This is a genomic window from Micromonospora sp. 067-2, assembly GCF_046549295.1.
Lineage (GTDB): Bacteria > Actinomycetota > Actinomycetes > Mycobacteriales > Micromonosporaceae > Micromonospora.
This window is the reverse complement of the sequence record NZ_JAJPWB010000003.1, coordinates 394,475-619,878: the sequence shown is the minus strand read 5'-3', so window position 1 is coordinate 619,878 and position 225,404 is coordinate 394,475. Positions and strand designations below refer to the sequence as shown.

General features: G+C 70.9%; 213 protein-coding genes, 5 tRNA genes and 3 pseudogenes (2 of these 221 running past the window's edge). 130 read left to right on the top strand and 91 right to left on the bottom strand.

The features are described 5' to 3' along the window. Together ACLJN9_RS09655 and ACLJN9_RS09650 are read left to right on the top strand one after the other, a co-directional pair. Positions 1–949 carry the 3' portion of a sensor histidine kinase gene (locus tag ACLJN9_RS09655; protein WP_410810758.1) on the top strand. The gene continues 206 nt to the left of window position 1, outside the view, so 949 of the gene's 1,155 nt are visible here — the last part of the coding sequence; its start codon lies beyond the left edge, outside the window; it ends in the stop codon at positions 947–949. After that, positions 946–1,548: a response regulator gene (locus ACLJN9_RS09650; RefSeq protein WP_410810757.1), complete on the top strand. Its 603-nt coding sequence runs from the start codon at positions 946–948 to the stop codon at positions 1,546–1,548. The genes ACLJN9_RS09655 and ACLJN9_RS09650 overlap by 4 nt, the downstream gene beginning before the upstream one ends. Positions 1,549–1,600: 52 nt before the next feature. Here the strand turns inward: ACLJN9_RS09650 and ACLJN9_RS09645 are convergent, their stop codons facing one another. Together ACLJN9_RS09645 and ACLJN9_RS09640 are read right to left on the bottom strand one after the other, a co-directional pair. Continuing rightward, the gene (locus ACLJN9_RS09645; protein ID WP_410810756.1) at positions 1,601–2,242 is read right to left on the bottom strand and encodes a VOC family protein; all 642 of its coding nucleotides are present in this window, start codon (positions 2,240–2,242) and stop codon (positions 1,601–1,603) included. 91 nt (positions 2,243–2,333) lie between these two features. Then, complete coding sequence (locus ACLJN9_RS09640; protein ID WP_410810755.1) at positions 2,334–5,063, bottom strand: AAA family ATPase; 2,730 nt, start codon at positions 5,061–5,063, stop codon at positions 2,334–2,336. A gap of 410 nt (positions 5,064–5,473) precedes the next feature. Here ACLJN9_RS09640 and ACLJN9_RS09635 point away from each other — a divergent pair, with 410 nt between their 5' ends. Next, the gene (locus ACLJN9_RS09635) at positions 5,474–5,929 is read left to right on the top strand and encodes an SRPBCC family protein (protein ID WP_410810754.1); all 456 of its coding nucleotides are present in this window, start codon (positions 5,474–5,476) and stop codon (positions 5,927–5,929) included. Positions 5,930–6,157: 228 nt separating this feature from the next. Beyond that, positions 6,158–7,648 carry a tannase/feruloyl esterase family alpha/beta hydrolase gene (locus ACLJN9_RS09630; RefSeq protein WP_410810753.1) on the top strand — a complete coding sequence of 497 codons (1,491 nt, stop codon included), beginning with the start codon at positions 6,158–6,160 and terminating at the stop codon, positions 7,646–7,648. A gap of 70 nt (positions 7,649–7,718) precedes the next feature. Here ACLJN9_RS09630 and ACLJN9_RS09625 read toward each other — a convergent pair whose 3' ends face one another. Next, positions 7,719–7,871: a hypothetical protein gene (locus ACLJN9_RS09625; RefSeq protein WP_410810752.1), complete on the bottom strand. Its 153-nt coding sequence runs from the start codon at positions 7,869–7,871 to the stop codon at positions 7,719–7,721. Between the two features lie 483 nt (positions 7,872–8,354). Between ACLJN9_RS09625 and ACLJN9_RS09620 the strand changes: the two genes are divergently transcribed. Both ACLJN9_RS09620 and ACLJN9_RS09615 read left to right on the top strand, forming a co-directional pair. Next, positions 8,355–9,716: a ricin-type beta-trefoil lectin domain protein gene (locus ACLJN9_RS09620; protein WP_410810751.1), complete on the top strand. Its 1,362-nt coding sequence runs from the start codon at positions 8,355–8,357 to the stop codon at positions 9,714–9,716. A 125-nt stretch (positions 9,717–9,841) separates the two neighbouring features. Continuing rightward, on the top strand, positions 9,842–10,078 hold the full coding sequence (locus ACLJN9_RS09615; protein ID WP_410810750.1) for a tyrosine-type recombinase/integrase: 237 nt from the start codon (positions 9,842–9,844) through the stop codon (positions 10,076–10,078). Between the two features lie 88 nt (positions 10,079–10,166). On the opposite strand, the gene ACLJN9_RS09610 is transcribed toward ACLJN9_RS09615, so the two are convergent. Together ACLJN9_RS09610 and ACLJN9_RS09605 are read right to left on the bottom strand one after the other, a co-directional pair. Next, on the bottom strand, positions 10,167–10,661 hold the full coding sequence (locus ACLJN9_RS09610; RefSeq protein WP_410810749.1) for an HNH endonuclease signature motif containing protein: 495 nt from the start codon (positions 10,659–10,661) through the stop codon (positions 10,167–10,169). Between the two features lie 345 nt (positions 10,662–11,006). Further along, positions 11,007–11,324 carry a hypothetical protein gene (locus ACLJN9_RS09605; RefSeq protein WP_410810748.1) on the bottom strand — a complete coding sequence of 106 codons (318 nt, stop codon included), beginning with the start codon at positions 11,322–11,324 and terminating at the stop codon, positions 11,007–11,009. A 731-nt stretch (positions 11,325–12,055) separates the two neighbouring features. Here ACLJN9_RS09605 and ACLJN9_RS09600 point away from each other — a divergent pair. The 6 genes and pseudogenes from ACLJN9_RS09600 (at position 12,056) to ACLJN9_RS09575 (ending at position 18,818) form a co-directional block, all read left to right on the top strand. Further along, positions 12,056–14,932 (top strand): Z1 domain-containing protein, encoded by a 2,877-nt coding sequence (locus tag ACLJN9_RS09600; protein ID WP_410810747.1) that lies wholly within the window; start codon positions 12,056–12,058, stop codon positions 14,930–14,932. A gap of 356 nt (positions 14,933–15,288) precedes the next feature. Then, a complete protein-coding gene (locus ACLJN9_RS09595; RefSeq protein WP_410810746.1) occupies positions 15,289–16,461 on the top strand; it encodes a DNA cytosine methyltransferase in 1,173 nt (390 codons plus the stop codon). A 41-nt stretch (positions 16,462–16,502) separates the two neighbouring features. Next, positions 16,503–17,228, top strand: coding sequence for a GIY-YIG nuclease family protein (locus ACLJN9_RS09590; RefSeq protein WP_410810745.1), 726 nt, complete (start codon positions 16,503–16,505; stop codon positions 17,226–17,228). Between the two features lie 13 nt (positions 17,229–17,241). Further along, entirely contained in the window at positions 17,242–17,664 is a 423-nt protein-coding gene (locus ACLJN9_RS09585; RefSeq protein WP_410810744.1) for a very short patch repair endonuclease, read from the top strand. 111 nt (positions 17,665–17,775) lie between these two features. Next, positions 17,776–18,009: a hypothetical protein gene (locus tag ACLJN9_RS09580; protein WP_410810743.1), complete on the top strand. Its 234-nt coding sequence runs from the start codon at positions 17,776–17,778 to the stop codon at positions 18,007–18,009. 38 nt (positions 18,010–18,047) lie between these two features. After that, positions 18,048–18,818, top strand: a pseudogene (locus ACLJN9_RS09575) (DUF4928 family protein). 9 nt (positions 18,819–18,827) lie between these two features. On the opposite strand, the gene ACLJN9_RS09570 reads toward ACLJN9_RS09575, so the two are convergent. From ACLJN9_RS09570 to ACLJN9_RS09560, 3 genes are all read right to left on the bottom strand, one after another. Beyond that, a complete protein-coding gene (locus ACLJN9_RS09570; RefSeq protein ID WP_410810742.1) occupies positions 18,828–19,826 on the bottom strand; it encodes a hypothetical protein in 999 nt (332 codons plus the stop codon). Between the two features lie 821 nt (positions 19,827–20,647). Beyond that, positions 20,648–20,723, bottom strand: a tRNA-Arg gene (locus tag ACLJN9_RS09565). Between the two features lie 35 nt (positions 20,724–20,758). Then, positions 20,759–20,849, bottom strand: a tRNA-Ser gene (locus tag ACLJN9_RS09560). A gap of 268 nt (positions 20,850–21,117) precedes the next feature. On the opposite strand from ACLJN9_RS09560, the gene ACLJN9_RS09555 reads away from it, so the two are divergent. Continuing rightward, positions 21,118–22,383 carry a hypothetical protein gene (locus tag ACLJN9_RS09555; RefSeq protein ID WP_410810741.1) on the top strand — a complete coding sequence of 422 codons (1,266 nt, stop codon included), beginning with the start codon at positions 21,118–21,120 and terminating at the stop codon, positions 22,381–22,383. A 130-nt stretch (positions 22,384–22,513) separates the two neighbouring features. On the opposite strand, the gene ACLJN9_RS09550 is transcribed toward ACLJN9_RS09555, so the two are convergent. Further along, positions 22,514–23,284, bottom strand: coding sequence for a CPBP family intramembrane glutamic endopeptidase (locus tag ACLJN9_RS09550; RefSeq protein ID WP_410810740.1), 771 nt, complete (start codon positions 23,282–23,284; stop codon positions 22,514–22,516). 143 nt (positions 23,285–23,427) lie between these two features. Here ACLJN9_RS09550 and ACLJN9_RS09545 point away from each other — a divergent pair, with 143 nt between their 5' ends. After that, positions 23,428–24,543: a globin domain-containing protein gene (locus ACLJN9_RS09545; protein ID WP_410810739.1), complete on the top strand. Its 1,116-nt coding sequence runs from the start codon at positions 23,428–23,430 to the stop codon at positions 24,541–24,543. Between the two features lie 76 nt (positions 24,544–24,619). On the opposite strand, the gene ACLJN9_RS09540 is transcribed toward ACLJN9_RS09545, so the two are convergent. Continuing rightward, positions 24,620–26,149, bottom strand: coding sequence for a peptide deformylase (locus ACLJN9_RS09540; RefSeq protein WP_410810738.1), 1,530 nt, complete (start codon positions 26,147–26,149; stop codon positions 24,620–24,622). Between the two features lie 326 nt (positions 26,150–26,475). Here ACLJN9_RS09540 and ACLJN9_RS09535 point away from each other — a divergent pair, with 326 nt between their 5' ends. Continuing rightward, a complete protein-coding gene (locus tag ACLJN9_RS09535; protein WP_410810823.1) occupies positions 26,476–27,258 on the top strand; it encodes a hypothetical protein in 783 nt (260 codons plus the stop codon). Positions 27,259–27,265: 7 nt separating this feature from the next. On the opposite strand, the gene ACLJN9_RS09530 is transcribed toward ACLJN9_RS09535, so the two are convergent. Then, entirely contained in the window at positions 27,266–29,092 is a 1,827-nt protein-coding gene (locus ACLJN9_RS09530) for a hypothetical protein (protein WP_410810737.1), read from the bottom strand. A 211-nt stretch (positions 29,093–29,303) separates the two neighbouring features. On the opposite strand from ACLJN9_RS09530, the gene ACLJN9_RS09525 reads away from it, so the two are divergent. Continuing rightward, a complete protein-coding gene (locus ACLJN9_RS09525) occupies positions 29,304–30,014 on the top strand; it encodes a class I SAM-dependent methyltransferase (protein ID WP_410810736.1) in 711 nt (236 codons plus the stop codon). A gap of 78 nt (positions 30,015–30,092) precedes the next feature. Here ACLJN9_RS09525 and ACLJN9_RS09520 read toward each other — a convergent pair whose 3' ends face one another. The 5 genes from ACLJN9_RS09520 to ACLJN9_RS09500 form a co-directional block, all read right to left on the bottom strand. Beyond that, a complete protein-coding gene (locus ACLJN9_RS09520; RefSeq protein ID WP_410810735.1) occupies positions 30,093–30,635 on the bottom strand; it encodes a YbhB/YbcL family Raf kinase inhibitor-like protein in 543 nt (180 codons plus the stop codon). 294 nt (positions 30,636–30,929) lie between these two features. Next, a complete protein-coding gene (locus ACLJN9_RS09515; protein WP_410810734.1) occupies positions 30,930–31,232 on the bottom strand; it encodes a hypothetical protein in 303 nt (100 codons plus the stop codon). Positions 31,233–31,240: 8 nt separating this feature from the next. Then, positions 31,241–31,411: a hypothetical protein gene (locus tag ACLJN9_RS09510; protein WP_410810733.1), complete on the bottom strand. Its 171-nt coding sequence runs from the start codon at positions 31,409–31,411 to the stop codon at positions 31,241–31,243. Positions 31,412–31,569: 158 nt separating this feature from the next. Then, the gene (locus ACLJN9_RS09505; RefSeq protein WP_410810732.1) at positions 31,570–32,781 is read right to left on the bottom strand and encodes a helix-turn-helix domain-containing protein; all 1,212 of its coding nucleotides are present in this window, start codon (positions 32,779–32,781) and stop codon (positions 31,570–31,572) included. A 184-nt stretch (positions 32,782–32,965) separates the two neighbouring features. Continuing rightward, positions 32,966–33,052: transfer RNA gene (locus tag ACLJN9_RS09500), tRNA-Ser, on the bottom strand. A 169-nt stretch (positions 33,053–33,221) separates the two neighbouring features. On the opposite strand from ACLJN9_RS09500, the gene ACLJN9_RS09495 reads away from it, so the two are divergent. Beyond that, complete coding sequence (locus ACLJN9_RS09495) at positions 33,222–34,196, top strand: NAD(P)H-quinone oxidoreductase (protein ID WP_410810731.1); 975 nt, start codon at positions 33,222–33,224, stop codon at positions 34,194–34,196. Between the two features lie 13 nt (positions 34,197–34,209). On the opposite strand, the gene soxR is transcribed toward ACLJN9_RS09495, so the two are convergent. After that, positions 34,210–34,668 (bottom strand): redox-sensitive transcriptional activator SoxR, encoded by a 459-nt coding sequence (gene soxR / locus ACLJN9_RS09490; RefSeq protein WP_410810730.1) that lies wholly within the window; start codon positions 34,666–34,668, stop codon positions 34,210–34,212. 47 nt (positions 34,669–34,715) lie between these two features. Between soxR and ACLJN9_RS09485 the strand changes: the two genes are divergently transcribed. Together ACLJN9_RS09485 and ACLJN9_RS09480 are read left to right on the top strand one after the other, a co-directional pair. After that, the gene (locus ACLJN9_RS09485) at positions 34,716–35,405 is read left to right on the top strand and encodes a transketolase (protein ID WP_410810729.1); all 690 of its coding nucleotides are present in this window, start codon (positions 34,716–34,718) and stop codon (positions 35,403–35,405) included. Positions 35,406–35,410: 5 nt separating this feature from the next. Then, positions 35,411–36,304 (top strand): transketolase family protein, encoded by an 894-nt coding sequence (locus ACLJN9_RS09480; RefSeq protein WP_410810728.1) that lies wholly within the window; start codon positions 35,411–35,413, stop codon positions 36,302–36,304. Here the strand turns inward: ACLJN9_RS09480 and ACLJN9_RS09475 are convergent. After that, positions 36,290–36,997, bottom strand: coding sequence for a glycosyltransferase family 2 protein (locus ACLJN9_RS09475; protein WP_410810822.1), 708 nt, complete (start codon positions 36,995–36,997; stop codon positions 36,290–36,292). The two genes, ACLJN9_RS09480 and ACLJN9_RS09475, sit on opposite strands and share 15 nt — an antisense overlap. Positions 36,998–37,121: 124 nt before the next feature. On the opposite strand from ACLJN9_RS09475, the gene ACLJN9_RS09470 reads away from it, so the two are divergent. Then, positions 37,122–39,488 (top strand): glycosyltransferase family 39 protein, encoded by a 2,367-nt coding sequence (locus ACLJN9_RS09470; protein WP_410810727.1) that lies wholly within the window; start codon positions 37,122–37,124, stop codon positions 39,486–39,488. Between the two features lie 191 nt (positions 39,489–39,679). Beyond that, complete coding sequence (locus ACLJN9_RS09465; RefSeq protein WP_410810726.1) at positions 39,680–41,281, top strand: ricin-type beta-trefoil lectin domain protein; 1,602 nt, start codon at positions 39,680–39,682, stop codon at positions 41,279–41,281. Positions 41,282–41,329: 48 nt separating this feature from the next. On the opposite strand, the gene ACLJN9_RS09460 is transcribed toward ACLJN9_RS09465, so the two are convergent. The 7 genes from ACLJN9_RS09460 to ACLJN9_RS09430 form a co-directional block, all read right to left on the bottom strand. Then, complete coding sequence (locus tag ACLJN9_RS09460) at positions 41,330–41,938, bottom strand: hypothetical protein (protein ID WP_410810725.1); 609 nt, start codon at positions 41,936–41,938, stop codon at positions 41,330–41,332. 56 nt (positions 41,939–41,994) lie between these two features. Continuing rightward, positions 41,995–43,425: a histidine kinase dimerization/phospho-acceptor domain-containing protein gene (locus ACLJN9_RS09455; protein WP_410810821.1), complete on the bottom strand. Its 1,431-nt coding sequence runs from the start codon at positions 43,423–43,425 to the stop codon at positions 41,995–41,997. A 46-nt stretch (positions 43,426–43,471) separates the two neighbouring features. Further along, positions 43,472–44,164 (bottom strand): response regulator transcription factor, encoded by a 693-nt coding sequence (locus ACLJN9_RS09450; protein ID WP_410810724.1) that lies wholly within the window; start codon positions 44,162–44,164, stop codon positions 43,472–43,474. A gap of 103 nt (positions 44,165–44,267) precedes the next feature. Then, positions 44,268–44,780, bottom strand: coding sequence for a hypothetical protein (locus ACLJN9_RS09445; RefSeq protein ID WP_410810820.1), 513 nt, complete (start codon positions 44,778–44,780; stop codon positions 44,268–44,270). A 124-nt stretch (positions 44,781–44,904) separates the two neighbouring features. Next, positions 44,905–45,843, bottom strand: coding sequence for a DUF1906 domain-containing protein (locus tag ACLJN9_RS09440; protein WP_410810723.1), 939 nt, complete (start codon positions 45,841–45,843; stop codon positions 44,905–44,907). A gap of 118 nt (positions 45,844–45,961) precedes the next feature. Further along, positions 45,962–46,963: an aminoglycoside phosphotransferase family protein gene (locus ACLJN9_RS09435; RefSeq protein ID WP_410810722.1), complete on the bottom strand. Its 1,002-nt coding sequence runs from the start codon at positions 46,961–46,963 to the stop codon at positions 45,962–45,964. A 60-nt stretch (positions 46,964–47,023) separates the two neighbouring features. After that, complete coding sequence (locus ACLJN9_RS09430; RefSeq protein ID WP_410810721.1) at positions 47,024–48,196, bottom strand: thiolase family protein; 1,173 nt, start codon at positions 48,194–48,196, stop codon at positions 47,024–47,026. 116 nt (positions 48,197–48,312) lie between these two features. Between ACLJN9_RS09430 and ACLJN9_RS09425 the strand changes: the two genes are divergently transcribed. Then, a complete protein-coding gene (locus ACLJN9_RS09425) occupies positions 48,313–48,774 on the top strand; it encodes a PH domain-containing protein (RefSeq protein WP_410810819.1) in 462 nt (153 codons plus the stop codon). 29 nt (positions 48,775–48,803) lie between these two features. Here the strand turns inward: ACLJN9_RS09425 and ACLJN9_RS09420 are convergent, their stop codons facing one another. Further along, positions 48,804–49,715: a rhomboid family intramembrane serine protease gene (locus ACLJN9_RS09420; RefSeq protein ID WP_410810720.1), complete on the bottom strand. Its 912-nt coding sequence runs from the start codon at positions 49,713–49,715 to the stop codon at positions 48,804–48,806. 100 nt (positions 49,716–49,815) lie between these two features. After that, entirely contained in the window at positions 49,816–50,346 is a 531-nt protein-coding gene (locus ACLJN9_RS09415) for a peptidylprolyl isomerase (protein WP_410810719.1), read from the bottom strand. Between the two features lie 85 nt (positions 50,347–50,431). Between ACLJN9_RS09415 and ACLJN9_RS09410 the strand changes: the two genes are divergently transcribed. Next, a complete protein-coding gene (locus ACLJN9_RS09410) occupies positions 50,432–51,211 on the top strand; it encodes a hypothetical protein (protein ID WP_410810718.1) in 780 nt (259 codons plus the stop codon). A 70-nt stretch (positions 51,212–51,281) separates the two neighbouring features. Here the strand turns inward: ACLJN9_RS09410 and corA are convergent, their stop codons facing one another. From corA to ACLJN9_RS09395, 3 genes are all read right to left on the bottom strand, one after another. Beyond that, a complete protein-coding gene (corA, locus tag ACLJN9_RS09405; RefSeq protein ID WP_410810818.1) occupies positions 51,282–52,340 on the bottom strand; it encodes a magnesium/cobalt transporter CorA in 1,059 nt (352 codons plus the stop codon). A 400-nt stretch (positions 52,341–52,740) separates the two neighbouring features. Further along, complete coding sequence (locus tag ACLJN9_RS09400) at positions 52,741–53,835, bottom strand: PLP-dependent aminotransferase family protein (RefSeq protein ID WP_410810717.1); 1,095 nt, start codon at positions 53,833–53,835, stop codon at positions 52,741–52,743. A 193-nt stretch (positions 53,836–54,028) separates the two neighbouring features. Beyond that, positions 54,029–54,421, bottom strand: coding sequence for a cyclic nucleotide-binding/CBS domain-containing protein (locus ACLJN9_RS09395; protein ID WP_410810716.1), 393 nt, complete (start codon positions 54,419–54,421; stop codon positions 54,029–54,031). Between the two features lie 114 nt (positions 54,422–54,535). Here ACLJN9_RS09395 and ACLJN9_RS09390 point away from each other — a divergent pair, with 114 nt between their 5' ends. From ACLJN9_RS09390 to ACLJN9_RS09370, 5 genes are all read left to right on the top strand, one after another. Then, positions 54,536–54,985 carry an NUDIX hydrolase gene (locus tag ACLJN9_RS09390; protein WP_410810715.1) on the top strand — a complete coding sequence of 150 codons (450 nt, stop codon included), beginning with the start codon at positions 54,536–54,538 and terminating at the stop codon, positions 54,983–54,985. Continuing rightward, complete coding sequence (locus ACLJN9_RS09385; protein ID WP_410810714.1) at positions 54,982–55,749, top strand: hypothetical protein; 768 nt, start codon at positions 54,982–54,984, stop codon at positions 55,747–55,749. Before ACLJN9_RS09390 ends, ACLJN9_RS09385 begins: the two co-directional genes overlap by 4 nt. 78 nt (positions 55,750–55,827) lie before the next feature. Continuing rightward, positions 55,828–56,559 carry a sugar phosphate nucleotidyltransferase gene (locus ACLJN9_RS09380; protein WP_410810817.1) on the top strand — a complete coding sequence of 244 codons (732 nt, stop codon included), beginning with the start codon at positions 55,828–55,830 and terminating at the stop codon, positions 56,557–56,559. Next, the gene (locus ACLJN9_RS09375; RefSeq protein WP_410810713.1) at positions 56,547–57,614 is read left to right on the top strand and encodes an iron-containing alcohol dehydrogenase family protein; all 1,068 of its coding nucleotides are present in this window, start codon (positions 56,547–56,549) and stop codon (positions 57,612–57,614) included. Before ACLJN9_RS09380 ends, ACLJN9_RS09375 begins: the two co-directional genes overlap by 13 nt. Continuing rightward, positions 57,589–58,311 (top strand): CDP-alcohol phosphatidyltransferase family protein, encoded by a 723-nt coding sequence (locus ACLJN9_RS09370; protein WP_410810712.1) that lies wholly within the window; start codon positions 57,589–57,591, stop codon positions 58,309–58,311. Before ACLJN9_RS09375 ends, ACLJN9_RS09370 begins: the two co-directional genes overlap by 26 nt. A 184-nt stretch (positions 58,312–58,495) precedes the next feature. On the opposite strand, the gene ACLJN9_RS09365 is transcribed toward ACLJN9_RS09370, so the two are convergent. Continuing rightward, positions 58,496–59,767, bottom strand: a complete 1,272-nt coding sequence (locus ACLJN9_RS09365) for a glycosyltransferase (RefSeq protein ID WP_410810711.1) — start codon at positions 59,765–59,767, stop codon at positions 58,496–58,498. Positions 59,768–59,791: 24 nt separating this feature from the next. Between ACLJN9_RS09365 and ACLJN9_RS09360 the strand changes: the two genes are divergently transcribed. The 25 genes from ACLJN9_RS09360 to ACLJN9_RS09240 all read left to right on the top strand — a co-directional run bounded on the left by ACLJN9_RS09360 (position 59,792) and on the right by ACLJN9_RS09240 (position 87,535). Further along, the gene (locus ACLJN9_RS09360) at positions 59,792–60,652 is read left to right on the top strand and encodes an Fpg/Nei family DNA glycosylase (protein ID WP_410810710.1); all 861 of its coding nucleotides are present in this window, start codon (positions 59,792–59,794) and stop codon (positions 60,650–60,652) included. A gap of 265 nt (positions 60,653–60,917) precedes the next feature. Beyond that, entirely contained in the window at positions 60,918–62,489 is a 1,572-nt protein-coding gene (locus ACLJN9_RS09355) for a sugar transferase (protein ID WP_410810816.1), read from the top strand. 39 nt (positions 62,490–62,528) lie between these two features. Continuing rightward, on the top strand, positions 62,529–63,755 hold the full coding sequence (locus ACLJN9_RS09350; protein ID WP_410810709.1) for a sensor histidine kinase: 1,227 nt from the start codon (positions 62,529–62,531) through the stop codon (positions 63,753–63,755). Positions 63,756–63,786: 31 nt separating this feature from the next. Next, positions 63,787–64,548, top strand: coding sequence for a LytR/AlgR family response regulator transcription factor (locus ACLJN9_RS09345; protein ID WP_410810708.1), 762 nt, complete (start codon positions 63,787–63,789; stop codon positions 64,546–64,548). Positions 64,549–64,613: 65 nt separating this feature from the next. Next, entirely contained in the window at positions 64,614–65,276 is a 663-nt protein-coding gene (locus tag ACLJN9_RS09340; RefSeq protein WP_410810707.1) for a DUF5701 family protein, read from the top strand. Further along, positions 65,273–67,231: a carboxypeptidase regulatory-like domain-containing protein gene (locus ACLJN9_RS09335; protein ID WP_410810706.1), complete on the top strand. Its 1,959-nt coding sequence runs from the start codon at positions 65,273–65,275 to the stop codon at positions 67,229–67,231. Before ACLJN9_RS09340 ends, ACLJN9_RS09335 begins: the two co-directional genes overlap by 4 nt. A gap of 268 nt (positions 67,232–67,499) precedes the next feature. Next, the gene (locus ACLJN9_RS09330) at positions 67,500–68,177 is read left to right on the top strand and encodes a response regulator transcription factor (protein ID WP_410810705.1); all 678 of its coding nucleotides are present in this window, start codon (positions 67,500–67,502) and stop codon (positions 68,175–68,177) included. Further along, positions 68,174–69,250 (top strand): sensor histidine kinase, encoded by a 1,077-nt coding sequence (locus tag ACLJN9_RS09325; RefSeq protein ID WP_410810704.1) that lies wholly within the window; start codon positions 68,174–68,176, stop codon positions 69,248–69,250. The genes ACLJN9_RS09330 and ACLJN9_RS09325 overlap by 4 nt, the downstream gene beginning before the upstream one ends. Next, entirely contained in the window at positions 69,247–70,932 is a 1,686-nt protein-coding gene (locus ACLJN9_RS09320; RefSeq protein ID WP_410810703.1) for a DUF4153 domain-containing protein, read from the top strand. The genes ACLJN9_RS09325 and ACLJN9_RS09320 overlap by 4 nt, the downstream gene beginning before the upstream one ends. 50 nt (positions 70,933–70,982) lie before the next feature. Beyond that, entirely contained in the window at positions 70,983–71,390 is a 408-nt protein-coding gene (locus tag ACLJN9_RS09315; RefSeq protein ID WP_410810702.1) for a hypothetical protein, read from the top strand. A 1-nt stretch (position 71,391) separates the two neighbouring features. After that, a complete protein-coding gene (locus tag ACLJN9_RS09310; RefSeq protein ID WP_410810701.1) occupies positions 71,392–73,032 on the top strand; it encodes a cation acetate symporter in 1,641 nt (546 codons plus the stop codon). Between the two features lie 109 nt (positions 73,033–73,141). After that, on the top strand, positions 73,142–73,906 hold the full coding sequence (locus ACLJN9_RS09305) for an ABC transporter ATP-binding protein (RefSeq protein WP_410810700.1): 765 nt from the start codon (positions 73,142–73,144) through the stop codon (positions 73,904–73,906). Further along, positions 73,903–75,594 (top strand): ABC transporter permease, encoded by a 1,692-nt coding sequence (locus tag ACLJN9_RS09300; protein WP_410810815.1) that lies wholly within the window; start codon positions 73,903–73,905, stop codon positions 75,592–75,594. The genes ACLJN9_RS09305 and ACLJN9_RS09300 overlap by 4 nt, the downstream gene beginning before the upstream one ends. Before the next feature lie 37 nt (positions 75,595–75,631). After that, positions 75,632–76,165 carry a flavin reductase family protein gene (locus tag ACLJN9_RS09295; RefSeq protein ID WP_410810699.1) on the top strand — a complete coding sequence of 178 codons (534 nt, stop codon included), beginning with the start codon at positions 75,632–75,634 and terminating at the stop codon, positions 76,163–76,165. A 204-nt stretch (positions 76,166–76,369) separates the two neighbouring features. After that, positions 76,370–76,735 carry a DUF485 domain-containing protein gene (locus ACLJN9_RS09290; protein ID WP_410810698.1) on the top strand — a complete coding sequence of 122 codons (366 nt, stop codon included), beginning with the start codon at positions 76,370–76,372 and terminating at the stop codon, positions 76,733–76,735. Beyond that, positions 76,713–78,401, top strand: a complete 1,689-nt coding sequence (locus tag ACLJN9_RS09285) for a cation acetate symporter (RefSeq protein WP_410810697.1) — start codon at positions 76,713–76,715, stop codon at positions 78,399–78,401. Before ACLJN9_RS09290 ends, ACLJN9_RS09285 begins: the two co-directional genes overlap by 23 nt. A 90-nt stretch (positions 78,402–78,491) precedes the next feature. Then, complete coding sequence (locus ACLJN9_RS09280) at positions 78,492–79,469, top strand: NAD-dependent epimerase/dehydratase family protein (protein ID WP_410810696.1); 978 nt, start codon at positions 78,492–78,494, stop codon at positions 79,467–79,469. A 76-nt stretch (positions 79,470–79,545) separates the two neighbouring features. Next, positions 79,546–80,772 (top strand): LCP family protein, encoded by a 1,227-nt coding sequence (locus tag ACLJN9_RS09275; protein WP_410810695.1) that lies wholly within the window; start codon positions 79,546–79,548, stop codon positions 80,770–80,772. A 284-nt stretch (positions 80,773–81,056) separates the two neighbouring features. Continuing rightward, positions 81,057–82,259, top strand: a complete 1,203-nt coding sequence (locus ACLJN9_RS09270) for an LCP family protein (RefSeq protein ID WP_410810694.1) — start codon at positions 81,057–81,059, stop codon at positions 82,257–82,259. 186 nt (positions 82,260–82,445) lie between these two features. Beyond that, on the top strand, positions 82,446–83,408 hold the full coding sequence (locus ACLJN9_RS09265) for an LCP family protein (protein ID WP_410810814.1): 963 nt from the start codon (positions 82,446–82,448) through the stop codon (positions 83,406–83,408). Positions 83,409–83,466: 58 nt separating this feature from the next. Further along, positions 83,467–83,802, top strand: a complete 336-nt coding sequence (locus tag ACLJN9_RS09260; RefSeq protein ID WP_410810693.1) for a rhodanese-like domain-containing protein — start codon at positions 83,467–83,469, stop codon at positions 83,800–83,802. Positions 83,803–83,812: 10 nt separating this feature from the next. Beyond that, entirely contained in the window at positions 83,813–84,601 is a 789-nt protein-coding gene (locus ACLJN9_RS09255) for a glycerophosphodiester phosphodiesterase (protein WP_410810692.1), read from the top strand. 58 nt (positions 84,602–84,659) lie between these two features. Next, positions 84,660–86,114: an ATP-binding protein gene (locus ACLJN9_RS09250; protein WP_410810691.1), complete on the top strand. Its 1,455-nt coding sequence runs from the start codon at positions 84,660–84,662 to the stop codon at positions 86,112–86,114. A 17-nt stretch (positions 86,115–86,131) separates the two neighbouring features. Beyond that, the gene (locus ACLJN9_RS09245; protein ID WP_410810690.1) at positions 86,132–86,587 is read left to right on the top strand and encodes an ATP-binding protein; all 456 of its coding nucleotides are present in this window, start codon (positions 86,132–86,134) and stop codon (positions 86,585–86,587) included. Positions 86,588–86,647: 60 nt separating this feature from the next. After that, complete coding sequence (locus tag ACLJN9_RS09240; protein ID WP_410810689.1) at positions 86,648–87,535, top strand: DUF5926 family protein; 888 nt, start codon at positions 86,648–86,650, stop codon at positions 87,533–87,535. A gap of 15 nt (positions 87,536–87,550) precedes the next feature. Here the strand turns inward: ACLJN9_RS09240 and ACLJN9_RS09235 are convergent, their stop codons facing one another. Beyond that, a complete protein-coding gene (locus ACLJN9_RS09235) occupies positions 87,551–88,768 on the bottom strand; it encodes an arginine deiminase (RefSeq protein WP_410810688.1) in 1,218 nt (405 codons plus the stop codon). Between the two features lie 163 nt (positions 88,769–88,931). On the opposite strand from ACLJN9_RS09235, the gene ACLJN9_RS09230 reads away from it, so the two are divergent. From ACLJN9_RS09230 to pheA, 5 genes are all read left to right on the top strand, one after another. Beyond that, entirely contained in the window at positions 88,932–89,672 is a 741-nt protein-coding gene (locus ACLJN9_RS09230) for a hypothetical protein (RefSeq protein ID WP_410810687.1), read from the top strand. Between the two features lie 173 nt (positions 89,673–89,845). Next, positions 89,846–90,304, top strand: a complete 459-nt coding sequence (locus tag ACLJN9_RS09225; protein WP_410810686.1) for a hypothetical protein — start codon at positions 89,846–89,848, stop codon at positions 90,302–90,304. Between the two features lie 75 nt (positions 90,305–90,379). Continuing rightward, on the top strand, positions 90,380–90,769 hold the full coding sequence (locus ACLJN9_RS09220) for an ACT domain-containing protein (RefSeq protein WP_410810685.1): 390 nt from the start codon (positions 90,380–90,382) through the stop codon (positions 90,767–90,769). Positions 90,770–90,898: 129 nt separating this feature from the next. Further along, positions 90,899–91,417, top strand: coding sequence for a hypothetical protein (locus ACLJN9_RS09215; RefSeq protein WP_410810813.1), 519 nt, complete (start codon positions 90,899–90,901; stop codon positions 91,415–91,417). Between the two features lie 10 nt (positions 91,418–91,427). Further along, complete coding sequence (gene pheA, locus ACLJN9_RS09210; RefSeq protein ID WP_410810684.1) at positions 91,428–92,384, top strand: prephenate dehydratase; 957 nt, start codon at positions 91,428–91,430, stop codon at positions 92,382–92,384. 51 nt (positions 92,385–92,435) lie between these two features. Here pheA and ACLJN9_RS09205 read toward each other — a convergent pair whose 3' ends face one another. The 3 genes from ACLJN9_RS09205 to ACLJN9_RS09195 form a co-directional block, all read right to left on the bottom strand. Continuing rightward, entirely contained in the window at positions 92,436–93,158 is a 723-nt protein-coding gene (locus ACLJN9_RS09205; protein WP_410810683.1) for an AIM24 family protein, read from the bottom strand. A 104-nt stretch (positions 93,159–93,262) separates the two neighbouring features. Further along, a complete protein-coding gene (locus tag ACLJN9_RS09200; RefSeq protein ID WP_410810812.1) occupies positions 93,263–93,610 on the bottom strand; it encodes a metallopeptidase family protein in 348 nt (115 codons plus the stop codon). Between the two features lie 149 nt (positions 93,611–93,759). Continuing rightward, a complete protein-coding gene (locus tag ACLJN9_RS09195) occupies positions 93,760–94,191 on the bottom strand; it encodes an OsmC family protein (protein ID WP_410810682.1) in 432 nt (143 codons plus the stop codon). Between the two features lie 131 nt (positions 94,192–94,322). Between ACLJN9_RS09195 and ACLJN9_RS09190 the strand changes: the two genes are divergently transcribed. The 3 genes from ACLJN9_RS09190 to ACLJN9_RS09180 all read left to right on the top strand — a co-directional run bounded on the left by ACLJN9_RS09190 (position 94,323) and on the right by ACLJN9_RS09180 (position 96,901). Beyond that, positions 94,323–95,066, top strand: a complete 744-nt coding sequence (locus ACLJN9_RS09190; protein ID WP_410810681.1) for a hypothetical protein — start codon at positions 94,323–94,325, stop codon at positions 95,064–95,066. Between the two features lie 201 nt (positions 95,067–95,267). After that, positions 95,268–96,089: an HAD family hydrolase gene (locus tag ACLJN9_RS09185; protein WP_410810680.1), complete on the top strand. Its 822-nt coding sequence runs from the start codon at positions 95,268–95,270 to the stop codon at positions 96,087–96,089. Further along, complete coding sequence (locus tag ACLJN9_RS09180; RefSeq protein ID WP_410810679.1) at positions 96,089–96,901, top strand: HAD family hydrolase; 813 nt, start codon at positions 96,089–96,091, stop codon at positions 96,899–96,901. The genes ACLJN9_RS09185 and ACLJN9_RS09180 overlap by 1 nt, the downstream gene beginning before the upstream one ends. Before the next feature lie 20 nt (positions 96,902–96,921). Here the strand turns inward: ACLJN9_RS09180 and ACLJN9_RS09175 are convergent, their stop codons facing one another. Then, a complete protein-coding gene (locus ACLJN9_RS09175; protein ID WP_410810678.1) occupies positions 96,922–97,524 on the bottom strand; it encodes a bacterial proteasome activator family protein in 603 nt (200 codons plus the stop codon). An 84-nt stretch (positions 97,525–97,608) separates the two neighbouring features. Between ACLJN9_RS09175 and ACLJN9_RS09170 the strand changes: the two genes are divergently transcribed. Together ACLJN9_RS09170 and ACLJN9_RS09165 are read left to right on the top strand one after the other, a co-directional pair. Next, positions 97,609–98,406, top strand: a complete 798-nt coding sequence (locus ACLJN9_RS09170; protein WP_410810677.1) for an alpha/beta hydrolase family protein — start codon at positions 97,609–97,611, stop codon at positions 98,404–98,406. Between the two features lie 79 nt (positions 98,407–98,485). Next, entirely contained in the window at positions 98,486–99,673 is a 1,188-nt protein-coding gene (locus tag ACLJN9_RS09165) for an ABC transporter substrate-binding protein (protein WP_410810676.1), read from the top strand. Positions 99,674–99,749: 76 nt separating this feature from the next. Here ACLJN9_RS09165 and ddaH read toward each other — a convergent pair whose 3' ends face one another. Continuing rightward, the gene (gene ddaH / locus ACLJN9_RS09160; RefSeq protein WP_410810675.1) at positions 99,750–100,583 is read right to left on the bottom strand and encodes a dimethylargininase; all 834 of its coding nucleotides are present in this window, start codon (positions 100,581–100,583) and stop codon (positions 99,750–99,752) included. A gap of 59 nt (positions 100,584–100,642) precedes the next feature. Here ddaH and ACLJN9_RS09155 point away from each other — a divergent pair, with 59 nt between their 5' ends. Continuing rightward, complete coding sequence (locus tag ACLJN9_RS09155) at positions 100,643–101,101, top strand: Lrp/AsnC family transcriptional regulator (RefSeq protein ID WP_074315467.1); 459 nt, start codon at positions 100,643–100,645, stop codon at positions 101,099–101,101. Between the two features lie 79 nt (positions 101,102–101,180). Further along, positions 101,181–102,137, top strand: coding sequence for a zinc-binding dehydrogenase (locus ACLJN9_RS09150; RefSeq protein WP_410810674.1), 957 nt, complete (start codon positions 101,181–101,183; stop codon positions 102,135–102,137). Between the two features lie 7 nt (positions 102,138–102,144). Here ACLJN9_RS09150 and ACLJN9_RS09145 read toward each other — a convergent pair whose 3' ends face one another. The 3 genes from ACLJN9_RS09145 to ACLJN9_RS09135 all read right to left on the bottom strand — a co-directional run bounded on the left by ACLJN9_RS09145 (position 102,145) and on the right by ACLJN9_RS09135 (position 104,292). After that, positions 102,145–103,254, bottom strand: coding sequence for a T3SS (YopN, CesT) and YbjN peptide-binding chaperone 1 (locus ACLJN9_RS09145; protein WP_410810673.1), 1,110 nt, complete (start codon positions 103,252–103,254; stop codon positions 102,145–102,147). A 124-nt stretch (positions 103,255–103,378) separates the two neighbouring features. Further along, complete coding sequence (locus ACLJN9_RS09140; protein ID WP_410810672.1) at positions 103,379–103,645, bottom strand: DUF6457 domain-containing protein; 267 nt, start codon at positions 103,643–103,645, stop codon at positions 103,379–103,381. Further along, a complete protein-coding gene (locus ACLJN9_RS09135; RefSeq protein ID WP_410810671.1) occupies positions 103,642–104,292 on the bottom strand; it encodes a molybdenum cofactor guanylyltransferase in 651 nt (216 codons plus the stop codon). The genes ACLJN9_RS09140 and ACLJN9_RS09135 overlap by 4 nt, the downstream gene beginning before the upstream one ends. A 288-nt stretch (positions 104,293–104,580) precedes the next feature. Between ACLJN9_RS09135 and fdhD the strand changes: the two genes are divergently transcribed. Then, complete coding sequence (gene fdhD, locus ACLJN9_RS09130; protein WP_410810670.1) at positions 104,581–105,447, top strand: formate dehydrogenase accessory sulfurtransferase FdhD; 867 nt, start codon at positions 104,581–104,583, stop codon at positions 105,445–105,447. A 30-nt stretch (positions 105,448–105,477) separates the two neighbouring features. Here the strand turns inward: fdhD and ACLJN9_RS09125 are convergent, their stop codons facing one another. After that, complete coding sequence (locus ACLJN9_RS09125) at positions 105,478–105,750, bottom strand: flavin reductase (RefSeq protein ID WP_410810669.1); 273 nt, start codon at positions 105,748–105,750, stop codon at positions 105,478–105,480. Beyond that, positions 105,747–106,100 carry a hypothetical protein gene (locus ACLJN9_RS09120; RefSeq protein ID WP_410810668.1) on the bottom strand — a complete coding sequence of 118 codons (354 nt, stop codon included), beginning with the start codon at positions 106,098–106,100 and terminating at the stop codon, positions 105,747–105,749. The genes ACLJN9_RS09125 and ACLJN9_RS09120 overlap by 4 nt, the downstream gene beginning before the upstream one ends. Before the next feature lie 198 nt (positions 106,101–106,298). On the opposite strand from ACLJN9_RS09120, the gene ACLJN9_RS09115 reads away from it, so the two are divergent. After that, positions 106,299–107,048, top strand: coding sequence for a Scr1 family TA system antitoxin-like transcriptional regulator (locus tag ACLJN9_RS09115; protein ID WP_410810667.1), 750 nt, complete (start codon positions 106,299–106,301; stop codon positions 107,046–107,048). Further along, positions 107,036–107,239, top strand: coding sequence for a DUF397 domain-containing protein (locus ACLJN9_RS09110; protein WP_410810666.1), 204 nt, complete (start codon positions 107,036–107,038; stop codon positions 107,237–107,239). The genes ACLJN9_RS09115 and ACLJN9_RS09110 overlap by 13 nt, the downstream gene beginning before the upstream one ends. A gap of 21 nt (positions 107,240–107,260) precedes the next feature. Here the strand turns inward: ACLJN9_RS09110 and ACLJN9_RS09105 are convergent, their stop codons facing one another. The 3 genes from ACLJN9_RS09105 to ACLJN9_RS09095 form a co-directional block, all read right to left on the bottom strand. Further along, positions 107,261–107,659 (bottom strand): hypothetical protein, encoded by a 399-nt coding sequence (locus ACLJN9_RS09105; RefSeq protein ID WP_410810665.1) that lies wholly within the window; start codon positions 107,657–107,659, stop codon positions 107,261–107,263. After that, positions 107,656–107,907: a hypothetical protein gene (locus tag ACLJN9_RS09100; RefSeq protein WP_410810664.1), complete on the bottom strand. Its 252-nt coding sequence runs from the start codon at positions 107,905–107,907 to the stop codon at positions 107,656–107,658. The genes ACLJN9_RS09105 and ACLJN9_RS09100 overlap by 4 nt, the downstream gene beginning before the upstream one ends. A 61-nt stretch (positions 107,908–107,968) precedes the next feature. Then, a complete protein-coding gene (locus ACLJN9_RS09095) occupies positions 107,969–109,015 on the bottom strand; it encodes a DUF4192 domain-containing protein (RefSeq protein WP_410810663.1) in 1,047 nt (348 codons plus the stop codon). Between the two features lie 194 nt (positions 109,016–109,209). Here ACLJN9_RS09095 and ACLJN9_RS09090 point away from each other — a divergent pair, with 194 nt between their 5' ends. From ACLJN9_RS09090 to ACLJN9_RS09070, 5 genes are all read left to right on the top strand, one after another. Continuing rightward, positions 109,210–110,124, top strand: coding sequence for a fructosamine kinase family protein (locus ACLJN9_RS09090; RefSeq protein ID WP_410810811.1), 915 nt, complete (start codon positions 109,210–109,212; stop codon positions 110,122–110,124). Beyond that, positions 110,121–111,134 (top strand): GTP 3',8-cyclase MoaA, encoded by a 1,014-nt coding sequence (moaA, locus tag ACLJN9_RS09085; protein WP_410810662.1) that lies wholly within the window; start codon positions 110,121–110,123, stop codon positions 111,132–111,134. The genes ACLJN9_RS09090 and moaA overlap by 4 nt, the downstream gene beginning before the upstream one ends. Positions 111,135–111,137: 3 nt before the next feature. Further along, the gene (locus tag ACLJN9_RS09080; RefSeq protein WP_410810661.1) at positions 111,138–111,392 is read left to right on the top strand and encodes a MoaD/ThiS family protein; all 255 of its coding nucleotides are present in this window, start codon (positions 111,138–111,140) and stop codon (positions 111,390–111,392) included. A 16-nt stretch (positions 111,393–111,408) separates the two neighbouring features. Continuing rightward, positions 111,409–112,653 (top strand): metallophosphoesterase, encoded by a 1,245-nt coding sequence (locus ACLJN9_RS09075; RefSeq protein ID WP_410810660.1) that lies wholly within the window; start codon positions 111,409–111,411, stop codon positions 112,651–112,653. 61 nt (positions 112,654–112,714) lie between these two features. After that, positions 112,715–115,900: a UvrD-helicase domain-containing protein gene (locus ACLJN9_RS09070; protein ID WP_410810659.1), complete on the top strand. Its 3,186-nt coding sequence runs from the start codon at positions 112,715–112,717 to the stop codon at positions 115,898–115,900. 85 nt (positions 115,901–115,985) lie between these two features. On the opposite strand, the gene ACLJN9_RS09065 is transcribed toward ACLJN9_RS09070, so the two are convergent. After that, positions 115,986–116,639, bottom strand: coding sequence for a prepilin peptidase (locus ACLJN9_RS09065; RefSeq protein WP_410810658.1), 654 nt, complete (start codon positions 116,637–116,639; stop codon positions 115,986–115,988). Positions 116,640–116,649: 10 nt separating this feature from the next. Further along, positions 116,650–117,648, bottom strand: coding sequence for an EamA family transporter (locus tag ACLJN9_RS09060; protein WP_410810657.1), 999 nt, complete (start codon positions 117,646–117,648; stop codon positions 116,650–116,652). An 81-nt stretch (positions 117,649–117,729) separates the two neighbouring features. Here ACLJN9_RS09060 and ACLJN9_RS09055 point away from each other — a divergent pair, with 81 nt between their 5' ends. The 3 genes from ACLJN9_RS09055 (at position 117,730) to ACLJN9_RS09045 (ending at position 120,680) form a co-directional block, all read left to right on the top strand. Beyond that, a complete protein-coding gene (locus ACLJN9_RS09055; RefSeq protein WP_410810656.1) occupies positions 117,730–118,485 on the top strand; it encodes a flagellar basal body protein FliL in 756 nt (251 codons plus the stop codon). Between the two features lie 411 nt (positions 118,486–118,896). After that, complete coding sequence (locus ACLJN9_RS09050; RefSeq protein WP_410810810.1) at positions 118,897–119,304, top strand: hypothetical protein; 408 nt, start codon at positions 118,897–118,899, stop codon at positions 119,302–119,304. 134 nt (positions 119,305–119,438) lie between these two features. Further along, positions 119,439–120,680, top strand: coding sequence for an AAA family ATPase (locus tag ACLJN9_RS09045; protein WP_410810655.1), 1,242 nt, complete (start codon positions 119,439–119,441; stop codon positions 120,678–120,680). Positions 120,681–120,712: 32 nt separating this feature from the next. Here ACLJN9_RS09045 and ACLJN9_RS09040 read toward each other — a convergent pair whose 3' ends face one another. Beyond that, entirely contained in the window at positions 120,713–121,282 is a 570-nt protein-coding gene (locus ACLJN9_RS09040; RefSeq protein WP_410810654.1) for a GNAT family N-acetyltransferase, read from the bottom strand. 113 nt (positions 121,283–121,395) lie between these two features. Here ACLJN9_RS09040 and ACLJN9_RS09035 point away from each other — a divergent pair, with 113 nt between their 5' ends. Together ACLJN9_RS09035 and ACLJN9_RS09030 are read left to right on the top strand one after the other, a co-directional pair. Further along, a complete protein-coding gene (locus ACLJN9_RS09035; protein WP_410810653.1) occupies positions 121,396–121,941 on the top strand; it encodes a DoxX family protein in 546 nt (181 codons plus the stop codon). A gap of 215 nt (positions 121,942–122,156) precedes the next feature. Further along, on the top strand, positions 122,157–123,602 hold the full coding sequence (locus ACLJN9_RS09030; RefSeq protein ID WP_410810652.1) for a glycosyltransferase 87 family protein: 1,446 nt from the start codon (positions 122,157–122,159) through the stop codon (positions 123,600–123,602). A gap of 4 nt (positions 123,603–123,606) precedes the next feature. On the opposite strand, the gene ACLJN9_RS09025 is transcribed toward ACLJN9_RS09030, so the two are convergent. From ACLJN9_RS09025 to ACLJN9_RS09005, 5 genes are all read right to left on the bottom strand, one after another. Next, positions 123,607–124,035, bottom strand: a complete 429-nt coding sequence (locus ACLJN9_RS09025; RefSeq protein ID WP_410810651.1) for a molybdenum cofactor biosynthesis protein MoaE — start codon at positions 124,033–124,035, stop codon at positions 123,607–123,609. Continuing rightward, positions 124,032–125,288 (bottom strand): molybdopterin molybdotransferase MoeA, encoded by a 1,257-nt coding sequence (locus tag ACLJN9_RS09020; RefSeq protein WP_410810650.1) that lies wholly within the window; start codon positions 125,286–125,288, stop codon positions 124,032–124,034. The genes ACLJN9_RS09025 and ACLJN9_RS09020 overlap by 4 nt, the downstream gene beginning before the upstream one ends. A gap of 53 nt (positions 125,289–125,341) precedes the next feature. Then, entirely contained in the window at positions 125,342–125,812 is a 471-nt protein-coding gene (locus ACLJN9_RS09015) for a molybdenum cofactor biosynthesis protein B (protein WP_410810649.1), read from the bottom strand. Continuing rightward, a complete protein-coding gene (moaC, locus tag ACLJN9_RS09010) occupies positions 125,809–126,315 on the bottom strand; it encodes a cyclic pyranopterin monophosphate synthase MoaC (protein ID WP_410810648.1) in 507 nt (168 codons plus the stop codon). The genes ACLJN9_RS09015 and moaC overlap by 4 nt, the downstream gene beginning before the upstream one ends. 266 nt (positions 126,316–126,581) lie before the next feature. After that, complete coding sequence (locus ACLJN9_RS09005) at positions 126,582–127,226, bottom strand: tetratricopeptide repeat protein (RefSeq protein ID WP_410810647.1); 645 nt, start codon at positions 127,224–127,226, stop codon at positions 126,582–126,584. Positions 127,227–127,671: 445 nt separating this feature from the next. On the opposite strand from ACLJN9_RS09005, the gene ACLJN9_RS09000 reads away from it, so the two are divergent. The 5 genes from ACLJN9_RS09000 (at position 127,672) to ACLJN9_RS08980 (ending at position 133,438) form a co-directional block, all read left to right on the top strand. Continuing rightward, the gene (locus tag ACLJN9_RS09000; protein WP_410810646.1) at positions 127,672–130,194 is read left to right on the top strand and encodes a putative bifunctional diguanylate cyclase/phosphodiesterase; all 2,523 of its coding nucleotides are present in this window, start codon (positions 127,672–127,674) and stop codon (positions 130,192–130,194) included. A 42-nt stretch (positions 130,195–130,236) separates the two neighbouring features. Next, positions 130,237–131,604, top strand: coding sequence for a glycosyltransferase 87 family protein (locus tag ACLJN9_RS08995; RefSeq protein ID WP_410810809.1), 1,368 nt, complete (start codon positions 130,237–130,239; stop codon positions 131,602–131,604). 17 nt (positions 131,605–131,621) lie between these two features. Next, positions 131,622–132,254 carry a phosphoribosyltransferase gene (locus ACLJN9_RS08990; protein ID WP_410810645.1) on the top strand — a complete coding sequence of 211 codons (633 nt, stop codon included), beginning with the start codon at positions 131,622–131,624 and terminating at the stop codon, positions 132,252–132,254. Between the two features lie 19 nt (positions 132,255–132,273). After that, positions 132,274–132,651 (top strand): zf-TFIIB domain-containing protein, encoded by a 378-nt coding sequence (locus tag ACLJN9_RS08985; protein WP_410810644.1) that lies wholly within the window; start codon positions 132,274–132,276, stop codon positions 132,649–132,651. Between the two features lie 109 nt (positions 132,652–132,760). Continuing rightward, positions 132,761–133,438, top strand: coding sequence for a maleylpyruvate isomerase N-terminal domain-containing protein (locus ACLJN9_RS08980; RefSeq protein WP_410810643.1), 678 nt, complete (start codon positions 132,761–132,763; stop codon positions 133,436–133,438). 16 nt (positions 133,439–133,454) lie between these two features. Here ACLJN9_RS08980 and dnaB read toward each other — a convergent pair whose 3' ends face one another. Continuing rightward, a complete protein-coding gene (gene dnaB / locus ACLJN9_RS08975) occupies positions 133,455–134,855 on the bottom strand; it encodes a replicative DNA helicase (RefSeq protein ID WP_410810642.1) in 1,401 nt (466 codons plus the stop codon). A gap of 397 nt (positions 134,856–135,252) precedes the next feature. On the opposite strand from dnaB, the gene ACLJN9_RS08970 reads away from it, so the two are divergent. Continuing rightward, positions 135,253–136,767: a hypothetical protein gene (locus ACLJN9_RS08970; protein ID WP_410810641.1), complete on the top strand. Its 1,515-nt coding sequence runs from the start codon at positions 135,253–135,255 to the stop codon at positions 136,765–136,767. Positions 136,768–136,848: 81 nt separating this feature from the next. On the opposite strand, the gene rplI is transcribed toward ACLJN9_RS08970, so the two are convergent. From rplI to rpsF, 4 genes are all read right to left on the bottom strand, one after another. Then, complete coding sequence (gene rplI, locus ACLJN9_RS08965; protein WP_410810640.1) at positions 136,849–137,295, bottom strand: 50S ribosomal protein L9; 447 nt, start codon at positions 137,293–137,295, stop codon at positions 136,849–136,851. 14 nt (positions 137,296–137,309) lie between these two features. Further along, on the bottom strand, positions 137,310–137,591 hold the full coding sequence (rpsR, locus tag ACLJN9_RS08960) for a 30S ribosomal protein S18 (RefSeq protein ID WP_051723758.1): 282 nt from the start codon (positions 137,589–137,591) through the stop codon (positions 137,310–137,312). Further along, complete coding sequence (locus ACLJN9_RS08955) at positions 137,591–138,133, bottom strand: single-stranded DNA-binding protein (protein WP_410810639.1); 543 nt, start codon at positions 138,131–138,133, stop codon at positions 137,591–137,593. The genes rpsR and ACLJN9_RS08955 overlap by 1 nt, the downstream gene beginning before the upstream one ends. 81 nt (positions 138,134–138,214) lie before the next feature. Beyond that, positions 138,215–138,505 (bottom strand): 30S ribosomal protein S6, encoded by a 291-nt coding sequence (rpsF, locus tag ACLJN9_RS08950; protein ID WP_117668160.1) that lies wholly within the window; start codon positions 138,503–138,505, stop codon positions 138,215–138,217. Between the two features lie 639 nt (positions 138,506–139,144). On the opposite strand from rpsF, the gene ACLJN9_RS08945 reads away from it, so the two are divergent. Then, positions 139,145–139,936 (top strand): deoxyribonuclease IV, encoded by a 792-nt coding sequence (locus ACLJN9_RS08945; protein ID WP_410810638.1) that lies wholly within the window; start codon positions 139,145–139,147, stop codon positions 139,934–139,936. Further along, the gene (locus ACLJN9_RS08940) at positions 139,933–142,125 is read left to right on the top strand and encodes a hypothetical protein (protein ID WP_410810637.1); all 2,193 of its coding nucleotides are present in this window, start codon (positions 139,933–139,935) and stop codon (positions 142,123–142,125) included. Before ACLJN9_RS08945 ends, ACLJN9_RS08940 begins: the two co-directional genes overlap by 4 nt. Positions 142,126–142,146: 21 nt before the next feature. On the opposite strand, the gene ACLJN9_RS08935 is transcribed toward ACLJN9_RS08940, so the two are convergent. From ACLJN9_RS08935 to ACLJN9_RS08925, 3 genes and pseudogenes are all read right to left on the bottom strand, one after another. Beyond that, positions 142,147–143,649, bottom strand: a complete 1,503-nt coding sequence (locus ACLJN9_RS08935; RefSeq protein ID WP_410810636.1) for a glycosyltransferase family 87 protein — start codon at positions 143,647–143,649, stop codon at positions 142,147–142,149. Positions 143,650–143,813: 164 nt separating this feature from the next. Further along, positions 143,814–146,591 (bottom strand): annotated as a pseudogene (locus ACLJN9_RS08930) (transglycosylase domain-containing protein); the annotation flags it as partial. Positions 146,592–146,788: 197 nt separating this feature from the next. Further along, positions 146,789–147,232, bottom strand: coding sequence for a DUF5318 domain-containing protein (locus ACLJN9_RS08925; RefSeq protein ID WP_410810635.1), 444 nt, complete (start codon positions 147,230–147,232; stop codon positions 146,789–146,791). A 174-nt stretch (positions 147,233–147,406) separates the two neighbouring features. On the opposite strand from ACLJN9_RS08925, the gene ACLJN9_RS08920 reads away from it, so the two are divergent. Continuing rightward, positions 147,407–148,045, top strand: a complete 639-nt coding sequence (locus ACLJN9_RS08920; protein WP_410810634.1) for a PadR family transcriptional regulator — start codon at positions 147,407–147,409, stop codon at positions 148,043–148,045. Between the two features lie 23 nt (positions 148,046–148,068). Continuing rightward, positions 148,069–149,148, top strand: a complete 1,080-nt coding sequence (locus ACLJN9_RS08915) for an inositol-3-phosphate synthase (RefSeq protein WP_410810633.1) — start codon at positions 148,069–148,071, stop codon at positions 149,146–149,148. A 93-nt stretch (positions 149,149–149,241) separates the two neighbouring features. Here the strand turns inward: ACLJN9_RS08915 and ACLJN9_RS08910 are convergent, their stop codons facing one another. Next, positions 149,242–150,189: a hypothetical protein gene (locus ACLJN9_RS08910; protein WP_410810632.1), complete on the bottom strand. Its 948-nt coding sequence runs from the start codon at positions 150,187–150,189 to the stop codon at positions 149,242–149,244. 110 nt (positions 150,190–150,299) lie between these two features. Then, positions 150,300–150,779: a methylated-DNA--[protein]-cysteine S-methyltransferase gene (locus ACLJN9_RS08905; protein WP_410810631.1), complete on the bottom strand. Its 480-nt coding sequence runs from the start codon at positions 150,777–150,779 to the stop codon at positions 150,300–150,302. Positions 150,780–150,939: 160 nt separating this feature from the next. On the opposite strand from ACLJN9_RS08905, the gene ACLJN9_RS08900 reads away from it, so the two are divergent. Further along, on the top strand, positions 150,940–151,461 hold the full coding sequence (locus tag ACLJN9_RS08900; protein WP_410810808.1) for a hypothetical protein: 522 nt from the start codon (positions 150,940–150,942) through the stop codon (positions 151,459–151,461). Between the two features lie 27 nt (positions 151,462–151,488). Next, on the top strand, positions 151,489–153,024 hold the full coding sequence (locus tag ACLJN9_RS08895; RefSeq protein WP_410810630.1) for a flotillin family protein: 1,536 nt from the start codon (positions 151,489–151,491) through the stop codon (positions 153,022–153,024). 70 nt (positions 153,025–153,094) lie between these two features. On the opposite strand, the gene ACLJN9_RS08890 is transcribed toward ACLJN9_RS08895, so the two are convergent. After that, entirely contained in the window at positions 153,095–154,555 is a 1,461-nt protein-coding gene (locus ACLJN9_RS08890; RefSeq protein WP_410810629.1) for a CCA tRNA nucleotidyltransferase, read from the bottom strand. A 126-nt stretch (positions 154,556–154,681) separates the two neighbouring features. Between ACLJN9_RS08890 and murJ the strand changes: the two genes are divergently transcribed. The 7 genes from murJ to ACLJN9_RS08855 all read left to right on the top strand — a co-directional run bounded on the left by murJ (position 154,682) and on the right by ACLJN9_RS08855 (position 163,042). Next, positions 154,682–156,421 carry a murein biosynthesis integral membrane protein MurJ gene (gene murJ, locus ACLJN9_RS08885; RefSeq protein WP_410810628.1) on the top strand — a complete coding sequence of 580 codons (1,740 nt, stop codon included), beginning with the start codon at positions 154,682–154,684 and terminating at the stop codon, positions 156,419–156,421. 444 nt (positions 156,422–156,865) lie between these two features. Beyond that, positions 156,866–158,464 carry a protein kinase family protein gene (locus ACLJN9_RS08880; protein WP_410810627.1) on the top strand — a complete coding sequence of 533 codons (1,599 nt, stop codon included), beginning with the start codon at positions 156,866–156,868 and terminating at the stop codon, positions 158,462–158,464. 43 nt (positions 158,465–158,507) lie between these two features. Continuing rightward, complete coding sequence (gene sigM / locus ACLJN9_RS08875; RefSeq protein WP_410810626.1) at positions 158,508–159,224, top strand: RNA polymerase sigma factor SigM; 717 nt, start codon at positions 158,508–158,510, stop codon at positions 159,222–159,224. Next, entirely contained in the window at positions 159,221–160,234 is a 1,014-nt protein-coding gene (locus ACLJN9_RS08870; RefSeq protein ID WP_410810625.1) for a hypothetical protein, read from the top strand. The genes sigM and ACLJN9_RS08870 overlap by 4 nt, the downstream gene beginning before the upstream one ends. A gap of 180 nt (positions 160,235–160,414) precedes the next feature. Further along, positions 160,415–161,365 carry a thioredoxin-disulfide reductase gene (trxB, locus tag ACLJN9_RS08865; RefSeq protein WP_410810624.1) on the top strand — a complete coding sequence of 317 codons (951 nt, stop codon included), beginning with the start codon at positions 160,415–160,417 and terminating at the stop codon, positions 161,363–161,365. A gap of 19 nt (positions 161,366–161,384) precedes the next feature. Further along, positions 161,385–161,708: a thioredoxin gene (trxA, locus tag ACLJN9_RS08860; protein WP_410810623.1), complete on the top strand. Its 324-nt coding sequence runs from the start codon at positions 161,385–161,387 to the stop codon at positions 161,706–161,708. Between the two features lie 173 nt (positions 161,709–161,881). Further along, positions 161,882–163,042, top strand: a complete 1,161-nt coding sequence (locus ACLJN9_RS08855; protein ID WP_410810622.1) for an N-acetylmuramoyl-L-alanine amidase — start codon at positions 161,882–161,884, stop codon at positions 163,040–163,042. 25 nt (positions 163,043–163,067) lie between these two features. Here ACLJN9_RS08855 and ACLJN9_RS08850 read toward each other — a convergent pair whose 3' ends face one another. Next, positions 163,068–163,733 (bottom strand): GNAT family N-acetyltransferase, encoded by a 666-nt coding sequence (locus ACLJN9_RS08850; RefSeq protein ID WP_410810621.1) that lies wholly within the window; start codon positions 163,731–163,733, stop codon positions 163,068–163,070. 286 nt (positions 163,734–164,019) lie between these two features. Here ACLJN9_RS08850 and ACLJN9_RS08845 point away from each other — a divergent pair, with 286 nt between their 5' ends. Both ACLJN9_RS08845 and ACLJN9_RS08840 read left to right on the top strand, forming a co-directional pair. Continuing rightward, positions 164,020–165,333 carry a PLP-dependent aminotransferase family protein gene (locus tag ACLJN9_RS08845; protein ID WP_410810620.1) on the top strand — a complete coding sequence of 438 codons (1,314 nt, stop codon included), beginning with the start codon at positions 164,020–164,022 and terminating at the stop codon, positions 165,331–165,333. Positions 165,334–165,340: 7 nt separating this feature from the next. Beyond that, the gene (locus ACLJN9_RS08840) at positions 165,341–166,345 is read left to right on the top strand and encodes a D-alanine--D-alanine ligase (RefSeq protein ID WP_410810619.1); all 1,005 of its coding nucleotides are present in this window, start codon (positions 165,341–165,343) and stop codon (positions 166,343–166,345) included. A gap of 96 nt (positions 166,346–166,441) precedes the next feature. On the opposite strand, the gene ACLJN9_RS08835 is transcribed toward ACLJN9_RS08840, so the two are convergent. The 9 genes and pseudogenes from ACLJN9_RS08835 to rpmH form a co-directional block, all read right to left on the bottom strand. Then, positions 166,442–167,422, bottom strand: coding sequence for a hypothetical protein (locus ACLJN9_RS08835; protein ID WP_410810807.1), 981 nt, complete (start codon positions 167,420–167,422; stop codon positions 166,442–166,444). Positions 167,423–168,779: 1,357 nt separating this feature from the next. Further along, a pseudogene (locus ACLJN9_RS08830) lies at positions 168,780–169,613 on the bottom strand (ParB/RepB/Spo0J family partition protein); the annotation flags it as partial. Between the two features lie 207 nt (positions 169,614–169,820). Then, positions 169,821–170,891 carry a ParA family protein gene (locus ACLJN9_RS08825; protein WP_410810806.1) on the bottom strand — a complete coding sequence of 357 codons (1,071 nt, stop codon included), beginning with the start codon at positions 170,889–170,891 and terminating at the stop codon, positions 169,821–169,823. Positions 170,892–171,384: 493 nt separating this feature from the next. Then, complete coding sequence (gene rsmG, locus ACLJN9_RS08820; protein ID WP_410810805.1) at positions 171,385–172,095, bottom strand: 16S rRNA (guanine(527)-N(7))-methyltransferase RsmG; 711 nt, start codon at positions 172,093–172,095, stop codon at positions 171,385–171,387. Positions 172,096–172,252: 157 nt separating this feature from the next. Continuing rightward, entirely contained in the window at positions 172,253–172,867 is a 615-nt protein-coding gene (locus ACLJN9_RS08815) for a protein jag (RefSeq protein WP_410810618.1), read from the bottom strand. Positions 172,868–173,078: 211 nt separating this feature from the next. After that, entirely contained in the window at positions 173,079–174,074 is a 996-nt protein-coding gene (yidC, locus tag ACLJN9_RS08810) for a membrane protein insertase YidC (RefSeq protein WP_410810804.1), read from the bottom strand. Between the two features lie 2 nt (positions 174,075–174,076). Beyond that, positions 174,077–174,370: a membrane protein insertion efficiency factor YidD gene (yidD, locus tag ACLJN9_RS08805; RefSeq protein ID WP_410810617.1), complete on the bottom strand. Its 294-nt coding sequence runs from the start codon at positions 174,368–174,370 to the stop codon at positions 174,077–174,079. Continuing rightward, on the bottom strand, positions 174,367–174,783 hold the full coding sequence (gene rnpA / locus ACLJN9_RS08800; RefSeq protein WP_410810616.1) for a ribonuclease P protein component: 417 nt from the start codon (positions 174,781–174,783) through the stop codon (positions 174,367–174,369). Before rnpA ends, yidD begins: the two co-directional genes overlap by 4 nt. Positions 174,784–174,817: 34 nt before the next feature. Further along, positions 174,818–174,955 (bottom strand): 50S ribosomal protein L34, encoded by a 138-nt coding sequence (rpmH, locus tag ACLJN9_RS08795; RefSeq protein WP_007453904.1) that lies wholly within the window; start codon positions 174,953–174,955, stop codon positions 174,818–174,820. Positions 174,956–175,583: 628 nt separating this feature from the next. Here rpmH and dnaA point away from each other — a divergent pair. The 5 genes from dnaA (at position 175,584) to ACLJN9_RS08770 (ending at position 182,020) form a co-directional block, all read left to right on the top strand. After that, positions 175,584–177,410, top strand: a complete 1,827-nt coding sequence (gene dnaA / locus ACLJN9_RS08790) for a chromosomal replication initiator protein DnaA (protein WP_410810615.1) — start codon at positions 175,584–175,586, stop codon at positions 177,408–177,410. A 785-nt stretch (positions 177,411–178,195) separates the two neighbouring features. Then, positions 178,196–179,329: a DNA polymerase III subunit beta gene (gene dnaN, locus ACLJN9_RS08785; protein WP_410810614.1), complete on the top strand. Its 1,134-nt coding sequence runs from the start codon at positions 178,196–178,198 to the stop codon at positions 179,327–179,329. Positions 179,330–179,369: 40 nt separating this feature from the next. Then, complete coding sequence (gene gnd, locus ACLJN9_RS08780; RefSeq protein ID WP_410810613.1) at positions 179,370–180,242, top strand: phosphogluconate dehydrogenase (NAD(+)-dependent, decarboxylating); 873 nt, start codon at positions 179,370–179,372, stop codon at positions 180,240–180,242. Between the two features lie 16 nt (positions 180,243–180,258). After that, complete coding sequence (gene recF / locus ACLJN9_RS08775) at positions 180,259–181,392, top strand: DNA replication/repair protein RecF (RefSeq protein ID WP_410810612.1); 1,134 nt, start codon at positions 180,259–180,261, stop codon at positions 181,390–181,392. Further along, on the top strand, positions 181,382–182,020 hold the full coding sequence (locus ACLJN9_RS08770) for a DUF721 domain-containing protein (protein WP_410810611.1): 639 nt from the start codon (positions 181,382–181,384) through the stop codon (positions 182,018–182,020). The genes recF and ACLJN9_RS08770 overlap by 11 nt, the downstream gene beginning before the upstream one ends. A 38-nt stretch (positions 182,021–182,058) precedes the next feature. Here the strand turns inward: ACLJN9_RS08770 and ACLJN9_RS08765 are convergent, their stop codons facing one another. Further along, positions 182,059–182,613 carry a hypothetical protein gene (locus tag ACLJN9_RS08765; protein ID WP_410810610.1) on the bottom strand — a complete coding sequence of 185 codons (555 nt, stop codon included), beginning with the start codon at positions 182,611–182,613 and terminating at the stop codon, positions 182,059–182,061. 522 nt (positions 182,614–183,135) lie between these two features. Between ACLJN9_RS08765 and gyrB the strand changes: the two genes are divergently transcribed. The 6 genes from gyrB to ACLJN9_RS08735 all read left to right on the top strand — a co-directional run bounded on the left by gyrB (position 183,136) and on the right by ACLJN9_RS08735 (position 189,158). Beyond that, the gene (gene gyrB / locus ACLJN9_RS08760) at positions 183,136–185,082 is read left to right on the top strand and encodes a DNA topoisomerase (ATP-hydrolyzing) subunit B (RefSeq protein WP_410810609.1); all 1,947 of its coding nucleotides are present in this window, start codon (positions 183,136–183,138) and stop codon (positions 185,080–185,082) included. 130 nt (positions 185,083–185,212) lie between these two features. After that, positions 185,213–187,735, top strand: coding sequence for a DNA gyrase subunit A (gene gyrA / locus ACLJN9_RS08755; RefSeq protein WP_410810608.1), 2,523 nt, complete (start codon positions 185,213–185,215; stop codon positions 187,733–187,735). 4 nt (positions 187,736–187,739) lie between these two features. Continuing rightward, positions 187,740–188,648, top strand: a complete 909-nt coding sequence (locus ACLJN9_RS08750; protein WP_410810607.1) for a DUF3566 domain-containing protein — start codon at positions 187,740–187,742, stop codon at positions 188,646–188,648. 150 nt (positions 188,649–188,798) lie between these two features. Further along, positions 188,799–188,872: transfer RNA gene (locus ACLJN9_RS08745), tRNA-Ile, on the top strand. Between the two features lie 42 nt (positions 188,873–188,914). Further along, a complete protein-coding gene (locus ACLJN9_RS08740) occupies positions 188,915–189,043 on the top strand; it encodes a DLW-39 family protein (protein ID WP_410810606.1) in 129 nt (42 codons plus the stop codon). A 39-nt stretch (positions 189,044–189,082) separates the two neighbouring features. After that, positions 189,083–189,158 (top strand) — tRNA-Ala (locus ACLJN9_RS08735). Between the two features lie 196 nt (positions 189,159–189,354). Here ACLJN9_RS08735 and ACLJN9_RS08730 read toward each other — a convergent pair. From ACLJN9_RS08730 to ACLJN9_RS08720, 3 genes are all read right to left on the bottom strand, one after another. Further along, complete coding sequence (locus ACLJN9_RS08730; RefSeq protein ID WP_410810605.1) at positions 189,355–189,756, bottom strand: carboxymuconolactone decarboxylase family protein; 402 nt, start codon at positions 189,754–189,756, stop codon at positions 189,355–189,357. 132 nt (positions 189,757–189,888) lie between these two features. Then, positions 189,889–190,365, bottom strand: a complete 477-nt coding sequence (locus ACLJN9_RS08725) for a hypothetical protein (protein ID WP_410810604.1) — start codon at positions 190,363–190,365, stop codon at positions 189,889–189,891. A gap of 95 nt (positions 190,366–190,460) precedes the next feature. Further along, the gene (locus tag ACLJN9_RS08720; RefSeq protein ID WP_410810603.1) at positions 190,461–191,165 is read right to left on the bottom strand and encodes a hypothetical protein; all 705 of its coding nucleotides are present in this window, start codon (positions 191,163–191,165) and stop codon (positions 190,461–190,463) included. Positions 191,166–191,270: 105 nt separating this feature from the next. On the opposite strand from ACLJN9_RS08720, the gene ACLJN9_RS08715 reads away from it, so the two are divergent. After that, positions 191,271–191,612, top strand: coding sequence for a hypothetical protein (locus tag ACLJN9_RS08715; protein ID WP_410810602.1), 342 nt, complete (start codon positions 191,271–191,273; stop codon positions 191,610–191,612). 27 nt (positions 191,613–191,639) lie between these two features. On the opposite strand, the gene ACLJN9_RS08710 is transcribed toward ACLJN9_RS08715, so the two are convergent. Continuing rightward, positions 191,640–196,115: an HAD-IC family P-type ATPase gene (locus ACLJN9_RS08710; protein ID WP_410810601.1), complete on the bottom strand. Its 4,476-nt coding sequence runs from the start codon at positions 196,113–196,115 to the stop codon at positions 191,640–191,642. 238 nt (positions 196,116–196,353) lie between these two features. Here ACLJN9_RS08710 and ACLJN9_RS08705 point away from each other — a divergent pair, with 238 nt between their 5' ends. The 5 genes from ACLJN9_RS08705 to ACLJN9_RS08685 all read left to right on the top strand — a co-directional run bounded on the left by ACLJN9_RS08705 (position 196,354) and on the right by ACLJN9_RS08685 (position 199,682). Beyond that, positions 196,354–196,614, top strand: a complete 261-nt coding sequence (locus ACLJN9_RS08705; protein WP_410810600.1) for a hypothetical protein — start codon at positions 196,354–196,356, stop codon at positions 196,612–196,614. A gap of 59 nt (positions 196,615–196,673) precedes the next feature. Then, the gene (locus ACLJN9_RS08700; protein WP_410810599.1) at positions 196,674–198,050 is read left to right on the top strand and encodes an MFS transporter; all 1,377 of its coding nucleotides are present in this window, start codon (positions 196,674–196,676) and stop codon (positions 198,048–198,050) included. A 60-nt stretch (positions 198,051–198,110) separates the two neighbouring features. After that, positions 198,111–198,764 carry a GAP family protein gene (locus tag ACLJN9_RS08695; RefSeq protein ID WP_410810598.1) on the top strand — a complete coding sequence of 218 codons (654 nt, stop codon included), beginning with the start codon at positions 198,111–198,113 and terminating at the stop codon, positions 198,762–198,764. 79 nt (positions 198,765–198,843) lie between these two features. Then, entirely contained in the window at positions 198,844–199,038 is a 195-nt protein-coding gene (locus ACLJN9_RS08690; protein WP_410810597.1) for a hypothetical protein, read from the top strand. A gap of 95 nt (positions 199,039–199,133) precedes the next feature. Continuing rightward, positions 199,134–199,682 carry a YbaK/EbsC family protein gene (locus ACLJN9_RS08685; protein ID WP_410810803.1) on the top strand — a complete coding sequence of 183 codons (549 nt, stop codon included), beginning with the start codon at positions 199,134–199,136 and terminating at the stop codon, positions 199,680–199,682. 70 nt (positions 199,683–199,752) lie between these two features. Here ACLJN9_RS08685 and ACLJN9_RS08680 read toward each other — a convergent pair whose 3' ends face one another. Genes ACLJN9_RS08680 through ACLJN9_RS08665 form a run of 4 tightly spaced genes read right to left on the bottom strand, consistent with a single transcriptional unit; the run spans position 199,753 to position 203,139 of the window. Further along, positions 199,753–200,394 (bottom strand): DsbA family protein, encoded by a 642-nt coding sequence (locus ACLJN9_RS08680; protein ID WP_410810596.1) that lies wholly within the window; start codon positions 200,392–200,394, stop codon positions 199,753–199,755. A gap of 20 nt (positions 200,395–200,414) precedes the next feature. After that, entirely contained in the window at positions 200,415–200,843 is a 429-nt protein-coding gene (locus ACLJN9_RS08675; protein ID WP_410810595.1) for a SufE family protein, read from the bottom strand. 42 nt (positions 200,844–200,885) lie between these two features. Then, positions 200,886–201,311 carry a CBS domain-containing protein gene (locus tag ACLJN9_RS08670; RefSeq protein ID WP_410810594.1) on the bottom strand — a complete coding sequence of 142 codons (426 nt, stop codon included), beginning with the start codon at positions 201,309–201,311 and terminating at the stop codon, positions 200,886–200,888. A gap of 58 nt (positions 201,312–201,369) precedes the next feature. Continuing rightward, positions 201,370–203,139 carry a proline--tRNA ligase gene (locus ACLJN9_RS08665; protein WP_410810593.1) on the bottom strand — a complete coding sequence of 590 codons (1,770 nt, stop codon included), beginning with the start codon at positions 203,137–203,139 and terminating at the stop codon, positions 201,370–201,372. A gap of 161 nt (positions 203,140–203,300) precedes the next feature. Between ACLJN9_RS08665 and ACLJN9_RS08660 the strand changes: the two genes are divergently transcribed. After that, on the top strand, positions 203,301–203,711 hold the full coding sequence (locus ACLJN9_RS08660) for a hypothetical protein (protein ID WP_410810592.1): 411 nt from the start codon (positions 203,301–203,303) through the stop codon (positions 203,709–203,711). A 125-nt stretch (positions 203,712–203,836) separates the two neighbouring features. Here ACLJN9_RS08660 and ACLJN9_RS08655 read toward each other — a convergent pair whose 3' ends face one another. Together ACLJN9_RS08655 and ACLJN9_RS08650 are read right to left on the bottom strand one after the other, a co-directional pair. Then, positions 203,837–204,022 (bottom strand): DUF397 domain-containing protein, encoded by a 186-nt coding sequence (locus ACLJN9_RS08655; protein WP_410810591.1) that lies wholly within the window; start codon positions 204,020–204,022, stop codon positions 203,837–203,839. After that, positions 204,013–204,816 carry a helix-turn-helix domain-containing protein gene (locus tag ACLJN9_RS08650; protein WP_410810802.1) on the bottom strand — a complete coding sequence of 268 codons (804 nt, stop codon included), beginning with the start codon at positions 204,814–204,816 and terminating at the stop codon, positions 204,013–204,015. The genes ACLJN9_RS08655 and ACLJN9_RS08650 overlap by 10 nt, the downstream gene beginning before the upstream one ends. Positions 204,817–205,043: 227 nt before the next feature. Here ACLJN9_RS08650 and ACLJN9_RS08645 point away from each other — a divergent pair, with 227 nt between their 5' ends. The 4 genes from ACLJN9_RS08645 to ACLJN9_RS08630 all read left to right on the top strand — a co-directional run bounded on the left by ACLJN9_RS08645 (position 205,044) and on the right by ACLJN9_RS08630 (position 207,726). Next, positions 205,044–205,400: a hypothetical protein gene (locus ACLJN9_RS08645; protein WP_410810590.1), complete on the top strand. Its 357-nt coding sequence runs from the start codon at positions 205,044–205,046 to the stop codon at positions 205,398–205,400. Positions 205,401–205,491: 91 nt separating this feature from the next. Continuing rightward, on the top strand, positions 205,492–206,259 hold the full coding sequence (locus tag ACLJN9_RS08640) for an SGNH/GDSL hydrolase family protein (RefSeq protein ID WP_410810589.1): 768 nt from the start codon (positions 205,492–205,494) through the stop codon (positions 206,257–206,259). Positions 206,260–206,261: 2 nt separating this feature from the next. Further along, entirely contained in the window at positions 206,262–206,708 is a 447-nt protein-coding gene (locus ACLJN9_RS08635) for an imidazolonepropionase-like domain-containing protein (RefSeq protein ID WP_410810588.1), read from the top strand. Between the two features lie 115 nt (positions 206,709–206,823). Beyond that, positions 206,824–207,726, top strand: coding sequence for a sulfurtransferase (locus tag ACLJN9_RS08630; protein ID WP_410810587.1), 903 nt, complete (start codon positions 206,824–206,826; stop codon positions 207,724–207,726). 39 nt (positions 207,727–207,765) lie between these two features. On the opposite strand, the gene ACLJN9_RS08625 is transcribed toward ACLJN9_RS08630, so the two are convergent. The 3 genes from ACLJN9_RS08625 to ACLJN9_RS08615 form a co-directional block, all read right to left on the bottom strand. Beyond that, positions 207,766–208,950, bottom strand: a complete 1,185-nt coding sequence (locus ACLJN9_RS08625) for a hypothetical protein (protein ID WP_410810586.1) — start codon at positions 208,948–208,950, stop codon at positions 207,766–207,768. Continuing rightward, positions 208,947–209,504, bottom strand: coding sequence for a SigE family RNA polymerase sigma factor (locus ACLJN9_RS08620; RefSeq protein ID WP_410810585.1), 558 nt, complete (start codon positions 209,502–209,504; stop codon positions 208,947–208,949). The genes ACLJN9_RS08625 and ACLJN9_RS08620 overlap by 4 nt, the downstream gene beginning before the upstream one ends. Positions 209,505–209,572: 68 nt before the next feature. Further along, entirely contained in the window at positions 209,573–210,154 is a 582-nt protein-coding gene (locus ACLJN9_RS08615; protein WP_410810584.1) for a TetR family transcriptional regulator, read from the bottom strand. A gap of 107 nt (positions 210,155–210,261) precedes the next feature. Here ACLJN9_RS08615 and ACLJN9_RS08610 point away from each other — a divergent pair, with 107 nt between their 5' ends. After that, entirely contained in the window at positions 210,262–211,407 is a 1,146-nt protein-coding gene (locus ACLJN9_RS08610; protein WP_410810583.1) for an FAD-dependent oxidoreductase, read from the top strand. Between the two features lie 7 nt (positions 211,408–211,414). Here the strand turns inward: ACLJN9_RS08610 and ACLJN9_RS08605 are convergent, their stop codons facing one another. Next, a complete protein-coding gene (locus tag ACLJN9_RS08605) occupies positions 211,415–212,662 on the bottom strand; it encodes an MFS transporter (protein ID WP_410810582.1) in 1,248 nt (415 codons plus the stop codon). Positions 212,663–212,758: 96 nt separating this feature from the next. Between ACLJN9_RS08605 and ACLJN9_RS08600 the strand changes: the two genes are divergently transcribed. From ACLJN9_RS08600 to ACLJN9_RS08590, 3 genes are all read left to right on the top strand, one after another. Continuing rightward, positions 212,759–213,358: a TetR/AcrR family transcriptional regulator gene (locus tag ACLJN9_RS08600; protein WP_252416984.1), complete on the top strand. Its 600-nt coding sequence runs from the start codon at positions 212,759–212,761 to the stop codon at positions 213,356–213,358. A 73-nt stretch (positions 213,359–213,431) separates the two neighbouring features. Further along, positions 213,432–214,769, top strand: a complete 1,338-nt coding sequence (locus ACLJN9_RS08595) for an acetyl/propionyl/methylcrotonyl-CoA carboxylase subunit alpha (RefSeq protein ID WP_410810580.1) — start codon at positions 213,432–213,434, stop codon at positions 214,767–214,769. Positions 214,770–214,914: 145 nt separating this feature from the next. Next, positions 214,915–215,835 carry a hydroxymethylglutaryl-CoA lyase gene (locus ACLJN9_RS08590; RefSeq protein WP_410810578.1) on the top strand — a complete coding sequence of 307 codons (921 nt, stop codon included), beginning with the start codon at positions 214,915–214,917 and terminating at the stop codon, positions 215,833–215,835. 74 nt (positions 215,836–215,909) lie between these two features. Here the strand turns inward: ACLJN9_RS08590 and ACLJN9_RS08585 are convergent, their stop codons facing one another. Further along, positions 215,910–216,485 (bottom strand): snapalysin family zinc-dependent metalloprotease, encoded by a 576-nt coding sequence (locus ACLJN9_RS08585; protein ID WP_410810576.1) that lies wholly within the window; start codon positions 216,483–216,485, stop codon positions 215,910–215,912. A gap of 186 nt (positions 216,486–216,671) precedes the next feature. Between ACLJN9_RS08585 and ACLJN9_RS08580 the strand changes: the two genes are divergently transcribed. From ACLJN9_RS08580 to ACLJN9_RS08570, 3 genes are all read left to right on the top strand, one after another. Next, complete coding sequence (locus tag ACLJN9_RS08580) at positions 216,672–218,204, top strand: acyl-CoA carboxylase subunit beta (protein ID WP_410810574.1); 1,533 nt, start codon at positions 216,672–216,674, stop codon at positions 218,202–218,204. Between the two features lie 75 nt (positions 218,205–218,279). Further along, positions 218,280–219,428 carry an acyl-CoA dehydrogenase family protein gene (locus ACLJN9_RS08575; protein WP_410810572.1) on the top strand — a complete coding sequence of 383 codons (1,149 nt, stop codon included), beginning with the start codon at positions 218,280–218,282 and terminating at the stop codon, positions 219,426–219,428. A gap of 145 nt (positions 219,429–219,573) precedes the next feature. Then, positions 219,574–222,267, top strand: coding sequence for an ATP-binding protein (locus tag ACLJN9_RS08570; protein ID WP_410810571.1), 2,694 nt, complete (start codon positions 219,574–219,576; stop codon positions 222,265–222,267). Positions 222,268–222,516: 249 nt separating this feature from the next. On the opposite strand, the gene ACLJN9_RS08565 is transcribed toward ACLJN9_RS08570, so the two are convergent. Continuing rightward, positions 222,517–223,026, bottom strand: a complete 510-nt coding sequence (locus ACLJN9_RS08565) for a MarR family winged helix-turn-helix transcriptional regulator (protein ID WP_410810570.1) — start codon at positions 223,024–223,026, stop codon at positions 222,517–222,519. Positions 223,027–223,125: 99 nt separating this feature from the next. Here ACLJN9_RS08565 and ACLJN9_RS08560 point away from each other — a divergent pair, with 99 nt between their 5' ends. Together ACLJN9_RS08560 and ACLJN9_RS08555 are read left to right on the top strand one after the other, a co-directional pair. Beyond that, a complete protein-coding gene (locus ACLJN9_RS08560; protein ID WP_410810569.1) occupies positions 223,126–223,707 on the top strand; it encodes a YceI family protein in 582 nt (193 codons plus the stop codon). A 288-nt stretch (positions 223,708–223,995) separates the two neighbouring features. Beyond that, positions 223,996–225,404: the 5' portion of a glutamate--cysteine ligase gene (locus tag ACLJN9_RS08555; protein WP_410810568.1), read on the top strand. Its footprint extends 70 nt past the window's final position; the window shows 1,409 of its 1,479 coding nt (coding positions 1–1,409); its start codon is at positions 223,996–223,998; its stop codon lies beyond the right edge, outside the window.

Here is a 225,404-nt window from a genome sequence, read left to right as displayed (position 1 = left end):
CCGGGTGGCCCTACCCTGCGCGATCCTGGCGGGAGTGGTGTGGCCGCTGGGGGTGCTGTTGACCGGCAGCCCCAACGCGTACTGGGGTATCTGCTCCGTGGGTTCCCTGTCCCTGCGCGTGCTGCGGCGCCGTCGGGGTCTGGCAGCGGCCGGGCTGTTCACCTACGTTGCCGCCGTCGGCGCGGCACGGCTGCTGGTGCAACATGACGACGTACGCGGCGTCCTGCTCCGCTACGTCCTCATCCCGACCGCCCTCACCGTCGTGGTGACGGTCCTGACGGTGCTGGGCGAGCGGTTCTACGACCTCATCCGGGAACTCGAACAGACCCGGGAGCGTGAGGCGGAGCTCGCCGTCGTCCGCGAACGTGTCCGGTTCGCCAGCGATCTGCACGACATCCAGGGCCACACCCTGCACGTGGTCAAACTGAAGATCGCACTGGCGCAGAAGCTGGTGCTCAGGGACGCCGATCGAGCCGAGAAGGAGCTGCGGGAGACTTACGCCCTGGTCAGCGACACCATCATCCAGACCAAAGAACTCGCGTACGCCCAACGACGGCTCAACCTCTCCGCCGAACTCGAGAACGCGAAGAACCTGTTCGAGGCCGCAGGCATTCGCGTACGGGTGACCCGTCAGGCCGAGGTCGACGCCGGCGCCAGCGAACTGCTCGGGCAGGTGCTACGGGAGACGACCACCAACATCCTGCGGCACGCACGGGCCACACAGGTGCAGATCACGCTCTCCGAAACCGGCATCACCATCGTCAACGACGGCGTGACGGGCGACCACCTTCCCGAACTCAGAGGGCTCTCGACCCTCAGGCAACGAGTGACGAGCGACGGCGGCGAACTGACCGTGCGACAGGAGGACGCGCGGTTCGTCACGGCCGCGGTCTTCCCGCCCGCCCGTACCGCCGCGGCCCCAGCGACAGCGCGGGAGGACGACCGATGACCACCATCGTGCTCGCTGATGACGAGGTGCTGCTCCGCAAGGCCCTGGCCGCACTGTTACCCCTCGAAGGTGACATCGCCGTCCTCGCCGAGGCGGAGGACGGCGCGGCAGCCGTCGAGGCCACCCTGCGGCACCGACCGGACGTGCTGGTCATCGACCTGGAGATGCCGGGCGTGGACGGGCTCGCCGCCGTCGCGGAGATCCGCCGCACCCTGCCGGATCAGGTGATCCTCATGCTGACCCGGCACGCCCGCCCCGGCGTCCTGCGCAAGGCCCTGAAACTCGGCGTCCAGGGCTTCGTCAGCAAATCCGCCGAGCCGGCGCACATCACCTCGGTCATCACCAGTCTGCACGCCGGCAAACGCTGGATCGACCCGGACGTGTCCGCACTCGCCGTCATCGACGACTGCCCCCTGACCGACCGCGAACTCGACGTACTGCGGGTGACAGGCGAGGGCTACTCGGTCGCCGACATCGCCGCCCGCCTCCACCTCGCCCAGGGCACCGTCCGCAACTACCTCTCCAACGCCATGCAGAAGACCCAGACCCGCACCCGCCACGAAGCGGCGCGCTACGCCCGCGAACACGACTGGCTGTGAGCAACGGCGGCAGCCGGATCAGCAGTCGGTCAGGGTCGACGCCGGTGCCGAGTCAGGCGCCGAGTCCCGCCGCCTTCGCCATGTAGGCCGCGTACCAGGCCGGCCACTCCGCATCCTCGTGACCGAGTTCCTTCTCGTGCTGCCCGTGAGCCAGGGCGGCCTCGCGAAGTGCCTGCTCCACCTCGGCCACCGAGCCGTACACGACGTGGCTGATCCTTCCCGCACGCCGCTCGGTGACTTCCTGCAGGACGAGAAGGTTGCCGTCCGGGTCCTCGAAGGACAGGAATGAGCCGTACGACTGCCGGTTCGGGTGCGGGCCGGCCACCCGGTCTGTCGTGCCGGCGTGGTGGAACACGCCGCCGGCGTCGTGAAACACCTCGCTCGCCTCGACGCCACGGGAGATCAGGTACTCCCTCGCGGCGATGATGTCGTCCACGACCATGTGCACACCGCGCGCCGAACCAGGCACCGCATCGGTGACGCCGACACCGATGATGATTGACGCAGGCGAGCCCGGCGGCGTGAAGTGCACGACCCGGAAGCCCCCCGGCCCGGTGTAGTCGACGTCCTCCCGAAAGCCAAGCCGGGTGAAAAAGTCCTTGGTACGGTCCACGTCCGAGACCGGCAGGACGACCACTTCGAGCTTGAACTCAACCATCGTGACCCCTTCGTTGCCCTGGATGCCGTGGGGCATCACGGTCACGATCGCGCAGCAGGCCTGTTCGTCGCCCCCGTGAGATGCCCTGGCCGAGACCCTGGCAGGTTCGGTACAGCGGAGTTGATCGTCAACGCGGGCTGGAGTCGATTGCCGCGCGGAGCTCACGGCGGGAACTGATGCCGAGCTTGGTGAAGATCTTGCGAAGGTGCCACTCGACCGTGCGTGGACTGAGAAACAGCACGGCGCCGATCTCCGGGTTCGTCCGGCCGGCGGCACCGAGCCGAGCGATCTGGGTCTCCTGCGGGGTCAGTTCCTCCGGTATGCCCACGGTGCGCTTGCGGACCGTCTCGCCGGTGGCAGCCAATTCCCGGCCCGCCCGTTGGGCGAACGCCTCCGCCCCCATCGTGGTGAACGCCTCGTGCGACAGCCGCAGCTGGGTTCGAGCGTCGCCACGGCGGTTCGACCGGCGCAGCCACTCCCCGTACAACAGCCGAGCCCGCGCCAGTTGCAGACCGAGCTGCGTGGTGGCGAGCCGGTCGATGGCCCTCCGGTAGCGTTCGTCCGCTTCCGCGTCCGGCCCCACGAGCGCGTCCGCGAGGGCCTGCGTACCGATCGCCCAATCCGACGCGGCCAAGCTGGTCCGCTCGGCGAGGCGGTCGCGTGCCTGCACCGCGGCGGCGTGCGCACCCGAGCGCGCAGCTGCCTCGACCAGCTCAGCGAGCGCCCACTGCTGAACGGCCAGGTCGTCCCGCTCGGTCGCCCATCGCACGGCCTCCAGCGCCGCCGGGTAGCTGCCGAGCCCATTGAACAGCACTGCCTTGCTGTAGCCGGCGACGCTGAGCAACCAGCCCATGCCGCCCGTCCCGGCCTCCTTGGCCAGGGCGTCGATCAGCTCGGTGGCCGGCTCCTCCCGGCCCCGGTAGGCCGCCAGGATGACCGCGGTGGCCGGGTGTGGCGACAGCCCTGCCGCGTACACGAGGGCTTCGGCCTCCCCGAGCAGATCAGACGCGTCGGCGAACCGCCCGGCGAAGATCAGCGCGGTGGCACGGAACGTCAGCGCGGTGGGCAGCAGCGACAGCCGCCCCGTCTCCCGGGCGAAGCGCACGGCCTGTTCGGTAAGCGTCAGGAAGGCGACGTCGTCCCACACCTCGTGCAGAACCAGACCGACCAACCAGGCCAGGTCCACGTCGGTCTCCACGGTGACCGCCTGCAGCGCCCGAGCAAACAGCGGCACGGCCGCGGCCTGCCCATCCAGGCTCCACGTGGTGAAGGCCGTCAGAAGCAGGCCGGCCGGCTCCGAACCCTCGGGCACTCGCCGGGCGGCTCGGGAAACAAGCCGCAGGTCGTCGCCGCCGAAACGTCCGGCATTCAGGGCCGCGCCGACCGCCGAAAGATAGGTCTCCCGGGCCGCCGCCGGGTCCAGCGCCTCGAGCCGGCGGGCGGCCTCGAGCAGTGGTGGAACCGCCGCCCGGCCGGAGTTGAGCGCGAACGCGACGCGGGCCCGCAGCCGCTCCACCTCAGCGAGCTGCGCCGGGTCCAGGAAGCTCAGCTCGGCGGCGGCCAGCAAGCTGGCTACCTGTTCGGCGGCGCCGGCGGCGAATCGGGCCTGCGCCGCAGCCAGGACCCGCCGGCCGCGGGCCGTGGGATCGGCGGTGAGCTCGGCGGCCCGCTCAAGGAAGGCCGCGGCCGCAGCACGGCCGCCCCGGGCCAGCGCTCGGCCGGCCGAGCGTTCCAGCTCACCGGCGACCTCCTCGTCCGGCCCCACTGCGGCATGCGCCCGGTGCCAGGCGCGTCGGTCCGGATCGTGCTGCGGGTCAGTGACGTCGGCCAACGCCCGGTGCACCGCGCGCAGTTCGGCGGGCTCGGCCGAACGCCGGATCGCCGAGCGCACCAGCGGGTGGCGCAGCCGTACCCGGGTGCCCAGCTCGACCAGGCCGGCCTCCTCCGCCGGCACCGCCGCCGCAGGATCGACACCCAGCCGATCCAAGGCACGCCAGAGCAGCGACACGTCGCCGATCGGCTCCACCGCAGCGGCCAGCAGCAGCCGCCGGCTGTCGCCCGGAAGCGCCGCGATACGCCGCTGGAAACCCTCCTCCATCCGGCCGGCCAGCGGCGTTCCGCTGCGGCCGCCAAATCCGAACGCCAGCTCTGCCGGGGACAGGCCGCGGGGAAGTTCGACCAGCGCGAGCGGGTTGCCGCGGGTCTCTGCAATGATCCGATCTCGGACCCGGCTGTCGAGCAGACCCGGTAGCACCGAGTCCAGCAACGCGCGAGCGTCCGTGTCGGGCAGGCCGTCGACGCGCAGTTCGGGTAGGCCGCCGAGTAGTTGCTCATCAGTCGGACTACGCACGGCGAAGAGCAACGCGACCGACTCCGCGTCCAGGCGGCGGGCGACGAAGGTGAGGATGCTCTGGGACATGCGGTCCAGCCACTGCGCGTCGTCCACGACACAAACCAGAGGTTGCTCGGCCGCCGCCTCGGCGAGCAGGCCGAGCACGGCGAGACCGACGAGCAGCCCCTCCGGCGGACGACCTACCTGGAGGCCGAACGCGGTGGCGAGCGCGTCCCGCTGCGGTTCGGGGAGCCGATCCAGGTGTCTCAGCAGTGGAGCGCACAGCAACTGCAGCGCCGAGTACGCCAGGTCGGTCTCCGCCTCGACGCCCGAGGTCCGCACGACGCGATCGGTCGGTGTCCGCCCGGTCACGTAGTCCAGCAGCGCAGTCTTGCCCACCCCGGCCTCGCCGCGCAGCACCAGCACACAGCTCTGGCCGGCCCGGACGTCGCGCATCAGCCGATCGAGCAAGTCGCGCTCGCGGTGCCGGCCGAGCATGTCGAAACCCACGTTGTTACTCGGCACGTTGTCCCCCAGCCGAAAATTACTACACCGCGGATGGCCAACGCGGGCGGGCCGGACAGTACGCGACGAGGCATCCAGAGACGTGGGGTACGGGCTGACTCGACGGCGAAGCCCGCCGTTGTCGTGGTCGACACCTTTTCCGCACAAAACCGGATGCCGGGGACGGTCGATCACATACGTCGCCAAGTCCTGGGCTCGACCCCGGCCACGCTCGCGGCACAGGGCGAATGCCGATGCGTAGGCGGCCACCCACCGGCCGGGCAGCCAGCGCGCTACTCGCGGTCACTAATCCGCGAGTCACGGAGCGTCAACCAGTGAGTTGAGGCGGAGAACCAGGGTATGACACGGGCTCGCCGGGCTCCACGGTCGGAGAGTCTGGGAGAACGTCAGTCGGAGAACCAGGAGAAGTAATGTCCGTGATCCATATTGTTGAGCAGACCACCGCGACGCCGGAGCAGGTTCTCGCCGCACTCACCGACTTCGGGCCGGGCCGCTCGGAGGTGTTCGGCAACAGCGCCGACGAGTATCTGAAGGTCCACGGCCAGGGCCCTGGCTGGGCTGACGTCACGGAGGGCTCGGGCGGCATCTGGGAGCGGCTGCGCTACGACTGGTCGAACCCCCGCCATGTCACCATGACGACGACCGACTCCAACATCTGGGGCGGCCAGTCGGGTCACACCTATACGTTGCGGCCACAGCCGGACGGGACGACGGTCCTGGACGTCGTGGTGGTCCGCGAGGGCAAGAACTTCAAGGGCCGCTTGATCGGCGGTGTGCTGGGCTTGGTCGGCAAGGGCGTGCTGGGTAAGGCGTTGAAGAAGACGATCAGAGCCATCGAGGCCCGCAGCACCGCCATCGGTGGTTGACCGCACGCTCCGCGCTGCGCGCGGCACGGCCGCACCCCGGCCCTGGGGGGCCAGCCATGCCGAGGGCCGAGACAGAGCCTGGAAGTGCCACCCGGTCGTCGGCCAGGGTGCACACCAGTGCCTCACCCTGGGGTCACGTCGCCCCGGTTCGCTGAGGGTATGGGTATGAAGCGACGCTTGATGATTCTGATGGCCGCGGCAGTTCCGCTGGCGGCCTCCCTCACGCCCGTGGCTGTCAACGCCGCCACCCGCGACGGCGGAACGACCGCCGCCACCACCTGCGCCACCGTTCCGGTCTCCGCGCCGTCCGGCACCGCAGTGGTGTCGGTCAAGGCTGTTGCCAAGGCCGGCGGCGACTTCACGTTCCCCTCCACCCCGGGGCTTCCGCAGAATCCGCCGATCAACGCCGTGCCTGCCTGGTGCGACATCACCGTCGTCGTGACCCACCCGGGCGCGAGTGACACCGTCTCCATCAAGGTTTCGCTCCCTCAGGATGCGAAGAACTGGAACGGACGTTTCCAGGGCACTGGCGGCAGTGGTTACTCGGCCGGCGACCTCAGCGATCTGAGCGTCCCGCTGATCAGCGCGGTCAAGGGCGGGTATGTGGGCGCGGCCACCGACGCTGGCGTCAAGACCGGTCTCGACGCGAGTTGGGGCCTCACCGCCGACGGGAAGATCAACAACGGGCTGCTCACCAACTTCGCCTCCCGCTCCGTGCACGATATGGCGGTCATCGGCAAGGACGTGGCCAGCAAGTTCTACCACCGCACGGTGAAGTACTCGTACTTCACCGGCTGCTCGACCGGCGGCCGCCAAGGTTATGCGGAGGCACAGGACTACCCGACGGACTTCCAGGGCATCCTGGCCAACGCGCCGGCGATCGAGTGGAACCGGTTCGAGATCGCCACGCTGTGGTCGCAGGCCGTCTACAACGAGAAGAAGGTCGCTCCGTCGCAGTGCGAACTGGCCGCCTTCAACACCGCCGCGGTCGCGGCCTGCGACACCCTGGACGGCGTCAAGGACGGCGTCATCGACAACCCACGGAACTGCACGTGGGACGCCCGCCGCCTGGTCGGCAAGAAGGTCGTCTGTGCGGGCGAGGACATCACCATCACCAAGGCGGTCGCCGACGCGGTCAACAAGATCTGGGCCGGCCCGGTCTCACCATCCGGCAAGAAGCTCTGGTACGGCCAGAACAAGGGCTCCGTCTTCAACTACATCGCCAACCCGGGCGCGCCTTTCCAGGTGCCCGACCAGTGGGCCAGGTACTTCGTGACGAAGAACCCGTCGTTCGACAGCACCAAGCTGACCTACGGAACGTTCACGCAGCTCTTCACCTCGGCGACCAAGCAGTACGACAGCATCATCGCCAACAACAACCCGAACCTGTCACCGTTCGCCAAGGCTGGCGGCAAGCTGCTCACCTGGCACGGCCAGTCAGACCAGCTGATCCCGACCCAGGGCACGGTCGACTACCGCAAGCACGTCAACGCCACCCTCGGCGGCAACAAGCGCGTCAACACCTTCTACCGCCTGTTCCTGCTGCCCGGTGTGGACCACTGCGGGACGCCCCTGTTCAGCACCGGTCCGCTGGTCAACCCGGGCAGCGACCTCGACGCCCTGGTCAACTGGGTGGAGAAGGGCCACGCTCCGGCAACCCTTCCCGTCACCTCCGTGGACGGCAAGACCACCAGCAACGTCCACCACTACCCGCGATGATCCGTCACCAGCCCTGACACCACCACCAAGGCGGCGAGGTGCCGCAGCGTCGCGGCCTGACTGAACCGCATCAACACGGCGGCCCCGGATCGACATCCGGGGCCGCCACTCCAGATTCGCTGTCGACACGCGAAAGCTGCTTCCCGGCGCTCTCCAGTTCCCCCAGCTTCGCTGCGACCTTGGTTTGCAACTCGGCGGTCGTGGCGAACGACTCGTAGAACATGCCCGTGCCGTCCTGGCGACGGCGTAGCGGACGCTGCTCTACACCGACGGGATCACCGAAGCCCGTGACGCCAACGCCGACATGTTAGCCATCCGGCGCCTGATCGAGCACGCCGTTCGATACGCGGCCGACGGCTTGCCCACGCCGGAACACTGCACCGGCTTGCGACCGCCGTGGCCACCCACTGCGCGTGTCACCGCGACCCGCACAATCCCGAGTAATCGGCAGCTATCTCTCGGGTCTCCTGTCAGCTGGCAATGTACCGGCAACACGGCGTTCATTAGCCATTGACATTTATTGATCCGTGCGGTTAGCGTGAGAGCGCTCTCACGCGTTGATGGCTCGCATTGCTTGTCCAGGAAGAGCACTCTCGGTCGCCCCCGGGCGGGAGTGTCCGTCGCCCACTCGCCGTGTCCGGCCGCGGGGTCGCCCCGGGCATGGCGTCGATCCGTTGTCCCCAATGGAAAGTCGAGGCTCCCCGACATGAAGATCAGGAATGCAGGTTTCGCGGACCGAGCGCTGTCACGCAGCCGCCGGCGCCTCATGGTCCTCCTCACCGCGGCCGTCACTGCGCTGGTCGGCAGCGTGGTCATCCAGCAGCAGCCCGCACGCGCCGCGTGGAACCTCGTGTGGGCCGACGAGTTCAACGGGTCCGGCGCGCCCAGCGGCGCCAACTGGAACTACAACGTCGGCAACGGCCTCAACCCCGGCCTCAATACTTTCGACGGCTGGGGCAACGGCGAGTGGGAGTGGTACCGCCCCGAGAACTGCACGCAGTCCGGCGGCAACCTCGTGATGCGCGCCAACTGGCTCACGACGCCCATCACGGTCAACGGCCGCAACTTCTACCAGACGTCGTGCCGCATGACGACAGACACGAAGAGGTCCTTCCAGTACGGCCGCATCGAGGCGCGCATGGCGCTCCCGACCGCCGCCGGCTCGTGGCCGGCTTTCTGGATGCTCGGTGACTCGTGCGACGAGACGTCCACGAGCGCCTACAACCCAGCGCAGACCTACTACGACCGCCTGCCCACCAACTGGGCCAGTTGCGGCGAGGTCGACATCATGGAACACGCGAACGCGAACGCGACCGTGACGAACAACATCTTCTGGGATCTCCGGACCGGCGTGTTCCCGTGGACAGCTGGTCAGAACGCCAACTATGTCGCGAACCCCGCCGTCAACAACGCCGCGGCCTTCCACGTCTATGCGATCGAGTGGACGGCCGCGCAGATCCGCTGGTACATCGACGGTGTGCAAACGCACGTGATCGACACGACACCGGCGACCTTGGAGGAGTTCCGCAAGCCGTTCCACGTCATCTTCAACCTGGCGCTGGGCGGCACGTACCCCGGACAGAACCCCGTGCAGAGCCAGTTTCCGCTCACCGCATCGATCGACTACGTGCGCTACTACCAGGACGGCGGGGGCACGACGCCGCCTTCCACGGGCGGACCCGCGACGCAGATCAACGGGCCGGGCGGCAAGTGCGTGGACGTGGGCGGAAACGACACGGGCGGCAATGGCGCGGCCGTGCAGCTGTGGACGTGCCAGGGGCCTTCTGTTTCGAGGGACCAGCAGTGGAGTTGGGACGGCCAGACCCTGCGGACGTTGGGCCGGTGCCTCGACGTCACTGGCGCGGGTACGGCCAACGGCACGAGGGTGCAGCTCTGGGACTGCAACGGCGGCGGCGCACAGAACTGGGTCCAGGAAGGTAACCGGTTGCGCAACCCGAACTCCAACAGGTGCCTGGACTCCCCGGGAGGCTCGACAGCGGACGGCGCGCGACTGCAGATCTGGGACTGCAACGGATCGGCCGCACAGTCCTTCGTGAAGGCCGCGTGACGGCCGGCCGAGGGGCACACTGACGGTCAGGGCGCGGGAGCGGACAGGCTCCCGCGCCCTTTCCGCGCGTTCCGGGATACGACCAGCGCCGGGTTTGTCCGGCGCGCTTCGGCCGGCACACCACGGTGTCCTTCCTGACCGCCGACGAGGTCGACGCTCTGCTCGCCGCCCCGAACGCCTTCCGCCGCTGGGAAGGCCGCCGAGGCCGCGCCCTGATAACCCTGGCCTTCCAGACCGGTCTGCGCCTGTCCGAACTCATCGGCCTCAACAACAGCGACGTTCAACTCGACGCCGGCGCACACGTGAGTTTCCCCCGCTTTGTTGGAGCGGTGGTTACCTGCTGCCGGCTGGCGCAGGGGTAGCGGTAGCTGGCTCCGTCTGGTCGTGCTGGCGGGTGTGCCAGGCGGTCTCGGCCATCCGTCTGCTACCGGTCCAATTGATGGCCACCGGTCACAACCGGCTCCCAGGGCTCGGCGGCACCACCCCGTGGGTTAGCGACAAACGGTGGCGCCTATAAATCGACTGCATCGCCATGAAGATGTAAGTCTTGCCGCAGCCGCCCGGGAGAACAAACACTCCGTCCTGGTCCCGGGAAACGCGCCGCGCGGCAGGCCAGGGGAAACCGTACAGCTCCAGCAACTGCCAAAGTTCAAGATCGTGAAACCGACGCCGCACGCTGCCTGTTTCTTCGCCGAGGACCTCAAGGTTCCGCTTATACGCACGCATCTCAATAGGCCTGATCGCTTGATACCGATCATACAGATCATGGCATCGCGAGCAGAGAACGACCAGGTTGTCAAAGCTGTCGTCCGCAGACTGTGCGCGGGACTTGATATGGGCGATTTGCACCGGCCATTGGCGGCAGGTCGGAATGGCACATCGGTGGCCGGCCTCCAACAGCAGCTCTCGGCGCAGCCACTCCTGAAGGTGAGGTCGGACCGTCACGAGGGGCAGTCTACGGATTCCCACGGGCGTCCGGTTGAGCGTGCCCCAACAGTTCGCGCAGGCCGCTCGCTGCGTGCCGAGGTCGGACGGACTCGACCAGTCGGCGACAGCTTCAGCTGGCGCGGCTCGCACCGCGAGCTGCTCGGTACCAGCTGCTGCGAGGTCGTGCACGACTTGGACGTTGTTGTTGCGACGATCGGTGGGGCCGGAACGGACGCTTGACCCAGATTCCAGGATCTCGTAGGCCGTAGTTGTCGTGGACGAAACCCTTGACAGCACGGTTGGCGTCAACTGACTGGGATTGCCGACGACAGCAGTCGAAAGGCGGAGCGTTGCCCGCGCTAGTCAGCCAAATCTCGGCGGTTCCACCGGCTCCGCTGGTGGCAACGGCTGCCTCCGCGCCCACGCCTCGGCCTGCTGCCTTACCTTGACTGGGTCTTCACCGATGAAGAGCTGCTGGTATTCGACCGGGCTGTGTATGCCGTCGCAGGTGCCGTCCTCGGGGTCGGTGAAGTGCACGACGGGAAGGTAATCAATCGGGGCACCGCTGGGCAGGTCTCCGTCGTCCTCGTTCGTTGCTATCCAGCCGACGACGCGGCCGGCAGAGACGTGGCGGTCACTGGATGCTTCGGCGCACCACAAGGGATAGGGCTGGGGGATCACGGGCTCTCCTTGGCATCTGGACCTGACTCGGCTGGGGGCGCGACATCACGCAGCTGCCTCAGGAGCCGTCTGTCCTGGGGCGCGAGAGGTCGCTGTAGTGCGCCGCGCCATGATGGCCAACTTGATGGCACCGCGTAAGGGTCCTCACGGGTTCGATCGCGCTGCGGCTGCCGGCGGGGCATCCTGGGGTGCCCGGCATCGCTCGGATGCCGCGAACCGCCGACTCGCGTCGTTCAGGGGCCGGCCGGCCAGAACGACCTATCTCAGCAGAGAAGATCTTCAAGGCCAACGGCGCTCGGCGGATCCAGGCTCGGCCTGATCCACCAGCACTTCTGCGCCGAGCTGCCCGTGCGGTCAATAGTCAGCAACGACCGCTTGCACCCGCTCCCTGGTTGTCGCACTGCCAGTGCGCTGCGCGGCCAACGGTCGCAGGAAAATATGGTCATGTTTCAGGAGCAATTACCGACACTCCCGGCCGCGAAATCTCCACAGCGGCGTGACCTGACACGGGCGGTCGTCATCTCTGCGATCGATGAGCCTTGCGTACACCGATTTCCGTAGTCCCAGCAAGTCAGATCGCTATAAGTTGGTCACGATATTTATCAAGTTTCCGCTGACATGAATGCTATCGAGGTGACGCAATGACCAACCCATTCGCGACTAGCTACCGAGAAGCGCTCCATGCCATGAAGCTGCGTGGGCCACGACCCATACACCTCCTCGCAAGCTCCGTGGCGGACGACGCTTCTATCGTCCATGACGACCGCAGCCTTTGCGCCTACCTCGTTGCCGCGAGTCCGGGTGACGATCTAGCCACCGATCTTGCCGACCGCATTGCCACCTGGGATGCAACCGAGGACGGGTCATGGTGCGATGCCATTGATCCGAACACTCCCGCTCGTCGCGCGCGCATCGTCTCGCTGCTCGGGGTGGCGGAGCAAACAGCTGAACTGCTGCTCAGCATGATCCCCATCAGACTGACTGGCGACACCGTCATCGACGGTGACTGGGAGCCGTGGTACAACGAGGAAGTCCGGCGGGGCCGTGACTTTTACTGGGAGCACTACCGCAACCATTTGCTGTACGAGCGCGGATTCAACGCGACCGCAGTCGCTGCCCTCGATGTCTCTACCGGCCGAGTCGTGGAGCGTCTGGCAGACCCGTCAAGGCCCGAACGTCACCAAGCGAAAGGCCTGGTCGTCGGGTATGTGCAGAGCGGCAAGACGGCCAACTTCACTGGAGTTATCGCCAAGTCCATCGACGCAGGATACCGACTCATCATCGTGCTCAGCGGCAGCGCGAACCTGCTACGAGCACAGACTCAACGCCGGCTGGACATGGAACTCGTTGGCCGCGAAAACCTGCTTCGCGGCATCAGCGAGCATGACACCGACGGTTTTGACTACCACACCGACCGGGATTGGCTTGACGGGAAGTTCGTCCGGCACGGACTACTGCCCTCCGACGCTGGCCATCCCGACATTGTCCGGTTGACAACGCGAAGCTTTGACTATCGGAGCCTGCAACAGGGCATCAGCGCCCTTGACTTCGAGCGGGTCGACCGGGTTCGCCCGCTTTACGATCCCACGAACTTGAGAGGCAGCAACGCCCGACTGGTAGTTGTGAAGAAAAACAACCGCGTGTTAGGAAAGCTGGTCAAAGACCTCCGAAAAATCACCACACGACTCGCCGACATTCCAGCCCTCATCATCGACGACGAGTCCGATCAAGCCTCACCCAACACCAGCAATCCGAAGAAGTGGCGCGAAGATCAGAAGGATCGAACCAGCATAAACCAACGTATTGGCGAGCTCCTGAGCTCGCTTCCGCGTGCCCAGTACGTAGGCTACACGGCCACACCGTTCGCTAACGTATTCGTCGATCCCAGCGACACCGAAGACATCTTCCCGAGCAACTTCATCATCTCGCTCGACCGGCCCCACGGATACATGGGCGCTGCGGACTTCCACGACCTCGATGCCGGGCCCGAAGGATCGGAGGTGATCTCCCTCGCATCCAAGGAAGGAGCGCACGTTCGGCCTCTGCCCAACGATACGGACGACGAATCGTGTCTCCGGCAAGCCATCGACGCGTTCGTGCTCACCGGAGCAGTCAAGCTATACCGGCAACAGCGAGGCGAGGGATCCTTCCGCCACCACACCATGCTGGTGCACCATGCAATGCAACGCGTGATCCACCACGAGAAGGCATCGCAGGTACGCGATCTTTGGGAAACCGGCGGCTACGCCGCGCCTGCGAGCGCCGACCGGCTGCGCGGGCTCTACGAGGATGACATCCGATCTGTGAGCAAAGCTCTCGCGCATGGCGACAGCCTGCCCGATACCTACGAGGAACTGACTCCTTACGTCGCTCAGGCAGTACGCCACATCAGCCAGGGCGGCGACCCAGTCATAGTCGTCAACAGCGAGAAGAGTCTAGAGAACGAACAGATCGACTTCGACCAGCGCGCCGTCTGGAAGATCCTCGTCGGCGGGAACAGCCTCGCCCGCGGCTTCACCGTCGAAGGCCTCACCGTCTCGTACTACCGCCGGGCCACGAAGCAGCAAGACACCCTGATGCAGATGGGACGTTGGTTTGGCTTCCGGCCACACTATCGAGACCTTGTCCGCCTGTACATCACCCCGTCGCTGCACGCCGCGTTCGAGGCGAGCTGTCGCGACGAGGAGCACTTCCGCGCAGATCTTCGTCGCTACGCCACCCCAGTCGACGGAAAGTCGCAGCTCACCCCGGCCCAGGTGCCTCCACTGGTCGCCCAGCACCTCGACTGGCTCAAGCCAACAGCAGCCAACAAGATGTACAACGCTGACTTGTTCGAGCGTCGGTCGCCTGGCACACCAATCGAGCCACGCCGCTGGCCGTCCGACCCTAAGCTCATAGAGGTCAACACTCGGGCATTCCAGCCACTTCTCGACGCGTCTCAAACGTACGCTCATCTGTACGGCGAATTGCCCGACGTCAACGGCGCCGGCACCATCGACCCGGCCAATCCGGTGCGTTGGGACTACAACGCCTGGATCGGCAAGGTCAGTCATCCCGTTCTACTCAGCGTCATGCAATCTCTCCGCCTGGTCCCGGACGACGCCCTCGCCCCCGACCTCCGATGGCTAGGCTCTCTCAGCGACGAGCAGGTAAGCGACTGGGCCGTAATCCTTCCGCAGCACGTGTCGTCAATGGCGAACCGCCGCGTCCTTGGACACGAGCCAATCAGCGTTTACACACGAACACGTCAAAAGGCTGACTATTACGGGGGCATCAGCAAGGTTGAGCACCGCGGACCGGCCGAGATCATAAAACACGCTCATGAAGTAGATTACAACTCGGGCGCCATGATGGTCGGCGGTGAGCAGTTTCGACAGCTCGTCACACCCGGGTCCGGCTCGATATTGATCTACCCGACCGTCGACCGCGCGCCGGAGATTCACAATCCCATTCCCGGCCAGATGAATGACGAACTGCATCCCAGTCTTGTCACCTTGGCATTCAGACTGGTTGCGCCCATCACGGCCGTAGGCAGTGATGAGCGCCTCGTCCTTTTCACAACTAAAGTCAACTCGCGACGTAACGCCGCGATCGTTGACAGGAGCTGAGGCGCAAATCGCGATAGTCACATTCAGGCGAAGTTGGTTCAATTTTGCGTGGAATCGATCGAGCGCTAGTCGCGGCGGCATTCGAGTGGACCGGCCGAGCTGGCTTGGCGGCATTCCCCCGACCGAGCCGGCACCGGACCTGATCGGTCAGGCTGAGCCGATGCTGTCACGGTCGGGGTGCCGGAGACGCATCGTCCCCCTTACTCGACTCGCTCCGTAACCCATTGGGCCGCTTTTCGTTACAGTCCGTAGCTGGCTAGCGTAGAGGATTGGCACCACGCGTAGGGCGTGATTGGATTGGTCACAGACTGGCGTCGTTCCTCGTCAGTTCGCCATTGCGGTTATAGGCTACAACGATGATCGGCGATGGAGGGCCCATGGAAGGCACAGCTATCAATGTTGCGGAATTTTTCGCCGGGATTGGACTTGTGCGCACGGCCCTGGAGCCTCTCGGAGTCAACGTCGTCTGGGCCAACGACATCAAAGAAGCGAAGTTCGACGCGTACCTCGCGAACTATCCGGACGCGCGGGAGCACTTCAAAGTCCGAGACATTCGGCTAGTGAAGGGCGAGTCCCTGCCCGAAGGGATAGAACTCGCCACAAGCAGCTTCCCATGCATCGACCTTTCCCTCGCAGGTAACAGAGTCGGCCTTGGCGGTACCCAGTCCGGCATGTTCTGGCAATTTGCCCGTGTGATTAAAGAACTTCCAAAGAAGCCCCGCGTGGTTCTACTTGAGAATGTTCACGGGTTCGCCACAAGCCACGGCGGGAAAGACTTAGCAGACGCGCTGCATTGCCTGTCGGGGCTGGGTTATTCTTTGGATGTCCTGTCAGTCGACGCTAGACATTTCGTACCGCAGTCACGCCCACGGATGTTTATCGTCGGAATCGACAAAGAGGACCTGCCCAAGAACGCACATGTGGGAGTTCCCGAAGTCAGCAAGGCGCGGCCGGCCTGGGTCACAGCAATCCACAAGGCCCACCACGAGAGCATTGCCATGCATTACCTCGACCTGCCCGCGCTGCCGGATGGTCCAAGCGACCTGAACGGCGTTGTAGAGCATGATGTGTCATCAGCAGCATGGTGGGATGAGCGCCGCGTCAAAGCCTTCGTAGATTCGCTCAGCGACGGCCAGCTAGCTCGCTTCGAGGCGCTTCGCTCCGCGAACGCGCTCTCCATCAGGACAGCCTATCGCCGTACTCGGAAGGGCGTCTCGATGTGGGAGCTTCGCCGCGACGCTATCGCTGGCTGCCTACGAACGACTGGTGGCGGGTCAAGCAAGCAGGCGCTTGTCGAACTTGGCTACACCCGAGAGCCACGGATTCGTTGGATGACGCCTCGCGAGTACGCCAACCTGATGGGCGCGACAGAGTACAAGCTCCTGGCTGGCACCCCCAACCAGCAGATGTTCGGCTTCGGCGACGCCGTCGTCGTGGATGTCGTCCGCTGGATCGGTGAGCACTACCTACTGCCTGTGCTTCGGCCTGACAACGCGGCCGGTGATGAGGAACCCGCCGAGGCCGAGTAACCTTCCGAGGCGAGCTGACTTGATCGCCCTGGAGGTTGCCGTTGCCCACCCGCATTGACCTCGCAACGACGCTCCTGCCGCGTGAAGTCCAGGCGATCCGTGACGCGATCACTGCTGCCCTCAGACTCCCAGACCCGCAACGGCCAAGCCAGACGATTGGGCAGGCGAAGGCTGGGATTTACGCCTTTTACGACTACGACGATGAGCCCATCTACGTGGGACAGACAGCCGAGGGCTTCGGCGTCAGACTCGGTCGTCACCTTACAGGCCAGCGATCTGACGCAGTGGCGAAGTATGTGCTTGATCCCTTCGAGGTTCGCTCCGTATGGATGTGGTCTCTGCCCCATATCGGTGATCTCCCGGCTAAGGCCCGCAAAGCGGAACTTGATCCGTACGAGTACACCGTCTACAAGATCCTGCTCAGGACGAGCGCCTTTAATGCCATTCTCAATGAAGGCGAGATCCTCAGAGCTAAGCCTCAAAGACTTCCCGATCCACTAAAATGTGTGATCATTCCCGACGACATTTTTCCGGATCGTTGTCATCCAGATGTCCGCATCGCTCGCCGCGCGCAGACTATATCGCTGCTCGCCAAAAACATCAGCGAACGTAAGGTCTCGCCGGGGCTGCGGCGTGCGCTGTTGACACAAACAAAGCGCCTTAACGCCCTGGCTCTCGCCCGCTACGAAGCGCTGGGCGGCGTGATTGAGGTCGAGGGTGCCGAAGGAGTCGTTGAGGAGCCGGAAGGGCTCTTCGTCATGCCCTAAACGGAATGCGTCGATGACTAAGCTTCCAACGAGCCCGCCGCCATCAAACGCCTCGAAGGCGATGAGGTCTAATCGAAGCTCCGGCACTAAGCCGGAGCTGGCACTTCGCCGTGAGTTGTTCCGTCGTGGCCTTCGGTACCGAATCGCTCTGCAAATTCGGTTGCAGGATAGGAAAGTTCGCCCTGACGTCGTTTTTACAAGGCGGAGGATAGCGGTTTTTCTCGACGGCTGCTTCTGGCACGGCTGTCCGACACATGGACGCATGCCGTCTGACCCAACTGGCTACTGGCACGTCAAGATCGCGAGGAATCGTAGTCGGGACGTCGCAGTGGACAGCGAACTGAGCGCCGCGGGCTGGACGGTCGTGCGTGTTTGGGAACACGAACCGGCCGCAGAGGCAGCGGAGCGCATCCAGGGCATCGTCGGATCGCTATAGGAATGCGGACTAAGCCGAAGTTCTCGGGGCAACCTCGCCTCCGCTAGCACTCTTGTCTGAGGAAGCCGATCACGGCAGCTTGATGGCCGGGCAGTGTGCAAGACCCAGTCCATGCAGGACGCACAGGACCTCCTCACGGCTCCGAGGCCAGCTCTGGATCGGAAAGTTTCCGCCTTCCACAACGAGCAGTTTCTCAACGCTCTTCAATCTTGGTACGAGGAGCGAAGGAACGAGACCGGCGAAGTTACTAAAGGTGACATGGCCATCGAGCTTGCGGTGCTTGAGCTGATGCGCGGTAAGTTCGAGCTGGAGCGCGAAGACTATCTGACCCCTAAAAGGGGCTAGGTAAGCACGCTGGCGGCTCCAAGATTAAGCAGATTCTCGTGCGTTTCAGTGAAGATCGCTTTTTCACCAGCGAGGGCGGTCGCACGAACCGAGGTGGCCTCGAGGCCGCTAGCGATCTGATCGAAAGGCTACATCGAGTCGAGGGCTTTGGTCTCGCGTGAACCGCCCATGCGGATGAGAAGCAACTCCTCCTCGACGGGCTGCGGCGATGGCTTGTGCAACGCATTCAGCTTGAACACTTCGAGAAGCAGAGCATCACAGTGGCGATCAACCATCGGCGTCCGGCACGAGAAGTCATCACCGCCATCATCCGTGCTGCTAAAAGACGGCGGGGAACCGTTGGGGGCGCGGTAGCTCAGCACCTTTTAGGCGCATACTTGACTATCGCTTTTCCGCGTCAGGCTATAGGTCGGGAAAGCTATACTGCTGCAGATGAACAGACGGGCAGACGCGGTGATTTTGAGCTCGCCGACGCCGCCATCCATGTCACGATGTCCCCGTCCGAAGGTCTCATGTCGGTCCGATGCGCTTCGAATTTATCGCGCCATCACCGGCCCATTGTCCTGGTCCCCGCAGACAGGTTGTCCGCAGCGAGACAACTTGCGGAGAACGCAGGGCTAGGCTCGAAGGTCGACACTCAAGCGATAGAAGACTTCGTCGGCGCTGGAAGTGAGGTCATGAGCGGTTTTAGCCATGATGGTGCGCGCTCATCGCTACATTCGCTTCTGGCCGCGTACACTAGGAGAGTAGAATTAATCGAGAGAAATCCGTCGTTGCGCATCAAGTCCGACAGCTTAGGTATCGCTTGATAAGTGCTATTAAGTCATGACAGCAGCACCCGCAGCGCGAGGGACGTCGACAGTTGTCCGAGCAAATAAAAGGACGTCCGCCGCCATCGACACCTGGCGTGGAAGCTCTCCGCTCAGCCGAGGAGCTGTCAACTTGAGGATCTCCTCAGTCCAACAGAGCCGAAGCCTCACCGCGCTCTCCTGTCCAACGCCTTCGCCCCGAGAACCGGATGCCACAACAGCTATCTCAGGCATGACGCCCCCAGATGGCACGTCGCCGCCGCACGGGTTCGCCGCGCTGCACGCTTGCCATACCGGCCGCCTGAGGCAGTCAGAGCACACCGACGCGGCCTGCGAACTCGCGCACGCCCGGCAGGGTGCGGCTGTTGCGGGAAAGCAGGTCGGCGGTGAGCTGCTGCGCCCATGGCCGGAACCGGACCTCCTGCGGGCTGTCGCGTTCGGCGGCCAGCAGCGCCTGAAACGTGGCCGGCGGGCGGCCGCGGCCGTGTAGTGCCAGGGCGGTGTCCTCCCAGTACCGGGCGCGGCGCTCCGCGAGATGATCCGGGCCGGGTCGACCAGCCGCGCGAAGTCGACGGCGGTGCCGTAATCGCCGAGTACCCGCGACACGCTGATCTTGTAGACGGCCAGTTCGAGCATGTTGAACCGTTCGGACTTGGCGTCGCCGGCCCGGCGGGCGGCGTCTTCGGCCTCGCCGAGCAGGGTCCAGGCGCTGTCGCGGTCGTCGCGCATCGCCGCGGTGTATGAGGCCGCGGCCAGCAGTTGCCCGTACAGGGCGCTATGGGCCGCCTCGGACAGGCCGGTGTCGTCCTGCAACGCCCGGGCGGTGTCGAGCATCAGCTTCTGGGCGCCGTCGCGGTGCTGGGTGCGGCGCATCACGTTGGCGGCAAGCCTGCCCGCGTCGGCCAGCACCATCGGGTCGTCGCCGCTGCGGGCGGCCTGCACCGCGCGATCGGCGGTGGCCCAGGCCGTGCCGTTGTCATGCAGCTTGATGAGTAGCTGGGTGGCCACGCTGTATGGCGGCACCGCACCTACCGCACGGCAAAGCCCAACTGATACCTACGCAAATGCAACACCGGTGACGAGACGCGGGCGAGCAAGACCAGGCAACTCTCGACGAGCGGCGGCAAACCCAGCAAGGTCGCCGCCGTTCGCCGGGCGTTGGCCTGGTCGTGCTCGCATCGCCTCGGGCCTGCCGAGGCATGATCACGTTTGCACGCACTTTTTCGCCAAGGCTGCTGATCTAGGTTGGTCGGGTGATCGCCGGCATCGTGTTCCCGCCGAGGGAGGCAGGCGCGACCCGTGGCCCGCTCACGTCGGATCGATGAGCCGGCTTCCCGGCGAATGATCCGCGGCAACTGCCGACCTCCTGATCACTCAGCTGCCGCACCCAACAACTTCTGCCACCGCTGCGGCGTCGGCCGCCCGATCGACAGGCTGGACGGCGTGCCAACCAGCACGGCCACTGTTCGTGGTTGCGACCGCAGGTGCTAGCCACGTCGTCTCGGGGGAAGCCCTCTTTCATGCGAAAGCATATGACGCATAATGAGATGTCTTAGCCGCAGGGCCTCCACCAGCGCCGAACCAAGGCGAGGCCGCTACCTGTGGAAACGAGCGAACCCGCGCTTCTGGCGTCCCATTTTCGCACCCAGAATCCCAGCCAGTGAGACTAGCCTGCTCCGTGGCTGCTCGGCCGCCGGGGAAGCCTCTCGAGGGGCGCGACCGCCGAAAAGGGGCCTCTGACCTGGGCAAACGTGTGTCACAACCGTGTCCCACACGTGACCCATACGAAAACAGGGAATATAGCCGATTGGCTATATTCCCTGTTCAAGTGGTGCGCCCGAAGGGACTCGAACCCCTAACCTTCTGATCCGTAGTCAGATGCTCTATCCATTGAGCTACGGGCGCATGTGCTCAGCCAGTGTACACACCCGGCTTTCGCGCGGAGACTCCGGGATTCGAACCCGGGAGGGGCTTTAAGACCCCAACCGCATTAGCAGTGCGGCGCCATAGACCAGACTAGGCGAAGTCTCCCTGGTGGCCCGCAGACCACCGCGCCCGAGAATACAGGTCACCGGCCACCGGGAGCAAAGCGACTTCCCCCGTGCGCCCACCGAGGCCGTCGACCCCCGTGTTTCAGCGCTGTGCACCGGCGTGATCGGTACTACGCTCCATCGATATGCAGGAGCAGCCGCCGAGCGAGCCGACCCGCCAGAAGTCTGCTGACCGTGCGCGTCGGCGCCCGCCGCGGGCGACCTTCACCCCACCGAGCGCCGAGCAAGCCGTGGAGAAGGCGGCGCCGGTGTCTGGCGCGACTGTGGCCTCCGCCACGACGAGCGGTCAGCGCCCTCGACCGGCCAAGGCAGCCCCGGCGGTGCTCTTCCAACCACCGGACCCGGACCTTCCCCTGCCCCGGCAACCGGTCCGCCCGCCCGCCTCCGCGAGCGACTCAGCGGCCACCGTCCAGCAGCGCCCAACGGACCGGAACGCCGCGGCCCCCGTCCCGCCGGATCCGACGGGCCCGGAGTCCGCCACGACAACGGCCACGACCGACACGACCTCGACCGACACGACCTCGACCGCCCCGGTGGCGACCGCCCCAACGGCGAGCGCCGCCGAGCGAACCGCGAGCACGGCGACGCCGACCGCGACCCCCGGCAAGCGCACCGCGAGCCCGACCAGGCGAGCCACGTCCGCCCGGAAGAGCGCCGCGCCGAAGAAGACAGTCCCCACCCCCGAACAGGAACCTCCCGCCGAGCAAGCCGCACCCGAACAGGCCGCACCCGAACAGGCCGCACCGGAGCAAGCCGCACCCGAGCAAGCCGCAGCCGAGCAGGCCGCAGCCGAGCAGGCCCTCGCCCCGGCCGACCAGCGGACCACCCGGGACGGGACGGACGTCGCGCGGGCTTCGGCGCGTACCCCCGAATTGGATCTTCGCGCGGTCACCGCGCGCCTGCTCGACCACCCCGGCTTTGCTCCGGAGCTGCTGGCTCTCGCCGCGGTGCGGTCGCTCGGCCCCGGGGCGGCCGACTGGGCCGAGCAGCTCCGTACCCGGTATCCGGACGCTTCGGCGGACGGTCTGGCCCGGTTGGCGACCCGGCGGTTCGTCCGCTCGGCGGGCGCGGGCGGGGCGGCGGCCGCGCTGGCGGGACTCTTCGCGCCGCTCGCGGAGCTGGCCTCGGTGCTCTGGACCCACGCGAACCTGGTGCTGCACCTGGCGGCGGCGTACGGCCGGGACCCGGCGCACCCAGACCGCGCGGTCGAGTTGCTGGTGCTCAGCCAGGTGCACCCGGATGCGGAGAGCGCGCGTGCCGCGTTGGCCGCGGCGCGGGCGGCGGACGATCCGGTCGATGGGTCGTGGGCGCGGGCGGCGGAGGCGGCGTGGCGGCTGGCCGCACCGCTGACGGCGCAGGCTGGCGGGTGGCTGGTGTTGCGGCTGGCGTCCCGGCTGTTACCGGGCGCGGCGGTGCTCGCCGCGGCGCTGGGCGACGGGGCGGCGGCCGACCGGCTCGCGGCTCGCTCGGTGGCCGCCTACCGGCGGACCCCGGCCGACCCGGCGGCCGGCTGACCCGTCAGAGCCAGCTGACCCGTCAGACCCAGCTGACCCGTCAGAGCCAGCTGACCCGTCAGAGCCAGCTGACCCGTCAGACCCAGCTGACCCGTCAGAGCCAGCTGACCCGTCAGAGCCAGCTGACCCGTCAGAGCCAGCTGAACCATTCCCTGGGCAGCAGCGCGTATCCGACGAAGGCGACCACGTCGAGCAGCGTGTGCGCGATGATCAGCGGCATGACCCGGCGGGTACGCAGGTAGAAGAGGCTGAACACGACGCCCATTACCGCGTTGCCGACGAACGCGCCGAAGCCCTGGTAGAGGTGGTAGGAGCCGCGGAGCAACGCGCTGGCCGCGATGATCGCGGCGACCCGCCACTGGAGTTGACGCAGCCGGGTGACCAGGTAGCCCACCACGATCACCTCCTCCAGCACGGCGTTCTGGGCGGCGGCGAGGATCAGCACCGGGACCGCCCACCAGACCTGGGGCAGCGAGGCCGGCACCAGCGTGGCGTTGATGCCGAGCTGGGCCGCCACCCAGAACAGGGCCAGCCCGGGCAGGCCGATCAGCGCGGCCAGGCCGGCGCCGCGGGCCAGGTCCTGGCCGGGCCGCCGAGCGTCCAGGCCGAGGGCGCGCGCCGGGTCGCCGGGGTCACGGCTGAGCAGGTGTACGGCGAGCAGCACCGGCAGCAGCGCGAAGACGATGCCGAGCAGCTGGTACGTCAGATCCAGCCAGGGGCGCGTCGACGCGGAGGTGTTCAGCGAGGCGGTCTGCTTGGAGAGCGGACCGTCGGCGGTCAGCTTCGCGATGATCGAGACCACCGCGTAGACCGCTGACTGGCCGAGGGACAGGCCGAGGACCAGCAGCGTCTCGGTTCCCAGGAGCCGGCGGGACACCGGGCGGGTCAGCTCAACGGTCACCGCACCACTGTGCCCGACGGGTGGCCCCGGTGGCACGGCTGATCGGCCGGCGTGAACCGATCGCACATTCTGTGCGACCGGCGGACACGCTCCGTGGACATTCTATGGGCGCCCGATCCGCTGCCGTCTGGAGGAGCGCCCCCGTGGACAACGTCGCGCGGTTGTTGAAGGAGAGCTGGACCCTGGTCGAGGAGCACCGGGACCGGCTGAGCGGCCACTTCTACGCCCGGCTCTTCCTGCTCGACCCCGCCCTGCGGCAGCTCTTCCCGGTGCAGATGACCGGTCAGGGCGATCGCCTGTTGGAAGCGATCATCACGGCGATCCACACCGTGGACGACCCGGAGAGCTTCGACGAGTTCCTCCGGGCGCTGGGCCGCGACCACCGCAAGTACCACGTCGACGAGCGGCACTACGCGACGATGGGCGACGCGCTGCTGGATGCGCTGCGCAGCACCGCCGGCGACGGCTGGACCATCGAGTACGACCAGGCGTGGCGGGACGCGTACGCGGCGATCGCCGCGAAGATGGTGGCCGGGGCGGCGGACGACGACAACCCGCCGTTCTGGCACGCCGAGGTGCTGACCCACCAGCGGTACGGCCCGGACACCGCCGTGCTGACCTGCCGGGCGTTGCAGCAGCCGCTGCCCTGGCGGGCCGGTCAGTACGTCAGCCTCGAGGTGCCGCGCCACCACCCGCGGGTGTGGCGGACGTACTCGGTGGCGAACGCCCCGAACGACGACAACGTGCTCGAGTTCCATGTGCGGTCACCCGGGGCCGGCTGGGTGTCCGGCGCGCTGGTCCGGCGGGTCCGCCCGGGTGACCTGCTGCGGCTGGCCGCCCCGATGGGGTCGATGACGCTGGACCGCTCCTCGGAGCGCGACGTCCTCTGCGTGGCCGGTGGGGTCGGGTTGGCACCGGTCAAGGCGCTGGTGGAGGAGTTGGCCACCTACAACCGGACCAGGTGGGTGCACGTCTTCTACGGTGCGCGGCAGTCGGCGGACCTGTACGGCCTGGCCGGGTTGCAGGAGCTGGTCGCGGTGCACCCGTGGCTGTCGGTCACCGCCGCGTGCAGTGACGAGCCGGACTTCGACGGCGAGCTGGGTGACATTCCGGACGTGGTGGCCCGGTACGGGCCGTGGACCACGCACGACTGCTATGTCTCCGGCTCGGCCCAGATGGTCCGGTCCACGCTGCGGGTGCTGGCCGCGGACGAGGTGCCGCCGCCGCACATCCGCTACGACACCTTCGGTGACCTCTAGTCGTTCCTCCCCCCACACCGGGGCGGCGCGTGCCCCTGCCCCCTGGGGCACGCGCCGCCCCGGTCCCCACCGTTGGTCAGTAGCGCCAGGGGTGCCCGGTCTCGCGGTACTCCTCGACCGGCACCAGCGGCACTCCGGGTGCCATCCGGTCGACGTAGAGCCGGCCCTCCAGGTGGTCGATCTCGTGCGCGACCAGCCGGGCCATACCGAACTCGAACGAGGTGATGACCCGGCTGCCGTCGTACTGGGCGTGCTCCACGTCCAGCCGCAGAGGTCGGGGCACCAGACCGCGGTGGTCGAAGTAGGAGAGGCAGCCCTCGTACTGCTCGTCGGTGTCCGGGGAGGCGTCGACCACCCGGGGGTTGATCAGCACGACCGGCTCCGCCGACCGGTCGGGTGGCCGGACCACCGCCGCCGCCCGGCCGATGCCGAGCTGCGGGGCGGCGACGCCCACGCCCTTGCTGAACGGGTGCAGTTCGTCGAGGCGGGCCAGGGCCGTGCCGAGCCGGTCGACCGCGTCCCGGGCCGCCTGCTCCTCGCCGGGCAGGTCGAACGGGCGGCCGCGCTGGCGGAGCAGGTCGGCGCCGCGCTGCACGATGCCGATCCCGCGCATCCGGTCGCTGGGCTTGACCCGGGTCCCGCCGGGGCCGACATCGGGGTCGGTCTCCGGTTGGGCGCGGAAACGCCACTGCAGCCGGTAGCGGGCATTGAGCGGCGGGTCGTCGGTGTGCCAGTCGAAGATCGCCCGGTCGTCCTCGTCGCGTCGCTGCGGCGCCGTGCGCAGCGGGCCCTCCTCCGCCGAGAGCGAGGTCTCCACGCCCCAGACCTGTGGGTCGAGCGCCGCCGGCAGGTCCAGCCGTACGGCGAGCTGCCGGGTGGGCAGCCGGACGGCCCGCTGGAACCAGGGACCCCACTTCTCCTGCCCGACGCTGTACGCGTACTCGATGGTGGCCCGGTCACCGGGGTAGAGCGGAAAGCGCCGCTCACCGTTCTCGAAGAGCAGCCAGATCTCCTTGAACGCGTCCCGGTCGTGTTTGGCCCGCCAGTGCATCGGCTCCGGGTCGCCGCCACCGTCATCCCGGCGGGCCTGCAGGTGCAGCTCGGCGAAGGTGAGGGGGTGCTCGCGGTGGTGCCGGTTGGAGCGGCCGGGGTCGTTCGGGAAGCGGTCGACGGCGACCCGGACCAGGTAGCGGGTGACGGGCTCGGTGCCGGCGTTGTACAGCTCGCGGTGGATGACGCACCGGTAGCCGTCGTCGGTGTGGATGAGGGTGGCCAGCTCCCGTTCCACGACGAGGCCGGTGCCGGGTGGCAGCCACTGGCCGGGCAGGTGCGGCTCGCGGTGCGGTTGACCGGGGCGCGCGTGCCGTAGCTCGTCGTACTCCCGGAAGCGCTGCCAGATCGCGCCGCTGGCTTCCAGAACGGCCTCGGCCCGGCGGGCGAAGTCCTCGGTCGGGCGATGCCGGCGCCCCTCGACGTGGCTGACGTAGGACGGGTCGAAACCCATCAGGATGGCCAACTGCTTCTTGGACAGCCCTCGCCCGGTCCGTTGACGGGCGAGCTCGGCCGCGAAGAATTCGGCAGCCCGTTCGAGGGGGGTGGTCGTCATCGGCTTCCTCGTGGCCGGGGATATCAGTTTCACGTTCTGTGCGCGAGCGCACACGCAACTGGCACCTTGCCGACACATCGCTTGACAAATTCCATCAACGGCATCAATTCACCGTTGACGTTTTTCGGGGCGGGCGCGGGGTAGTACGCCCAGGCACGGACCCCTGCTCCCGCCGGAAGCAGTGACCTGAAGCTCCCGATCCGACCCAGGAGAGGCTTTCCTTAGACCTGCGGGCGTGGTTAGGCTAGCCTTAGCTCAGGGCGCAGGGTCGTCCGCCGAGGTCAGCTCCTCGGTCGCAGACGGGGGATGACACGGTGACAGCGGTGATGCCGAGGCGCGACGTGGCCGCCACGCCGCTCGCTCCCGTCACCGCGGCGCTGCGCGCCATGTTCGGCACCGACGACCTGCCCGGGCTCGCGAAGGGTCTGCTGGTCGACGACGAGCTCGGCTGGGCACCCGCCACCACCCTGATCGACGGCAGCCGGCTGCCGGAGCTGCTGCACGCGGCCACGCTCCGCTGGGGCGGCACCCCGCACGCCTGCGCCGCGTTGGCGTGGAAGTCGTACAGCTACTGGACGGCGCTGCCGGTCGTTCTCGGCTGGGCCTCGGCCCGGCGGGTGCCGCTGCTCGACCCGTCCGACGTGCTGATCCACTTCGAGGACCACCGGCCGCTGATCACCCTGGGCCTGCGCCGCAGCACCACCGTGGCGGTGCTGCCCAACGACCCGCTGGCGCTCACCGGTCACCCGGAGGTGCGGGTCGTCGCCGGCGAGGCGGAACTGCTGGCCGTGCTGCGCGCCTCACTCCTCGACGCCCACCTGGCCCCGCTCATCGCGGCCATCCAGGCGGAGGTCCGCGTGGGCACCCGGACGCTGCTCGGCTCGGTCGCCTCCGGCATCTCGCACGGCATCCTCCGGGCGGCGGACGGGCTGCCCGGCTCCACGGTGCAGACCATCGACACCCTGCTCGGCGCGCTCGACCTCGCGGATCTGGTCGAGCTGGTGCCGGGGCCCACCGGCGAGCCGACGGTGCAGCGGCGTACCTGCTGCCTCGCCTTCACCCTGCCCAGTCCGAAGGTCTGCCAGGGCTGCTGCGTCCGCCAGGGCTGAGTCGCACTCACCCGGTCAGTGGCCGGACGTCCCACACCCACACCCCACCGGTGAAGACCGGCTGGATTCCCGTCAGCTCGGTCATCCCCCGCCGCAGTGCCGTCTCGTGCTCGTGCGGACCGAGGATGACCACGCCCGCCCGCCAGTAGCGGAGGTCGCCGACCGCCTTCACCCGGCTCTGCGGAGTGATCGGCGGCACCGCGCCGGTACGCCGGATGGTGGCGAAGAAGCTGCTGGTGGGCCGGGGCGGCGCACCGAACAGCGCGATTTTCGGCGCCTCCGCGTTCGGTCGCGTGTCCGGCCCGAGGAAGTAGCCGCGGGCCAGCGGCATGTCCAGCCCGGTAGCCGCCGACCAGCGCAGTGGTTCGGCGTAGTTGGTGTCCGGCAGCGGCAGGGTCACCACGCTGCGCCCACCGGTCACGTACGGCCGCCAGGCCCCACTGGTCACGAAGGTGGGGACCGGGTCGAGGCGGACCACGGGCAGCGGGGTGGGCAGGATCGGCAGCAGCGCCATCGTGAGCACGGTGGCGGTGGCGAAGCGGATCTGCCGCCGGGCGGCCGGCGCCGAGCGGGCCAACTCGCGGGCGCGCTCAGCACCGTAGGCGAGCAGCAGCCCGATGATCGGAGTGATCGCCAACGCCCACCGGGTCGGCACCACCGAGTGCAGGATCGGCAGGTTCTCCAGCGCCGCCCAGGGCCCCGGCACACCGGTGCCGTGGCCGGCGAAGCGGATCTCGCGGCCCAGCGAGAGCAGCGCGAAGAGCAGCCCGAGGCCGGCCAGCGCGAGCACCACGACCGAGCGGCGCAACCACCAGACCAACGCGACCACCAGCACCAGCAGCGACCAGCCGAAGAAGCTGTTCTCCTCGGTCGGGTTCTTGGCCAGGTTCGCGGCCGTGCGGGAGTTGCCGGCGAGTGACTCCCGGGAGTACGCCGCGAACGAGGCGAGGTCGCTGGAGTAGCCACGGATCAGCCTGGACAACCCGGCGTAGGCGCCGGGCCCGGAGAACTGCACATACAAGGGGTACGCCAGCAGAGCCCCGGCGACGACGGCGGCGACGGCCAGACCGGCGAGGAACGGCCGGGTCCGCGAGCGCAGGTCCGGGCGACCGAGGGCCAGCGCACCGACGATCACGCCCAGCCCGATCGCGGTCATCAGCAGGATCTCCAGGTTGAGGAAGGCCTGCCAGACGATCACCAGCGCGAGGAGCACGCCGTTGCGCAGCCAGCGGCCCGGCTCACCGAGCCGCAGCGTGCGCCAGATGATCAATGGGACGACGAACTGCGACACGATGTTCGGGTGCCCGTTGGCGTGCGACACCATCGCCGGCGCGAACGCGCAGAAGCCGGCGCCCAGCCAGGCCGGCCCGCGAGTGCCGATCAGAACGCGGGAGAGCAGGAAGTACCAGGCAGTGGCGGTGGCAATCATTCCGGCGGTCAGGAAGAGCAGGAATGCCGCGCGCGGCCCGAGGAGAGTGGTGACCGGTGTCATTGGCAATGAAATGGATAATACGGACGTATTTGCCATCAAATTGACGCCGTCGGGGACGTTCATGCGGTCCGAATGGAACGGATAAGCGAAATGCGTGACCACCCGCGCACCGTGCGCCATCATCCATTCGAACTGCGACTGATCGGAACGGTTGTCCCGCACCCCACTGCCCGGATCCAACCACAGCCGCCCGGTCACCCAGAGGCCGAGCACCACGAAGCTCAGCACGGCAGCCAGATCCGTCCGCCTGCCGCTGCGGAGCGTTCCCGCCCCGCCAGCCTCCTCCACCGGCGACCCGGTGGCCGGGCCGTAGCCGGGCGCGTCCGATTCAGGAGTAGTCATGACAATTCATAGGGTAGTCAGCGTATGGCGGCGCCGTGACATGTTTCGGGGTACTGCCGTACTATGTGCCGGGTTCGCCGACCGCCGATCACGTGCCCACCCCCGACCACAATTCGGCCACCCCGCTGCCCCGATTCTTTTGCCGTCCCAGCGGATGATTCACTCTGTCGGTCCAGGCACGGGTCGAGTTCACATCGTGAGGAATCGACGCATGGCAGAAATCACTGGGGATCAGCGCGTCCAGTCCGAGGTCCTGGAAGGCCTGGCAACCGCTGTCAACCACCGCCGCTGGTTCGTCGAACTGGCGGTGCCGTACCTCGGTGACGACCCGGTCGAGATCGGTAGCGGTCTCGGTGACTACGCCCTGGAATGGTCGCAGCGGCTGCCCCGGTTCACTGCCACGGAGGCCGATCCGGACCGTCTGGTGCAGCTCAAGGAGCGCCTCGCCGATCAGCCCAACATCGACGTCCGGCAGATGCTGCTGCCGCACAGCGACCGGGGCGACTACAGCGCGGCGGTCTCCTACAACGTGCTGGAACACATTGAGGACCACGTCGGCGCGCTGCGCAGCATGCGTGACCTGGTCCGGCCCGGCGGGGCAGTGATCATCATCGTGCCGGCGTTCCAGTTCGCGATGAGCCCGGCCGACGTCGCCACCGGCCACGTACGCCGCTATACCAAGAAGACCCTCGACGCGGCGATGACCGAGGCCGGGCTGACCGTCGAAAAGATCCACTACGCCAACGCGCTGGGCCTGCTCGGCTACTTCATGGCCACCAAGGTCTTCCGCCTGATGCCCAAGGAGGGCCCGATGGTGAAGGTGTACGACACCGTCGTGCTCCCCGCCACCAAGGCCGCCGAGCAGCGCATCCGCCCGCCGTTCGGCCAGTCCGTCTTCGCCGTGGCCCGCGTCCCCGCCTGAGTCGGCCCCACCCCGCGATCTTGCACTTCCGCTTCGGCGCGCACGCCCGGCGGCAAGTGCAAGATCGCGTCGTACCGCTCAGTCCTTGATCTGGTAGGTGGGGCGGATGACGGCCCGGGCGAGCGTGTGGAAGGTCAGGTTGAAGCCGACGTAGGCGGGACTGGCGTCGGGGGTCACCTCGAGGCGCTCCACGTCCAGGGCGTGCACCGCGAAGACGTACCGGTGCGGACGGTCACCGGCCGGCGGGGCCGCTCCGCCGTAGCCCTGCTCGCCGTAGTCGCTGCGGACCGAGAACGCGCCACCCAGATCGGTGCCCGCCGCGCCACCCGCACCGCTGGGCAGCTGCGTCACGTCGGCCGGCACGTTCACCAGCACCCAGTGCCAGAAGCCACTGCCGGTCGGCGCGTCGGGGTCGTAGCAGGTGACGGTGAAGCTCTTCGTCTCGGCGGGGAAATCCGACCAGGTCAGCTGCGGGGAGACGTTGTCACCGCCGGTGCTGCCATGCGCGTGTCGGGCGTCCATCGGCTCGCCGTTCTGCACATCGTCACTGGTCAGGGTGAACGAAGGGACCGTCGGCAGCAGCTCGTACGGGTCCGGGGCGATCGGTCGTTCCAGCGTCATGGTGAGCGCTTCCTTCCGGTGTACGGGGGATTCCTGCCCTTCATACCCCGTTCCGGGTCGCCGAACGACCGGAAGCACCGGTGTCCGCAGTCACGCGATCCGCACCGTTCCTACTAGCTGACGCCAGGAGGGCGCGCGTTCGAACGATGTCCTCTCCCTGGCGGTGCGCCTCCAGGTGTGCCTTGAGCGCGGCCTGCCACGCCGCCTGGCCCGCGTCGTCGGCCGGCCCACCGGACCATCGGTGCGACCAGTCGTGATGGTGGAGGCCCTGGTCACCGGTGTGGATGCTGCCCATCAGCGGGTCCAGGCAACGAACCGCTCGTACAGTTCCCGCGGATTCGCGGTGGGCAGCTCGGCGGTGGCGACGAAGAGCAGACTGCCGACGTACATCGACAGGCCGATCCGGTCCCTGCCGTACGCCTCGGTCAGGCGCACCCGCGCTGGCGAGCACGGCCACGGAGTGTCCTGGTCGCAGCCACGGCAGGTCCACTCCGGTTGGCGTGGCATGTGTAGATCGTCGAGACGGCCCTCCAGCGCCGCGACCGCCCGCTGCCCCTGGACGGACCGGGCTCGCCGGGCCGCTTCCACGGTGGGCACCTCGCCGATCACCGACCACCGCCGTCGCCATGCTCGGCGCGTTGGCGGCGAGCCTCGGCCAACAACCGTTCTCTGGCAGCTTCCTGTTCCGCCTGTTGGATCTCCGGACCGGTCGCGCGCACCGACGCTTCCGCCCATCGCTTGGATTGCCGGCGAAGCCAGCTGAACGGCCAGATCATCGCGATGCCCTCTCGTCTCGGGGCGCAGCGACTCAACCGCTCTAGCCCTTGCGACAGGACCGACGACGTGCGCGACACCCTCTGCAACCGTGGGAGCACGCTATGCAGGAACGATGAGCGCAGAGGGTACGAGGCGTACCCGGCGACAGGGGGTACCCCTACGACTCGGGCACCGCGATCCGGCTCTCCAACTGGATCGCCTCGGCCCGAATGGCCGCTGGTGCCTCCCGGGCCAGCCGGCCGGCCAAATCCTGAGCCGCTGGCGAGTATCGAACCGTTTCCGGAGAGGTGCCCTCCGCGAGAGTCAGCAGATGCAGCGTCGCCTCCCGCGCCCCTTCCAGGTCGGCGGAGCGAGCAAGCTCGACATAGTGCCGGCCACGCCGCTCGGTCGACGGGATGGAAGCCGGGTCGAGCGAGTGCGCCCGCCGCTGCGCCTCGTCGGGATCGCCCAGGTCAACCGCGCACATCACCGCGTACACATCGACCAACGGTCGTGACACCCGAGTACGCAGTCCGACGAAACCCGCCGGCAGAGCCTGCTCGACGACCCGCCGGGCGGAGTCCCAGTCGGACCACGCGCCCTGATCGCCGGTACGGGCCCGAGTCAACGCGGTGCACAGAAGCAGGTCGGCCAACATCTCCGCCCATTCACTGCCACCATCGGCGACACGAGGTTCGATCAACCCGCGCGCCTCCCGCAACCGCTCAAGCGCTTCCTCACCACGGCCGACGGCCCGCAAAAGGTGCGCGGCATACCAGGTCGACTGGGCGATGGCGATGGGGTCGTCTGCGTCGAGAGCCGCCGCCATACCCCGGTCAACGGTCAGCCAACACAACTCCCGGTCACCGTGCCAGGCAAGATATGCCTGCGCGAGGTGATGCGCCTGGGCGAGGAGTGCGAGGCTGGCACGCCGATCGTCGCCGGTGTGCAGCCGGGCGGCACGCTGAGTGGCCTGGAGCAGGCCGGGCAGGATGACGCTCACTTCGGTTCGTTGAAGTCGAGACGTGTGCCAGGTCTGCCACGCGGAGTCGACGGCCCCACGCAGGTAGTCGGGGGATTCTGGCGTACCAGAGACGCTGATCTGCCACGCGGTCAGCGCACGCCGTACATCGCCGATCGCCGGGTGACTGGGCCGCCCGTCGAGAGACAACGTCACCTGCGGCCCGAACAGATCGCCGAGGTCACGCACACCTAGGTGCGGAGCGAGTTGCTGAGCGGCACGCAACGTCAAGCTTCGGCGGCCGTTCTCGACAAACTTGATGGTGGTCGGTGACAGCCCGGCAAGGCCGGCTAGCTGCTCGCGAGAGAGGCCGGCGGCTCGACGGAGCCGCTCGACGCGCTGGCCGGGAGTGGTTTGCTGATCAACCATGAGGCACCTCGTGGCATCGGGTACATCGTGTACCCCGACCGTACGCCCTGATGAGGTGCCCGTCGATGCCTCGCGGCACGAATTCGCGGCGGGCGGCGGTGCCTAGTCCCCACCAGCCCCCCATCAGCACACAGCTCCCGACTTCAATCGGAGGCCGAGCTGCATAAACAGCGTGGACGCACGGCGGAGGGTGTGGGATTCGAACCCACGAAGACATCGCTGCCTTACCGGTTTTCAAGACCAGCGCCATCGGCCACTAGGCGAACCCTCCTGGCCCGCCACCCGGGGGTGAACGGCCGTGCATATTCTGCCACGCCACCCGGCGGACGGCCCGGCGTCCCTCCCCATCAGGCGGATCTTGCAGGCTGGTGCTCCACAGTGGTCGATACGACGAACGGGGTGCGCCTGCGGCCCGCAACGGCATCGGGAAGACTGGGCTGATGCGAGCCATCACCGTTCCGCAGCCCGGTGGACCCGACGCGTTGGTCTGGGCCGAGGTCCCCGATCCGGAGCCCGGCCCGGGCGAGGTGATCGTCGACGTACGGGCGGCCGGCGTCAACCGCGCCGACCTGCTGCAACGGCAGGGCCACTACCCGCCGCCGGCGGGCGCGCCGGAATACCTTGGGCTGGAGTGTTCCGGAGTGATCAGCGCGGTCGGCCCGGAGGTGGGCGAGTGGGCCGTCGGGCAGCAGGTCTGTGCGTTGCTGGCCGGCGGCGGGTACGCCGAGAGGGTCGCCGTCCCCGCCGGGCAGTTGCTGCCGGTGCCGGCGTGCGACCCGGTGGACGCCGCGGCGCTGCCGGAGGTGGCCTGCACGGTCTGGTCGAACGTGGTCCGGCTGGGCCGGCTCGGCGCGGGCGACACGCTGCTGGTGCACGGCGGGGGCAGCGGGATCGGCACCTTCGCGATCCAGCTCGGGGCCGCCATCGGCGCCACGGTCCTGGCGACGGCTCGGGCGGCCAAGCACCCTCGACTGCGCGAGCTGGGCGCCACGCACACGATCGACTACCGCGAGCAGGACTTCGTCGACGAGGTCCGGCAGGTCACCGACGGCCGCGGCGCCGACGTCATCCTCGACATCATGGGTGCGAGCTACCTGGGCCGCAACGTCGACACGTTGGCCACCGGCGGCCGGCTCCTGGTGATCGGGTTGCAGGGTGGCCGCAAGGCCGAGCTGGACCTCGGCGCGTTGATGACCAAGCGGGCCAGCGTCGCGGCGACCTCGCTGCGCTCCCGCCCGCTGGCCGACAAGGCGGAGATCGTCCGGGGCGTACGCGACGAGGTGTGGCCGTTGGTCGAGACCGGCAAGATCCAGCCGGTGGTGGACCGGCGGCTGCCGATGAGCGAGGCGGCGGAGGCACACCGGCTGGTCGAGTCGAGTGACCACCTCGGCAAGGTGCTGCTGACCCTCGGGTGACGAGGGCGTTCTGTCAGGAGAGCTCTTCGGCCGGCGGGCGGGGCAGCATCAGTCGGGCTCCGGGACCCTCGCCGGCCAGCGAGTCGCCGGGGTTGTACAGCGTGCAGCGCTGCAGCGACAGACAGCCGCAGCCGATGCAGCCGTCCAGGTCGTCGCGGAGCTTGCCGAGCAGCCGGATCTTCTCATCCAGTCGGCCACGCCAGCTGGCGGAGAGCCGCGCCCAGTCCTCTGGGCTGGGCGTGCGGGAGTCGGGCAGCGAGTCGAGCGCCGCGCGGATCTCGTCCAACGAGACACCGACCTGCTGGGAGATCCGGATGAAGGCGACCCGGCGTAGCTCGCTGCGGGCGTACCGGCGCTGGTTGCCGCCGGTACGGGCGGCATGGATCAGACCGAGCCGCTCGTAGTAGCGCAGCGCCGACGATGCCACACCGGAGCGGACGGACAGTTCACCGATGGTCAATGAGTCCTGCATCACCCGGTCCTTGAACTGAAGTTAACTTCAACTAGAAGACTAGCGGCATGGCAGACACACTGACCAGTGACTCGCGACTACACCATCTGATCCGGCGGTTGACCGGGGACGAGAAGCACGCGCCCAGCGCCCACTCCACCGTCGACGTGCTCCAGGTGCTCTACGACCGGGTCCTGCGGATCACCCCGGCGACCGTCGACGACCCGGAGCGGGACCGATTCCTGCTCTCCAAGGGCCACGGACCGGTCGCCTACTACGCGGTGCTCGCCGCGCACGGCTTCCTTCCGGAGGCCTGGCTCGACGACCTGGCCGGGCCGGACAGTCGGCTCGGCCACCACCCGGACCGGCTGCTGGTGCCCGGGGTCGAGATCGGCTCCGGCTCGCTCGGCCACGGGCTCGGGCTCGGCGTCGGCACCGCCCTCGGGCTGCGCGCCCAGGGCCTGCACACCCCCCGGGTGTACGTGCTGCTCGGCGACGCCGAACTCGACGAGGGATCCAACCACGAGGCGATCGCGTACGCCGGCGCGACCGGACTGGAGAGTCTCACCGCGATCGTGGTCGACAACTCGTCCGCCACGCACGGCTGGCCCGGCGGCATCGCCGCCCGGTTCACCGTCAACGGCTGGACCGCCCACACCGTCGACGGTCGCGACCACGACGCCCTGCACACGGCGTTGACCGGGCACCGGCCCGGCCACCCGCACCTGGTCGTCGCCCGCGTCGAGAGCAGGGGATGACCGACATGCGTACCGCCTTCATCGACACCACCACCGCGCTGCTCGACGAGGACCCCCGCAGCGCCCTCGTCCTGGCCGACATCTCGGCCAGTCAGTTCGTCCCGGCCCAGCGCCGACATCCCGATCGGGTGCTCAACGTCGGCATCCGGGAGCAACTGATGATCGGGGTGGCCGGCGGTCTCGCCCTGACCGGCCTGCGTCCGATCGTGCACTCGTACGCGACGTTCGTGGTGGACCGGGCGTACGAGCAGATCAAGGTGGACCTGGACCACCAGGGCGTGGGCGCGGTGCTGGTCAGCATCGGGGCCTCGTACGACGGGTCGAGAGAGGGCCGGACCCACCAGTCACCCGGCGACGTGGCGCTCTTCGACTCCCTCGGTGCCGGCTGGACGGTGCGGGTGCCCGGTCACCCCGACGAGGTCACGCCGCTGCTGCGAACCGCCGCGAGCACCGACGACCCTGTCTACCTGCGGCTCAGCGAACAGCGCAACGCCCAGGCCCACCCGGATGCCGACCGGCTGCGGGTGCTGCGGCGGGGCAGCGAGACCGCGCCGCTGGTGGTGGCCGTCGGGCCGATGCTCGATCCGACGCTGGCGGCGACGGAGGGGCAGGACGTGACGGTCGCGTACACGCACACGCCCCGGCCGTTCGACACGGCCGGACTGCGTGCGCTCGTCGGAACCGACGTGGTGCTGGTCGAGCCGTACCTGGCGGGAACGTCGAGCGCGATCGTCAGCCGTGCACTGGCGGACGTGCCGCACCGACTGCTCGCGCTCGGAGTGGGCCGAGCCGACCTGCGACGGTACGGCGATCCGATCGACCACGCCCGGTGGCACGGCCTGGACGCCGCCGGTCTGCGGCGGTCGCTCGACGGGTTTCTGCGCTCAGCGCGGCAATGAGCTGACGGGACGGCGGCGCGCGCGTTCCCGGCCGAGGATCCAGATCGCCTCGACGCCGTCCTTCCAGGTGATCTTCTTGCCCTCTTCCCGGCCGCGCGCGCGGTAGCTGATCGGCACCTCGTACGGGCGGATGCGGCGGCGCAGCAGCTTGCCGGTCACCTCGGCCTCCATGCCGAAGCCGCGCGAGCGCACCTCGAGCGACCGGTACAGCGACAAAGGCATCAGCTTGAAGCAGGTCTCCAGGTCACCGATGTAGGAGTTGAACAGCACGTTCGCCGCCATCGTGACGCCCTTGTTGCCCATCACGTACCAGAAGCTGTAGGCGCTGTGGCTGCCGAAGGTGCGATTGCCGTAGACCACCGTGGCCCGCCCGTCGAGCACCGGGGCGAGCAGCTTGGGGATGTCCTGTGGGTCGTACTCCAGGTCGGCGTCGAGGATGACCAGGTAGTCACCCTCGGCGCTGTCGACCGCCGTCTTGATGGCCGCACCCTTGCCGGCGTTGCGCTTGTGGGTGAAGACCCGCAGGCGCGCGTCGTCGGCGCGACCGAGGATCTCGCCGGTGCCGTCCCGGCTGCCGTCGTCGACCACGACCAGCTCGATCTCACACGGATAGTCCACCGCCAATGCCTGTTTGAGGGCATCCGCAATGCGATCTTCCTCGTTGTAGACCGGCATGAGGATCGAGAGCTTCACGGGAATCTCCACGGTGGCGACAATACGTCGGGCATAGCCTAGCCTGGCTGGTCAGCCCGACGCTTGCCGCACTGTTCGGGCGGCCGGGGTGGCGGGTTCAGCGCGATGGTGTTTACTTCCCGCCATGTCGGCTGCCGGCTCTCTGCTCGCGGTGCTGCCCGCCGCCGCGGTGCTCCTGCTCACGGTCGCGACGAGGCCCGGCGGGGTCGGCGCCGTGGCGCCGTTGCGGCTCGCCGTGGTGCGCGCCGCCCTGGTCACCGGCGCGTACGCGGTGCTCGTCGTCGAGCTGCTGGGCGCGCTGCACGCGCTGACCCGACCGGCGTTCGTCGCCGCCTGGTTGCTCTTCCTGGCCGTCGCCGTGACGGCTGCCGGGCTGCGGCGGCGTCGGGAGACCCGACTTCCGGAGCCGCCGGCCACGATGCCCCGGCCGGTGCCGGTCGGCGTCGGCGTGCCCGCCGGTGCCGGCCCGGAGGCACCCGGCCGGGTCGCGGAGGACGGCGAGGTCGAGCGCGACCCCGCACCGGGCCGGGCCGGTCGGGCGCGACCCCGCCCGCTCGGCAGGGCAGCAGACGCCTGGCGTACGGCGGGACGCGGCGAACGGCTGCTCGCCGGCACGATCGGCGGGCTGGTCCTGGTGGAGTTGCTCGTCGCGCTGCTGGCCGAGCCGAACAACTTCGACTCGCAGACGTACCACCTGCCCAAGGTCGAGCACTGGGTGGCCCAGGGCGACCTGGACTTCTGGCCCACCGCCATCCACCGGCAGGTGACCATTCCACCCGGGGCCGAGTACCTGCTGCTGCACCTGCGACTGCTCACCGGTTCCGATCAGCTCTACAACCTGGTGCAGTGGGCGGCCGGTGTGGTCTGCCTGCTGGTGGCAGCCCGGATCACGGCGCAGCTCGGCGGTGGCCGACGGGCCCAGTTGCTTACCGCGTTCGTGCTGGCCAGTACGCCGATGGTGGTGCTACAGGCGACGAGTACGCAGACCGACCTGGTGTGTGCCGCGTGGGTGGTCTGCGCCGCCACGCTGGTGCTGGACGGCCTCCGCCGGCGAACCGGCTGGGGCACCCTGCTGGGGTTGGGCGCGGCGACCGGGCTGACCGCGGTGACCAAGACCAGTGGCCTGATCGCGGTCGGCCCGCTGCTGGTGCTCTGGGGGATGGCCCAGCTGCGGTTGTCCCTCGCCAGCACCGGGCCGCGGGCTGGCACGGCACCGGCCGGTCAGGCGGGGCGGTTCCGGCCGGCCGGCGGGGCTCGGCGGTTCGGGCCTGCCGGCGGAACCCGGCGGTCCCGGTCGGCCGGCGGGGTGGCCCGCACGGTCGGAGGTTCGGTGCTGATCCTGCTGGTCGCGGCCGTGGTGGTCGGCCCGTTCCTGGCCCGGGTGACCGCGGAGTTCGGGCACCCGCTGGGGCCGCCCCGACTGCGGGAGTCGATCCCGATGGAGCGACACGATCCGCCGTCGATCCTGATCAACGCGCTGCGGATCGGGCACACGGCGTTCGACACGCCGCTGGCGCCGCTACGCCGGGCCGGCGCGGAGGCGATCATCGGCGGCGCGGACGCGATCGGGGTCGACCCGCAGGATCGCACGATCACCTTCGGTCGGGAGGTCTTTCCGGAGCCCGCCTGGTATCCGGACGAGGATCGGGTGGCGTTTCCGCTCGCCGGGGCGCTGGCGCTGATCGGCGCGGTGGTCGCGCTCGTCCGGCCGCGCCGGATCGACGCCGCGCAGGCCGGGCCACTGCGCGGGTACGCGTTGGTGGTGCTGGCCACCCTGCTGCTGCACACCTCGATGATCAAGTGGCAGCCGTGGGGCAACCGGCTACTGCTCTACGCCCTCGTCCTCGCCGTACCGCTGGCCGGGCTCTGGCTGGATGCCCTCCTCCGCCGCCACGCTCGCCCGGCAGCCGGCACGACGGGCAGTGCGGCCGGTACGACGAACCCTGCGGCCGGCACGACGAACCTTGCGGCCGGCACGACGAACCCTGCGGTCGGCACGGCCGGGGCGGGGACGACCCGCCGTGGGCGGCGGTCGGTGGCCACCCTGGCGGCGGTCACCGTGTTGGCCACGTCGGCGCTGGCCGGGGTGCTGGCGCTGTCCTACGGCTTCCCGCGCCGGCTGGTCGGCGCGGGCTCGGTCTTCACCACCTCGGACTGGGACACCCGCTTCCTCCGTCGCCCGCAGTGGGCCGACGAGTTCCAGTGGGCGGCGCAGGCGGTCCGCGACAGCGGGGCGCGCCGGATCGGGCTGGTCGAGCAGAACGACAACTGGGAGTACCCGTGGTGGCTGCTGCTGCGGCAGCCCGACGGCCGCTCGCCGGACCTGGTCGCGTTGCAGTCGGTACTGCCGCAACGACCGCCGGCCGACCCCTCCTCGGTCGACGCGATCGTCTGCACCGGCAGCGAGCCGGCGTGCGCGAAACTGGTCCCGGCCGGCTGGCGGCTGGAGTTCCGCGACTACGTCGGATACGCGCTGCCGCCCGGCCGATGACGGTGATCGACACGGTGTCGATCACTGCCGCCCGGCCGGTGACACGGCGGGTCCACCGTCCTGAATATCCGATCCGGGCGGTTCTGCAGCCCGCGCGCAAGGATCCGAGGCGTATTCACATCCGTTGATCCGCACGTTACCGTCTGGTAACTCAATCGACGTCCCGCGATTGAGCCGAAAGGAGTGCGTCGATGCCTGCAATCCCCGCCAGGCCCGGACGCGCGACCCGACGACGGGCCCTCACCGTCGCCGTCGCCGTCGCCGCTCTCGTCCTGCCGATGCTCACCGGACCGGCCGCCCCGGCCACCGCCGGCGACCGACCGGCCGTCCAACCACTGCCCGCCAACCTCGAGGCCATCCGGGCCGCCGAGGCAACCGCCCTCTACGGTGCCCCGGCGATCCTGCCGATCGAGCAACGCCGTACCGCGCTGGTCACCATGGGTGACAGTGAGATCTCCGGTGAGGGGGTCGGCAACTACGTTCCCGGCACCCACCAGGCCGGCAACTGGTGTGACCGCTCGTACGACCAGGCGGTGTTCCGTACCGGCATCCCGTCGGACGCGCAATACAACCTGGCCTGCTCCGGCGCCACCCCGTGGAACCTGATCGCCGGCGGCCCGACCCAGCACAACGAGCTGAACCAGGGTGACTACCTGGGGATCAAGGCGCGCAACACGCACGTGAAACTGATCTGGGTGGTGGTCGGCGCGAACGGCGACGGCACCATCCAGTTCGGCCCGGTCGCCACCGACTGCGCGATCCGTCGGGTCTTCTTCCAGGGCGTCTGCTACCCCACCTACACCGACCAGTGGACGATCCGCACCGACGGCAGCCGCCAGGCGGTGGCCGGCGCGCTCACCGACATCCGGCAGACCATGACCAACGCCGGCTACCTGCGTTCGGACTACGAGCTGGTGCTCATGTCGTACCCGAGCCCGGGCAGCCCGGACGTGGAGGACAACCCGAACTTCCCCGGCTGGTACTCCGGCGGCTGCCTGCTCTACCTGGCCGACGCCGCGTTCGCCCGGAACAAGGCGGTACCCATGTTCGAGTCGGCGCTGCGGGCCGCGGCCACCCAGACCGGCACGCGCTACCTGGACGCCAGCCGGCTCTTCCACGGCCACGAGGTGTGCACCGACAACACCTCCGTCCGCGGCCTCTACATCGAGGTGGGGATCTGGGACGAGAACGCGGCCCGCCAGTCGTTCCACCCCAACGCACGCGGACACGGCATGTTCGCCCAGTGCATCGCCCAGTTCTGGAACTCCGGGCAGGAGCGGGCCAGCTGCGTCGACCCGGCCAGCACCGGTGGCGGCGTGCTCTACCCGGGCCTGCTCGAATTCAAGCAGCTGCGCAACCTGGCCACCGGCACCTGTGTCGACGGTAGGGGCTACGACTCCCGCAACGGCACCGTCCAACAGCCGTACAGCTGCCACGGCGGGCGTAACCAGGGCTTCTGGTACGACTCGACCCGGCGGTCGCTGCACTCGGAGCTGTCCCACGACCGCTGCCTCGACGTCGCGAACGGGTCGATGACCTCCGGCACCGCGGTCAACATCTACGACTGCAACGGCAGCGCCGCCCAGCAGTTCACCTTCGCCGGTAACCAGCTCAGGCCGACCGCCGCCAGCAACCTCTGCGTCGCGTTCGACAACCCGTGGCTGGGCAGCCCGCGGCTGCGGTTGGCCACCTGCTCCACCAGCACCCGGCAGCAGTGGTCGTTCGAGTCCCGTACCGCCGCCAACCCGGTCGGCTACGGTCACGACGACTTCATCGGCTCCCGCGTCTACTGACGCAGTGGACGGGCCCCCGAGGCGACTGCCCTCGGGGGCCCGTCCGTCTCACTTGGCGCGGGGGATGAGGATCAGCCGGGCCACACCCCTGTCGCCGTCCTTCGCGCCGGCGACACCGAGCGTCGAGCCGACCTTGACCTCGCTCGGCTGGACGGTGGCGCGTCGCTCGACGACCCGCAGGTCGTCGCCGAAGGTCCAGGTCATGGTGAAGCCGTCGGTGGACTTCACGGTCATCGAGTCGCCGTCGATCGCGGTCACCTCGCCGCGCTGCACGGCGACGGTCTGCGTACCGCCGTCCTTGGCCTTCACCACCGCCTCGCCGTGCAGGGTGTTCCTGCGCAGCTGCACCCGGGCCTGGCGGCGCTTGCGCCACTCCTCACCGCGCTTCTGCTTCGCCTTGTCCTGCGCGCTGGGGGAGGCGTCGGGCGTGGCGGACCCGCCGGGCGCTGGTGCGGCGACGTTCTGCACGTCCAGGTCGTCGGCGTCGAAGCCCATCGCGGTGAGCGCCTGACCCTCCACGCCCATGGCGGCGGCGACCTCGACGGCGGCCTCCCGGGCGGGTTGGCTGGCCACCTCGGCCGCACCGCAGCCGCCGAGTCCGAGCGCGACCGCCGCGAGCAGCGACGTGGTGGTGGCGGCGAATCCCCAACGTGGCATGACTTTCCCTCTCGTCCGTGGAGCCCCCAGCCTCGCCGGTGTCGACGAGCGGAGCGTCAGGCCGATGTTCGGGTCCGGTAAGGATCACCGGGCAGCCGGACCGTGAGGGCCGCCCCACCCTCCGGGGCGTGGCCCGCCACGATCTCGCCGCCCAGCCGGCGGACCAGCCCGGCGGCCAGCGCCAGCCCCAGACCACTGCCCACCTTGCGCACCCCCCGGTACCGCTGGTGCAGCGCACCCCGCTCGAACGCCACCGCCAGGTCGTCGTCGGTGAAGCCGGGCCCGCCGTCGCGGACCTCCAGCACCCCACCGGAGGCCGGGTCCGGGCCGGCCGGCCGGACCGCGAGCACCACCGGCTTCCCCGGGGGTACGACCCGCAGCGCGTTCTCCAGCAGCCCGTCCACCACCTGCCGGATCCGCCCCGGATCGGTGTACGCCGGCACCGGCTCACCGGGCGTCTCCACCCTGAACGACACTCCCACCGCCGCACACCGGCCCGACCAGGTCGGCTCGGCGTCTACGGCCAGCCGGGCCAGGTCCACCGCTACCGGTTCCAGCGGAAAGTCGGCCGCCTCCAGCCGCGCCAGCGCCAGCAGATCGCCGATCAGCCGGTCCAGGTGCTGGGACTCGGCCAGCATCGTCCGGCCGGTGTCGGCCATGCTCTCCGGGCCGATCACCCCGTCGGCCAGCGCCTCGGCATACCCCCGGATCGCGGTCAGCGGGGTCCGCAGCTCGTGCGAGACGGAGAGCAGGAATTCCCGCTGTCGGCCCTCGCTGGTGGCCAGCGCGGTCGCCAACCCGTTCAACGCCTCGGCCAGGTCGGCGACCTCGTCCGGCGACTCGACGGGCACCCGTACGGCGCGGTCCCCGGCACGCAGCCGGGCGGCGGCGGTGGCCGCGACGCGGATCGGCCGGGCCAACCGTCGGGCCAGCAGCAGCCCGGCGACCACGCCGGCGGCGAGCCCGGCCAGCAGCGGCAACCAGAGGCTGAGCAGCACCTGCCGCCACAGCCCGGTCGCCGAGGCACGGGAGAGCACCACCCCGTTGCCGCCGGGCAGCGAGCGGCCCTCGACCAGGGCCCGCTCCCCGTTGACCAGGCCGCGGGCCGACACGTTACGTCCCTGCTCGATCCTCTTGAGCACACGAGGCGGCAGGCCCGGTCGGTCGGCGGTGCCACGCCGGATCAGGTACGCGTCGATGCCCTGGTTGCGCAGTTGCTGGATGAGTCGTTCCTCGTCGGCGGTGCGGCCCCGGTCCAGCCGTGTCCGCAGCACCTCGGCGGCCAGTCGGGCCTGCGCGGCGAGCGCGTCCTGATCGCGCCGCTCCGCACCCCGGATCGCCAGCGGCACCGCGACGATCGCGGTGACCAGCACCGACACCAGTGCCACCGCGCAGGTGACCAGGACCGCGCGGGCGGTCAGCGTCCGGCCGAACCGGCCGCGCCGAGGCACGGCCGGCGGGCGAACGCCGACCAGCGGCAGCGCCATCGTCGGCGACTCCGGGGGCGCTGCGGCCCGCTGCCGGCCGGGGTGGTCAGGCATCGACCGCGTACCCCACGCCCCGGTGGGTCCGGATCACGCTCGCCGGGCCGAGCTTCGCCCGCACCTGGGCGACGTGCACGTCGACGGTGCGGGTGCCGGCGTGGGCGGCATAGCCCCACACCCCGGCCAGCAACTCCTCCCGGCTGAAGACCCGACCGGGCCGGGCCATCAGGTGGGCCAGAAGGTCGAACTCGGTGGAGGTGAGCTGCACCGGGGCACCCGCGGCGGTGACCGTCCGACGGGCCGGGTCGAGCGTCACCGGGCCGACGACGCGGGGCCGGTCCGCGCCCTCCGGGCCCCCCGCCGACCGGCGCAGCACCGCGCGCACCCGGGCGACCAACTCGCGCGGACTGAACGGCTTGGTGACGTAGTCGTCGGCGCCCAACTCCAGGCCGACGATCCGGTCGACCTCGTCGTCCCGTGCGGTGAGGAAGATGACCGGAGTCCAGTCGCCGGCCTCACGCAGCCGACGGCAGACCTCGGTGCCCGGCAGGCCGGGCAGGGCGATGTCCAGGACACAGGCCACCGGGCGCAGCCTGCGGGCGGCGCTCAGGCCACCCTCGCCGTCGCGCTCCAGGTGGACGCCGAACCCGTCGCGGGTCAGATAGAGCCGGACCAGGTCGGCGATGGCTGGCTCGTCCTCCACCACGAGGACGAGCCCGCGGTGCGGCGGTTCGACGGTCACCGACCCATGATTGCCGACCCGACGGGCGCGGCGCGGCCGGTGCGTGTTCGAGTTCGGTAAGGGCGACGCAAGGGCCCGCCGCGGGTAGGGAACCGCTGAGGTGTCAGCGCGCCACGGCGGGGCGGAACGCACTGGGCCGCGCGGTGGCCGGCGCATCGCTGATGGTGGCGACGATCCGTTCGCGGGGCGCCCGCAGGCGGGTACGGAATGCGTGGTTGAGCAGGGCGTCGAGCTGCCACACCCGCTTCGGCTGGCTGGTACGGATCAGGAACCGCTCGCGGATCCCGTCGATCGCGGTGGCGGCCAACTCGACCGAGTGCAGCCGCGGATCGGGGCTCCAGGTGACGTTGCTCAGCTCGCGCAACTCGGTGTTGAGGTGCAGACGCAGTCGGTGCAGCAGGCGGGTCTGCTGGGTCACCACCAGCCGACGGTGGGTGAGCAGCAGAAGATAGTCGCCGGTGACGGGGCGGTCAGGGCGGCTGCAGCGGGTGACCAGGATGGTGGCGTCACCGGAGCCGACGCAGCGCCGGAACACCGGCATGTGCCGGCCCAGGGTCTGCGCGGCCAGGCCAGCCTCGGCGGCGGCCGGGAGGAACGTTCGGGAGAAGACGTCCATGACCTGCCCAACGACATCCCGGACGGGAGTGACGTGGGTCACGGCGGTTTTTTGGAACTTCCACGCGCGGGGTCGCACCGGCTGTCCGACATCGAGCCGACCCCCGCACGGCGACCAGCCTCCGTCAGCGGGTCGGCCGGACCGGCGGCCGTGTGCCGCCCCGGCCGACAACCCGAATCAGGTTCCGGAAGACCGTCGGCTGCGACCAGCCCGGCGGGATCGCCGGTAGCTGCCGGAGATCCAGATAGTTGCTGTCAATGTTGATCTGCACCCCACCCCAGGTCTCGTGGTGGTCGCCCCGGTACTGCTTCATCCGCCGACCGGGCATCCAGAGCGACGCCGGCAGGGCACTGTCCGACACCGTCTGGACGCCGTCCCAGCGAGCGAAGTCGATCATGTCGGGTGGGGTGTGGCCCGACCGCTGGTAGGCCGCCACCTGATCGGCCAACCCCGCCGAGCCGACACTGGTGTAGTAGCCGGAGAAGAACTTCTGCTGGTGCAGACGGATGGTCCACCCGCTCACGAAGGCGTTGACCGCCTCGGTGCAGGCGGTGTTCCCGGACGGATAGTGCTCCATGTCGAGCGTGATCGTGCCGCCCAGCGACAGACCGAGGCTGCGGGCACTACGGACCGCGTCGTCAGCCGCCTCACGGCCCTGAGCCGCAGCGCGGGCCGGATCGATCTTCCGCTGGTACTTCGAGCACGGCGCCTGCAGGCCGACGTAGAGCGGGAAGATCCGCCAGCCGGCGGCCTGCTGGGTCGCCACCCAGTCCGCGGTCAGGTTGGGCTGTGCACACCCCCGGTTGACACCGCCGATGTAGACGCCGACCGCCCGGTACGGCGACTGCAGCCACGCCTTCATGGCCGCGTTCGACGGTGCGGTGCACGTGTCGAATCCCAGCCCGGTGAAGGTCCCCGGCTGCGGCCCGTCGTACGCGCCGGCGGCCCGCGCCGGCGCGGCGGTGCCGGTCAGCGCGACACCAGCGGCAACCACCACGGCCGCCAGGGCGGCCAGAACACGGTGGGTGCCACGACGCGCGGGCCGGGTGAGGCTGATCGTCACGTGTATCCCGATCTGATGTGGACGGAGGGGTCGGGCCAGAATCCTGCCCGCTCAGCCATCGCCTGTCCAGACCGCTGCCCAGGATCGATGGACGCGCCGCCGACGGTCGGACACCCCCTCAGACCGAATCGGTCTCCAGCAGCTCCGCCAACCAACCGTGGATAGCGTCCGCGTACTCCGTACGGGCCGGATCGGAGGTGTCCAGTGCCCGCCGCCAGGACAGCGAGCGACTGACCGCGCCCAGGCTCACCGCCAGCTCGGCGGCCTCGACCAGCGTCCGGCGGTCGTACCGGTCGGTCCACGCCTCCAGATAGGCGTCGCGCAGCCGGGCCAACCGAACATCGTCGGACGACAACTCGCCGGCGTACCGGACGGAGCGCAGGGTGACCAGCAGGGTGCCGAACGGGTGCGCCACCGAAGCGTCGCCCCAGTCGAAGTAGCGGTACCCGGCCGGGCCGGCGAAGATGTTGCCGTCATGCAGGTCGTCGTGCTGCACGCTCGCCGGGATGCCGATGTCGGCGAGCCGGCGACACCGCTGCGCGTACGCCGGCAGCTCCGCCCGCAGCCGACGGTGGATCTCGGGGTCGAGTCCGTCATCGACACCGATCCGCAGCGATTCGTGGTCGTCGAGCAGCTCGGCGAACAGGTCGGGCAGCACCTCGGGGCGGTGGTCGGGGACGCCGAGGGCGAGCAGCTCGGCGGCCTGGGACGTGGTGGCCAGCTGAAGTGCGGCGTACCCCGGCAGCGCCCGCTCCCAGTGCGCCAGGTCCGGGTCGCGGCCCAGCACCTCGCGCAGCGACTCGCCGCCGTCGGGCAGCAGCGACCAGCCCCGCGCCGGGTCGACCGCAATCGGCGTGAGGACGTGGTCGGGGGCCAGCCGGGCCAGCACGGCGAGCAGGCTCGCCTCGTGCGCGGTGCCCGGATTGTTGGCCTTGAACCAGACCGGTCCGCCGTCGGTCGGCACCCGCCAGACCAACGACCACGGACGGACGCGGGGCTCCACCGGCCCGGTCACCCGCCGGCCGGCCCGGCTCACCTGTTCGTCGACCCAGGACCGTGCCCGCACCCGCCACTGCTCGCCTGACCAGTCGGGCGCGTGCTCGTCAGCTGTCGTGGTCACGGTGGGCACCCTAGGCGGGCCAGCCAGGCCGGGGCGAGATGTTTTTCCGCGAGCGCGCGGTCAGAGCAGCTCGACGATGGTGGCGTTGGCCATGCCGCCGCCCTCGCACATGGTCTGCAGGCCGTAGCGGATCCCGTTGTCCCGCATGTGCTGCAGCATCGTGGTCATGATCCGGGCGCCGGAGCCACCGAGCGGATGGCCGAGGGCGATCGCCCCGCCCCGGGGGTTGAGTCGCTCCGGGTCCGCCTCGGTCTCCGCCAGCCAGGCGAGCGGCACCGGGGCGAACGCCTCGTTCACCTCGTACACCCCGATCTCCTCGATGCCCAGCCCCGCGCGACGCAGCGCCTTCGCGGTGGCCGGGATCGGCGCGGTGAGCATGGTGACCGGATCGTCGGCGGCGACCACGGCGGTGTGGATCCGGGCCAGCGGGCGCAGGCCGTGCCTGCTGGCCCACTCGGCGGTGGTCACCGCGAGCGCCGCGGCGCCGTCGGAGATCTGGGACGCCGACCCGGCGGTCACCACCCCGTCGGCGCGGAACGGGGTGGACAGCTCGCCGAGCTTGTCCAACGACGTGTCCCGACGGATGCCCTGGTCGGCGGCGAACGTGCCGCCGTCGCCGAGGGGCACGGGCGCCACCTCTGGGTCGAAGGCGCCCGCGTCCTGCGCGGCGGCCGCCTTCTCGTGGCTGGCCAGTGCGAATTCGTCGAGCTGGGTACGCGAGAAGCGCCACCGCCGGGCGATCAGCTCGGCTCCCACCCCCTGGTTGAACGGCAACGGCGCGTCGTCGGCGAAACCCTCGACGCCCCGGTAGCGGGCCCGGAGCTGGTCGCTGAACGGCATGCCGCCCGCCACGCTGGAGCCCATCGGCACCCGGGTCATCGACTCCACGCCACCGGCGACCACCAGGTCGGCCTGGCCGGAGAGGACCGTCGCGGCGGCGAAGTGCAGCGCCTGCTGGCTGGAGCCGCACTGCCGGTCCAGCGTGGTGCCGGGCACCGTCTCGGGCCAGCCGGCGGCGAGCACGCCGTTGCGGGCGATGTTCCAGGACTGCTCGCCGACCTGGGAGACGCAGCCCCAGAAGACGTCGTCCACCAGTGTCGGGTCGAGGCCGGCGCGCTCGGCGAGGGCGCGCAGCACGTGCGCCGAGAGGTCGACGGGATGGACGCCAGCGAGGCTGCCCCCGCGCCGACCGACCGGGGTGCGCACCGCACCGACGATGACAGCGTCACTCATGTTTACTCCCCGGTAACCTGGGCTGTCCCGATCCTACGTCGTCCGTGGGCCGGGCCGACCGGAGCCGGGGCCCGTCCCCCTGGCCGGTGTGCGGCCGGCTGCGGGCCGCCGTCGGGATGCCGGGATCGGACGACCGCTGGCATGCTGGGCGGGTGGAGATCTCCCCGGGGCGGCAGTGGCGGGTGCCGGCGACCCTGCCGGCGGCGAAGCTGGTCGGCGCGGCCCTGCTGGTCGCGCTCGGGTTGCTGTTCGCCGACGGCGACCCGGTACGGCTGGTGCTGGCCATCCTGGCCGCCGCCGCACTGGCCGGCTGGGCGGTACGCGACCTGGTCGCGCCGGTCCGCCTGGCGGTGGACCCGACGGGGCTCACCGTCATCCACGGGTTCGCCGGGCGTCGGCTGCTGCCCTGGTCGACGGTCGAGGCGATCAGCGTGGAGCGTCGTCCACGGCTGGGGCTGACCAGCGAGATGCTGGAGATCGACGCGGGCGATTCGTTGCACCTCTTCGGCCGGTACGACCTGGGCACCACCCCGGAGGAGGCGGCCTCCATGCTGCGCGCCGCCCGTCCCCGCGTCTGACACGACCCGCCGCGTCCGACGGCGCTCGGTCAGCCGAGCAGCTGCGACGTCCGGAACAGGACCAGACCGAGCAGGATCAGCAGGATGACCGCAGCGCCGGCGGCCTGGACCAACGTGCGTCGGCCGCGTGGCGCGTACGCGAGCACCAGCGCCATCGCGGCACCGACCACCAGGCCACCCAGGTGCCCGGGAATGGAGATGCCCGGCACGGCCACCGTGAACACCAGGTTGATCACCAGGAGCGGGACGATCCGGGAGATGTCGCGGCCCAGTTTGCGCTCGATGATGAGCAGCGCGGCGAACAGGCCGAAGACGGCGGTCGACGCGCCGACGGTGGCCGCGTTCTGGGCGCTGAACACGTAGGCGGCCACGTTGCCGCCGAGACCCGCGATCAGGTAGAGCGCGGCGAAACGCACCCGGCCGAGGTTGGCCTCCAGGGACCGGCCGAGCACCCACAGCGCCCACATGTTGAGCAGCAGGTGAATCACGCCGTAGTGCAGGAACATCGCCGTGACCAGGCGGTACCACTGGCCCTGGGCGATCCCGCCGAGCGTGCCGTCCGGGAGGACCGCCAGCCCGAGCACCGAACCCCAGTTGGTCAGCGGCGTGTTGTCGCCCATCAGGCCGCCGAAGCCCGAGCCGCCCACCGCCGCGTTCCCACCCCGAGCGGAGGCGATGGAGAGCAGCAGGAGCAGCACGTTCAACGCGATCAGCGCCTTGGTGACGTAGCCGTGCCGGCCGGCCGTACCGCCACCGAAGGCGGTACGCGCCGGCCGGATGCTGCGACGGCCCTCGTCGACGCACTCCGGGCACTGGTGCCCGACGGACGCCTCCCGCATGCAGTCCGGGCAGATCGGCCGGTCGCAGCGGCTGCACCGGACGTAGGTCTCCCGGCCGGGGTGCCGGTAGCAGACGGGGGTGGTCGGCGGCGACTCACTCACCGGGCCGACCCTCCGTCCGCCACCGTGCGGCCCACCGGCACCAGCCGGTGCGGTGATCCGGTGCGCTCAATCATGCGAGCAAAGGTACCTCGCCGGTCGATCAGGCAGCAGACCGCTCGATCTCGACCCGCTCGATGACGACGTCCTGGAGGGGACGGTCGCTCGGGCCGGTCGGGGTGCTCGCGATCGAGTCGACGACCTTCACCGACGCCTCGTCGGCGACCTGGCCGAAGATGGTGTGCCGGTTGTTGAGGTGCGGCGTCGGCGAGACGGTGATGAAGAACTGCGAACCGTTGGTGCCCGGTCCGGCGTTCGCCATCGCCAGCAGGTACGGCCGGTCGAAGCGCAGCTCCGGGTGGAACTCGTCGGCGAACTTGTAGCCCGGTCCACCCCGGCCGGTGCCCGTCGGGTCGCCCATCTGGACCATGAAACCGCTGATCACGCGGTGCGAGACGGTTCCGTCGTAGTAGGGGCCACTTCCCGGCTGACCGGTGCGCGGGTCGGTGTACTCCCGGTTGCCCTCGGCCAGGTCGACGAAGTTGCGAACCGTCTTCGGCGCGTGGTTTTCGAAGAGCTCCAGCCGGATCGGGCCAGCGTTGGTGTGCAGGGTGGCGTAGACAGCCTCGGCCACGGGTACTCCCTCACTCGTTGGTCAGTTCCATGCGGATCCTCCCATGTGCCCGATCTGGCATCGCGGAGGCATCCGTTGGTGGAGGATGACGAAGGAACAACTCCCAGGAGGTAGGACCGTGTTTGGAATCGGGCGGCGTAAGTCCCAGGGGCAGCAGGCCTTGGCCGAGCTGAACCAGAGCATCAGCCACCTGGTGCAGGCAGCCAATCACGCCGCCAAGGGCGCCGGCGAATCCGTCGGCCCGCGGGTCCAGGTGGCCCGGGGCTACGTCGGCCCCGCTGCGGCGAGGGCTCGCGACCGGGCGTCGACCGGCTGGGGGACGACACTCACCACGCTGGCACCACTGGCCGCGGCGGCCCGTGACGGCGCCGCGCAGGCAGGGCCGCTCACCAGGAAGGCCAAGTCGAAGACCATGCGGATCACCGTCAAGAAGAAGCCGCCGCGCCGTCGCGGCTCGATGATGACCGGCCTGCTGGCTGCGGGCGCGATCGCCGGCCTGGCCGGCGCCGTCGCCCTGCGCCGTCGTCGGGAGCAGCAGGAGTGGGCCGAGTACGACCCGACCCGCACCCTGGAGCCGATGCGCGACGAGGTGGACTCGATCGAGGTACGGACCCAGTCCGCCGCCAGCAAGGGGACCGACGGTTCCGCCATGACCGGTGTGGCCGGTGTGACCGGTGCCGGCAGTTCCGCGGTGGTCGGCGGCGACAGCGCCAGCACCACCGGTACGGCCAACCCGACGGCCGTCCACCCCACCGACAAGGTCCCGTCGGTTGCCGAGGGTGCCAAGGACGTCTCCGGCCGCCCGGCCGACGACCTCACCAAGGCGTTGGGCAAGGACACCGCCCGCACCAACGGCCGCCGCTGACCCCAGCGGCAGCGCGCCAGGCGCCGGCGACGCGGGGGTTCCCCGCCCGCCGGCGCTTCCGCGTGGTCGGTCAGAGCCAGCCGTTGCGGCGGAACCAGCGGTAGAGGGCCAGTGAGGCGCCGAGCATGAGAGCCAGGACGACGGGATAGCCGTACGTCATCTTCAGCTCGGGCATGTTCTCGAAGTTCATCCCGTAGACGCCGGCGATGGCGGTCCACACCGCGGCGATACCGGCCCAGGCGGCGATCTTGCGCATGTCGTTGTTCTGGTCGACGGAGACCTGGGCCAACCGCGCCTGCAGGATCGAGTTGAGCAGGTCGTCGTAAGAGTTGACCTGCTCGACGGTGCGGCTCAGGTGATCCTGCACGTCCCGGAAGTAGCGCCGGATCTCCTTGGGCACGTCCCGGTTGACCTGGGAGGTCAACGTCATGAGCGGCCGCTGCAGGGGAACCACCGCCCGCTTGAACTCCACCAGCTCCCGCTTCATCTGGTAGATCCGTTGGATCCGCCCGTGGCTGTTGCGGTCGAAGACCTCGGCCTCCAGCACGTCCAGGTCGTCCTCGAGCTGGTCGGCGACCTCCAGGTAGAGGTCCACCACGCGGTCGGTCACCCCGTACGCCACCGCCCAGGGGCCATTGAGCAGCAACTCCTGCTTCGTCTCCAGGTCGGCACGGACCGGGGACAGCCGGCAGGCGTCCCCGTGCCGGACACTGATCAGGAAGTTCGGGCCGATGAAGAGCATCACCTGGCCGGTCTCCACGACGTCGGAGTTCTCGGTCAGCTCGGCGTGCTCGCAGTAGCGGGCGGTGCGCAGCACCAGGAAGCTGACGTCACCGAACCGCTCCAGCTTGGGGCGCTGCTCGGCCTTGACCGCGTCCTCCACGGCAAGCTCGTGCAGCCCGTACGTCTCCGCGATGGCGGTCATCTCGGCCAGCTCGGGCTGGTGCAGCCCGATCCAGACGAAGCCGTTCTCGGCACGGCGCGCGGCGGTCAGCGCCTCGGCGTACGTCCACTCGCCGGGCTGCCGCTTGCCGTCGACGTAGAGCGCGCAGTCGACCACTCCGCTGCGCCCGGTGTCGGTGGGGGTCGGCTCGGGCGGCGAGTCGTCGGTGTTGAGTATCCGGGTCATCGCCCGGACCGGGGACGGCCATGCGCGGGGTCGGAGCCCCCGACCGCTGTTCAACGGCGTCCGGCCCCGCTCTTCCTGCTCCGTCATCGTGCCACCTCCCCGCGCTCGACTGCGGCTTGCAGGCTACGCCGGCAGCGGCCGAGGGCACGGGTGACGGCGGTCGCACTCGGGTGGCGCCGGGCGGGCCGGGCCGCATCGGGGGGTGCGGGGACGACACGGCCCACCCGGCACCCTTTTGGGGGCGGGGGTTGTGCTGCGCGCGTCACCTGGAGCAACGGAGGGCCGGGCGGGACATCCGTTGCCACTGATGAGTGACGCTCGCAGCATTGTGAGCCGCCGGCCGCCCGGGCGGGAGTCCCAGAACGGCCGGCGTCGCCATTTTGTCGGAAATCCGACAGAATCAGCGTCGTACGGCCGCTGCGGCCGCCGCCAGACGGCGAACACCCTCGTCGATCCGATCGGCAGTCACCGCCGAGAAGGCAAGCCGTAGGGCGTGCCGCCCGCCCTCCACCACGAAGTCGCTGCCCTTGACCACGGCGACCCCCCGCTCGGCAGCCGCCGGGGCGAGCTCGTCGACCAGCACGTCCTCTCCGAACTCCACCCAGAGGAAGTAGCCGCCGTCGGGCTCCACGAACCGCACCTGCGGCAGATGCCGGCGCAGCGACTCGGCGAGCACCTGAGCCCGCTCACCCAACGCCGCCCGAACGGTCTCGATCGATCGGTCGATGTCGCCGGAGACGCAGAACTGGTGCACGATCGCCTGGGACACCATGCCGGGCGAAATGTAGAGGCTGGTCGCGTTCTTGGCGATGTCGCCGATCAGGTCCGGCGAGCCGACCAGATATCCCACCCGCACACCGGGGCAGACCGTCTTGGTGAAGCTCGACGCGTGCACCACCACGTTGCGGGTGTCCAGCGAGAGCATCGACGGCAGGGCCTCGCCGCGGAACCGGATGTCCGCGTACGGGTCGTCCTCGAAGATCGTGAACTCGTACTCGGCGGCCAGGTCGAGCAACTCCCGGCGCTTCTCCAGCGAGAGCGTCACGCCGGCCGGGTTCTGGTAGTTCGGGATGACGTGCGCGAGCCGCGGCCGCACCCCGGACTCCAGCAGCTTGCGCAGCTCGGCAGTGTCCAGGCCGTCCGGCTGCACCGGGACGCCGTGCAACTCGCTGCCCATCCGCTGCAGGTTGAGCAGCGTCCGGTCGTACGTCGGGCGCTCCACCACCACCGCGTCGCCGGGGCGGACCAGGTGGTCGAAGAGGAACGCGTCGGCCTGGAGCGAACCGTTGGTGACCAGCACCTGGTCGGCCCCGACCCCGTGCTTCTCGGCGATCCAGTTCCGCAGTGGCACGTAGCCGACGGAGGTGCCGTACGCCGTGACCCCTGCGGGGTCGGCGTCGAATGCGCGGACGGCGGCGGCCTTGAGCCCCTCGACATCGACGATGTCCAGCGAGGGAGCCCCACGGGCGAAGGAGATCAGCTGCTCGGCGGTCATGGATGTTGAGCGTACGGGCGGCGACGGGGGGCGCGCGGACGGCACGACGATGTCCGCATCCTGAGCCACCGGGTCGGGTGACCCGATTCCACCGGACGGCGGCAGATCAGACCCGAAGGGCGAGCGAGTCGTGCCGCGTCACCCGGGAAAGCCCCGGTCGACGTAGGACCGACACGCCACGATCGGGCCGCGGTCAGGTGGCCACCACTGCCTGGCTCTCCGCCCAGACCCGCATGATGTCCCGCACCGAGATCACACCGGCAACCTCGCGGCCGTCCAGCACCACAAGGTGCCGAAACCCACCCCGGGCCATCGCCGCGGCCGCCTCGGCAACCGTCCACTCCGGCGCGGCGTAGACAACCTCCCAGGTCAGATGGGCGCTGGTGCGTTCCACGTCGCAGTCCAGGCCTGCGCCAATGGCCTTCAACACGTCGCGTTCGGTCATGATCCCGACCCCCTCGGAGTCCGGGTCGATCACGACCGCCGACCCGACACCGCGGGCCGACATCATCCGGGCCGCCTGGCGGAGCGTGTGCTCCGGACCGACGACGAGGACCTGGCTGGACATCGCTTCCCGTACCTGCATCACGCATCACTCCTGTGGGACGGTGGCATCCGGTACGAACATGGTGGTCCGTGGATGTTTCCGGAACAAGACCGGGCGTGGTCACGGCACCGGGCCGCTCGCTACTGTCGGACGGTGTCCACCGAGCCCCTGCGCTGTGCCGGCGCGCTGATCGTCGACCACAACGGCCGCATCTTCTTCCAGCGCCGGTCGCCGCACCGACGGCTCTTCCCCAACTGCTGGGACATCGTCGGTGGCCACCTGGAGCCGGGCGAGGAGATCGACGAGGCGCTGCGCCGCGAGGTCACCGAGGAGACGGGCTGGACCTTGTCGCACGTGCTCGGCCAGGTGGGCGAATACCGGTACGTCGGCGACGACGGCCTGGCCCGGATCGAGTACGACTTCCTGGTCCGGGTGGACGGCGACCTCGACCACCCGACGCTCGAGGCCGGCAAGCACACCGAGTACCGCTGGCTCGCCGAACACGAGGTTCCCGTGCTCGACGAGCACCGCGACGTCAACGACGGGATGATCCGGCGGCTCGCCGAGGAGGGCTTCGCCGTCCTCCGGTCGATCGGTCTGTGAACGCCGTCCAACTGGCGCCCTACCGGATCGCCGGGCTGCTCGCCCCGGCCGTGGACCGGGTCTTCCGCGCCGGCATGCTGGCCGGCCGCGACGGTGGCGGCGCCGAACTGAGCCAGCGGTACGGCGGGCTGCCGGCCACCGGCTTCCTCGTCGACCTGCGCACCCGGCTGGCCGCGCCCGGTGGCACGGTCGACGGGCCGGGGTTCGCGGCGATCACCCGGTACCACGACCCGGCCGCCTGCCAACGGAGCGTGGACAAACAGGTGGCGCACGGAATGCTGCACCGCGGCCCGGGCGGCGCGCTGTCCGCCACCGAACGGGGTACGGCCTTCCTCGCCGAGCTGTACCAGGTGCACGCCGAGGTCACCGAGGAGCTGTGGACCGGGCACGACGAGCGGGTGTCCCGGCTGGTGTCAGCGCTCGGCCGGCTCCTCGCGTACGCCCTGGTGCTCGCCGAGGAGGAACGGGACGGGAGCGGTTCGGCCTTCGCCGCGACGGCGCCTCCGTACGAGCCGGACGGCACCGGATCGGGCGTGCTGCTGCTCAACCGACTGGGCACGCTGCGCTACCACCGGGCCGACGCGCACGCCGCCGCCTGGGCCGCCGCCGGGCACAGCGCGTCGAGCATCGCCGCTCTGCCCGCCGGCCCCGAGCGGCTCGCCATCGAGTTGGAGACCGACCGCCGGGCGGCCGGCCCGTACGCCGCGCTCAGCGCCGAGGAGCGGCTGACCATGCTCGCCGACCTGGCGGCGTTGCCCGGCTGACCGGTTGGCCGGAGCGGCGCCGCCACCCGGCGCTATCCTCCACCGGTGACGGGGAGCAGGACGAGGGAGAGTGTGCCGATGATCGGGATGGTGCTCGCAGCAGGGGCCGGGCGCCGGCTGCGCCCGTACACCGACACCCTGCCCAAGGCGTTGGTGCCGGTGGACGGCGACACGACGATCCTGGACATCGCGCTGGGCAACCTGGCCGAGGTCGGGCTCACCGACATCGTGATCGTGGTCGGCTACGCGGCGGAAGCGGTCCGCGAGCGGCAGGCCGACCTGGAGAAGCGGTACGGCGTCACCCTCACCCTCGTCCACAACGACAAGGCCGAGGAGTGGAACAACGCCTACTCGCTCTGGCTGGCCCGGGAGTACTTCGCCCGCGGTGTGCTGCTGGTCAACGGGGACACCGTGCACCCGGTGAGCATCGAGAAGACCCTGCTGGCCCAGCGCGGCCCGGGCATCCTGCTCGCGGTGGACACCCTCAAGCCGCTGGCCGAGGAGGAGATGAAGACCACCTTCGACGCCGCCGGCCAACTCACCCGGATCACCAAGATCATGGATCCGGGTGAGGCGTACGGGGAGTACATCGGTGCCACGCTGATCGAGCCGCAGGTCGCCGACGCGCTCGCCGACGCCCTGGAGGCAACCTGGCGGCGTGACCCGAACCTCTACTACGAGGACGGTTACCAGGAGTTCTCCGACCGGGGCGGCGAGGTGCGGGCGGCGCCCATCGGCGACGTCCTCTGGGTCGAGGTCGACAACCACGCCGACCTGGCCCGCGCACGGGAGATCGCGTGCCGCTACTAGCCCGTAGCGTACTCACGCCGCTGCACATCGACGTGCGGCGCGGAGCGGTCGCCGACCTGGGGGCGATCCTGGCCGACGGGCGGATCTCCTCCGGCGGTGACGTCGCGGTGGTGGTCGGGCCGGGTCAGGGCGCCCAGATCGCGGAGCTGATCCGACCGTCGCTGCGCTCAGCCGACGTCTTCACCGTCGCAGGGGCGACTCTGGACGCCGCCGACGACCTCGGCGGCAAGCTCCGCGCCCGGTCGTACGACGCGGTCGTCGGAATCGGCGGCGGCAAGACCATCGACGTGGCCAAGTACGCCGCGACCCGCCGAGGGCTTCCGATGGTCTCGGTGGCGACAAGCCTCGCCAACGACGGGATCGGCTCCCCCGTGGCCAGCCTCATCACCGACGGCATCAAGGGCTCCTACGGGGTCCACATCCCGATCGCGGTGATCGTCGACCTGGACTTCGTGGAGAGTGGCCCGGACCGGCACAACCGGGCCGGCATCGGTGACGTGGTCAGCAACATCAGCGCGTTGGCCGACTGGGAGCTGGCCCGCCGGGTACGCGGCGAGCCGGTCGACGGGCTCGCCGCCTCGCTCTCGCGGGCGGGTGCCGAAGCGGTGCTCAACCACCCGGGCGACATGTCAGACGACGCCTTCGTCACCGTGCTGGCCGAGGCGCTGATCTCCAGCGGTCTGGCGATGGCGGTCGACGGCACGAGCCGGCCGTGCAGCGGCGGCTGCCACGAGATCATGCACGCGGTCGACGCGCTCTTTCCCGGCACCGCCTCGCACGGCGAGCTGGCCGGGCTCGGTGCGCTGTTCTGCACCTGGCTGCGCGGGGATCTGCGTCGCTTCGGGGAGATGTCGGCCTGCCTCGCACGGCACGGTCTGCCCCGGCTCCCCGCCGAGGTGGGGCTCACCGACGACCAGTTCGTCGAGGCGGTGCAGTTCGCGCCGCGCACCCGGCCGGACCGGTACACCATCCTCGAACACCTGGCCCTGTCGCCTACCGAGACGCGGGGGCGGCTGGCAGACTACGCCGGTGCAATCCGCGACCACCTTGGCTGACCCCCGTCCCACCGTCGCCGACTTCCACCGGGTGAACCGGGGCGGCGGCCTGTTCAGCGAGTCGATCAGCCAGTGGCTGGGAGCGGTCTTCGCGCTGGTCGCCCAGCGGCTCGGGTTGCGTCCGACCGCACTGACCCTCACCAACCTGGTGCTCGGGCTGGCCACCTCGATCACGGTGGTGGCGCTGGCCGGCCCGGTCGCCGCCGGTGACGTACCCGCCTGGGTGGTCGGCCTGCTCGCCCTGGTCGGCTGGCAGGTGGCGTACTCCCTGGACTGCGCGGACGGGCAGTTGGCGCGGGTGACCGACCAGCGCAGCGCGGCCGGCGCCCGGATCGACGTGCTCTGCGACGTGGCCGCGCAGATCGCCCTGGTGGCCGCACTGGCCGCCACCGCGGTGGCGCAGGAACCGTCGACGCCGACCTGGCTGGTGGCGACCTTCGCCGGCACCTGGATGGTCAACCTGGTCACCTCGGTGATGCAGGCCGGCCCGAACGCGGCCAGCATGGTCACCTCGACCTCGCTGCCGGTCCGCCTGGCGAAGCTGGTCCGCGACTACGGCGCGGTGATCTTCGTGGCGGCTCTGGTGCTGGCCGTGGCCCCCGCGCTGGTCCTCTGGGTGGTCGTCGCGTTCACCATCGTCAACGGCGGCTTCCTGCTCGCGAGCATCGCCTTCTCCGCCCGCGCCTCCCTGCGCTGACCCACGATCGGACGCCGCAGACCGTTGCCGGTGGTGCGCTCCGGCCGGACGATCCGCTGCGCGGCCGCCCACCCGGTCACGATCACGCTCGATCCAGGTAACAGTGGCCTCGGAGCGATCGGATGCCACTGTTTCCAGGATCGAGCGCGATCTTGTGTGCCGGCCACGAGCCGGTCGGCCGGGGTCAGGTGCGGTGGTCGGGGGTGCGGGACACGCCGGCGTAGATGTCGAGGAGGCGTTTGGTGACCACGTCGGGATGGAAGGTCCGCTCGTAGCGGAGCCGGGCGGGCGCGGCGAGCGCGGCGGCGCCGGCCCGGGCGACCGGCAGAGCCGCGGCAAGTGCGGCCGGCTCCGGCGGCACCACCCAGCCGGCGGTCCCGACGACCACTCCCGCCTGCGGCGACACCGGCGCACCCCCGGCGACGGCCGAGGCGACCTCGGCCGGTCCGGTGCCGGCGGGTTCGCGGGGGCCGTCCGCGCCGAGCAGGTACGGGATGCCGCCCAGCGCGGTGCCGAGCACCGGACGGCCACTGGCCAGCGCCTCGATGATCACGGTCGGCAGCACGTCGTGCCACATCGAGGCGGCGATCACGACGGCGCTCGCCTCGACCGCGGCCCGCACTCCGGCCCGGTCGAGCTGACCCAGGTAGACCACGTCGGGTCGCTCGGCGGCGGCGGCCTCCACCAGCGGGCGGAGTTCGCCGTCACCGGCCACGCGCAGGGTGCCGAGTGTGCCCACCGGGTGCCGACGCCAGGCATCCAGCAGCAGGTCGACGCCCTTCTCGGGGGAGAGCCGGGCCATGTAGAGGAAGCCGTCACCGAGTGGAGCGGGTCGGCCCGGGTCGGGTACAGCGTTCGGCTTGACCACGATCCGTTCGTCCGGAATGCCGTATTCGCGAAGGTGGTCGGCGATCGCCGTGGTGAGCGCGACGTACCGGTCCACCGAGCGCCACGTGCCCCGGTGCACGGCCAGGGTGGTCGCCATCAGTGCGCTCTGCGCCGCCGAGTCGCGGTAGCACCGGTGCCGGATCGCCGGCACGCCCAGCGCCCGACCCTTGCAGTCCTGGCAGATCACCCCGTCGCGGAAGTAGATCCCCGAGGAGCAGACCTGCCGGTAGTTGTGCACCGTCTGCACCACCGGCACGCCGTGCCGGTGCGCGGTCCGCACCACCCAGGGCGACAGCAGGGGGTACGGGTTGTGCAGGTGCAGCGCGTCCGGCCGGTGCTCGGTGAGCAGCCGGCTCAAATCGTGCTGGGCGCGCGGCGCCCAGATCGGCGAGATCGGCAGCAGCGCCTTGGCCGCCTTCGACATCGACGGGATCTCGTCCGAACTGCGGAGAAACGGCAACACCTCGACACCGGCGGCGGTGAGCTGAGCGATCTCCGAGTCGACGATCGTGTTCTCACCGGAGGGCTGGGCCTCCCGGTACCGGTTGTGCGCCACCACGATTCTCACGGAAGGAAAGGCTACCGTTGTGCGGTGCCCGAACTACCGGAGGTTGAGGCGCTCGCGGGTTACCTGCGGCAGCGCGCGGTGGGGCGGCGTGTCGACCGGCTGGAGATCGCCGCGATCAGCGCCCTGAAGACGTACGACCCGGCACCGTCCGCGGTCGCCGGTCGGGCGGTGGTCGACGCCCGCCGGCACGGCAAGTTCCTCGACGTGCTGTTCGAGGGTGACCTGCACCTGGTGGTCCACCTCGCGCGGGCGGGCTGGCTGCACTACCGGGAGGCGTTTCCGGCCACCACCCCGCTGCGCCCCGGCAAGGGTCCGATCGCGGTACGGGTCCGCCTCGACGATGGCTCCGGCTTCGACCTCACCGAGGCCGGCACGCAGAAGAAGCTGGCCGCGTACCTGGTCACCGACCCGACGACGGTGCCCGGGGTCGCCAAGCTGGGCCCGGACGCGCTCGCCGCCGACCTGCCCACGTTCGCCGAGCGGTTGCGCAGCCGCCGCGGGCAGGTCAAGGGGGTGCTGACCGACCAGTCGGTGCTGGCCGGGGTGGGCAACGCGTACTCCGACGAGATCCTGCACGAGGCCAAGCTGTCCCCGTTCGCGATCACCGACCGTCTCACCGAGGCCCAACTCGCCACCCTGCACGCGGCCACCCGGCAGGTGCTCGGCGACGCGGTCACACGGTCCTCCGGGCAGCGGGCCGCGGAGCTGAAGGGCGAGAAACGCTCCGGGCTGAAGGTGCACGCCCGCACCGGGTTGCCCTGCCCGGTGTGTGGCGACACCGTACGGGAGGTGTCCTTCGCCGACTCCAGCCTCCAGTACTGCCCGACCTGCCAGACCGGCGGCAAACCCCTGGCTGACCGACGGTTGTCTCGACTCGTACGGTGAGTAATTCCACTCGTCGACTACGGAGCGGAATCGACCTGAGTGAGCCGAAGCTCCGGTCCACCGTTCTCGCCATGCGCGCATCCATCGGTATAGTGGCCCGGTCCCCGGCTTCTGAAATGGTGCGGAAGTCGGCCAGATCCCGCCGGCACCATCGGTCGCCAATCTCCTTCGGGGCTGCGACCGGTCGGAGCCCGCGTGGGAGACTGGGACGGTGGGCGACCCGGGCCCTCACGCCGAGTGAGCGGCCCGAGTCATGCGGGAGGACATGGGTGAGGTGACGGCAAGCCTCCAGCGCCCGGTATCCAACGAAGGCCGGAGCAGACTCGTGCGGCACGTCGACAGCTTCGAGATCCAGCCGCCGACGCCGCCGTCACACAACGGCGTCCCCCGGTCGGCGTGGACCAGGGCGCGACGTCGTGTCTCCCGCTGGCACCGCCCCTACATCGCGACCCTCCTGTTGCTCGACTTCGCCGCAGCGGCGTTCGCCAGTTGGATCGCGATCCAGCTCTTCGACCAGGCCGCCTCCGGTTTCAGCGGCACCCAGCAGGACCCGACCTGGTTCCACACCGTCTCCTACCTGCTGCTTCCGCTCGGCTGGGTGGTCATCCTCTGGAGCAACAGGGCGTACGACCGGCGCTACCTGGGGCTCGGCCCGGACGAGTTCAAACGTGTGATCCGGGCCTCGGTGACGGTGGCCGCGAGCGTCTCCTTCCTCGCGTTCTCCACCGTGACCCAGCTGTCCCGGTTCACCGTGGGCACAGCGCTGGTCGGTGCGACGCTGTTGATCCTCTGGGGTCGTTTCGTGGCCCGCTGGGCACTGCACTACATCCGTCGGCGGGCTGGCCAGGCCGCGCACCGGATGGTGCTGGTCGGCACCCTGCCGGAGTGCCTGGAGGTCTACGCGGCGGTCACCCGCAGCCCCAACGCCGGCCTGGTGCCGGTCGCCATCCACATCACCGACGGGTACGCGGCGGCCCGGGGAATGCCGACCCCGGTGCCGGTGCACGCCGGCCGGGACGTGCTGGCCCTGGTGCGGGAGGTCGGCGGGGACACCATCGCGGTCTGCGGCTCGGCCAGCGCCGAGCCGGGCGAGCTGCGCCGGCTGGCCTGGCAACTGGAGGGCTCCGGAGTCGACCTGGTGGTCGCTCCGCAGCTGACCGACATCGCCGGCCCCCGGGTGCACATCCGGCCGATCGAGGGTCTGCCGCTGCTGTACGTCGAGGAGCCGACCCTGTCCGGGCCGGCGCTGCTGGCCAAGAACCTGCTGGACCGGGTCGCGGCCGGGCTCGGTCTGCTGCTGCTGGTCCCGCTCTTCCTCTCCGTCGCCGTGGCGATCCGGATCTCCGACACCGGGCCGGTCTTCTTCCGCCAGCCCCGGGTCGGGCACGAGGGGCGCACCTTCCGGGTGTGGAAGTTCCGGACCATGTACGTCGATGCCGAGGACCGACTCGCCAGCCTGGTCGACCACAACGAGACCGACGGCATGCTGTTCAAGATGAAGGAGGACCCGCGGGTCTTCCCGGTGGGCCGTTTCCTGCGGGCCTCGTCCCTGGACGAGCTGCCACAGCTGATCAATGTGCTCTGGGGTGAGATGTCGCTGGTCGGGCCCCGCCCGCTGCCCGCGGACGACGGTGACTTCCTGGGCGACGTACGCCGCCGGCTGCTGGTCCGCCCCGGCATGACCGGCCTCTGGCAGGTGTCCGGGCGCTCCGACCTGTCCTGGGACGAGTCCGTCCGACTGGACCTCTACTACGTCGACAACTGGTCGCTGGCGTACGACCTGAGCATCCTGTGGCGCACCGTCGGAGTGGTGCTCGCCCGCAAGGGTGCCTACTAGGGGGTTGGCGGGCCGGGCCGCAGAGGCCAGGATCGCTGCGTGAGTGGCAACCTTTCCGCCGTCGTCGGCGTCGTCTCGCTGGTCACCGCGCTGACCGCGGCCCTGTTGGCCGTGCTACGGCTACGCGCTCGCCGGGGCATCGCCACCGCCACCCAGCGGGCCACCTACGACGTTCTGCACACGGCCGGGTTGGCGGCCGAACCACTGCGGGCGGGACTGAGCCCGGCGGGCGCGGCGAAAGCCGTACGCCACCTGCGTGCTCTGGTGGGCGCGGCCGGGCTGGCGCTCACCGACGCCGACCGGGTGCTCGCCCTCGACGGGCGCGGCGCGCACCACGGCGAGCAACTGCTCGCGGCGGCCCGGCGGGTGGTGGACACCGGGCGCTCGACGGTGCTCAACGAGCAGGAGCTGCAGTGCGACCGGGTCGACTGTCCGGCCCGAGGGGCGGTCATCGCGCCGCTGCACGGCGCGGACCGCCGGGTGGTCGGCGCGCTGGTGGCCATCGCCGACAGCCCGCCGGCACCCGGGCTGGTGCAGGCCACCCTGGAGACCGCGCACTGGGCGGGCAACCAACTCGCCCTGGCCGAGCTGGACTCGTCGCGGGAGCGGTTGGCACGGGCCGAGGTCCGGGCGCTGCGAGCGCAGATCAGCCCGCACTTCATCTACAACGCGCTGACCGCCATCGGGTCGTTCGTCCGCACCGACCCGGAGCGGGCCCGGGAGCTGATCCTGGAGTTCGCGGAGTTCACCCGGTACTCGTTCCGGGCGCACGGGGAGTTCACCACGCTGGCCGAGGAGCTGCGGTCGATCGACCGCTACCTGACCATCGAGCGTGCCCGGTTCGGCGACCGGTTGCAGGTACGGCTGCAGATCGCCCCGGAGGTGCTGCCGGTGACGCTTCCGTTCCTGTGCCTGCAACCGCTGGTGGAGAACGCGGTCCGGCACGGGTTGTCCCGCAAGCCGGGCACGGGCATGGTGAGCATCGAGGCCCGGGACGCGGGCGCCGAATGCCACATCACCGTGGAGGACGACGGGGTGGGAATGGATCCGACCACGCTGACCGCCGGCATCGCCGAGCTGGCGCGCGGCACCGGCGACCCGGGCGACGACCCGGGCCAGCACGTCGGCCTCTCCAACGTCGACGAGCGACTGCGGTCGGTCTTCGGCGACAGGTTCGGTCTGGTCGTCGAGACCGGGCTGGGCTCGGGCACCCGGGTGAGCATGCGGGTGCCGAAGTTCCATCCCGGCGTACGGGCCGGATCGTGAACGAGCGCAGCGAGCGAACCGGGGCAGCAGAGTGAACGCGTCCGGCTTCCTCCGAGTGCTGGCGGTCGATGACGAGCCTCCGGCGCTCGACGAGCTGGCGTACCACCTGCGGGCCGACCCCCGCGTGTCCCGGTTGCACACGGCCGGAGACGCCACCGAGGCGCTGCGGCTGCTGCGCGACGGTGACGTGGACGTGGTCTTCCTGGACATCCGGATGCCGGGGTTGGACGGCATGGAGCTGGCCCGGGTGCTGCGCCGGTTCGCCCGGCCACCGGCGATCGTCTTCGTCACCGCCTACGACGACGGCGCGGTGGACGCCTTCGACCTGGGAGCCACCGACTACGTGCGCAAGCCGGTGCGTGCCGAACGGCTGGCCGAGTCGCTGCGTCGGGTGATCGGCTCGCGGGTCGTTCCGTCGCACCCGGCGGCACTCGCCCGGGCCGAGGAGGACCCGACCATCCCGATCGAGTTGGCCGGCACCACCCGGATGCTGCCCCGCTCGGCGGTGCGCTGGGTGGAGGCGCAGGGAGACTACGCCCGGTTGCACACCGCGGAGGGGTCACACCTGGTTCGGGTCTCGCTGGCCACGCTGGCGGAGCGGTGGGCCGACGCCGGCTTCGTCCGTGTGCACCGGTCGTACCTGGTGCAGTTGAAGTTGATCGCGGAGCTGCGACTGGTCAACTCCGGGTACGTGGTGGTGATCGACGCAACCGAGCTACCGGTGAGCCGGCGGCACACCCGCGAGCTGAAGGACAAGTTGGTCAGGGCCGCGAAGCAGGACTGGAGTCGCTGAACCGGGAACAGGACGGCACCTCCCGTACGTTGTACGCTAATCCGTACGACTTCCAGGAGGCCGCCGTGACCGAGACTCCGTTCGACGCCGAAACCGAGTTCGACCGCCAGCTCGACCGACTGGTCCAGCTCGGCTATCCCGCCCTCGCCGACCTGCCCGAGCCCGCCTTCCGCGACCTGGTCGCGCCGCTGCGAACCAGGGCTGCCGACGGCGCCGCCGACCTGCCCGCGCCCACCGACGCCCGGGTGCCGTTCCTGCTCGTCATCACCCGGGCCCTGATCCCGGTGCAGGCACGACTGGAACTCACCACCCTGGTCGGCAAGCGCAAGCCCGGCTTCCTCGACCGGCACTACGCCGAGGACGACCTGCCCCGCTTCGACCCGATCAAGGAGCTGGAAGTGCCGGACGGGTCCGCGTACCTGCTCTTCGACGTCGACCGGGGCGAGGAGTACCGCAATCTGGCCCCCTCCACGGCGATGGAAGGGATCACCGCCCAGGGCCGACTGCCGCTCACCATCGACGAGGGGCTCGCCTTCGTCACGCTGCACCCGGCCGCGCTGGCCACCAACAGGTGCTTCTCCCTGGTCGGCTCCCGATGCGGAGACAAGCGGGTCCCGGCTCTCTGGATCAGCCAGGGCGCACCGAAGCTGGGCTGGTGCTGGTACGGCAACCCGCACACCTGGCTCGGCTCCGCCTCGGCCCGCCCGGAGCGCATCGGACTGGAGTGACCACCGGCGCGGGCACCGCCGCCGCTGAGGTACTCGTGCAGCTCTACAAGAGCGACAGCTACGACTACGCCGGCTCCACCAGCACCGACGCCGACGGCACCTATACCGTCGCGGGGCTGGCCGCCGGCTCGTACGTGGTGGGCTACTTCCCCTGGGACAAGCCCGAGCAGTACCACCACCAGCAGGTCGCCATCTGGGACGCCGACCCGGTGACCGTCACCGCGGGTGGCACCACCCGGATCGACGAGCAGCTCTTCCGTACGGGCACCATCACCGGCCGCCTCGTCACCACCACCGGGGCCCCGGTGGTGGACATGGCAGTCACGGCCCGAGAGGCCGACACCAACGCCTGGGCGGGCGGCCGCACGGACGACCAGGGCAGGTTCACGATCGCCGCCCGGCCGGGCCGCTACCGAGTGACCCTCCAACCGATCGAGGGCTCCTACCAGGAGCAGTACGTGCCCGGCCAGCTCGACGAGGTGAGTGCCGACGTCTTCGAGGTGAAGGCGGACGAGGCGACCGTGGTCAACGAGACGGTGCTGCCGGCGGGCTCGCTCACCGGCCGGTTCACCAGCGCGGCCGGCGCCCCGCTCGCCGACGCCAGCGTCGACGTCAACACGTCGAACATGTACGGCGGAGCATCGACGCAGACCGACGACAACGGTGAGTTCACCGTCCAGGTGCTCCAAGGCTCCTACAAGGTCCGCCTGGCCACCGGTGACCGGCAGCAGTACTACCGCGGCAAGCTTGCCTACGAGGATGCCGACCTGGTCGACGTCCGCGGCGGGCAGCAGACGACCATCGCGGACAGCCTGCTCGGCACCGGCACGGTCACTCTGGCCGCCATCGACTCGGTCACGGGCGCCCCGGTCGCCAACTTCTGCGCCCAGTCGATCTGCAGCAACGGCACCGGCACGGTGACCGTCACCGACCTGCCGCAGGGCACCCACACCCTCTACCTGGACGCACCGGACAAGCTCCACTTCTTCCGCGAGGTGACCGGGGTGCGGGTGAAGGCGAACCGCGACACCAAGCTGACCGTGAAGCTGCGGCCCGGCGCGGTCATCAGCACCACCATCGTCGACCGGCAGAGCGGCGCGCCCGTGCCGAACATCTGCCTGGACACGTTCCTTGCGAAGCAGGCGTCACTCGCCGACGGCTATGGCGACTGCAGCGACGGCCAGGGCCGGATCCAGGTGGGACCGCTCGCCGCCGGCACCTACAAGCTCTTCGCCGTGCCGCGAGACGACACCTACGGCCGCCAGTGGGTGGGTGCCAGCGGCGGTTCCGGCGACGAGCGGAAGGCAGTCGCCGTCGCCGCGACCGCCGGCCAGGTTGTCACCGGGCCGCGGGTCAATCTGGACCGGGCCGGCACGGTCACGGGCACGGTCACCGACGTGACCGGCAAGCCGGTGCCGAGCGCCGGTGTCTCGGTGCTGACCGGCCACCCCGGGGTCGGGGCCGAGGACGCCACCACCGACGAGCACGGCGTCTACACCATCAAGCGGCTTGGCCCGTACGCCTGGCCGTTGGTGTTCGGCGGCAACCCGTACGCCAGTGAGTGGTCCGGCGACAAGCCCAGCCGGTTCACCGCCACCCCGGTGACGGTGACCGCCGGTGCGACCGCTACCCACAACGCCCAGCTCGACCAGGGCGTCGAGCTGACCGGCACCTTCCGTACGCCCGACCGCACCCCCTTCACGAGCGGGTTCGTCATCGCCCGTAGCGCAGACACCGGCGACATCGCGGGCAGCGGCTGGCTCACCGACGGTGAGTTCAGTCTCCGACTCAAGGGGCCGCAGCGGATCTTCTTCACCTACAACACGTCGCTCGGCGAGAAGCAGTTCGACGGTCGCTACCTGGTGACGCAGCCGGACGGCACCCGCAAGCTGGGGCTGTTCACCGTCCCGGCCAGCGGCAGCATGTCCGTGGACCTGGTCGTACCGATCAGCTGACGGTCAGACGAAGCGGGGCCGGTGGCACTGCGCCACCGGCCCCGCTTCGGCGTGAAGGTCGACGACGACCTGGGCGACGGTCAGAAGATGTCGGCCAGCGACAGGGCCAGGGGGGAACGGCTGCTCGCTGCGGCAGACCTCGCCGACCGGGAGAACGGCCTGCTCGTGGCAACCGCCCCGGAGTTATCCACAGGCATGAGCGGTTCTCCACAGGTTGTTCACAACGCAACCCACCGATCTCCACGGGGGCTCCCTACAGTCGGGACCCATGAAGGAACGTCGGATACTGGTTGTCGAGGACGAACGCACCATCGCCGAGTCCATCGCCGTCCGACTGCGGGCCGAGGGCTTCACGGTGCAGGTCGCGGCGGACGGGCCCAGCGCCGTCGCGCAGTTCCGCACCGGCCAGCCGGATCTCGTCGTCCTCGACGTGATGCTGCCCGGCTTCGACGGCCTGGAGGTGTGCCGTCGGATCCAGGCCGACCGGCCGGTGCCGGTGCTGATGCTCACCGCCCGGGACGACGAGACCGACCTGCTGGTGGGGCTCGCGGTCGGCGCGGACGACTACCTCACCAAGCCCTTCTCGATGCGGGAACTGGCCGCCCGGGTGCACGTCCTGCTGCGGCGGGTGGAGCGGGCGGCCGCCCCGACGCCGCCCGCGATCCGCCTCGGTGACATCGAGATCAACGAGGCCGAGCGGCGGGTCCGCCGGGCCGGCGCGGACGTGCACCTCACGCCGACCGAGTTCGACCTGCTGGTCCACCTCGCCGGGCGGCCCCGCACGGTGCTCCCCCGGGAACGGCTGCTCGCCGACGTGTGGGGATGGGTCGACGGGAGCGGCACCCGCACGGTGGACAGCCACATCAAGGCGCTGCGGCGCAAGCTCGGTGCCGACCTGATCCGGACCGTCCACGGCGTCGGCTACGCCCTGGAGGTGCCCGCGTGACCGTCCGGCTGTTGGACTGGCTGAATCGCGTGTTACCCCGTCCACTGGACCCGGTCCGCTCGATCAAGATGAAGCTCGGCGTTCTGCTTGTCGCCTCCTGGGCCGTGGCCATCGGCTACTTCTGGTACGGCATCGGTTGGCTCCCACCTGGCACGTCGATCACGGTCATCTGCATCGCGCTGGTCACCTCACAGGTGCTCGCCCACGGGATGACCTCGCCGCTGCGCGAGATGACGGCCGCCGCCGGCGCGATGGCTCGTGGCGACTACACCCGCCGGGTACGCGCCACGTCCCGCGACGAGGTCGGCGAGCTGGCTCAGGCGTTCAACAGGATGGCCGAGGATCTGCACGCCGCGGACCAGCGTCGACGTGAGTTGATCGCCAACGTCTCACACGAGCTGCGGACGCCGATCACCGCGTTGCAGGGCGTGCTGGAGAACATGGTGGACGGGGTGGCCGACCCCGAGCCGGCGGCGCTGCGCTCGGCACTGGCCCAGACCGAGCGGCTCGGGCATCTCGTCGCCGACCTGCTCGACCTGTCCCGCCTCGACGCCGGGGTGGTGCCGCTGCGCCGGGTACGCATCGACGTGGGGGATTTCCTCGACGAGGCGGTGGAGCACGCCACCGCCAGCGCGTCCGGCGCGGCGCTGGATGTGCGCTTCCAGCTCCGTGAACTGCCGGTGCCGCTGACCGTCCACGCGGACCCGTGGCGGCTGCACCAGGTCTTCGCGAACCTGCTCGACAACGCGGCACGGCACAGCCCGGCCGGCGGCACCGTGCGGGTGAGCGCCGAGGAACACGCCGACCAACTCTGCTTCGAGGTCAGCGACGAGGGCCAGGGCATCTCTCCGGGCGAGCGGTCCCGGGTCTTCGAACGGTTCACCCGCGGTGATCGATCCGCCGGCGGCGGGACCGGGCTCGGCCTGGCTATCGCCCGCTGGGTCGTCGAACTGCACGGCGGTCGGATCGCCGTCCTCGAACCCGTCAGGCCACCGCACCGGGTTGATCTGCCCGGCTGCCGCATCCAGGTCACCATCCCGAGCGACGGGCCACACCGGAAAGAGGTCGCATGACCAGCCCTGGCATCACCCCGGTTCCGGCCACCGGGCCGACCGGACCGCAGGTCCTCCCGACCGTCAGACCGGGCCCGGCCGCCGGTCAGCCCGAATCGTGGCCGGCCGCACCGGCCCTGCCCGGGCCACCGTCCCTGATCGAGCGGCGCTGGCCGGGGCCGTCCGGCTCCGCCCGTCCGCTGGTCCTGGCGGCGCTGACGGCGGCGGCGGTCGTCGGCGCCGTTACGCTCACGATGGTTCGTCCCGGCCTCGGCTGGCTGGTGGCCGCGCTGGCCGCCACCGCCGCCCTGGTCACCGCCGCCGTCCAGACCGCGGCGGCCACCGCCACCACGCCGCAACCGACCACTGTCGCGTTGGCACCGCCAGCCGCGGTGGCCACCGCCAGTCCCGGTGCCACGGGGGCACCGGGGCGGGCGGCACAGGTCGCCTGGGCCGCCGCGACGATCGCGTTGGTCGCCGTCGGCACGGTCCGCGCAGCCGGCTGGCTCTTCACGCTCTGCCTGGTCGCGGCGGCGGTGACCGGGACACTCGCGGTGACCGGCGGGCGGAGCCCGCTCGGGATGCTGGTGGCCGCGACGCTGCAGCCGGCCGCGACGGTCCGGGCGCTCCCCTGGGCGGTACGCGGACTGCGCGACACCCGTCCGACCGGTGCGGGAATCGGTGTCGGGCGCATCCTGAGCAGCTTGGCGATCTCCGCTGGCCTGTTGACGCTGTTCGGTCTGCTCTTCGCCTCCGCCGACGCGGTCTTCGCCGATCTGGTCACGGGTCTCCTGCCCGACATCTCACCGGGTGGTGTCGTTGGCTGGCTGGTGCGTCTGGTGCTGATCGGAGCTGGTCTGGTCGGTGCCGCGTACCTGGTCAGCCGCCCACCCGACCTGGAGGGCCTGCGGCCGGGGCCGTCCCGGCCGGCCCACCGGCTGGAGTGGACCCTCCCGCTGGTGCTGCTCGACACCCTGTTCGCCGCGTTCGTGCTGGTCCAGCTCACGGTGTTCTTCGGCGGCGCGGGGCACGTACTGCGTACGGCCGGGCTCACCTACGCCCAGTACGCCCGTGGCGGGTTCTGGCAGTTGCTCGCCGTCACCGCGCTCACCCTGCTGGTGATCGCGGTCGCCGCCCGCCGGGCACCGAAGGCCACCCGAGCCGACCGGCTGCTGGTTCGTACGCTGCTCGGCACGCTCGCCGCGCTCAGCCTGGTGGTCGTCGCCTCCGCGCTCTACCGGATGCAGGTCTACGCCGACGCGTACGGCGCCACCCGCCTCCGGCTCTTCGTGACGACCGTCGAACTCTGGCTCGGACTGCTCTTCGTCCTGGTCGGGGTGGCGGTGGTGCGGCTGCGGGCCGCCTGGTTGCCCCGGCTGGTGGTCGGCACGGCGGTGCTGGCGCTGCTCGGGTTGGCCCTGGTCAATCCGGATCGGTTGATCGCCGACCGAAACGTCGACCGGTACCTGAGGACCGGCCGGTTGGACGTCAGTTACGTGTCCGGGCTGTCGGCGGACGCCGTGCCGGCCCTGGCCCGGTTGCCCGAGCCGATGCGCGCCTGTGCGCTGGGGCAGATTGCCGCCGAGCTGCCCCGGGATGGCCTCTGGGGGGCGAACCTCGGCCGGCAAAGGGCGCGACGGGACCTGGCGACCATGCCGACAACCGCCGAGCTGACGGACTGCCCCGGTACGCGACTCTGGTGAGAGTCGCCGCTTGACAATCCGGTACGGCGGGCGAGACTGCCGGGGTGGCCATGCGAATCCCTGACGTGGGGACGGACGGCGCGGCACCGCCACCTCGGCGAACCCGGATCGTGCTGGCCGACATCACCCGGCCGGACAGCCGCGCCGAGCGGACCCGCGCCGACCTGGCCCAGCAGACCCAGGTCGGTGAGGCGTTGGTCCGCGGCCTGGTCCGGGCGCAGCTCGCGCTGGCGTTGCGGCTGTCGCTGGTGGTGGCGATCGGGCTCGGCGGGCTGCCCTGGCTGTTCGCCATCGCACCGTCGTTGGGCCGGACCACCGTCGCGGGCGTCAACCTGCCCTGGCTGTTGCTCGGTGTGGCCTCCTTTCCGTTCCTGATCGGGGTGGGCTGGGCGTACGTGCGGCTGGCCGAACGCAACGAACAGGACTTCACCGACCTGGTGCAGCGGTCGGAGCGCTGAGGTGGCCAACGACTACGTGGTCCCGGCCATCGCGGTGGTCACCCTGGTCACCCTGGGGATCGGCTTCTACGGGCTGCGCCTGGCCCGGACGACCTCTGACTTCCTGGTGGCCTCCCGGGCGATCAGCCCGACCTGGAACGCCGCCGCCATCGGCGGGGAGTACCTGTCGGCGGCGAGCTTCCTGGGCATCGCCGGCCTGGTCCTGAAGTACGGCGTGGACGTGCTCTGGTATCCGGTCGGGTTCGCCGCGGGCTACCTGGCGCTGCTGCTCTTCGTGGCCGCGCCGCTGCGCCGCTCGGGCGCGTTCACCCTGCCCGACTTCTGCGAGCTGCGGCTGGGCTCCCGCCGCCTGCGCATCCTGGCCACCACCTTCGTGATCTTCATCGGGTGGCTCTACCTGGTGCCGCAGCTACAGGGCGCCGGGCTCACCCTGGCCACGGTGGCCGGCGCCCCGTACCCGATCGGTGCTCTACTGGTCGCCGCCGTGGTCACCGCGAACGTGGCGCTCGGCGGGATGCGGGCGATCACCTTCGTCCAGGCGTTCCAGTACTGGCTCAAGCTGACGGCGCTCGCCGTACCGGCGATCTTCCTGGCGTTGCAGTGGCAGGCCGATGCCCGGCCGGCGGTGACCCCGCCCGACGGGCCGACGTTCCGGGCCGCGACCACCGTCGTGGTCGAGCACCGCGCGACCCTCACCCTGCCCGACGGCGACATCCAGGAGGTACGCCCCGGCGACGAGCTGACCTTCGCGGCCGGCGACCCGGTGCCGGAGGTGTCCGGGGTGGCCACCGACGCCGGCGACTGGCTGCTGCCCAGCGCCGCCGGCGACGACGATCGGGGCCTGTTCGCCACGTACTCGCTGATCCTGGCCACCTTTCTGGGCACCATGGGCCTGCCGCACGTGCTAGTCCGCTTCTACACCAATCCCGACGGCGCGGCGGCCCGCCGGACCACGCTGGTCGTGCTGGCCCTGGTCGGTGCGTTCTATCTGCTGCCCACCCTGTACGGGGTGCTCGGTCGGATCTACACCCCGCAGTTGCTGGTCAGCGGGCAGACCGACGCGGTGGTGGTGCTGCTGCCCGGCGCGGCCCTCGGCGACGGGCTGGCCGGACGCCTGCTGGCCGCGCTGGTCGCGGCGGGGGCGTTCGCGGCGTTCCTGTCCACCTCGTCCGGGCTGCTGACCAGCGTCGCCGGGGTGATCTCCACGGACGTGCTCGGCCGGGGCTCGGTCCGCGGCTTCCGGTTGGCCACGGTGATCGCCGGCAGCGTGCCGGCGGTGCTGGCGCTGCACGTCTCGGGGCTGGACGTGTCACAGGTGGTCGGGCTGGCCTTCGCGGTCGCCGCGTCGAGTTTCTGCCCGCTGCTGGTGCTCGGCATCTGGTGGCGTGGGCTGACCGACCTGGGGGCCGCCGCCGGGGTGCTGGTCGGTGGTGGCGCGGCGATCGGCGCCGTGGTGGTCACCGTGCTCGGCCCGCCGCTGTCCGGCTGGCCGGCCACGCTCATCGCGCAGCCGGCCGCCTGGACGGTGCCACTGGCCTTCACCGTGATGGTGGCGGTGTCGATGGCCACCCGTCGGCGGGCCCCCGCCGACGTCGCCGCCACCATGCTCCGCCTGCACACTCCCGAGGCACTGCGGCTGTAGGGATCAGCACCTCGCACCAGTCGCTCTGGGGGCCCTACGCCACGGGGAGGAGGTCGGGTCCACCCGTCGCCGGAGCGCGGAACTGGCGGTCGACGGATAGCGTCGGCTCATGACTGATGCCCAACCCGCGCTCGCACTGCGTGGCCTGGCAAAGCGGTTCGACGGCACGATCGCGGTGGCCGGTGTCGACCTCGACGTTCCGGCCGGCTCCTTCTACGGCCTGCTCGGCCCCAACGGCGCCGGCAAGACCACCACCCTGTCGATGGCGGTCGGGCTGTTGCGTCCGGACGCCGGCTCGGCGTGGGTGCTCGGCCACGACGTCTGGCGGGATCCGGTCGCCGCCAAGCGGCTGCTCGGTGTGATGCCCGACGGGGTGCGGCTCTTCGACCGCCTGACCGGGGCGGAGTTGCTGGCGTACAACGGGCTGTTGCGCGGGATGGACCCGGCGGTGGTCGACCAGCGTGCCGCGGAGCTGCTGGACGTGCTGGCGCTCGGCGACGCCGGACGGACGCTGGTGGTGGACTACTCGGCGGGCATGAAGAAGAAGATCGGCCTGGCGTGCGCGCTGCTGCACGGCCCCCGGGTGCTGGTGCTGGACGAGCCGTTCGAGGCGGTCGACCCGGTCTCCGCCGCGCTGATCCGGGACATTCTCACCCGTTACGCGGCCGGCGGCGGCACGGTGGTGTTCTCCAGTCACGTGATGGAGGTCGTCGAGCGTCTCTGCTCACACGTGGCGATCCTCGCCGGAGGCACCATCAAGCGGGTCGGCACGATCGGTGACGTGCGCGGCGAGCGGTCGCTGGAGCAGGTCTTCGTCGAGGTGGTCGGCGGGCGCACCGCCACCGGTGAGGAGTTGTCGTGGCTCTCCCAGTGAGCGCCCCGGCTGTGCCCGCCGGGCCGGCCCGCACCGTCTCCGCCCGGGGATTCCTGCGGCTCAAGCTGCGGGTGATGGGCAACAACTTCCGGGGGCAGCGCTGGCGGATCGCGCTGTTCGTGGGCGGTGCCCTGTTCGGGCTCTGGTTCGCCGTCGGCGGTTTCTTCCTCTTCGCGGCCCCCGGCGTGACGGGCAACGGCCGGTACGCGGTGCTGGTCGCGGCGGCCGGCGGCGGGCTGTTGGTGCTCGGCTGGCTGTTGCTGCCGCTGGTCTTCTTCGGCGTGGACGAGACACTGGACCCGGCCCGGTTCGCGCTGCTGCCGCTGCCCCGCCGCACGCTGGTCGCCGGTCTCTTCGCCGCAGCCCTGCTCAGCGTGCCGGTGCTGGCGGTGCTGATCGCGTCGCTCGGGTTGGTGCTCACCGCCTGGGCGCTGGGTGGCTGGTCGGCGGCCCTGGTGGCCCTGGTCGGTGTGATCGGTGGGCTGCTGCTCTGCGTGGCCGCCAGCAGGGCGGTGACCAGTGCCTTCGCCACCATGCTGCGGTCCCGCCGCGTACGTGATTTCGCGGCCGTCCTGCTGGCGGTGGCCGCCGCGCTGCTCGGCCCGTTGCAGGTCTTCGGCCTCGCCGCGCTACGCGAGGCGGACTGGACCCGGCTGACCGGGGTGGCGACCGTGATCGGCTGGACGCCGTTCGGCGCGCCGTGGACCGCCGGCATCGACGTGGCCCAGGGTCGGGCCTGGGCCGCACCGATCAAGCTGCTGATCACGGTGGTGACGCTCGGCGCCCTGCTGGCCTGGTGGTCACGGTCGTTGGAATCGGCGATGGTGGGCGCGGTGAGCGCCGGCCCGGCACCGGTCCGGCGGGGTGGTGCGGGTGGCGCGGTCGCCCAGCTCTTTCCGCGGTTGGCCGGCTGGCTCCGGCGGGACCGGTTCGGGGCGCTGGTCGCCCGGGAGGCCCGCTACTGGTGGCGCGACGCCCGACGTCGGGCCAACCTGATCACGATCGCGGTGGTCGGCATTTTCGTACCGGTGATGGTCAACCTGGGTGGCTCGATCTTCTCGGTCGAGGACGACCAGGGTCTGACGACGGGCGCCAGCGACACGTCGCCGGCTCTGGTCACCCTCTCCATGCTCTTCGTCGGCGTGCTCGCCTCGGTCACCCTGGCCAACCAGTTCGGCTTCGACGGCAGCGCGTACGCCGTGAACGTCGTGGCCGGGGTGCCCGGCCGGGTCGAGCTGCGCGCAAGGATGACGGCCTTCTCGCTGTACGTGCTGCCAATGCTGGCGGTCGTCGCGGTGGTCCTCTCGGTGGTGCTCGGCCGGACGAGCTGGATCGGGCTGACGGCCGGCACCCTGGCCGCCACGTACGGCGTCGGGCTGGCGGTGAACAGCGGCGTCTCGGTGCTCGGGGCGTACGCACTGCCGGAGACGAGCAACCCATTCGCGATGAACGGCGGCGCCGGTGTGGCGAAGGCACTGCTCACCGTGCTGGCGATGGTCAGCACGGTGATCCTCGCGGTGCCGATGGTGGTGGCCGCGGCGTTGCTCGGGAACGCCTGGCTGTGGCTGGCCCTGCCGGTGGGCGCGGCCTACGGGCTGGGTGCGGCGTTGTTGGGCGCGTACCTGTCCGGGGACGTGCTGGACCGGCGGCAGCCGGAGTTGCTGGCCACGGTCACCCCCCGCCGTTAGGTGGGACCTTCACCCCGGCGCGGCCGGTGGGGTCACAATGTTTCACGTGAATCATGAGCCGGGTGCCGAGATCCACCATTCCGATCCGTTCGCGGTGCCGGCCGGGCAGCGGTCACCGGTACGCCGGCTGCGCGGTCGACTCGCCGCGCCGGTGACCCTCTGGACGGCACCCGGCCCGGCCGGGCTGACCGTCTCGTCCACCCTGGTCGCCGAGGGGGAGCCGGACCGGCTGCTCGGGCTCATCGACGCGGAGTCCGATCTGTGGGCGGCGATCGAGGAGTCGGGCCGGTTCGCGGTCGCTCCGCTCGGGCCGCCGCACCGACAGCTCGCCGACCGGTTCGCCGGCCTCTTTCCCGCCCCGGGTGGGCTCTTCGCCTCCGGTGTCTGGACCGACACCCCGTACGGTCCGGTGCCGGCGGACGCTGGCGGCTGGGCCGGCTGCCGGCTGGACACCGCCCGGGAGTACGGCTGGGCGCTGCTGGTGGAGGCCACGATCGAGACCGTCGACCTGACCGGGGACGCCACTCCGCTGCTGCACTACCGCGGTCGCTACCACGAGCTCCCCGGCTGAGCGGCGGCTTCCGGGCTGACCGGGCGGCCTGACGACGGCTCGCGTCGGCCGACCGGTCACCGGGGTGATCTGGGTCACTCGGCGCAGGCAGCCGACCGCTCGGCGCACTCGCCGACCGGCATCGATCTCGGCCTTCCCCGGCGGGGAGCGCGCTCTCTACGGTGCGCGAAACTCCCCCACGCCTGTGAAGGTGGTGATCCACAGATGTCCACGGACACACCCGCGCCGACCGCTTCCCAGCCGGACAAGTATCTGGCCGTACAACGGTCGGACGAGTTCGCCGGGCTGCGGCGCGCGCTGCGCGGCTTCGTCTTCCCGATGACCGTCGCGTTCTTCCTGTGGTATGCGCTCTACGTCATTCTCTCCGCGTACGCCCGGGACTTCATGGGCACGAGGCTGTTCGGCAGCAACATCAACATTGCGCTGGTCTTCGGCCTGCTCCAGTTCGTCTCCACGTTCGTGATCGCCTGGCTCTACTCGCGGTACGCGGATCGGAAGATCGACCCGATCGCCGACCGCATCCGCGCCGAGATCGGGGAGGTGACCCATGAAGACGGTCCTCGCGGCTGACCCGCTTCTCGCGGCCGAGGCGGCCAACCACACCGCCCGCAACCTGACCATCACGCTCTTCCTGGTCTTCGTGGCGGTGACCCTGGCCATCACGATCTGGGCGAGTCGGCAGACCAAGACGGCAACCGACTTCTACGCGGGTGGCCGGTCCTTCTCGGGCTTCCAGAACGGCATGGCGATCGGTGGCGACTACATGTCGGCCGCCTCGTTCCTCGGCATCGCCGGCATCATCGCGCTCTACGGCTACGACGGCTTCCTCTACTCGATCGGCTTCCTGGTCGCCTGGTTGGTGGCCCTGCTGCTGGTCGCGGAGCTGCTGCGCAACTCCGGCCGCTACACGATGGCCGACGTGCTCGCCTTCCGGATGCGGCAGCGTCCGGTGCGTACGGCGGCGGCGGTCTCCACCATCACGGTGTCGATCTTCTATCTGCTGGCCCAGATGGTGGGCGCCGGCGCACTGGTCGCGCTGCTGCTCGGCATCCGGCCCGGGACGACCTTCCTGGGTATGGACGCGGCCACCGCCAAGGTGGCCACCATCATCATGGTCGGCGCCCTGATGATCGTCTACGTCACCGTGGGCGGCATGAAGGGCACCACCTACGTGCAGATCGTCAAGGCGTTCCTGCTGATGGGCGGCGCGCTGCTGATGACGCTGCTGGTGCTGGCCAAGTACAAGTTCAACCTGTCGTCGCTGCTCGGTGACGCCGCCGCATCCTCCGGTAAGGGCAGCGCGTTCCTCGAACCAGGGCTGCGTTACGGCGTCGAAGTGGCCAGCGCGAAACAGACCTTCTACAACAAGGTCGACCTGCTCTCATTGGGCATCGCCCTGGTGCTCGGCACCGCCGGCCTGCCGCACATCCTGATCCGCTTCTACACCGTGCCGACCGCGAAGGCGGCCCGCAAGAGCGTGCTCTGGGCCATCGGCATCATCGGCACCTTCTACCTGCTCACCCTGGCCCTCGGCTTCGGTGCCGCGGCGCTGGTCGGGAGCAAGGCGATCATCGCGCAGGACAAGGCCGGCAACACCGCGGCGCCACAGCTGGCCGAGGCACTCGGTATCGACTTCTTCGGCGGCGACCTGGGTGGCGCGGCTCTGCTGGCGATCATCGCGGCGGTCGCCTTCGCCACCATCCTGGCGGTGGTCGCCGGGCTGACCCTGGCCTCCTCGTCCAGCCTGGCGCACGACTTCTACGCCAACGTCCTCAAGAAGGGCAAGACGTCGGAACGGCAGGAGGTACGCGTCGCCCGGATCTCCGCTCTGGGGATCGGCGCCGTCGCGATCGCCCTGTCGATCTTCGCGCAGAACCTGAACGTGGCGTTCCTGGTGGCCCTGGCCTTCGCGGTCGCCGCGTCGGGCAACCTGCCGGCGATCCTCTACAGCCTCTTCTGGCGGCGGTTCAACACCTCCGGAGCGGTGTGGGCGATCTACGGCGGCCTGCTCTCGGCCGTACTGCTGGTGTTCTTCTCGCCGGTGGTCTCCGGGGCGGCGACCTCGATGTTCCCGGATCACGACTGGCAGTGGTTCCCGCTGTCCAACCCGGGCATCATCTCCATCCCGCTCGGCTTCCTCTGCGGGTGGATCGGCACCCTCATCTCGAAGGAGCACGACGAGGACAAGTACGCCGAGCTGGAGGTGCGCGCCCTCACCGGCGCCGGCGCCCACTAACCGCACCGCCCAACGGAAGGGCCTCCCGGACGACGCCACGCGTCAACAGGAGGCCCTTCCGCCATTTCCGGGATCGGTAGGCTGACCGGCATGAAGGTTGCTGAACGCTTTGGTTCCGGTCACCGCGTCCTCGTCACCGGCGGGGCCGGTTTCGTCCCGTCGCACCTGGTGGACGCCCTGATCGCCCGCGGTTGCACGGTGGTGGCGCTGGACAACTTCGTCACCGGTTCCAAGGAGAACGTCGCCCACCTGCTGGACCGGTCAACCTTCACCCTGGTCGAGGCCGACATCTCCGACGGCCTGCCGACCGACCATCCGGCGCTGGCCGAGCGGTTCGACGCGATCCTGCACATGGCCTCGCCGGCCAGCCCCACCGACTTCGCCCAGCTGCCGGTGGAGATCCTCCGGGTCGGCTCGGTGGGCACCCTGCACCTGCTGGAGCGCGCGGTGGCCGACGGTGCCCGATTCCTGATGGCCTCCACCTCCGAGGCGTACGGAGATCCGTTGGAGCACCCGCAGCGCGAGACGTACTGGGGCAACGTCAACCCGATCGGCGTACGCAGTGTCTACGACGAGGCGAAGCGCTTCTCCGAGGCGGCCACCATGGCCTACCACCGCTACCGGGGGCTCGACGCGGCGATCGTCCGGATCTTCAACACGTACGGCCCGCGGATGCGCCCGGACGACGGTCGGGCCATTCCCACCTTCATCTCCCAGGCGTTGCGCGGCGAGCCGATCACCGTGCACGGCAGCGGCAACCAGACCCGCTCGATCTGTTTCGTCGAGGACCTGGTGCGGGGCATCCTGCTGCTGCTCGACTCGTCCGAGACCGGGCCGATCAACTGCGGCACCGAGCACGAGCTCTCCATGCGGCAACTGGCCGAGTTGATCGTGTCTCTCTCCGTCAGCACGTCTGAGGTGACCTACGTCACCCGTAGCGCCGACGATCCGGAGATGCGCCGCCCCGATCTGACGCTCGCCCGTGAACTGCTCGGATACGAGCCGCGCGTGGCGCCCGAAGATGGCCTGCGACGCACGATCGAGCACTTCCGGGCGCAGCTAGGGTAACCAGCCCACGGCGCGCGACCGGCCGCTGAGTGTCGCCTGAAGGCGGCGGTGGCTCCCGCTACGTACCCTGAGTTACATGTCAGCGACCTCGTCTGCAGGCGTTCCGCGCCCGTACCTGCACCGCAGCGCCGGGCGCGCGTCGGTGCCCGGCCCCGACCGGGGCGCCGCCGGGCGCGCCCGTCCGACCGAGACGCGCTGGTACCCGTCCCACGACGAGGAGCAGCTCCGGCCGGGCACTCCCCAGGGGCCGGGGGGACCAGGTGGACCGGGTGGCGCCGGTGGGCCGGGCCGGCGCGGTCCACGGCCGCGCTGGGGTCGGATCGGCCTGGTGGCCGGCGTCGCCGTGCTGGTGCTGGCGCTGCTCGGCGGCATCGGCGCCTGGGTGTACGCCCGCAACCTCGACGGCGACCTGGCCCGGACCGACCCGTTCGCGCAGATCACCGACGGCCGGCCGGCCAAGACCGTCGATGGCGCCCTGAACATTCTGCTGGTCGGCAGCGACTCCCGGGATCCGGACGCGCCGGTCGACACGAAGAGCCAGTGGCGCGCCGACACGATCATCGTGATGCACATCCCGGCCGACCACCAGGAGGCGTATCTGGTCTCCATCCCGCGCGACCTCTACGTGCCGATCCCGGAGAGCGCCGGCGCGCAGTGCGGCTCCGGTCAGCGCGCGAAGATCAATGCCGCGTTCGCGTTCGGCGGGCTGCCACTGGCGGTCCGCACCGTGGAGTGCTTCACCGACGTCCGCATCGACCACGTGATGGCCATCGACTTCGCCGGCTTCAAGCAGGTCACCGACGCTCTCGGCGGGGTCGACCTGAAGGTGGAGCGGACCATCACCTCGATCCACAAGCCGTACCGGACGTTCACCAAGGGCACCAACCACATGGACGGCGCGGAGGCACTGGACTGGATCCGGCAGCGCAAGCAGTTCCCGGAAGGCGACTTCGCCCGGATGCGTCACCAGCAGGAGTTCCTCCGGGCGCTGCTGGACAAGGCAGCGAGCACCGGAACGCTGGCCAACCCGAAGAAACTCCACGACTTCCTCCAGTCGGTGACGGCCGCCGCCACCGTCGACCAGGGTTTCTCGGTGGCGGACATGGCGCTGCAGTTCCGCAACCTGCGCGGGCAGAACCTCACCTTCGTGACCAGCCCGAACTCGGGCAGCGAGACGATCAACGGTGAGTCGGTGGTGGTTTCCGACCGGGAGAAGGCGCTGGCGATGTACCGGGCCATTTCGGCCGACACCATGGCGGACTGGATCAAGGCGAACCCGCAGAAGAGCACCGACGGCGGCTGACCGGGTCCGGGGGCCGGCCCCGCGTCGCTGCGGCCCGGACGGCCGGCCGGCAGACCGGCGGACGGCCGACCGGATGGCCCATCGAGCGGCGACGATCGACCATGCCGGCGAAGTCGGCGTCCAAATTGACCCGGGATGAACTCGCCAAGTCCAATTGATGTACGTACAGTGGTGCCGCCCCCTCCTGATCACGAGCTGGAGCACGCATGCCGGTTCAGGCCAGTCGTCGCCCTTCGTCCACCGGGTCCGCCGCCCCCAGCGGCCGGACCGGCGCGTCCATACCGATGCAGCCAGGTCCCGGGGGGCGCGGCCCAGGTGGTGGCCCGCCCGGCGGCGGGGGTGGCCGGTCCGGGGGCGGCAGTGGCCGGTCCGGTGACGGCGGGCCGGCGAAGAAGCGGCCCCGGCGCAAGGACCCGCTCTGGGCGCGACTGACCGTGATCGTCGGCGTCGTGCTGATGCTCAGCAGCGGAGTGGCCATCGTCGGCGGCAAGGTGCTGATCGGCCAGGCGACCGGCGACATCGCGCAGCGCGACCTGCTGGGCGGGGCCGGCAAGTCCGACGCCGAGGGCGGGGCGAGCCTGGACGGCCCGATCGACATGCTGCTGCTCGGGGTGGACGCGCGTGAGCGGTGGGCCGCCGACAACGTCCGCTCGGACAGCATCATCATCCTGCACATCCCGGCCTCGCACGACCAGGCCTACCTGATCTCGATTCCCCGGGACACCGAGGCGCAGATCCCGGCGTTTCCGAAGAGCGGCTGGGCCGGCGGCACCGAGAAGATCAACGCCGCTTTCGAGGCCGGCGCGCGTAACGGCGGTGGCTGGGAGGGTGGCGCCCAGCTGATGGCCCAGACGATCAAGCGGCTCACCGGGGTCAGCTTCGACGGCGCCGCGATCATCAACTTCGGCGGCTTCAAGAACGTCATCGACACCCTCGGCACGGTGCGGATCTGCGTGAGCCACGAGGTCGAGTCGCACCACATGTCGTTCGTCGACGGCAAGCCGATGTGGAACGCCGACGCCAAGAAGACCGGCAAGCCGAGGACCAAGGTAGTGCACAAGAAGGGCTGCCAGGAGATGGAGGGCTGGGCCGCCCTGGACTACTCCCGGCAGCGCTACGGCCTCCCCGGCGGCGACTACGACCGGCAGCAGAACCAGCAGCAGCTGATCAAGGCGATGGCCAAGAAGGCCACGGACGGCGGCATGCTGACCAACCCGGCGAAACTCCAGCAGCTGATCAAGGCGGCCGGCAAGGCGTTCGTGCTGGACACCGGCGGCGTGCCGATCGAGAAGTTCATCTTCACCATGCGCGGCGTCACCGCCAACGAGCTGACCATGCTCAAGACCAACAACGGCACGTTCAACGGCAACAGCAACAACCGCGAGGCGTTGAACGAGGAGACGCAGGCCATGTTCCAGGCGGTCAAGCAGGACAAGCTCGCCGAGTTCGTCTTCACCCACCCCGAGGTGATCTCCGGCCGCAAGTAGCGGCGGCGGTCGGTCGGAAGTCGCGGAAAGCCGGCGACCGTCCCCCCACCGCCCGTAGCCTGGCGTGAGCAGGTTTCACGTATCGGCTGCGGGGAGGCGGTCACGGCCAGGTCCGGACGAGACGGAGCGGATCGGGCCGGCGGCGCCCAACCCGCCCGGTCGCGGCGCGCCCGTGGCTCACGGATCCTGCTCGGCGTCGGCCTGGCCCTCGTCCTGCTGGCCGGGCTCGCCGTGGTCGGGCTCAAGACGCTGAGCCACCGGTACGACCGCACGGTGGCCAAGGAGCAACTGCTCGCCCCCGGCGCCCGCACCGACCGGACCGACCTGGACGGGGCGCTCAACTACCTGCTGGTCGGCTCCGACCGGAGGCCCGGCGACAGCGGGCCGGATCAGCGCTCCGACACCATCCTCATCGTGCACGTGCCCGCCGGGCGGCGGGAGGCATACCTGGTGTCCATCCCGCGTGACCTGCTGGTCGCCATTCCGGCCGCGAACGGCTTCGGCGGCGGTCAGGACAAAGTCAATGCCGCGTACGAGCACGGCGGTGGTGGCCAGGCCGGCGTCCAACTGCTCTCCGCCACGCTGAACCGGCTCACCGGGATCCGGTTCGACGGCGCCGCGTTGATCGACTTCTCCGGCTTCCGCAAGGTGATCGACCTGCTCGGCGGAGTGCAGATGTGCGTGGACACCGAGGTCCGCTCGATCCACACCAACCGGGTCTTCCCCGTCGGCTGCCAGCGGATGAACGGCGCTCAGGCGCTCGACTACGTGCGGCAACGCTACGACCTGCCCGGCGGCGACTACGACCGGCAGCACCATCAGCAGCAGCTCCTCCGGGCGATGCTGGACAGCGCCGGCCAGGCGAACCTGCGCAGCGATCCGGTCAAGCTGGACCGGGTGCTCCGGGCGGTGGGCGGCTCGTTGACCGTCGACACCAACGGCGTACCCCTGGAGGATCTGCTGCTCGCGCTCCGCGCGCTGCCGCCCGACGGGATGCGCGGTGTCCAGGTGCCCTCGTCCCCGCAGACCATCAACGAGGTCTCGTACGTGGTGCTGGACAACGGCGGCGACGGGCTGTTCCAGGCCGTACGTGACACCCGCGTACCGACCTGGGCACAGGCGAACCCCCGGTGGGTGACCCGGTTGTGACCGGCCTGACGGCCGGGTCGGTGCCGATCGGGCCGACGAGGATCTAGTGTTGCTTCCTGTGTTCGGACCCCAGGTTCCCACCGTGCCCGTGACCGAGATCGCCGACGACACCTACCTGCTCGACGTGCGGGAGGACGACGAGTGGGCGGCCGGGCACGCTCCCGCCGCTCACCACCTGCCGATGATGGAGCTTCCGGCGCGGCTGGCCGAGGTGCCCACCGACCGGGACGTGGCCGTCATCTGCCGCTCCGGCGGGCGCTCCGCCCAGGTCGTCGCCTATCTGATCAACAACGGCTGGGAGCAGGTGCGCAACGCCGACGGCGGGATGCGCCAGTGGGCCGCCGTCGGCCGCCCGGTGGTGGACGCGAACGGGCAGCCCGGTCAGGTCATCTGAGGCGGCCAGGATGGGCGGCCCTCTGGTCTTCGCGCACCGCGGCGCCTCGTACGACCTTCCGGAGCACACCCTCGCCGCCTACCTCCGTGCCCTCGACGAGGGCGCGGACGGCCTGGAGTGCGACGTCCGGCTGACCCGGGACGGGCACCTGGTCTGCGTGCACGACCGGCGGCTGGACCGCACCAGCAACGGCCGGGGACTGGTCAGCGCACGTACCCTCGCCGAGTTGGACGCCCTGGACTTCGGCTCGTGGCATCCAGGCAGCGCGCCCAGCGGTGACCTGCCGCCGGACGAGTCGCACACGCGGCTGCTGACCCTGGCCCGGCTGTTAGACGCGGTGCTGACCGCCGGCCGTCCGGTCCGCCTGCTGGTCGAGACGAAGCACCCGTCCCGCTACGGCTCGACCGTGGAGCGGCGACTGGTCGCCCTCCTGCGCCGCTATGGGCTGGCCGATCCGGCACCGGACGACCCGGTCCAGGTCACCGTGATGTCGTTCTCCCCGCTGGCCGTGCGACGGGTCCGTGCGCTGGCTCCGACGCTGCCCACGGTGCTGTTGCTGGAGGTGCTGCCGCCCTGGCTGCGGCTGGGCCGACTGCCGTTCGGCGCCCGCGTCGCCGGGCCGGGCATCGGCCTGGTCCGGGCCCGCCCGCACCTGCTGCCCGCGCTGCGCGCCGCCGGCAACCAGGTGTACGTCTGGACGGTCAACGAACCCGCCGACCTGGAGCTGGTGCTGGCCGCCGGGGTGGACGGGATCATCACCGACCGACCGGCACGGACCCTGGCCCGGTTGGAGCGCTGACCGGCCACCGGCCGGGCGGGGGGTGCCGAAACCCGGGCCGCCAAGGCACACTCGGCACATGCCGGAGCGTATCGACTTCCCCGCTCTCATCGCCGGCCACACCGTCGTGATCGAGATGATCAATTCTGGGGACGCCGGCCTGCCGGTTCTCACCCAACTGCTCCGGGTGGCCCAGCCGGCCCTCGGCGCGGCCGGCATGGCGTTCGCCGAGTTCGGCCCGACCGGTGGCCGGGTGATCGCCGCGACCGGCGCGGTGGAGTGGACTCTCGGCCGCCCGCTGCCGGCCGACGACCCCGACATCGTGTGCCTGCTATCCGGGCCCCGGGTCCGCCGGGCCCGGGTCGACCACCTCGACGGCAAGCTCGCCGCCGCGCTGGCCGGCAGCGGCCTGCGCCGGATGGTGGTGTCCCGGGCCGAGATCGGCGGCCACACCGTGGGCAGCCTGCACGCGCTCTACCCCGGCGACGACGAGCCGAGCGCCGAGCAGCAGGGGGTGGTCGCCTACCTGGCTGCCTGCGTCGCGCACATGTACGGCGACCAGAGCGGGCTGCCCGTGCACGGCGACGGGCCGGTGGTGGCGGCGCTCGCCGACGGGCTGGCCGTGGTCGACCGTGACGGGCACGTCCGGCTCTGGAACCCGGCCGCAGCCGAGGTCACCGGCCGGACGGTCGAGCAGGCGCTGAGCCGCCCGCTGCCGATCCCACTGCCGCCCTCGGGTCAGGTGCGCGACCACCGGCTGCCCGACGGGCGTTGGCTGCGGATCACCTCCGGCGAGCTGCCCGGCCCCGGCTCGCTGCGCGTGGTCACCTTCCGGGACATCACCGACCAGCAGCGCCGGGACCACGACCAGGAACTGTTCGTCGCGGTGACCAGCCACGAGCTGCGTACCCCGGTCACCGTCATCAAGGGGTACGCCGACACGCTCACCGACCACTGGGAGTCGCTGACCGACACCGACCGGCGACAGGCCGCCCGGGTGATCGGGCAGCGCGCCAACGAGCTGGCCCGGCTGGTCGACCGGCTGCTCTCCTCGGCCGCGGAGGCGGGGCCGGGGAATGAGCCGCCCACCCCGTTCGACCTTGGTGAGGCGCTGCACTCCGCGGTCGTCGACCTGCCGGCGGAGCTGCGCCGGCGCCTGGTGCTCCGCCTCCCTGCGGACCTGCCCAAGGCGCTCGGCCACCGTCCCAGCCTGGCCACCGTTCTCACCGAGCTGGCCACCAACGCCGGAAAATACTCGGCGTTGGACGCTCCGATCGAGATCAGCGCGGCCGTCGACGGTCAGCTGGTGGCTCTGCGGGTCAGTGATCGGGGCATCGGCATCCGCCCCGAGCACGTGGAGCGGGCGTTCGACCGGTTCTGGCAGGGCGAGTCGGGCGACCGGCGCGGCTACCCGGGCGCAGGGCTCGGCCTCTATCTCGTTCGGCGGATCGTTGAACAACAGAATGGATGGGTATCCCTACGTCCGAGGAGCGGCGGCGGTACGGTCGCAGAGGTGCGGCTACCGCGCGGTTGACCGGCGGTTGGTGCGACATGGAGGCGACCGTGGCAGCGAGGGAACCGGCATGGTGCGTGGTGGTCCCGCACCACCCCGTCGGGGCGCGGCTGGCCCGGCGCCGGCTTGCCGGCGACCTGGCGGACGTCGTACCCCCGACGCTCCTCGCGGACCTGATCGCGGTGCTCGCCGAGCTGGTGGGCAACGCCGTGCGGCACGCCCGACCGCTGCCCGGCGGCGTGGTGCGGGTGGCCTGGCGGTTGCGGCCCTCGGCCGACGGTCCGCGAATCCAGTTGCGGGTGACCGACGGTGGCGCAAACACCGGCCCCCGGATCCGGACGGTCGACCCCGACTCGGCGGACGGGCGGGGTCTGCACATCGTGGCCGGCCTGGCCACCCGGTGGGGCGTCGAACGGGACGGGCTGGGCCAGCGGGTGTGGGCGGAGTTCGACCCGATGCCGGCGGCCCGGCCCGGCCTGGTGACGACGGGCTGAGTGACGGCTCGGGGCGGGTCCCGCCACGGCGAGCCGCTCGGGCCTCTAGGCTGTGACGCCGTGAGCAAGCGTCGAAAGAGCCAGCGCCCCGCCGCCGACACCGCCCCGCGTAGGGACAAGGTGCGCGACATCTTCGTGCCGCGACCGTTCGAGGGGCTGATCGACGAGCCCGAGTGGATCGCACTACGCGAGCTGGTTCCCGCCGCCTCCGCACCCTTGCGGCTGGCGCCCGCCCTGGTCGAGGAGTTCGGAGACCGGCCGGCCACGCTGACCACGGTGCTGCCGATGGCCGCCCCGGCGATCACCAAGCCGGACGGTCGTGTGCTCATCGGCCTGCAACGCCACCAGCAGTCCGGCGACGTGTCCCGGGACCTGGCCGAGGCGCTGCTCTGCGCGCTGCGGACCGAGCCGGGCGATCCGGTGGCCGTGCCGCCGCTGCCCGGCCCCGGCCTCCGCCTGCAGGACATTCTGGTGGACGGCCCGTTGGAGATCGCCATGCACGACGGGTTCGAGTTCTGGCTCGACCCTGGCGCCACGGACGACCCGTCCGTGCAGGCGTCGCTGGAGCGGGCCAACGCGGCCATCTACCCGACGGTGCGGCTGACCGCTGCGAAGGCCGCCTACTGGTGTCGGGTCCCGGAGAAGGCGCACGTGCGCTGGGTCCTGCCCGACGACGAGGACGCAGCCCTGGACGCGCTGGCCCGGCTCGGCGCGGCCGGCACGCTGCCGCTCGGCGAGCAGACCAGATTCGCCGGCATGTTCCGCGCGCACGGCCGACTGGTTCCGGTCTGGGACCTGCCGGAGGAGACTCCGGCGGCCGACTGGGAGGACCCGGTGGCGCAGTTCGCCAAGCGGTACGCCGAGGCTCTCGCCGCCGCCGACCCGTTGGACGCCGCCGGTCGGCGGGCCCGGCAGGGTCTGCTCGGCCGCCAGCTCACCCTGCGCTGAGCCCGGCCCCGCCCTTCACCCGGCGACGGGCAGCGGGTCGCGGACGATCGGGCAGGACATGCAGCGCGGGCCGCCCCGGCCGGAGCCCAGCTCCGAGCCGGCGATCGGGATCACCTCGATGCCAGCCCGTTCCAGCTGGGCGTTGGTCCCGGTGTTGCGCTCGTAGCCGACGCAGAGTCGGGGTGCCAGCGCCAGGGTGTTGTTGCCGTCGTCCCACTGTTCGCGTTCCGCGGTGACCGGGTCGAGCCCGGTGTCGATGACCCGGAGCTGGTCGAGGTCCATCGCGTCGGCGGCGGCCCGCAGGAACGGCGCCGGGCCGTCCACCCGCGGGTCCTCGCCGTCGGCGCCGGCGATCACGGTGTACGCCGAGAGCGTGCTGGCGATGTTCGGGTACATCAGCACCGCGTCCACGTCGACCATCGTGCAGACCGTGTCCAGGTGCATCGTGGCGCGCTTCTGGGCGATCGGCACCACCAGGATGGTGTGCGCCAGCCCGGCGGCGAAGACCTGTCGGCCGAGGCGTTCCGCGCCGGCCGGTGTGGTCCGCTCGCCCACCCCGACCGCCAGCACGCCGGGGGCGAGCAGCAGCACGTCCCCGCCCTCCAGGTGTTCCAGGTGCGGGCGGTAGACGAACTCGGTGCCGGCGAAGCGCGGGTGGTGGCGGTAGATGGTGTCGGTCAGCGTGGTCTCCCGACGCCTGGCCGGCATGGCCAGGCTGGTGACACCGACCCGGTCGCCGATCCACAGGGACGAATCCCTGGTGAACAACAGGTTGGGCAGCGGGTCGATCACGAAGTCGTGCCGGTCCATCAGGGTGTAGACCAGCCCGCCCGGCCGCTCCGAGCTGATCCGCAGCTCCTCGTGGGCCAGCCCGGCGGTGAGCACACCGGCCAGCGCGGGCGGGTCCAGGTAGGAGAGGTGGTCGGCGACCCGGGCGCGCAGGGTGTCGCCGAGCCGGCGGGAGCGCAGCACGTGCTCGGTGAGCTCGGCCCGCGCGTCCGCGACGGCCAGCGTCTCGGCCAGCAGGGTGGCCAGGTAGAGCACCTCGACCCCGCGCTCGCGCAGTGCACCGGCGAACGCGTCGTGCTCCTCCTGGGCGCGGCCGACCCAGGGGATCGCGTCGAACAGGAGGGAGTCGTTGTTGCGAGGGGTGAGCCGGGCCAGTTCCGGGCCGGGCCGGTGCAGCAGTACGGTGCCGAGCCGGCCGACTTCACTGTCGACGTAGTGGGTCACCCCCGCAGCGTAGGGCAGGGTTTGGCGGCATCCGAGAAAAGAACTGTGGATGAATATGGCATTCATCCACAGTCACTCCGGCGCTCCGGCTTGCCGAACACCGGGAGCGACAACGTAGGGTAGTGAGGACATAACTTCGAGGGACCTTTTGCCGGAGGTCGCGATGACTGTCTTTCCCGCACGACGAGCCGTACCAACCGCCCGGGCACTGCCGCCCGTCGCGGTGTCCCATCCCCGCGTCGAGCCGCCCGGGGCCATCGAACCGGTCCGTCCCACCCCACTCGAATGGGCCCGCCGTCGTCGGGCCGAGCGGGGTGCCCGTCGACTGGAGGCGGCCGGAGCACGGGCGCTGGGCCAGCTCGACCACCTCGGGCCGGCCTGGCACGTCATCGAGTGGCCCCGCACCGACGTGGCGGACGTCCTGCTCGATCGGAGCCAGGACGAGCGCGCCGGGTTCCTGGCCATCGGGCCGAGCGGCCTGTTCGCGGTGACCATCGCCGACCATGGACGGGCCCGTGTGCTGGTCGCCGGTGACGTCGTGCAGATCAACGGCAAACGGCCGCCGTACGTGGCAGAGGCCCGCCGGGACGCCAAGCGGGCCAGCAAGGCCCTCTCCGACGCGGTGGGGCTGCCCGTTCCGGTGTCACCGGTGCTGACCTTCGTCGGCTCCGGCGTGATCAGCGTCTACGGTCTGCCGAAGGACTGTCTGATGGCCACCCACCGCGAACTGGACAGGCTCCTCGTCGCGGGCGGCAGCCGGATCAGCCCCGCCACCGCCGAGAAGCTGTCGCGCGTCGCGCAGCACCCCGGCACCTGGCTGAACGGCACGTACCGTCCAACGGCCGACTACCGGTGGTATGACGAGGGCCGAACGGCCGCTGACAAGCCGGCCCATCGCCGGTAACGTCACCGGCGACGCCACGCGGCTCCGGTCCCCCCGGTCTACCCCACCCGGTCCCGCGCCGTCACCGGCCGCCCCGCTTTCCCCGGTGGGAGTGATCCGGTGGCTAGGTGCGCTCGGTGGTCCCTCGGCGACCCGCTAGCGTGGACAGTCCGTTGGTGCACATAGGAGGCGCGGTGGCCCACGTCGAACTTTCGCTCTCGGAAGCGTTCGTGCCGGCGGCGCGGGCCTCGACAGAGGCGGAGTCCGACAACTTCGGCCAGTGGTCCTCGACGGTCGACCACGCCGACGAGGCCTGCCTGCTGATCGATGCCGACACCCGGGTGGTCGCGATCTCCTCCGCGGGCTGCGAGCTGCTCTGCCTGGGCGAGCCGGGCGGCCTGATCGGGCGGCCACTGCTCGACGGTGGGCTGCGCCTGCTCGACTTCACCGCCAACCGGGGTGAGCTGACCGAGGCCGAGATCGACAAGATCCCGCCTCTGCTGGCGCTCTCCTCCGGCCGGCTCGCCCGCGGGCTGCTGCGGGTGCACGCGGCCTCGGCGGACAGCTCCGACGCGACCGTCGACGCGATCTCCACCCCGGTGCTCGCCGACGGAGCCGTGGCCGGCTCGCTCACCTTCTTCTCCGAGGTCTGACCTGCGACGGGGTGTGTCGTTCGCCGCACGCGGCGATGCTGGGGCAGGTCCGCGACGAGGCCGTAAGGTGCCCTCATGCTCGATATCGCTCTGCTGCCGGGGGAGTACGCCGTGTGCCGGTTGGCCGCCGGCACCACCCTGCCGTACGCGCTGTCGAGCGGGCTGGGCCGCGCCGATGTGGTCACCGTGAGCTGGACCGCCGACGGAATCTCGGTGATCTGCCCTGCCGACCGTGCGCCTGCGCAGGCCGTGGTGGAAACCGCCTGGCGGTGCCTGCGGGTCGCCGGCCCGGCCGGCCTCCCGGCGACGGGCACCCTGGCCGCGCTGGTCGACCCGCTCGCCGAGGCCCGGGTCAGCGTGGTCACGTTCTCCACCTTCGACACCGACTATGTGCTGGTGCCGACCGTTCGTCTGACCGAGGGCACCGCCGCTTTGAAGCGCGCCGGTCACCGCGTCTCCGTCTGACCTTTCCGCGGCCCACGGCTCGCCCTACGATGGGCTCGGCCACCCCGGCCGCGACGACGTTTCCCCTGTCCCGAGGATCGGCCCGTGCCGTTCACCCCACTCCACCGCGCGCTGCCCACCATCCGGGTCCTGCCGGCGGCTCTCGCACTGCTCGCGATGGCGGCGACGACCGGCTGCGGCGCCCCGCCCGAGCTACGTCATCCGTCCGACGTGGCGACCGGCACCGGAGCCCCGACGGCGTCCCGCGCGACCGGCATCCCGAGCACCGCGCCGACCGCCCCGCCGACCAGACCACCCGTCGGCGGGGTCACCGCCACCCCGGATGCCGGGCTGGTCGCGACGGCCTGCCCGAACGGGCCGAGCGGGCAGCGGGTGGTGCAGCTGCTGCGCGGTCGGGCCGCCGTGCTCCCGGACAACGTCCGGGTCCAGGTCCGCACCGGGCCGCTCTGCGCAGCCGACTGGCAGTACACCGTGCTGGCGGTGACCGGGCACGAGGAGCTTCAGGTGGTCACCCGGGGTCGGCCCGCCGCGCCGGAGCTGGTCACCGCCGGCACCGACGTGTGCACCATCGAGGTTCGGGCCACCGGTCCGGCCGGGATCCGCACGCTCGCCTGCGACGCCGGTCCGGTCGCCGGGCCGGGTGCGTAGGCTGGTCGGCATGCCGGGAACACCGCCGACGCGTTTCGTCTACCTCGGTCCGGAGGGCACCTTCGCCGAACAGGCCCTACGCACCGTCCCCGCTGCCGAGCGCGGCAGCCGTACGCCCGCCCGCAGTGTCGGGGAGGCACTGGACAGCGTCCGGGCCGGTGACGCCGATGCCGCGCTGGTGCCGTTGGAAAACTCGATCGGCGGCGCGGTCGGCGTCACCCTGGACGAGATGGCCGAGGGCGAGCCGCTGGTGATCACCAGGGAGGTGGTCCTGCCGGTGGAGTTCGTGCTCGGCGCCCGTCCGGGCACCGAGCTGAGGTCGGTCCGCACCGTGGCGGCCCATCCGCAGGCGTCCACCCAGTGCCGTGGCTGGCTGCGCGAGCATCTGCCCGACGCGGTGGTGGTCGACGTGCTTTCCAACGGCGCGGCCGCCGCGGGCGCCGGTTCCGGGACGTACGACACCGCGATCTGCGCACCCATCGGGGCGACCCGCCACCGCCTCGCGGTGCTCGCCGACAAGATCGCCGATCACCCCGACGCGGTGACCCGTTTCGCGCTCGTCACCCGCCCCGGGCCGCCCCCGCCGCCGACCGGCGACGACCTCACCTCGCTCGCGATCTACATCGCGCACGACCGGGTCGGGGCGCTGCTCTCGGTGCTGATGGAGCTGGCCGTCCGCGGTGTCAACCTCACCCGGATCGAGTCCCGCCCGACCGGCGAGGCACTGGGCCGGTACGTCTTCTTCCTGGACTGCACCGGCCACGTTGCCGACGTGCGGCTGGGTGAGGCGCTGCAGGGGCTGCGTCGGGTCTGCGCGGACGTGCGTTTCCTGGGCTCGTACCCACGCCACCGCTGGGCTGACACGGCAGGTGAGCGGCCGGTGCCCGCGCCGGCCGGCCTCTCCGACATCGACTACGCCGATGCGGCGGCCTGGTTGGCCCGCCTGCGCACCGGCGAGCTGAGCTGACGGACGAACGGTGCCGGCACCCCCGAACCGGGAGCGCCGGCACCGACGTGGTCAGCTCAGCAGCCCGCCGAGCAGACCGCCCTCCTGCTGCTGCTGGCCGCTGCCCAGGACCGGCGGCTCCTCGGACGGCTGCACCACCACGAAACCCTGGCCGGCGAAGCTCATCGTGAACGACTCACCCGTGCGTCGACCCAGCAGCGTGCCGAGGCCCATCTGCTCGGCGCGGTGGTAGCCGGTCTGGAGGTTGGCCGACCAGCAGACCGCGGCCTGCGGGTCGACGTACGTCGGGGCGTCCACGTTGAGCACCACCGGGGTGCCCTTGGTGGTGATGGCGATCCGTCCGTGGCCGCTGAACACACAGTTGAACAGCCCGGACGACGAAGCCATCCCGGCGCCGCCGACCATCCTGATGTCGTACTGGAGAGTCGAGTCGAAGGCGAGCACGCTGGAGCCGTTGATGGAGAGGTGGTCGCCGGGCTCCAGGTCGATGATGTGCACGTCCTTGGCCAACTCGGCGAGGAAGACGTCACCCTGCCCGGAGACCTTCATCAGCGGGACACCCTCGCCGGTGAGCTTCTGCTTGAGGAACTTGCCGAGCCCGCCCGAGCCCAGCGCCTGGAACTGCACCTGCCCCTGGTAGGCAACCATCGACCCGACGCGGGCCATCACCTCGCCGTTGAGCTCGATCTTCAACATCTTGGAGTTCTGCAGCCGCATTCCGGGCTGTGCGGACTCCTTCTCGAGATTCTCGGAGGAGAACAACTCGCTGCGCATGAAAACGTGCCTCCTGACAGGGTCGCGGTCGCTGCACCGACCGTAGGCGACCAGGGCAAGGAGGGGGCATCAGCCGAGCGGCGGGTCGAGCCGGACCGCTGGGTTCAGCCCCAGCCGAGCGAGTGCAGCCGTGCGTCGTCGATGCCGAAGTGGTGGGCGATCTCGTGCACGACGGTGACGGCCACCTCGTCGACGACGTCCTCGTCGCTGTGGCAGATGCGCAGGATCGGGCGACGGTAGATGAAGATCCGGTCCGGCAGCACGCCCGCGTAGTTCCAGCCCCGGTCGGTGAGCGCGTGCCCCTCGTAGAGGCCCAGCAGGCCGGGCTCACCCCCCGGTGGGTCGTCCTCCACCAGGATCACCACGTTGTCCATCAGCCCGAGCAACTCCCCGGGCACCTCGTCGAGGGCGTCGGCGACCAGTTCCTCGAAACGCTCGCGGCCCATCTCCACCGGCATCTCAACCATTCTGCCCGACGCCGGACCAACCGACCGGTCAGAAGGCGCGACCCCGCGCGGAGTCCACGCAGGTGTGGGAGGAGCGGCCGCCCGGGACCGGGCGGCGACTCCTTCCGTGACGTGCGGCGTACGGGTCGGTCGACTCAGGAAGCCAGGCTGGCGGTGAGGGTGATCTCGGCGCCCGGCGAGAGCAGGCGGGAGATCGGGCAGTTGGCCTTGGCAGCCTCGGCGAGCTTCTGGAACTCCGCGTCGTCGATGCCCGGCACCTGGCCGACGGTCTCCAGGTCGATCCGGGTCACGGTCATACCGGCGTCGGTCTTGTCCAGGTGGACCTTGGCGGTGGTCTCGACCGAGGTGGGCGTCGAGCCGGCGTCGGCGAGAGCCTTCGAGAACGCCATCGAGAAGCAGCCCGCGTGTGCGGCGGCGATCAGCTCCTCGGGGTTGGTGCCCTCGCCCTCCTCGAAGCGCGACTTGAACGAGTAGTTGCCCGACAGGCCGCCCTTACCGGTGCGGACGGTGCCGGAGCCCTCGGTGAGATTGCCCTGCCATTGTGCGGAAGCGGTACGGATTGGCATGAGGAGAACGCTAGCCGAAAGGCGACCGCCGAGCGACCGACCGGCACCGACGCACGCCCTGCGATTCCCGTCACCAACCGTCCGGTGTGCCATGATTCGACGCAGGCCCGTGACCGGCGGAAGGATGGCCGATGTCCGAGGAGCTGCCGATACCCCGCCAGGGTGACCGGTTCGACGGCCCCGCCCAGATCGAGTGGGGTGCCATCGAGCCGGCGCCGCGACGTCGACTCGGCCGGTCCCTGGCCGGCCTGACCCGTGACCCGCGGTTACCCCTGCTGGTGGCCGGGCTCGGCGCGGTGGCCGGGGTCGCCTCGTTGGTCGGGGAATGGGTGGTGATGACCCTGCCGAACGAGGGACCCGAGGGAAACAGCACGATCGAGGTGCCTGCCGGGTTGTCCGAGGTCGGCGGTCTCGGGCTCGGCTACCTGATCGGGCTGCTCGGCCTCGTCTGCGCCGTGGCGCTGGCACTGCGCGGCACGGCGGGCGTCCGCGCGAACGCGCGGTTGGCCGGGCTGACCCTGGCCGGGGCGCTCCTGGCGGTGCTGGTAGCCGCCGCGGCGACACTCGACGACCCCGCTCAGCGCAGCCTCCTCTACTCGTCCCAGGACGGATTCCGTACCGAGTACGGGCGGGGCCTCGTCATGGCCTTCGCCGCCTGCGTGCTGCTCGGTGTCGCGCTGCGGCTGGCGCCGGTCGTCCCCGCGGATCGGCATGCCCCGCCGGCGCAGGACAACCGGGCGTCGGACGGCGCAACGGGACGAGGCTGGGGTCGCCGACACGACCGCGACCCGATCGACGACGGTGACCTGCCCGCCCCCGCCGATCTCACCGTCACCCCGGCCGCCCCGTTCGCCCGCCCTGATTCCGCGGGCTGAGCAGCGCGGACACGGTTCCGCGGGGATGCCGTGTTCCCGCGCTCCAGGCCACTGACGGCACCCCGTTCGTTGGCGTCCGATTCGCCTGGAAGCCATGGTTGCGACCCGTTGCGCGAGGTACGGTTGCTGCCCGCCGTCACGCCGGGTCTCGGCATCGGTACCGAACGGCAGGCTGCGACGGCGGCGGGCGAAGGAGGAACGATGACCCGCCCGGGACTGCCCAAGCTGATCGCGACCGACCTCGACGGGACGCTCGTCCGCTCCGATGACACCGTCTCCGCGTACACCCACGGGGTGCTCGACCGGGTGCGGGCGGCCGGAATTCCGGTGGTCGCCGCGACCGGACGCGGCCCTCGGCTGGCGGAACTGACCCGCAACGACATCAGGGCCGCCGACTTCCTGGTGATGGCCGGTGGCGGGCGGGTGGTCGACCAGAGCGACCCGAGCGGCCCGATTGTGCTCCGCGACGAGCGGCTGGCCGCCGAGGTACTGGCCCGGTTGCTCGCCGACCTGGAGGCCGAGGTCGGCCCGCTGACCGTCATGGTCGAGGCGTCCGACGAGCACGATGCCCCGCTCTGGGGCGACTATCACGCGAGCTGGCCGTACCAGGACAGGTTCGAGGAACGCAGCCGTGCGGACTGCCTCTCCTGCGACGTGATCAAGGCCTTCGCCCGGACGGCCGACCACCACGTGGACGAGCTGCTGGCGGTGGCCCGGCGGATCGTCCCACCGCAGGTCGCCACGCTCACCCAGGCCGGGCTCGGGTTCATCGAGATCTGCCCGCCGGGCGTGGACAAGGCCACGGGCCTGACCGTGGTGGCGCAGTCCCTCGGGGTCGATCCGGCCGACGTGCTGGTCTTCGGTGACATGCCCAACGACCTGCCGATGTTCGAGTGGGCCGGCTGGTCCCGCGTGGCGGTGGCCAACGCCCATCCCGCCGTCCGTGCCGCTGCCGACGAGATCACCCTGCGCAACGACGACGACGGGGTGGCGGTGTACCTGGACCGGCTACTGTCCCGGTGATGGGAGAGACCTTCCGGCTCGTCGCCACCGACATCGACGGCACGCTGATCCGCGACGACCACACGGTCAGCGCGCGCACCGCCGACGTGCTCGCGCGGATCTCCGCACGAGGCACGCCGGTCGTGCTGGTCACCGGCCGTCCCGTCCGCTGGCTCAAGATGGTGTACGACCAGCTGGCCGAGCCGCTGCCGGCCGTCTGTGCCAACGGCGCCGTCGTCTACGACCCGTTCGCCGACGAGGTGCTGCGGGCCGACCCGCTCGCGCCGCAGCACCTGGCCGAGGTGGCCCGGCGGCTACGCGCAGAGGTGCCCGGGATCAGCTTCGCCGTGGAGATCCTGGACAGCCGGCAGATGCGGCACGAGACGGACTACCCGCTGCGCTGGGACGCCGACCACCTGGGGATCCGGCCGGTCGAGACCCCTGAGGAGCTGCTCTCGGTTCCCGCGGTGAAGCTGCTCGCCCGCGCGGGTGAGCAGGACCCGGACGCTTTCGTGGCACTGGTCGCCGCAGCGGTGGCCGGGCTGGCCGAGGCGACGCACTCCTCGTCCTCGGGGCTGGTGGAGATCTCCGCGGCCGGCGTGACCAAGGCTGCCGGACTGGCCTGGTACTGCGACCGGCTCGGCGTGCGCGCGGCCGACGTGTTGGCCTTCGGCGACATGCCCAACGACGTACCGATGGTGAGCTGGGCCGGACGGGGCGTGGCGGTGGCCAACGCGCACCGCGCCGTCCTCGCGGTCGCCGACGAGGTGACCGCGGCGAACTCCGAGGACGGCGTGGCGGCGTACCTGGAGAAGATCTTCGGGGTGGACTGATCGGGCCGCGGCCCGGCGGATCAGAGGTACTGACCGGTGTTGTGCCCCTCGCCGCCGGTCGGCTGGCCGACGCCGGGCACTCCGGGAACCACCCCGCCGGGGCCGCTGGGCAGCGCCTGCCGGCCGCCGCGCATCTGCTCCAACTGCACGCGGGCGGCCATCTGCTGGGCGACCAGGGCCGCCTGGATGCCGTGGAACAGACCCTCCAGCCAGCCGACGAGCTGCGCGTGCGCGATCCGCAGCTCGCTCTCGCTGGGAGCCTTGTCCTCGGTGAAGGGCAGCGAGATCCGCTCCAGCTCGTCCCGCAGCTCGGGGGCGAGACCCTCCTTGAGCTCGACGATCGAGCGCTCGTGGATCTCCCGCATGCGGTGCCGGCTGGCGTCGTCGAGTGGGGCCGCCTTGACCTCCTCCAACAACTGCTTGATCATGCTGCCGATCCGCATCACCTTGGCCGGTTGTTCGACCAGGCGGGTCGGATCCTCGCCCTGCCCATCGTCGGTCTGCATCGTGCCGACCGGCTTGCCGTCGGGGCCGATCACCACCACGGTGCCGGGGTGACCGGTGCCCTCGGGGTCCGGCTCGTCGTTCTGTGCAGCGGAGTGCGCGTCGGTCATGGGGTCCATCTTTACCCAGCGGGCGTCGCCCGTGCCGCCCGGGACCGAGTCCCGGGGGCGAACCACCCGGGCGGGGCCCGCTACCGTCTCGTCATGCCTACCGACCCGCGTGCCGTGCTGACCCGGCCCGCCCCCGAGCCGGATCGGACCGTGGCGTACGGCGACCACCCGGACCAGGTGGCCGACCTTCGGCGCCCGACCGGGGGCGGCCCGGCGCGACCGCTGGTCATCGTGGTGCACGGCGGTTTCTGGCGGGTCGAGTACGACCGGCGGCACACCGGGCCGCTGGCTGCCGCGCTCGCCGCCTCCGGCTACCCGGTGGCGCAGCTGGAGTACCGGCGCGTCGGGCAGCCGGGTGGAGGCTGGCCGGGCACGCTGACCGACGTGCTGGCCGGGGTGGCCGCGTTGCCCAGGCTGGCCGCCGAGGCCATGCCCGACCAAATGACCGGAAGCGCGCCGATCCTGGTCGGTCACTCGGCCGGCGGCCAGCTGGCGATGTACGCGGCAGCCACCGCCCCGGCGCCGGTGGGCGGGGTCCTCGCCCTCGCGCCGGTGGCCGACCTGGCCGAGGCGTACCGCAGGGATCTGGGCCCGGGTGCGGTGGCCGCGCTGCTCGGTGGCGGGCCGGAACGGTTCCCGGACCGGTACGCGGCGGCCGATCCACGCATGTTGGTGCCGATGCCAACACGGACGGTAGTTGTGCACGGCTCAGAAGATCTCCAGGTGCCGGCGGCGATGAGCCGGGACTTTGTCACATCAGCCAGTGCGGCAGGATCCGATATCTCCCTTGTTGAGCTGTCGGAATGCGAGCATTTCGGGCTGATAGACCCGGAGTCGGCGGCCTGGCCCAGTGTCGTCGCCGCGTTGCGGTCCCTGCACGATGATCACTAGCCATTGACGCAGCGTCGCCGAGCAGGTAGAACGCCGGAGGGGCGTTGTTCTGCCCTGCAACGCTCCCGGAAGGAACTTGGTGTCGCAGATGAATCGCAGGCGGGCGCTCCAACTGTTGGCCGCGCTCGGTACGACCGGATTCGCCGCCGGATGCGGCTCGGACACCGAGGCACAGCCGGCCGCCGACCGGGGCCCGATCAAGATCGGTCTCATCACCCCCCAGTCCGGCGGGTTCAAGAGCATCGGCGACGACATCACCAACGGCTTCAAGCTCTACCTCGACCTGCACGACCAGCGGCTGGCCGGCCACCCGGTGAACCTGCTGACCGCCGACGAGGGCGACGACGCCAAGAGCGGCAAGGCCGCCGTCGACAACCTGCTCAAGCAGGGCGTGCTGGCGCTCACCGGTGTGGTCAACTCGTCGGTGATGGTCGGCATCCGGGACACCGTGGAGCAGGCCCGCGTCCCGCTGATCGGCTCCAACGCCTCACCGAGCAGCCTGCAGAGCGTCTTCTACATCTGGCGGACGTCCTACGTCCTCGACGAGGCCGGCCGAGCTCTGGGCCGCTACCTTCGGGAGAAGCTGCCGCCGAACGGCCGCATCGCGATCATCATGCCGGAGAACGCCGGCAGCGCGGACGTGGTGCGCGGCTTCCGGCAGGAGTTCGGCGCCACCGACGCGCGGATCGGCAACCCGGTGACCTACACCGACGGCACCTCCAACCCGGGGAAGTCGACATACGCCTCGGACATCGACAAGGCGCTGGCCAAGAAGCCCACCGCGGTCTTCTGCTTCTACGCCGGCGCCGCCGCCGTGGAGTTCATCAAGCAGCTACGCGAGGTCTACTCCGGGCCGGTCTACGCTCCCGGCTTCCTCACCGAGGGCACCGTGCTGGAGAGCCTGAAGAACCAGGGGCTGGGCATCCAGACCGCCCTGAACTACTCGGCCGACCTGAACAACACGTCCAACCGGGTCTTCGCCTCGTCCTACCGCAAGAAGTACCAGATCACGCCGACCACCTACGCCATGGCGTCGTACGACGCGGCGCAGGTGCTCGACCAGGCGATCCGACTGAGCGGCGAGAAGCCCACCCCGCAGCAGGTCAACCTGGCGCTGGGCAAGATCGGTCAGATCGACAGCCCGCGCGGCATCTGGCAGTTCAACCAGCCGCGTACGCCGCAGCAGAAGTGGTACCTGCGGGAGGTGCAGCGCGACGGCCAGGTCATGTCGAACGTGCTCATCAACGAGTTGGCCACGCTGGGCTGACAGGTCACCGAACGCGGTCAGGGGCCGATCTCCTCAGGCGGGAGGTCGGCCCCTGACCTACGCGGCGGTGTTCGGGTCAGTGCCGCAGCTCGGCGATGCAGCACTTCACGCTGCCGCCGCCCTTCTTCAGCTCGGCCAGCTCGACCGGCACCGGGTTGTAGCCGGCGGCCTTGAGCTTGCCGGCCAGCCGGGTGGCCTCGCTGTTGAGCACCACGTTGGCGCCGTCGCTGACCAGGTTGAGCCCGAACGCCATGGCGTCCTCGTCATCGGCCACCACCGCGTCCGGAAAGAGCTGGGTGAGCACCCGCTGGCTGGCCGCGGAGAACGCGCCGGGGAAGTAGACGACGTTCGAGTCGTCGATCGCGGCGAGCGCCACGTCCAGGTGGTAGAAGCGGGGATCGATCAGGCGCAGCGACACCACCGGGCGGCCCAGCGCCTCCTGCGCCTCGGCGTGCGCGGGGATCTCGGTGCGGAAGCCGTGCCCCGCCAGGACGAGCCCGCCGTACGCCTCCGGCACGTACGCGAAGTCCCCCTCACCCTCGTTCGTCTCGCTCGGAGCGATGAAACGCCAGCCCTGCGACTCGTAGAAGGCATGGTGCGCGGCCGCCTCGGCGGACCGCTGCTCGTGCTTGAACCGAGCGCCGTAGACGCTGCCGTCCACCACGAAACCGCCGTTGGCGGCGAAGACCATGTCCGGCAGGCCCCGCTCGGGGGTGAGCAGGTGCACCTCGTGCCCGAGGCCGACCAGCGTCTCGCGTAGCCGGTCCCACTGCTTGACGGCCAACGCGCGGTCCACCGAGGTGGTGACGTCCATCCACGGATTGATGGCGTACTCGACCGCGAAGTGCTCGGGCGAGCACATGAGATATGTCCGCTTTCGCGAGACTCGCTGCTGGTTCACGGTCACCAAGAGTAGGTACCGTTGAACGTTGGTAACAGCCACAACCATTGCTTCAATGAGGCGGAACGTTGCAGATAGATGCGGTAGACCAGCGGATCATTGCGTTACTCGTCGCCGACGCCCGGGCGTCGTACGCCGACATCGGCACCCGGGTGTCACTCTCCGCCCCGGCGGTCAAGCGCCGCGTCGACCGACTACGCGCCACCGGCGTGATCAGGGGATTCACGGCGGTGGTGGATCCGGCCGCCGTCGGCTGGACCACCGAGGCGTTCGTCGAGCTGTTCTGCGCCGGCCGGACCACCCCGGCGCAGATCGGCGTGGCCGCCCGCCGACACCCGGAGGTGGTCGGCGCGTACACCGTCTCCGGCGAGGCGGATGCGCTCGTGCACCTGCGCGCCGCCGACATCGCCCACCTGGAGGCCGCGCTGGAACGGCTGCGCGCCGAGTCGTTCGTGACGTCCACCCGGAGCACCATCGTGCTCTCCCGACTTGTCGAGTCCCCCGGCGTCGGTCCCTCCACCCGCTGACCTTGACCTCAATCCAGGTTGAGGAAGTGGACTGGTCCTGGCGGATGGGCAGCAGCCCACCGATATCGAGGAGGACGTCGTGCGGGCTGTCTGGTTACGGAAGTTCGGCGGGCCCGAAGCACTGGTGCCCGGCACGGCACCCGATCCGACGCCCGGGCCCGGTCAGGTCCTCATCGACGTCGCGCACGCGAACATCACCTTCGTCGAGACGCAGCAACGCTCCGGTCGGCCCGGGCCGTTCCGGGTCACCCCACCGCTGATCCCCGGCAACGGTGTCGGCGGGGTGATCGCCGCCGTCGGGCCGGACGTCGACCCGACGCTGACCGGGCGACGGGTCGTCAGCGCCACCGGCGGTTCCGGTGGGTACGCCGAACGGGCGGCCGTGGACGCGGCCGCTCCCTTCGAGGTGCCGGACGGGCTGGCCCTGGACGCCGCGGTGGCGCTGCTGGCCGACGGGCGCACCGCCACCATGCTGGTCGACGCGGTCGGCGTCCGCCCCGGCGACCGGGTGCTGGTGGAGGCGGCAGCGGGCGGGGTGGGCAGCCTGCTGGTGCAGCTGGCCGCCCGTGCCGGCGCGCGGGTGATCGGCGTGGCCGGAGGCCCGCGCAAGGTGGACCTGCTGCCCGGGCTCGGCGCCGAACTGGCGGTCGACTACCGCATGCCGGACTGGGCCGACCGCGTCCGGGGCGCGGTGGACGGGGTCGACGTGGTGCTCGACGGGGTCGGCGGAGCGGTCGCCCGGACGGCGTTCGAGCTGCTGAGCCCGGGTGGCCGCATGGTCAGCTTCGGGTTGTCCAGCGGCGAGTGGTCCCCGGTGGCCGCCGAGGACGCCGCTGCCCGGCAGATCACGCTGGTCCGGCCGGACGTGCCACCCGCGCGGCTGCGCGCGTACACCGGTCAGGCGCTGGCCGACGCGGCGGCCGGCCGGCTCCGACCGCTGATCGGCCAGCGCTTCCCGCTGGAACGCGCCGCCGACGCGCACGCCGCCATCGAGTCCCGCGCCACCATTGGCAAGACCCTGCTGGACGTCTCCTGACCTGCTCTCAGAGGTACATGCCGGTGCGGGGCTCGGACTCGTCGCGGCGGACCGGCTTGTCGCCCTCGCCGAAGAACCGCTTGCCGCCGAACTCGCCGTGCAGGCGGTCGTCCAGCTCGTCGGCGAGCCCGGTCATCACCTGCACCGCCAGCATCAGGTGGGTGGCCTGGAAGTTGCGGCCGAACACCGGGATGGACGCCCACACCGTGTCGTCGGCGCAGTAGAGGCGGCCGATCGGCATCCGGCTGGTCAGCTCGGAGAGCTTGACGTAGAGCCGCTCGGTTGGTTCCACCTCGGTGAGCACCGGGGAGAGGACGTCCACCAACGGCGGGTTGTCCCGCACCCGGACGAACACCATCGCCGAACCGGCGCGGATGGTGATGTCGCCGTCCGAGTCGACCTGCAACCGGTCGGTGTCGGACTTCAGCATGGTGGAGACCACGGTGCGGACCCGATCCGCCAGGTCCAGCACGTCGTTGCGCTCGACCTGCGCGGCGGCCGCCTCGGCCAACGCCTCCTCCAGGTCACCCTCGACGTCGGCGTCCGGGCCGAACTCGCTGCGTGCGGTGCCCAGCGGCTCCACCGCCAGCGGCTCGCCCTCGGCGTCCTGCACCACGTAGACGAGGAACGCCGGGTGTGGGGCGCCGTACACGTCGCGCAGTGTCCGGGACAGCAGCGCGGCGATCCGGGACGCGTCCGCCGTCGTGCCGTCCAGCCCGAAGGAGCCGCCCGAGCCGGCCACCACCCCGGGCGGGGACCAGCCGAGCGCGATCATGTCCGCCACCGCGGCGCGGTCCAGCCGGTAGCCCGCCGGGAGGGCGGCGTTGCCGACCGACCGGGCGGACACCGAGCCACCGCCGTCCACGTCGACGCTGATCGAGTAGACGGCGTCACCGGTCCCGGAGGCGGTCGGGTCCAGGGTCAGCTCGAGGTGCGCGCCAGCGGGCAACTCCGGCAGCCGAACGGCGAGCGCGCGGGCGAACTCCCGCCACGCCTCGGTCACCTTGGCACGCAGGTCCGTGGTGCTGGGCTCGTCGAGCAGGATCGACTCAGCCGGCTCGGCTGTCGTTGGCTCGCCGGGCTCACCGACCGGCGCCGAGGGGTGGTCAGCCGTCATGATCGCCTCCGTCCGTCACGATCACCCTACCCACGCCGCCCGCGAGCCCGATCAGCCCGGACCGGGATCGGACACCGCCCCTGCCCGGCGGCGGCCAGGTCGGCACGATGAGCGCGCTGCGCGGTCAGGTGGCCGTCGGATCGGCGCGGTCGGCACCCAGCTCGACGGGCCACTGGGCGGCCAGGTCAGCGAGCCGGGCCGCGGCGCCCGCCGGGTCGGCGCCACGACCGACCGCGAGCCCGAGCAGGTACGCCGTGACCGGTGCCCCGGGCCGCAGCACCTGGTGGGCGACGTCGCGGGCCAGGTTCAGCACCGCCGGCACGGGCACCTGACCCGGATCGAGATCCAGCTCGGCGCAGGCCGCCGTGACCCAGTCGTCCATGACCGTCATCGCGCCCACTCCTCCGCCCGGCGTACGTCCTCGTCAGTGTCGCAGTCGAACCAGGGCGGCGGGCCGTCGCCGGACCACGGCACCTCCCGGACGACGAGACCGGCCAGCAGCGCCCGGACCGGAGCCCCGACCAGGGTGCCACCCCGCTCGGCCGCCAGCCGGTCCAACCCGGCCCGCAGGGCGGCCACCCGCCACACCCCGCACAGCGACTGCCGCCGCCCCTGCGCGTCGACGAAACACGCCCCTTCGGGGCGCGGCTCGACGCCGCTCGTCCCGGGACTGGATCCCTTCGTGCGTGCGGCCCACGTCGAGGTGAGTGAGGCCAGCAGCTCGCCGATCGCGGCGCGGGTCAGCAGAGGCAGGTCGGCGGCGAGCAGCGCGACCAGGGTCGTACCGGGTTCGAGCAACGCCAGTCCCGCCGCCGTCGCCGCGACCGGTCCCCCGCCGGGCGGATCCTCCCGGGTGACCCGCACCCCCTCCGGCACGCCGTCGACCGGGCCGACAAGCACCCGCGGCGTCGCGTCGCTGACGGCGGCCAGCACCCGGTCGCGCATCGGCCGACCGCCGACCGGCACCGTGGGCTTGTCCACTCCACCCATCCGCCGGGCGGCCCCACCCGCAAGCACCACGGCGGCGTACGTCCCCACCCCGCCACGGTAACCGTGCCTCCACCGGGTCGGTGTCCGGTGCAGGCTTGCCCGGGAGCCGGCATGCCCGGGAGCCGGCATGCCCGGGAGCCGGCATTGGTGATGGCTTGCCCGGAAGCCGGCCTGCCCGGTGATGGCATGCCCGGAAGCCGCCATGCCCAAGGGTCGGTTTGCCCGTGGCCGCTGCCCGGTGACGGCTTGCCCGGTAGCGGCAGTCCGTGCCGGGCGCAGAGGACCGGCTTGCACTGTGCCGTGCGGGCGTGCCGGCGTGGGGTGCAGGATGGCGGGATGGGACGGGCGACTGACCGACGGGGCGTACTCCGGATCGACCTCGACGCGGCGGCCGACGGGCGCGGCGCCGTCCGTCGGCCGGACAGCCTGGCGGTGGAGGAGCCGCTGGAGATCCGGGTCGGCGCGGCCGGTACCGGCCGACGACGGCCGCTCGCGGTCACCATGCGCACCCCCGGGGACGACCTGGACCTGGCCATCGGGTTCCTGCTGACCGAGGGGCTGATCCGGTCCACCGACGACGTGCTCACCGCACAGCTGTGCGCCGGCGCGGAGACGCCGAACACGTACAACGTGGTGGACGTGGTGCTCGCCCCCGGCGTACCGGAACCGACGACCGACCCGTCCCGGAACTTCTACACGACCAGCTCCTGCGGGGTCTGCGGCAAGGCCAGCATCGACGCCGTCCGTACCCGCTCGCTGTTTCCGGTCGCGGCGGACCCGCTCACCGTTCCGGCCGCTCTCCTCGCCGAGCTGCCCGACCGGCTGCGCGCCGCGCAGCGCGGCTTCGACCGGACCGGCGGGCTGCACGCGGCGGGACTGTTCACCGCCGCCGGCGAGTTGGTGGTGCTCCGGGAGGACGTGGGCCGGCACAACGCCGTGGACAAGGTGATCGGCTGGGCGGTCCGGGAGCGTCGACTGCCGCTGGCCGGGCACCTGCTGCTGGTCTCCGGCCGGGCCAGTTTCGAGCTGACCCAGAAGGCGTGGATGGCGGGACTGCCGCTGCTGGCCGCTGTCTCGGCGCCGAGCACCCTCGCCATGGAGCTGGCCGACGAGGCGGGGATGACGCTGGTCGGGTTCCTGCGCGGCCGGACGATGAACGTCTACGCCGGCCCGCAACGGATCACGGTGGAGCAGCAAACATGACCCGGGCGGCCGACGTCGGGGGATGAGCGATCAGCGCCGGGGCGGGAAGCGGTGGGGCTGTCGAGCCTGGACCCAGCCGGTGAAACGTTCGGTCAGGCCATCCGGCGGCGTGCCGTCGTACAGCTCGGTCAGGTGTTCGGTCGCCTCGGCCTGCAGTGTCGTCAGGTGCTCGATCAGCTCGTCGGGGCGACCGCGGTACTCACCCAACAGGCGCAGTTTCGCGGCCGAGCAGGGCCAGGCGATCCCGCAGGTGCGGCAGCGCCAGGACGGCTTCAGCAGGGCGTGATCCTTGCGGCCGTTCACCCGCCGGCCCTTGCCGCGTGGCGCTGCGTCGGCCGGTGGGTGCTCGGACCGGATGGCAGCAGGTCGACTCCCTCGCGGAGCACGAACAGCTCCCGCTTGGCCCGCGCGTTGCCGTCCGGCCCCAATTCGTACGCCTCGATCCACGTCCAGCCATGGTAGGTGTGTCGGTCGGTCAGCTCGCGGATGATCCGGACCGTGATCGGACAGACGAACTGCGGGCTCGCGGCGCGGGTCAGTCGGACGAGATCGCCTGCCTTCATCGTCCCGATCACTTCGCCACCGCCGGCGCGGCCCAACGCGATGCGGGTGGCGTTGGCGGCAGGGTTCGTGGGCTTCGGCTTGTCCGGCATGCTTTCCCCCTCGTCGTTGGGAGGGGCCGCCCCTGAGTGCTCGCCCATGGGCGGCCCCGGCACGAACGCGACCGTCGGGTCTCGGGTGGTCCCTACCGGCCGCGCCGTCTGAGAGGCACACTTCCAAGGGTTGCGGACCGAATACACTGCGTAGCAATATCTCCTGTGGACGTTCGGGACGTACGGGAGAGGGCTCGGATGAACCTGGCAGTCGCCGAAGCGATGTCGGCCAACGGCCTGACAGCGGACAGCCTCGCAGCTCAGATCGGGGTGGATCCCAAGACGGCGGCCAAGTGGGCGAACCCGGGACGGATTCCGCAGACTCGCCACCGGTCAAAGGTCGCGGCGGTCCTCGGCCGCGACGAGAGCGACCTCTGGCCCGACCTGTTCAAGCGGCGCGAGCCCGCATGGTTCCGGCCCTGGACGGACATCGAGCGCGAGGCCGTTGGTCTGCGGTATTACGAGTCGGCCGTTATCCCCGGGCTCCTGCAGACCGAGGCGTACGCGCGAGCCGTGTTGAGCAGCGGGCTCTGGGCCGCAGACGACCTCGAGGCGCACGTGGAGACGCGCCTCCGCAGGCAGGCCGCCGTCTTCGATCGGCCTCGCCCGCCGCTGAGCGTCTTCGTGATCGACGAGGCCGCGCTGCGCCGGGGAAGACCCGACATAGTGGCCGAGCAGCTCGACCATCTGATGGTGCTCGCTGAGCGGCCGGCCGTGATGATCCACGTGCTGCCCCTGACGGCTGGCTTCCACCCCGGGCAGGCCGGGCCGTTCGTCATCGCCAGCACAGTCGACGGCGGCGATGTCGGCTACCTCGACGACCAGGCGGCCGGACGTCTCAGTAATGACGTTGCTCCGCTGTGGGCGGTCTGGGATAGCGTGAGGTCGTTAGCGCTACCGCGTGACCTGACCATCGACCTGATGAGAGCGCGAGCATGGATGACCTGACCGGCGCCCGTTGGCGCAAGAGCACCCGCAGCAGCTCGAACGGTGGCAACTGCGTGGAGGTGGCCGACAATCTGCCGGGTGTCGTGCTCGTCCGCGACACGAAGGATCGGGACGGCGGCACGCTGACGTTCGGGCCGGCGGCCTGGGCGAGCTTCGTCAGGCTGGCGAGGGAGATCAGCCCGGTCAGCTAGGCGTGGCCGCCCATTCGCGCGTCAGGCCAGGTCGAGGATGCTCCAGTTGGTCGGTAGCACCTTCGCCGCCACCGTGGGCTGCACGGTCGCATAGTGCGCCCCGTGGGTGAGTGCCGCACGGGCGGCATGGCCGACTGAGATGTTCCCGTCCACGGCTCGGGCCAGCGTGCCCGTGTTCCGCACATCGTCGGCGTCGAGCGGCAGCAGGCAGATCACCGGGGCACTCATCATCAGGCCCAGCAGCGCGGCCTCGACCTCGTCGCCCGCGTCCGCGAAGGCCACCGCCAGGCAGGTGGCGGGGACGGCCACCTGTCGCCCCTCATCGGCGACCTCCAGCATCAACTCCCCGATCGAGACATTGCCCTCGAGATAGGCCGTCAACGCCGACGCGTCGAACACGGCCGCGATCTGATCGCTCATCCGGCGCCTCCCAACATCCGGCGTCCCTCGGCCAGGGCGTCCGCCGGAATGGGTGTCGCCAGCCGCTCCCGCCAGCGTGCCCTGCCCGCCTCGGTCACCTCGATGCCGGCGCGCCGCAGCATGTCGTTCAGGTGCACAACGGCCATCTGGGCGCGCACCGCAGCGGTGATCGCGGCCGAGACGTTGGGCTGCCGGTCGAGCCACTCCGCCACGTCGTCGGGGAGGCTCACGGAGCGCTTCGCAGTCATGCCCGCCAGCCTATCAACCATGGTGGCACCGGCGGTAGCACTGCGCACCGAACACGGTTGGTCAGCGGCGGCCACGTCGGCTCCGCCTCTGCGGGCGGACGACGCCGGGCAGGCCGACCGACGGCCAGCCGTCCAGCTCGGACGGGGGCACGCCGCGCCGGAGCAGATCATCCAGGAGTTGGGCTAGCGAGTAGTCGGGGTGCAGGCTCAGCGTCCGCTCCAACGCGACCGCCGCCAACGCCCCCTGCCCAGCCCGCCAGGCGGCGAACGCCAACAGCGCGCCGGGTGCGGCGGTCAGCTCCGGCTCGGCCCGGCGCAACACGTCGGTCCAGAGGGCGATGTCCCGGTCCCGCCCGTCGGTGCGCTCCCAGGCATGGTCACGGACCGGCAGGTGCGTCAGCAGCAGGCTCAGCCAGGTCACCTCGTCGTCGTCGAGTCGCTCGCCACGCCGCTGCCGACGTTGCGCCTCGCGGATCGCCGCCACCCCGGCGGCGCGCATCGTCCGGCCGCCGAGCAGGTCGCTCGATGGTGCCAGCTCCATCAGCTCGGTCAGTCGCCGTTCGGCGCGGGCGGTGGCCGTGCGCAGTGCGTCCCGGGCCGCGCCGTCCACCGGTGCCACCTGCGCCACGAGGGCGGCCCGGTCAGGAAGTGCGACCTGACCGGCGAAGACCGCCGAGGCGGTCACCGGGTTGGCCGCCGGGTCGTACCGCCGACCCTCGGGCGGGCAGCAGTCGACCTCGGTGCAGAGATAGGACCACCACCGGCCGTCGGTCACCCGCAGGGCGTCGAGCACGTCCAACCCGGCTCCGGTCAGGGCGGCGCGTACGGCGTCCACGCTCGGAGTCACGCTCTCGGGAGGCCCGTAACCGACCACGGTGGCAGCCTCCGCACCCTGCCGCTGGATCACCCCGGCCAGGTGCCGGGCCCGTTCGACCGGGTCGGCCGACGGGTCGGGCAGGTCGGCGCGGGCGGCGAAGACGATCTGCCGCCCGCGTAGTGCCACCGCGACGACACTGTCGGCGGGATGGAACCCGAGAAGGTACGGCACGGCGGCGAGCAGGTCGGCGGGCGAGCGTACGGCGAGCCGGGGGCGTTCGGTCGAGGTCATGCCTGGAGCCTGCGACGGGCCCACCCGTCTGCGTAGCCCCTGTGGACGACACGCGGCTTATCCACAGTCACTCTTCGTGTTCTCCCTGCTCACCGCATACTACGACGTACTCGGCGGGGATCCGAGGCGTCAGGATCCGACCCGATGTGTTCGCGCGGCACCGTTGTGTCGTGGGGAGCGGTTACCGTGCGCTGGTGGACCTGGCGTACCTGCGCGCGCACCCGGCACACCTGCCGACGTTCCTGACCCACCAGCGGCTCCGGGTGACCCCGGTCGCCGGTGGGGACATCTGCGCCGCCGCCCGGCTCACTCTCGACGACGGTCACTCGATCTTCGCCAAGTCCTGGCCCGAGCACGCCGACCGACCGGTGCCGGAGAGCTTCTTCGAGACCGAGGCAGCCGGGTTGCGCTGGTTACGGGAGACCGGCACTGTCGCCGTACCCGAGGTGATCGTGGCGTTGCCCGACCTGCTGGCGCTCGACTGGGTGGAGCCCGGCGAGCCGACGCCGGAGGCGGCCGAGCGTTTCGGCCGGGAGTTGGCCGGCCTGCACCGGGCCGGCGCGCCGACCTTCGGTGCCACCTGGCCCGGTTTCGTCGGGGCGACTCGGCAGGACAACACCCCCGACGACGGCCCCTGGTCCCGGTGGTTCGCCGAACGACGACTCGTCCCCTTTCTGCGGCGGTCGGTCGACAACGGCGCGCTGCGCAGTGCTGACGTCGCTCTGGTCGAGCAGGTGATCGGCCGGGTCGACGAGTTCGGCGGAAATGAGCCACCGGCCCGCATCCACGGCGATCTGTGGCCGGGCAACGTGCTGTGGGCCGCCGACGACCGGGCCTGGCTGGTCGACCCGGCGGCGCACGGCGGGCACCGCGAGACCGACCTCGCCCAGCTGGCGCTCTTCGGCGGCCTCCCCCACCTGGACCGGGTGCTGGCCGCCTATCGGGAGAGCTGGCCGTTGACCGAGGGCTGGCGGGCGCGGGTGCCGTTGCACCAGTTGCACCTGCTGCTCGTGCACACCGCGCTCTTCGGCGGCGGCTACCGGGGCGCGGTCATCCAGAACGCCCGTGCCGCCCTGGGTCGGCCCGAGCGCGCTACGGTCGAGGAGTGAGCGTCGCCCCGCGGACCGTCGGCGTCCTCGTCGACCGGTACGGCCGGGTCGCACGGGACCTGCGCGTGTCCCTCACCGACAAGTGCAATCTGCGCTGCACCTACTGCATGCCCGCCGAAGGGTTGCCCTGGCTGGCCGGTCCCGAGTTGCTCACCGACGAGGAGATCGTCCGTCTGGTCCGGGTGGCCGTGGAGCGGCTCGACGTGGCCGAGGTGCGGTTCACCGGTGGTGAGCCGCTGATCCGGTCCGGGCTGCTCGGCATCGTGGCCGCGGTCGCCGCACTGGAGCCCCGCCCGCGGATCTCGCTCACCACCAACGGCATCGGCCTGGACCGGCTCGCCCCCGCGTTGCGCAACGCCGGCCTCGATCGGGTGAACGTGTCGCTGGACACCCTGGACCCAGCCCGGTTCACGCAGCTCACCCGCCGTCCCCGGTTGGACGCGGTGCTCGCCGGGCTCGCCGGGGCCGTCGCCGCCGGGCTCACCCCCGTGAAGATCAACTCAGTGCTGATGCGCGGCGTGAACGACGACGAGGCGCCCGCCCTGCTCCGCTTCGCCGTCGACCACGGCTACCAGCTGCGGTTCATCGAGCAGATGCCACTGGACGCCCAGCACGGCTGGGACCGCGCCACGATGGTCACCGCGGAGGAGATCCTGGCCCTCCTGCGTACCCGCTTCGACCTCACGCCCGACCCGAGCGAGCGGGGCGCGGCGCCGGCGGAGACCTGGCTGGTCGACGGCGGGCCCGCGCGGGTCGGCGTGATCGCCAGCGTCACCCGCCCGTTCTGCGGCGACTGCGACCGCACCCGGCTGACCGCCGACGGCCAGGTCCGCGCCTGCCTCTTCGCCACCGAGGAGTCCGACCTGCGTGCCGCGCTACGTGGCGGCGTCGACGACGACGAGTTGGCCCGCCGCTGGCGCACCGCCATGTGGGGCAAGCGCGCCGGGCACGGCATCGACGACCCCGCCTTCCTCCAGCCGACCCGCCCGATGTCCGCGATCGGGGGCTGAGCGGTGGACCCGACGCCGTTGACAATCCGCTATTTCGCGGGCGCACGCGCCGCCGCCGGCCGCGCCGAGGAGGTCACCCCCGCGGGCCGGTCGCTCGACGACCTCACCGTCGAGCTGGTCCAGCGGCACGGCGACCAACTCGCCGCCGTCCTGCGGGTGGCGAGTTTCCTGGTGGACGGCGTGACCTGTCATGATCGTGAAACACCCCTGCCGGGCGGGGCCACCATCGACGTCCTGCCGCCGTTCGCGGGCGGCTGAGGAAGGCGCAGAGACAATGGCGGTTGTGGGTTTCGTAGCCGTCCTGGCGCTGATCACCGGTCTCATCCATCTCTACCTGTGGAAACGGCTCGTTCGGGACACCACGACGCCGGGCCGCTGGCGGAGGGTCGGCGGGGTCGCCGCGCTGGTGTTGGCGCTGCTCGTGCCACTCACCCTCGCCGGGACGCAGGCCGGGCTCTACTGGCTCGCCTGGCCGGGCTACCTCTGGCTCGCGCTGATGTTCTACCTGCTAATCGTGCTCGCCGTACTGGAAGTGCCGATGCTCGTCACCCGGCTGGTGCTGCGCCGCCGGGTGATCGCCGTCGAGCCGACCGCCGCCGCGCCCGAGCCGGTGCTCGTCGGTGCCGCCGGGCCGAGCGGGCCGCCGACCGCAGGCGCCGACCGGACACCCGACCACGACCCGGCCCGCCGGCTGCTGCTGGCCCGTGGCGCCGCGATCTTCGCCGGCCTCACGGCCACGGGCATCACGGGGTACGGCGTACGCACCGCGCTCGGCCCGCCCCAACTGGACCGGGTGCGGATCCCGCTCGCGAAGCTCCCCCGCAGCATGGACGGCCTGCGCATCGCGACCGTCTCCGACATCCACCTCGGCCCGCTGCGCGGCCGGGCACACACCGAACGGATCGTCGCCGCGATCAACCGGCTCGACGCCGACCTGGTGGCGGTCGTCGGTGACCTGGTCGACGGCTCGGTCGCCGAGTTGGGCTCGGCCGCCGCACCGCTGCGCGACCTCCGCTCCCGATACGGCAGCTTCTTCGTCACCGGCAACCACGAGTACTACTCCGGTGTGGAGGAGTGGGTCCAGGAGGTGGACCGGCTCGGCCTGCGGGTGCTGCAGAACCAGCGGCAGGAGATCCGGGCCCGGGGCGGCGTGCTCGACCTGGCCGGCGTGAACGACCTCGACGCCACGGGCACCAGCGGCCTCGCCGCCGGGCCGGACTTCGCCGCCGCCCTCGGTGACCGTGACCCGAGCCGCCCGGTGATCCTGCTCGCACACCAGCCGTTGGCCGCGGTGCAGGCGGCCAGGTTCGGCGTCGACCTGCAACTGTCCGGGCACACCCACGGCGGGCAGATGGTGCCGTTCAACCTGGCCGTCGGGCTGGCGCAGCCGGTGGTCAGCGGGCTCGGCGAGGTCGACGGCACCAAGGTCTACGTGACCAACGGCGCCGGTTTTTGGGGCCCACCAGTCCGGGTCGGGGCCGAGCCGCAGATCAGTCTGGTCGAGCTGCGCTCGGCATAGCGGACGTCACGTCCGCGCGTGGCGGCAGGCGGCCGGCGCGGCGGGCGTGACAGGATGCGGCGTGCCCCCGCTCAGCGTCGTACCCTCCGGTGGCCTCCCGCCATTCGTCGCGGACCTGCACATCCACTCGAAATACTCGCGCGCGTGCAGCCGCGACCTCACGCTGCCGAACCTCGCGTGGTGGGCCCGGCGCAAGGGCATCGCCCTGCTCGGCACCGGAGACTTCACCCATCCCGCCTGGTACGACCACCTGCGAGAGACGCTGCGCCCGGCCGAACCGGGGCTCTACCGCCTCGATGAGGAGGCAGAGCGGGACGTCGCCCGCCGCCTGCCGCCTCGACTCGCCAGCACGGCGGAGGCGAACCCGGTCCGGTTCATGTTGAGCGTCGAGATCTCGACCATCTACAAGCGGGATGACCGCACTCGCAAGGTGCACCACCTGATCTACCTGCCCGACCTGGACGCGGTGGCCCGGTTCAACGCCGCGCTCGGCCGGATCGGCAATCTCGGCTCCGACGGTCGACCGATCCTCGGCCTGGACTCCCGGGACCTGCTGGAGATCACCCTCGAAGCAAGCCCGGACGGCTACCTGGTCCCGGCGCACATCTGGACGCCGTGGTTCTCCGCGCTGGGCTCGAAGTCCGGCTTCGACGCGATCGCCGACTGCTACGCCGACCTGGCCGAGCACATCTTCGCCGTGGAGACCGGGCTCTCCTCCGACCCGGCGATGAACTGGCGGGTCGGTAGCCTGGACCGCTACCAGTTGGTCTCCAACTCGGACGCGCACTCCCCGCCAGCGCTGGGCCGCGAGGCGACCGTGCTGACCGCCGAACGCAACTACTTCGCCGTACGGGAAGCGCTGCGGACCGGCGACGGCCTGGCCGGGACCATCGAGTTCTTTCCCGAAGAGGGCAAGTACCACGCGGACGGGCACCGGCTGTGCGGGATCAACTGGTCTCCGGAGCGGACCAAAGCCGCGGGCGGTCGCTGCCCCGAGTGCGGCAAGCCCCTCACCGTGGGCGTCCTGAGCCGGATCGAGGAGTTGGCCGACCGGGCCGAGGGGCACCGGCCGGCGCACGCCCGGGAGGTCACCCACCTGGTGCAACTGGCCGAGATCCTCGGCGAGATCAACAAGGTTGGCGCCCGGTCGAAGAGGGTCGAGGGACGGCTCAACGAGTTGCTCGCCGCGCTCGGCCCCGAGCTGGAGATCCTGACCACGACACCGTTGACCGACATCGCGCAGGCCGGCGGTGAACTTCTCGCCGAGGGCATCGGCCGGCTGCGACGCGGGGAGGTGCGCCGGGTGCCGGGCTACGACGGCGAGTACGGCGTGATCACCCTGTTCGACCCTGCGGAGCTGGGGTCCGGTGCCGACACGACGCAGGAGACGCTGTTCGACGTACCGGTGCCGGCGCAGCGGCGAGGTGTGGAGCCGGCGGCCAGGGTGAAGCGCCCGGCGACGACGGCCTCGGAGCCGAAGCGCAAACAGGCCCCACCGCCCGCCCGGCCACTCGCGCCGCCGCCGTCACCGCACGAGCCGTTCGAGCCGATGCTCGCGGGCATGGAGGAGGTCGGCACCGGCCTGCTGGACCGGCTGGACGCGATGCAGCGGGTGGCCGCCTCCGCGCCCGGTGGTCCACTGCTCATCGTGGCGGGCCCCGGCACCGGCAAGACCCGGACGCTGACCCACCGGATCGCCTACCTGTGCGCGGAGCTGAACGTCTTTCCCGAGCAGTGCCTGGCCATCACCTTCACCCGCCGGGCCGCCGAGGAGCTGCGACACCGCCTCGACGGTCTGCTCGGCCCGGTGGCCGAGGACGTCACGGTGGGCACCTTCCACGCGCTGGGGCTGACCATCCTGCGCGAGAACGCCGAGGCGGCGGGCCTGCCGGCGTCCTTCCGGATCGCCGACGACGCCGAGCGGGCGGCGGCCCGGTCGGAAGCCGGTGACGACCCCGCCAGCTACGTCGCACTGCTGCGCAAGCAGGACCTGGTCGACCTGGACGAGCTGGTGAGCCTGCCGGTGGAGCTGCTGGGAGCCGACCCGGAGCTGGTCGGGCGGTACCGGGACCGCTGGCGCTGGATCTTCGTGGACGAGTACCAGGACGTCGACGCGGTGCAGTACGAGCTGCTGCGGTTGCTGAGCCCCGCCGACGGCAACCTCTGCGCGATCGGCGACCCGGACCAGGCGATCTACTCGTTCCGGGGTGCCGACGTCGGCTACTTCCTGCGCTTCTCCCAGGACTTCTCCGACGCCCGGCTGGTCCGGCTCAACCGCAACTACCGCTCGTCGGCACCCATCCTGGCCGCCGCGGTGCAGGCCATCGCGCCGTCCTCGCTTGTTCGTGGCCGGCGGCTGGACCCGGCCCGGCTCGACCCGGAGGCTCCGCTGGTGGGTCGCTACCCCGCCGCGTCCGTCGCCGAGGAGGCCGACTTCGTGGTCCGCACCGTCGACGAGCTGGTCGGCGGGCTGTCCCACCGGTCACTGGACTCGGGTCGGATCGACGGGCGGTCCACCGCGCTGTCGTTCTCCGACATCGCCGTTCTGTACAGGACCGACGCGCAGGCCGCACCGATCGTGGACGCCCTGAGCCGGGCGAACATCCCGGTGCAGAAGCGCTCACACGACCGGCTGCGGGACCGCCCCGGGGTGGCGGCCATCGCCCGCGAGCTGCGGCACGCCGACGGATTGGCCGGTTCGCTGGCCGCCCGGGTGCGGCTGACCGGCCAGGTGGTGGCGGAGCGGTTCGCCGCACCCACCCTGGACGGCGCCGGCGCGGGCCGTCCCGAGGACGTCCGTGCGGCGGTGGACCTGCTGACCCCGCTGGCCAGGCGGTGCGGCGACGACCTGGAGGCGTTCCTGTCGCAGTTGGCCACCGGCGCGGAGGTCGACGCGCTCGATCCGCGCGCGGAGGCGGTCACCCTGCTCACCCTGCACGCCGCGAAGGGTCTGGAGTTCCCGGTGGTCTTCCTGGTCGGCGTCGAGGACGGGCTGCTGCCGCTGCGCTGGCCGGGTTCGACACCCGACGAGGACGCGGTCGCGGAGGAGCGCCGGCTCTTCTTCGTCGGCCTGACCCGGGCCCAGGACCGCCTGTACGTCACGCACGCCGCCCGCCGGACCCGGCACGGCGTGGAACGCGACTGCCAACCATCACCGTTCCTCGGCGTCATCGACCCCGGCCTGTTCGAGCGGTTCGGCGAGACCGAGCCCCGTCGTCCGAAGGACCGCCAGCTCCGCCTGATCTGAGGGGCGTCGGCGGTCCCGACGCTCGTGCGGCGCCCGCACGCCGGTCTGCTCAGCCGACGAGGGCGGCGAGCCTGGTGCCCGCTGCTCAGCCGACGAGGGCGGCGAGCCAGGTGCCCGCGAGCAGGGCCGGCCCGAGCGGCAGCAGGGTGTCTCGACGCACCCGCCCGGCGGCGAGCAGGCCGAGCACCAAACCGCCGTGCAGGAGATGAGGCAGGAGCAGGCCGGCCAGCAGGGCATCCCGGCCCAGCCAGCCGAGCGGCAGGCCGAGAACGGCGGCGAGCTTCACGTCACCGAAGCCCAACCGGGACCGGGGCAGCAGGGCCAGCAGCACGTGCGCCGCGCCGACGACCGCCGCACCGGCCAGCGCGCCAACCAGCCGACCGGGGGTGCCGGCGAGCAGCGCCGCGCCGGTCAGGCCGCCGAGTGCCAGGGCCCCGGCGGTGCGCACGAGCGCGTCCGGCAGCCGCAGACAGGCCAGGTCGATTTCGGCCAGCACCAGCCCCAGGGCCGCCACCGCGAGGAGCACCGGCAGTGCCGGGTCGTCACCCCGTGCGACGGCGAGCCCGGCGAACACCACGGCCGCCACCACCGGGCTGAGCCAGGCCCACGCGCCCGACCGTGGCCCCGGAGACGCCTCCGCCCGGTCGGGCGGGTCGGTGAAGTGCCGGGCCAGCGGGGGTACGACGAGACCGACCAACGCCCCGAGCAGCGCGACCGACACCAGCGCTGCGGCCGACATGGGCGCGACGTTACCGGCGGTCGCGCACCCGCGCCGCCCCCGATCGTGGCGCCGCGCGGCGGGGGCGTTCGGTGGTCACCACCAGGGCCACCCCGGCGACGATGACCGCACCGCCGAGCAGCACCTGTCCGGTGATCGGCTCGGCCACCAGCAGCGCGCCGAGCGCCACCGCGACCGCCGGGTTGACGTAGGCGTACGTCGAGACCAGCGAAAGGGGTGCGTTGTGCAGCAGCCAGACGTACGCGGTGAAGGCCACCAGCGAGCCGGCCACCATGAGGTAGGCCAGCGCCAGCCAGGAGCGGGCGCTGACCGCCGTCGGATGGAAGTCGCGCAGTTCGCCCCGGCCGGCGGCGATCACGGCCAGCACCAGTGCGCCGGCAACCATCTCGTACACCGTTGCGACGAACGGGTCGGCGGGCATCCGGATCCGTCCGGACAGGAACGAGCCAACCGACCAGGAGGCGGCTCCAGCGACCACGGTCAACGCGCCGACAAGCGGCACCGCGTCAGCGCTGCCGGCGGGCAGAACCAGCAGGACCAGACCGACGAAGCCCAGGGTGACCCCTGCGAACGTCCAGACCGGAGGACGGTCCCCGGTGGCGGTGCGCAGCAGCACCACCAGCAACGGCACGGTCGCCACCAGCAGCGCGGCGATCCCGGACGGCAGCGCCACTCCGGGTGGCCCGGATTCGGCGAGCACCACCAGACCGTTGCCACCGGCGAGCAGGAGCACCCCGACCAGCGCGGCGGAGCCCAGTTGTCGGCGGTCCACCCGCAGCGCGCCCGGCCCACGGCGCAGGCGCAGCACCGCCGCCAGCACCAGGCCCGCGGCGGCGAACCGCATGGCGGCCGACGTCAGCGGGGGCAACGACTCCACCGCGATCCGGATGGCCAGATAGGTGGAGCCCCAGAGTAGATAGACCACGATCAACGCGGTCCAGATCAGGGTCGGTGCGGCGCCAGTGCCACGGCCGGCCGGGCCGGCGGCACTTGGTGGAGATGAGCTCATCGGTGGACCACGCTACGGTGACCTCGGAGTCGGCGTCGTGGTTTGGTGGCCGGCCTCTCATCACTCGTGCAGGAGGGCGGCATGACGAACTACGGACCACCGGGCGGCGGTATCCCGGGACCGTGGCGCGGGCAACGACACGACGAGACACCCGGGGGGCCCACCCAGCAGCCCTACCCGCCAGCGGCCCAGCCCTACCCGCCAACGGCCCAGCCCTACCCGCCAACGGCCCAGCCCTACCCGCCAACGACGCAGTCCTACCCGGCGGCGGCCCAGTCCTACCCGCCGGGAGCGCGGGGGCGACCCGGGCCGTACGGCGACGGGCCGTACGGCGGTCCACCTGTCGCGCCGTACGGCGGAGATCCCTCGCCGACCCCGGGCCGGCGCGGTCGAGGCCCGCTGATCGCGGTACTGACCGTTGTCCTGCTGGTGGTTGCCGCTGGTGGTGGAGCGCTCTGGTTCCTCGGCAGGTCAGGCGATCCAGCCCCGTCGACCGCGCCCACCGGACCGGCCGCCGCGGGGGAGCCCAGCGCCGACGCCACCGCACCGGTCGCGCCCCTGCCGAGCGCCGCGGCGCCGGAGTCGTCGGCCGACTCACGGTTCGTCAAGGTCGGCCAGTGCGTCCGCAACGACGGTGTGGTCGGCGGCAAGCCGAAGTTGTCGATCAGCAACTGCGTCCCGAAGTCGTACGAGGTGCTGGGCCGGATCGACGGCGTGACCACTGGTGAACGGGATGCCAAGGCCAAGTGCGCCAAGGTCGAGAACTACACCGACTGGTACTCCTTCGACAGCGAACTGGACGATCTCGACTTCGTCCTCTGCCTCAAGCAGCGCTGAGACCCACCCACCCCTGGGGATGACATGACGACCTACGGACCACCGGGCTCCGAGCAGCCGGACGACCCGTACCAGCGCCCGCCGACCGGCCCACCACCGGTCGACCCGACCCAGCCCCAGTGGGGTCCACCCGGTGGGCCGCCTCCGCCGTGGGGCCCGCCGCCGGCGGGCGCCGAGCCGCCGACCGCACCGCTGTGGGGTCCACCGCCGGCCTCGGGGCCGGGTTACCCGCCGCCCGCCTCGGCTGGCGGTTACCCGCCGCCGCACGGGCCGTTTCCGCCGGCCGGTCCGACGCCGGGCCAGCCGGTCGCGCCGTGGGGCCAGCCGATGCCCGCCGGGTATCCGCCGATGCCCGGTGGGTACGGGATGCCGCCCGCCGTGGCACCGAAGAAGACCGGCAGGAAGGTCGCCCTGATCGTCGCGCTGGTGGTGCTGCTCCTGCTCTGCCCCTGCCTCGGCCTGGCCGGTTGGGCGGTCTGGAGGGCCGCCGACACCGACAGCACCACCGAACCGACGCCGTCGGCGAGTGCGCGGGCCCTGCCACCCGCCCTGCCCAGCGACGCGCCGAGGTCGGCGGCTCCCAGCCCGAGCGAGGTCGAGTTCGCCAGGGGCGACTGCGTGGTCAACGACGGCAGCGAGGACGACGCGGAGCTGCGTAAGGTGCCGTGCGGCCCGAACACCTACCAGGTGCTACTGCGGATTCCGGCGACCACCGACGGGGACCGGTGCGACACGCTGGCGCCACAGGCCACGGCGAACTACGTGCACGACAACTCGGTCGACCTGTTCGACTATGTGCTCTGCCTGAAGAAGCGATAGCCGGTAGCCAAAACTAGGGTTGTCTAGCCTGGACGCTAGACAGCCCTAGTTTCTTGTCGACAGCCCCGACACGCCGGTAGCCCCATCTATCCACGTCTAGCCTCGCCGCTAGATGGCCCGATACTGTGCGATGCGTGGATCCGGTCCGCAACCCGTACGCCCCGGGCGCTGGCCAGCGCCCGCCCGAACTCGCCGGGCGGGGGCGGGAACTGGACGTCTTCGACGTCGTGCTGGAGCGCATCGCCCGAGGCCGTCCAGAACGCAGCCTCATGCTCACCGGGCTGCGCGGCGTCGGCAAGACCGTCCTGCTCAACACACTCCGATCGCAGGCGATCAACCGACTCTGGGGCAGCGGCAAGATCGAGGCACGCCCCGACCAGTCGCTGCGCCGCCCGGTGGCTGCCGCGCTGCACATGGCGGTCCGCGAGCTTGCCCCCCGGCACCGGGCACCCGACCGGATCGACGCCTTTCTCGGGGTCCTCAAGGCGTTCGCCCAACGATCGGCCCCGACCGGCCGTGCCGGTGCCGCCCCGAAGCTGCGCGACCGGTGGCAGCCCGGGATCGACGTGCCGGCGGCCAGCGGTCGGGCCGACTCCGGTGACATCGAGATCGACCTGGTCGAGCTGCTCAGCGACGCCGCCGCCGTGGCCAGCGACGTGGGCACCGGCATCGCCATCTTCATCGACGAGATGCAGGACCTCGGTCCGGAGGACGTGTCGGCGCTCTGCGCCGCCTGCCACGAGTTGTCCCAGCTCGGCGCGCCGCTGATCGTCGTCGGCGCGGGCCTGCCACACCTGCCGGCCGTGCTCAGCGCCGCCAAGTCGTACTCCGAACGGCTGTTCCGCTACCAGCGCATCGACCGGCTCGACCGGATCGCCGCCGACCAGGCGCTCTGCGCGCCGGCCGAGCGCGAGGAGGTGGAGTACGAGCAGAAGGCGCTCGACCTGCTCTACGAGAAGTCCGGCGGCTACCCCTACTTCGTCCAGGCGTACGGGAAGGCGACCTGGGATCATGCTCCACGCTCGCCGGTCACCGCCGCCGACGTCCGTGTCGCCGCGCCGGAGGCGGAGGCCGAGTTGGCGGTCGGTTTCTTCGGCTCCCGATTCGAGCGGGCCACTCCCGCCGAGCGTGAATACATGCGGGCGATGGCGACGCTGTCGCTGGTGGAGGGAGAGTCCGGCGGCGTGGTCCGCGACGACATGGACGCGGCGGTGCCCACCGCTGAGATCGCCCGGGCCCTGGGCCGTAAGCCGGCCAGCCTCTCCCCGGCTCGGGACGCCCTGATCAAGAAGGGGCTGATCTACTCCGGTGAGCGGGGCACGGTGGCCTTCACCGTTCCGCACTTCGGCCGGTACCTACGCACGCAACCGGTCTGACCCGCCCCGGCGGTCGCGTTCCGCCGACGTGGTCAGACGTGCGACCACGGCTGCGGAAAGAGCACCTCGCCGCGCGGCGGTGGCCCTTCCTCGCTCGTGGACGGCGGCAGCACCAGCGCCTGCCAGGGCTCGCCGAGACCGGCCCACGGGCTGGTCAGTCCCAGCTCGCTGGCCGGGACGAACCCGAACCGGCGGTAGAAGGCCGGGTCACCGAGCACGACGACCAGCCGCTCACCCAGCTCGGTGCCGGCGTCCAGGGCGGCCTGCACCACCGCCGTTCCGTGCCCGATCCGCTGCCGGTGCGGCGCCACCGCCACCGGCCCGAACGCCAGAGCTGGCATGTCCACCCCGCGCTCCGGTCGCACCCGCACCCGGGTGAGGAGGGCGTAGCCGACCACCTCGCCGCCGTATTCAGCGACCATGGCCAGCTCCGGCAGCCAGGCGTCGGTGCCGCGCAGCGCGTCGACGAGGCCCACCTCCGGCGGCGTGGCCACGTCCGGCCGGGCGAACGCCGTGCCCAGCACCAGACGCACCGGCCCGACGTCGGCCGGGTCCTCGGGTCGTAGCCGCAGCGTGGTCACCCGCGCGACGTTACCCGTCATGGCCGGTCCATCAGCGATGGTCGCTCGAATCGGCGTGGCGCATGTGCACGATCACCGATTCGGATCCGCCCGTTGCCGGGGTAGTAAAGGGCGCGACGGGGTATGACTGATCCATGACGCCCGTACGCTCTCTAGCCCGCGCCATGCTGAGCGGCATCTTCGTGGTCAGCGGGTACCGCAACCTCCGCAACCCGGATCGCCTGGCGGTGGCGGCCAAACCGGTGACCGACAAGGTCGCGCCCCTCCTGCAGAAGGCACACCCGAGTTTCCCGACCGAGACCCGGACGCTGATCAGGCTCAACTCCGCTGTGCAGATGAGCGCCGGTCTGATGCTGGCCACCGGGCGGCTCAGCCGGCCCGCCGCGCTGGTCCTGGCCGGCACGCTGGTGCCGGTGACCATCGCCGGGCATCCCTTCTGGAACAACGACGACCCGGCAACCCGGAACAACAACCAGGTCCACTTCCTGAAGAACCTCGGCCTCTTCGGCGGCCTGCTGCTCGCCGCGACGGACACCGGAGGCAAGCCGGGTCTGCGGTGGCGGACGGGTCACCGCATCGGCCACTCTCGACGTTCCGTGCAGCGCGCCGTCCGCACCGCGCGGCGGGACGCCCGGATCGCCGTCCGATCCGCGGCCACCGCCCGTCGACTCCCCGGCTGACCTGCGTCGATTCCCTCTCGCGTCACCCCCACCCCCCGCCAAGGCCGCGAATTACCTGAACCCCCCGGTAGGCGTTAACGCGGTGGAAATGTCAAAAACATGTGTGGGATCGGACACGGTCCCATAACGCGGGAGGCACTGACGTGAGGCGCCGTTCTAGGCTCCCTGCAGGACCTGGACGGGTAGGACGACCCTGGTATGGAGGTGGCCGCGCCATGCCGACGACCGTCGGTAGTCGGGCGGACCGCCTCGCCCCAGTCCAACGCGCGATGCGTCGGATCGATCGCCGGAATGTCGTACGGGGTGCCATCGTGGCCGCCGTCGCCTACGCCGCATGGCTCGCCATCGGGGCGTTCGGGCGGCCGTACAACTTCTTCGACATGAAGATCTACCACGGCGCCGTGGTGTGGTGGGCGAGCGGGCACGAGCTCTACGAGTTCATCGCGCCCGGCACCACTCTCGGCTTCACCTACCCGCCGTTCGCCGGCCTGGTCATGCTGCCGATGGCGCAGTTCCCCATCGGCGTGGCCGGGATGATCAACGCCCTCGCCAGCATCGCCGCGTTGGCGCTGGTGCTGGCCGGTCTGCTCCGCCCCATCGTGGACCGGCTGGCCTGGCCCCTGTGGTTCACCGTGGCCGTGGCGGTGCCGCTCGCGGTAGCTATCGAGCCGAGCCGGGAAACCCTCGGCTACGGCCAGGTCAACCTGCTGCTCTTCGCGTTGATCATGGCCGACCTGATCGGGCTGCGCTGGCGCACCCGCCGGGGCACCCACTACGCCCCGACCGACGGGCCCCTGTTGCGCTTTCTCTACGGTGGCGCCTGGGCCGGTGCCGGCATCGGCCTGGCCACCGCGGTCAAGCTCACCCCGGCGCTGTTCATCGCCTACCTGCTGATCACCCGACAGTGGCGGGCGGCGGCCACCGCGATCGGCACCACGATCGGCGTGACGGTGGGAACCTTCGCCTTCGTCGGCGACGAGTCGCGGACGTACTTCGGCAGCGTGCTCTGGCAGACCGAGCGGGTCGGCGCGGCGGACATGACGCCGAACCAGTCGCTGGCCGGCCTGCTGGCCCGGCTGTACGACTCGATCGAGACCCCCGGGCTGCTCTGGCTCTCGTTCTCGGTGCTGATCCTGGCGCTGGGCCTGTCCCGGGCGGTCAGCTCGCGTGCCGACGGTGACGAGCTGACCGCGTTCACGCTGGTTGGTCTCACCGCCAACGTGATCAGTCCGATCTCCTGGACGCACCACCTGGTGTGGGTGATCCCGGCGATCATCGTGCTGGCCGACGCCGCGGTGCGTCGGCGGGAGGCGAGCCGGGGATCGGCGCTGCGCACGGGCCAGGGGACGACGTTCGGCGGGCTGCCGGGGCTCAACGGGCTCCGGCCACCGATCTGGTATCCCACACTGACCGGGCTCCGGCACGGCGTGGCGGCGGTCGGGCTCTACCTGCTCTTCCTGATCTCCCCGATCTGGCCGTACGAGCACCAACTGCCGGAGATGTCGCACTACCAGGACGGCCTGTTCGGCGCGCTGATGGAAAACTCGCTCGCCATCGCACTGATCGTGCTGGTCGCCGCGTTGCCCTGGCGTCCGGGTGCCGAGCCGGCGTTCTACACCGATCGGCTCGCCCGGGCCGTGGTGGTCAACGGCCGCCGTTGAGCGGTCAGGGACAGTTGACCCATTCCTCGGTGCCGTCGGCGAAGACCTGCCGCTTCCAGATCGGCAGCCGCGCCTTGGCCTCGTCCACGAGCCGGGCGCAGGCGGCGAAGGCCGCCGCACGGTGCGCGGTGCTCACCGAGGCCACGAGCGCCACGTCGCCGATCGCCAGTGGGCCGACCCGGTGCGAGATCGCCACGGCGTAGACCTCGGGTTCAGCCACGATCTCGGCGGCCACCTCACGCAGCACCTGCTCGGCGCTCGGATGCCCTTCGTACTCGAGGCTGACCACCGGACGGCCGTGGTCGTGGTCGCGAACCACACCCTGGAACGAGACCACCGCGCCGGCGCGACGATCGGAGACCGCCGCCTCGTGCGCGGCCAGGTCGAGCGGTTGGGCGGTGACCTCGCCGAAGGTGATCGCCGGCGCGGTCATGACGCGCGCTCCCCGGGCAGCAACGGCAGTGGCACGATCGGCACACGGTCGCCCGGTTGCCCGTTGGTTCCCGGCCGGATCACGGCGAACCCGTCCGCGCCGGCCAGACCGCGCAGCATCGCCGAACCGACGTGCCGCACCGGGCACGCGGTGCCGGCGGCCCGGTCCAGACGGACCAGCGCCAGGTGGGTGTGGTCGCCGCGACCGGGCACCGCCTCAGCCAACGTGACCTGCGACAGCACCGGCATCGGGCGGCCCTGGAGGCCGGCGAGCAGGGGGGCGACCAGCGACACCAGCGCGACGATGGCGGACTGTGGGTTTCCCGGAAGCCCAGCGACGAACCGGACCCGCCCGTCGTGGCCGACGATCCGCGCCAGCAACATCGGGAAACCGGGACGCACCGCCACCGTGTTGACCACGTAGTCGGCGCCGAGCGCCTCCAGGGCCGGGTGCAGGTGGTCGACGGGCCCGTTCATCGTGCCGCCGGTGGTGCAGACCAGATCGGCGTTTGTCAGCGCCGTACGCAGGGCCGCCACGTGCGCGGGCAGGGTGTCGGCCACCGGGCCGACCACGTCGGACGAACGGACCTGGCAGCCGTAGCGGCGCAGCCACGCGGGGACCGCCGGACCCAGCGCGTCCCGAACCCGGCCGGCCGCGGGCAGGCCCGCGGTGAGGAGTTCGTCACCGAAGATCAGCAGCGCGGCGCGCGGCGTCCGCCGCACCCGCAGCGTGTCGTGCCCGCAGGAAGCCGCCAGGCCGATCACCGCCGGGTCGACCGGCGTGCCGACCGGTGCCAGCTCCTCATCGGCGTACGCCTCCTCGCCGGGCTGCCGCCACTCCGGCGTCTCCCGGAGGGTGCCGCTGACCAGACCGTCGATGGTGGTGGACTCCTCGACGCGGAGCACGGCGGTCGTACCGACCGGAACCATCGCGCCGGTGGCGATCTCCACCGTCGTGTCGTCCTCGACGAGCGGCGCGGGGGTGTTGCCGGCGAGCACCCGGCCGACGACGCGCCACGGGCCGGCGCCACGCACGGCCCAGCCATCCACGCTGGAGGTGGGGAAGGCCGGCAGGTCGGTGCGGGTGGTCAACGGCTCGGCCAGGGTCAGCCCGTCGGTGTCGACAAGGGGCCGGGCGGTGGCGGGAAGCGCGGCGGCCAGGCCGACCGCGTACACCCGGGATCGTGCTTCCTCCCACCCGGCCGGCGGGGGCGCGGTGACCCGGTGCGCGGTTGGTGCGGTTTCCGTGCTCACCGGCCGAGCCTATCCGGCTGCACCGGCAGCCGCCGGGCCTGGACGCGGACCGGTCAGTGGTCTCCGCCGCGGAGTTGGTCGACGGTGTGCCCCAGGATCGGCCCGAGCACGGCCAGGCCGTCGCGGGCGCCGCCGGTCGACCCGGGCAGGTTGACCACCAGCATCCGGCCGGTCACCCCGGCCAGGCCCCGGGAGAGCACCGAGGTGGGCACTCGGTCGCGGCTGTACGCACGGATCGCCTCGGCGATGCCGGGGATCTCGTAATCCAGCAGTGCCCGGGTCACGTCCGGTGTCTGGTCCGACGGGGTGACGCCGGTGCCGCCGCTGGTCAGCACCACGTCGATGCCGTCGTCGAGCGCGACCCGCAGGGCCGTGCCGACCGGCGGACCGTCGGGCACCACCACCGGGTCGTCGACCTGGCAGCCCAGCTCGACCAGCCCCGCGACGAGGAGCGGGCCACTCGTGTCGGCGTAGACGCCGGCTGCGGCCCGGTTGGACGCGACGATCACCCGGGCGCGGATCACGGCCGGTCCTCCGGTCGGACCCACGTGCCGGTCTTGCCGCCCTCCTTGCGCAGCACCCGGACCGCCTCCACCGAGGCCGCCGGGTCGACCGCCTTGACCATGTCGACCAGGGCGAGACCGGCGACCGCGACCGCGGTGAGCGCCTCCATCTCCACCCCCGTCCGGTCCGCCGTGCGGGCGGTGGCGGTGATCTCCACGGTGTCGGCGGTCACCAGCAGGTCGACGGTGACACCGTGCAGGGCGATCGGGTGGCAGAGCGGGATCAGATCCGGTGTGCGTTTGGCGCCCATGATCCCCGCCAGCCGACCGACCGCGAGCGCGTCGCCCTTGGGCAACCCGTCGCGGCGCAACAGGTCGACGACCTCGGGCGTGGTCCGCAGCCGACCCGCCGCGACGGCCTGCCGGCCGGTCACCGCCTTGGCGGAAACGTCGACCATGCGGGCCGCGCCTGCGCTGTCGAGATGGTTGAGCTGCGCGGGTCCGGGCTGCGCGCGTTCGGTCACGGTCGTGAGCCTATCGGTGCGGTACGACGGCCTGGTGTTCGGAAGGAGCGGCGCCCGAGTGCCGAGCGCGTCTGGTGCTGTCGACGCACCGGCGGTACGCCGCTCCTCCCTCACCGACCCGCCGCCGAAGTCGCTGGGGGGACCTGGCAGCGGGCGTGTGTCGACGACCCGGTTCTGCCCGCGGGCAGAACCTCCCCCGTTCGCCGATACGGCCAAGAAGCTACCGGGCTCGGCGATGAGAAATCGATAAGCGCCGTTCGGGCAGGTCAGCGGCCCGAGTCCGCGACACCGTCACCCAGTTCGGCGAGGCGGCGCTCGACGTCGAAGCGCTCCGGCACGCCCATCCTGCGAAAGATTGACGGCTTCCGGGCCACCTCGTGTTCCTGTTGGGCCTCGACCAGACGGCCCAGACCGCGATACGCGATCCCGAGATCGTTGCGCACCTCGGCCTCGGCGTACCGGTGCCCGGTGCGGTCGCGTAGTGCCAACGAGGCCAGAAGGATCCGGATTGCCTGTGGAAGATCACCCATGCGGACTCGCACGGCGCCGATGTGGCTGAGCGCGTTGAGAGTGTGAAACTCGTCGGAGTTCGCCCGGGCCCACGCCAGGTGCAGGCGCAACGCCTCCTCGTAGCGACCGAGCGAGGTCAGCGCTATGCCAAGATTCGGCAGCACCATCGGCACCCTGACGTTGCCGTACCCCTTGTGGTCGCGCAGGCACCCCAAACCAACCGTCACCGCCTCGGTGAGGTTGCCACTCCACCAGTAGACAGCCGCGAGATTGGCGCGATACCGCGCGGTGTTCAAAACGTCCCGCGACTCTCTGGCGAGGGCGACCGCGCGAGTCAGGTAATCGAGTGCGCCCCGGTTATCGCCGGTCCGAACGTAGGCGGAGGCGGGGTAGTTGTTCATCGACGCCATCGCCTCGACATTCCCCGTTGCTTCCGCCGCCGGTTCAACTTACGCACGGTCAACCGACTCGGTGGATGAGTCGCGGCATCTCAGCGCCCACACTGATGGGCACGGCCCTATCGGTCAGCCCAGCTCGCAACAACCCGCAACGGAACGGGTGCACCAGGCGAGCATTCCAATGCTCTCCGCACCGGAACCCAAACAGAATGTTACTTATGCCCACGGGATTGACTAATGTTGAGGATAACGACATTTATCGTCCCTAACTATGCCCAACCCCATTTAAACTCATTCGTAGATGGTCGACCCAACAGGGGCCGGCAGTCAGGCGAAGGAGGGGGTAGGTGAAATGCGCGGAAACGAGTGGGGCTGACAACCACGCAGGACTTCTGCTCTACACAGGGGTATGGTTCGAGCACGACAGGCGCCGTCACCCAGGAGCTGCGTGGCCACGTCACAACGACGCGATGGCGAGACGGACCGACGGCTACGGCTGATCGTCGGTCTCCTCGTAGTTTCCGCCACGCTCGTTGCGCTCGCCTCACTGAGGCTGATTCTCCCCCCGGCGAAGGCTCCGACACCCGACGGCGCCACGCTGGTGACGCTGACCGCCATGATCGCCCTGGGGGCGTTCGTCAAGGCACGCGTACGTGTCCGCTCCACCGTGCACCTGATCAGTTGGAGCGAGGCTGCGATCGTCATTGCGGCTGCCATTGCCCCCGTTCCGTGGGTCGTCCTCTGCACCTGCATTGGGATCACCATTGCCTCGGCCCGTCTACCACCGATCAAGCTGGCCTTCGGGGTCGGCAAGAACATTCTCGTGGCGGCCGGTGCGGGCACTGCCTTCGCGTTGCTCGGTTGGACCTGGCCTGCCATGCAGACCCCGCAGCTGGTGGGGGTCTTGTCGGTCGCGTACCTCATCGCCGCCTTCCTCGACGAGGTGCTGGCGATACCCGTGATCGCGCTCGCATCCGGCACAAGAATCTCGTCTCACTTCCGCAGCAACCTGGACCTTCGTCTGGCTGGCTACGCGGTCAGGTTCGTGGTGGCGGCACTGACCCTGCTAACCCTCCGGGCGGATCCTCGCCTGCTACTTGCCGTTCCGCCCCTGGTCCTGAGCTTGCACCTCGCCTACTCCGCGCGGATCCGCGGCCGGACCGAGCAGCAGGCGTGGCAGCGCCTCGCTCGCACCACCGACGCGCTCAACGTGGTCGATCTCGACACCGTCCTCACCACCGCCGTCACCCAGGCCGCCGAGCTGTTCTCCGCCGACGAGGTCGAGATCGAGCTGCGCGACGGCGACCGCAGCGTACGCGGCGGCACCGACGGCATCACCTTCGACGGCCCGACCGGCACGACCACCGACGTGGACGCCACCGTCGTGCCCACGCCACTGGAGGGCCACGACCGATCCATCGATGTCGGTGTGTTGCGGCTGCGCTTCCGCGGCCCGGTGCAACTGTCCGAGCGGGAGCAGTACACGCTGCGCACCTTCGCCTCCGCGCTCTGCACGGCGGTACGCAACGCCCAGGCGTACGCCGAGCTGGCCCGGGTGGCCGGCGAGCACGCGTACGCCGCCGCGCACGACGCGCTGACCGGCCTGGCCAACCGTCGGCACCTGCTCGACCAGGGCACGGAGCAGTTGAGCACCCGGCACGCGGACGGGGTGACCGCCCTGGTGCTGATCGACCTCAACCACTTCAAGGAGGTCAACGACACGCTCGGGCACGCCGCCGGTGACCAGGTCCTGGTGCAGGTCGCCGATCGGCTGCGACACGCGGCCCAGGACGATGACCTGGTGGCCCGCCTCGGCGGCGACGAGTTCGCCGTACTCCTGCGCGGGCTGCCGGCCCCGGCGGTGGCCGCGCACCGGGCGGAGACGCTGCTCGCCGCGTTGCACGAGCCGTTCGAGCTGGACGGCATGCGGATCAGCGTCGAGGCCAGCGGCGGGATCTCCGTCGCCCCGGCCAGCGGCGGCATGGCCGAACTGCTGCGCCGCGCCGACGTGGCGATGTACCAGGCGAAGCGTGCCGGGCAGCGGATCTCCACGTACGCGCCGACCCGGGACACGGCCAACCTGAGTCGACTCGCCCTCGGCGGCGACCTGCCGCGAGCAGTCGCCGACCACGAGTTCATCGTGAACTTCCAACCGATCGTCGACCTGGGCACCGGCGAGGTGACCAGCGCGGAGGCACTGGCACGGTGGCACCACCCCATCCACGGGATGATCGACCCGCTGCGTTTCCTGGAGGCGGTGGAGCGCTCAGGGCTGCTACCGGCCTTCGCCGAGGCGATCCTCGACCAGGCGTTGATCGCGGCGGTCAGCTGGCGCGACGCCGGTTTCGACGTACCGGTTGCGGTCAACGTGTCCCCGCGCAGCCTGCTCGACGCGCGTTTCCCCGGCTCGGTGCTGGCCCGCCTGCGCGCGCACGACCTGCCTCCGGACCGGCTGGTGCTGGAGTTGACCGAGACGTTGACGCTCAGTCAACTGGACGTGGTCGACCGGGTGTTGAGCCGGCTCCGCGACGAGGGTGTCCGGCTGGCGCTGGACGACTTCGGCACCGGTTACTCCTCGCTCTCCCTGCTCTCCCGGATCCCGGTGCACGAGCTGAAGATCGATCGGAGTTTCGTGACGACGATGCAGAGTTCGGCGGAGGCCGCCGCGGTCATCCGTTCCACTCTTGACCTGGGCCGCAGCCTGGCCTTGGACGTGGTGGCCGAGGGGGTGGAGAGCGAGCCGCAACGGCGAGCCCTCTGGCAGTTGGGCTGCGTCGCCGGCCAGGGCCACCTGTTCGCCCGTCCGATGCCCGCCGGCACTCTCCTCGCGGCGTTGCAGCGCGGCTCGGGCGGCCGACCGGGCGCTCTCGCGACGCCGCTGCACGACGCCGGCGCGGTGATCCGGCTCAACCAGACCCGCCGCCAGAGCGGACGTTCCCGCCCGGACCGCCTCCCCCACCTGCCTGCCTGACCCGACGGCCGACCAGGGCGGTCTGCCAGACTGGCGCGCGTGATCGTCGACGCCCCGACCGCCCTCCGTCGTCGCTGGCGCAGGGTCGACTCCGCCGCCGACGGTCTCGCCCTCGACCTCGGCCTGTACGCCGTCTCGGCTGCCTTCGCCGCGATCACCGCCGTCACCTCGACCCTGCTGCCACACCGGGCCTGGGGCGGAGTCGCGGCGGTGGGCTATTTGGTTGCGACGGTGGTGGTGATCGGCCAACTCCTGCTGCGCCGGCGCACCCCGGTATCCCGTCTGGTGGGTCTGCCCGCCCGCTGGGCGGTCACCGCCGCAACCTGGGCGGGCACCGCGCTGCTGCCCCTGCTGTGGCAGAGCGTCGAGCGGGCCGCCGGCCGCACCGACCGGGCACAGGAGGAGGTGCTGGTCGTGGAGCAGGCCGGTAACCGCCTGCTGGAGCACGGCACGCCGTACCTCGGACCCGACGCGATAGCCGCCCTGCCGCCCGGCGAGCAACTACTCGGCTACACCCCGTACCAGCCGGGCATGGCGGTGTTCGGCCTGCCCAGGGCCCTGGTCGACGCACCGTGGACCGACGCCCGCGTCTGGTTCGCGGTGGGCACCGCGCTGGCGCTCGCCCTGGCGGTGCTCGCCCTACGCGGCACGCCGGCCGCAGCCCTGTCGGCACCACCCCCCGGGGTCGACCAGCGGCGCGACAGCGCGCTGCTGCGGGGCGTACAGGCCGCCACCGTCCTGCCGATCTGCGCGCTCACCCTCGCCACCGGCGGCGACGACCTGCCCGTACTCGCGCTCTGCCTGCTGGCCCTCGCGCTCGCCGCCACCGATCGACCGGGCCGGGCCGGCCTCGCGGTCGGGCTGGCCGGCGCGCTGAAGCTCTTCGCCTGGCCGGTCGCCCTGGTCCTGATCGTCTGGGGCCTCACCCGCCGGGCCGGCGGCCGGGTCGCCGCCGGCGCGATCGGGCTGCCCATCGCGGCTCTGCTCCCGGCGCTGCTGGTCGACCGAGACGCGCTGACCGAGAACGTCCTGCGCTTCCCCCTCGGCCACGGGCTGGTCACCAGCCCCGCGCAGTCCCCGTTTCCCGGCCACCTGATCGCCACCGCGCTGCCAGCCGGCCGGCTGATCGCCGCCGCGCTGCTGGTCGCGGCCGGTGTGGCCATCGCCGTCCGGCTCGCCCGCCGCCCGCCCCGCACCGCCGTCGCCACCGCGCTCATCTGCGGGTACGGGCTGCTCGTCGCGATCGCCCTGATGCCCTCGACCCGGTTCGGCTACCTGCTGTATCCGCTGGCCCTGCTCGCCTGGGCACCCGCCCTGCAACGGGAGGCCGACGCCGCGACCGACCCGATGCCCGGCCAACTGACCGGTCGGGCCACTTCGGCGCAACTGTCGGGCGGAACGACGACGTAGGGCGTAGACCTGAGGGCATGACCACCTACCGTGACCGGGCCGAGGCGGGCCGGCTGCTCGCCGAGCGGCTCACCGCGCTCATCGGCGACCCGGACGTCGTCGTTCTCGGTCTGGTCCGTGGCGGCGTACCGGTGGCCCGGGTCGTCGCCGAACGGCTCGGCGCGCCACTGGACGTGCTCGTGGTCCGCAAGCTCGGCATGCCGTGGGCCCGGGAGGTCGCCTTCGGTGCGCTCGGCCCGGGGGGTGTGCAGGTGCTCAACGACGCGGTGGCCAGCCGGCTCAACAGCGACGACATCGCCGAGGCCAACCACCGGGAGCAGGCCGAGCTGGAGCGCCGGGAGCGGCTCTACCGGGGCGGTCGCACGCCACTGGACCTCACCGGACGGACTGCGGTGATCGTCGACGACGGGTTGGCCACCGGCGCCACCGCGCGGGCCGCCGTGGAGGTCGCACGCCACCTCGGGGCCCGCCGGGTGGTGGTCGCCGTCCCGGTGGGCGCCCAGGAGGCGTTCGAGCTGCTGTCCGCCGAGGCGGACCAGGTCGTCTGCGCCCAGCGGCCGCCGGATTTCGGCGCGGTGAGCGTCTACTACGAGGACTTCCACGAGGTGTCCGACGACGAGGTGATCGAGTCGCTCACCGCGACCGCGTGACTCGACCGGGTACCTTCGGATGATGAGTCTCACCTGTCCCAAGTGTCACGGAGAAATGCGTCAGTACGAGCGCAGCGGCGTCGTCATCGACCAGTGCGGGGAGTGCCGAGGCATCTTCCTCGACCGAGGCGAGTTGGAGAAACTGTTCGAGGCGGAGGCCAACTGGAGCCGCCAACAGGGCGGCGGCGCGGCACCGCAGCCCGCCCATCAGCCGGCCGGCTACCCGCCCCCGCCGCCTCCGCACCAGCCCGGTTACGGCGCGGTCCCGCCGCCGCCCCCGCCCGCACACGGCTACCCGCCGGCGCCGGCCTACGGTCACCAGCAGCAGCACCACGGTTACCACGGGCACTACCGGCAGAAGAAGCGCAAGGGCTTCCTCGACGAGATGTTCGGCTGAGCCGAGATTCCCAACCCGCCCGGGTCGATCCACGCGTCGGCCCGGGCGCGTCACACACCCCCGCCGCCAGCGGTTGGCGAGCGGGAGGGTCCATGCGAGGCTGCATCACATGACCGCGATCCGGCCGGATGAGGCGCTGGCCCAGGCGTACGACGGCATCACCGCCGTGGTCACCGACCGGGACGACGCGGACCTGCAACGACCCACCCGCTGCCGCGGTTGGCTTGTCGCGGACCTGCTTCTGCACATGCTCGGTGACGCGCAGCGGGCTCTGGTCGCACTCGCCACTCCGGCCGCCGGTCCCGCCGATGTGGACGACGTGAGTTATTGGCGCGGCTTTCCCGCTGGCCGCGGTGATGACGGCCGACACGCCTGGTGGGTCCGCCGGTCAGCCGCCGCCTTCGACCGACCGACCGGGATCGTCCGGCTCTGGTCGGAGACCGCTCCGGCGGCGGTCCGCGCCGCCGCGTCAGCCGACCCCGAGGGGTACGTGAGCACGCAGGGCCACGTGCTGCGCGTACCGGATTTCCTCGCCACCCTGACCACCGAGGCCGTCGTGCACCACCTGGACCTGACCTCGGAGCTGCCCGGCGCGCCGCCGCCCGGCCCACTGGCGGTACGGGTCGCGGTGGCCGCCATGGACGGCCTGCTGAGCGACGACACGGTCCGCCCCAGCGGCTGGGACGACCAAGAGTTCCTGCTCAAGGCCACCGGGCGGCTCCCGCTCACCGACCGGGACCGGCTGGAGCTGGGCGAGTCGGCAGGCTGGTTTCCGCTACTGGGTTGAGCGGACGCCCCACCGGTCAGCCGATGGCCATGTCGACGAAGCGGGACAGGTGCAGCTGGGCCGCGACGGTAACGGTGTCGGTTGGCCCATTCCGGTGCTTGGCAACGATAAAATCGGCCTCCCCCGCGCGCGGGGACTCCTTGTCGTAGTAGTCGTCGCGATGCAGAAGAATGACTACGTCGGCATCTTGCTCAATTGACCCAGATTCCCGCAAGTCGGACAATTGCGGGCGCTTGTCGGTTCGCTGTTCGGGGCCACGGTTGAGCTGACTGACCGCGATGACCGGGCACTCGACCTCCTTGGCCAGCAGTTTCAGGCCACGGGAGAGATCCGCGACCTCCTGCTGCCGGCTCTCGGTGCGCTTCGGCGACGTCATCAGCTGGAGGTAGTCGACCACGATCATCTTGAGGTCGTGCCGCTGCTTGAGCCGACGGGCCTTGGCCCGGATCTCCATCAGGTTCATGCTTGGCGTGTCGTCGACGAAGAGCGGCGCCTCACTGATCTCGCCCATGCACCGGGCCAGCTTGGTCCAGTCGTCGTCGGAGAGCTGCCCGCTACGCAGCACGTGCAGCGGCACCCGCGCCTCGGCCGAGAGCAGCCGCATGACGATCTCGACCTTGCTCATCTCCAGGGAGAAGATGGCGGCGGCCTGGTTGGCGCGAATAGCTGCATGTCGGGCAAAGTCCATTGAAGCGGTCGATTTACCCAAACCGGGCCTACCGGCAACGATAATAAGTTGCCCGGCGTGCAGGCCGTTGAGCAGCCGGTCCAGGTCGCTGAAGCCGGTCGGCACGCCGGTCATCATCCCGCCGTGCGCGCCCACGGCCTCGATCTCGTCCAGCGTCGGCTGCAACATGTCGGCCAGGACCGCGAAGTCCTCGCTGACCCGACGTTCGGTGACGTCGTAGACGGCCTGCTGGGCGAGGTCCACGACGTCGTCGACGTCGCGGCTGCCGCCGTTGGCCGTGCCGTAACCGAGCTGCACGATCTTGGTGCCGGCCTCGACCAGCCGGCGCAGCACCGCTCGCTCGCTGACGATCCGCGCGTAGTAGGCGGCGTTCGCGGCGGTGGGCACGCTGGCGATGAGGGTGTGCAGGTAGGGCGCACCACCGACGCGTACCAGGTCACCGGAGTCGGCGAGCGCCGCGGCCACGGTGATCGAGTCAGCAGGCTCACCCCGGCCGTAGATGTCCAGGATGATGTCGAAGATGGTGGCGTGGATCGGCCGGTAGAAGTCGTTGGTCTTGAGAATCTCGACGACGTCGGCGATGGCGTCCTTGGAGAGCAGCATGCCGCCGAGGACGCACTGCTCGGCCGCGACATCCTGGGGCGGGGTCTTGTCGAACTGACCGTCCCGCTGCGCTGGTGGCTGGCCGCCGGAGCGTGGCTCCGCCCGCATGTCGTCGGTGACCGACACGGCTCCCCCCTCCAGTACGCCCGATCCGGTCCCAGCTCATCGCCGGGGTATGACACTTCCGTCGACCGGGCCGGTCAATCGGGGGGCCATCAAGCCGGCGGTCGGGGGCCAACCATACGGACCCCGAGGTCAGCGGCTCAACACAGCCGGTGGACGAGCCTCGGGACAACCTGTGGACGCCGGTGGGTAAGGATGTGCGCAGTGTGTGCACAGGCTGTGGACAACCGTTGGGGAATTCTCGGCGACAGCTTCCTGACCTGGTGTTTCGTGGTCCCCAGCCTGTGGAGGAGAATATTTCGGTCGGGTCTGTGACACGATCATCCCGTACTATCTCCAGCGAACGGCTACACCTGGACAGCGGATTCCGCTTTCGGTTCAGAAGGGTCACACTCCGGCCGTGAGTTACCGGGACTGGGGACGCGGGGAGGGCAGCCCGCGCGAGCGCCAGCCGACCGCCTCGTGGGGTGAGCCCGCGCCGGCGCCTCCGGTCGATCCGTACGACGACGATGCGCGCTATCGCACCTCCAGCCGGCGGCGCGCGTTGGACCGTGGGCAGGACGAACCCGTCGACGCCTACCTGCCACGGTGGGCACTGGAGTCGGGGGTTCGGCACGCGGACGGCGCTGGTCGGCACGCGGCACCCGACGACGACGGGCCCGAGCCGTCGAGTTCCGGGGCCGGCTGGCAGGCCACCGGGACGAGCAGCCAGACGAGCTGGCGCGACCGGCCGGCCATCGGCGCGGCACCACACTCGGACCACACCCGGGAGTGGACGCTCGACCGTCCGCAGGAGCAGGGGTACGCCGGGCGCCGCCGAGCCGATTCCGCAGAGGAGCAGCCGGTATCGGGCGCTGTCCCTGACCGGCGTCCCCGCCGCGCGCCCGCCGGCCGCCCCCAGGTGGTCTGGTCCGGCGGTGACCTCGAGGCCGCGCCGTCCGAGCCGGCGCCCCGACGGGACGCGGACCGGCCCACTCGGCGCAGCCGTCGTGCGGCGGAGGAGTCCTGGTCCCGGCCGGCGGCCGACCCGTGGGAACGCGGGGCCGGGCAGACGGTCGAGCCGGAACCGTCGTACGCGCCAGCGGTCGACCCGTGGGACGCCTCGGGCGTGCACGCGTGGCCACCAGCGGCCGGTGCCGGCGACACGGATCTGAGCGGGCAGTGGGCGCAGGCGGAGAGCATCGGTGGCTGGGAGCGGTCCGACCGTACCGGCCAGTGGGAGCGGTCGGCGGTCGAGGACGACCAGTGGGACCGGACAGCGCCGCCCCGCTCCGAGCGGTCCGGGTCGGCGGAGGGTTGGCCAAGCCGGTCCGAAGGTTTCTGGCCCGGCACCCGGCTGGCCGGTGACGACCCCCGGTGGATGGATCCGTCGACGTCGGCGCCCCGCTCACCGGTGGTCGGTTACACCGCTCCGCGTCCACGCAGCGCACCCGTACCTCGTGGTGGTGGTTCGCGCCGTCGGGCGGACCAGCCGCCGGTCGGGACGGCGTCGGTGCGCCAGCGGGTCGAGTCGGCGGCCACGGGCGCCTGGGCTCGGCGCCTGGAGGACGACCTGCTCGCCCCGGATCCGGGCGGGCCCTTCCTGCCACTGCTGTACACCGCGGCCTGTTATCTCGCGCCGGCGGTGCTGATCTTCGCCTGGCTGTTGACCCTGGACGGCCAGGCGCCGGCCGGCTGTGTGACCGACATCAGCGGGGGTGGGTGCGCCTCGGCCCGGTCCCGCGCGTTGGAGTCGCTGCTCGCCGGCTCGCCACGCTTCGGGCTGGCGCTGGCGAGCAGCCTGGTGGTGGCGGCGCTGCTGCGTCGGGTCGGCATCACGTGGCGCTCGGCGACCATCGCGATCGCCGCCGCGGTGGTGGGCGGTGGCCTCTCCACGGTGCTGATCAGCGCGGTGACCGGTCAGCCGATCGGCTGACCGACCGCGGGCACCCATGACGGGACGCGCGAAGGCCCGTACCGATCGCTCGGTACGGGCCTTCGTGTGGTGTTGCTGGCGTCAGCCCTGAACGACGTTCAGGTTGAACGACGCGGTCACCTCGGGGTGCAGCTTGATCTTCACCGGGTAGCTGCCGGTCGACTTGATGTGACCGGGCACCTCCAGCCGGCGCCGATCGAGGACCGGGCCGCCGGAAGCCTTGACGGCGTCGACGATCTCGGCCGAAGTGACCGAGCCGAAGAGCCGTCCACCGTCGCCGGCACGGGCCTTCAAGCTCACCTTGAGACCCTCGAGCTGGCCCTTGACCTCGTTGGCGTGGCCGAGGTCGCGGATCTCGCGAGCCGAACGGGCCCGCTTGATGACCGTGACCTGCTTTTCCGCGCCCTTGGTCCAGGCGATCGCGAAGCCCTGCGGCAGCAGGTAGTTACGGCCGTAGCCGTCCTTGACCTCGACGATGTCGCCCGGGGCACCGAGGCCGGACACTTCCTGAGTCAGGATGATCTTCATATCGGTGCCTCCTCTCAGCGGGTGGTGGCCGTGTACGGCAGGAGCGCCATCTCACGGGCGTTCTTGACCGCACGGGCGATCTGTCGCTGCTGCTGCGAGGTCACGCCGGTCACCCGCCGAGCGCGGATCTTGCCGCGATCGGAGATGAACTTGCGCAGCAGCGCGGTGTCCTTGTAGTCGATGTAGGCGATCCCGTCCTTGTCGAGCGGGTTCACCTTCTTCTTGGGCTTGCGCAGTGCCGCAGCCTTGGCCGTTGCACGTGCTCCTGGTTTGCGATCGCGGGCGCTCGGCGCCATTAGAACGGTGGCTCCTCGTCAAAATTGGCGCCCGAACCGGCACGCGCGGGAGAGGGTGCAGCCGAAGCCCAGGGGTCGTCGAAGTTGCCTCCGCCGCCACCCTGACCACCACCGCCACCGTTACCGCCGCCACCAAAGCCGCCGCCAGCTCCACCGGAGCGGGACATCTTCTGCACCTTCGCCGTGGCGTAGCGCAGCGACGGGCCGATCTCGTCGACCTCGAGCTCGATGACGGTGCGCTTCTCGCCCTCGCGGGTCTCGTACGACCGCTGACGCAGCCGACCCGAGACGATCACGCGGGCGCCCCGCTGCAGCGACTCGGCGACGTGTTCCGCCGCCTGACGCCACACGGTGCAGGCCAGGAAGAGCGGCTCGCCGTCCTTCCACTCGTTGGTGGTCTTGTCCATGAAACGGGGCGTCGAAGCGACCCGGAACTTGGCGACCGCCGCACCGGACGGGGTGAACCGCAACTCGGGGTCATCGGTCAGATTGCCGATGACCGTGATGGTGGTGTCTCCTGCCATGACCATCTCCTCGCGCACTCAGCGTCTCGTCGTACAGGCTCGCAGAGTCGTACGACAGAGTCGCGGAGGCTGATCCGGACGAACCGGGGGTTTGAATGCTTAGCGCATCTCCGGCCGGATGACCTTGGTGCGCAGCACGGACTCGTTGAGCCGCAGCTGACGGTCCAGCTCGGCCACCGCAGCAGGTGTGGCCTGCAGGTCGATGACGGCGTAGATGCCCTCAGCCTTTTTGTTGATTTCGTACGCGAGGCGCCGGCGGCCCCACACGTCCGTCTTCTCAACCGAGCCACCCGCGGTCCGGATCACGTTCAGGTACGTGTCGAGCGACGGGGCGACGGTGCGTTCCTCGAGGCTGGAGTCGAGGATGACCATTACTTCGTAGTGACGCAAGACGTGCTCACCTCCTGTGGGCTAGGCGGCCACGGTCCTTCCGTGGCAGGAGGTCGTGCGTCGCTGCCCGCACGCGCCGAGGGAACCCGGCCGGACGCGGACAACCTGACCAGGATAGCCGGTCCAGACGATCATGCCCGGGGTGGTCGGCCCCGGACGCGGACGCGTCGACGGGGGCCCACCGTCGGACCGTCACCGGTCGATGGTGGGCCCCCGTCAACGAGGCCGCGGGGCGTCCCGTCCGCATTCCTTGGGTGGGACCTGGGGAGGAACGACCACACCGATGAGGTTGGACCGGGAACGCCCCGCGGAGCTTTATCGTGTTGTTACCTGACGATACAACGGCTCTCGTACCTTGTTGGGGGGAAAAGCACAATTTTCCGGAAACTTTCATCGGCAAGGGCCGGTGGATCGAGAGGGCCTCGGCCGCCACACCGGGCCGTACGACGGGGGTGACCTCGCTGTTGTCCGTCGACCACCAGCTGCCGCTCGCGGCACTCGCACCTTCGGCGGCACCCGGCGGTGGCCGCCGGCTCCAATTCATCAACGATCGTCGGTCCGCCCGGGTGACGCGGCCGGCGTCCGACACCGCGCCGTCCAGCACCCCACCCGTCAGGCGTGCGACGTAGGCTCGCTCGCATGCGTATCGGAGCCCACGTCGACTCGACCGACCCGCTGGCAGAGGCGGCCGCCCGGTCCGCCGACACCGTGCAGTTCTTCCTCGCCGACCCGCAGGGGTGGAAGGCCCCCAGGCCACGGGAGGACGCCGAGCGGCTACGCACAGCCGAGGTCGATCTCTACGTGCACGCGCCGTACGTCATCAACGTGGCAACCCTCAACAACCGCATCCGGATCCCCAGCCGCAAGCTGCTGCTCGGGCATGCACGCGCGGCCGCCGAGATCGGCGCCAAGGGCGTGATCGTCCACGGTGGGCACGTCAACGCGGGGGACGACCCGGCCGTCGGCTTCGACAACTGGCGCAAGACATTCGCGTACGCGGCAGATTCCGGTGGCTTCGGTGTCCCGGTTCTCATCGAGAACACCGCCGGCGGCGACAACGCCTGCGCCCGCCGGTTGGACGCGCTGGCCCGACTCTGGGACGCCGTCGGCGACCACGAGGTGGGCTTCTGCCTCGACACCTGCCACGCGTACGCCGGCGGTGAGGAGCTGCTCGGCCTGGTCGACCGGGTCAAGGCGATCACCGGGCGGATCGACCTGGTACACGCCAACAACTCCAAGGGCGCGTTCAACTCCGGCCAGGATCGGCACGACAACCTGGGCGGCGGCACGATCGACCCGGAACTGGTGGTGGCGGTGATCCGGGCGGCCGGAGCGCCGGTGGTCGTCGAAACTCCGGGCGGCGTGGCCGGTCAGACCGCCGACATCGACTTCCTCCGCCAGCAGCTCGGCGCGGGGAGTCGGGCAGCATGACGACCGGACAGCCCGGCGCCGGGAGTGCCCAGCCCACCTCCACGGGTGACACCGAGATCCGACCGGCCACCTCGTCGGACGCCGTGGCCGACAGCGCCACAGTCGAGCCCGCCTCGACCAGGGCCGCCGAGGACGCCGTCGCCGTGACCACCGTGGCCAAGCCCGCCGCGGCCGAGGACGCCGTCGCCGAGACCGCCGTGGCCGAGACCCCCGTGGCCGAGGATGCCGTCGCCGAGACCGCCGTGGCCAAGTCCGCCGTCACCGCGACCGCCACGGGCATGCCCGCCACGGCGGCCTCCGCGAAAGGCCGCTTCCAGAAGGGCCGCTTCAGAAAGGGCGGCTCCGAGAAGGGCGGCTCCGGGAAGGCACCCGGGCAGGGTGAGACGGCAGCAGCCGACGAGGTGAAGCAGACTGAGCCCGAGCGGTGGGAGGCCTTCGCCTCCGCGCCCGAGCCCGTGCCCACCCGCCGCAGCCGGGCGGCCCGCGCCGTCGGCCGGTTCCTGATCCACGAGTGGACCCTGGCCACCCTCGGAGCGCTGGCGCTGGCCGTGTTGATGACCTGGCCCACACTCCGGTACCCGCGCTACACACTCCCCCAGGACTACTGGGACCCGAGCCTGCAGGCCTGGCAGATGGCCTGGTCGGGGCACATCCTGCTCACCGACCCGGCGCACCTGTGGCAGTCCAACACGTTCTTCCCCGAGCTGTGGAGCTTCGCGTTCTCCGACACGCTCCTCGGCTACGCTCCCGCCGGGATGCTCGGCAGCGGCCCCGAGGACGCCGTGCTCCGCTACAACATCATGTTCGTGCTGGCGCACGCGCTCGCCACGCTCGGGGCGTACGCGCTGGCCCGGCAGCTCGGCTCGGGCCGGATCGGCGCCGCGGTCGCCGGCGTCGCCTACACCTACGCGCCGTGGTGGCTGGCCCAGGCCGGGCACCTGCACGTGCTCTCCAACGGCGGCATCCCGCTGGCCCTCGCCATGCTGGCGCGCGGGCACGGCTGGTCGCTGCGGCACGGCTACCGCCCCGAGCGCCGGCACGACGGCTGGGTCTACGCCGGCTGGCTGGTGGCAGCCTGGCAGCTCAGCCTCGGCTTCGGCATCGGCCTGCCGTTCGCGTACTTCCTGGCCGGTGCGGTGCTGGTCTGCGCCGTGCTCTTCCTCGCGCGGCGGCTCCGGAGCGGCCAGGCCCCGCCGTTCGGCCGCCGGCTGCTCGTCGCCGACGTGGTGGGTGGGGCGCTCTTCGCCGGGGTGGGTCTGTTGATGGCGATTCCGTTCTTCAAGGTGACGGAGCTGCATCCGTACGCCGAGCGCACCATCGCCGACATCAGCCTCTTCTCTCCGCCCGCGTCCGGCTTCGTGACCGCGCCCGCCGAGTCACGCATCTGGGGTGGGTTGCACGAGGGCGCCCGCGCGGCGCTGCCGTGGCACCCGGAGATGACCCTGCTGCCCGGCTTCGTGCTCTACGCGTTGGCCGCGGGTGGGCTGTTCTTCTCGGTCTGGCGGGCACGCCACCGAGTGCTGCTGCTCGCCGGTGTGCTGGTGACCATGGCCTTCGCGATGGGCACCCGCTTCTTCGACGGCACCTTCACCTACATCCCGCTCTTCGAACACGCGCCCGGTTGGAGTGCGCTGCGTACCCCCGGGCGGTTGATGCTGTGGGCCACGCTGCTGCTCGCCCTGCTCGCGGCGGGTGCGGTCACCGCCCTCACCGACCGGGTCCGCGAGCTGGCCGCGCAGCGCATCCCTTCCTGGCCGGGGCCGTGGCTGCGACTGGCCACCCTGTTGCCGCTGCTGCTGGTCACCGTCGAGGGTCTGAACACCACCCCGCATCCGGTGGTGCCGACCCAGCCGGCCGCGCTCCGCACCGCGGAGGGGCCTCTGCTGGTGCTGCCCAGCAACCAGGGTCTGGACCAGCACGTGATGCTCTGGTCGACCAGCGGTTTTCCCGACGTGGTGAACGGCGGCAGCGGTTTCACGCCACGCCAGCTCGACGACGTCCGCCGGGTGAGCCAGTCGTTCCCCGACCAGACAAGCGTCGACTACCTGCGCACGCTCGGCGTCCGCACGGTCGTACTGCTGCGCGGGCAGGTGGCGGGCACCCCGTGGGAGATCACCATCGACGCACCGGTCGAGTCGCTCGGCATCACCCGTCAGGAGATCGACGGTGCGGTGGTCTACCGGCTCTGACGCCTCCGACCGGGGGGCGGATCAGCTGGTGGCGAGCTCGCGAGAGGTGTCGCTGACTGCGGGGCGGCGCCAGCGGTCGATCCAGGGAGCATCTGGTGCGCCGTCGAGCACGCCGCCGTCGGGGTCGTCCGAATAGATCGTCCGCACCGCGTCCCGCTCGGGGTGCAGGATCTCCTTGACGACCAGCACGCAGAGCACCACGACGGTGGCCAGCCGCAGCGTCGAGGCCAGCACGAAGACCCCTTCCGGGAAGACCGGGCGACTGGTCGCCGCGCCGAGCAGCTCGCCGTAGAAGGCGACGAAATAGCACACCTCGGCGATCTGCCAGGCCAGGAAGGCACCCCACTTCGGGCGGGCCAGCACCGCCAGCGGCAGCAGCCAGAGCACGAACTGCTGGGACCAGACCTTGCTGAAGATAAGGAACGCGGCGACGACCAGGAACGCGAGCGGGGCGAGCCGCGGTCGGCGGGGCGCCCGCAGCGCCAGCACGGCCACGCCGAGGCAGGCCAGCCCGAACAGGGCGTACGAGAGGGTGTTCAGCGTGGGGATGTTGACGTTGAGCCATTCGAACGGACCGAGCCGGGCGGGATCACCGCCGACCTTGCCGTCGAGGTAGCGCCCGATGTACCAGAGCGTGCCCCAGTCGATCGGGCGGGTGGTGTTCAGCTCGAAGAACCGGTCCCAGTTCTCCGGGTACGCCCGCGCCGCCGGCAGGTTCACCAGCACCAGTGCGGCGATCGCCGTGCCGGTCGTGACGAGCGCGGCGCGTAGCCGGGCGGCCCGCAGCGCCAGCACCAGGATCGGGCCGAGGAGAAACAGCGGCCAGAGCTTCGCGGCACCGGCGAGACCGAGCAGTACGCCGGCCAGCCCAGGTCGTTTCCGGGCCCAGGCCAGGAGGCCGAACGCGGCCAACCCGATGGCGAGCAGGTCCCAGTTGACGGTGGCGGTGAGCAGTAGTGCCGGCGCGAGTGCGAACAGAGCGGCGTCCCAGGGTCTTCTGCGGCGCAGCGTCAGGATCACCGCCACGGTGGCGACCGCGAGCGCACCCAGCACCAGCGCGTTGAGGTTGTAGAACCACTGACCCTGGTTGATGCTCGGGTCGTCGTCGCCGAGGGCGTGCACCGGCAGGCCCAGCGCCCCCATGAAATAGCCGGTGAGGACGGGATATTCGACGGGGTGGTCGCGGTAGGGCACCTTGCCCTCGTTGAGCCCCTCGGCGTAGTAGAGGGCGAGCACGTCGGTGTAGCAGAACTTGGTGTACTGCTCGTTCTTCTGCCAGGCGCCGTCCTGACAAGGCGACTTCTGCACCCAGTGCAGGGCGAGTGTGAGGCAGGCCAGCGCCAACACGATCCGGACGGCGGTCCAGAACCGCCGCTCCCCGCCGGCCGGCCGGTTGAGCGCCGTCGCGTGGTCGCCCAGCGGACCACCGATGATGCCGGAGACGCCGCGGACGAACCCGTCGGAGCGGGACGGGTGATCGGTGGCTCCGGCGTCGTCGATGCCGGGCGTCGACTGGGTCCTCATGGGAAGGCATCCTGCCGTACGACCGGGGTGCTCGTCCTGTCCCGGCGCGCCAGACACGGGTACGGAAACGCCGCCGCCGGCCGGACAGGTTCGTCCGGACGGCGGCGGCGGCGGAAGAGAGGTGCCGGTCAGTTCCGGTTTCTCGGTGGCCGAACGGGCGACTGACCACCGCCGCCACCGCCCGTCCCGGGTCCACCGCCGGGATTGTTTCCGCCGGTTTGTGGGCAGAGCACGTCGGTCAGCGGGTCACAGACCGGTTGGCCAGGCATGCCCGGGAGACCCGGCAGACCCGGCGGCGGAGCCGCCGGCTCCTTGCCGTTGCCCTTCGTGACGTCGCCCTCGCCGGTGACGCTGGGCAGAGGGATCTCCTCCTGCCCGTTGAGGGCGGTGTTCATGTACTTCTCCCAGATCGGACCGGGGAGCGTCGAACCACCGATGTCCTTGCCGCTGGCGAGCCGGATCTCCGGCTTCTTCGGGTCCCTACTGCCCACCCACACCGCGGTGGCGATCTGCGGGGTGTAGCCGACCGTCCAGGCGTGCGAGTTGTCGTCCTTGTCGTACTCCCAGGTGCCGGTCTTGGCGGCGGCTTGGCGGCCGTCATCCAGGCTGAACTTGTTGACACCGGGGATCTGCTTGAGGACACCGGTGACCTCGTCGGTGACCTTCTTGTCGATCCGTTGCTCCGGCTTGATGCGCTCGCTGCCGACGACCTTCCACTTGCCGGTGTCCTTGTCCTGCTGCTCCACCTTGATGACGAAGTGCGCCTTGATGTACTTACCGTCGTTCGCGAACGTGGCCAGCGCGTTGGCGTGGTCGAAGACGGTGATCGGGTACTTGCCGAAACCGGTGTAGTTGTCGAACGGGTTCGGCCCCTTCTTGGACAGGTCGAAGGGCTGTGGCGGGTCGACGCCCCACATGGTGGTCACGCCGGCCTTCCTGGCCATGTCGACCACCTTCTGGGAACCGATCGTGTCGGCGACCCAGTAGAAGGGCACGTTGTACGACTGGACCGTCGACTCTTCGAGGGTGCACCACTTGCCGCACTTGAGGTTGGTGCGGCCGGCGTTGCCGATTGCGACCGCGGAGCCCTCGGGCTTGTACGGCGTGGGGTCCCAGTGCGACTTCACCGAGATGCCGGCCTCGATCGCGGCGGCCAGGGTGTACACCTTCATCGAGGAGCCCGGCTGGTGGCCGCCGGTGAGATCACCGTTCTTGTCGGTGTTCTTGCCGGCGTAGTCGAAGTCGGCCCCGCTGTCACCGCCGTAGTAGGCGAGCACCCGGCCCTTCTTCGGGTCGATCGACACCACCGCAGCCATCAGGTTCTTGGGCTGGTCGTTGAGCTCCGAACCCTTCTTCGACTGCATGGCGACGTTCTCCGCGGCGGCCTGCAGCCTCGGGTCAATGGTGGTGGTGATCCGGTAGCCACCGTCGCGCAGCGCGTCCACACAGCTCGTCTTGCCCTCCGCGCCGGTGTCGGAGCAGAGGCCCATCGTGTCCATCTCCTGGCGCACGTAGTTGATGACGTTGCCGCGAGGGCTGTCGACCCCGAACCCGTTGCCGCCCTTCTTCGGCGGCAGCACCTTGGGGTAGGCGGTTGGCGCCGGCGGCTGCCCGGGGGCGTCCACCCAGCCCTCCTTCTTCATGCCGGCGATCACGTAGTCCCACCTCGACCGGGCGTCGGTCGGGTTGACCGCCGGGTCGTAGCCCTTGTGGGTGTCACTCGCCACCGGCTGCTTGATGACCGCCGCGAGCACCGCGCCCTCGCCCACGCTCAGGTCCTTCGCCGCCTTGCCGAAGTACGTCTGTGCCGCGGCCTCGATGCCGTAGGCACCGCGTCCGAAGTAGATCACGTTCAGGTAGTGCTGCATGATCTCCGGCTTGTCGTACTCCTCGCTGAGCTTGGAGGCGAGGATGGCCTCCTTCACCTTCCGGCCGTAGCTGTCGTCCTGGAGGTTCTCGAACGCGTTGCGGGCGTACTGCTGGGTGATCGTCGAGGCACCCTGCTTGTCACCACCGGAGACGTTGTTCCACGCCGCCCGGACGATGCCCTTGTAGTCGACGCCCGAGTGCCGGTAGAAGTTCCGGTCCTCGGCTGCCGCCACCGCGTGCTGCACGGGCTCCGGAATCTGGCTGATGGTGACGAAGGTGCGGTTCTCGCTGCCCAGCTTGGCGAGCTGGGTCTTGCCGTCCTTGGCGTAGACGGTGGTGGACAGCGGCAGCGGCATCTCGTTGGGCATGACCACGTTGGTCGAGTAGTAGGTGAACCCGACCACACCGAGCCCGGCGAGCATGATGAAGACCGCGAAGCCGGCGATCAGCAGGTTCAACCGCTTGCGCTTCTTGGCCCGCGCCGCCCCGGCTGGGCCACCCGCACCGCGACCGCCCCGACCTGGGCCGTTCGGCCCACCAGGGCCGCCGGGCCCGCCAGGCCCGCCGGAGACGGGTGAGACGCTCGCCCGAGCGACCGCGGCACGGCCGCCCACCGAAGCGGAGCCGACGCTGGCCCGACCCGCCGAGGCGGCGCCGACAGAGGCCGCGCCGACCGCGGCTCGGCCCGCCGGTGCTCCCGGTGCCGGGGACATGGGCACGGAGGCTCGACCCGCGCCGGCACGACCGGCGGCCGCACCCGGTGCCGGGGACACCGGCACCGAGGCCCGTCCGGCCCGGCCCGGGGTGGCCGACCCGACCGATGCGGACCCGGCGGCACCGCCGCGCGGTGGGACCGCTGCCGACCCACCGACGGAGGCGCGTCCGCCGGAGGCACGCGGTGTGACCGAGGCGCGACCGGGGGACGCCGGGGTGTCCGGGGCCGACCAGCCACTCCCGCGCGACTCACCGCCCGGCCGGCGGTACGCGTCGTCCGCGCCCGGTCCGGGGTCGCCGTCCGGGCCCGGGGACTGGCCCCGTCCGCGCGCAGAACTGGGATCGCCGTACGAGTTCATTCCTCACACCCTGCCGGTCGCGGTGGGGCGCGACTGCGCCGCCACCGGGTTGCCGTGAGTTGCTTCACCCGGGACGCCGGCACGAGGGTGCCGGTCCGCCGGGGTCATTGCAGTATCAAAGGGGCTAATCAGACCAACGAGCGGTCGGCCGTCCCGGGTCGTGTCCACGGCCCCGGGGCCGGTCGAGCCAGCTGCGATCACCGTTGCGCCTCTCGCCTCCGCCGACCGGTGCCTCCGGCACCCGCCGCGTCCTGCTCGCCATCGCTGTCGCCGCTGATGCCATCCCGGCCGAGCAGGTACTGCTCGACGAGATGGTTCCAGTCACAGCCGAGGCACACCTCCACCACGAAGACCTGAAACTCACGCAGCGTCATCGCCAGCACGGGCAACTCGGCCAGAGTCCGAGCCTGACCGGCGGACTGCTTGAGCTCGTCGCCGTAAATGTAGTGGACGTTTGTCAGGTTCTCGCTGCGACAGATGGGGCAGCGCTGGTCAGTCGGCTCACCGTGGAACCGAGCGGCGTTCTTCAGGTACGGCGACGCGTCGCAGACGTCGTAGGTGCCGACGCGGCCGGCCAGGAGCTCGCGCAGCACCGCTCGCTTCTGAAGCGAGTAGTCGACCACCTGGCGAGACGTACGCATGCGGAGAAGGGTACGCGGTCCGGCCCGACCAGGCGACCACCGTCACGATCCGTGACAGCGGCATCTCGGAACGAGGGTTTGCCCTGACCCCGGCCGACCCGCTAACGTGCGATGTATCGGTCCGATACATCGTGGCGGTTACGGCTCCACGCCGGGGGTAAGAGGGGATGGCCAGTGCTCGAGTTCGCCATTCTCGGCCTCCTGCAGGAGTCTCCAATGCACGGCTATGAGCTGCGCAAGGAGCTGACCGCCAAACTCGGCGCGATCCGGGCGGCGATCAGCTACGGCTCGCTCTATCCGACCCTGCGCAGGTTGCAGGCGGCCGGATGGATCACCGAAGCTGCCGAGACGCCCGCCACCGCCGAGGAGGTTCCCGCGCTGACCAGCCGACGAGGTCGGGTGGTCTACAAAATCACCGCGGAGGGCAAGGAACGCTTCGCCCAGCTGATCGCACACGCCGGGCCGGAGACGTACGACGACACGGGCTTCGGAGTGCACTTCGCGTTCTTCGCCCGTACCGACCAGGCGACCCGCCTCCGCATCCTGGAGGGTCGCCGCCGCAAGATCGAGGAGCGTCGCGAAGGACTTCGTGACGTGCTGGGCCGTGCGGCCGAGCGCCTCGACGCTTACACCCTGGAACTGCAGCGCCACGGCCTCGATGCCTGTGAGCGCGAGGTCCGCTGGCTGGAGGAGCTCATTGCGAACGAGCGCTCCGGCCGAGCCCCGACGGTCCCGAACATCGGGACGGCCGGTGGCCGACGAGAAGACAACAGCCCGCCTCCACCTGGAGAGACCAGGAAAGAGCGGCCGTGACAGAAAAGAAGGAGGCAGACGCTATGGGCTCCGTCCGCGTCGCCATCGTCGGTGTGGGTAACTGCGCCTCGTCCCTGGTTCAGGGCGTCGAGTACTACCGGAAGGCCGACCCGAACGACCGCGTCCCGGGTCTCATGCACGTCGCCTTCGGCGATTACCACGTCTCCGACGTGGAGTTTGTCGCGGCGTTCGACGTGGACGCCAAGAAGGTGGGCATGGACCTCGCGGAGGCGATCGTCGCCAGCGAGAACAACACCATCAAGCTCTGCGACGTGCCGCCGACCGGCGTCAGCGTGCAGCGCGGCCCGACCTTCGACGGTCTGGGCCAGTACTACCGTGAGATCGTCGAGGAGTCCGACGCCACCGAGGTCGACGTGGCGCAGGCGCTGCGCGACTCGCAGGTCGACGTCGTCGTCTGCTACCTGCCCGTCGGCTCCGAGCAGGCTGCCAAGTTCTACGCCCAGGCGGCGATCGACGCTGGTTGCGCGTTCGTCAACGCCCTGCCGGTCTTCATCGCCTCCGACCCGGAGTGGGCGCAGAAGTTCACCGACGCTGGCCTGCCGATCGTCGGTGACGACATCAAGAGCCAGGTCGGCGCCACCATCGTGCACCGCGCGCTGGCGAAGCTCTTCGAGGACCGTGGCGTCGAGCTGCTGCGCACCTACCAGCTCAACTTCGGCGGCAACATGGACTTCATGAACATGCTGGAGCGTAAGCGGCTGGTCTCGAAGAAGATCTCGAAGACCCAGTCGGTCACCTCGCAGATCCCGCACGAGATGAGCAAGAGCGACGTGCACATCGGCCCGTCGGACCACGTGCCGTGGCTGGACGACCGCAAGTGGGCGTACATCCGCCTGGAGGGCCGCTCGTTCGGTGACACCCCGCTCAACGCCGAGCTCAAGCTCGAGGTGTGGGATTCTCCGAACTCGGCCGGCGTCATCATCGACGCGGTCCGGGCCGCGAAGATCGCGCTGGACCGGAAGATCGGCGGCCCGATCCTGTCGGCCTCGTCGTACTTCATGAAGTCCCCGCCCGTGCAGTACGCCGACCACGACGCCCACCAGGCCGTCGAGGAGTTCATCGCCGGTGAGGTCGAGCGCTGATCCGCTGAGCTTCACCCACGGCCGAGGGCCGGGTCCGAACGGACCCGGCCCTCGCCGCGTTCAGTGCTTCGTCACCGGGGTACGGCGGCGAATCTACTTCCAGCTCGGCGTGCCCTGCTTGGCTGCGGCCGCCCGCTTCGCCTTACGCTGCTCAGGCGACTCGCCGCGCGCCGTCGCGCCAGCGGCAGAAGGCAGGATGCCCGGGTTGACCGAACCGACGCCGACCACGAACGCCACCACGTCGATGATGATGTGGGTGGTCCGGGCGGCGTAGACGGAGATGGCGTCAGTCACATCCGTTGCATTGCTGCCGATGCCCGCCACGAACGAGTTCGAGATCACCTGGTTCGGCAGGTAGTTGATCGTCGAGAAGTTCGCCGGGCGCGGGGTGTTGAACGGGAAGATCTGCACGAAGCCGCTGGCGACCGCGGTGGTCACGGTGAGGTTGCCGAAGAGGGCGTCACCGAAGAAGACGAAGTCGCTCAGGTCGATGTGGATGGTCTTTCCGTCGCGCAGTCGACCCGAGCTGTCCAGGTTCGACGAGGCGTTGATGATCCGGGTACGCGTGTTCGCCGCCCGGGTGTCGACGAGCCGCTGGGGCACGATCGGGACGATCTGGTTCGAGTTGCCGGTGGTGTGCACGAAGTCGACGAACGCTTCGCCCTGGTACTGCGCGGAGACGACCTGGAAGTTGCCGTACTTGTCCACGCCCAACGAGCCGACCGGAGACTGGTCGTTCAGGTAGTCCCCGCTCGGAGTCAGGTGCAGCGCCGGGCCGGAGAACTCCACGCCGTCCGGGTTGGTGCTCTTGTTCGTGTTCGCCAACCGCAGGGTCGGTCCGGCCGACGTGCTGCTCAGTGTCGTGTTGGAGTTACCGGCGGAGTTCAGAACGCCCTGGAGCACCGGCTGGCCCTGGTCGGCCTGGGCCGGGCCTGCGATGGCGGCACCCACCACGGTGGTGCCGGCGACGCCGGCGGCGACGGTGCCCGCGCGGCGCAGCAGCCGGCGGCGGTTGACGGTCTTGTCATCGTTGTCGGTCATCGGTCCCCCGCAAGAGTTGGTGAAATGACGCCCGATCATGACGGTTGCGGCACGGCGTCCACATCGACCGATCGGTCGATAACCGAGACTGATTCAATTCGACGGTTCGGTCAGGACCACGCCTGCTGCAGGGCCACGCGGGCCTCCAACTCCAACAGGTGCACCTTGCGCGGCAGGCCGCCCCCGAAGCCGACCAGCCGGCCGCCGGCGCCGACGATGCGGTGGCAGGGGACGATCACCGGGATCGGGTTCCGGTTGCAGGCCACGCCCACCGCCCGGGCCGCCCCGGGGTCACCGACCCGCCGCGCCACCTCACCGTAGGTCCGGGTCTCGCCGTACGGAATCAGGGTCATCTCACGCCACACCGCCCGCTCGAAGTCCGAGCCGCGAGGAATCGACACCGGGACGGTGAACCCGGTCAACTCACCGGCGAAGTACGCCCGCAGTTCGGCGACGGCCTGCCGGGACACGGCGTGGTCGGGTTCGTCGGCCGCCGTGTCGACCCGACCGAAGTGCGTGCCGCAGACGGTCACACCGTCGCTGGCCACGGAGAATTCACCAATCGGTGAGTCGAGCACGGTCCAGCGCATCCATCCATTGTCCCCGCACCGGGCGAGGTGGCCACACCCCGACCACCGCCGTCCCGCCGCACGCCGGTCCACGCCCGAGCGGTGTCCCTGCGGAACGGGTCGACCAGGAGATCGATCTCGCCTGCCGGCCAGCCGTCGGACGTTGCGTGACGTCGATACCGTGCAGGTCGTGGCCACGGGGACGCTCATTTTTCTGATCATCGGTGGTGCGGGTGTCGGTGTGCTGGCGCTCGCCCTGCTCGGCACCGAGCTGCTCCAGTTCGGGCACGCCGACGTGGACGGGCCGATATCGATCGAGACGGTCGCCGGCTTCGCCGGGGCGTTCGGGTTCGGCGGGGCCATCGTCAACGAACTGGTTGGCGCGCGTACCCCTGGCATGATCGCGGGCGCGGCGGCCGGCGGCCTGCTCGCCGCCGTGCCCACCGCCTGGTTGGCGTCCCGGCTGAGCCGGGCGGCGCGGAACATGCGCACCGATCCCACCCCCACCCGCGACGACCTGGTCGGCGCGCTCGGCCTGGTCGTCACACCGGTGCCGGTCGGCGGCTACGGCGAGGTTCGGGTACGCGTCGCCGGCCAGCCGGTCAAGCTCAACGCCCGCGCCGACCAGCCGATCCCACTCGGCGCCCAGGTCTTCGTCGTGCAGGCGCTCAGCGAGACCAGCGTGCAGGTCGAAACCTACTGAACTCCTCCTTCCTAGACGGGACTGGACATGCCCCTGTTAATCGCCATCGGCGGCGCGGTACTCCTCGTACTCATCCTGGTGATCTTCGTGCTGTCCCGGATCAAGGTGGCCGGGCCGAACGAGGCGTTCATCGTCACCGGCCGCAAGGGCCGCACCACCCAGACCGCCGACGGCGCGCGGTCGACCGACATGTCGGGTCAGAAGGTCGTGCTGGGCGCGTCGGTCTTCGTGCTGCCCGTGGTGCAGAAACTGCAGTCGCTCGACCTGTCCAGCCGACGGATCGACGTCGGCATCCGGGGCGCGGTCAGCAAGCAGGGCATCCGCACCGACCTGCACGGCGTGGCGATCGTCAAGGTCGGCGGGACCGAGGACGCGATCCGGGCCGCCGCGCAGCGGTTCCTGCACCAACAGGACGAGATCGACAACTTCACCCGGGAGGTGCTGGCTGGCGCGCTGCGCTCGATCGTCGGCCGGCTCACCGTCGAGGAGGTGATCCGGGACCGGGCGGCGTTCGCCAGCGCGGTCGCCGAGGAGGCCGAGCACTCGATGACCAACCAGGGTCTCGTGCTGGACACCTTCCAGTTGCAGGACATCCTCGCCGAAGGCTCGTACCTGCAGGACCTGGGGCGGCCCGAGGCGGCCCGGGTGCTCAAGGACGCGGCCATCGCCGAGGCACGCGCCCGGCAGCACGCCGAGCAGGAGCGGCTGCTCGCCGAGGAGGCCATCGCCGAGGCGAACCGGAACCTGTCCCTCAAGCAGGCCGGCATCCAGGCGGAGATCGACGCCGCGAAGGCGAAGTCCGCGGCGGCTGGGCCACTCGCCCAGGCCGAACGCGACCAGGCGATCCTGTCCGAGCAGCAGAAGGTGGCCGAGCGTAACGCCGAGCTCAAGCAGCGCCAGCTCGACACCGAGGTGCGCAAGCCGGCCGACGCGGCCCGGTACAAGGTGGAACAGGAGGCCGAGGCTGCGCGCAACGCCGCGGTGCTGAACGCCGACGCGCAGCGGCAGGCCGTGATCGCCGCCGCGCAGGCCGTCGCCGAGCAGGCCCGGCTGACCGGTGAGGGCGAGCGGGCCCGGCGGGCCGCGCTGGCCGAGGCGAACGCGATCGAGGGCGCCAAGGAGGGTGAGGCCGAGCAGCGTCGGCGCTCCGCCATCGCCGAGGCGGTCGAGCGGGAGGGCACGGCCGAGGCCGCGGCCATCCTGGCCCGGGGGCAGGCCGAGGCCGAGGCGATGGCGCGCAAGGCCGAGGCGTTCGCCGCGTACGGGGAGGCGGCGGTGCTGGATCTGCTGGTCAAGGTCCTGCCGCAGGTGGTCGAGGCGGCCAGCGCCCCCATCGGTGCGATCGACAAGATGACCGTCATCTCCACCGACGGCGCGTCGTCGCTGACCAGGTCCGTGGCCGGCAACGTGGCCCAGGGGCTCCAGCTCGGCAGCGACCTGACCGGGATCGACCTGGCCGGCCTGCTGGCCCGGCTCAGCTCATCGTCCACCACCGCCGGCAACGGCACCTCCGGCGGCAGGGGCACCACGGCCGTGGACGGGACGGCCGTCGAGACTCGCTGACCCCGGACGCTGACGGGCGCCGCCGCCGGAAGCCGGGGGTGGTGCCCGTCGCCGTACGGGAGCCGGCGAGCTACGTGATCAGACCCTCCGCGCGGGCCCAGCGCAGCAGCTCCGCCTCGGCGGCGTCGCGGTCCAGCGGCCCGTGCTCCAGGCGCTGCTCCTTGAGATGCTTCCAGGCCCGCCCCACCACCGGCCCCGGCGGTACGCCGAGCAGCTCCATGATCGCGTTGCCATCGAGGTCGGGACGGACCCGGGCGAGATCCTCCGCGCTGGCGATCCGGGCGATCCGGTCCTCCAGCGCGTCGTAGTCGGCCGCGAGTTGGGCGGCTTTGCGCCGGTTGCGGGTGGTGCAGTCCGAGCGGGTCAGCTTGTGCAGCCGGGTCAGCAGGTCACCGGCGTCCGCGACGTAGCGGCGCACCGCCGAGTCGGTCCACTCGCCGCGCCCGTACCCGTAGAAGCGCAGGTGCAGCGCGACCAGCGCGGTCACCTGCGCGGTGACGTCCTTGGGGTAGCGCATCGCCTTCATGCGGGCCTTGGTCAACCGGGCGCCGACCACCTCGTGGTGGTGGAAGCTGACCCGCCCGTCGGGCGCGGCCGCCTTGGTCGCCGGCTTGCCCACGTCGTGCATGAGGGCGGCCATCCGCAGGATGAAGTCGCAGCCCTCCGCCTCGAAGGAGACCGCGTTCTCGACGACCGTCAGCGTGTGCTCGTAGACGTCCTTGTGCTGGGCGTGCTCGTCGATCTCCAGCTTCAGCCCGGTCAGCTCCGGAAGGAACCGCTCGGCCAGCCCGCTGTCGACCAGCAGTCGCAACCCGGTGACCGGGTCGGCCCCGCAGAGCAGCTTGGTGAACTCGTCGCGGATCCGCTCGGCGGTGATCCGGTCCAGGTCGGCGGCCATCCGGCCCATCGCCGCGTGCACGTCCGGGTGCACGGCGAAACGCAGCTGCGCGGCGAACCGGGCGGCCCGCAACATCCGCAGCGGGTCGTCACCGAAGGACTCGCTGGGGGCGCTCGGGGTGCGGATCACCCTGGCGGAGAGATCGTCCAACCCGCCGTGCGGGTCGGTGAACCGGTGCTCCGGCAGGCTGACCGCCATCGCGTTGATGGTGAAGTCGCGCCGCTTCAGGTCCTCCGAGAGGCTGGTGCCGTACACCACCACCGGGTTGCGGCTGACCTGGTCGTACGACTCGGCGCGGTAGGTGGTGATCTCCAACCGGAGGCCGTCGCGCTGCGCGCCGATCGTGCCGAACTCCCGGCCGGTCTCCCAGATCGACTCGGCCCAGCCCTTGATGATCCGCAGCGTCTCGTCCGGGTGCGCGTCGGTGCAGAAGTCCAGGTCGTCGCCGAGCCGGCCGAGCAGCGCGTCGCGTACCGAACCGCCCACCAGGTGCAACTCGTGACCAGCGCGGACGAACCGGCGGCCCAGCTCGTCGGCGACCGGGGAGACCCGGAGCAGTTCGGCGACGGCGCTGCGCTGCGCGGCGGTGAGTTCGCGGCGGTCGGCGGCATGGGGAGTGGAGGCTTCGAACATGGGACCGCCAGCCTATCGGGCGTGGTCCGCATCCCATCCGCTGGGCGCGGGTAACGGGTAGCGGTTGACTATGGTCTGTGACGTGCGGGTCGGTGCCCGGCTCGACGTACCCCTGGGAGGCTGGAGATGAGCGGCGGGCTCTACCGCAGCGCTAACGCCACGCCGGACGGTAACGTGCCGCCGGCTGACGGGGCGGTCTTCATCTCCGCGGAGCCGCTGAACCAGCCTGGCGTGGAGGCCACGGCACCACCGCCGGAGATCGTCGCCGAAACCAGCGCCGCTGCGAACAGCGCGGTCATGGCGGTCGGCAGTCTGGTGAGCCGGGGCACCGGGTTCATCCGGAATCTGATGATCGGCGCCGCCCTCGGCAACCTGATCGGCAACGCCTACACGACCGCCATATTCCTCCCCAACCAGGTGTACGAGTTCCTCCTCGGCGGGGTCCTGACCAGCGTGCTGATCCCGGTGCTGGTCCGACGCCGCAAGAGCGACGCGGACCGGGGCGAGGCGTACGCCCAACGGCTGCTCACCCTCGCGGTGCTGGCGCTGGCCGCCGCGGCCCTGATCGCCGTGGCATCGGCGTCCTGGCTGACCGCCATCTATGCCAGCGGCAAGGACGAGGCCTACACCGATCTGATCACGCACCTGTCGTGGCTGATCCTGCCGATGCTGTTCTTCACCGGCTTCAGTGCGCTGATCGCCGCGGTGCTGAACACCCGGGGCCACTTCGCCGCGCCGATGTGGGCTCCCATCCTCAACAACCTGGTGGTGATCGGCGTCTTCGGTCTCTACATCCTGGTCTACGGAGCGAAGGGGCTGCAGCCGTCGGAGATGGGCACCGGCCGGATCCTGCTGGTCGGTGGCGGCACCCTGCTCGGCGTGGCGGTGCAGACCGCCGGTCTGCTGCCGGCGCTGCGCAAGGTCGGCTTCCGGTGGCGGTGGCGGTTCGACTTTCGCAAGCTGGGGTTGCGCGAGCTGGCCCAACTCGGTGCCTGGATGTTCTGCTACGTGGCCGTCAACCAGCTCGGTCTCTTCGTGGTGGTCAACCTCCTCACCCGGGCAGCGGGCGAGGACCAGGCCGGCATCCTCATCTACAACAACGTCTTCCTGCTGCTGATGATGGCGCACGGCATCATCGCCGTCTCGATCATCACGGCGCTGATGCCCAGGATGGCCGCCGCCGCGGCGGACGGCCGGTTCCACGATGTCACCGCCGACCTCTCCCGGGGCGTCCGGATGGTGACGGCGGTGCTCGCACCCATCGCGGTCTGCTACGCGGTGCTCTCGACCCCGATCTCCGTGGTGGTGTTCCGGTACGGTGCCTTCAGCGCCGAGAACGCGACGGCCACGTCGACCGTGCTGCTGGCTGCCGCGATCGCCCTGGTGCCGTTCGCGATCAGCCAGCTCTTCACCTTCGCCTTCTACGCGCTACCGGACACCCGCACCCCGGCCCTGATCAACATTCCGGTGGTGGCGCTGCGGGTCGGTGTGCAGGTCGTGCTGTTCGTCGCCTTCGCCGCAAACTTCGCGGCGGCCGGGATGATGATCGGCAACGCGGTCTCCTACCTGGCTGCGGCGGTCGCCTCCGCCTGGTTGCTCCGCCCGCGGGTCGGCCGCATCGGCCTGGGCGCCATCATGCGCACCCTCGGCCGGGTCGTGATCGCCGGGCTCGGCGCGGCACTTGTCGGTTGGCTGGTGATCAGCGTTCTGCCGGGCGACGACACGCCGAGCTGGACCGAGGCGGCGATCCAGTTGATCGTCGGCGGGGCGGTGATCGGCGGGTCGTACCTCGGGCTGGCCATGGCACTGCGGATCGGGGAGATCACCGAGGTGGTCGGCATGGTCCGCCGCCGACTCGGTCGCTGACCGCAACCGCCCACACCCCCGCCACAGCCCACACGGACGGTAGTCGCGGATCACCAACCTGGGGATGCGCCTGTGGATAACTCCGCGATTCGCCGGTCAGACACCGGATCGTCCTGTGGACAACCAACCGTACGGCTGAGCGTGGCGGCCCGATCGGGGGGAAGATGGTGGTGAGCGAAGGCGTCACCGTGCCCCAGCCCCGGGCTTCAGCCGCTTGCGGTGAAGCCGTAGATTGGTCGGTACATGTGCCAGCAACGTGGCCGAGACTGGTCGTAACCGGACGACTTCCCCGACATACGGCACCTGCGCCGGCTGCGGCGGGAAGATGACATGTCGGGGATACGGGCAACCCAGGTAAGGTCGCTCTCGACGGGTACGGCAGGCGCCGACGCTGCGCGTCGACACCGGTCGGCCGGTTCCTTCGACGGCAGAGCGGGAAGCCACATGCCCAGCAGTTCGGGTCCATCGATCGACACGATCACCGAGGGAGGACGGGTGACCCAGGTCGGCGAGGGTCAGGAGGCGGACGAGAGCGCTCCGCCGGTCATGACCTTCGGTGCTCCCACGGCCGGTGAAATTCTCGCCGAGCGGTACGAGTTGGTCGAGCACATCAACAACGACAGCGCGGGTCGGCTGGTCTGGCGCGGGGTCGATGTCATCCTGCGCCGACCCGTCGCGGTGGTGCTGCGCTACCCGGGTGGCGACTCCGCCACCGAGATGCTCCAGGCCGCCGTCGCGGCCAGCCGGGTGATCCACCCCAACCTGGTCGGCGTGTACGACGCGATCGACGAGGCCGAGCGGGCGTACGTGGTGCGCGAGTGGGTCGACGGGCAGTCCCTGCGCGACCTGGCGGCCGAGGGTCCCCTGGACCCGGCCCGGGCCACTGCGATCGGCAACGCCGTCGCCAGTGCCCTCGCCGCCGTGCACGCCACGGGGATGGTGCACGGCAACGTCCACCCCGGCACGGTGATGATCAGCGACGAGGGCCGTGTCGTGCTGGCCGACGCGCGCACCGACGGCGCCGACAGCCAGGAGAACGACATCCGGGCGGTCGGCGGCGTCCTCTACTTCGCCCTGACCGGCCACTGGCCGCACTCGGAGGCACCGCTGCACGGAGCCACCGCCGGCCATGGCCGGGCCGCCATTCCGGACGCCGTCCGGGACGCTGGCGGCGGCATCGCCGCACCCCGTCAGGTCCGGGCCGGCGTGCCCGCGTACCTGGACGACCTGACCATGGACCTGCTCGACGCCGAGATCGCGCCGCCCTCCTCGGACGTGCTCGCTGCCGAACTGGCCCGGCTGGACGTGCCGGCAGAGGACGAGCACTACCTGGAGAACAGCGGGCCGCTGCGGTTCGCCGCCGACACCGAGGAAGAGCCCTCGCCGCTGGCCGCGGCGGGCGGTCGCAAGGTCGCCGTGGGCATCGCCGGCCTCCTGGCGGTCGCCCTGGTCGGTCTGCTGATCGGCATCAGCGCGTTGAACGGCGACGACAAGAAGCCACAGAACAACCCTGCGGCCGCGCCCACCTCCAACGCCCCTGCCGGCGAGGCCACCCCGGCCGCCGTCACCCTGCGGAACCTCCGCGTGCAGACTGTCCGGATCATCGACCCGGACGGTAAGCGGGACGAGCTCGCCGGTGCCGACAAGATCACCGACGGCGACTCGGACAAGGGCTGGGGCACCGACACGTACACCACGGCCAAGTTCGGCAACCGGAAGTCCGGCATGGGGGTCTTGCTGGACCTGGGCTCGCCGCACACGGTCAAGTCGGTGCAGGCTGTGCTCTCCAGTCAGGGCGCCACCGCGCAGCTGCTCGCCGGCAGCGCCGGCTTCCCGTCCACCTCCAATGGGGACAAGCAGCTGGTGGCGAGCTACAAGACCGAGATCGGTGTGTTGAAGGATCACGACGGCACCACAATGGCCTTCAATGGTTTCGGCGCCGACCAGAAATACCAGTACCTGCTGTTCTGGGTTACCGAGCTGCCGGCCAGCGACCGAGGTTTCCAGGTCGACATCCAGGAGATCACGGTCCAGGGGACGTGAGCCGAGCACCACGGATCGGACGCCTCATCCGCTGGACGTGCTGATGGACGGGCGCGACGCCGCAACGGACCTGGAGCTGCTGCGCGCCCACGCCGCAGGCGACCGGGACGCCTTCGCGGTGCTGTTCCAGCGGCACCGGGATCGGCTCTGGGCGGTGGCCCTGCGGACGATCGGCGACCGGGAGGAGGCCGCCGACGCCCTCCAGGACGCGCTGCTGTCGGCGCACCGGGCCGCCGGCAGATTCCGGGGCGATTCCGCCGTCACCACCTGGCTGCACCGCATCGTGGTGAACGCCTGTCTGGACCGGATCCGTCGCCGGCAGGCGCATCCCACCGTTCCGCTGCCCGACGGCAACCGCATCGGCGACGCCTCGGGAACCGGAGGCGTGGAGCCCGCCGCGCCTGCGCACGACCAGGACACCGCGTTGGTGGTCCGTGAGGCCCTCGCCGCACTGCCCTTCGAGCAGCGGGCAGCCCTGGTGCTGGTGGACGTCCAGGGCTACCCCGTCGCCGAGGTGGCCCGCATCCTCGGTGTCGCCGAGGGGACGGTGAAGAGCCGCTGCGCCCGGGGCCGGGCCCGGCTGGCGGTGCTGCTCGGGCATCTGCGTCCCGCCGCCGGGGCGGGGACGCCATCGGCCGACCCCGGAACAGAGCCGGGAGCGGACGTGCCCGCCGTCACGCCGGGGAACCCCCGTCCGGCGGAGGGCGTCGGATCAGGGCCGGGTCGGTACCGGCGGGACGCCAATCAGGAGGACACGTGACCACCGAGGAGTTCAGGGAGGTCGACGACGACCTGCTCGCTGACTACCTCGGCGGGGCGTTGGACGGCACGCCGCAGCAGTCGGAGGTGGCCCGCCTGGTGGACGCGGACCCGGGCTGGGCCCAGGCGTACGCGCTGCTGGCCACGGCGGTGACGGCGGTCCGCGCTGATCTCGGCCGTCTGACCGAAGCCGCACCGGAGGTGCCGTCCGCGGTCGCCGAACGACTCGCCGCCGCGCTGGCTGCGGCTGACCCGGTGCGCGACGGCACCTCGACGGGCCAGGACGCCACCGGTGGCACGTCCAGGGGCGGGTCGGATGCCGGCAGTGCCGCGCGGGTGGTCGTTCCGGCGCAGGGCGGCAGCGCTCCCGGCCGCCCGGCCACCGGCCCCGCCGAGTCGGGGCGCGGCACGGCCACCGGTCCGGGTCGCCGTGGGCGACGCTGGGCCCGGCGTGGGGCACCGGCGGTGGCGGTCGCGGTGGTCGCCGTTCTGGCGGCCGGGTTCGGCCTGAGCCAGCTGTCGAGGAGCGCCTCGGACACCGCCGGCAGCACCGCCCTGAACCAGCCGGCGAGCGCACCCGAGGACGCGGCTGCGGCCGGTGCCGTGCGCACGACCGGGCCCCCACTGCGCAGCGGTACGGACTACACGCCGCAGACGCTCGGTGGGGTCACGACGGGGCCGCCTGATCGTCAGGGGGTCAGCAGTGCCCCCGGCGGGCAGCCCGGGGTGGACGCCGACGGTGGCCGTCGGCCCTCGCCGAGTGGTCTGGACCAGCTGGCCCGGTTGACCGACGAAGCCGCGTTGACCAGCTGCCTGGCCGACGTGGCGGCCGAACACGGATCAGCTCCGCTGGTGGTCCAGGTGATCGACTACGCGGAGTTCCGGGGCGAGCCCGCGCTGGTGATCCGGTTCACCGATTCGGCCGGGCTCCGCTGGGCCTGGGTGAGCGGCCCGGAGTGCGGCGTCCCCGGGTCCGGCTCGGACAGCCGGTATTCGGCGCGGGTAGGGTGAATCCACGGTCACCGGCGCGATGACCTTCTACGTGACCTGACCCACCGGATGCCCGTCCCGGGAATCCCCGGTTCGTACGATGGCGTTCTGGAAGTCAGTTTCGGCGACCACCCAGGGCGCCGGACTTGGGTCGGCATCGGTGCGCGCCGACGTCGAATACACACAACTCGGGAGACGGCAGTGGACGAGGTCCGCAACCTGATCATCATCGGCTCCGGGCCGGCCGGTTACACGGCGGCCGTCTACGCCGCGCGCGCCAACCTGAAGCCGCTGATCATCGAGGGCGTGCAGTCGGGTGGCGCTCTGATGACCACGACCGAGGTGGAGAACTTCCCCGGGTTCGCCGACGGCATCCTCGGCCCCGAGCTGATGGACAACATGCGTAAGCAGGCCGAGCGGTTCGGTGCCGAGTTCCTCACCGACGACGTGACCCGGGTGGAGCTGGCGGACACCGGCGACGCCGGCGCCGAAGCGGTGAGCACCGTCTGGGTCGGCGAGACCACCTACCGGGCCCGCGCCGTCATCCTCTCCACCGGTTCGGCCTGGCGTCCGCTGGGCGTGCCGGGTGAGCAGGAGTTCCTCGGCCACGGTGTCTCCTCCTGCGCCACCTGTGACGGGTTCTTCTTCCGCAACCAGCACATCGTGGTCGTCGGCGGCGGCGACTCGGCGATGGAGGAGGCCAGCTTCCTCACCCGCTTCGCCGACTCGGTCACGATCATCCACCGGCGCGACTCCTTCCGCGCCAGCAAGATCATGGCCGACCGGGCGCTGGGCAACGAGAAGATCAAGGTCGAGTGGAACAGCGCCGTCGAGGAGATCCTCGGTGCCGATGGCAAGGTCACCGGCGTACGGGTCCGCAACGTGCACACCGGCGACACCAAGGTGATGGACGTGACAGGCGTTTTCGTGGCCATCGGCCACGACCCTCGCAGTGAGCTCTTCCGCGGCCAGGTCCAGATGGACGACGAGGGCTACGTGAAGGTCGAGGCGCCCAGCACCCGGACGAGCGTGCCCGGTGTCTTCGCCGCTGGTGACCTGGTCGACCACACCTACCGTCAGGCGATCACCGCGGCCGGCACCGGCTGTGCCGCCGCGCTCGACGCCGAGCGGTTCATCGCGACGCTCAGCTGACAACCGAAAGGGGCACATAGTGGGAAATACCAAGGCGGTCACCGACGCTAGCTTCGTCGCTGACGTGCTGCAGGCCGACAAGCCGGTTCTCGTGGACTTCTGGGCCGAGTGGTGCGGGCCGTGCCGCAAGGTGTCGCCCCTGCTCGAGGAGATCGCGGGCGAGATGGCTGGCCAGGTCACCATCGTCAAGCTCAACATCGACGAGAACCCGGAGACCGCTCGGGCCTACCGGGTGATGTCGGTGCCGACGCTCACGGTGTTCAAGAACGGCCAGCCGGTGCAGTCGATCGCCGGCGCCAAGCCGAAGGGCGAGCTGGTCAAGCTCATCCAGTCGGCTCTCTGACCAGCAGGAACGTCACAGCGCACCCCGTACCCGGTCATCGGGTGCGGGGTGTGCTGCCTTCCGGTCCCACGCCGCCGGCGTTTTTTCCGCCCGAGCCACCTCACCGCCCCGGACCGCATAACCTCAAGCCGGGGCCGCCCGGCCAGCCAGCGTCGTGCAGAGGGGGTCCGTGCGTGCGTCCGATCCGACCCGGTGACCGGGGACCCGCGGTAACCGAGATCCGTACCATCCTCACCGGCCTCGACCTGCTCGCCTCCGCCGCCGGATCCGACGATTTCGACCTGGACACCGAGCGGGCGGTCCGTGCGTTCCAGCAGTCGCGCGGGCTCAGCGTGGACGGCCGCGTCGGATCGGAGACCTGGGGTGCCCTGGATGCCGCCCGCTGGCGGCTCGGCGCCCGCACCCTCTACCACGCGGTGCCCGAGCCACTCACCGGCGAGGACGTCCGGTCGCTCCAGGAGCGACTGCTCGAGATGGGGTACGACGTGGGCCGCGCGGACGCCATCTACGGCATCCGGACCTCCCGGGCGGTGGCCCAGTTCCAACGCGAGGTCGGCCTCACACCCGACGGCTCCTGCGGGCCGCAGACCATGAACGCGCTACGCCGGATCGGCCGCAAGGTGGTCGGTGGCCGACCCCAGTGGCTGCGCGAGTCCGACGCGATCCGGCAGTCCGGGCCGGCGCTGGTCGGCAAGACGGTCGTCATCGACCCGGGCCACGGCGGCACCGACCCGGGCATGGTGGTGCCGGACGGGCCGCTGCGCTGGACGGAGGCGGACCTGGTGCACGACCTGGCCAGCCGGCTGGAGGGGCGGCTCGCCGCGTCCGGGGTGCGGGTGCAGCTCACCCGTGGTCCCGCTCCCGACAGCTGCCTGCCGGACACCGACCGCGCGCTACTGGCCAATTCGCTGGGTGCCGACGTGTTCATCTCGCTGCACCTGGACGGGCATGCCAACCCGGACGCCGAGGGCGTGGCGACATACCACTACGGCACCGACAACGGGGTGACCTCGGCGACCGGCGAGCGACTGGCCGGGCTGGTGCAGCGGGAGATCGTCGCGCGGACCGGGCTGCGCGACTGCCGTACCCACGCCAAGGCCTGGGACCTGCTGCGGCTGACCAGGATGCCGGCGGTCCGGGTCGAGGTCGGCTACCTCACCTCGCCCGCCGACCGCGCCCGCCTGGTCGACCCCCGGTTCCGGGACAAGGTGGTGGAGGCCATCGTGGCCGCGGTCCAACGGATGTACTTCCCGATCGAGCGGGACGTGCCGACCGGTTCGATCGACGTCAGCGAACTGCGGGCGGTGGTGGCCGCCGGCACGGTGGTCGACTGAGACCGATGGTGGTCGGGCCGTTCGGTCAGCCGCTGGTGGAGCGGGTCGCCGGGGCCGGACGGACCGGACGGAGCAGGGTGTCCGGGCTCATCGAACCGAGCAGCTTCTCCAGCGCGTACTCGACGTCGGACTTCCAGCTCAACGCGGTGCGGAGTTCGAGCCTCAGCCGGGGGAAACGAGGATGCGGACGTACGGTTTTGAAACCGACGGAGAGGAAGAAGTCGGCCGGTGCGACACAGCCGCCCGCCGAATCATCCGCGTCGCCGAACTTGGCGTCGCCGAACGCCTCGATCGCCTTGATTCCCCGCTTGGTCAGATCCCGGGCGACACCCTGCACCAGCATCCGACCCAACCCGCCGCCGGCGAACGCGGCGACCACGTTGGCGGTCATCAACAACGCCGCGTCGGCGGAGACCGGCGACGTGGGGAAGGCCATCGAGCGGGGTACGTAGGCGGGCGGGGCGTACATGACGAAACCCGCCGGCATGCCGTCGACGTACGCGAGTTTTCCGCACGAACCCCACTCCAGCAGCGTCTGCGAGACCCACGCTTCCTTTTCGAGGCCCGGATCCCCGGCGGCGCAGGCACGGTCGGCGGAGACCGGGTCCAACTCCCAGTAGACGCACTGACGGCACGGACGAGGAAGATCTTCCAACGTGTCGAGGGTCAGGCTGACCAGACGTCGCGACATTGGCGCATCCCCACAATAGGCTCGGTGGTAGGACCGGCATCGCCGCCTTCCTGCCCCCCGACGAGCGATCGTACGCCGCCGATCGGCGGCAGGGGGAGAGGACGCGCAGATGCCCATCCCGATGGGGGACGCCGGCTGCGGTCCGGGATGTGGACGGTCCGCCTCGGCACGCCGACACCCTGGCTCAGGCGGACTAGGATCGACAATCGGTGTCCCCGCCGCCATGGTCGCCAGCGTCCGGGGTACCCGGGGCGGGAGCCACCCGAGCAGCGATCGAGGTGAGGTCATGACCGGCACGACGCTCGACGACTACACCGACCGGTACGCCCGGCGCGTACGCGGAATGACCGCCTCGGAGATCCGAGCACTCTTCGCGGTGGCCAGCCGCCCGGAGGTCGTCTCCCTCGCCGGCGGAGCTCCGTACATCGCCGCCCTGCCCCTCGACGCGGTCGGCGAGATGCTCGGCCGGCTCGGCTCCGAGCACGGCGTGACCACCCTGCAGTACGGCATCGGTCAGGGCACCCTCGAGCTGCGCGAACGGATCTGCGAGGTGATGACGCTCTCCGGGATCGACGCCGCCTGCGGCGCCTCACCCGAGGACGTGGTGGTCACCGTCGGCGGGCAGCAGGCACTGGACCTGGTGGCCCGACTCTTCCTCGACCCGGGTGACGTGGTGCTCGCCGAGGGCCCGACGTACGTCGGTGCTCTCGGCGTCTTTCAGGCCGCCCAGGCGCAGGTGGTGCACATTCCGATGGACGCCGACGGGCTGATCCCGGAGGCCCTGGAGGGCGCCATCGCCGACCTGGCCCGGGCGGGCCGGCGGGTGAAGTTCCTTTACACCATCCCGACCTACCAGAACCCGACCGGTGTGACGCTCAGCGAGGAACGCCGGGAACGCGTCCTCGACATCTGTGAGCGAGCCGGCCTCCTCGTGGTCGAGGACGACCCGTACGGCCAGCTGGGTTTCGAGGGTGAGGCACCCGCGCCGCTGCGGGCCCGCCGTCGGGACGGCGTCTTCTACCTCAGCACCTTCTCCAAGACCTTCGCTCCCGGGCTGCGGGTCGGCTGGATCCTGGCGCCGCACGCGGTCCGCGACAAGCTGGTCATCGCCAGCGAGGCGCAGATCCTCTGCCCCAGCGGCTTCGCCCAGGCGGCGGTCTCCACCTACCTCGGCACCATGCCCTGGCGGCAGCAGCTCAAGGTCTACCGCGAGGTCTACCGCGAACGCCGGGACGCCATGCTCGACGCGCTGGCCGATCTGATGCCCGAGGGCACCAGTTGGACCACGCCGGCCGGCGGTCTCTTCGTCTGGGCCACCCTGCCCGAGGGGCTCGACTCGAAGGCCATGATGCCGCGCGCCGTCGCCGCCCGGGTCGCCTACGTGCCCGGCACCGGCTTCTACGCCGACGGCACCGGCACCGGCACCATGCGGCTGAACTTCAGCTTCCCGCCGCCCGAGCGGATCCGTGAGGGCGTCCGCCGGCTGGCCGGTGTGATGGAGCAGGAGATCGCAATGCGCCGGGTCTTCGGCGCCGTGGGCGGCGCCGCCGGGCGGCGCGGCCAGGCCGGCTCCGACGTGCCAGGGCCCGACTTGGCATGATGCCGGCATGGGTACGACCGCTTTCGAGCGCTTCCTCGTGACCGATCCCGCCGCCGCGGCCGACCTGCGCGTGCTGGTGCTCGCCGGCGGGCTCTCCTACGAGCGGGACGTGTCGCTGCGTTCCGGTCGTCGGGTGCTCGACGCGCTGCGCGCCGTGGGAGTGGAGGCCGAGCTGCGGGACGCCGACGTGGCTCTGCTCCCGGCGCTGGCCGCCGACCCGCCGGACGCGGTGGTGATCGCACTCCACGGCGCCACCGGCGAGGACGGCTCTCTGCGCGGCGTGCTGGACCTGTGCGGCATCCCGTACGTCGGCTGTGACGCCCGTGCCTCCCGGCTCGCCTGGGACAAGCCCTCGGCCAAGGCCGTGCTCCGTGAGGCCGGCATCCCCACCCCTGACTGGGTGGCCCTGCCGCACGACCGCTTCTCCGAGCTGGGTGCGGTGGCCGTACTGGATCGGATCGCCGACCGGCTGGGCCTGCCCCTGATGGTCAAGCCGGCCCAGGGCGGGTCAGGGCTGGGCGCCGCCGTGGTCCGGGACGCCGCGTCGCTGCCGGCCGCGATGGTCGGCTGCTTCGCGTACGACTCCACGGCCCTGGTGGAGCGCTACGTGCCCGGCATGGACGTGGCGGTCTCCGTGGTCGACCTCGGCGACGGACCGCAGGCGCTACCGCCGGTGGAGATCGTGCCCCGCAACGGGGTGTACGACTACGCCGCGCGCTACACGGCGGGGCGGACCACGTGGCACGCCCCGGCCCGGCTCGACCCGGAGGTGGCCGCCACCGTGGCCGACGTGGCCCTCGCCGCTCACACCGCACTCGGTCTGCGCGACCTCTCCCGCGTCGACGTGATCGTCGACGCTGCCGGTCAGCCGCACGTGCTGGAGGTCAACGTCTCACCCGGTATGACGGAGACGTCGCTGCTCCCGCTCGCCGTGCAGGCAGCCGGCCTGGACTTCGGTCGACTGCTCGGCTCTCTGGTCCACCGGGCCGGCGCTCGCCGCACCACCGCCTGAAGATCCGCACCCGACTGGCGTCTCAGCGCGCCAGCCGGTCATGAGGTTGGCGGCGGTCGCGCGTCCCGTTGGCCAACCCCATGACCAGGCTGACGATCAGCGAGTCCTGTGCCCGTCAACCGGGGTGCCAGAACCGTTCGCGGCTGGGGCGTCGGCCGCAGCGCGGCCGTCCGCCGCCGTTGCCGTGGTGGTCGGACTGGTGGTGTCATCCACCTCGACGGTGTCGGGGGAGGCCGTCGGTTTGGCGGCAGCCTCTCCGGAGTCGGTGTCAGGCTCCGAGCCGGCGGTTCGCGCGGGTGCCGGTCCGGTGGCTCCGGCCGCTTGCTTCGCTGCCCTGCCCTCCGGTGACGGCCCTGCTGCCCCGGCCGTGGGTGCCGGCTCGATGGCCTCGGCCGAGGCCATCCTCTCGGTGTCTCTGGCTTCGGCTGCCGCCTTCGTGGGTGCCGGTTCGGTAGCTCCGGGCGCTGATGCCGGTTCGGTAGCTCCGGGCGCTGATGCTGGTTCGGTAGCTTCGAGTGCTGATGTCGGTTCGGTGTCAGCGGGCCCGGGTCCGGTTGTGCGGAGTGCCTCGGTGTTGCTGCCATCGTCGTCGGGGCCGGTGCCTGAGGTGGACTCCGGCGAGGGCTCCGGGATCTCCTCTGCCGCCTCGATGACCGACACAGCCTCTGCCGCGGCAGCGGCGGCGTCCGCGGCCGCAGACTGGGCCAACAGGCTCGATGGCGCCTGCCACTGGATGCGGGGCGGCTCAGCGAGCGGCCGGCCCCCGAACTCGGCGAGCCAGGCCGCGACGAGCGCGAGATTTTCCCGCCACTGCGCCTCGGAGATCGGCGGCAGGATCGAGTCCCACAGCGACAGGAACGTCCCCCGCAGCTGAAGTCGGCCGTACGGCCGCGCGAGGAACCACATGTGCAGGTGGGCCGAGCCATCGCCCCACCGGTTGACGTGCACCCGCGCCACGTCGTCGAGCGAACGGATGGCCCGCTCCAGACGTACCGTCATCACGCCCAGCTCGGCGGCGAGCAGGTTCGGCAGGTCACCAAGGTCGAGATGGGTGCGGGATTCCAGGATGAGCACCATGGGCAGACCGGTGGGGCGGTCCATGGCGCGTACCCGCCACCGCTCTCCCACCCAGATGTAGGCGTCGTCGGGCGCGTTGCAGGCGGTGCATTCCCGGAGGCCCTCGCCCTTGCGTGGCGGTTCGATCGGGACCGGATCGTCGAGCTGCTTCACGCGGAGGTCGCCCTCGAAGGGAAAAGAGGGCCACTGGGTGAAGTCCGGGACTGAGGGAGGGGTGTCGTGCACGACGCTGACCCTAACCGAGTCTGGCACCGCTGTCCCTACCTGTTTGCTCGGGGCTTGCCCGCTCGAATCAGTGCTGGTCGTCGATTGACGCACGGTCACCACCGCAACGACGCAGCCGGTGTCCACAGGCTGCCGAGATCCCCAACACAGGCCGTCATCCACAGGCTGATACCCGCTCTCACGCGGTGTTTCACGTGAAACAGGGGGTGCCTGTGGACAACGGGTGTGGATAACTTTTCGGCCCTTCGCTCGTTGCCGGAGACCCCCGGCTCCGACGCACCAAAGGTGATCTCGCCGACATCGGCACAGCGGGGGCTGGACCCGATGTTGCGCAGAGCGCAGCGCCGGCCGGGCCAGCCTTCGAGGCCGGCGGGTGAGCGGCTGACGACGGACCGACGGTCGTCCTGGGTGAGCGCGGCGTACGCCTCTAGTTCCCGAGACGCCCGTGTCGACGCTCCTCTCCCTGGCTGTGCCGCGCCAGCGTCCTCTCGACTCAGAGCCAGAGATTGGTCGCCAGGTCGGTCGCCCGTTCAGGACAGCGCGACACCTGCTCCTCTCGGGCCAGAGCAGCCGGCGGGCGGGCAGCAGCCGGCGAGCGGTTAGCGGCTGGCGCAGCCGGCGAGCGGTTAGCGGCTGGCGCAGCCGGCGCGGTGACGTCCCTGGCTCTGGCACCGCAGAAAGGGCTCTGGTGGTTCCCAGTTGGCCGCTGAAGCCGGTTGGACGGTGTACGCACTCGCGCTGGCGCGACCCGGAGGAAGCGGCGCTGGAGATGGAGAGCGAGCGAGCGCTGCATTTCAGCGAGAAGCAGCCCGGAGGCTCTGGACCATGCAAGACCACCAGGCCCGGATCACAAGGCGGCAGTGAGCCGCTGAGCGGCGTGCAGAAGCCCATCAGGATTTCCTCCGGCAAGCGCGGACGCAACCGACGCCTTTGAGCCGCCGTTTCACGTGAAACAGCCGAGGGGCGACGCGAGCGTGGAGGCTCTGCTCCCGTCGCATGCGAGCAACCGGACGTCGTGTCCCCTCGACGTCGACCTGAGGAGCACTGCGGCGGTTTCACGTGAAACGGCAGAGGAGGACAAGGAACGGCCGCGCACCCCGATGGGATGCGCGGCCGCAGGACGAGGGGGAGATCAGTCCCCGGCCTCCTCCTGTTGCACTCCGATGATCCCGACGATCCGCTCCAGATCGTCGACCGTGGCGAACTCGATAGTGATCTTGCCCTTGCTGCGGCCGATGTCGACCTTCACCCGGGTGTCGAATCGGTCCGACAGTCGATCGGCGAGGTCGGTGAGGGCGGGCGCGTGCGGCTTTGGGCGCCGCTTCGCGGCCTGACCCTTGGCCGGCCCGTCGTTGAGGGTCAGGGCCACGATCTCCTCGGTCGCCCGGACCGACAGCCCTTCGGCCACGATCCGCAGAGCCAACTGTTCCTGGGCTTCCGCCTCGTCGAGGCTCAGCAGAGCCCGAGCATGGCCTGCGGACAGGATCCCCGCGGCGACCCGACGCTGCACCTGCGCCGGTAGGTTCAGTAGCCGAATGGTGTTGGAGATCTGCGGTCGGCTCCGACCGATCCGGCGGGCCAACTCCTCGTGGGTGGCGCCGAACTCTTCCAGCAGCTGCTGGTACGCGGCCGCCTCTTCCAGCGGGTTGAGGTTGGCGCGGTGGATGTTCTCGAGCAGTGCGTCGCGGAGCATGGCGTCGTCACGAGTGTCCCGGATGATCGCTGGGATGTTCTCCCGACCGACCGCCTGGGCGGCCCGCCAGCGCCGCTCGCCCATCACCAGCTCGTACTTCTCGTCATCGAGCTGGCGGACCACGATGGGCTGGAGGAAGCCGACCTCCTGGATCGAGGTCTTCAGCTCCTCCAGTGCCTCCTCGTCGAAGACCTGGCGAGGCTGCTTCGGGTTGGGCAGGATCGCGTCGACCGGGATCTCGGCGAATCGGGCTCCCGGGACCGGGCTGAGGGTCGACTCCGCCTGTGCCGTCACGTCGGTCGGCGTCGTGGCCGGCAGAACGGCGACGGCCTCGTCATCCACCTGCCCGTTGTCCGGCTCAGCCGTCGCGGTGCCAACGGCACCCGGCACCGGCCCGGTCGGGATGAGTGCCCCGAGGCCCCGACCCAGACCGCCCCGAGGACGGTTCTTCATGCCACGCCTCCCAGCGAATCGTCCGCACTACGCATTCCGGCCCACCGGCTCCTTCACGCCCCGCTCGGCGATCTCCTGGGCGGCCTCGAAGTAGCTCGTGGCACCCCGCGAACCGGGATCGTAGGTCATCACCGACTGGCCGTAGCTGGGTGCCTCGGACACCCGCACGTTGCGAGGAATGACGGCCTGGAGAACCTTGTCGCCGAAATGGTTGCGGACGTCCTGCTCGACCGCGTCCGCCAGGCGGGTGCGTCGGTCGTACATCGTCAGCAGGATGGTGGAGACGTCGAGCTTGGGGTTGAGGTGTTGCCGCACCAGGTTGATGTTGTTGATCAGCTGGTTGAGCCCCTCCAACGCGTAGTACTCGCACTGGATCGGGATCAGCACCTCCTGGGCGGCGACCAGGGCGTTGACCGTGAGCAGGCCGAGCGACGGCGGGCAGTCGATGAAGATGTAGTCGAACTGCCCCGGGTAGGCGGTGATCGCCCGGTCCAGGCGCGACTCCCTCGCCACCACCGACACGAGCTCGATCTCCGCACCGGCGAGGTCGATCGTCGCGGGCACGCACCAGAGGTTCGGAATACCCTCGACCGCCTGCGCCACCTCGGACAGCGGCACGCTGTTGATCAGGCAGTCGTAGACGTCCGGGATGCCGGTGTGGTGCGGCACGTTGAGCCCGGTCGAGGCGTTGCCCTGCGGGTCGAGGTCGATCACCAGCACCCGGTTGCCGTGCAGGGCGAGCGCCACCGCAAGGTTGACGGTGCTGGTGGTCTTACCCACGCCGCCCTTCTGGTTCGCGACGCACATGACCCGGGTCCGGTCCGGCCGAGGCATGGTCACCTCGCCACTGGGATTCAGGATCTGCACGGCGCGCATCGCCTCCATAGCCAACGGTGGGTCATCCTCTTCGCGCGTCGGGGTTTCACGTGAAACGTACGTGGAATTCGCTGCCACGGCTGCCAGCGCCTCGGCCGACGCGACCGGCGGGTCGGTAACCGTCGGCGTCGCGTCCCGAGTTGCCGCGCTGGGCTGTTGCGGAACGGCCGGTTCGAAGCGGACGGCTGCGGCGGTGTTTCGCCGCCCGGAGGCCGGTCGCACCTCCGAGGCGTTGACCGGCCGGGTGAGGCCATCCGACGCCCGACGAACGGCCGTCAGTTCCGGGGTCTCCGGTCCGGCCGCTGGTTCGTCGGGCACGGCCTCTGGATCGCTGTCCGCTGGCCGGGGCGACGACCCCGGCGCGCCGGACGACCAGCTCGGGTAGTCGGTTTCACGTGAAACAGGGTCGCTGGTTGACCCGGTCACGCGTGGTTCGTCGTACCTGCCGTCGTCATGCACCTGTCATCCCTGCCCGCTTCGGATGGTCGGTCCGCGCCCCGGTCAACTTGGCCACACCCGCGCTCGCACCCCGGAGCGTACGGCCCCTCGGGAGCGGCCGGAGACCCGAGACGCCGCCGCCCGCTCCACACTATCGACGCGCGGTCAGCCTACGGCGGACGGGCGCGGCCGGTCCACGTCGGGTTCTCATCCCCTCGTCCATCCGCACCGGTACAACGAGGCAACCCACCGGCCGGACGCCCGATGGCGAAAAGCGTCAGCGACGGCGGGGGCGCCCGGCTCGGGATCGCTTGGTGGCGGCCGGACGGGCCGGACCGGTCATCCGCTCGCGAACGATCTCCACGACGGTGGTGGGCGGGTCGATCACGTCGACGCCACAGAGCTGGATGGACGGCTTCCCACCGCCGAGGCGCGCCACCGTTTCGGCGTGCTCCTCGATCTCTGCAGCGGCGGACGACCCCTTGAGCGCCAGCAGCCGCCCACCGCGGACCGCCAGCGGCAGACTCCAGGCCGCCAGCCGGTCGAGTGGCGCGACCGCACGAGCGGTCACCACGTCACCCCTGAGCGGTTCCCAGCCGCTCGACCCGCTGGCTGCCTCGTCGGCCCGGCCCCGGAACACCCGCACCATCCTGGTCAGGCCGAGTCGCTGGACGACCTCGATCAGGAACGATGTCCGCCGAGCCAGGGGCTCGATCAGGGTGATCGTCAGGTCGGGGCGCGCGATGGCCAGGGCCAGACCGGGCAGGCCGGCACCGGAGCCGACGTCGAGCACGGTCGCGTCCGTCGGTATCCGCTCGGCGACCGCGGCGCAGTTGAGCAGATGCCGATCCCAGATCCGAGGTGCCTCCCGGGGCCCGATCAGACCACGGACCACCCCGTCGGTGGCCAACAGCTCGGCGTACGCGGCAGCCACGTCGAGCCGGTCGCCGAAGAGGGTCAGAGCAGCCGCCGCCAGTTCGGGCGGCAGCGCAGCGTCGGCCGGTGACGGGGGGCCGCTGTCGGTGTCCTCACGAGCCGGATCGAGGTCGGCGCTCGGGTTGTCGGGCCGGACAGCGGACGGCCCGGGCGGCGTGCCGCCCGGGCCGGTCACGGCGTCAGCCGTGGTGTCGTCGTGGGTCACCCGGTCAGTCCACCGGCCGTACGACGATGCGGCGGCTCGGCTCGACGCCCTCGGACTCGCTCGCCACGCCGGACATCGCGTTGACCACGTCGTGTACGCACTTGCGCTCGAACGCGGACATCGGGTCCAGCCGGACCGGCTCGCCGTACTCCTTGACCTTCTCGACGGCGTTCTTGGCAACCGCGGCGAGTTCCTTGCGGCGGTTCGCCCGGTAGCCGCCGACGTCTAGCAGCAGCCGGCTCGGCGTCCCGGTCTGCCGGAACACGGCGAGCCGGGCCAGCTCCTGGAGCGCCTCCAGGGTGGCCCCACGCTGACCGACCAGGTTCTGCAGGCCGGCACCGACCACCTCCACCATCGGGCGACCGCCAGCGACCAACTCGTCGATGTCGCCGTCGTAGTCGAGGATGTCGAGGAGCCCCTCCACGTAGTCGGCCGCGATCTCGCTCTGCCGGAACAGGTCGCCCTCGCCCGCCGCCTTCTTCACCCGGGTGCCCGAGGTGGCCTCGGTGTCGTCGTCGGTCTCCGGGGCGTCGGTCTCGTCGTCGTCGTCCACAGCGAGCGGCGTGATCTCCTCCTCGTCCAGGGACTGCTCGGCGTGGGGGATGCTGGTCTCGGTCACGGTCTCATCTCCGTACTCGATCGGCCGGACCGTCGGGTCCGTTGGTTTCCCGGGGCCGGCGGGAGGTCGCCGGTGCCCACGGGCACGTCTGTACGGGCAGTGTCACCCGTGGTCGCGTCACGCGCGGTCGCTTCCGTCCGGCGCCGACCGTACGGCGGCTGCGCGGTGCGGAACGGGCCGCCGACGGTTGCCCGTCGGCGGCCCGGACGAGTCAGCCCTGCCGCTTGGCGGGGCGGCTGCTCTTCTTAGGGTTGGCCGGCTTGGCACCCGGCTTCGGCCCGGCCACCTTGGGCGAGGTCGCCTTGACCGGCGCCTGCGGAGTGGTCTTGCCGCGCCCGAACAGGCCACCCGACTTGGCGGGCTGCACGGGGTTGCGGGCGGCGGCGGGAACGGTGGCCTTCTTGGCGGTGACCGGCGGCGGGAACTTGCGCAGCACCCACTGTTGCTGGCCGAGCGTGAAGAGGTTGTTGGTGACCCAGTAGATGATCACGCCGATGGGGAAGATCGCGCCGGAGATCAGGAGCGACGCGGGGATGCCGTAGAGCATCAGTCGCTGGATCATCCGCTGCTGCGGGTCCTCGGCCCAGCCGGTCTTCAGGATCATCTGCCGGCTGGTCAGGTAGGTCGTGGCGATCATGACCAGCACCAGGACACCCGCGATGATCTTCGTGGTGTTGCCGTTGGCGTTGAGCCGGGCCAACTCGTCGGCGGTGGAGCCGAACTTGCCGGCGAGCGGAGCGGTGAAGAGCTTCGCGTGGGAGGCGCTGTTGAACTGGTCCACGGTCCAGCCGTAGATCGTCTTCTTGTCCTCCGCCTTGAACGGGTCCAGGCGGCGCAGCACGTGGAAGAGGCCGAGGAAGACCGGGATCTGGAGGAACATCGGAAGGCAGCCCATCAGCGGGTTGGCCTTTTCCTTCCGATAGAGCTCCATCATCTCTTTCTGGAGCGTCTCCCGGTCACCCTTGTGCTTCTCCTGCAGCTCCTTGACCTTGGGCTGGAGCGCCTGCATCGCCCGCTGCGACTTGATCTGCTTGACGAAGACGGGGAACAGGATCACCCGGACGGTGACGACCAGGAAGACGATGGACAGGATCCAGGCGAAGTTGGTGCCGATCACCGCGCCGACGGGCACCCCGATGGCGTCCCAGGCAGAGTGCCAGGTCAGCAGGATCCACGAGATCGCGTAGTAGATCCAGTCGAGACTCAGACTCAATTCGGGGCTCCAGTCACATCAGCGCGGCGGCGGCCGCCCGGCTCCGGCACCGGGTCATGTCCACCAGGGTGAAAGGGGTGGCAGCGCAGCAGCCGTCGGACCGCCAGCATGGCTCCCCGAAGCGCGCCGTGCCGGGCCACTGCCTCCTGGGCGTACGCACTGCACGACGGGTAGAACCGACAGCGGGCCGGCAGTGCCGGACTTATCCACCGACGGTACGCGATGATGGGCGCGATCAGCACCTTGGCACCGGTTGACGTCGGGCGCGGGGCGGCCGGGCCGGCACTCATCGGGACCGCCGCTCTCGTGGCGAGCGGGCGGCGGCGATGGCGGCGTCCAGGTCGGCGGCGAGTCGGGGGTACGACGCCTCGGCCGCGGCGGGCAGCGCCCGGACGACGAGGGTGCTGCCGGCGGGCAGTGCGGCGAGCCGCTCCCGCACCAGCGCGCGCAGCCGGCGGCGGACCCGATTGCGGACCACCGCGTTGCCAACGGCCTTGGACACGACGAAGCCGGCGCGGCCCGGCGCGGAGGAATGCTCCACCCCGGTGTCCCGCGCCGGCTCCGGCGAGGTCGGTGTGCTGGGGCCAACGGGCGTCGACACGGTCAGGTGGACCACGACGGCACCTCGTCCGGCGCGTCGGCCACCGCGGACCGCTGCGGCGAAGTCAGTGCTGCGCCGTAGTCGCTGTGCGGCGGCCAGCACGACTGCCCACGTCCCCTGGACCGGCCCGGTCGGCTCAGGCCGACAGGGTGGTGCGACCCTTGGCGCGACGGCTCGACAGGATGGCACGGCCGGCACGGGTGCGCATGCGCAGCCGGAAGCCGTGGGTCTTCGCGCGCCGGCGGTTGTTCGGCTGGTAGGTGCGCTTGCTCACGTCAGGCTCTCCGTTTTCGTACGCGCCCCGAGCGACGGGATCGCCGGGGTCGTGGGGTGGTCCAGGCCACCTCGACGGTGGCCCCCGATCGGTGCTGCCCGGCGGAGCGGGACCTCGGCGATGCGGGGATGCGACCGCGGACAGCAAGCACCCATCACCCTAGCAGAGGGCGAGATTGCAGCCGCTCCAGCCTACGCAGGGGTGCAATGACCGTCAAACACCCCGCGGAGGTGGACATCGGGACGCGCCCGGGACCGAAGGGGCGGTTTTCGCTGATACCGAGAAGGACCCGGCCACTCCGCCGGTTGATGGCGCAGGGACAACGCTGTTACCGTGCCCGATTGCGGTGAGCGTCGGATGCTCCGGTCGTCGCGCGCAGGGCAAGACCGGACCAGGTAGTGAATCGTTCGGCACGGTGAACCCGCTTCAACGCCCGTTCAGGCAGGGGCAGGTCCCACCCGCGTCCGGCGGCCACAATCGGTCGGCACACAGGCTGTGGATAACCTGTGGACGACCGTTGGTCACCCGTCCGGGTGGGTGATGTTCCACCCGCGAACGCAGCGGGCCCGGAACGGCCGGCTGGCAGACAGCGGCGGCCGGGAGCTTCAGGCGAGGGGGTGGCACGACGGTGGCCGGTACGACCGACCTTGCCGCGGTGTGGTTAGCGGCGACCGACGAGCTCGCCGACGAGATCATCTCCGCTCAGCAGCGCGCCTACCTCCGACTGACCCGGCTGCGGGCGATCGTCGAGGACACCGCGCTTCTCTCCGTCCCGGACGCGTTCACCCGGGACGTGATCGAGTCCCGGCTGCGCCCGGCGATCACCGAGGCTCTCACCCGCCGGCTCGGCCGGCCGATCCAGGTGGCCGTCACCGTACGGGTGGCCGAGGACGCCGCCGGCCGCCCAGCCGGCACCGTCTACCGCAGTGCCCCGGAGCCGGGGCCGATCGACGCGGAGGGCTCGCCCGTCGGGCCGTTCGAGGACGATCACCACGCGGGGCGGTCGAATCCCGACGCGATCATCCCCGAGCAGCCGTACCCGGCACGGACGCCCGAGCCGGGTCCGCCAGCGGCACCGGCCGGTCCGCCTCCCGCGTCGACCCTCGACGGGCACCGGTCAGGGCTGATCCCCACCAGCCGGGACGGACAGGAGGCACTGTTCAGTGCCGCGTTCGTCGAGCCGCAGCGCTCGTCCCGTTCGGGCCAGGACCGGCGCGGTTACGACGAGCAGACCACCCGGGTGGACCCGCCCGGCCCGGACACCCGGCCCTACGAGCCCCGCTACCGGGAGGACGCGGCGTCGCCGCGGGACCAGCACGTGATCCGTGCGCTGCCCCGCGACAGCGGAACCGACAGCGGCCCGGGTCGTGTGGATCATCGAGCGGGAGGCCGCGACGATCGCCGGCTGCCCGGCGCCGACACCGGCGGCAACCGGCTCAACCCGAAGTACATGTTCGAGACGTTCGTCATCGGTTCGTCCAACCGGTTCGCCCACGCGGCGAGCGTGGCGGTGGCCGAGTCGCCGGCGAAGGCGTACAACCCGCTGTTCATCTACGGCAGCTCGGGGCTGGGTAAGACGCACCTGCTGCACGCCATCGGGCACTACGCCACGACGCTCGGCAACGCCCGGTCGGTGCGGTACGTCTCGACCGAGGAGTTCACCAACGACTTCATCAACTCGCTCCGGGACGACAAGACCAGCGCGTTCCAGCGGCGCTACCGCGACGTCGACATCCTGTTGATCGACGACATCCAGTTCCTGGAGAACCGCGAGCGCACCCAGGAGGAGTTCTTCCACACCTTCAACACCCTGCACAACGCCAACAAGCAGATCGTGATCACCTCGGACCGTTCGCCGAAGCAGTTGGCGACACTCGAGGACCGGATGCGGACCCGGTTCGAGTGGGGCCTGCTCGCCGACATCCAGCCACCGGACCTGGAGACACGGATCGCGATCCTGCAGAAGAAGGCGGCGCAGGAGCGGATGTACGCCCCGCCGGACGTGCTGGAGTTCATCGCCTCCCGGGTGTCGAACTCGATCCGGGAACTGGAGGGAGCGCTGATCCGGGTGACCGCGTTCGCCAGCCTCACCCGGTCGACCGTCGAGCTGTCGTTGGCCGAGGAGGTGCTACGGGACTTCATGCCCGACGGCGCCGGTCCGGAGATCACCGCGGACCAGATCATGGTTTCCACGGCGGACTACTTCGGTGTGAGCCTGGAGGACCTGCGCGGTCAGTCCCGCTCCCGGGTCCTGGTCAACGCCCGCCAGGTGGCCATGTACCTGTGTCGGGAGCTGACCGAGTTGTCGCTGCCCCGGATCGGGCAGGCGTTCGGGGGCCGGGACCACACCACGGTCATGCACGCCGACCGCAAGATCCGCCAGCAGATGGCCGAGCGGCGCTCGCTCTACAACCAGATCGCCGAGCTGACGAACCGGATCAAGCAGAACACCTGAGGGGTACGCGAGCCGCAGCGACGGCACGCGGCCCCCGGGACACGCCCGGCCGGATCTTCGGCCGGGCGTTTTTTCGTCTTCGACAGGCGCTCCGGCTTGACCCTCGACATGGTGCAGACCACAGCATCGACGCCGTGTCCACCTCGATCCTCACTCGTTGTCCACAGCTCGTTGTCCACCGCCGGTGGATAACTACGGTCCGTCCTTCGCTGGTTACCCACAGGCTGTGGAGAAACCCTGTGCACGACGCTGTGGACGGCTGGGGACAACGCCTCGGTTGTCCACCGACAACCGCCGCCCTGTGTACGACCTGTTGAAGGTTCTGGGGATGACGGCAATGGTGATCTTCTTGGTCGTCCACAGGCATGGGGAGAAAGTCGGTGGATTACCGGTGGACAACCGGTGGACAACGGTGGACAACCAGCCGCCGCGACCGGGCTGTGGACAGGCAAGGCGGTTGTACCCCCGGTTCTCCACAGCTAAATCACCGGTGGATAACCTGTCTGAGCTGCGCATACCCGGGTTCTCCACAGTTTGCACAGGTGCGATGAAGACGATGAGTTATCTCTTCTAAGAGAACAAAAACCAATCATCACCGTTGGGCTTTCTGTGGATCGTGCCGAACGCTGCCGGATCAGCCGGTCAGCACCGACACGAACCACGGGGTCGGGCGCACAGCCGATGCCCCCGCGCCCTAAGGTGCGATGGGTACCCGCACGGTTGGGCGGGAGGTAGGCAGCGGTCGGCATGAGAGAGTTGTCGCTGACGTCGACGCGGAGGCATTGATGAAGTTCCGAGTAGAGCGCGACGCGCTCGCTGAGGCCGTGGCCTGGACCGCGAAGAGTCTGCCGAACCGGCCATCCGTACCGGTGCTCGCCGGCGTGATGCTCCGTGTCACCGACGGCAACCTGCGGGTCTCCGGGTTCGACTACGAGGTCTCCAGCCAGGTCACCGTCGAGGTGCAGGGCGATGCCGACGGCGCCGCGCTCGTCTCCGGCCGCCTGCTCGCCGAGATCACCAAGGCGCTGCCGGCCAAGCCGGTGGACATCGCCGCGGTCGGCGCCCACCTCGAGCTGGTCTGCGGCAGCGCCCGGTTCACCCTGCCCACCATGCCGGTGGAGGACTACCCGGCGCTGCCCGAGATGCCGCAGAGCACCGGCACGGTCGACGCCGCGGCGTTCGCCACCGCGGTCGCCCAGGTGGCCATCGCCGCCGGCCGCGACGAGACACTGCCGATGATGACCGGCGTTCGCGTCGAGCTCTCCGGCAGCACCCTGTCGATGCTCGCCACCGACCGCTACCGGCTGGCGCTGCGCGAGATCCAGTGGTCGCCGGACGACCCCGACGTGAGCATCAACGCCCTGGTGCCGGCCCGCACCCTGAACGACACCGCCAAGGCGCTCGGCCCGATCGGCGGCGAGGTCACCCTCGCCCTCGCCCAGGGCGCGGCGGGCGAGGGCATGGTCGGCCTCGCGGGCGGCACCCGGCGGACCACCAGCCGGCTGCTCGACGGCGCCAACTACCCGCCGGTGCGTTCGCTCTTCCCGGCCACCCACAACGCCGAGGCCCGCGTGCCGGTCAGCACCCTCATCGAGGTGGTCAAGCGAGTCGCGCTGGTCGCGGAACGGACCACCCCGGTGCTGCTCAGCTTCAGCGCCGACGGGCTGGTCGTCGAGGCCGGTGGTTCCGAGGAGGCGAGGGCCAGCGAGGCGATGGAGGCCACCTTCACCGGTGACGCGCTGACCATCGGCTTCAACCCGCAGTACCTCATCGACGGCCTGGCCAACCTGGGCTCGCAGACGGCCATGCTCGCGTTCGTCGACGCCTTCAAGCCCGCGGTGATTTCTCCCGCCGGCGAGGATGGCGAAGTCATCCCCGGGTACCGGTACCTCATCATGCCGATCCGCGTGTCCCGCTGATCGCGTTCAGCAACACCCAGATCCACGGAGGTAGGAACAGATGCAGCTCGGCCTGGTAGGACTCGGCCGGATGGGCGGCAACATGCGCGAGCGGTTGCGGGCGGCCGGCCACGAGGTGATCGGCTTCGACCACAACGCGCAGCTGAGCGACGCGGCGACCCTCGCCGAGCTGGCGGCCAAGCTCGAGTCGCCGCGCGCGGTCTGGGTCATGGTCCCCGCCGGCGTCACCGACGCCACCATCGACGAGCTCGCCGAGGTGCTCGGCGAGGGCGACATCATCATCGACGGCGGCAACTCCCGGTTCAGCGACGACGCCCCGCGGGCGGAGCGACTCAACGAGCGCGGCATCGGCTACATCGACGTGGGTGTCTCCGGTGGTGTCTGGGGCCGGCAGAACGGCTACGGGCTGATGGTCGGCGGTGCCCAGGAGCACGTCGACCGGCTCATGCCGATCTTCAGCGCCCTCAAGCCGGAAGGCGAGTTCGGCTTCGTGCACGCCGGGCCGGTCGGCGCCGGGCACTACTCCAAGATGGTGCACAACGGCATCGAGTACGGGCTGATGCACGCCTACGCCGAGGGCTACGAGCTGCTCACCGCCTCCGAGCTGGTGACCAACGTGCCGGGCGTCTTCAAGTCCTGGCGGGAGGGCACCGTCGTGCGCTCCTGGCTGCTCGACCTGCTGGACCGGGCCCTCGACGAGGATCCGGAGCTGGCCGACCTGAGCGGCTACACCGAGGACACCGGCGAGGGCCGGTGGACGGTCGACGAGGCGGTCCGGCTGGCCGTGCCGCTGAACGTCATCACCGCCTCGCTGTTCGCCCGGTTCGCCTCCCGGCAGGACGACTCGCCGGCCATGAAGGCCGTCGCCGCGCTGCGCCAACAGTTCGGCGGCCACGCCGTCCACAAGCGCTGAGCGGTATCCACACCCTGTGTACGTCCACCGGCTGGAACTGGTCGACTTCCGCTCGTACGAGCGGGTCGCCGTCGACCTCCAGCCGGGGGCGAACGTCCTGATCGGCGCCAACGGCGTCGGCAAGACCAACCTCGTCGAGGCGCTGGGCTACGTGGCGACCCTGGACTCGCACCGGGTCGCCACGGACGCGCCCCTGGTCCGGATGGGCGCCACCTCGGCGGTGATCCGCTGCGCGGTGACGCACGACGGGCGGGAACTCCTTGTCGAGCTGGAGATCGTGCCCGGCAAGGCCAACCGTGCCCGGCTGGGCAGATCTCCGGCGCGTCGGGCCCGGGACGTGCTCGGTGCCCTGCGCCTCGTGCTGTTCGCCCCGGAGGACCTGGAGCTGATCCGGGGCGACCCGGCGGAGCGTCGCCGCTACCTGGACGACCTGCTGGTCAACCGGCAGCCCCGGTACGCGGGTGTACGGGCCGACTACGAGCGGGTGGTCAAGCAGCGCAACGCCCTGTTGCGCACCGCGTACCTGGCCCGCAAGACCGGCGGGTCCCGGGGCGGCGACCTCGGCACCCTGGCCGTCTGGGACACCCACCTCGCCCAGCACGGCGCGGAACTGCTCGCCGGCCGGCTGGAGCTGGTCGCCGCGCTGGCGCCGCACGTTTCCAAGGCGTACGACGCGGTGGCCGCCGGCCGGGGCGCTGCGGGCATCGCCTACCGGCCGTCGATCGAGCTGGCCGAGCCGACCACTGATCGGGCCGCGTTGGCGGACGCGTTGACCGCGGCCCTCGTCGCGTCCCGCACCGCCGAGATCGAACGAGGCACGACCCTGGTCGGCCCGCACCGCGACGAGTTGGCGTTGACTCTCGGCCCGCTGCCCGCCAAGGGGTACGCCAGCCACGGCGAATCCTGGTCGTTCGCGCTCGCGCTGAGACTGGCCGGGTACGACCTGCTGCGCGCCGACGGTATCGAGCCGGTGCTGGTGCTCGACGACGTCTTCGCCGAGCTGGACACCGGACGCCGGGAGAGGCTGGCGGAACTGGTCGGCGGGGCGAGCCAGCTACTGGTCACCTGCGCGGTGGACGACGATGTGCCGGCCGCGCTGCGCGGCATCCGCTACCAGGTCGGCGAGGGGACGGTACGCCGTGTCGGATGAGTCGGGCACCAACCGGGGAGATGCCGGCCGGCGGGCCGGCTCGGGTGACGCGGCGGCCGCACGTACCCCCGGATCGGGAACGACCGGCGGCGCCGACGCGGGTGGGCAGGCCCCCGCCGGGCCGGAGCTGGCCCGGGCGGTGCTCGACGCGGCGCTGTCCCGCCGGCAGGCGGCGGCCCGAGCCCGGCGTACCCCTGGCGGTGGCGGGAGTGGCGACGGCGCCGGCGGCTCCGGGCGGCGGTTGCGCGGCTATTCCGGCCCGGGCCCCGACCCGCGTGACCCACAGCCGCTCAGCGCGGTGCTGAACCGGCTCGTGAAGGCGCGTGGTTGGCAGCAGCCGGCGGCCGAGGCCACGGTGTTCGGCGCCTGGGAGCGGGTGGTCGGCGCGGAGGTGGCCCAGCACAGCCGGCCGGTCAAACTGGAGAACGGCGAGCTGACCGTGGAGGCCCGCTCCACCGCCTGGGCGACCCAGCTGCGGCTGCTCGCCGGTTCGCTGCTGCAGCAGATCGGCCGCGAGGTCGGCCACAACGTGGTGCGCAGGTTGCACATCCACGGCCCGGCGGCGCCGTCCTGGTCGAAGGGGCCGCGCCGGGTGCGGGGTCGGGGGCCTCGGGACACCTACGGCTGAGCGGGCTTGTGGGCCGCCGCTCGGCCCCACGCAGCCGGTCAGGCGTCGGCGTAGACGGCGAAACCGCGCTCGGTGCAGCGCCGGTAGAACGCCGCCAGCACGCCCAACTCGGCGCAGGTGAAGTTCCACTGCGGCGGATCGCCGCTCTCGTCGCGCAGCGCGTCGAGCCGGCTGTCCAGCCAGCGCAGTTGCTGCTCGGCCAACCGCCCGTCACCGAGCAGCGAACGCAGCACGGCGCTCACCGATTCGAAGGTGACCGCCTCGCCGTGGGGGCGGTGACCGGCCACGAACCGCTCGATGCCGCCGGCGATCCAGGCGCAGCCGTCCGGATCGATCACCGGATCCTCGTCCTCGGCGGCTGCGTCTGTGGCGTACAACACACCTTCGAGACCGAGCAGCAGATCCACCAGCACGGTATACGCGGTCGCCCGGACGGTGCCGGTCTTCGCGATCAACTCGGCCAGCGCCGCCGTCGGCGCGGAGATCCGCGGCAGGTCGACGATCTCGCCGAAGTCGACGAACTCGGCCGGCGCGACCGGATCATAGAAGCGGCCGGTCCGCGGCCAGTGCACCGCGACGTTGTCCAGCCCCATCTGTCACCTCTTAGAGAGCACGTGTCGGGTCGATCGGGTCGATCGTCCCGGTTCCGCCCCGTAAAGATCAAGGCCGCTTCCGGGGCGCCGCAAACGTACGGCACTGGCGATCCGACCGCGACCCCCGACCCGCCCGGCTGCGGGTCAACCCGTTCGGCGGCGGCGCGTCCGATCGGAGGCTGGCGTGTGGGGGGAGTCGCGGGCAGCGGGGTTCTGCCGGCTACGGACTTCTCAGCCGCCTCGTTGAGGGTGCCGAGTGGTGGTTCTGTCCTCCGCGCACAGTAGGATTGACGGTGAGACGAAGACCCGGTGCGGAGCGAGGGACGGGGCCGGTGGCCCCGAGATCATTCTCCACGTCGGGTCGAGCCGATCGCGATCCGCGGGCAACCGCGGCGACCGGCGCGTTCGACCCGCTGTCCGGAGGTCTCCGGCGCCGGTCCGCGCGCCGACGTCGCGTCCTGTCCGCCGAACCCGCGCCCGACGCGCCCTACCGGCGCCGACGACGCGAGAAAGTGGCCGAGGGTGGCAGCGCAGGACAAGCAGGAGTACGGCGCAGAGTCGATCACCGTTCTCGAGGGGCTGGAGGCCGTTCGCAAGCGGCCCGGTATGTACATCGGGTCCACCGGCGAGCGCGGTCTGCACCACCTCGTCTGGGAGGTCGTCGACAACGCTGTCGACGAGGCGCTGGCCGGATACTGCGACACCATCGACGTCGTGCTGCAGGCCGATGGTGGGGTCCGGGTCACCGACAACGGCCGTGGCTTCCCGGTCGACCTCCACCCGAAGCTCAAGAAGCCGGGCGTCGAGGTCGCGCTGACCGTGCTGCACGCGGGTGGCAAGTTCGACGGCAAGGCGTACGCCGTCTCCGGTGGTCTGCACGGCGTCGGCGTCTCGGTCGTGAACGCGCTCTCCACCCGGATGGCTGTGGAGATCCACAAGTCCGGCTTCGTGTGGCGGCAGCAGTACGACAACTCCAAGCCCGGCCCTCTGGACAAGGGCGAGGCCACCGACCGCACCGGCTCGGCGGTCTCCTTCTGGCCCGACCCCGACGTCTTCGAGACCGTCGACTTCGACTTCCAGACGATCTACCGACGCCTGCAGGAGATGGCCTTCCTCAATCGCGCGCTGAGCATCCACCTGCTCGACGAGCGGGTCGCCGAGGAGGAGGACGGCCGGCAGCGTGAGGTGACCTTCTTCTACGAGGGCGGCATCGCCGACTTCGTCCGACACCTCAACGCCTCGAAGAGCCCGATCCACAAGACGGTGGTCGAGTTCGGCGCCGAGGAGGAGGGCATGTCGCTCGAGATCGCGATGCAGTGGAACGAGTCGTACGGCGAATCGGTCTACACCTTCGCCAACACGATCAACACGCACGAGGGCGGCACCCACGAGGAGGGCTTCCGGTCCGCGCTGACCAGCGTGGTCAACCGGTACGGCACCGACAAGAAGCTGCTCAAGGGCGACGAGAAGCTCTCCGGTGAGGACATCCGGGAAGGGCTCGCGGCGATCATCTCGGTCAAGCTGGCCAACCCGCAGTTCGAGGGCCAGACCAAGACCAAGCTCGGCAACACCCCGGTGAAGAGTTTCGTGCAGCGGGTCTGCAACGACCGGTTGGTCGACTGGTTCGACCGCAACCCGGCCGAGGCCAAGATGATCATCACGAAGGCGTCCCAGGCGGCCCGGGCCCGGATCGCCGCGCAGCAGGCGCGCAAGCTGGCCCGGCGCAAGTCGCTGCTGGAGTCCGGCTCGATGCCGGGCAAGCTGGCCGACTGCCAGTCCACCGACCCGCGCGAGTCCGAGGTCTTCATCGTCGAGGGCGACTCGGCCGGTGGCTCGGCCAAGCAGGGCCGCGACCCACGGACCCAGGCGATCCTGCCGATCCGCGGCAAGATCCTCAACGTGGAGAAGGCCCGGATCGACCGGGTGCTGAAGAACAACGAGGTCCAGGCGCTGATCACCGCGCTGGGCACCGGCATCCACGACGACTTCGACATGGAGAAGCTGCGGTACCACAAGGTGGTGCTGATGGCCGACGCGGACGTCGACGGCCAGCACATCCAGACGCTGCTGCTCACCCTGCTGTTCCGCTTCATGCGTCCGCTGGTCGAGATGGGCAACGTCTACCTGGCCGCGCCGCCCCTCTACAAGATCAAGTGGAACAAGAAGGGCGACGACGCGCAGTACGCCTACTCCGACCGCGAGCGGGACGGGCTGATCGCGCTGCGCCAGCAGAAGAAGCCGAACGCCAAGCCGGACGACATCCAGCGGTTCAAGGGCCTCGGTGAGATGAACTATCCCGAGCTGTGGGAGACCACGATGAACCCGGCAACCCGCACCCTGCGTCAGGTCACGCTCGACGACGCGGCGACCGCCGACGAGTTGTTCAGCGTGCTGATGGGTGAGGACGTCGAGGCGCGCCGGTCGTTCATCCAGCGCAACGCCAAGGACGTCCGGTTCCTGGACATCTGACGGACTCCGGGGGGTCGGTTGGGTCGCACCCGACCGACCCCCCGATCCACAGAGTTATCCACAGCTTGGCCGGTATCCACAGCCGTTATCCACAGCACGAAAACGACTCTGAGTCTGATAAGGGTATACAGTGACCGATTCCCCCGAGTCCACACCGAACGAGCCCGAGGCCCCAGCCGAAGCCGTCGCCGCCGTGGTCGCGCACGACCGGATCGAACCGGTCGGGCTCGAGGTGGAGATGCAGCGCTCCTACCTCGACTACGCGATGAGCGTCATCGTCGGCCGAGCGCTGCCGGACGTCCGGGACGGCCTCAAGCCGGTCCACCGCAAGATCCTCTACGCGATGTTCGACTCCGGCTACCGGCCGGACCGCGGCTACGTGAAGTGCTCCCGGGTCGTCGGCGACGTGATGGGTCAGTTCCACCCGCACGGCGACTCGGCGATCTACGACGCGCTGGTCCGCATGGCACAGCCCTGGTCGCTGCGGTATCCGCTGGTCGACGGCAACGGCAACTTCGGTTCGCCCGGTAACGATCCGGCTGCCGCCATGAGATATACCGAATGCAAGCTCGACCCGCTGGCCATGGAGATGCTGCGGGACATCGACGAGGACACCGTCGACCTGCAGGACAACTACGACGGCCGGGCCAAGGAGCCCACGATCCTGCCGTCTCGGATCCCGAACCTGCTGGTGAACGGCTCCGAGGGCATCGCGGTCGGCATGGCCACCAAGATCCCGCCGCACAACCTGCGCGAGATCGGTGCGGCGGTGCAGTGGTGCCTGGAGCACCCGGAGGAGGACGAGGAGACCACCCTCGAGGCGCTGCTCGGCATCGTCAAGGGCCCGGACTTCCCGACCCACGGACTGATCGTGGGCACGACCGCGATCCAGGACGCGTACCGCACGGGTCGTGGCTCGATCCGGATGCGCGCCGTGGTGGAGGTCGAGGAGGACAAGCGGGGCCGGCCCTGCCTGGTGGTGAGCGAGCTGCCCTACCAGGTCAACCCGGACAACCTGGCCGAGCGGATCGCCGAGCTGATCAAGGAGGGCAAGCTCGCCGGGATCGCCGACATCCGCGACGAGTCCTCCGGGCGTACCGGCATGCGGATCGTGCTGGTGCTCAAGCGCGACGCGGTCGCGAAGGTGGTGCTGAACAACCTCTACAAGCACACCCAGCTCCAGGAGACGTTCGGCGCCAACATGCTGGCCCTGGTCGACGGGGTGCCGCGCACGCTCAACCTGGCGCAGTTCATCCGTTACTACGTCGAGCACCAGATCGACGTGATCCGCCGGCGGACCGCGTTCCGGTTGCGCAAGGCCGAGGAGCGGGCGCACATCCTGCGCGGTCTGGGCAAGGCGCTGGATGCGTTGGACGAGGTGATCGCGCTGATCCGCCGGTCGCCGACCGTGGACGACGCGCGGCAGGGCCTGATCCGGTTGCTGGAGATCGACGAGATCCAGGCGACCGCGATCCTGGACATGCAGCTGCGCCGGCTGGCCGCGCTGGAGCGGCAGCGGATCGTGGACGACCTGGCCAAGCTGGAGATCGAGATCGCGGATCTCAAGGACATCCTCGCCAAGCCGGAGCGGCAGCGGAGGATCGTCTCGGAGGAGTTGGGCGAGATCGTCGCCAAGTGGGGCGACGACCGGCGCACCCAGATCATCCCGTTCGACGGCGAGGTCTCCATGGAGGACCTCATCGCGCGGGAGGACGTGGTCGTCACGATCACCAGGACCGGCTACGCCAAGCGGACCAAGGCCGACCTCTACCGCTCGCAGCGGCGGGGCGGCAAGGGCGTCAGCGGTGCCACGCTCCGGCAGGACGACATTGTCAGCCACTTCTTCGTATGCTCAACGCACGACTGGATCCTGTTCTTCACCAACAAGGGACGTGTGTACCGGGCCAAGGCGTACGAGCTGCCGGAGGCCAGTAGGGTAGCCAAGGGCCAGCACGTGGCCAACCTGCTCGCGTTCCTGCCCGACGAGCAGATCGCTCAGATCATCGAAATCCCGAACTACCAGGTGGCCCCCTATCTGGTACTGGCCACGAAGAACGGCTTGGTGAAGAAGACGCGGCTCGAGGAGTTCGACTCCAACCGTTCCGGTGGAATCATCGCGATCAACCTGCGCGATGAGGACGAGCTGGTCGGTGCGGCGCTTGCTGCTCCGGACGACGACCTGCTGCTGGTCTCCAAGAAGGCGCAGGCCATCCGGTTCAGCGCCTCCGACGAGGCGCTGCGGCCGATGGGACGGGCCACGTCGGGCGTGATCGGCATGCGTTTCACCGACGATGACGTCCTGCTCGCCATGGAGGTCGTTCGGGAGGGTCTGGACGTTCTGGTGGCCACCAACGGGGGTTACGCGAAACGTACTCCGATCGAGGAATACCCGGTCCAGGGCCGGGGAGGTAAAGGCGTGCTGACTGCGAAGATCACCGAGCGGCGCGGTGGTCTCGTCGGCGCGGTCGTGATCGACCCGGACGACGAGCTGTTCGCGATCACGAGCAACGGCGGTGTCATCCGGACTCCGGTGAAGCCTGTACGCCGTACGCGTGACCGGAACACAATGGGGGTCAAGCTGATGGACCTCCCGGACGGCGTGACTATCGTGGCGATTGCTCGCAATGCCGACGAGCCTGACGAACAGGACTAGTTGAATGACGGAGACACAGGCGAAGTCGGGGAACACGGGGACCTCGGCCAACCCGGTCGACGAGGAGGCCGCCAAGAGCGGCACACCAGCGACCGGCCGCGCGGCCGTGGGCCGGGCAACGGTCCCCGCCGATGCGCCTGCCCCGAAATTCACCCGGGCCCCCGGTATGTCACCACCGCCGGACCAGTCCGGCGAGGACGGTGGGTCGGGCGACAGGACCGAGACGTCCGGGGCGGAGGCTCCAGCCTCCGCCGGCACACCCCCGGTGGCCGCGGCAGCGACCCCGGCCCGTCCCACGACCACCCAGCCGGTGAACGTCCGAGCCGGCCAGGCCACGTCCACCGGGTCCACCGGTACCCAACCGCGGATCACCCCCGGCATGACCCAGCCGCAGCCGGACCAGGGGCGCGCCGCCCCCGCAGGCCGTCCCGCCACCGGAGGCGGCCTGCCACCGGGTATCGGCAACGCGTCCGCCGTCGGGGCGGCCCGGGTCGGTGACGCGGTACGTTCCGCGCGTACCTCGGTCAGCTCGGCCGCGTCCCGCGGACCGCGTCGGGCCCGGCTGAACCTCAAGCGGATCGACCCCTGGTCCGTGATGAAGTTCGCGTTCGCCGTCTCGGTGGTGCTCTTCATCGTCGTGGTGGTGGCCACCTCGGTGCTCTACCTGGCGCTGGACGCGATGGGTGTGTTCCAGAGCGTCAACGACAGCCTGAGTGACCTGGTCAACGCCGGTGGTGGGCAGAGCACCAACGGCTTCCAGATCACCGCCAAGGGTGTGATCCTCAGCTCGGCGCTGATCGGCCTGGTCAACGTGGTGCTGTTCACCGCGCTGGCGACGCTGGGCGCGTTCGTCTACAACGTGTGCGCCGACCTGGTCGGCGGGATCGAGCTGACCCTCGCCGAGCGGGACTGACCGGTTGGAGCGCCGGGGCGCCGCGAATATGCGGTCGCCTCGGCGCCCCGTACCCGGGTAGGTTCTGGGGGCGTCAACGACCCGGCGCGTATGCCGGACCCCGATTTGGGGTCGGCTGAGCGGATGGGTTAATCTTGCTCGTCGCAACGCGGGGCTATAGCTCAGTCGGTTAGAGCGCAGAGCTGATAACTCTGAGGTCGATGGTTCGATTCCATCTAGCCCCACCGCAGGTCGTCCGACGATAGTCGAGCGCAAGGGATCGCCCCATGTTCAAGAAGCTGCTGATTCTGGCTGGCGTGGTCGGTGTGGCCGCCGTCGTGTTCAACAAGGTCAAGGCCTCCAGCGACGAGCGTGCCCTGTGGCACGAGGCGACCACCGCGCCCGACCTGCGCTGACGGCTGCGGCGCCGAACGACCGGCGTCGCAGGCGAGCACGGGGCCCTAGCTCAACTGGCAGAGCACTGCCTTTGCAAGGCAGGGGTTAGGGGTTCGAGTCCCCTGGGCTCCACCACACACAGCCTGTGAGCTGCACCGAAGCTCAGTTAGAGATCATCGGGCACAGATTCGGCACAGCCGACAGCGGAAACGCGGGCGACCTGTCGAGGGATGCGGGCGAGGTCATCGCACCGGTACGTCCGTCTTGATCGGCTTCTCCGTCATGTCTCGGCTTAGGGGTTCTGTGCAGGGCATGGCGAGTGGAAGCCCGCTCAGTTGGCGTCGGCAACGGGGAGCAGGCCGCGCTCGGCGAAGACCTTCTTGGCGACGAAGGTGGCATTGAGCGCTCGGGGGATTCCGCAGTAGGCAGCGGAGTGCAGCAGCGCCTCAACGATCTCGGCGGGCTTGAGCCCGACGTTGAGCGCGGCATTGACGTGCACCTCGAGTTGCGGTTCGGCGCCACCGAGCGCGGTCAGCATGCCGAGGGTGACCAGTTGCCGGTCCCGCGGCGGCAGGCCGGGCCGGGCGTACATCTCGCCGAAGGCCCAGGCAACGACCTGGCGGCTGAGTCCGGGGGAGATGTCGGCGAGGTTGTCGACAACCCGCTGGCCGACCTCGCCGTCGATCTGCCGCATGATCATCAGGCCGTGTTCGTACTGCTCTTCGGGCGTCATGGTTGTCTCCAGGAGGATGTCCAGCTGGCAGCCCGCCACAAGCTGCGTGCCCGTTGACGGTAGGCGTTCGAGCGCTCACTTGTGCCTTATTGCTCATTCGGGTGCCTGGAACACCCGGCATCGGGCGAGTCGCTAGTCGCAGCCGATCGGCGGGTCGGCACGCGGCCATGCCTCGGCCCGTCCAGAGTCCTCACTGACCAGGTACGCCATCAGGTGCCGATCACTGTCGGCGAGCCAGAGTTCCGTCCCGTTGCGCTGGTAGCCGGTGGGTTCGGCGTCCGGCGGGAGCACCGCGTTCGGTCGGAAGGCGGTGCGCAGGTCTGCCCGGTCGAGTACGCCCTCCGGATCCCGGACGTACTGGGCGACTCCGGGGGTGCCGGCCGGAGCCGAATGGATGGGGGACGACAGACCCAGAAAGCGGGCCTTCTGCCACCCGCAGTGGCGTTCCCCGTCGTGGGACTCGATCACATCCATGCCGACGGCCTGACCGTCGCGAGTCCACGGCTCGGCCGGGGAGGACGCCGCCTCCTGGCGTGCACACCCCACCTGCGTCGTGATCAGCAGCAGGGCCATCCAGATGGCCAGCATCCGTGGAGAGCCACGACTCATGGCGCAAACCGTAGCGTCTGTCGATGTCGTCTGGACGAGAGCCCGACGTCGGTCTGTATTGCCGGGTCGGCGTGGTGGTCACCGATCCGAGCTGGCTATGCCGACAGTGCCGACAAGAGGAGATCCGTTACCGCCGCCGGCTGTGTGACCATCGCCAGGTGATCGGCGTCCAGGCGTTGGACCCGGTACCCGTACTCGTTCGCCTGCTCTGCTGTGGACTGGTACGCGGCGCTCAGTTGAAGGTAGACGTGCTCGGCGGCGTCCCACGCCCTCCCCGCCATCGGTAGCACCTCGGAGACGACCTGCCACGGCAGCTCGGGTAGGCCGTGCAGTAATCGGCGTCGCTGGCCGGGCTCGGGCAGAAGATCTTCGAGAGAGTGGGCGGGAAACCAACTGTCCCAGGTCGGTAGCCGGCCCGAAACCGCCATCGTCCGCAGCCACGCTGCCCGCTCCGCCGGCACTGACCCGACCCAGCTGGTGCCCGCGTGCGGCAGGCGGGCATCCAGGAAGACGACGTCCAGCCGGTCGCCGCCGATCGCGTCGGCGATGCCGGGGAGGTAGGCACCCGCGCGACTGTGGCCTACGACGACGGTACGCGCAGCGCGGGTGACGCTGGCGGCCGCTGCGGCGCAGACTGCGGCGTGGAAGGACGGCCGCTCGACCAGGGCGCGGAGGTCGGGTACCGCCACCCGCCATCCCGCCGCTTCGAGATACGGCCGCATGCCGTCCCATGTCGCCGAGGTGAGGAGCGGACTGTGGACGAGGAGCATCGTCGGTTCGGCGAGCATGTCCTTCAGCATGGTGGTCGCTCTCTCTAGCGGGTAGGCCCGCACAGACCCGCGTTCCGGCCGGGCGCCTTCGTTGTCGAGCTGTCCTGTGCGGCGCGCACCGACCATGATCCTGGTATGGACGAACAGTCGGCGCCCCTCACCATGCACCTGTACTGCCGGGTCGACGTGGTCGTCACTGATCCCGCCGCCGTGACCGGTCAGGCGATCGCCGAACTGCGGGCCGCCGGCATCGACTGGTCCGCGGAGGAGGACGACCTCGACAGGGCGGCCGACGAGTTGCGGGCCGATCTCCCCAGCTCGATGGCGAGCGTGGTGGACATCAGCGGGCTCGTCGGCGACGTTCCGGGGGTGGAGTTTCGGGGCGGCCTGTGCTGGGTGGAGCCCAGTCCACCTCGTGACGCCTTCGTGGTACACGACGCTGGCGGCGACCTCGGATCAATCGTTCACACCGGATAGCAGCAGGCCATCTGGCAACCCCGGCGGTCAATCAGTGGACGGAACCGCCCTGTCGCCGTCCGTCGGCGGCCGCTCGCCGGAGCCACCGTCGAGCTGTGGCAGGTGCTCCACCAGCTTGGTGAGCGCTCCGTTGGCGAAGGTGGCCCCGAGCGCGGATCCGGCCCCGATCGTCCAACCGACCGGCCCGATCGGGGTGCAGCCGAAGAACTGGCTCAACCCTGGTGTCTGCACGACGACGGCGAGCGCCCCCATCGACGCCGCCGTGGACGCGAGCACCGCCGGGCTGGTACCGCCGGCCAGGACGGTCTGGCCCAGTTGGGTGCCGACCAGGGAGATCAGCGCGACGGTTCCCGCCCGCTGTCGACGGCCGGTGTACCGGGCCAGCGTCCAGCCGGCGGTCGCGCCCAGCGTGGTGGCTGCCGCCCGCAGCCCGATCTCCTTGGTGAGGGTTTCGCCGAGTGACACGTCCGGGCCCTCCCGGAGCAGGCCGTCGGTCTTGTCCGCGGCGGGCGGGCGGATCGCGATGGCCAACGCCGGTGCCAGGTCGGTGAGCAGGTTGACCAGGAGCAACTGCCGCCCGGTGAGCGCGGAACGACCGGTCGCGGCAGCGGTGAGCACACTGAACGCGATCTCGCCGAGGTTGCCGCCGACCAGGATGCTGAGCGCGTGCCGCACCGACGACCACATCGCCCGGCCCTCGACCAGGGTGGCGATGATGGTTTCCAACCGGTCGTCGGTGACCACCAGGTCGGCGGCTGCCCGTGCGGCCGGGGTGCCCCGTTGGCCGAGGGCGATGCCGACGTCGGCCAGCCGGATCGCCGGGGCGTCGTTGGCGCCGTCGCCGGTCATCGCCACGGTACGCCCGCACTTCTGCAACGCCTGGATGATCCGCACCTTGTGGGCCGGGGTGCAGCGGGCCACCACGTCCGTGCGGATCAACCGCTCAGCGAGTGCCTCGTCGTCCAACTGGTCGAGTTCGCCGGCGGTGACCACCCGCTGCTCGACGTGCTCGCTGATGGTGGCGGCGATCGCCTCGGCAGTCGCCGGGTGGTCGCCGGTGATCATGATGGTGTGCACGCCCGCCTGCCGGATGCGCCGCACGGCCGGGGCGGCACTTTCCCGGACCCCGTCCGCGAGGGCCAGGAAGCCCACGAAGGTCAGGCCCCGGACGTCCCCGTCGGTCACCTTCGCGTCGTCCACCCGGCATTCGGCGACGGCCAGGATCCGGTGCCCCGCTCCGGCCCGGTCGGCGAGCAGCCGCTGCAACTCCGCACGGCCGGCGTCGTCCAACGGCTCCTGGCGGCCGTCGGTGCGCCGGGCCGAACAGCGCGGCAGCACCGACTCCGGCGCGCCCTTGACGCTCAACAGCAGGTGACCACCGGTCTCCCCGACGCTCGCGTGGTAACCGCGGGACGGCTCGAACGGCAGCCCGCCGGCAGCCCGCCAGCCGTCGGCGCCGGTCTGTTCCACCACCTGAGCTGTCGCGGCGCCCTTCCACACCGCGCGGTCGGTCTGCAGGGCCAACTCCTCCGGGTTCGCCGCGGCGGGAGTGGCCCGCAACGCCGTGGCCAGCGTCAATCGGAGCCTGTCGTCGAGCCGGTCCACCGGGGCGTACCGGTCGGCCACGCCGTCGCCGACCCCGGCGAGCAGCAACTGGCCCTCGGTGAGCGTGCCGGTCTTGTCGAAGCAGAGCACGTCCACCCGACCCAGCGCCTCGATCGTGCGCGGGTTGCGGACCAGCGCGCCGTGCTCGGCCAGCCGCCGGGCGGCGGCCAGCTGCGCGGCACTGACCAGAAAGGGCAACCCCTCCGGCACCGACGCCACGGCGAGGTTGGCGGCGGTCGCCGCCGTTTCGGCCAGGGGTACGCCCCGGAGCAGACCCGCCCCGGCCACCGCCACCGCAGAGGCGGCGGCCATCGGGACGGCGAGGCTCGTCAACGAACCCAGGCGTGCCTCCACCCCGCTGGTTGGTGGCGCCTGCCGGACCAGTGCCAGGCTGCGCCCGGCCTCGGTGTCGGCACCCATTGCCACCACCACGGCAGTGCCGTGCCCGGCGGCGACGGTGGTGCCCTCGTACAGCATCGAGTGCCGGTCGGCGACGGCGGCGGCGACAACCGGTCGGTCGGTCTTGGCGACCGGCAGCGACTCACCGGTCAGCGACGACTCGTCCGCCTCCAGCCCCACAGATTCGAGCACCCGGCAGTCGGCGGGCACCGAGTCGCCGGGCTCGACCGCGATGACGTCCCCGAGGACGAGATCCTCGGCGGCGACCACCCGCTCTGCGCCGTCGCGGCGGACCCGGGCGGTCACCGCCGAACGGGACAGCAGCTCCGCCAGCGACCGTTCGGTGTTGCGCTCGTGCACGGCCCCGATCAGGGCGGACCCGCCGACCACGCCGCCCACCAGCGCGGCATCGACCAGTGAGCCGAACGACGCGGAGAGCACCGCCCCGGCGGCCAACACCGGGGTGAGCGGGTTGGCCAGCTCGTCCACGAACGCGCGCAGCAGGCCGCCGGTTCCGGGTGCGTCACCGCCGCTCGCGCCGCGCCCGTCGCTGCGGCGCTGCGCCTCCGCGCTGCCCAGGCCGTCCGGTCCGGTGCCGAGGCGGTCGAACACGGCGCCGACCGGCATCAGGTGCCAGGCGGTCGCGACCGGCGCCGGGGTGTCCGACTGGTCGGGCAGCCGCCGGGCCCGCCAGACGCCGTGTGCGAAGGCCAACCCGGCTGCGCCGTTCACCGCGACCAACGACCGTTGGGGCAGTTGGGTGGGTGCGGCGGTGAACGCGCCCAGCGCGCCGAGACCGGTGCCGGCCAGGCCCAGCCGGATGTTCTGCTCGGTCATCCGCCGGGCCACCCCGGTCGCCTCGATCAGCAGAGCCACCACCCGCAGATCCGCACCGACCAGCAGGTGCGCGCCCCACGGTGGCAGCTCCTCCGGGGCCGACATTCCGAGACCGCAGTCGGACGCGCCGAGGGCCTCCCGATCGGCGGACACCAGCATCACCACCGCACCGTCGCGCTGCAACGCGCGCACCGACTCGGTGAGCTGCTCCCCGCCGGGAAGCATCGCATCGGCGAAGCCGTACCGCTGCTCGTCGTCGCCGGCCACCACGAGCCGCAGCCCAGCGTGTCGCGCGGCGGCCGGCAGGCCGTCGACGCCGGGAGCCGGCTCCGGCTCCACCCGGAGCAACGCGGCGAGCCGGTCGCCGTCGGCCAGACCGAGCAGGTGACCCCCTGCCGTTCGCAGCCGATCGCCGTCCGGGATGTCACCCGGGTCGCCGGCGGCCAACTGGTCCAGCGGTCCCAGCCGCCAACCGTCCGCCGCCCGCGAGCCGGCCGGGTCGGTCGGGTCGAACAGGGCGAACGCCCGCTCCGCCACCTGGTCGACGGCCGCGCCGGAAACCGGGGCGAGGTCGGCCAGCACTCCCCGGTCCGAGCCGAGCACCGCGGCGTCGAGGACCAGCGTGTCGATCCGGTCCAGCTCCCGCAGCACGCTGCGGTCCATGGCGATGACCCCGCGTCGGGCCAGGATCTGGCCGAGTTGGGCGGCGTACCCCTCGCGTCCACTCCCCGGGGCCTTGGGCAGCGCGGACAGGCCGAGCGCGGAGGCCCGTTTGCGCCCGGCCACCGGTGCCGCCGCGGCCGCGGCCGCCGCGCCGGCGGCCAGCATCCGGTTGACGTACCGCTCGACCGGGCCGTCCGGCTTCGGGCGTGGCCGGTCCACCACCGGCCAACGCGCGGCGGCGCGCTGCGGGTCGCCGGTGAGCCGCGGCTCGGCCCGTTCCCACGCGGTGAGTTGGGCCCGCGCCTCGCCCCACTGCACGATCCGTTGGGCACTGTCCACGACGATTCCCGCCCAGCCGCCGGCCAGACCCTGCACCACCGCTTCGGCGAGCGGAAAGAGGATGTCGGCGCGAGGGTCGGCGCGCAGCCCCCGGCCGGCGAGCGCGTGCAGCTTCGGCTGCAGGTCCACCGCGGCGAGCAGCCCGGCAACCTCGCCGGGCACCGGCGCGAACGGCAGGATCCGCGTGGCCGCCGAGAGGGTGAGGCCCAGCGCGTCGGAGGCCAGTGCTCCCAGGGTGCGCGGAGTGCGGGGCCCTTCCTCCGGTGGGTGCGGTGGTGGGATCTCCGGGTCGGGCTCGTGGTCGCAGGTCTTCTCGATCCGGGCGATCGTGGCGATCAGGTCGCGCAGCTTCGGCTCCGGGGGCAGTACGGCGACCACCACGCGGCCGGATGGTGCGTTGACCCGTGCCCAGGCCACCCCCGGCAGCCGCTCCAACGCGCCCTCGACCTGCCGGGCCAGCCGGTCGCCGCCGTCCTGGCAGACGCCGTGCACCTCGATGTGGTGCCGCCCGGGACGGGACCACACCCGACGCTTGGTCAGCCCGGCCGTGCGGGCCATCCGGGTCGCGGCTGAGCCCAGGGTCCGGGACGCCTCACCGACGAGGTGCGGCACGCCGATGGTCGGTAGGAGGCGGCCGGCCGCGCGACCCGCCGCCGTCATCGAGGCGTTCGGCTGGACGGACGCAGGCCCGGCTCCTCGCTGCTGCTGGTTCTGCCCTCGGCCATCTCGTCCTCCCACCGCCTCGCGTCCGGCGCCACCGCCTCGCGTCCGACGGCATGGCTTCCCGACCTGCCATCCGTTATGCCCCCCCGAGCAGCGGAACTTTCCCTCGTCGGCAGCGCATGGACGGCGTCGACGGTGGAACCCGGCGATCGTCACCGGACAGGGGGAGGCCGGAATGAGCACACTGACAAGACATCTCAACGGGTCACGCGAGACGGTCCGGATGTACAGCAAGCGGGTGGAGGTGCCGATGCTGGGCGAGGTGGCGGTCCCACCGCCGGACAAGCTCGTCTACTACGCCGGGATCGGGGTGCTCGCCGCGCTCCAGGTCATCGAGTGGCCGATGGCCCTGGTGATCGCCGCCGGTCACGTGCTGGCCGATCAGCACCTTTCCGGGCTGGTACGAGGTTTCGGGGACGCGTTGCAGAGCGCCTGACTGAGAGACCGGCCACCTTCGATTGACATGAATACGGGTTGAGGTCCCAGGATCGGGCCATGAGCCCACTCGCCACCGCCGCACCGGTCCCGCCCGGACTGTTCGCGCCCAGACTGCGGGCGATGACCGTGGGCAGCGTCGCGCTGATCTCGCTGCTCGCGTTCGAGGCGCTGGCGGTCGGCACGGCGATGCCGACCGTCGCCCGCAGCCTGGACGGGCTGGCGCTGTACGGAATCGCCTTCGGTGGCCCGTTCGCCGCGGGCGTGGTGGCCATGGTGGTCTCCGGGATCTGGTGCGACGCGCGAGGACCCCGTGGACCGATGTGGCACGGCGTCGCCTGGTTCGTGGTCGGGCTGCTCATCGCCGGCACCGCCCCGGTGATGAGTGCCCTGGTCGTTGGCCGGGTGGTGCAGGGCTTCGGCTCCGGGCTGCTCTCGGTGGCGCTGTACGTGATCGTCGGGCACGCGTACCCGGAGGAACTGCACCGGCGGATCTTCGCCGCGTTCGCGGCGGCGTGGGTGGTTCCGTCGCTGGTCGGGCCGGCGCTGGCCGGCCTGATCGTGGAGCATCTGGGCTGGCGTTGGGTCTTCCTGGTGGTGCCTGCGGTGGCGGTGCCGGCGGTGCTGCTGATCCACCCCGGCCTGCGGTCGCTCGAGGCGAGTGTGCCGACCCGGCCGCCGGCCGGCGCGGTGGCCCGGATCGGCTGGGCGTGCGGGGCGGGGGCGAGCGCCGCACTGCTGCACATCGGGGGACAGCAGCGCGGCGCGGCGGCCCTCGTCCTGATCGCGCTCGCCGTGGCCGGCCTGCTGATCTGCGCCCCGCGCCTGCTGCCGGCCGGGTTCCTCCGGGCCGCCAGGGGTCTGCCCACCGTGATCGGGCTGCGGGGTCTGGCCTCGGCGGCGTTCGTCGGCGCCGAGGTCGTCATTCCGTTGATGCTGTCCCGGGAGCGCGGGCTGTCGCCGACGGCCGCCGGGCTGGTTCTCACGGTCGGTGCGCTGGCCTGGTCGGTGGGGTCCTGGGTGCAGGGCCGGATCCCTCTGCCGGCCTCCCGTGCCAGCCTGCCCCGGGCCGGGCTGAGCTGCATCACCGTCGGTACCGCCACGGTGGCGTTGGCCGTCCGGCCGGACCTGCCGGTGGCCGTCGCCGTGCTGGGCTGGGCGGTCGCCGGCCTCGGGATGGGGTTGCTCTACCCGTCGTTGTCGGTGCTCACCCTCGAGTTGTCCGCACCCGGGGAACAGGGCCGCAACAGCTCCTCGCTGCAACTGGGTGACTCACTCTTCGCGGCGACCGTACTGGCGCTCACCGGCGCGGTGCTGGCGGCCGGCAGCGCGCCGGGCCCGGCCAGCTACGCCGTGACGTTGGCGGTCACCGCCGGCCTGGCGTTGCTCGGTGCGCTGCTGGCGGGCCGGGTGGTGGTGGGCGGGGACGCGCGGTAGGGCGGGTGATCCCGGTGTTCGGCCTCGCCCGAGGCGGGACGGCCGGCAGGATGGCGGGCGATGAGTTTCCTGACCGTCCTGCCACTGGCCGTGGTGATGGTCGCCGGGACCCAGTTGGTCGTGGCGGTCTTCCTCGCCTCGTCGGATCGGCCCCGGGCCGCCTCGCTGGGCTTCCTCGCCGGCGCCGGCTTGGTGGTCGCCGCCGGAGTGACGGTGGGCTGGCTGCTCACCCGGCTGGTGGGCGGTGTGGTCACCGACGTCAGCGCGCTCGCCGGCCGGGTCGATCGTGGCCCCGCCATCGACCTGGTGGTGCTCGCCCTGCTGCTCAGCCTGGCCGTGGTGGTCTGGCTGCGTCGCAACCGGTCCGGGCCGCCGCGGTGGCTGGGAGATATCGGGCACGCCGATCCGCGCTGGGCGCTGCGGCTGGGTGCCCTGCTCTTCGTGGCGACGCCCACCGACGACCTGACGATGGCCGCGGTCGGAGCGAGCGTGGCCCGACACGACCTGCCGTGGTGGCACCTGCTGCCGTTCGTCCTGCTCACGGTGACCCTGCTGGCCCTGCCGCTGCTCGCGTTGCTTCTGCTCGGCCGCCGTGCGGCGCGGGTGCTGGCCCGCATGCGTGAGTGGGCAGAGAGACACGCCTGGGTGGTCAACGAGGCACTGATCGGCTTTTTCGCGCTGCTCACCGTGCTGGACCTGATCCGCTCCGGATGACGCCACCCGCACTGACACGTACGGGGGAACGGACGGAGATGAGAGGAAGCCCGGTTCACGTTCGCCTTAGCGTGACGGCATGTTCGCAGTCGTGACCACCGTGATCCTGTACGTCTTCGGCTTCGTCTTCCTCTACGGCGTGATCCGGCTGGGTGTCCGGCACGCCCTGGAGGACCTGGAGTCGCAACGGGCCAACGCCCAGCGCGCCGCGGAGGCCGCCGCTTCCCGCGACCGCGCCTTCCTGCGCGACAACGCCTTCCTCTCCGGCAACTGACCTGCCGGTCGTTCGAACCGGACAGGCGGTGCGCCATGATGGCTCCGGAGTCGCCGGGCGGTTCCGGCAGCACGGGTGCGAGGATCACACCCGTGATGGGAACGCTGAAGACCGAGCCGGCCCGTGTTCGCCTCGACCTGCTCGCCCCGCCGGTGGCGGCGGCCATCTCCGAGTGGCCGGCCGACGCGCCCGTGGACGTCGACGACGTGCTGGTCGCGCCGATCGACCCCGACCTGGCCGACACCGCCGCCTTCTGCGCGGCGTACGAGGTGGGGTTGGACGTCTCGGCCAACTGCGTCGTGGTGGCCGGCAAGCGCGACGGTGTGGTCCGCTACGCGGCCTGCATCATCCTGGCCACCACCCGGGCCGACGTGAACGGGGTGGCCCGCCGGGCGTTGGACGTCCGCAAGGCGAGCTTCGCCCCGATGGACGACGCGGTCGACCTGACCGGCATGGAGTACGGCGGGATCACACCGATCGGGTTGCCGGCGCAGTGGCCGATCCTGGTGGACGCCCGGGTCATCGCCACGCCGCACGTGATCATCGGATCGGGCGTACGGCACAGCAAGATCGCGCTGCCCGGGCCGGCGCTGGGTGCGCTGCCCGGCGCGCAGGTGGTCGAAGGGCTGGCCAGGCCGGCGTGACCGGGCACCGCCATCGATACCGTTGCACGTGAAACATCACGCCCGTCGATGCCGGTAAGAGGCGCGAAGGTCAGTGGGAGTGCGCCTCGGACTCGCGCTGTGTCACCTCGGCGAGGGCGGCCAGCAGCGTCTGCGCCTCCTGGGCGCCGGTGACCGCGTACTTGCCGGCCAGCACGAAGGTCGGCACGCTGGTGACGCCCAACTCACGCGCGGCGGCCAGCTCGGCGCTGACGTCGGCGGTGCGTTCGTCGGAGTCGAGGAACCGGCGCACGTCGGCGGCGTCCAGGCCGACCCCGCCGGCCAGCGTGGCCAGCGCGTCCCGGGAGCCGACATCGACGCCCCGGGTGAAGTAGGCCTGGTAGAGCGCCTCCACCATCTCGGCGGCCAGGCCGTGGTCGGCGGCGTAGGAGACCAGCCGGTGCGCCTCGAAGGTGTTCGCGGTCACCGCGCGGTCGAAGTCCAACCGCAGGCCCTCACCCGCCGCGACCTCGGTCACCTGGGCGAACATCTCACGGGCCCGCTGCGCCCCGCCGAACCTGCCGGCCATCGCCTCCACCAGCGGACGCGGCCCCGACACCGGCGACGGGTCGAGCTGGAACGGCCGGTAGCGGACGGTCACCTCGCCGTCGTAGCTCGCAAGGGCCTGCTCCAGCCGACGCTTGCCGATGTAGCACCACGGGCAGACGACGTCCGCGTAGATCTCGATCTCCATGATCGGTGGCAACTCCGCGCTCAGTCGAGTTGTTCCCGGACCTGGCGCTTGAGCCGGCCCAGGATCGCGGTGCCACCGCGCACCCGCAGTGGGCTGATGGCCTGCGCCAGGCCCATCCGCTGGTAGAGGTCGTCCGGCACGGCCAGCACCTCCTCGGCGCTCGCGCCGGCCAGCCCCTCGGCGAGGATCCCGGCGAACGCCCGGGTGGTCGGCGCCTCCGGCGGGCAGTCGAACACCGTCTCCACGGCCCGCTCCGGCGTCACCCGGGCGCGCAGGAAGAACGAGGTCTGGCACTCCGGCACCTGCTCCATGCCCTCGCGGTCGGCGGCGTCGGCCGGCAGCGGCGGGATGACGTCGGCGTACTCCAGCAGCATCTCGAGCACCAGGTCACGGGGCGCGGAGGCGAACTCGTCGACGATCTCGGCCAGTCGGGCCGGCATGTCAGCCATGCGTCGAGGCTACCGCTGCCGACGAGGACCCTTCCCCGCACCTCAGACGGTCGGCGACTGTTCGCTGATCTCGCTGAGGGCACTGGTGGGGTCGAGCTGCATGGCCAGGTCACCGAGCGAGACGATGCCGACCAACTTGCGGTCGCTGTCGCAGACCAGCACCCGCCGGATGCCCCGGTCGCGCATCAGCGCCGCCGCCTCGTTCGCCGTGCAGTGCTGCTCGATCATGACGACCTCGCGGGTCACGATCGAGCCGATGGTGGTGGCGGCCGGCGAGCTGTTCTCGGCGACCGCCCGGACCACGATGTCCCGATCGGTGAGCATGCCGGCGAGGCTGGCACCGTCGGTGACCACCACGTCGCCGATGTCCGCCTCCCGCATCACCCGGGCCGCCTCGTCCAGGGTGGTCTCCGCCGGCAGATACACCACCTGCTTGGTCATCACGTCGCTGACCCGGTAACTGGTCATGAGAGCCTCCGAAGACATATTCCACCCGATCGAACTGCGGTACCCCGTGGCGCGTCGCTTACACCAGGTTCCCACGCTCCTGGTCCACCTGGTGGACCAGTCGCTGCACCAGACCGTCCAGATGCAGCTCGGTCCGCCTGTCGCCGGCGCGCTCGCGCACCTCGACGTACCCGTCGGCCAGGCGACGGCCGACCACGACGGCGCGCGGGATGCCGATCAACTCGGCGTCGGTGAACTTGACCCCGGCCGAGACGTGCGTGCGGTCGTCGACCAGCACCCGCAGGCCGGCGCCGGCGAGGCGCCCGCCGAGCTCCAGGGCCGCGTCGAGCTGCGGCCCCTTGCCCGCAACCACCAGGTGTACGTCGCACGGCGCGATCGCCGCCGGCCAGACCAGCCCCCGCTCGTCGTGGTGCTGTTCGGCGATCGCCGCCACCGCCCGGGACACCCCGATGCCGTAGCTACCCATGGTCGGCCGGACCGGTTTGCCGGCCGGGCCGAGCACGTCGACCGCGAACGCGTCGGTGAACCTGCGGCCGAGCTGGAAGATGTGCCCGATCTCGATGCCCCGCCGGATGGTCAGCTCGCCGGTGTCGCAGTCCGGGCAGGGGTCCCCGGCGCGCACGTCGGCCGCCTCGATGGTGCCCTCGGGCGTGAAGTCCCGGCCGCAGACCACGGCGGTCGCGTGCCGTCCGGGCTCGTTCGCCCCGGTCAACCAGGCCGAGCCGGGCACCACCCGCGGATCGACCAGGTAGCGGATGCCCAACTTGTCGAGCAGTTGCGGCCCGATGTAGCCGCGGACCAACTCCGGATGGTCGGCCCACTCCTCGAAGACCGCCACCTGGGCCGGGTGCAGGGCGGCACCGACCCGCTTCAGGTCGACCTCCCGGTCACCCGGCACACCGACGACCAGCGGCTCGGCGCGATCCGCGCCAGGCTGGCGCACGGTCAACACGACGTTCTTCAGGGTGTCGGCGGCCGTCCAGCCGTCCCGGCCACCCAGTCGGCGGGCGTTGGCCAACTCCACCAGGCTCGCGATCGTCGGGGTCTCGGGCGTGTCGTGCACCTCGACGGCCGGCTGCGCGGCCGGATCGCCGACGGCGGGCGCCCGGGTGACGACCGCCTCGGTGTTCGCCGCGTAGTCGCAGGCGGTGCACCCGACGAAGGTGTCCTCACCGACCGGTGTGGCGGCCAGGAACTCCTCCGACGCCGAGCCGCCCATCGCCCCGGACATGGCGTGCACCACCGTGTAGTCCAGGCCAAGTCGGTCGAAGATCTGCCGGTACGCCGCCCGGTGCCGCGCGTACGCGTCCCGCAGCCCCGCCTCGTCCAGGTCGAAGGAGTACGCGTCCTTCATGAGGAACTCCCGGCCGCGCAGCAGGCCGGCCCGGGGTCGGGCCTCGTCCCGGAACTTCGTCTGCACCTGGAACAGCGTCACCGGGAAGTCCCGGTACGAGGTGAACAGATCCTTGACCAGCAGCGCCGCCAACTCCTCGTGGGTGGGCGCCAACAGGTGCTCGGCGCCGCGCCGGTCGGCGAGGGTGAAGATGTCGTCGCCGTACTCCGTCCAGCGGCCGCTCGTCCGGTAGGGCTCGGCGGGCAGCAGCGCCGGAAAGTGCACCTCCTGGTCGCCGATCGCGACCAACTCGGCGCGTACCACCTCGGTGATCCGATCCAGCACCAGTTTGCCCAGCGGCAGCCAGGTGTAGCCGCCCGGTGCGGCACGACGGATGTAGCCGGCGCGCAGCAGGAGCCGGTGGCTCGGCACCTCCGCGTCGGCCGGGTCCTCGCGCAGGGTCCGCAGCAACAGGGTCGACATGCGTAGCAGCATTCGCGCAGCCTAGAACCGTCGCACGGGAACTGGCGACGCAATTCGGTCCCCACGCGAGGGCGGCTGTCGGGAAGTGGCGTCCTGAGCGGCAACCCCCGGTACCCGGGGCGACGTCTGGGAAGGCATCACGTCCGCTGCACCATGACCCGAAGGATCGGCTCGTGTGGACACTCTGCCTGCACGACAGCGGCAACGTCGAGGCGTACACCCGCAAGATGCACGAGATCGCGGGGGCATCCTCGGACGGTCGTGTCGTCGTCGGAGCGCACCAGCCCACTCCGGGGGAATGCTCCTGCGGTTGGCAGCTCCGCCACTTTCTGGTCGACGTCCGCACCGGCGTGGCCGTCGAGCTGGCGCCGCAGGACGCCAGATGGCGCAAGGCCAACGGCACCGGCTGGATGAAGCGCGTCGTGTTCCTGCCCTCAGGTGGCTTCGTGGCCCAGGTCAACACGCTGCCCAGTTCCGGAGACCAACCGCTTTACAGGCTGGTGCGGTACGGGGCCGACGGCAAGGTGCTCGGGTCGTCCGAGGTGCCCGACGCTGGCACGACGTACGGCACGCTCATCGGCTGAGCGTGGCCGGAGGAGGCGATCATCGTTGTCATTCCGGCCGGGCGTGCAGACGCGCAGGGGTGGGGTAGCTTTCGGGCAGCCCATCCCTGCCACGCGGCGTGTTGTGCTGCTCGACAGCGGTGACGTCAGCGTTGGGCGGCGAAGGCGACGAAGGCCCGCCAGGACCGCGGGTCGAACGTGAGCACCGGACCGGCCTGGTCCTTACTGTCGCGGACGCCAACGACGCCGGGCAGGTTGTCGGCCACCTCGACGCAGTCGCCCTGCGTGCCGCTGCGGGTGGACTTGCGCCAGGTAGCGCCGATCAGCTCCATGACGTCATCACTTCCTTCATCAGCTCGACCGACTGCCGGTGTGAAAGTGCTTGGCTGCGGACGCTCTCCCACCTGGCGAGCAGGATAGCCACATCCTCGTCTCTGTCGACCACGCCGCCGCCCAGTTGAGTTTCCAGGTGGCCAACCCATCCACCGTCCGCAGCTCTTGCCAGAGCGAATGGGCCGACCAGCCCGACGTGCATGGGGATTTCGGTCGGGATGATGTGGATGCTGATGTGCGGGCGGTCCGCACATTCGACAAGGCGTGTCACCTGCTCGGCCATCAGCGCTCGGAAGCTCTCGTCGGATCGGCGCAGAACGGTTTCTTCGACAACGGCGACGTACACGGGTGGGTCGGCTTGGCAGAGAAGTGCCTGCCGATCCATCCGTACCGCGAGACGCCTCTCGACCTCGTCGTCGCTGATCGTGTTGTCGCTGCGGATCACCGACCGGGCGTAGTTCTCCGTCTGCAGAAGCCCTGGAACGAGGTTCGGCTGATAACACCGCATCTGCCGGGCGTTGCGTTCGGCCTCCAGCCAGGGCCGGAACCAGCTCGGTTGGCCGTCGCGTTCGGCCAGCTTGAGCAGGGACATCAACAGTCCGCCCGTTCCGAGCACCTCGTCCGCCCGCTTCAGGAAGAACCGGTCGAGTGGACGCTGACCCAGCTCGACGGCGGACACCTGAGAGCCCGAGAAGTGGACGAGCTTCCCGAACTCCTCCTGACTCAGCTCGGCGCCGAGCCGGAGCCGGCGCAGTTGTGCCCGGATCAGCGCTGTGGTGGGTTCACCTTCCACAGGTCCTCCACGATCTTCCCGAGGTCTCCACGACCCGTCCGGACGGTCGGCGGCTGCCACGCGACCTCGCCCCGACCGGCGTCAATGCCTTCCGACAGTAGTGCCGCCGTCAGCAGAGTGTCACGCAGCGGATCCGCTCCTGTCCGAGTGGCGATCGAGTGGGTTCGCGACGGGCCGCCCGTGCTCCCCGTGCGCGGGCGCCCCCGCCCCGCCCGGAGGAGGTCGAGATGCGCAATTGTCAGCCCGCTGAGTTCCCCGTACCCCGGCTCGGCCCGCACGCCGACCGTCCCCGGGCGTATCCGCCGGGACACCGGCCCCACCTGCCGATCCGCCCACTCTGGCTGTGCCGTGCCTGCGGACTGCCTTGGCCCTGCGCCGCGGCCCGACTGCTGCTCAAGGCCGAGTACGGCGATCGCCGGGTCGAGTTGGCGATCTACCTGTCCGGGCTCTACCACGAGGCGACCCACGACCTGTTTCGGCTGAACCCGCACGACGGCCCGACCCCGCGCGAGCTGTTCGAGCGGTTCGTCGCCTGGGGGCCGTACCGGAGGCCCATGATCGAACCGCCCGAGCGGGACCGATGACGTGCGCCACGTCGTCCGGTTGCGGCACCCTCCGTGGGGCGTCCGGTGACAGACTGGTCGCCGCAGGCAACGAAGTGGTGAGGGAGGCGCGGTGCGCTGGCGCAGTTTTGTCGCGGTCGGGGACAGCTTCACCGAGGGCATGGACGACGCGTACCCGGACGGCACCTTCCGGGGTTGGGCGGACCTGGTGGCGACCCGGCTGGCCGCCGAGGTGGGCCCGGACTTCCGGTACGCCAACCTGGCCGTCCGTGGCCGGCTCTTCCCCAGCGTGGTCGCCGAACAGGTGCCGGCGGCCTTGGCGATGAAGCCCGACCTGATCAGCTTCGCGGCCGGCGGCAACGACGTGCTGCGCCGCAGCTTCGACCCGGACACACTGGTGGCCCGCTTCGACGACATGGTTCGGCACCTGCGTTCGGGTGGCGCGGACGTGCTGCTCTTCCGGTTCGCCGACGTGATGGCCCGACTGCCCGGGCAGCGGCTCGTCACACCCCGGGTGCAGCTGCTCAACCGGGCGGTCGGCGAGACCGCCGAGCGGCACGGCGCCATCATGGTCGACCTGTACGCAGACGACATCTTCCTCAATCCGACGCTCTGGAGCACCGACCGGCTGCACCTGAACGCGGCCGGGCACCGGCGGGTCGCCGGGCAGGTGTTGAACGCGCTCGGTGTGGGCTGCGACGAGGAGTGGCTGATGGTGCCCCCGCATCCGGCGCCCACGCCGTGGCTCGCCAGCCGTGCCGCTGACCTGCGGTGGGCCGGGCGGCACCTGGCTCCGTGGGTCAAGCGACGCCTTACCGGCCGGTCGTCCGGTGACACCGTCACCGCCAAGCGTCCGCTTCTCGGGCCGCTCACCGACTGATCGTGCGGACCATCCATGCCGCCGCGCTGCTGCGGGTGACACCGGACGGCGAGCCGGTTCCGGGCCGGGCGGTGCTGGTGACCGGTGCCCGGATCGAGGCCGTGGCGTCGTTGGACGAGCTGACGCAGGCGTACCCGCAGGTGCGGGTGCGGCGGTGGACCGGCACCCTCGGGCCGGCGCTGGTGCACGACGGTCCCCTGCCGTCCGCGCCCAGCCCCCGCGAACGGGTGCACGCGCTGTTCCGGCTCGGGGCCGCCGCGGTGCTGGCCACGAACGTGACCGAGCCGGCGCTGCGGGCCGCCGCGGCGCGCAACGACGTCGCGGTGCTCGACGGGGTACGGTCGCCGGCCCTGGTGCCCGCCGGTCGTGCCGATCTGGCCGTCTTCGCCGACGACGGCGCCTGCCTCGCCACCGTGGTCGCCGGCCGTCTGGTGCACCGGCGGGCCTGACACCGCGATCCACGGCCCCGTGGCTGCGTCGACGTGTCGTGCCGGTGGTCACATCCGCCGCACCCGATCACCGATGGCCGGCCGAGGCGACTGTTTCCGGCGTAACTTGAGGATCATGTCTGTGCCGAACGATCCCGATCCACGCCTCCAGTCCTACGCGGACCCGCAGCGGCTGGTCACCACCGAGTGGCTGGCCGAGCACCTGGGTGACGAGGGCCTCGTCGTCATCGAGTCCGACGAGGACGTGCTGCTCTACGACACCGGTCACATCCCGGGCGCCGTCAAGGTCGACTGGCACCTGGAGCTGAACGACCAGGTGACCCGGGACTACCTCGACGCGGAAAGCTTCGCCGAACTGTGCGCCGCCAAGGGCATCGGCCGGGGCGACACCGTCGTCTTCTACGGTGACAACTTCAACTGGTGGGCCGCGTACGCCCTCTGGGTGTTCTCGCTGTTCGGCCACGCCGACGTGCGGCTGCTCGACGGCGGCCGGCAGAAGTGGATCGCCGAGGGGCGCGAGGTGACCCGCGACAAGCCGGCCCGCCCCCGCGCCGACTACCCGGTTCCGTTGCGTGACGACGCACCGCTGCGGGCCTACCGCGAGCAGGTGATGGCGCACATCGCCGCCGGCCGGCCGCTGGTCGACGTCCGCTCGCCCAGCGAGTACACGGGCGAGACGCTGCACATGCCGAACTACCCGCAGGAGGGCGCGCTGCGCGGCGGCCACATCCCGGGCGCGCTCAGCAAGCCGTGGAAGTCCGCGGCCAACGACGACGGCACCTTCAGGTCCGCCGACGAGCTGCGCACCATCTACGCCGACCAGCTCGGGCTCAGCCCGGCCGACGACGTGATCGCGTACTGCCGGATCGGTGAGCGGTCCAGCCACACCTGGTTCGTGCTGCGACACCTGCTGGGCTACCCGCAGGTGCGCAACTATGACGGCTCGTGGACCGAGTGGGGCAACCTGGTCCGGGCTCCCGTCGTGCAGGGCGACCAGCCCGGCGGTCTCGCGGCCTGAGCGGCACCGTGGCCTCGCCGGCTGAGCGACCGACGGTGCTCAGCCGGCCAGCGCCACCACGCCGGGCAGGTCGCGGGCCACGCCGGTGACCTCGCCGGTGTCCGGCCGCCAGCGCACCACGCCGGCCGCCGGCTGAAGGCGGAGCAGCACGGCACCCTCGTCGTCCCAGCCGAGCACCTCGCAGCAACCCTTCCACCGGTCCCGGCCCAGGTCGAGCACCTGGGCCACCGCACCGGTGCGGGCGTCCAGCACGGCCACCCCCTCGGCGCCGTCGATCTCGTCGCTGGTGATCCACGCCGCGCGGGCCAGCCGCCCGCCGTGCAGCCAGCCCTGGCCGTAGAAATCGTTGACCTGGTACGGCACCGGCAGCGCGGCGCCGGTGACCTTCTGTTCGGAGCGGACCGTGCCCGTACGCGCTGCCCGGCTGCGCAGGGTCAGGCCGTCCCGCTCCCCGCCCACCTCGATCAAGGCCGCCTCACGGCCAGCGGCCGGGTCCGGCGCGACCAGATCCCACAGCGACACGTCGAGCTTGCTGGGCGCGCCGGTGACCAGGTCCACCGCGTACGTCTGGCCCTCGCCGCCGACCAGCACCCGATCGCTCGCCCAGACGACCCTCTCCAGGTGGCCGTCGAGTGGGATCCGGCGCACGGTCGCCCTGGTGAGGTCGACCATGATCAGCTCGTTGGTCTGCGCGAACGCGGCTGACCGCCCGTCAGGTGACAGCACCCCCGGCTTCACGGCGGCGGCCTCGTTGCCGCCGTCATCGCGTGTAGGCGCCGGGGTCACCACGTCGAGACTGCGCACCACGCCGTCGTCGCCGAGGATCCGGACCGGGCCGTCCGCGCGATAGTCCTGATCCAACGGCTGGAACAGCGCCAACGCCCGCCGGACCGGTCGCGCGGACAGTGCCACGGTCGCCGGGTCCCCGAGCCGGGACAGCGGATCGGGCGGAAAGGTCAGCTCGTCGGGGGCCCGCACCACCGGTGGGGCGGGGCGGGGCTCGACGGTCGGTGCCACCGCGAGGTCCGGCCCGCGCTCGGCGCTCGGTCGCAGGACGGCCACCGTGCCGCCCCCGATCAGTGCCACGGCCAGGGCGACCGCGCCGACCGCGCGCCGGCTCCGCCGGGTGTGCCGGGCCCGCTCCCAACTGGCCGTCGCCGGCTGACTGGGCAGCACGTCCTCGACGCTCACGGTCAGCAGTCTGCGCAGATCCTGCTCGTTCACGGATTCACCTCCAGACCGGCGGCCAGGTCGCCGCGTTTCCCCGGCTCCCGGACCGGCCGGGCGTCCCGGGCGAGGTCCGGAGTCACCTCGCGCAGGCGCCGCAGGGCGGCGTGGCACTGGCTCTTAACGGTGCCCACGCTCACCCCGAGCGCCTCGGCGGTGGCGACCTCGGTCAGGTCCTCGTAGTAGCGCAACACCAGCACGGCCCGCTGCCTGGGCGGGAGCAGGCCGAGCGCGTCGTGCAGCGTCAACCGCAGCGCGCCGTCGCGGTCGGGGGCCGTCTGCTCCGGCGGCTCGGCACTGAGCCGTTCCCTGCGCCGACGACGCCACCACGACACCGTGTCCCGGTAGAGAATGGCCCGTACGTATGCGGCGGGGTCGCCGTCGCGGACCGAGGCCCAGCGCAGCGCCAGCTTGAGCAGCGCGTCCTGGAGAAGGTCCTCGGCCTGGTGCCGGTTGCCGCAGATCAGGTAGGCCGCCCGCAGCAGGCGGTGCTGGTGGCTCTCCACGAAGGCGAGGTAGTCGTCGCGTCCGTCGCCTGCCGCCGGTCCCATCCGCCCACCTCCCGGCCGTCGCGTTCGGCCTCACCTGGCAGACGCACGGGACGGGGAAAAAGGTTGGGTCAGTTGCCCGGCAGCCCAGTCAGGTAGCGCTGAAGGGTCGGCGCGATCCAGGAAACCAGCTCATCAGGCTCCACGTCCACCATGGGCGGCAGGCGGACGATGTAGCGGGTGAACGCGAGGCCGAGGATCTGACTGGCCACCAGGCCGGCCCGTCGCGCGGTGGTTGCCGGGTCGGTGCCGAAGGTGGCCACGATCGTGACCAGTTGGCGGGCGAAGATGTCACGCATGCGCTCGGCCGAGCCCGGGTTGGTGCTGGCGGCCCGCAGCAGCGCGGTCAGCGTCTCGTCGCCCTCCCACCGTGCGAGGAAATGCCGGATCAGCACCTCACCGACCTGCCCGACCGGCACGGCGGTCAGGTCGGGCAGGTGTAGGTCGAATTCCGCCGCCGCGGTGAACAGCCCCTCCTTGCTGCCGTAGTAGCGCATCACCATCGATGGGTCGATCCGGGCGTCGGCGGCGATGGCCCGGATCGTGGCGCGTTCGTACCCGTCGGCGGCGAACCGTTCGCGAGCGGCCCGCAGGATCGCCGCACGGGTGGCATCCGAGCGGCGGCTCGGGGTCGGGCGGGCGGGCGCTGTCATGTCAACGACCGTATGCCAACGACTGTTGACTCACAATGACCGTCGACCTAATGTTGCCAACAAGTGTTTGCCAACAGGTGTTGGCAAGGGTTGCTCCGGAGGTGGTCATGCCCCACACGAGTACCGACGTCCTGGTGGTGGGTGCCGGCCCCACCGGTCTCGCCACCGCCCTGACGCTGGCCCGGCGCGGGGTCGAGGTGACCGTGCTCGACCAGCGGGCCGAGCCGCCGCCGACATCCCGTGCGGCGGTCGTGCACGCGTACACCCTGGAGGTGCTGGACCGGATCGGCGCCGCGGCGCCGCTGGTGGCCCAGGGGGTGCGGTCGCCGCGCTTCACCGTTCGCGACCGGGACCGGGTGCTGCTGTCGGTCCCGTTCCACCAACTGCCGTCCCGCTTTCCCTACGCGTTGATGGTCTCCCAGGCGGTCACCGAGGCGGTGCTCACCGAGGAGTTGGCCGACCGCGGTGTCCGGGTGCGACGGCCGAGCCTGCTGACCGGTCTGAGCCGAGCCGGTGGCCGGGTGCTCGCGCAGGTCGACGGGAAGGCGCTGGGCGCCCGGTTCGTGGTCGGCGCGGACGGCCTGCACAGCACGGTCCGGCAGTTGGCCGGCATCGGCTTTCCCGGCTCCGGAAACGAGGAGTCCTTCGTGCTCGCCGACGTACGGGTGCGCAGCGTGCTGCCCCGCGACGAGGCGGCGCTCTTCCTCGCCCGCTCCGGGCCGCTGGTCTGGGCGCCGCTCCCGGGCGGCGTGGTCCGGCTGGTCGCCGCCGTGACGACGGCCCCGGCCGAACCGGAGAAGGCGTACCTCCAGGCGTTGCTCGACGAGCGTGGCCCGGCGCGACGACCCGACCGGGTGACCGAGGTGCTCTGGGGTTCCCGGTTCCGGGTGCACCACCGGATCGCCGACACCTTCCGAGCGGGGCCGGTGCTGTTGGCCGGCGACGCCGGGCACGTGCACAGCCCCGCCGGCGGGCAGGGGATGAACCTCGGGATCTGCGACGCGGTGGCCCTCGGCACCGCGTTGGCCGACGTGCTCGATGGTGGCCCGGACACGGTGCTCGACGACTACACCGCCCGGCAGCGGCCGATGGCCGAGGACGTGCTGAGCTTCGCCGCCGGGTTGACCAGCCTGGCCACCCTCGCCCCGGCCGGTCGGCCGGTCCGTGACGTGCTGCTGCGGCTGCTCGGTGCCGTACCGCCGGCCCGTCGGCGGATCGCGCTGCGCCTGTCCGGGCTGGCCCATCGGACCTGACGCCGGGCTAGGCCCCGCCGGTGGGGATCAGCACGCCCGTCGCGGATGGCCGCAGTGCCCGCCACGCGGCCACGGTGACCAGCGCGAACGTGGCTGCCGCAGCGCCTGCCACGGGCACCGTGCCGTACGCGGCGGCGGCCAGCCCGGCGAGCGCTGCCCCGACCGGTGCGGTGAGCAGGCCGACCATCCGCTGGGCCGCACCCACCCGGCCGAGCAGCCCGGTCGGCACGTGCCGCTGCCCGTACGACGCGCACAGGCTGTTCCACACCACGGTGCCAGCGGCGAAGACGGCCAGCGCGAAGCCCCCTGGCACCGGATGGCGGGCCAGCGCGAACCCGGTCAGCGCGACGGTCTGCGCGGCGAGCACCGCCCGTAGCGCCGCCGCCGTGCCGAGCCGCGCGGCGAGCCGGCCCGCCCCGAGCGCCCCTGCCACGCCGCCGAGGATGGCAGCGGCGGCGAACAGCCCGTATCCGGTCGGCGGCACCCGCAGCACGTCCAGCGCGTAGAGCACCAGCACCGCCAGGATCCCGCTGATCGCAAGGTTGCTCGCCGCGGCGAGCAGGGTGACGCGCCACAGCGTCCGGTGCCCGCGCAGCCACCGCACACCCTCGACGATCTCGCCCCACACCGACCCGCGCCGGCCTCCCGGCTCGGTGCTCGTGGGCAGCCCCGCGCCCACGACCGGAGTTGGGACGAGGGCCAGCACGAGCAGGGCCGCGGCGGCGAAGGTGACGGCGTCGAGGGCGAACGGGAGGGCCGGGGCGACGGCGAAGAGGACACCGGCGGCGGGCGCGCCGAGGAAACCGCCGGCCACCGCGGACCCCGCCTGAAGCCGACCGTTCGCCCGGGGCAGCGCGTCGCGCGGCACCACCGTGGGAAGCACCGCGAATGAGGCGGAGTCGAAGAGGGTGCCCAGTGCGGCGAGGAGGAACGCCGCTGCCAGGAGCACCGGGACGCCGGCCCGATCGAGGGCGACCGCCACGGCCAGCGTCGCCACCACGGCGGCCCGCACCCCGTCGACCAGGGCCATTGTCCGACGACGGTCCCAGCGGTCCGCGTACACGCCGCCGAGCAGGCCGAAGAGCAGCGGCGGCAACTGCCCGACCACGGTCACCGCCGCGACGACCCGGGGATCACGGGTGAGCGTCGTGGCCAGCAACGCCAGCGCCGGCGTCCGCAGCGCGTCGCCGAACCGGGAGGAGACGGAGGCAGACCAGAGCAGCCGGAAGTCCCGACCGAGAGCGGAGGAGGTCATGCCGACGACCGTGCGGGTTCGACCGGGTCGAGGGTCAAGCCGCCACCGTGACAACCGTCGCTCCACCGCAGCCAACTCGCGGTCTACGCTTGGCCGGTGACGGTGGAGCAGCAGGCACGGGGTGCGGCGGGTGCGGGCCGGCGTCGGTCCCGCAAGGACGAGATCCTGGAGATCGCGGTCGGTCTGTTCGCCGCCCGCGGCTACCACGGTGTGTCGATGGACGACATCGGTGCGGCGGCGGGGGTCACCGGTCCGGCGCTCTACCACCACTTCGCCGGCAAGGAGGCGATGCTGGCCGCCGCGCTGATCCCGGTCAGCGACGGGCTGCTGGCCGGCGGGCGGGAGCGCTCCGCGGGGCACCCGGACGACCCGCGCGGCGCCCTCGAGTCGTTGATCGACTTCCACGTCGAGTTCGCGCTGGCCAACCCGGCGGTGATCGCGCTGCACCTGCACGAACTGGACCGCCTGCCCGAGGAGCCGCGGCGGCGGATCCGCCGCCTGCAACGGCTCTACGTCGAGGAGTGGGTGACGGTGCTGACCGCGTTGCACCCCGGCATGCCCGACGGCGAGGCCCGGGTGCTGGCGCACGCCGCGTTCGGCCTGATGAACTCGACCCCGTTCCTCGGTGGCGAGGTGGACCGCCGGCGCCGCGCCGAGCTGCTGCGCGGGGCCACCCTGGCCGCGCTGCTCGCCTGAACCCGACTCGTCAGAAGCCCACCGGTCATGATTCCCTAACCACCGTCCCACCATCCGGACGCCGGGAGGAAACATGATCGAGTCACTGCTCGTCGCCAATCGGGGCGAGATCGCCCGCCGGATCATCCGTACGGCCAAGCGGCTCGGTATCCGTGCGATCGCGGTGTACTCGCAGGCCGACGCCGACCTGCCGTTCGTCGCCGAGGCGGACGAGGCGGTCCTCATCGGCCCGCCGAACCCGGCGCAGAGCTACCGCAACGCCGAGGCGATCCTCACCGCCGCGACGGCGACCGGTGCGCAGGCCATCCACCCCGGGTACGGCTTCCTGTCCGAGAACGCCGAGTTCGCCCGTACCGTCGAATCGAGCGGCCTGATCTGGGTCGGGCCGGGCGCGGACGCGATCACCGCGATGGGCGACAAGATCAACGCGCGGAACCTGATGGCCGCGGCCGGTGTTCCGGTCGCACCCGGCACCACCGACCCGGCCGCCGACCTGGACGCGGCCGTGGCCGCCGCCGCCGAGATCGGTTATCCGGTGATGGTCAAGGCCGCCGCGGGTGGCGGTGGCATGGGCATGGGTGTGGCCGTCGACGAGGCCGCGCTGCGCACCGAGTACGACAAGGTGCGCGCGTTCGCCGAGCGGATGTTCGGCGACGGTTCGGTGCTGATCGAGCGGTACTTCCCCCGGGTACGCCACGTCGAGGTGCAGATCCTCGGCCTGGCTGACGGCCGGGTGGTGGCGCTCGGCGAGCGGGAGTGCTCGGTGCAGCGGCGCAACCAGAAACTGGTCGAGGAGTCCCCGTCGCCGGCGGTCCCACCGGAGTTGCGATCTCGCCTCCTGGCAGCGGCGGTGCGCGCTGGCGAGGCGGTCGGCTACCGCAACGCCGGCACGGTGGAGTGCCTTCTCGAACCCACCACCGGTGAGTTCTTCTTCCTGGAGATGAACACGCGGCTGCAGGTGGAGCACCCGGTGACCGAGTACGTCTACGGCATCGACCTGGTCGAGGAGCAGTTGCGGGTGGCGTCGGGGTTGGCGCCGACGTTCGACCCCGACGCGCTGGTGCCACGCGGGCACGCCATCGAGCTGCGGGTCAACGCCGAGGACCCGAAGCGTTTCCTGCCCGGCCCGGGCGTGGTCAGGACCTGGGTGGAGCCCACCGGCGAGGGTGTCCGGGTGGACTCCGGCTACACCGAGGGCAACACCGTCACGCCGTTCTACGACAGCCTGATGGCCAAGCTGATCCTCAGTGGCGACACCCGCGAGCAGGCGATCGCCCGAGCCCGAACGGCGGTGGCCGCCTTCCAGATCGAGGGCCCGAAGAACAACCTCCCCTTCTTCGCCGAGCTGCTGGAAAACGAGGAGTTCCTCTCCGGCGCCTACGACACGGGCATCGTCGGCCGCATGCGCTGAGCCGCCCCCTCTCGTTGATCATGAGGTTGACGGTGGCTCTCGTCCCATCTGTGCGGGACAACCTCATGATCAACCTCGGCCGGGGTGGGGGTGGCATGCTGGGGAGCACCCCGGCACGGGGTACGGCACAGTGAGGTGAGTTCTTATGGCGGAGCTGCCGGATTTCGTCTCCATTCGTGAGGTCGGGCCGCGCGACGGGTTGCAGAACGAGGACCCGATCCCGACCGACGCCAAGGTGCGGCTGCTCGACGCGCTCTCCGGCACCGGCGTGCGTCGGATCGAGGCGGTCTCCTTCGTGCACCCGAGGGCGATCCCGCAGATGGCCGACGCCGACGAGGTGTGGCGGCGCGCGGTCAAGGCCGACGGGGTGGGCTACTCGGCCCTGGTGCCCAACACGCGGGGCGCCCAGCGCGCCCTGGCCGCCGGGTTCACCGAGATCGAGGTGGTGGTCTCGGCCAGCGACACGCACAACCGCCGCAACGTCAACCGTTCCACCGACGAGTCGTTGGACGACATCGCCGAGCTGATCGACCTGCTGCACGGTGCCTCCGCGCGGGTCGAGGTGATCGTGGCGACCAGCTTCGGCTGCCCGTACGAGGGTGACATCGACCCCAAGCGGGTGGCCGGCATCGTGGACCGGGTGGTCCGCGACGGCGCGGACCGGGTGGCGTTCGGCGACACGACCGGCATGGGCACTCCGCGTCGGGTCCGCGAGCTGCTGACCGCGGTACGCGACCGCAACGCGCACGTGCCGGTGCTGCTGCACTTCCACAACACCCGCGGCACCGCGCTGGCCAATCTGCTGACCGCGTTGGAGCTGGGGGTGACCGAGTTCGATGCCAGCGTCGGCGGCCTCGGTGGCTGCCCGTACGCGCCGGGAGCCAGCGGCAACCTGGCCACCGAGGAGGCCGTGCACATGCTGCACGACATGGGCATCGACACGGGGATCGACCTGACCGCCCTGATCGAGGCGGCCGAGTTGGCCGAGGAACTGCTCAGCAAGAAGCTGCCCTCGGGCGTCCTGCGCGCCGGTCCGCGGACCCGGTTGACACAGATGCCCGGTTGACCGGTTGACCGGTCCGGCGGAAAAGGCGACGGAGAGGCCGGTAGCGCACCGGCCCCTCCGTCGGGTCCGGTTGGTCAGCTCACCGGAGCGAGCGCGGCAGGCCAGCTGTCGCGGAAGACGGTCGCCCCGCTGCTGTCCGTGCTGCGCTCGGTGGCGCTGCGGGTGCCGGCGAAGAGGTTGGTCACCCGGTTCGCCTCGGCGGTGCTCGGGTACGGGTTGGTGCAACTGGTTCCGGCGCTGCCGCCGGACATCAGGATCGCGCAGTTCCCGTTGTAGTTGTCCGGTAGGCCGAGGATGTGCCCGATCTCGTGAGTGATGATCCGCAGCGGGCTGTACTGCGCCGCCTGCTGCGTGTCGATGTAGACCCGGCCGTTGCCGAGGCTGGTACGGACGGCGTACGAGCCGCCGCCGGTGATCTGGTAGATCCGCAGGTTGGAGCCGCAGTTCGCGGTGAGCGTGAGGTTCGAGGTGGCGTTGTTCCAGATCGACGCGGCCTGGTTGGCGGTGCTGGCGTAGCTCGGGGCCTGGCTCGTGTTGTAGCAGATGGTCGCGGCTGCCGCGGCGGGCGACGGGTTGGCGACCGTGACACCGAGGGTGGCCGTCGCCGTCGCGACCAGTGCGACCGCGAGTCGGCTGCTTCGTGAGGTCATCGCTGACTCCTATCCGGGAGGGGTGCCAGGAGCCTAGTCATAGCAATCTATAAATTTCAATGTGTCAATCTGGTCGGGTCGGTTGCGCCCCGCGCCGAGCCGCGTGACCCGCCAGCCGGTCGCCGAACCTCGCGTCGATGCGATAGCCTAACGATCGTTCAGGTCTGTAGGGGCGAGGGAGTCGGCGTGACGCTCGACGGTGAGGCACTTGAGCAGCTGCGCAAGCGGGCACGATCCGGCGGCGCGGACAAGTACCACGCGGCCAACGCCGCCAAGGGCAAGCTCTTCGCCCGGGAGCGGGTCGCGCTCCTGGTCGACGAGGGCTCGTTCGTCGAGGACGGCCTCTACGCCAACACCCTCGCCGAGGGTCTGCCCGCCGACGGCGTCGTCACCGGCACCGCCACCATCGACGGCCGGCAGGTCTGCCTGATGGCCAACGACTCCACGGTCAAGGCCGGCAGCTGGGGCGCCCGCACCGTCGAGAAGATCATCCGGATCATCGAGCGGGCGTACGCCACCAGCGTCCCGATGGTCTACCTGGTCGACTCGGCCGGCGCCCGGATCACCGACCAGGTCGACCTCTTCCCGGGCCGACGCGGCGCCGGCAAGATCTTCTGGAACCAGGTACGCGCCTCGGGCGCGATCCCACAGGTGTGCGCACTGTTCGGCCCGAGTGCCGCCGGTGGGGCCTACATTCCGGCGTTCTGCGACGTGGTGGCTCTGGTCGACGGCAACGCCAGCATGTATCTGGGCTCCGACCGGATGGTCGAGATGGTGACCGGCGAGAAGACCACGCTGGAAGCGATGGGCGGGGCCAAGGTGCACACCGCCGAGTCCGGCGTCGGGCACTTCCTCTGCCAGACCGAGGCCGACGCGCTGGACGTCGTACGCCGCTACCTGTCGTACCTGCCGGCGAACTGGACCCAGACGCCGCCGGCCGCCGAGGCGGTCGCCGCACCGGCGAAGGCCGACCTGGCCGCGCTGGTGCCGGCAAGCGAGCGGCAGGCGTTCGACATGCGACGGTACGTCAAGGGCCTGCTCGACGAGGGTTCCTTCTTCGAGATCCAGGCGCTCTGGGCCAAGGAGCTGACCATCGGCTTCGGCCGGCTCAACGGCGAGGTCGTCGGCGTGGTCGGCAACAACTCGATGTTCAAGGGCGGCGTGCTCTTCGTCGACTCGGCCGACAAGGCGACCCGGTTCGTGCAGCTCTGCGACGCGTTCAACGTGCCGCTGCTCTTCCTCAGTGACGTACCCGGCTTCATGGTGGGCAGCGCCGTGGAGAAGCAGGGCATCATCCGGCACGGCGCCAAGATGATCACCGCGATCTCGGAGGCGACCGTGCCGAAGATCTGCGTCGTGGTCCGCAAGGCGTACGGCGCGGGCCTCTACGCGATGGCCGGCCCCGGGTTCGAGCCGGACGCCACCATCGCGCTGCCCAGCGCGAAGATCGCGGTGATGGGTGCCGAGGCCGCGGTGAACGCCGTGTACGCCAACAAGATCGCCGCTATTCCGGACGCGGACGAGCGGGCGGCCTTCGTCGCCGCGAAGCGCGCCGAGTACGAGCAGGACATCGATGTCGTCCGGCTCGCGAGCGAGCTGGTGGTGGACGCCATCGTCGAGCCGCACGACCTGCGTACCGAGCTGGTCCGCCGGTTCGCCGCAGCACGTACCAAGGACCGGCAGTTCTCCCGCCGCCGACACGGTGTCACCCCGGTCTGACCCGACGACCGACCCGCCACAGCGAACCGTCCCGGCGTCACGAGCGCCCGGCGGCCGTCCACACAGGAGGATGAGATGGACTTCCGGCTCACCGACGAACAAGCGGCGCTGCGGGACAGCGTGCGGGACTTCGCGCGCGAGGTGGTCGCGCCGGTCATCGCCGAGCACTACGAGCAGCACACGTTCCCGTACGAGGTGATCCGGCAGATGGGCAAGATGGGCCTGTTCGGCCTGCCCTTCGGCGAGGAGCACGGCGGGATGGGCGGCGACTACTTCGCTCTCTGCCTGGCCCTGGAGGAGTTGGCCCGGGTCGACTCCAGCGTGGCGATCACGTTGGAGGCGGCGGTCTCGCTCGGCGCGATGCCGATCTACCGGTTCGGCACCGACGAGCAGCGCGCGACCTGGCTGCCCAAGCTGCTCAGCGGCGAGGCGCTGGCCGGGTTCGGGCTCACCGAGCCGGGCACCGGATCGGATGCCGCCGGCACCCAGACGCGGGCGGTGCTCGACGGTGACCACTGGGTGATCAACGGCTCGAAGGCGTTCATCACCAACTCCGGCACCGACATCACGACCCTGGTCACGGTCACCGCGGTCACCGGCACCAACCCGGACGGCTCGAAGGAGCTGTCGACAATCCTCGTGCCGACGGGTACGCCGGGCTTCACCGTGGCACCGGGCTACTCGAAGGTGGGCTGGTCGGCGTCGGACACCCACGAGCTGACCTTCGACGACTGCCGGGTTCCGGTGGCCAATCTGCTCGGACGGCGGGGCCGGGGCTTCGCCCAGTTCCTGCAGATCCTCGACGAGGGCCGGATCGCCATCGCCGCGCTGGCCGTCGGCCTCGCCCAGGGCTGTGTCGACGAGTCGATCACATACGCGAAGGAGCGGCACGCGTTCGGTCGGCCGATCGGCGCCAACCAGGCGATCCAGTTCAAGATCGCCGACATGGAGCTGAAGGCGCACACCGCCCGGCTGGCCTACTACGACGCGGCCGCCCGGATGCTGGCCGGCGAGCCGTTCAAGCGGCAGGCCGCCATCGCCAAGCTGCACGCCAGCACGATCGCGGTGGACAACGCCCGGGAGGCCACCCAGATCCACGGTGGCTACGGCTTCATGAACGAGTATCCGGTGGCCCGGTTCTGGCGGGACTCCAAGATCCTGGAGATCGGCGAGGGCACCAGCGAGGTGCAGCGCATGATCATCGCGCGCGACCTGGGTCTCTGACCCGCTCCCGAAAGACGGCTGCGGCCCGGCCGGCCAACGGGTTGCGGGCCGGGCTGCGGTTCGGCTGTCGGATATCGGCGAGCGCGCGTCGGCAGCCCGACGTTCGACTGCCGATGGTCGGAGTCGATCCGTACTCTTCGTGCCCATGACTCCCGATCATGGTGGGTCGCGGAGCCCGGCGGGCCGTAGCGGCCTGCCGGACCTGCTCCGTGGGCACCGGCGTGCCTGCGGCCTGACCCAGGCCGAGTTGGCGTCCCGAGCCGGCGTGGGCGTGCGGACGGTGCGTGACCTGGAGCGTGGTCGGTCCGTCCGGCCGCAGCGCACGACGGTCGAGCTGCTCGCCACGGCGTTGGCGCTGACCGGCACCATCCGGGTGGCGTTCCTGGCCGCGGCCCGCAGCACCGCCAGCGGTGAGCCACCGCAGCCGGACGGCGTCCCGGCTGCGCTGGCGGGCAGCACCGAGTCGACAGTCGAGCACGCCGGGACCGCACCGCGGGTGGCCCTTCCACCGCCGGTCCCGTTGATCGGCCGCGACCGCGACGTCACCGAGCTGGCCGGGATGCTGACCGCGGAGGGTGGCCCGCGACTGGTGAGCCTGGTCGGGCTGGCGGGGGTCGGCAAGACCGCACTGGCTCTGTCCGTGGCGCACTCGGTAGCCCGTGGCCACCCGGGTGGCGTGGCCGGAGTGCTGGTCGGCGAGGGCTCGGACGGCCCGGACGTGCTCGCCGCCTCGATGACCGTGCTGGGGGCTGTCCGGCTGCCGGAACTCCTCGCCCGGCTCGGCGGCCGGCCGGCGCTGCTGGTGATGGACGCGGTGGAGCGTGCCCCGGGGCCGGTGGCCGAGACGCTGCACCGGCTGACCGGCGTGCTGCCGTCGCTGCGGGTGTTGGTCACCGGGCGGCACCCGGTCGGCCTGCCCGGCGAACGGGTCTGGCCGGTCGCGCCACTCGACGTGCCACCGCCGGGCGCCGAGCGGCGCGGGCCGGCCACGCTCGGTTCGTGGCCGGCGGTCGCCCTGTTCACCGCCCGGCTGGCCCAGGTGCGCCGGGAGGCTCCCACCGCGGACGAACTGCCTGCCCTCGCCGCACTTGTCCGCCGGCTCGGCGGGCTGCCGCTGGCCATCGAGTTGATGGCCGCCCGGGGTCGGATCCTCGACCTCACCGAGCTGCTCGACCGGTACGGCGACCGGGTGCTCGACCTGGCCACCCCCGCCGACCCGGTGGCCCGTTCCGTCTGGGACGGGCCGGACTCGACCGTCACCACCCGCCGCCCGACCGCAACGGACGCCACCCGGGCAGCGGTGGCAGTGACCCTGCGGGACGCGGTGGAGACCAGCTACCGGCTGCTCGCGTCGGACGAGCGGGCCGCACTGCGCCGGCTGGCCGTGTTCGGGAACCGCTGGTCGGTGGAGCTGGCCGAGGAGATGCTCGCCGACGAGGCCGACCGGGACGGCGCGGTCACGATCGATCCCGTTCCGCTGCTGGACCGGCTCGTCGAACTCGGCCTGCTGAGCGTGCTCGGCACCGGGCCGTTCCGGTTCCGGCTGCTCGACGCGGTACGCGACTTCGCCACCGAACAGGCGGCCGGCAGCGGTGAGCTGACCTCCATCCGACGCCGGCACGCGGTGGTGATCGCCCGACTGGTGGCGCGGACCGCCACCGATCTGGTCGGCCCCCGGCTGCCTGAGGCGGTGCACCGGCTGGACGAGGTCAGCAGCGACATCAGCTCCGCGCTGGCCCACGCGGCAAGCGACGATCCGTTGACGGCGCTCCGGCTGGCGGCCTGTCTGACGCGCTGGTGGCGGTTCCGCGGGCGCGACGTCGCCGGCCGGCAGTGGCTGCGTCGGCTGTTGGCCGATCCGCGGACCGCCGACGCCGACCTCGTGCTGCGCGGTTGGGCGACCCTCGGCGTGGCCCGGCTCGCCGCCGAGCACAGCGCGGGCGCCGACGAGCTGCCGACGGCGTGGGCCGCGCTGGACGCGTTCCGGCAGGCCGGCGACATCAACGGCGAGTTGGAGGCGCGGATCGTGCTGAGCGCGCTGCTGATCGCCGTCGGCCGGCGCGGTGAGGCCCGCGAGCAGGCCGAGACGGTGCTCCGGCTGGCCGCGCGCAACGGCCGGATCCGGGACATGGCGGTGGCTCAGATCAGCCTCGCCTGGCACGAGATCCGGGTCGCCAACCTGGCCGCGGCGCACCGCCGGCTGGCCGCGGTGGACCGGCTCGCCGCCGAGTGCGGGGAACAGCGGCTGCGGGTGCTCTCCTGGGCCAACCGGGCCGAGGTCACCCGGTTGGAGGGCCGGTACGCCGACGCGGTGGACCAGGGCCGGCGTGCCCTCGCGGCGTTGTCCGAGTTGGGTGATCCACGGCATCGTCGGCGGGTGCTCGGCACCATCGGGTTGGCGCTCGCCCAGGACGGTCGCGGTGACGAGGCGTTCGAGGTGCTCACCGAGTTGCGCGCCGATGCCGTCGAGTTGGAGCTCGCCGTACCGTCGCGGCCGCCGTCCGGGCGTGCCGGCCCGCCGCGGCCACGGTCGGACGGCCCGATGGTGGGCTGGGGTGGCCCGAAGGCGGCGATCTGCGCGTTGATCGAGGGCAACCTGGCGCTGCACCGAGGTGACCGGGAGTTGGCGGCCGAGTGGTTCGCCGCCGCCGCGGATGCCGGTCAGGACCGGCGCGACGTCGTGGAGGCGCTGGTCGGGCTGGCCGCGAGCACCGGGGATCCGGCAGTCCTGGATCGGCTGGACCAGGTGTGCCAGGACAGTGACATCCGCCTGCTGCCGGATGAGTCGGGGCTGCTTTACGCGTTGACCGCCAGCCGGACCCGGCCGGCCGCCCACTAGCCCGGGTCAACCGGGCGGGAGTGGCGCGGACGAAGAGCCCCCTTGGTGCTACCCCTCGCTGTCCGCCCGCGCCGTCACCCCCCGGTGAATCCCCGGTGGACGAAGCCTGCCACCGTGATCGCGGCGGAAAGCCTGTTTCGGCCGGCATGTCCGGCTGGCAAGGTCAGTTCTGCCGGTCTTTCTGCCGGTGGTGTCGCGTGGTGTCGCACACCACTCGGGGCCGGATCGCGTCGTCGCCTGGAAGGGCGGTCAGCGGGTGGCGCCGTCGGCGCTCGCGATCCCCTGCTCGGTGGTGGTGCTGCCGGCGGTGGCGCCGGGATGCACGGCGTCACGGACCCGGCGTAGGCCGTTGAGCAGTGTCGCGAGTGCCTCAGGATCGAGTTGGCTGGTGAACCACTGCTCGATGATCAGCAGGTGCCCGGGCAGCGTCTCGTCCAGCCGTTGCAGGCCGGTGGCGGTGACCACCGCGTACGAGCTGCGGCGGTCGCTGGGGCAGGCCCTGCGGGTGAGCAGGCCGTCGCGCTCCATCCGGTCCACCACCCGCGTCACACCGCTGGTGGACAGGGAGGTCTGGGCGGCGAGGTCCGTCATGCGAAGCTGGTTGCCCGGCGAGCGGGCCAGTCGGGTGATCACCTCGAACTCGACCGCGGAGAGGCCGTGCTCCTCGAGTTGCGCGGCGAACCGGGCCGACAGCCCGGCGTGCACCTCGACGAGCAGGCCGACCGCGGTTATCCGGGGATCGTCGAACACGTTTGTCACTCCTTCACCCTACCAGTCCTTGACAGAGGGAATGTTGTTGAGGTTATAGTTGCTCAAGCAGTCGTTGGGCTACTAAACAATCTCCTGGAGGACAGCAGCATGACCAGCAGCATCGATGCGGTTACCCGCGACTGGGACGGCCTCACCATCCCGACCCCCGGCACCTACGCGCTCGACGCCGCGCACAAGCGGGTGGGCTTCGTCGCCCGGCACATGATGGTCAGCAAGGTCCGTGGCGAGTTCACCGAGGCCACCGCGACCATCACCGTCGCTGAGGACCCGCTGCAGTCCTCGGTCGTCGCAACCATCCAGGGCGCCAGCATCGACACCACCCAGGCCGACCGGGACGCGCACCTGCGCAGCCCCGAGTTCCTGGACGTCGAGGCGTTCCCGACCCTCGAGTTCCGCAGCACCGGGGTCAAGTCCCACCGCGGCAACGACTTCGTGCTCACCGGTGAGCTGACCATCAAGGGTGTCAGCCGTCCGGTCGAGCTGCAGGTCGAGTTCGAGGGTGTCGGCCGCAGCCCGTTCGGCCAGGACATCTTCGGCTTCTCCGCGAGCACCGAGATCGACCGCGAGGAGTTCGGCCTGACCTGGAACGTCGCCCTGGAGACCGGCGGCGTGCTGGTCAGCAAGAAGATCAAGATCGAGATCGAGGGCGAGGCCGTCCGCCAGGCCTGATCCTGTCGATCGCCGGTACGCCCGGGCCCGCGCCGCACCTCGGCGCGGGCCCGGCACCATTCCTGCCGCCGTACTCGTGGTAATTGTCACGAGTTGTTCGCTCCAGATCGGGTCCGATCCGATGGCGACCGGGTACAGAGGGCGCCACGAGCGCGTACCCGATGGTCGGCGGCGGATCCCTGTGTCCGACCTCTGGCCTCGGCCAGGTGGGCGCTCCTACCGTGGATGGTTCACAATGCGCTTTCCGGGACGGCAGGATCCCGACCGCGCCGGGCGTCGGGAGGACACATGGGCAGGGACGTCTCACAGGGCGCCTTCACCCGGGAGGACCGCGTCCGCTACCGGCAGAAGGTCCGGCGCTGCCTGGACGTCTTCGCCCTGATGCTGGACGACTTCGGCTTCGACGCCGACCGACCGATGACCGGCCTGGAGATCGAACTCAACCTGGTCGACTCGGCGGCCGAGCCGGCGATGCGCAACGAGGAGATCCTCGCCGACATCGCCGATCCGCTCTTCCAGACCGAGCTGGGGCAGTTCAACCTGGAGCTGAACGCCGAACCCCGACTGATCGAGGGCGACGGCTTCGCCGACTACGAACACGACCTGCGGGGCAGCCTCTCCCGGGCCGACGAGCGCGCGGCCAAATCCGACGCGAAGATCGTCCTCGTCGGCATCCTGCCCACTCTCACCGAGGGTCACCTGGTCGAGGACAACCTGTCCACCAACGAGCGCTACCGGGTGCTCAACGACCAGATCGTGGGTGCCCGGGGCGAGGACATCGAGCTCGACATCCGCGGTGTCGAGCAACTGCGGACGCACACCGACTCGATCGCCCCCGAGGCCGCCTGCACCAGCCTCCAGTTCCACCTCCAGGTGGCGCCGGACAGCTTCGCCGACTACTGGAACGCGTCGCAGGCCATCGCCGGCGTGCAGGTGGCGATCGGGGCGAACTCCCCTTTCCTGTACGGCCGTCAACTCTGGGCCGAGACCCGGATCGCCCTCTTCGAGCAGGCCACCGACACCCGTCCCGACGAGCTCAAGGCCCAGGGCGTACGCCCCCGGGTGTGGTTCGGCGAGCGGTGGATCACCTCGATCTTCGACCTGTTCGAGGAGAACGTCCGCTACTTCCCGCCCCTGCTGCCGATCTGCGAGGACGAGGATCCGGTGGAGGTGCTGCACGCCGGCGGTGTTCCCCAGCTCGGTGAGCTGCGGCTGCACAACGGCACCGTCTACCGGTGGAACCGCCCGGTCTACGACATCATGAACGGCCGCCCGCACCTGCGTGTGGAGAACAGGGTGCTGCCGGCCGGCCCCACCGTGGTGGACATGCTGGCCAACGCCGCCTTCTACTTCGGCCTGGCCCGTGGCCTTGCCGAATCGGACCGGCCGATCTGGAGCCAGCTCACCTTCAGCTCCGCCGAGGAGAACTTCCACGCCGCCGCCCGCCGTGGCCTGGACGCCGTGCTGCACTGGCCCCGGGTGGGGGATGTGCCGGTCACCAGGCTGGTCCTGGATCAGTTGTTGCCCACCGCGGCGGCCGGCCTGGACGGGTTCGGGGTCGCCGCGGCCCAGCGGGACCGGCTGCTCGGCATCATCGAGCAGCGCTGCCGGACCGGCCGTAACGGCGCCGTCTGGCAGACCGAGGCGGTCTGGGCCGCCGAGCGGCGCCGGGGAATGGACCGGTCCGCCGCGCTGCA

Bases quoted from the DNA above. Each gene is read 5' to 3' on its own strand.
- ACLJN9_RS09650 (WP_410810757.1), top strand. From the start codon at position 946: ATGACCACCATCGTGCTCGCTGATGACGAGGTGCTGCTCCGCAAGGCC.
- ACLJN9_RS09645 (WP_410810756.1), bottom strand. From the start codon at position 2,242: ATGCCCCACGGCATCCAGGGCAACGAAGGGGTCACGATGGTTGAGTTC.
- ACLJN9_RS09635 (WP_410810754.1), top strand. From the start codon at position 5,474: ATGTCCGTGATCCATATTGTTGAGCAGACCACCGCGACGCCGGAGCAG.
- ACLJN9_RS09625 (WP_410810752.1), bottom strand. From the start codon at position 7,871: ATGTTCTACGAGTCGTTCGCCACGACCGCCGAGTTGCAAACCAAGGTC.
- ACLJN9_RS09620 (WP_410810751.1), top strand. From the start codon at position 8,355: ATGAAGATCAGGAATGCAGGTTTCGCGGACCGAGCGCTGTCACGCAGC.
- ACLJN9_RS09595 (WP_410810746.1), top strand. From the start codon at position 15,289: ATGATCGGCGATGGAGGGCCCATGGAAGGCACAGCTATCAATGTTGCG.
- ACLJN9_RS09585 (WP_410810744.1), top strand. From the start codon at position 17,242: ATGACTAAGCTTCCAACGAGCCCGCCGCCATCAAACGCCTCGAAGGCG.
- ACLJN9_RS09580 (WP_410810743.1), top strand. From the start codon at position 17,776: ATGCAGGACGCACAGGACCTCCTCACGGCTCCGAGGCCAGCTCTGGAT.
- ACLJN9_RS09540 (WP_410810738.1), bottom strand. From the start codon at position 26,149: ATGACGACCACCCCCCTCGAACGGGCTGCCGAATTCTTCGCGGCCGAG.
- ACLJN9_RS09535 (WP_410810823.1), top strand. From the start codon at position 26,476: ATGCCGAGGCGCGACGTGGCCGCCACGCCGCTCGCTCCCGTCACCGCG.
- ACLJN9_RS09530 (WP_410810737.1), bottom strand. From the start codon at position 29,092: ATGACTACTCCTGAATCGGACGCGCCCGGCTACGGCCCGGCCACCGGG.
- ACLJN9_RS09525 (WP_410810736.1), top strand. From the start codon at position 29,304: ATGGCAGAAATCACTGGGGATCAGCGCGTCCAGTCCGAGGTCCTGGAA.
- ACLJN9_RS09520 (WP_410810735.1), bottom strand. From the start codon at position 30,635: ATGACGCTGGAACGACCGATCGCCCCGGACCCGTACGAGCTGCTGCCG.
- ACLJN9_RS09510 (WP_410810733.1), bottom strand. From the start codon at position 31,411: ATGATCTGGCCGTTCAGCTGGCTTCGCCGGCAATCCAAGCGATGGGCG.
- ACLJN9_RS09505 (WP_410810732.1), bottom strand. From the start codon at position 32,781: ATGGTTGATCAGCAAACCACTCCCGGCCAGCGCGTCGAGCGGCTCCGT.
- ACLJN9_RS09495 (WP_410810731.1), top strand. From the start codon at position 33,222: ATGCGAGCCATCACCGTTCCGCAGCCCGGTGGACCCGACGCGTTGGTC.
- soxR (WP_410810730.1), bottom strand. From the start codon at position 34,668: ATGCAGGACTCATTGACCATCGGTGAACTGTCCGTCCGCTCCGGTGTG.
- ACLJN9_RS09485 (WP_410810729.1), top strand. From the start codon at position 34,716: ATGGCAGACACACTGACCAGTGACTCGCGACTACACCATCTGATCCGG.
- ACLJN9_RS09480 (WP_410810728.1), top strand. From the start codon at position 35,411: ATGCGTACCGCCTTCATCGACACCACCACCGCGCTGCTCGACGAGGAC.
- ACLJN9_RS09470 (WP_410810727.1), top strand. From the start codon at position 37,122: ATGTCGGCTGCCGGCTCTCTGCTCGCGGTGCTGCCCGCCGCCGCGGTG.
- ACLJN9_RS09465 (WP_410810726.1), top strand. From the start codon at position 39,680: ATGCCTGCAATCCCCGCCAGGCCCGGACGCGCGACCCGACGACGGGCC.
- ACLJN9_RS09460 (WP_410810725.1), bottom strand. From the start codon at position 41,938: ATGCCACGTTGGGGATTCGCCGCCACCACCACGTCGCTGCTCGCGGCG.
- ACLJN9_RS09455 (WP_410810821.1), bottom strand. From the start codon at position 43,425: ATGGCGCTGCCGCTGGTCGGCGTTCGCCCGCCGGCCGTGCCTCGGCGC.
- ACLJN9_RS09445 (WP_410810820.1), bottom strand. From the start codon at position 44,780: ATGGACGTCTTCTCCCGAACGTTCCTCCCGGCCGCCGCCGAGGCTGGC.
- ACLJN9_RS09430 (WP_410810721.1), bottom strand. From the start codon at position 48,196: ATGAGTGACGCTGTCATCGTCGGTGCGGTGCGCACCCCGGTCGGTCGG.
- ACLJN9_RS09425 (WP_410810819.1), top strand. From the start codon at position 48,313: ATGCCGGGATCGGACGACCGCTGGCATGCTGGGCGGGTGGAGATCTCC.
- ACLJN9_RS09410 (WP_410810718.1), top strand. From the start codon at position 50,432: ATGACGAAGGAACAACTCCCAGGAGGTAGGACCGTGTTTGGAATCGGG.
- corA (WP_410810818.1), bottom strand. From the start codon at position 52,340: ATGACCCGGATACTCAACACCGACGACTCGCCGCCCGAGCCGACCCCC.
- ACLJN9_RS09400 (WP_410810717.1), bottom strand. From the start codon at position 53,835: ATGACCGCCGAGCAGCTGATCTCCTTCGCCCGTGGGGCTCCCTCGCTG.
- ACLJN9_RS09395 (WP_410810716.1), bottom strand. From the start codon at position 54,421: ATGCAGGTACGGGAAGCGATGTCCAGCCAGGTCCTCGTCGTCGGTCCG.
- ACLJN9_RS09380 (WP_410810817.1), top strand. From the start codon at position 55,828: ATGATCGGGATGGTGCTCGCAGCAGGGGCCGGGCGCCGGCTGCGCCCG.
- ACLJN9_RS09355 (WP_410810816.1), top strand. From the start codon at position 60,918: ATGGGTGAGGTGACGGCAAGCCTCCAGCGCCCGGTATCCAACGAAGGC.
- ACLJN9_RS09330 (WP_410810705.1), top strand. From the start codon at position 67,500: ATGAAGGAACGTCGGATACTGGTTGTCGAGGACGAACGCACCATCGCC.
- ACLJN9_RS09320 (WP_410810703.1), top strand. From the start codon at position 69,247: ATGACCAGCCCTGGCATCACCCCGGTTCCGGCCACCGGGCCGACCGGA.
- ACLJN9_RS09315 (WP_410810702.1), top strand. From the start codon at position 70,983: ATGCGAATCCCTGACGTGGGGACGGACGGCGCGGCACCGCCACCTCGG.
- ACLJN9_RS09305 (WP_410810700.1), top strand. From the start codon at position 73,142: ATGACTGATGCCCAACCCGCGCTCGCACTGCGTGGCCTGGCAAAGCGG.
- ACLJN9_RS09295 (WP_410810699.1), top strand. From the start codon at position 75,632: ATGTTTCACGTGAATCATGAGCCGGGTGCCGAGATCCACCATTCCGAT.
- ACLJN9_RS09290 (WP_410810698.1), top strand. From the start codon at position 76,370: ATGTCCACGGACACACCCGCGCCGACCGCTTCCCAGCCGGACAAGTAT.
- ACLJN9_RS09285 (WP_410810697.1), top strand. From the start codon at position 76,713: ATGAAGACGGTCCTCGCGGCTGACCCGCTTCTCGCGGCCGAGGCGGCC.
- ACLJN9_RS09280 (WP_410810696.1), top strand. From the start codon at position 78,492: ATGAAGGTTGCTGAACGCTTTGGTTCCGGTCACCGCGTCCTCGTCACC.
- ACLJN9_RS09275 (WP_410810695.1), top strand. From the start codon at position 79,546: ATGTCAGCGACCTCGTCTGCAGGCGTTCCGCGCCCGTACCTGCACCGC.
- ACLJN9_RS09270 (WP_410810694.1), top strand. From the start codon at position 81,057: ATGCAGCCAGGTCCCGGGGGGCGCGGCCCAGGTGGTGGCCCGCCCGGC.
- ACLJN9_RS09255 (WP_410810692.1), top strand. From the start codon at position 83,813: ATGGGCGGCCCTCTGGTCTTCGCGCACCGCGGCGCCTCGTACGACCTT.
- ACLJN9_RS09250 (WP_410810691.1), top strand. From the start codon at position 84,660: ATGCCGGAGCGTATCGACTTCCCCGCTCTCATCGCCGGCCACACCGTC.
- ACLJN9_RS09245 (WP_410810690.1), top strand. From the start codon at position 86,132: ATGGAGGCGACCGTGGCAGCGAGGGAACCGGCATGGTGCGTGGTGGTC.
- ACLJN9_RS09230 (WP_410810687.1), top strand. From the start codon at position 88,932: ATGACTGTCTTTCCCGCACGACGAGCCGTACCAACCGCCCGGGCACTG.
- ACLJN9_RS09220 (WP_410810685.1), top strand. From the start codon at position 90,380: ATGCTCGATATCGCTCTGCTGCCGGGGGAGTACGCCGTGTGCCGGTTG.
- pheA (WP_410810684.1), top strand. From the start codon at position 91,428: ATGCCGGGAACACCGCCGACGCGTTTCGTCTACCTCGGTCCGGAGGGC.
- ACLJN9_RS09205 (WP_410810683.1), bottom strand. From the start codon at position 93,158: ATGCGCAGCGAGTTGTTCTCCTCCGAGAATCTCGAGAAGGAGTCCGCA.
- ACLJN9_RS09195 (WP_410810682.1), bottom strand. From the start codon at position 94,191: ATGCCAATCCGTACCGCTTCCGCACAATGGCAGGGCAATCTCACCGAG.
- ACLJN9_RS09190 (WP_410810681.1), top strand. From the start codon at position 94,323: ATGTCCGAGGAGCTGCCGATACCCCGCCAGGGTGACCGGTTCGACGGC.
- ACLJN9_RS09185 (WP_410810680.1), top strand. From the start codon at position 95,268: ATGACCCGCCCGGGACTGCCCAAGCTGATCGCGACCGACCTCGACGGG.
- ACLJN9_RS09180 (WP_410810679.1), top strand. From the start codon at position 96,089: ATGGGAGAGACCTTCCGGCTCGTCGCCACCGACATCGACGGCACGCTG.
- ACLJN9_RS09175 (WP_410810678.1), bottom strand. From the start codon at position 97,524: ATGGACCCCATGACCGACGCGCACTCCGCTGCACAGAACGACGAGCCG.
- ACLJN9_RS09170 (WP_410810677.1), top strand. From the start codon at position 97,609: ATGCCTACCGACCCGCGTGCCGTGCTGACCCGGCCCGCCCCCGAGCCG.
- ACLJN9_RS09145 (WP_410810673.1), bottom strand. From the start codon at position 103,254: ATGACGGCTGACCACCCCTCGGCGCCGGTCGGTGAGCCCGGCGAGCCA.
- ACLJN9_RS09140 (WP_410810672.1), bottom strand. From the start codon at position 103,645: ATGACGGTCATGGACGACTGGGTCACGGCGGCCTGCGCCGAGCTGGAT.
- fdhD (WP_410810670.1), top strand. From the start codon at position 104,581: ATGGGACGGGCGACTGACCGACGGGGCGTACTCCGGATCGACCTCGAC.
- ACLJN9_RS09120 (WP_410810668.1), bottom strand. From the start codon at position 106,100: ATGCCGGACAAGCCGAAGCCCACGAACCCTGCCGCCAACGCCACCCGC.
- ACLJN9_RS09115 (WP_410810667.1), top strand. From the start codon at position 106,299: ATGAACCTGGCAGTCGCCGAAGCGATGTCGGCCAACGGCCTGACAGCG.
- ACLJN9_RS09110 (WP_410810666.1), top strand. From the start codon at position 107,036: ATGGATGACCTGACCGGCGCCCGTTGGCGCAAGAGCACCCGCAGCAGC.
- ACLJN9_RS09105 (WP_410810665.1), bottom strand. From the start codon at position 107,659: ATGAGCGATCAGATCGCGGCCGTGTTCGACGCGTCGGCGTTGACGGCC.
- ACLJN9_RS09100 (WP_410810664.1), bottom strand. From the start codon at position 107,907: ATGACTGCGAAGCGCTCCGTGAGCCTCCCCGACGACGTGGCGGAGTGG.
- ACLJN9_RS09095 (WP_410810663.1), bottom strand. From the start codon at position 109,015: ATGACCTCGACCGAACGCCCCCGGCTCGCCGTACGCTCGCCCGCCGAC.
- ACLJN9_RS09075 (WP_410810660.1), top strand. From the start codon at position 111,409: ATGGCGGTTGTGGGTTTCGTAGCCGTCCTGGCGCTGATCACCGGTCTC.
- ACLJN9_RS09065 (WP_410810658.1), bottom strand. From the start codon at position 116,639: ATGTCGGCCGCAGCGCTGGTGTCGGTCGCGCTGCTCGGGGCGTTGGTC.
- ACLJN9_RS09060 (WP_410810657.1), bottom strand. From the start codon at position 117,648: ATGAGCTCATCTCCACCAAGTGCCGCCGGCCCGGCCGGCCGTGGCACT.
- ACLJN9_RS09055 (WP_410810656.1), top strand. From the start codon at position 117,730: ATGACGAACTACGGACCACCGGGCGGCGGTATCCCGGGACCGTGGCGC.
- ACLJN9_RS09040 (WP_410810654.1), bottom strand. From the start codon at position 121,282: ATGACGGGTAACGTCGCGCGGGTGACCACGCTGCGGCTACGACCCGAG.
- ACLJN9_RS09035 (WP_410810653.1), top strand. From the start codon at position 121,396: ATGACGCCCGTACGCTCTCTAGCCCGCGCCATGCTGAGCGGCATCTTC.
- ACLJN9_RS09030 (WP_410810652.1), top strand. From the start codon at position 122,157: ATGCCGACGACCGTCGGTAGTCGGGCGGACCGCCTCGCCCCAGTCCAA.
- ACLJN9_RS09025 (WP_410810651.1), bottom strand. From the start codon at position 124,035: ATGACCGCGCCGGCGATCACCTTCGGCGAGGTCACCGCCCAACCGCTC.
- ACLJN9_RS09005 (WP_410810647.1), bottom strand. From the start codon at position 127,226: ATGAACAACTACCCCGCCTCCGCCTACGTTCGGACCGGCGATAACCGG.
- ACLJN9_RS08990 (WP_410810645.1), top strand. From the start codon at position 131,622: ATGACCACCTACCGTGACCGGGCCGAGGCGGGCCGGCTGCTCGCCGAG.
- ACLJN9_RS08985 (WP_410810644.1), top strand. From the start codon at position 132,274: ATGATGAGTCTCACCTGTCCCAAGTGTCACGGAGAAATGCGTCAGTAC.
- ACLJN9_RS08980 (WP_410810643.1), top strand. From the start codon at position 132,761: ATGACCGCGATCCGGCCGGATGAGGCGCTGGCCCAGGCGTACGACGGC.
- rplI (WP_410810640.1), bottom strand. From the start codon at position 137,295: ATGAAGATCATCCTGACTCAGGAAGTGTCCGGCCTCGGTGCCCCGGGC.
- rpsR (WP_051723758.1), bottom strand. From the start codon at position 137,591: ATGGCGCCGAGCGCCCGCGATCGCAAACCAGGAGCACGTGCAACGGCC.
- ACLJN9_RS08945 (WP_410810638.1), top strand. From the start codon at position 139,145: ATGCGTATCGGAGCCCACGTCGACTCGACCGACCCGCTGGCAGAGGCG.
- ACLJN9_RS08940 (WP_410810637.1), top strand. From the start codon at position 139,933: ATGACGACCGGACAGCCCGGCGCCGGGAGTGCCCAGCCCACCTCCACG.
- ACLJN9_RS08935 (WP_410810636.1), bottom strand. From the start codon at position 143,649: ATGAGGACCCAGTCGACGCCCGGCATCGACGACGCCGGAGCCACCGAT.
- ACLJN9_RS08925 (WP_410810635.1), bottom strand. From the start codon at position 147,232: ATGCGTACGTCTCGCCAGGTGGTCGACTACTCGCTTCAGAAGCGAGCG.
- ACLJN9_RS08915 (WP_410810633.1), top strand. From the start codon at position 148,069: ATGGGCTCCGTCCGCGTCGCCATCGTCGGTGTGGGTAACTGCGCCTCG.
- ACLJN9_RS08910 (WP_410810632.1), bottom strand. From the start codon at position 150,189: ATGACCGACAACGATGACAAGACCGTCAACCGCCGCCGGCTGCTGCGC.
- ACLJN9_RS08905 (WP_410810631.1), bottom strand. From the start codon at position 150,779: ATGCGCTGGACCGTGCTCGACTCACCGATTGGTGAATTCTCCGTGGCC.
- ACLJN9_RS08895 (WP_410810630.1), top strand. From the start codon at position 151,489: ATGCCCCTGTTAATCGCCATCGGCGGCGCGGTACTCCTCGTACTCATC.
- ACLJN9_RS08890 (WP_410810629.1), bottom strand. From the start codon at position 154,555: ATGTTCGAAGCCTCCACTCCCCATGCCGCCGACCGCCGCGAACTCACC.
- murJ (WP_410810628.1), top strand. From the start codon at position 154,682: ATGAGCGGCGGGCTCTACCGCAGCGCTAACGCCACGCCGGACGGTAAC.
- ACLJN9_RS08880 (WP_410810627.1), top strand. From the start codon at position 156,866: ATGCCCAGCAGTTCGGGTCCATCGATCGACACGATCACCGAGGGAGGA.
- sigM (WP_410810626.1), top strand. From the start codon at position 158,508: ATGGACGGGCGCGACGCCGCAACGGACCTGGAGCTGCTGCGCGCCCAC.
- ACLJN9_RS08850 (WP_410810621.1), bottom strand. From the start codon at position 163,733: ATGTCGCGACGTCTGGTCAGCCTGACCCTCGACACGTTGGAAGATCTT.
- ACLJN9_RS08845 (WP_410810620.1), top strand. From the start codon at position 164,020: ATGACCGGCACGACGCTCGACGACTACACCGACCGGTACGCCCGGCGC.
- ACLJN9_RS08840 (WP_410810619.1), top strand. From the start codon at position 165,341: ATGGGTACGACCGCTTTCGAGCGCTTCCTCGTGACCGATCCCGCCGCC.
- ACLJN9_RS08835 (WP_410810807.1), bottom strand. From the start codon at position 167,422: ATGGTGCTCATCCTGGAATCCCGCACCCATCTCGACCTTGGTGACCTG.
- yidD (WP_410810617.1), bottom strand. From the start codon at position 174,370: ATGAGTGCCGGCCCGGCCGCCCCGCGCCCGACGTCAACCGGTGCCAAG.
- dnaN (WP_410810614.1), top strand. From the start codon at position 178,196: ATGAAGTTCCGAGTAGAGCGCGACGCGCTCGCTGAGGCCGTGGCCTGG.
- gnd (WP_410810613.1), top strand. From the start codon at position 179,370: ATGCAGCTCGGCCTGGTAGGACTCGGCCGGATGGGCGGCAACATGCGC.
- ACLJN9_RS08765 (WP_410810610.1), bottom strand. From the start codon at position 182,613: ATGGGGCTGGACAACGTCGCGGTGCACTGGCCGCGGACCGGCCGCTTC.
- ACLJN9_RS08750 (WP_410810607.1), top strand. From the start codon at position 187,740: ATGACGGAGACACAGGCGAAGTCGGGGAACACGGGGACCTCGGCCAAC.
- ACLJN9_RS08740 (WP_410810606.1), top strand. From the start codon at position 188,915: ATGTTCAAGAAGCTGCTGATTCTGGCTGGCGTGGTCGGTGTGGCCGCC.
- ACLJN9_RS08730 (WP_410810605.1), bottom strand. From the start codon at position 189,756: ATGACGCCCGAAGAGCAGTACGAACACGGCCTGATGATCATGCGGCAG.
- ACLJN9_RS08725 (WP_410810604.1), bottom strand. From the start codon at position 190,365: ATGAGTCGTGGCTCTCCACGGATGCTGGCCATCTGGATGGCCCTGCTG.
- ACLJN9_RS08720 (WP_410810603.1), bottom strand. From the start codon at position 191,165: ATGCTGAAGGACATGCTCGCCGAACCGACGATGCTCCTCGTCCACAGT.
- ACLJN9_RS08715 (WP_410810602.1), top strand. From the start codon at position 191,271: ATGGACGAACAGTCGGCGCCCCTCACCATGCACCTGTACTGCCGGGTC.
- ACLJN9_RS08710 (WP_410810601.1), bottom strand. From the start codon at position 196,115: ATGACGGCGGCGGGTCGCGCGGCCGGCCGCCTCCTACCGACCATCGGC.
- ACLJN9_RS08705 (WP_410810600.1), top strand. From the start codon at position 196,354: ATGAGCACACTGACAAGACATCTCAACGGGTCACGCGAGACGGTCCGG.
- ACLJN9_RS08700 (WP_410810599.1), top strand. From the start codon at position 196,674: ATGAGCCCACTCGCCACCGCCGCACCGGTCCCGCCCGGACTGTTCGCG.
- ACLJN9_RS08695 (WP_410810598.1), top strand. From the start codon at position 198,111: ATGAGTTTCCTGACCGTCCTGCCACTGGCCGTGGTGATGGTCGCCGGG.
- ACLJN9_RS08690 (WP_410810597.1), top strand. From the start codon at position 198,844: ATGTTCGCAGTCGTGACCACCGTGATCCTGTACGTCTTCGGCTTCGTC.
- ACLJN9_RS08685 (WP_410810803.1), top strand. From the start codon at position 199,134: ATGGGAACGCTGAAGACCGAGCCGGCCCGTGTTCGCCTCGACCTGCTC.
- ACLJN9_RS08680 (WP_410810596.1), bottom strand. From the start codon at position 200,394: ATGGAGATCGAGATCTACGCGGACGTCGTCTGCCCGTGGTGCTACATC.
- ACLJN9_RS08675 (WP_410810595.1), bottom strand. From the start codon at position 200,843: ATGGCTGACATGCCGGCCCGACTGGCCGAGATCGTCGACGAGTTCGCC.
- ACLJN9_RS08670 (WP_410810594.1), bottom strand. From the start codon at position 201,311: ATGACCAGTTACCGGGTCAGCGACGTGATGACCAAGCAGGTGGTGTAT.
- ACLJN9_RS08665 (WP_410810593.1), bottom strand. From the start codon at position 203,139: ATGCTGCTACGCATGTCGACCCTGTTGCTGCGGACCCTGCGCGAGGAC.
- ACLJN9_RS08655 (WP_410810591.1), bottom strand. From the start codon at position 204,022: ATGGAGCTGATCGGCGCTACCTGGCGCAAGTCCACCCGCAGCGGCACG.
- ACLJN9_RS08645 (WP_410810590.1), top strand. From the start codon at position 205,044: ATGCGCAATTGTCAGCCCGCTGAGTTCCCCGTACCCCGGCTCGGCCCG.
- ACLJN9_RS08630 (WP_410810587.1), top strand. From the start codon at position 206,824: ATGTCTGTGCCGAACGATCCCGATCCACGCCTCCAGTCCTACGCGGAC.
- ACLJN9_RS08620 (WP_410810585.1), bottom strand. From the start codon at position 209,504: ATGGGACCGGCGGCAGGCGACGGACGCGACGACTACCTCGCCTTCGTG.
- ACLJN9_RS08615 (WP_410810584.1), bottom strand. From the start codon at position 210,154: ATGACAGCGCCCGCCCGCCCGACCCCGAGCCGCCGCTCGGATGCCACC.
- ACLJN9_RS08610 (WP_410810583.1), top strand. From the start codon at position 210,262: ATGCCCCACACGAGTACCGACGTCCTGGTGGTGGGTGCCGGCCCCACC.
- ACLJN9_RS08605 (WP_410810582.1), bottom strand. From the start codon at position 212,662: ATGACCTCCTCCGCTCTCGGTCGGGACTTCCGGCTGCTCTGGTCTGCC.
- ACLJN9_RS08595 (WP_410810580.1), top strand. From the start codon at position 213,432: ATGATCGAGTCACTGCTCGTCGCCAATCGGGGCGAGATCGCCCGCCGG.
- ACLJN9_RS08590 (WP_410810578.1), top strand. From the start codon at position 214,915: ATGGCGGAGCTGCCGGATTTCGTCTCCATTCGTGAGGTCGGGCCGCGC.
- ACLJN9_RS08585 (WP_410810576.1), bottom strand. From the start codon at position 216,485: ATGACCTCACGAAGCAGCCGACTCGCGGTCGCACTGGTCGCGACGGCG.
- ACLJN9_RS08575 (WP_410810572.1), top strand. From the start codon at position 218,280: ATGGACTTCCGGCTCACCGACGAACAAGCGGCGCTGCGGGACAGCGTG.
- ACLJN9_RS08570 (WP_410810571.1), top strand. From the start codon at position 219,574: ATGACTCCCGATCATGGTGGGTCGCGGAGCCCGGCGGGCCGTAGCGGC.
- ACLJN9_RS08560 (WP_410810569.1), top strand. From the start codon at position 223,126: ATGACCAGCAGCATCGATGCGGTTACCCGCGACTGGGACGGCCTCACC.